Source organism: Bifidobacterium sp. ESL1118 (genome assembly GCF_058505595.1).
On sequence record NZ_CP196371.1, the window covers coordinates 1,497,945 to 1,728,630 of the forward strand.

The following is a 230,686-nucleotide window of genomic DNA, read 5'->3' on the forward strand; positions in this document are numbered from 1 at the left end:
CGTTTGAAGACCACGGCAATCTCGGTGACGCGCTTGCCCAGCCTCTTGCCGGTACGCAGGTAGAACGGCACCCCAGCCCAACGGCGCGTATCCACGTCGAGGCGAATGGCCGCATAGGTCTCCGTAGTGCTGGACTTATCGATGCCCTTTTCATCGAGGTAACCCGCCACCTTCTCGGAACCCTGCCATCCGGCGGAATACTGGCCGCGGGCGGTGTGCGCACCAAGGTCTTTGGGCAGTCGCACCGCGGAGAGCACCTTTTTCTTCTCGGCGGTCAAGTCGGAGGCGGCAAAGCTCACCGGCTCCTCCATGGCGGTCAGAGCCATGAGCTGGAGCAGATGGTTCTGGATGACATCACGGGCAGCGCCGATGCCGTCGTAGTAACCGGCGCGACCGCCGATGCCCATGTCCTCGGCCATGGTGATCTGCACGTGGTCCACATAGTTTGAGTTCCAAATGGGCTCATAGATTGAATTGGCGAAGCGCAACGCCAACAGGTTCTGCACCGTCTCCTTGCCCAAGTAATGATCGATGCGGAAGACGGAGCTCGGGTCGAAGACCTCGGAGACCACACGGTCGAGCTCCTTGGCGCTCTGAAGATCGTGGCCGAACGGCTTCTCGATGATGACCCTGCGCCAGGCGCCATCGGTCGATTTCGCCAAACCAGAGTCCGCCAATTGCTTCGAGACCAGCGGGAAAGCGCTCGGAGGCACGGACATGTAGAAGGCGTGGTTGCCACGGGTGCCACGGCTGCGGTCGAGCTCAGCCACCGTCTGGCTCAGCCGCTCGAATGCCTCACGGTCGTCAAACGTTCCTTGCACGAAGCGGATGCCCTTGGCGAGGTTCTCCCACGTGGACTGGCGGAAGGGTGTACGGCAGTGAGCCTGAACCTGTTCCTTGACAAAGGCCGCGAACCGCTCGTTGCTCCAATCGCGCCGACCGAAACCTGTCAGCCCGAAGCTTGAAGAAAGCAAGCCACGGTTGGCCAGGTCATAGATGGCTGGCAATAGTTTCTTTTTCGAAAGGTCACCCGTGACGCCGAAAATCACCACGCTGCAGGGGCCGGCAATGCGCGGCATGCGCAGGTCGCGTGGGTCACGCAGAGGATTCACCCAATGTTGTTCTGTCATAACAACTCAGTCTAGTCTGTTCAAGTGCCTATAACACAATATTGTGCGATATGCCGAAAACGATGCACTCTTAATCATATTGAGTATACAGATTTGCAACTATTTCCGCAACGGTTTCACAATACTTGCGAAACCACAATCATCGGCTCAAAAATTCAAACACCTTGTGTTCAGGCAACACCAAACCAACAACGACCGATAGCAGAAACGTTCAGTGGGCACTTTTCTCAGCAACCCTTCAATGAGCAAATTCCAGAATGGCGGAATTCCGCCATTCCAGATTTCGAATCAGAAAAATTGCAAAGAAAAAGCACCCGCTGAACAAAATTCCGCAAGTTTACCATATAAAGCGAGTGCGAAAACCGGAATCAGGCCACACGCATCTCGGCATCGACAGGCTGCACCGAGGGGTGGCGGTCCTTCAGAAGGCCTACCGGAACAAAGGCGATCAACCCCACAGCCAAGGTAATCAACATCGGGCCCGTGGCCGAGTTCCACAGTCCGTCACAGTAGAAGTAGGTGTTGCGGAAGCCGAGCCCAATGTAGTGATGCGGCACCCACGGGTAGATGTAGTTGCGCCAGAAGCTGGGCAGCATCTCAGGGGCGAGAATGGCCGAGCTGATGCCCAGGAACATGACCACCATCCCCAGTATCTGCCCCAGGAAGACCACGACATTGCTCAGCGACATCACTATGGTCATGACGGCGAAGCTCGAGAGCCAGAGGAACAGGAACGATGCGGATGGCAGCCATTCATGCATGAGCACACGATGGATTGCATCCACCGCGGCACCGACGAACAGCGAAGTAAGCACCGCCCAACCAAGCTGCTTGAACATGGTCCCCCATTTATCACCTTGGCTGTCGTAGCGCTTCTTGGAGTTCGCCCGGGCGATGAACATACCGCCGATCATGGAGAAGACGAACGTGGGGATGATCGCCGAGGTCTGTCCAAGTGTGACGGCCGTGGGCGAAGCGCTGAGGTCGGCACTGCCTCGGTTGAGCGTGGTGACCTTGATCTTGGCCCCGGTCTTTTCAAGGGCGGTCGGCAGCGCGGTCTTGAGCGACGTGGCGACCATCGGACTCTTGCCGTTGTCGATGGTGATGTCGATCACCGGCTGCACTACAGCAGTCTGTTTGGCGGCGGATCCCGGGACTCCACCCGTCGCCGCGCCCTAGATTCCGGCAACGCCTGAGGGGGCCACACCAGCCTGAGCTTGGCCGGTAGTCGGCGCTCCGGCCTGCGTTGAAGCCCGGGCACCAGCCGGGGCTACTGCCTGCGTCTGCTTGGCAGTCAGCGTCTTGGCGGCGAAATCTTTGGGAATGGTGACGATGGCATAGTCATCACGGTTGTTGAGCGCCTTCTTGACATCGGATTTGCCACCCAACTTGGTCCAGACCATCGCGGCATTGTCCTTCTTACCGCTGTCGACTAGCTTGCCCACCATCTGATCGCCGGCATTGACCTTGGCGGCGGGTGTCTGGACGCCCTGGTCGTAGGAGACGATGCCCACTGGCATACCCTCCATCTTCGTGTGCAGCATCGGGTAGAAAATCAGCGCCATGCCGCACGCCATGACGACGATGAAGATAAACGGCATGAGTTTCTGCGCGATGATGCGTCTTTTCGGTTTTGACATAGTGTTCCTTTACATAAAGCGACCACGATCGGAGGCCGTGATTCAATACGAGAGCGACTGTAGGGAAAAGAAAATACGACGGCAATTGACCAAATGCCCAAAAAGTACTAAAACCCGAAAATAATGATGCAAAATCCTGAAATTCTGCCATTCTGGAAATGAGTCGGATCACTGGTATTTCTCCATAAGACGAAGCCGAGCAAGCCGTAACCCATTGGCAATGCGTCCAGTTCCCTCCCGCGAACAATGCCCGAACCGCCGCTGACGCAAAACCGGATGCATACCAACGGGAAAGGCCGCAACTGGCACCATTACCATAGCCTACAATGGGATGGCGGAGGCCATGCAACCGCCGTAGAGAAACCCACAGAAAGGAAGCCCATGCCGCACCTCGCCAATGCACGTCACGTCCCAAACATGGGAGTGCGCGCGACGATATGGAAGAGGCGTTCTGGGCACTGATTGAACAACGGCCATACAACGAGATCAAGCTCAAGGACATCCTCGCCAAAGCCAGTGTCAGCAAAACCGCCTTCTACTATTATTTCACCAATCTGCAGGACCTGGCGGACTCAGCCATCGAGCATGAGGTCAACAGGAGCGAGGCCATCGAACTCGCCGACGAGCTGCTGGGAGAGCCAATCGCCGGGGCAACAATCGCGCTCGCCACCTCACCGCAGAATCCGACCATGTACAACCGGCTCAAACGCATCACACTGCTCGCCGGGCCCCACAGCACGCCCCGCCTCATGGCAGCACTTCGGGCCTTTCTCGGCCTCCGGCTTGTCACAGCCCTCAGCATCGACATCAAGGACGGCGACACCGAGACCAGGACCACCATCGAGTTCATCATCGGTGGCATGGTGGCGATGATTCGACTCATCAACATCGACGATCTCAATGAAACCACGTTGATCGCCATCGAAGAGACCATGCGACGTATCTATACCAGGCTGCTGCACAGCCTCGAGGACGGTCACATTCGAGGGTTCTGGAAGGAATGAACACAAAAGGTCGGATATGGAACTCCATATCCGACCTTTGCTTACAAAGCAGACCCGGCCAACACCAAATTCCGACGACCTGTCGATCTACCCTATTGCCCTATTGTTCAGGATTGTTTGACCTCGGGACTGCCTTCCCTGACCCACAGGGTGTGGAGGACACCGGCGTCGGGATGCCGACTTCGGCGGCCTTAGCCACCACACAGTGCCAAGTGGCCTAAGACCTGTCGATCGTCTCCTTGAAGTACGGGCGAACATGAGCGAGACCTTGGCCTCGCCGGACTCGAACGCGTCGAAGACCTTGTTAAGGAACTGGGCACGGATGATGCATGCACACGACATCACACAACCCGATCCACGCGCCGGTGCTGTTCATACAAGTAAAAAGGTCAGATGCTGATATCAAATATACGTAAAATGAAAACGATACAGAGGCAAACGTGAAATACGCCAACGTCTTCTGTACTAAAACCGTTGAGTATCTATCATTCTTACAGGTATTAGCATCATGTGCGAGCATAGACGTAAAACGCAATGACACTGGGCGTCAAATTGTATAAATAAAGTGTTACACTTCGTATTTGTTACAAAATTTATGATGTGCTTGAAATGACACAATGACAGAAAGCACGAGGAGACATCCATGAAGGTTCGTAACCTACACCATCCACACAAACGTCACAATTGCACCAGAACGATAGCGAGCATCGTCGCATCGCTGGCGATGCTGCTCGGCATACCGCTGGCATCGACAGGCGTTGCCAGCGCCGAGACCATCGGAGGCGACCCCGCACCAGCGACCACCCAAGGTCAGCCGGCCAAGCCACAGCAGCCGGCCATCCCACAGCAGGTGACCAAACTGCAACAATCTACAGTTCCGCAACAGCCGGCCATCCCGCAGGCCAGGCCGGGCATCATCGGGACGCGGGCGGCCACCTGCACCCAGGTCAGCGGCACCCCAAATAAACATTTCGGGTTCACCTGGCACATCTCCCAGGACGGCGACGAATGCGTGCTGCACGCCACCAACCTGCAGTCCATCACCTCCAACAGACCATCATCGTTCTCCGATGCCATAGTCGATGCCTCAGGATTCCCCAGCGATGTCACCAAATTCGTGGCGGACAGCCCTCTGCCGGCCATATCAGTGGACTTCAACAGTCTTTTCGAAGATCTGTCCGCCCTGAAGACCGTCGACCTGACCAACTTCGCCAACGTCAAGCCCACCAGCACAAACAGCATGTTCCATAGAGACACCAGCCTCACCAGCCTCGACCTCACCGGCCTGAACACCGGCAACGTCACCGACATGGTTGACATGTTCGGTGATGACGGCAACCTGACCGACATCACCTTCGGCACCACCTTCGACACCGGCAACGTCACCGACATGAACAGCATGTTCAGCTTCGATTACGCTCTCACCAGCCTCAACCTCACCGGCCTCGACACCCACAACGTCACCGACATGAACAGCATGTTCAACGGAGACAGCAAGCTGACCAGCCTCAACCTCACCGGCCTGAACACCGGCAACGTCACCGACATGAACAACATGTTCAGCTTCGATTACGCTCTCACCAGCCTCAACCTCACCGGCCTCGACACCCACAACGTCACCGACATGCACAGCATGTTCAACGGCGACAGCAAGCTGACCAGCCTCAACCTCACCGGCCTGAACACCGGCAACGTCACCGACATGCACAGCATGTTCAACGGCGACAGCAAGCTGGCCGACATCACCTTCGGCACCACCTTCGACACCGGCAAGGTAACCGACATGAACAGTATGTTCAACGGCGACAGCGCCCTGACCAGCCTCAACCTCACCGGCCTGAACACCGGCAACGTCACCGACATGAACAACATGTTCAGCTTCGATTACGCTCTCACCAGCCTCAACCTCACCGGCCTGAACACCGGCAAGGTCACCGACATGCACAGCATGTTCAACGGAGACAGCAAGCTGACCAGCCTCAACCTCACCGGCCTGAACACCGGCAACGTCACTGACATGCACAGCATGTTCAACGGAGACAGCAAGCTGACCGACATCACCTTCGGCACCACCTTCGACACCGGCAAGGTAACCGACATGAACAACATGTTCAGCTTCGATTACGCCCTGACCAGCCTCGACATCGGCGGCTTCGACACCGGCAACGTCACCGACATGAACGGCATGTTCGCCTCTGACCGCGCCCTGACCAGCCTCGACATCGGCGGCTTCGACACCGGCAAGGTCACCGACATGCGCGGCATGTTCGACGACACCCTCAAGCTCAACGACATCACCGTCGGGGCAGACACCCGCGTGGCCCCGTTCAACGCCGTCGGCACCGCCGGCGATACGAACCTCGACTGGCGGACGGTCGACCAATCCGGCAACTGGACGGGAACATGGTCGGGGCCGTTCCAGGACATCTTCGACGCCAGCAAGACACCCAGGACCGAGACAACCGAATACCGCTCCGCACCCCGATACACGCTGAGCTTCACAGCCGGCCAGGGCACCGGCAGCGTGAACCCCATCGGCAGGCTGCACGAAGGTGACAAGCCAACCCTGCCCGCACCCACCGGCATGACCGCGCCCACCGGCAAGCAGTTCGCCGGATGGAAGGACGGGAACACTGTCTATCAGGCGGGCGACACCTACACCATGCCCAACCACGACGTGACCCTGAACGCGGCCTGGACCAGCATCGACTACACCGTGCATTTCGACGCCAACAACGGCACCGGCACCATGACCGACATGACCGGCCAGCACTACCAAGATCAAATCACCCTGCCCAGCCCCTCATTCACCGCGCCCGCTGGCATGCACTTCCAGGGATGGCTCATCGGGAGCACGGTGTATCAGGCGGGCAGAACCTACACCATGCCCGCGCACAACGTCGTATCCCTGGCCATGTGGAGTAGCGACGCCTACACCGTTCGTTTCGCCGCCGGCCAGGGCACCGGAACCATGAGCGCCATGAGCAACCTGCGGCTGAACAGTACAGTCACGCTGCCGAACAACACATTCACGGCACCTTCGGACAGCCACTTCAAGGACTGGACAGATGGCACCTCGACGTATAATCCGGGCGACACCTACAACGTCTCACATAACGTGACCTTGACCGCGGAATGGGCAAAAAACAGCCACACAGGTTATATCCTACGGTTCAGAATCAACGGATTCACCGCAACGATGGACGGTAACGCCAAGCACGACGAGGGCGACATCGTCACTCTGCCAAGCGCCTCGGCGTTCTCGACACCCAGAGGCGAACGCTTCGCCTGCTGGAGCACCGGAAGCACCTGCCCCACCACTCGCGCCGCCACCTACACCATGCCCGACCATGACGTGACCCTGAACGCGGTCTGGACCAGGGAGGCACCCCACACCGTGCGCTTCGACGCCAACAACGGCACCGGCACCATGCCCGACATGACCGGCCAGCTCGCCGGCGACGGCATCACCCTGCCCGCCAACTCACTCGTCCGCGCCGGCTACGACTTCACCGGCTGGAACACCAAGGCCGACGGCACCGGCACCGCATACCCCGACAAGGCGAACCTCACCATGCCGGACAGCGACCTGACGCTCTACGCCCAGTGGAGCCAACGGCAGCCCGCCCCAGGCACCCCGGGCCACCCGGCGGCACCGGGCGCCCCGGCATCCACGACGACCCCGGGCGGCAAGCCCGCGGCGCTCTCCAACGCGCCGACCGGCGCCACACCCAAGGCCAACGGAGCCCTGAGTGACACCGGCTCGAACACGCTCGCGCCGCTGTGCACGCTGGCGCTGCTCGCAATCTCCGGCATCACGCTCCTGGCGCTCCGCCGGAAGACCACAAACAGACGGCCCTGACCCACAAACAACCAGACATGTGATCCCCCGCCGCGTTCTCCTCGAACACGACGGGGGATCACACATTCACATGCCAAAAGCACCCTAGACAAAGACCTGCAAACCGACGCAACGCCATATCTAGAACACACAGATAATCCCAACATTCGAATCGAGGGATATCGACCTCCATCAACAATGCCGTTATCATGGTTCCGCGCAGGGCCAAAATCTGTATGCCGAACTACGATGTGAAGCGTCACAGAAAGTGTTATAAATCACATTTTTCATGATTTCGTACGTTGCACGATATGTTTTCACTGAAATACCGCGGTACGAGAAACCAGAGGAGGCAATCATGAAGGTTCATAACCTGCGCCATGTGCGCAAAAGCCACAATCCCATCGGAACGACAGTAGGTGCCATCGCATCGCTGGCGATGCTGCTCGGCATACCGATGGCATCGACAGGCGTTGCCAGCGCCGAGACCATCGGAGGCGCGACCACCCAAGGTCAGCCGGCCAAGCCACAGCAGTCAGCAGTCTCGCAACAGTCGGCCAAGCCACAGCAGGTGACCAAACTGCAACAATCTACAGTTCCGCAACAGCCGGCCATCCCGCAGGCCAGGCCTGGCATCGGGACGCGGGCGGCCACCTGCACCCCGGTCAGCGGCACCCCAAATAAACATTTCGGGTTCACCTGGCACATCTCCCAGGACGGCGACGAATGCGTGCTGCACGCCACCAACCTGCAGTCCATCACCTCCAACAGACCATCATCGTTCTCCAGTGCCATAGCCGATGCCTCTGGGGATTACAACTCAGTCACCAAATTCGTGGCGGACAGCCCTCTGCCGGCCATATCAATGAATTTTGACAATCTCTTTAATTTCATGCCCGCCTTGAAGACCATCGACCTGACCAACTTCGCCAACGTCAAGCCCACCAGCATGCGGGCCATGTTCAGTGACGATTACGCTCTCACCAGCCTCGACCTCACCAGCCTAGACACCAGCAACGTCACCAACATGCGTGACATATTCACTATGGACACTGCCCTCACCGACATTGACCTCAGCCTCACCGACACCAGCAACGTCACCGACATGGCCAACATGTTCCTTGCCGACAGCAGCCTGACCAGCCTCGACCTCATCGGGTTCGACACCAGCAACGTCACAGACATGACAGCCATGTTCAACGGCGACAGCAAGCTGGCCGACATCACCTTCGGCACCACCTTCGACACCGGCAACGTCACCGACATGAACGGCATGTTCGCCTCTGACCGCGCCCTGACCAGCCTCGACATCGGCGGCTTCGACACCAGCAACGTCACCGACATGAACAGCATGTTCGCCAACACCGTCAGCCTGACCAGCCTCGACATCGGCGGCTTCGACACCAGCAACGTCACCGACATGAACAACATATTCGTCAATACCCCCAAGCTCAACGACGTCACCGTCGGGGCAGACACCCGCGTAAGCCCTATCAACGCCGTCGGAGCCACGGGCCAGGCGAACCTCGACTGGCAGGCAGTCGACCAATCCGGCAACTGGACGGGAACATGGTCGGGGCCGTTCCAGGACATCTTCGACGCCAGCAAGACACCCAGGACCGAGACAACCGAATACCGCTCCGCACCCCGATACACGCTGAGCTTCACAGCCGGCCAGGGCACCGGCAGCGTGAACCCCATCGGCAGGCTGCACGAAGGCGACAAGCCAACCCTGCCGGGCTCCACCGGCATGACCGCGCCCAATGGTGAGCGGTTCGCCGGATGGAAGGACGGGAACACTGTCTATCAGGCGGGCGACACCTACACCATGCCCAACCACGACGTGACGCTGAACGCGATCTGGACAAGAGACACTCACACCGTGCATTTCGACGCCAACGACGGCACCGGCACCATGCCGGACATGACAGGCCAAATCACAGGCGACAGCATCACTCTGCCCGCCAACTCCCTTGTCCGCACCGGTTATGATTTCATCGGCTGGAACACCGCTGCCGATGGCACCGGCTCCGCCTATCAAGACAAGGCAAACCTCACCATGCCGGATAGCGACCTGACACTGTATGCCCAGTGGCATCAACAGCAGTCGCCAACTCCTGGCACCCCGGCATCCACGACGACTCCAGGGAGTAAGCCCACGGCACCATCCAACGCACCAACCGGAACCACATCCGGCACCGCCAAGAAGGCCAATGACACCTTGAGCAACACCGGCTCAACCGCACTCGCGCCGCTGTGCATGCTGACACTGTGCGCGTTGTCCGGCATCACAGTCCTGGCACTGCGCCGTAAGAAGGCCACGGGCAAGCGGCTCTAACCCCACCTCACATGGGAATGTATGATCCCCGCTGCGTGTTGTAGGTGAACGCAGCGGGGATCATACATTCCCAACCAAACAGAGAAGCTCATCCGCAATCAGCGGTTTGCAATAGCGCCTGCCACTCAGCCGCAATAGTGATTCTGACCGCGCTACTGGCCTTGCTCGGACATAGCCGCCACACTCGCCATTCGCCGGCTCAAGGTGTGATGGCGCACAATCAACAGCTTCGCTAAGCTCAAATAACTATTGGGGTCGGATGCATGTGGAATGCATCCGACCCCAATAGTTATTTGACAACCCATTCATGGGCGAAGCCATATCACAGCCAAAACCATGAGCTCAGGACTGCTTGACCTCGGGGCGGCCTTCCTGGGCCCACAGGGTGTGGAACACACCAGGTTCGTCCACACGGCCGTAGGTATGCGCCCCGAAGAAGTCACGCTGAGCCTGAATAATGGTGGCGGGCAGCCTCTTGGAACGCATGCCGTCGTAGTATGCGAGCGAGGTGGAGAACACGGGCGTAGGAATGCCGACCTCGGCGGCCTTAGCCACCACACGGCGCCACGCAGCCTGAGACCTGTCGATGGCATCCTTGAAGTATGGGGCGAACATGAGCGAGACCTTGGCCTCGCCGGACTCGAACGCGTCGGAGACCTTGTTGAGGAACTGGGCACGAATAATGCAGCCGCCGCGCCAAATGCGCGCCACAGCCGCCAGGTCGATGTTCCAGTCATATTCCTTGGCACCGTCGCTGATCTCCTCGAAGCCCTGAGCATAGGAGATGATCTTCGAAGCGTAAAGCGCCTGGCGAATGTCCTCAATGAAGGCAGTGCGCGCCTCACCGGTCAGGTCGATTGTGCCGTCCGGGCCGCTCAACTGCTGCTTCTGAGCCTCTTCACGTTGAGTCACACGGTCGGAAAGGCCACGGGCGAACACGCCCTCGGCAATGGCGGTGACAGGCGTGCCCAAGGTCAGGCCGGTCTGTACGGTCCAAGTGCCGGTACCCTTCATACCGGCCTGATCGACGATGATGTCGACCAGAGGCTTGCCAGTCTTCTTGTCCTTCTCATGCAGAATGTCGGCAGTGATCTCCATCAGGTAGGAGTTGAGCTCACCCTTGTTCCACTCGCTGAACTGGTCGCCGATCTCATCTGGGGTCATGTTAAGGCCTCGGCGCATGAGGTCGTAGGCCTCGCCGATGACCTGCATATCGCCGTACTCGATACCATTGTGCACCATCTTGACGAAGTGCCCGGCACCATTCTCGCCGATGTGGGTAACGCAGGGCTCGCCGTCGTCGGCCTTGGCTGCGATGGACTTCAGAATCGGCCCCAAGGTCTTCCAAGACTCATCGGTGCCGCCAGGCATCATGGACGGACCGTTCAAGGCGCCCTCTTCACCGCCGGAGACTCCGCAGCCCACGAAGTGGAAACCGCGCGAGCGCACTTCCTTCTCGCGGCGGATGGTGTCCTTGAAGTAGGCGTTGCCGCCGTCGACGATGATGTCGCCCGGCTCCATGGCGGCCTCAAGCTCGTTGATGACCGCATCGGTCGGCTCGCCTGCCTTGACCAGGATGATGGCGGTGCGCGGCTTCTTCAGCGATGCCACAAACTCCTCGATGGTCTTGGAGGGTACGAAGTTACCTTCGGTGCCGTGGTCCTTCATCAACGTTTCGGTGCGGTTGTAGTGACGGTTGTAGACCGCCACCGTATTGCCGTGGTGCGCAAGGTTTCGCGCCAGGTTCGAGCCCATAGCGGCCAACCCGATGACTCCGATGTTTGCAGTAGCTTCTGCCATTGTTTGCCTTTCCTTTGCTCCAGATACCTCACTGGTACGTATGGAGTCAAGCTTAGCGCAACCAAACGAAGAAATAAGCTCGCCAGAAGTGAAAACGAAATGACGGATTGGGCAAATCGAATCGAATCGAGGAGACGAACCAAAATTGTGTTGTTCCGCAGTATGACAAAAATGACAACTGGCGTGCTTAGTCACATCGCGCTACCAAAAGCGACATCAGATGTCGAAAATAGTAGCGGCACCATATCTACGGTGACCAGTTATTCCTACACCTTTCGAATCCTTGTGTAAGAACCTGACCATCAGGTCTACTCGACGAACAGGTGCCGAAGGGCAGCAATCTCCTCAGCAGTCATGCCATTCTTTAGGCAGTAGCCTTCAGCCCCACCATAGTCCTGCTGCAACTGAACGAGCACACCGCGCATGAGCTGGGGCGGAGATGCGAGCGCGGCGGTCTGCGCCGCCGAGACCTGAGCTGCTCCATCCTTGTCGCTTTCCAGTCCACCCACCACCGCATCGGCAAACGACTTACCCAAATTGGCACCGGAGCGCGCGTAGCAGGAGACCACCATGTCGTCGTTCACACCGAGCAGGCTCATGAGGATGCCCGAAGTAATGCCGGTGCGATCCTTGCCGGCAGTGCAATGAATAAGCATCGGGCGCCCATCATCACTCAGCAGCCTCTTGAGAATCGAGACAATCTCTCTGCCTGAACCAGCAACAATATCGTGATACATCTGGGCCATGTCGATACTGCCTGCCGCATCTCTGGCGGCTTTGGCCTCTTGGGAGTCACCGCTGGCATTCTTGCCGGCCTTCATAGCCGCAGCGGGATCAACACCCATGCTTTCAGGCTTGATGAGGGGAACGTTCTCAACTTTGATATCCTCAGGCAACGTGTAAGGCCAGAGCTTGGCTTCAGCCGGATCGCGAAGGTCAATGACCTCCTTAATCCCTAGACGGCGCAAGTCTTCCAAGCCATCATCGCCGAGGAAGTTGAGGCCCGCAGAACGGAAGAAAAAGCCATTGCGGAGTTTGTGGCCATCCTTGGTCGGATAGCCACCGATACCGCGAGCGTTGGGCACACCGCCAAGACGAACGCCCGCGCCGTCGCCGTCAGGAACATAGTCGGCCTGTGGGTTTGGATCAGGGTTGTTCGCTCTATCAGATTTTGACAAATTCACCGAATTGTGCTCCATAACCAATGCTTGCCTTTCCCTATTTCATACTTCCCCATGATTGCTCAATCAATGTTTCCTGCTGATAGTATAGTGCGACAAGGGTAATTCACCAGGAATTGGATATCAGATGATGACAGCACCGACAGCTGGATGTTAGAATCTAATCTTCATCAACTTTATCCAACCCGATGCTGTTCATATTGCAAATGTCCAATTGCCAAATCGCCAACACACCGGATTCGCTGACAAGTTTTACGGCACGACGTCCAGATCCAGGATAACTTGTATGCAGTGAGCACCTGACGCCCATCATTGACATACACTTCCACCAAACCGCGATCGATGAACACCTGAAGCTTCAATTCATCCGCATCAAGTTCTTCAGCATTAAGAGCCGCCACCCGATAGCCTCGTTTGCCTTGTCTACTGTCCTGCCAATCAATAACTACTCCGCCTATCTGAGCGTCATAAGCTATATACGTATATGATCCGTCGCCGGTCGCATAAACCTTCAATCCTGCACGCTCTGCGGTCGAATGCTTAAGATCCATGCTCAAATTAATCCGCGCCGCCTCAACGTCCTCTCGAATTACAATCTCACTATTCTCGCCCACCAAACAAGGCTCGAAATCGAACTCATCGGCGCACAACTGATTGATTTCATGAACCGGAACAGTGTGTAATCGCCATCGTCACCCAAGAAAACCTCGCGCAGCAACGTCAGTTGCCCACACCAACCATCCGCCTGCATCGGAACATGGCTTGAGAACGGACTCACCCACCCATACATAATTCGTCTGCCATCGGTTTCCATTGACTGTGGGGCGTAGAAGTTCGGCCCACAGTCCCATTACCGAAACAATGCATCGATCCCCATTACGTTCCGAATGGGTTTAATTGATAGAACACATGCCAACGACCGGCATAATAGCATAACCCATTTGAATCGTTAATCCGGCCTCCCTCGGAAGCTATATGGAACTTTGGATAGCAACGATCCCTACGCCCACGGACAAGCCCATGCACACTACGTTCGGCACGCCGCAACTCAGCAACATGATCACGAATCGGCACACTTACAGAATTAGAGATATTCATCTTCGAACTTTTCCATGAAAACATCAAACAGCACATGATGCCATATAAAAATCTCTAGACGAAACTGAAATCACTTCGAATCATCATAAAAACCTTCATATGGCATCATGCACGACCACAGCAATCGCCTTCAAGCAATCACTTGATACCCGTCATCGTCACCCCTTGAATGAAGTACTTCTGCAGGAAGATGAACAGCAATAGAATCGGAGCCACCACCAGTACGGCACCGGAAAGCAGCAAACTATAGTCCGTCGCGTTCTGGCCTGTGGAATACAACGAAAGAGCCACTGGCAGCGTATACATGCTGTTTGACTGAGCCGCGACCAAAGGCCACAGGAAGTTGTTCCAGCTCGAAAGGAACGTCAACACCGCAAGTGTGGCCATTGCCGGCTTGCACTGCGGTAGCACGATCTGGAAGAAAATCCTGATTTCACCGGCACCATCGATACGCCCAGCCTCCAACAGGGCATCAGGGATGCCCATCATGAACTGACGCATCAGGAACACTCCAATAGGTTGGGTCAGGAACGGCAGGATGAGTGATGCATAGGTGTTGAGCAGATGCAGATTCGTGATTTCCACAAAGAGGGGAACGAATGTGGCGACACTTGGCACCATCAATGTGATCATGACCATCCCAAACAGCAGATTCTTGCCAGCGAAATCGATCTTTGCCAAGGCGTAGCCAACCATGGAACAGAACACCAGATTCCCGAGCATCGTGACGGCGGCGACAATCAGGCTGTTGACAAAATACGTGCCGAACCCAAATTGGCCGAACCACCGTTCGAAATTGCTCAAAACAGGTTGCTTTGGCAAAAACGTCGGCGGAATCTGCATGTTTTCCCTTTGTGTCTTGAAGGCGCCGAGCACCATCCAGACAAACGGAAACACCCAAAACAGCGCAATCAAAGAAAGCACAACATAGGTTATGCCATGCGCCTTGCGAAAGCGACTCCACAAGGAAGACTTATTATCGTTTACGGATTCAATCGCAATTGCATTCGACATATTGGCCTCCTCAATCTTTCTCCCGCATCAGTCTGAATTGCAGCAAACTGACCAATGCGATGATGAAGAACAGCACGTAACTCGCAGCCGATGACATTCCATACTGCCCAAACCCGAACTTTTGATAGATATAGAAAGACGCAGACATTGTCGAATCCAACGGCCCTCCCTGCGTCATGACGAATGGTTCATCGAAGAACTGCAGATAGGAGACCGATTGCATGACGACGGCCAAAAGCAGTGTCGGACGTAGCAGCGGCAAAGTGATGCTCCTGAATTTCCTCCATTCGGACGCCCCGTCAATAGAGGCGGCCTCGAGCACATCCTCGGGAATGGCCTGGAGACCTGCGATGAAGATAATCATCAAGGTGCCCACGTTCCTCCACGTCGTCATAACAATCAACGCAGGAAGCGCAAACCTTGTATCATGGAGCCAGTCCGGCCCTTGAATGCCGATCCACGACAGTGCGATATTCAGTAGCCCCTCCTTTTGGAGAATGTAGCGCCAAGACACTGATACCGCTACGGTACTGGCCACGACTGGGGCGTAGAACAGGGCGCGAAAGAACGCATTGACCTTTCTCAACCCTTTGTTCAGAGCCACAGCCAGTGCCAACGCCACAAGAATCGTCAGCGGAAGGCCGATGACAACAAAAATGGCAGTGACACGCATCGAATTCCAATACCGTGGATCAGTGAAAAGCTTCGCGTAATTCCCCAGACCCACAAAATTGACATTGAACGGCGTCTGGACATCCGTCGCACCAATATCCGTGAAGGACATCAGAAGCGATGACACCAAAGGCACCAACATGAAGACAATGAAAACAATGAGGAACGGCAATGAGAATCCCCATGCAACCAAAGTCCTGTGCTTGCGCAGAACGCCCAGGGAACTTGATGCCGATGTGGCATCCACACTACTTTTGGCTTTTCTCATTGGTTCAGTTCTCCGTCCCCAACGAATCAGCCTGCTTCTGCAGATCAGCCAATCCCTGATCCACATTGACCTGCCCCTTGCTTATCTGCTCAAAGCTTTTATCGGCAGCAATCATGAACTGAGGGTACGTTGTAGTGAACGGCACCGACTTCACATCCTTCACCTGCTTGGTGAATGGAACCATCTTCGGGTCATTCATCAATACCGGGTCTTGCGCCGCCTTAGTGGAGGCAGGCAAATCGGTTGTCGCCTTGAAAAACTTGACTTGCGTCTGTGGCTTAAGCAACCACTGGATAAACTTCCAAGCCGCCTGCTTGTTCTTGGACGTCTTCCAAACCGTCATATTCGCGCCACCGACAAACGATGTGGATGTCTTTCCTTTAGGCAAAGGAGCGGTTGCGAACTTCGATTCGAAGCCGTCACCGCCAGCCTGTTTCAACTGCTTAACCGTGTTTGGAACACCAAACATGATCGGTGTCTTGCCGGAAACAAACTGCTTGGAATCCGAACCCGTCTCCGTATCGACATTCTTATCTGCAATGCCGTTCTTAAACAACGACGTGGTGTAGTTCAGTGCGCCCTTGAACTCGGGAGTGTCCACGGTGTATTTGGTCCCTTCCTTATTCAGCAGCGAAGCCTTGTTGGAATAAGCCCAATACAGGAAGTTCTGGAAGCAATCAGTGCCGGAATCAGCGATGTATACGCCGTGCTCGACACCATCGACCTTCTGCATGTCCTTGGCCATCTGCCGGAATTCGTCCCAAGTTGTTGCCGGCTTGCTCCAGCCCGCTTTCTGGGCTATGTCAGTGCGATAGAACATGACACGGGGATCCGCGTAGAAAGGAATGGCAATCTGCTTGCCCTTGACATTGGAGATGGCGCGCAGTGAAGCCGGAATATCGCTGAGACCAAAATTACTGGGAGCGGGAGAATATATCTTGGCGAACGCAGCAAGATCGGCATTACCCGACATCGAAATATCCGGCCCCGTGCCAGAGGCTATTGCGGTCTGGAATTTTTCGCGATAACTGGACCATGGCAAATTGGTGACCTTGATGTTGACGTCAGGGTTCTCCTTTTTGAACATGGCGACAAAATCAGGCATGACCTGCCCTTCGTCCCCCATGGCCCACATCGTCAGATCACCCTTTGCAGGAGCCGAATCGATTTTCTGCAGTGCGTCCTTGTCTGACACAGCATTCGAAGACCCGGCCTGCCTGCCGCATGCACCCAGTGACAACAATGTGCATAGGGCCACGGCAGAGGCCAAGACGGTTTTCACAACTTTGTTCTTTCTCATTTGAACTTCCTTGCTCAATTCTGCTTATTCGCTTAAGCAGAAACGAAAAAATAATAGACCGTATTTACTATTCTTTGTTCTCACCTTCTTTCAGCCTTTTAATCCTCTATGCACCACTGCATTTTGGACATGGACGGAACCATCTGTGACGAACACATCGAGGCAATCCCCCGGATGTGCATACAGTCGTGCATTCAACGCCACACCGTCCACATACAAGGTGGCGATGGTGTCGTCGAAAACAAGCTGGATATGGTACTTATGACCAGCTTCAAGCGCGATAGGACGTTCCAGACCTATATTCATCACCGTGAACCACGGCTCATTCGGCGTACCTTCGAACAAGTAACGATTCTGCGCCACAGGAAACTTGAATTGATAACCCTGCCCGCTGTCTTCATCATGCAACAGCCGCAGACCAAAATCACGGGTTCCGGATTCGAAAGTGACATCCGCCTCAAAGGCAAACAGATCCCCACAGTCCCGCGCCAAAACAACATTCTCACGCTTGCCGAAAGTGTCGACATCCACATCGTCCAAACGCTCCCCGTCGTTGAATGCGGACCAAAGCGTATCGACAGGGTATGCTCCTAAGGTTCCGTCGGAGCGTTGATGAATCTCGTGAGGAACGAAAGTACCACCCCACTCGAAATTACCATTGTCCCGCTCGTTCTCCTTGGTACCGACCCAACCAAACAGCACACGCTTGCCATTGAGGGCAAAGGTGCGACCAGCATAGTAATTGCTGCCGTCAAAGGCATCATCATCAGGAGCGATCCACGGCCCATCCAAACTCTTTGCCATCCGATACACCATGCCGTGCTTATCGGAGTATTCCGTAACGACGTGGTACCACCAGTCACCAATCTTGAACAAATCCACCATCTCATGCATGGTGAAGAGATCCGGCGCCCAGAAATCACCCGCAAAGGTCCAGTTTTTGAGATCCCTTGATACGAACTTCACGGTTCGCCCGGTCTGACGATGCTTGGGGCCTTGCAAACGAGCGCCAAGGATCAGTAGATACTCACCATTCTCCTCATCCCTGAGCACGAAGGGATCGCGCCAATCACCGGTGTCATAGCCAGGCTGCGGCACGAAAGTCAACTTATCCTTGGTCTTGTGCCAATGACGCAAATCGCTGCTGACAGCATGCATTAAAACCTGAGAGGGCTTGCCGAGCTCCGGGTAGTCGCGATTGTAGCCGGTATAGAAAATGTGATATTCACCTTCGGCTTCAAACACGCTCCCGGCAAACACAAACTGGTCTTGGGCGTCATCCCCGCCTCGTGGCACAGCGACACCGCAATCCGTATAGTGAACGAAATCTTTGGTTGTCACAAGATCCCATCCGAACGGCTCGCTCATAATGTCCGGATTACGCGTATCCCGCTGGTGAAAAAGATAAAATTCATCGCCTTTTCCAAATGGCATGCAATCACCAAACCAAGTACCCGGCGACTGATAGTAAAGCTTCATCGCAGCCTTTCCATGTGGCTAATTTGCCACACTAATACGTCAGACAGCCAGTGCATTCTAGCCGCCAACGTTTCCAACAATTACCTAACATCCGTTCTTACAACTATGTTTAATCGCTTAAGCAAATGTCTAAGATAGAATATAGCACTTGTTTTCACTTTGTCAAACCGGACGAATCGATTCTCGCAACACAGCCGGGCAAGCCACTTGCCACGATCTGTGATTGCCTGCATTAACCACCGTATCACTCATATTCTGCTTGCCAGTTTGGCTGGAGCCCGCATTAATCAAATCCATCAATACACGCACACCCATTGCCCCCAAATCATATTGCGGGAGACCAACTGTCGTAAGAGCAGGATGCAAATGCGCGGATATCACTTCCTGATTGTCGAACCCCACAACCGAAATGTCCTCAGGAATCCTGATGCCACGTTCATGCAGGGCATCATAAAGCCCCATCGCCAATCGATCATTGTGGCAGAATACCGCCGTGGCCCTAGACGCCAACAAGGCATCCGCCATACCATAACCGCCCTCTTGGTCAGCAGTGGTATTGATGACCAATGACGAATCGAACGCTATCTCGGATTCATCGAGCGCCTGACGATACCCATGCAGCCTCCCAACCGAAGCGGGCGTACGTTTGGCATCATTAAGAAACGCCACTCGCCTGTGCCCTTGCCTCAGCAAAAGCCGGGTTGCGGTGTAACCGCCTTGTCGCTCATCAGGCACCACCGATGCAAAATCATGATATTTGTTGAAACAATTGACCAGAACCGTCCGGTCCGGCTGCAGAGCGACTGGCGGATTAACCTCCTGATGAACCCAAGAGGAATAGATGATGCCTTCTACTTGATGCTCCATCATGAAATCAAAGGCGGATTCCTCTATTGAACGCTCACCATCAGTGTCGACTATGAGCAATATCTTGCCGTTCTTCCAGGCCTCATCCTGGGCCCCCCGAATCACCTGCCCGGAAAAGGGGGTGGTGGCGACGTCATTGCCAATAAATCCAATCAGCGAAGACGAGCCACGGGCCAACCCCTTTGCCAGGGCGTTAGGACGATATCCAAGCTCACGAGCCACCTGGCGCACCCGCTTACGCGTCATTTCCGGAATACGTGCACTACGATTGTCGTTCACAGCCCAAGACACCGTCGCCGTGGAAACTCCGGCAGCCTTTGCCACATCCTGAAGTGTTACTTTTCCCATGCGTTCTAACCTACCCTGGATAAGCACCATCAAAAATAGTAGTCATAGCGAGAATAAACCGAAATTGCCCGAAGAAATGTCACCTACGGCTACTATCAGCAATGCAATATTATTCGCAGCGTTATTCTAGTGTAATCTCAGCTCAACCTTAATTCCCGAAAAGTTTCAGACGGAAGTTACTTTGTCCAAAACAATGATATGAACTAAAATCCTATGTATCGATCAATCGGGGAGACATCATGCAGGCGAATATCGAAGACGTGGCTCAACGCTCGGGCGTTTCCATTGCCACCGTTTCACGTACATTCAAACATCCTGAGCTTGTGGCAGAAAAAACCCGCCATCGCGTGCTGGCTACGGCCAAGGAACTCAATTTCTCCATTTCCCGTTCAGCCTCGATCTTCCAGACAGGGCAGACCTTTCGCGTCGCCCTGCTCATCAACGATCGGTCATCATCCTGGTTCAACGCCCACATCTACGAAGGGCTGAACTCAGTGCTGCAGCCGGCCGGCTATGACATTGTGTTCTACCAAATCGACAGCGCCAAGGATCGCCATGAATTCTTCGAGACCCTCCCCATTCGCCGTAACGTGGATGCCGTCATCGTCTCCTCATTCGACATCGAGCGTTCCGAAGCAGAACGTCTCAACGCCATGAACGTACCAGTAGCAGGCATCAACGCCATGCCACATGAGGCATTTGGGGTCTCGATCTGCATCAACGACGAAACATCAATGCGACTGATGACGCGCCATTTGACATCATTGGGGCATACCGACATCGCATTCGTCACCTTCTGCGAAACTCAAAACGGTGAGAACGCTCTGCATTTCAGCGCCAATCTGCGAGCCAAGGGATTCACGGAGGGCTGCGAGGACGCCGGGATACAACCAATCGTGATCAGTGTAAATGAAAACGAAAATCCCGTCGACGATGCCCTGACGCAGCTTTTCGCACTCGGCCACATGCCGACAGCTATATGCTGCGTGCAGGATTCTCTGGCGCTACCGATTCTGAGCCGACTACAGGGATTTGGTTACAAGGTTCCGCAAAACATCTCCGTCACCGGATTCGACGACATGGAACTGGCTGGGCAAACGGGACTGACCTGTGTACATCAGGACCCCGTGGCCATGGGCGCCGAAACCGGCCGGCTCGTATTGGACGCCGTCTGCGGCAAGCTGAACTCCCCGGTGCGCAAAGAGGTGGAACCGAAGGTGATCTTTCGATCCTCAAGCTCTTCGGCTCCGCAACCATCAAACGTCAGATAACAAAACCGCAGTAGTACAGCATCGCTGAAAGTCGGAGTCAAATAGGGATATCGCAAAGCCTAAAAACCGATTTCCCAAAAGCAAATACAGCCGAGCTCCATGTGAGTACGACAATTGTTTGTAAACGCTTTCAGATTTTTGCATTATTTAGAAGATAAATCTATTTTCTTGCATTTTATGTTATGCTTTGTCTTACAATGACAACGTAATCACAACATGCTAAATCATGCATACCACGCTCAAGTACATAGTGAGATGCAAGGAAGGAACTCATGACAAAAAACAATACCCGCGACGACTGGTGGAAGCAGGCGGTCGTCTACCAGATCTACCCTCGCAGCTTCAAGGACGTGAATGGCGACGGCATCGGCGACATCGCCGGCATCACCGAGAAAATGGATTATCTGAAGACCCTCGGCATTGACGCGGTGTGGCTCTCCCCCTTCTACCCTTCCGCACTGGCAGACGGCGGCTACGACGTGGCGGACTACCGCAATGTGGACCCGAGACTCGGCACCATGGATGATTTCGACCGGATGGTTGAGGCGGCCCATAAGGCCGGCATCAAGGTCATCGTCGACATCGTGCCCAACCACACCTCGAATCTGCACCCCATGTTCCAGGAGGCCCTCAAGGCCGGCCGCGGCTCTGCGGCACGCAACCGCTACATCTTCCGCGAAGGGCGCGGCGAGAACGGCGAGCTGCCGCCCAACGAATGGCGCTCCCTGTTCGGCGGCTCCGCCTGGGAACGCGTGGACGACGGCCAGTGGTACTTCCACATCTTCGCCAAGGAGCAGCCCGACCTCAATTGGAAGAACCCCGATGTGCACGAGGAGTTCAGGAGGACCCTGCGCTTCTGGAGCGACCATGGCACCGACGGCTTCCGCATCGACGTGGCTCACGGCCTGGCCAAGGACTTCGAAAGCAAATCGCTTGAGGTGCTCGGCCGTGAATACACCGTTGAGGACAACAGGCAGGATGTGCTCGAAGGTAAGAACCCCATGTGGGATCGTCCTGAGGTCCATGAGATCTACAAGGAGTGGCGCCAGGTGTTCAATGAATACAACCCGCCGCGATTCGCCGTGGGCGAGGCCTGGGTCACCCCGGAGCATCAGCACCTCTACGCATCCCCCGACGAATTGGGCCAGGTGTTCAACTTCCAGTTCTCAGGCGCACAATGGAAGGTGGATGACATGCGCACCGCCATCCTCGACGGCCTAGATTCCGCGGCCCACACCGATGGTTCCACCGCGACCTGGGTGATGAGCAACCATGACATGCCCCGCAACGCCACCCGCTACGGCCTGCCACAGGTACCCGCGCCGGATTCGCACCAGATTGCGACCGACTGGCTCATGCGCGACGGCACCACCTACCACGAGGACCGTGAACTCGGCACCAAACGCGCACGCGCCGCCGTGATGATGGAGAACGGCCTGCCCGGCTCGGTCTACATCTACCAGGGCGAGGAGCTCGGCCTCTTCGAGGTGCCGAACATCCCCTGGGACCGCTTGGAGGACCCCACGCCATTCCGCACCGCCCAGAATTTCACCGACAAAGGCCGCGACGGCTGCCGCGTGCCGCTGCCATGGACCGCATCGGACGAACCGCAGCCCGCCGAATGGAACGATGCCTTCGGCACCGGAGCCTCGTTCGGCTTCTCCCCCGTCACAAGACCGGACGGGACCGCGAGCGCCGACCCCCACCTTCCCCAGCCACTGTGGTACAAGGACTTCGCCGCAGACAAAGAAGCGAATGACAGCACCTCGATGCTTGCGCTCTATCGTCGCGTTCTGAGCCTGCGCGCTGAGCTGCTCACCGCCACCGGAGACACGTCCAGCTTCGAATGGATGGACATGGGAGGCAATGTGATCGCCTACAGCCGTCCAAGCACTGACAAGTCTGGTCGTAGATTCGTCTCGGTGACCAACTTCGGCGCCGAGCCGGCCGCACTGCCCGAAGGCGAGGTCATTCTGACATCCGGCGAGCTTAACTACGAAGGCAAGCTGCCACAGGATGAAACCGTCTGGCTCCTTGTCTGATTTCGCTCATCAAGCGTGACCAAAACCAGTATGCACAATATCTGTAGTCGGCGCACCATCATCAAAAGGAACCGCCGACTAAAGATTCCAGCGATCGATGACACGGTCACCTTTGTAGTAGCTCAGCACCGAGAAATGGGCGGTATCGAAGCGAAGCAATCGTCCTTGGTGAGGATCTATGCCAAGCCACTGGGTGGTGAGGATACGCAGCACATGTGCATGCGCCACAAGCAGGACATTACGTCCCGCCGTCAGACTCTGATTCACCTCATTGATTAGCCTGCGAGTGCGAGAGGCCACCTGTTCGATGGCTTCTCCGGCACCGTTGGGCACCAAAACCTGCTGGCCGTCAGGCAACCGGGCGCTCCACGCGCCACCCATCCGCGGTCCAAGCGCCTCAGGTCCATCGATCCACAATCGCCAAGGACAACCAGCCATCTGCCGAACCTGGTCGCGTGTGCGGCCTTCCGCATGCCCATAATCCCACTCAAGAAGATCGTCGGAGGTACGGTAATCGTAGTACCCGGCGTATTCAGCCGTTCTACGCGCACGGCTCAGCGGACTCACCACGACGTCCGAAGAATCAAAACCATGCGGAAACGCCTCATGCAGCCGTCTGCCGCCCTCAATCGCCTGACGCTCGCCTTCAAGAGTCAACGGCAAGTCAACCCGACCGGTGTGCTGACCGGTCATGCTCCAAACCGTCTGCCCATGTCTCAACAATACCAAGTAACCTGGCGAGGATGCACCATTGCCCGACGTAATGTAATTACTCATACCTCGACTATAGCGCGACTGCTGCAAATCTGCCCGGCATAACCCATCTTCAGTCACGCCGCAAGCCATCACTGAAAACGTTGGGACGAATGCAACGAAACGCCAGATGCCGTCAGACGATTTCCCAGACCCTCAACGATCTCGCTGGAATTTCAAGAGTCAGCCCTGCAGCCAAAGTCCGGTCTTCCAATAAGACGGCTGAATCAGCTTCCAAACCAGTCAACGCAGCAGCCGAATCGGCGAGAAGACGGGCTGCTAAGCCTTTCCGCGCCACAGGGACTACCGCCGCAGCAGCAGCCGAAGCGACAGATGACTGTGCAACCGTTCCGTCCTCCACCAATCTTCCACAGGATGGCACCCCATCAATCAACAGCTTGAAGGACGCATCGTCACCGCCGGGGTTGGCACCAATGACCAGCGCCCCTCGCAACCGCTCCGAATCCTGCAGAAACTCGCCATCACCGGTGCCGTTGCCCTTACGTCCGCTCTTGCCGTTTGCCGGCACCATAAACGCCACGACATCATCGGGCGATGCAAGCACCTCACGCCGTCCGTCAAACAGCTGCGGAAAACCCTTGCGCAGAGCTATAAGCTTGCGATACCAGCCAACCAATGGTGCCATGCGTTGCGCTCGCAGCCAATCCAACTGGTTCAAAGCCGCACTGCGATCAAAGGAATTCGAGCACCCGAACTTCGTCCTCGCGAATTCCTCGCCGGAAAGCATGAACGGTATACCTGCAGAAGCGAACACCAACCCCGCTGCAATGGCATTGGCTGCAAGCATGTCGCCAGCACCTCCAGCACCATCTATGGCAATGGACTCGTCACTTGGGCGACCGGACTCCGTTGTCTTTACCCCATCCTTCTGCCAAGCATCAAAATCAGTCTCAACAGGCCGGGAGCGCATAGTCAGGCAGAGCTTGTCCCACAAGGTGAGGTCGTCGTGAGCGGAGACATACTGCACGAGTTGGCCAGCCGCCTTCGGCTCGCGATCCGTGCCGCGCCACGCGTTTACCGCGGATCGAATCGCCGGGGCGTTCTGAGCGGCCTCCCCGTTGACAAAGCCGCAGGCCTTCTCATCCATCACACTGCCTTTGAGCGCGTCACGCGTACCGTCGCAGAACCAGCCGATGCCGCCATCCAAGCCATGCAATCCTCTGCCCCATGCCAACGGCACCGCAATATCTTTGGTTTCCTGCGCATTGGCCACCCACGGCTCGCCGTACATGAGGATGCTTTCACCATCCGGCAGAGCATCAAGTGCACGTCTGGCGCGGTTCATCGTCTCCACATCGATGAGCCCCATAAGGTCGAAGCGGAAGCCGTCCACATGATATTCACGTGCCCAATATTCCACGGATTCCACGATGAACCTACCAAACATCGGCCGCTCGCTGGCCATGTCATTGGAGCAGCCGGATCCATCCGTCAACGCACCCGAGGCATTGCGTCGGCAAAAGTAGCCCGGCACCATGAGTTCGAAGGAGTTGGCAGCGGTGTACATGTGGTTGTAGACCACGTCCATAATGACGCGAAGCCCCGCACGATGCAATGCGGCGATCATGGCTTTACATTCACGAATACGGCATGCGCCATCGTCCGGATCGCTGCTGTACGAGCCTTCCGGCACATCGTAGGCCACGGGGTCGTAGCCCCAGTTATAGCCTCCAGGCCGAGTCTCGTCGACCGAACCATAGTCATAGAACGGCATGATCTGAACATGCGTGACACCGAGCCACTTCAAGTAGTCGACCCCCGTGGGGAAAAGGCCGGCATCATCCACTGAAGTTCCCTCATCGCAGAACGCGGCGTATTTGCCACGGTGCTCCGCAGGGATCCCGCTGTGAGGATCGTTGCTGAAGTCCCCAATATGCGTCTCCCAGACCACCGCGGAATGTTTGGGAATGGATGGCGACCGGTCAGCGCTCCAACCTTCCGGATCGGTTGCCACCAAGTCCACGACCATGCTGCGCACACCATTGGCACCGCTGGCCTTGCCCCAGGGATCAGGCGTTGACGTATGAGAGCCGTCTGGAAAATCCAGCTCATAGTCGTAGTAGGTGCCATCCAAACGTCTCGGTATCGACACGCTCCATGAGCCGCTCTTCCCCGGCTGAAGGTCAATCACAGCCTCAGCGCCGCCACCAAGCCCTGCGCCGAAAAGCCGCACCGCCACTGAGGAAGCCGTGGGAGCCCACACCGTAAACACCGTGGAGCTCTGTTCAAGACATACTCCGAGCGGACCGGAATAATAGGGATATCCGCTTGAATCGACGGCGGAATCGCCGGACGGCATTGAGCCACGATTCGATGACGGTGTGATTGACATGATTTCCTCTCTGGTGCGTTTGGTTTTGGATGCACTCACGCACACAACGAGCGCTCAAGAACGCTGATAGGCATAAAAGTCACCCCACCATCCAGACGTGAGGTGGTGGGGCGACGATCTGCCAGCCGAATGGCTCAGCCCTTCGTGGAACCGCCCGTCACAGACTCCTGGTAGAAGTTCTGCATGATGACGAACAGGATGGCGATCGGAATCGAGACACAGACGGCACCCGCGGCAAAGCGCGCATACCACTGGTTGATGTATTCCTTCTGCAACATCTGCCACAGGCCGAGGGCCACGGTGTAGTTGTCCTGCGTGCGAGCGATGGCCTTGACCATGACGAAGTCGAGCCACGGGCTCAGGAAGCTGCTGATGGTCTGGTAGACGATCATGGGTTTGCACAGCGGGATGATGATCTTGGTGAACACCTGCCACTTGGTGCAACCATCAAGGTAAGCGGCCTCGTCAAGTGACTTGGGGATGGTGTCCATGTAGCCCTTCATGACGTAGAAACCCGCGCCGGCCCCCGCCGAGTAGACCAGAATCAGGGCCACGATGACCCACTTGCCCTGGGTGAGCCCGAAGGTCTTGAGGATGAAATAGATGGCGATCACCGACATGATGCCGGGGAACATACCCAGCACGAGGTTGATGTTCATGAACGCCTTGCGACCGCGGAAACGCAGGCGCGACATGCAGAACGCCACCGACATGAGCAGGAACAACGAGATGACGCACGAGCAGCAGGCGATCACGAACGTATTGAGGAACATATGCGGGAAGTTCAGCACATCGGTCTGCGTGAACAGCTGCTTGAAGTTGTCAAGCGTGTACTGACGTGGGAAGAACGTCTCCTGGTAGGGGGAGGGATCCTTGTTGAAGCTTTCGAGCAGCACCCATGCGATGGGCACCAGCCAGATGACGGCCATGATCGCCAGGAAGATGTGCGTAAACACGTCACCGACGATGCGCCGCTTGCGCTGATCATGCCAGAAGCCGACCTTGGAGACCTGTGAATCGTTACTCATTGAATGCCTCCTCGTTCTTGTATGAACCGGAGCTGCGATAGGTAATCAGCGAGACCGTGGCGAGCACGATGAACGTCAGGATGCCGATGACCGCTCCGAGGTTGTACTGGGATTTATCGACCGTGAGCTTGTAGAGCCAGGTGATGAGCAGATCCGTTTTGCCTGCGGACTGGCCGACCGGCGTTGGACCGCCGGCGGTGAGTAGGTAGATGATGTTGAAGTTGTTGATGTTGCCTGTGAACGTGGTGATGAGGTACGGGGTCATGACGAAGAAGATGTAGGGCATGGTGACCGCGCAGAACCGCTGCCACCAGTTGGCTCCGTCGAGCATGGCAGCCTCGTACTGGTCGGCGGGGATGTTCTGCAGGATGCCCGTGATCTGCATGATGGTGTAGGGGATGCCGACCCAAAGGTTCACGATGATGACCGTGACCCTGGCCCAGGTGGCATCCGAAAGGAACGGCAGTGGGCCGCTCGTCAGCCCCCAGCTCATCAGAAGACGGTTGATTGCGCCGTCCTGCTGGAGCATGGTGTTCATCACCAACAAGGAGACGAACTGGGGCACGGCCACCGACATAGAGAAGCACGCACGCCAGAAACCCTTGAAATGCGTGGTCTTGCGGTTGATGATCATGGCCATGAACATGCCTAGGAAGAAGTTGAGGAACGTGGCGAAGAAGGCCCAGACCAACGACCAACCCAGCACCGAAAGGAACATCTGGATGTTGATGTCATGGCTGGAGGTGGACGAGCTGAACAGCTTGCCGAAGTTCTTCAGACCGACCCAGCTGAACAGCACCGTATGGTTCTTGTCGTAGCTGGTGAACGCCATGGAGATCATGAACACAAGCGGCAGAACCGTGAACAACACGATACCCAGCGTCGGCAGGGTCATCAGGCCAACAGCCGCGTTCGTGTCGGTCAACTCGTGCAGGTCCTGTCGGAACGTTGCCGGACGATCGCCGCCACGCGCCACCACCTGCGCCTTGTAGGCGCTGCGGGCCGAAAGCACCGCCAGCAACACCAACAGCAGAATGGCGAAGATGGCCATGACGCCGTAGAGAAGGATCTGCACGGAGTTGTCACCGGCCTTGTAGACCCAGAATCCGTCAACCTTTACTTTGGTCTGCTTCGCTGTGCCGAGCGTGGAGAGCTTGGAAAGATTCTTCACGCCGCTTGCGGCGAGGTAAGCGATGATGCCCGCTTCGCACAGCAGGAACAGCACGCCCTTGCCAATCTGCTTGCGAGCCAGATTGCCCAACCCGAAAATCACAAACGAAAGACGCGTGACCACGTCACCGTCGGCCCACGCCCGGCGCGCCGAATACGGCGAGGGCGGGACGTCACCGACGTGGCCCTTGCGCCGCCTCTTGGCAGGCGCGTGAGCCAACGATGCTTCACTCATAAACTACACCTTTCAACAATCAATATGCCAGACGGGCGCCGCAACGGGCCACAAGGCCAATGCAGCAGCGCCCGGACGGCGGATCTTACTTCTTGTAAGCGGCAGCCCAGCTCTCTGTCTTCTGAGCGGCGTTGTCGACGGTGACCTCCTTGTTGGTCAGAGCCTTGCCGAAGTTATCGCAAGGATCCCAGAAGTCACCCATGCCAGGCAATGTGGACTGCACTCTAGCCACGGTCGAGATGGTGTCCATCTGAGCCTTGGCTGCAGGATCGGACTTGACGGATGATGAGAGCGAGCCATCGGAGGGAACAATGGAACGCATGGTGTAGTGCGCCTTCTGCGCCTTGGTGCTGCCCAGATACTGGGCGAACTGTGCGGCAACCTTCGGACTCTTGGAATTCGGGTTGTAGCCGACGGCCTTGGAACCGGCGAACGGAGCAATCGGATATGTGCCCGAGTCAGTGGTGAAGCTGGGAGGGACGGCTGCCGCATAGTTGTCGCCAAGGGCCTTCTTGGCATTGTCTGCATCCCAGGTGCCACTGAAGAGCACGTCCGCTGTGCCGTTCTTCAAAGCGGAAAGACCAGCACCGTTGTTGTCGAGCACGAAGTTGGGGTTGGTCATCAGCTTGGCGAGGTATTTGGAAACATCCGTGGCATGGTCGCCGAGCTTGATGCCATCGGCCTTCTTGTCACCGTCCTTGCCGAACACCGTGGCGCCTGCGCCAAGATAGAAGCCAGGCAGATACCAGGAGTTGCCAAGGTCAAACGAAACCTTGCCCTTGGAGAGCATGGTGTCGAGCGACTTGATGTCGTCGGCGGAGAACTTGGACTTGTTGTAATACATGAACCAGGTGTTGCCGGTGTAAGGAATGCCGTAGACCTTGCCGTCCTCGCCGGTCACCGATTTGATCATGGACTCGTCGTCCTGCTTCTTGACCTGGGCCATGCCGTCATCGCTCAGCTCGCCGATGGCCTGAGCCTGAACCAGAAGGCCCAGCTGATCGTTGGCGAAGAGGTAAACGTCAGCAGCGCTCGAAGGATCCTGCTTGACGGTCGTGGCTGCGTCGCCTTCGGCAACCACGGAGTTCTTCCACGTAATCTTATATTCGGGGTGCTCCTTCTGGAAATCATGCTCCATGGTGGGCAGCCAGGAATCGGACTTTGCCTGGTCCTCGGAAGAGCTCCACACCGTAAGCTTGGCATCCTGGGTCTTGCCGCCGGACGCACCATCCGAGCCTGACCCGCATGCCGAGACCCCAATCATCAGCGCCAATGCCAGACCCGCTCCCGCGATTCGTTTTGCACCTGTCATCTTCGACCTCCTTGTATCTAATTGATGACAATAATTACTTCAGCGCATTCGAGGTGGGCAAATGCACCGGCCCTCGATGTCTAAACCCAGATAGTACACCTTTTTGCAAACGTATGCAAAAAGGTTCCCGTATCAGTGTGGCGCACCCTCAAAACTGCCAACTAAGACCATGCTTCTGTAGGTATCAAACCTATATGATGGACGATTCTCAAAGAATCCACAACACGAAATCTGAGAAATACAACATCTCATTGATACATTTTGATAGCGTTTGCATTATGATGTCCAGTAACACATAGCATTGAGGCACCATGCCCACGCTCCGCCGACGACGGACAGCAGACGTAGCAACCACACTGACGACAAGGAGAGCAATGACCGCAAGATCGACACAACCCAGCTGGCTGAGCAAAGCCAGGTTCTACGAAATCTACCCACAGAGCTTCTGTGACTCCAACGGCGACGGCATCGGTGACATCGCCGGCATCACTTCGAAACTGGATTATGTGAAGGACCTGGGATGCAATGCGCTGTGGATCAACCCCTGCTTCGACTCTCCGTTCAAAGACGCCGGCTACGACGTGCGCGACTACCGCAAGGTGGCACCTCGCTACGGCACCAATGCCGACTTGGAAGAGCTGTTCAAGGAGGCACATAAGCGCGGCATGCACGTGTTGCTTGACCTTGTGCCCGGCCACACCAGTGAGGAACACGAGTGGTTCACACGCAGCAGCGAGGCCGGGCCCAACGAATTCTCCGATCGCTACATCTGGACCGGAGGGGCCATGGAAGGCTATTCCATGCCGTTCATCGGTGGCGAGAGCGAACGCGACGGCGCCTACATACTGAACTTCTTCAAGTGCCAGCCGGCACTCAACTACGGCTTCGCCAAGCGTGACCGTGCATGGCAGCAGAGCCCTGACTCCCCTGCGCCCGCAGCCACGCGGCAGGCCATGGTCGGCATCATGGAGTTCTGGCTGGATCTCGGCTGCGACGGCTTCCGCGTGGACATGGCCAATTCGCTGGTCAAGAACGACGGCGACGACAAGCCCGAAACCATCAAGAGCTGGCAGAGGATGTTCGAAGTGGTCAAAAACGACTATCCCGAATCGGCGTTCGTCTCGGAATGGGGCGTGCCCGGCCAATCGCTCAAAGCCGGATTCGACATGGACTTCTACCTCGACTGGCGCTGGGACGGCAACCCCAACGGCTACAACATGCTGACACGCAACACCGATGACACTTTGGGAGGCGGGAAGGATCTCAGCTACTTCTCGGCGGACGGCGGCGGCAGCATCACCGACTTCCTCAAGGAATACCTGCCCCGATACCTCGACTCGCAAGCCAACCACGGCTACTTTTGCTTCATCACCTGCAACCACGACACACCTCGCATGGCCCCGCGCCTTTCCGAACGCGAGCGCAAGGTGGCCTACGGCATGCTGCTGATGATGCCGGGCGTGCCATTCGTCTATTACGGCGACGAAATCGGCATGAACTATAGGGCGTTGAAGACCAAGGAAGGCGGTTTCGCCCGCACCGGCAGCCGCACGCCCATGCAGTGGACGAACGGCAGCAACCTTGGTTTCTCTTCCGCCGATCCCAAAGATCTGTATCTGCCCGTTGAAGGCGCGCAGACTGATGCGACAGTCGAGCGGCAGGAGGCTCGCCCGGACTCGCTGCTCAATTGGACAAAGGCACTACTCGCCTTGCGCGCCCAGAGCTCCGCACTCGATGCCGATGCAGGATTCACCGTACTTGCGGCACCGACAGACGGTCGTTCGTTTGTCTTCGAGCGCACCGGCGACCCGACTCGTGAGGGCAACGGCGACCGGCTCATCGTGGCGCTCAACCCCGGCACGCAAGGGGAGACGGTTCCGCTGCCAGAGGCCGCAGGCTTCAAAAACCTGCTCACGTTGGGCGAGGTCTCCTTGCAAGGCACCAGTCTGTCGCTCGGCACACAGAGCTTCGCCGTGCTACAGGCCTGAAGCAGGAAGGCAAGCGGCAATGAGCATGGTTGAAGATTCAACACCGAAAGCGGCGACCGGCTTTGGCGTAGATATGGCATTCCGGCATGGAGCCAAACGGCTAAGCCGGCGCTCAAACAAGTACGATTGCATCATGTTCGACCTCTACGGCACGCTCGTCGACATTCGCACCGACGAGCAATCCGATGCCTCCTGGCTGGAACTGCTGCACTTTCTGGAGGCACGCCGCCCTGGCGATGCGCTCCCCCGTAGCACGGACGAATCGCTCACGCTGCTGCGTTCCAGATTCGCCGCCCTCACGCAGGCGCAGTCCGAGGGACGGAGTGAATATTTCGAGCCCGACCTACTGCCAGTCTATCGCTCGCTCTTGGCGGACGGCTGGAGTGGCGAGAGCGCCTCGGCAAATATACGCGGTGCGGACGCAGCCCAAAGCCCATCCACGTACGACGCAGCCGCCCGTCAAGCGGCATGGGTGTTTCGCAAATCCAGCTGCCGGATGATTCGCGCATTCCCAGGAGCCGTTGCCGCTTTGGCCGAACTACGCAACGCCGGGCTGCACGTATCGCTCGTCAGCAACGCCCAAGAGGTCTATACGCTTCCCGAGTTGAAACAGCTCGGCCTGAGCCACAGCTTCGACCACATTGTCATCTCGAGCGCGGAGCACGTACGCAAGCCGGCAGCCGAGCTCTTTCAGAAGGCGCTAAGCCTCTGCTCCTGCCCCGCCAACCGCGCGCTCATGGTGGGCAATGACGTAGCGTGCGATATTGTCGGCGCGCGGGCAACCGGCATAGACGGAGCATATTTCAACACCGCCATCTCGCCCACGGAAGACCCGGTGCACCCCGCTCAAGCGGTATACTCGCACCATACGGATCACAGCGAAGACGGGCCGGGCCCCGATTGGAACGATTTGGAGGCATTCATTTTCGCATGAACCACACAGAGCAAATGAGCACAGACAATGACGTATCCACTCACAGTGAGGAACGGAAGGCAAGCCGCAGGAACCGCGGACTGACAATCTGTAGTCTTAAAATAATCGGCGCCGTATTACTGATATTGGGCACAGCCGGCACAACGCTGCTGCCAAGTCTTTTCGGCCTTGATCGCACCTCCATGGCCGGTCTGACACTCATGGTGCTGTGCGAAGTGGCTTCCTGGGCCGCCACCCCGCTCTACGCCTGGGCTCTGGTGGAAGGCGTGCGCCACAGCAGGAACATCACCGTCTATGGTGTTCGGCTGCTGGTGCTTGCACTCATCACGGAAGTGCCCTATGACCTTGCCACCAGCGGCAAGCCATTCGATTTTTCCTCGCAGAATCCGGTGTTCGCCGTATTCATCTGCCTGATTGTGTTGGCTATCTGCCGCTGGGCCCGCACGCGGCCGGCACCCCAGCGCCGCACCATCTGCATCGTCGCGAGCATTGCAGGATTCGTGTGGATGCTCATCCTACGCATCGGTGTACGTCAGCAGTTCCTCAACCTCGGTGCGCTCACACTCGCCTTCTGCCTGATCTTCTACTTTTCCAGCGCCCACGAAACCACCATGCTGTTCTCTGCTGGTCTCGTCGGCGCGTTGTTCGGCGTCACACCAGCAATTGGCGTAGTACTCCTGCATTTTCGCAACGGGAAGCTCGGCTACCGTAATACCGCCATCAAATGGGCCTTCTACGCCTTCTACCCGGTGATGCTCCTGGCATGCTCCCTGCTGGCGTAGCCACCATTGGCGTCGTCACTATTGCACCATCTACTTGAACAAGGCATCGGAGCCGCGCAGAACCAATCGAGGCTCGACAGAGCGAAACGGATCGGAAGGAATCCTGCCGTCGATGAGCTCCAGCGCCTGATGCGCCGCCCACTGCCCCATGGCCTGCGGATCCTGGCGCATCGTAGTCAGGTTGACAGTGTCGGCGTAGGGGCTGTCATCAAAGCCGATGATCGAATAATCGCGCGGAGCGGCCTTTCCATAGCGTTGCAACTTGAGCATGACGGGAATGGCCATCATATCGGTCTGGCAGCAGATGGCATCGGGAAAGTCCCTCAACTCGAGCAAGGCCGCAAGGGCGGAATCTGCGAAATCACGACCACGTGGCACTTGCAGCACCTGCCAGTCAAGGTCTCGCTCATTCTCAGCGTCTTCGCAAGCCCGCTGAAAACCGAGTGTACGCTTGTCAATGCTCGAGTTCATGGAAGTGGCGCTCTGAGAGCAGGTATAGACGATGTGATGATGGCCGAGGTTGATGAGATGCTGAGCCGCCGTGAACATGCCTCGCTCATCATCAATGGCCACCGAGGCGTCGAAACCATCCGTCTCCGGCGTGTTGATACCGATGATGGGCACATGGATGCGCTGCAGCTGCTCCACTTCATGGTGATCGACCGCAAATGAGGCCACGAACACAGCATCGACATTGCGCCGCACCGGCAGGTCGGCAAAGAACTTTCTACGGCTCTCCCCCGTGTCCACATGCTGGAACAGCGACACGTCGTAGCCTGCAGGGTGCATGACCGATTCAACTCCGGCAAAGACTTGGGTGTTGAACCAACTGGTGACATCCTCATTCATGAGCAACGCCACGCGATAGGCTCGGCCAGACTTGAGCGAAGTGGCGGAACGGGAGATGTTGAAGTCCAGTCGGTCCGCAGTCTCAAGCACCTTTTGACGTGTTTTGTCGGAAACCAAATCCGGCCTGGTGAACGCCCTGGACACTGTTGAGACCGATACGCCCGAGGCCTTGGCAACGTCTCTGATTCCCGCTTTGTGCATCATGCGCCCTTTCGTTGCAACACTATCAACAATTCCACACCAAAACCGGTGTTACCACTGAAAAACCATTGAAATATCTGTTATCAGAATAATGCACACGTTGTCAAAATCAAGTACCATCTCACAACGAATCTGCCCCACCCGCTATCAGCGCCACGCCGTATCATGGGTATATGCGCAAGACAACTCGGACGAACACGCCGGACACCACCAAGGCCGCTGGTTCCGTGGGCGGCCCTTCCAACAACGACAACCCCGCAGATGCAAAGACCACAAGCACCGGCAACAGCAACTCTGCAGACCGCGTGGTGGAGAAGTTTCATAAGGCCGATGGCAAAATCGCCCAGGCGCGTGCCAAATTACTCAACGATCCTGACACTTTGGGCGACAAAGCCATGAAATCCTTCATTCCTTCGATTATCGGGATTGTTGGCGGAAAAGTGTTCCAGTCCATCTGGGACAGCACCGTCACCAAAAACCACAAAAACAATGGAGTGGGAGGCGATGCCGAAACCACTCATCAACAGGGCCTGATGATGAGTCTCCTTTTCGCCGTGCTATCCGCGGCCTTCGGCGCGGTGATCGGTGAACTCTCAACGCGGGGTACCCAGGCGTTCGTGACCCGCAGACAAGGCAAGCGCCGTTAAACGCCGGTAGATGAGCACAGGCGAAAATGCCGCAGCCAATCATCGGCATTTTCGCCATCAAACTTATGGCAATTCATTCCGTGAGCACTTTTCCTGTCATCCAACCAAGATTTGAACATAAGGTTGACGTGATTTCAACGATTTCTTGCCTGGACCTCGCATGATATCCTCAAAAAGTGCTCACGGAACGAAAACAGGCTCAATGTTGACCAGAGTTTCGCATGAACCCTCGAAACGCACGTCACTCGCGCATGATGAGGGCGAGCATACGGCCCTCGTGTGCCTTGTGCGTCAACGTTGAGCGGCGGTGGGAGTACCACAGTGGGTTCTCCAACGTACACAGCGCATGGTGCACACTTGAGATGAAGCCATCATCCGTACCATCGGCAGCATAGGCCTTATGGCCATGAGCATTGCCACCTTCCACGCACCCGTCCCGGCTTCCGGCTTCTCCAGCGCCATCAACACAAGGCACGGCATCGGCTTGATGCAGCCTTAGCAATTCCTCATCATTCGCCAAATACTGAGTGGCCGCTGCCACGCGTGACGTTGAGGAAATTATGTTGGCTGGTAGCACGCCAGCGGCATCGAGCTCCTGCAGGGCTGCCGCAGCGATGTCGATGCCAGGACCGCCAAAACGGGTCAGCGTGAACGTGCCAGGAAAACGGGCATCGAAGGCATCGGCGATCTCCTGACCGACCTCGTAGCAATCGCCGCAGATGCAGGGGCCGAGCGTGGCGACAATGCGCTCGGGCTTCGCACCTTTGCCCACCATCATCCTAACTGTGGATCCGAGAATGCCACGTTCCAGCCCGCGCCTTCCGCAATGAGCGGCGGCGATGACGCCAACCTCTGGGTCGGCCATCAGCACAGGCAGACAGTCCGCTGCGAACATGCCAAGAGCCACACCTGTCCTGGAACTCACCTGGCCGTCTGCTTCGACTGCAGACATCACAACCCGGCCTTTGTTCTCACCAACCGTGTAGGTTGCCGCAGAACCGGCCTCGACCTCACCCACTGCGCCAACACCCATGAGTTCATCGACATCAACGGCTTTGCCAGAATGCACCTGGGAGACCAGAGCAAGCGGGGCACCGACGACCTTGGCCACAGCCGCACGATTGCTCATCACATGCTCAAGATCGTCACCTCCTTTGCCGCCGAGGTTGCATGAGGCATAACCACCGGTGCTCACTCCCCCCAGGCGTGTGGTATAGACCACTTTGACGCCTTCAACCAACGCAATGGGAATGGTGACCGGTATTGGCTGACCGGCATCATCATATGGATCAATGGCATTACTGTCCACAATCGCGTCATCATAGTCAGACTGAGCGCCTTTTCCAGCGGCATCCTCCAACATATCAATCTCCCATCGGTATCATTTCAACGGCCCATACACCATACTACAAAGCAAGCCATCACTGAAACCATGAATTCGCTAAGCCATTAAGCGATTCGAAATCCAATCCGTGCATTTCCCCCGCAGAAACCGGCAGAAAACGTCCATTACTCAGAGGCACTACAACAAGTCCGCGAGAAACCGACAGAAACGCATCAGTAACTGCGGGGTATACGAAGACCAAAGGGCGCAAAGTCAACCTACTGGTGGGAGCCATACTCCCGAGCACATCTCAACAAAATGGAGGGCAAGGCCCTACAGCCATGCCCTCCAATACGACTCAACGCTCAAGCGTCAAATCGATCAGTCCTCGTCATCGAACGGATCGAAGTCGCGACGCACCTGGCGACGCGGACGCTCATAGCGCTCCTCACGGTCGGAACGATAGTCATCGTAGTGGTCATCGGTGGCATAGCGTGGGTTGCGATCATTCCTGCGTCCTCCACGGTAGCCACCACGGCCTTCACGGCTGCGACGCTCGCCACGGCGGTCACGGTCGTGGCGGGAGCCACGATCACGATCGTCGCCAGCTTCGTCACGGTCACTGCGACGGCGACGCGGGCGATCGTCAAAATCACGATCGTCATCGCTGCGGCGGCGACGGGACTCATGGTGGCGACCGCCACGGTCTTCACGAGCAGGACGCTCATCGCGCTCAATAGGCTCATCCACATCATCGTCGGCATCTTCCGGCTCAGCATGACGACGGCGCGGACGATCATCAAAATCACGATCGTCACGGTCAGCCCTGTCACTGCGATCATCGCGGTCTCCACGGTGACGGTCGTCACGACCCTGCCCACGGTACCCGCGATCGTCGCGATGCCCGTAGCCGCGGTGATCGTCCCGACCTTCGTGGCGGCCGCGGGACGAAGAGCCCTGCTCCTCCTCGTAGCCGGGGATGGCGAGCGAAATCTTGCCGCGGTCATCCACACCTTGGACAACGACCTCGACAGTGTCGCCTTCCTTAAGCACATCTTCCACAGCATCGATGCGCTCACCATCGGTAAGGTTGCGAATCTGGGAAATGTGGAGCAATCCGTCGGTTCCAGGAGTCAGATTGACGAACGCACCGAAGCTCGTGGTCTTGACCACCTTGCCGTTGAAGGTCTCACCGACTTCCGGAACGTGCGGGTTGGCGATGGCGTCGATGGTGGCTTTGGCCTTGTCAGCCGCATCGCCACCCTCGGATGCAATGTAGACCGTACCGTCGTCTTCGATCGTGACGGTGGCGCCGGTATCTTCCTGAATCTGGTTGATCATCTTGCCCTTCGGCCCGATGACCTCACCGATCTTGTCGACAGGAACGGTGGTGGTGATGATGCGAGGAGCAGTCGGGCTCATCTCAGCCGGGGCGTCGATGCACTCGTTGATGACCTCAAGGATTGTGGTGCGAGCTTCCTTGGCCTGCTGCAACGCGGCGGCGAGCACGTCGGCGGGGATGCCGTCGAGCTTGGTGTCGAGCTGGAGGGCGGTGATGAACTCGGAGGTGCCTGCCACCTTGAAGTCCATGTCGCCGAAGGCATCTTCCGCTCCAAGGATGTCGGTAAGGGTCTTATAGATATGCTCACCGTTGACATCACCGGAGACCAGACCCATGGCGATGCCAGCAACGGGGGCCTTGAGCGGCACGCCGGCGGCCAGCAGCGAAAGCGTGGACGCGCAAACGGAACCCATGGAAGTGGAACCATTGGAACCAATGGCTTCGGAGACCTGACGAATGGCGTAGGGGAAATCCTCGCGGCTGGGGAGCACAGGAACCAAGGCCTTCTCCGCCAATGCACCGTGGCCCACCTCACGGCGCTTGGGCGAACCCACACGGCCGGTTTCGCCGGTGGAATACGGCGGCATCTCATAGTTATGCATGTACCTCTTGGTCTGCGGGCCAGAGATGGCGTCGAGCGTCTGCTCCATCTTGAGCATGCCCAAGGTGGTGACACCCAGAATCTGGGTCTCGCCGCGCTGGAAGAGCGCGGAACCATGGACGCGCGGCACGATGTCGACTTCAGCGGAAAGGGTACGAATGTCTTTCAAGCCACGGCCATCAATGCGGTAGTCCTCTGTGAGGATGCGCTTGCGCACGATCTGGCGCTGCAGTTCCTTGAACGCGTTGCCGAGTTCCTTCTCCTTCTCGGCATCGTCCATGTCGGTGAACTCGTCAACGAGCTTGGCGCGCACGCCTTCCTTGATCTCGTGAATGCGCTCCTGACGTGGCAACTTCTCCGCGATGGACAGAGCGTCGGCCAAATCATCGTGGGCGATCTCGTCGATGCGCTTGTAGAGCTCGTCGGTGTACTCAGGGAAGAGCTGAAACTCCTTGGTGCTGGTCTTTCCGGCCTTCTCCTTGAGTTCGTTCTGCGCCTCGCAGATCACCTTGATGAACGGCTTGGCGGCTTCAAGACCACCGGCCACGACTTCCTCATCAGGCTTAGTCTGGCCCTCGTCATAGATGAGGTTCCAGGCGTTCTTGCCCGCGCCGGCCTCGATCATGGCAATGGCCACGTCGCCGTTCTCTACCACACGGCCCGCCACCACGAGTTCGAAGACCGCGCGTTCGCGTTCACTCCAACGCGGGAAGGCGACCCACTGACCATCGACGAGCGCCAAGCGCACGCCGGAAACTGGGCCTTCGAACGGGAGGCCGGAGATCATCGTCGAAGCCGAAGCTGCGTTCAACGCAATCATGTCGTAGGCATCATCGGGATTGCAGGCTAGCACTGTCTCCACGACCTGCACCTCGTTGCGAAGCGTGTGCGGGAAGAGTGGGCGCAACGGACGGTCGATGATACGGCAAGCCAGGATGGCGTCGTTCGACGGACGGCCTTCGCGGCGGAAGAAGGAGCCGGGAATCTTGCCCGCGGCGTACATCTTCTCCTCCACATCAACCGTCAGCGGGAAGAAGTCGTAGTTCTCCTTGGGGCTCGATCCGGCCGTGGTGGTGGAAAGCACCATTGAATCGTCATCCAGGTAGGCGGCCACGGCGCCGTCCGCCTGCTGGGCCAAACGGCCCGTCTCAAAGCGCAGCGTGCGCTTACCGAATGTTCCATTGTCTATGATGGCCTCAACGGCCTTGATTTCGGGACCCTCCACGGGTTCCTCCTTTGTTTGATCTATTCCTAATACCCTGCATACCTCAAAATGCTTGATGTCATCGTGGACGTCAACCTACCGCGGCACATCGCCGCATCCTCAACCGTCCGGACGCCACTTCACTTCTCAGCGTCAGTCATTTCTTCAATTATACATTGAAACTATTTCCGGCCCACACCTTAAGGCCGCCAAGTGTCTCTTCCACAAACCGACTCAACGCGCCAGTACATCTTTTGCCTGTACGTCGCCGTCTTACATAAATTGCCCGAGCCAAAGCCCGGGCAATAAAGAACTATCGACGCAAACCGAGGCGCTCAATGAGTGAACGGTAACGGTTGATGTCCTCACGCTTCAAATAACCAAGCAGACGACGGCGCTGACCGACCATGAGCAGCAGACCACGACGTGAATGATTATCATGCTGATGGGTCTTCAGATGCTCAGTCAAATCAGAGATACGCTGGGTGAGCAAAGCCACCTGAACCTCGGGAGAACCCGTATCGCCCTCATGCGTTGCGTACTTGGTAATGATCTCTTGCTTAACTTCAGCCGTAAGTGCCACGGCATCCTCCTTGTAATTGCTGCGCGGTGCCACCGACGGGGTGTCGAAAGCGCTCTCAATCCGCGGGCGAAACACGCCAGTTGACAATTATACGGCACAGGCTGGAAATCATGCCACAGCCAATGCTGGAATCCCCACGAACATGGCAATCAGCAAAGCCACAACCTCGACGACGAAAAACAGAAGGAATGCCACCCAACTGTGTGTCAATACGTTGAGGTGGGAATCTGGATGAATCGATACCAGCAAACCCACAAACACCAATGCGAACACAGCAAGACCGAGGAACGATGCCAAAATACCAAGATTTGCGGCATTGGGAAGTGCGGAAGACTCGGTATACAGCACACGGGTAGAATACCAAAAATTGATCTTCAACATACAAGCGCCGGCAATGAGTTGTTCAACGGCCAACCCCACGGCGAAAAGCACTCTCCATAGCCAAGAAGAGGCTTCCACAAGGGCCAGGCCTAGGAACGCAAGCATCGCCATGACTATCATCCACGAAATGAATGTAATGCCCTGAGGCGTGAATGGACCGAGTAGTTTAATGACCAGCGCGGCGTGCCCCAAAGCGAGTTTGCGACCAGCCCAATATGGAACCACGATTGCCAGCAGAATGGAGACCACATAAATGCCCCAAGCCCAAGGATTGAACTTGCTACGCTGAATGTCCGCCCAGGATACATCCGTTTCAGGAATGGTGGAAACGGGATGCTTGGAAACCGGAACCTCCTCGACCTTGCCTTCGATGATTTCGATGGCCTGGTTGGGCTTTCTAGGTTGAGCGGAACCACCTTCAGCCTTTGTGGTCTCAAGCCTGCCGCGATTGTCTTCGCCGGCATCGCTCCGCGTTGTATCAGCCATTGCCCTGCCTTATTCCTCGTATACCTTCAGAGCACACCTTACCCTTACACCGGTAAAACAAACGTCGCACGCCAGCAGACAACTGCAAGCATGCGACGCATAGCCCTCGTGCAGTGCTTTACCTTACCTCATGTGCGTCTCCACAAAAGAGATAACAACATAAGACAGCAAATCATCTAACGCAATTGAGTCATTCACCATTGTCGTTATTCATTGGTGTCTTTGCCGTCATGGTTGTGCGTGGCCACGCCGCAGGACTCGCCACCCGTTCCTTCAAGGGCCGCACTGGGGATAAACGAAAGCAGACCCGCCGAAGCAGAAGACTGTTCTTGAGCAGGCGAGGAACCCTGTGCACCGTCCTTGGAACCGACCGCAGCAGACCCGCCTGCTGCATCCGGAGTATCGGCTGAAAGAGCGTTGCCGGAACCATTGCCACGGCTCACGGCCTCGTCTTCGTCGTCCTCGCTCCATTCTTTGCGACCGTAGTAAAGGTCCTTGTCGAGCTCATGCTCAGTGGCGGCCACGATAGTGGCAGTGTTTGCAGACCCGGCCACATTGACCGCGGTGCGTCCCATGTCGACGATCTGCGAAATCGGCTGGGTGACGGCGATGAACGACACAGGCAGGCCAGCAGATGCGAAGAGCGCCGTAGCGGTGACGGTTGCGGTTCCAGGAACGCCAACAGTGCCGATGGAGACAAACAGTGCCAACGCCACAAGCAATGCGTATCCACCGATTGAATAATGAAGACCTTGAGCATTGATGGCGAAGACGGCCAGGACCATGGGCCATACTCCTGCGCAGCCCGGCATACCCAGGTTGGCACCAAGGCTGGCCACGAATGAGGCGATGTCATCGGGAACACCGCTCTTGCGAAGCTGACGCACATTGACGGGGATGGTGCCAATGGATGATTCGGAGGTGAAGGCGACCACACCGGTGGACCCGTAGAACTTGAAAAAGTTGATTGGATTCAAGTGGGTCGTGATGCCGAGCACGAGCGGTTGAAGCAGGAACAACTGGATGGCGAGCGCCAGATACGAAACCACAAGCACGCCGACCAGAGGCAGCAATGCGTCCACCACGCTATTGCTCACAGCCTCTGCTATCAACGCGAGGGTGGCGTAGGGGGTGAATCCCATCACAATCTGCGTGGCTCGGGAAAGCACGGTGTTGCCCGCGTCTACAAACGCCTTGAACGAAGCCACGGCATCGGCACCCTTGACGGTGCGCGAGGCCTCATTGAAGGCAATAGCCAGGAGGAGGGCAAACAACACAACAGGGACCACCTGATTCTGCTCCCAATTGCCCACCAGGTTAGAGGGGAACAAACCGATGAGCGTATCAACGATGCCGGGGACCTCGTGAGGCTTTACACCCTTGGGTGCTCCACCGGTGAACCCCTTTCCGATGCCGAAAGCGATGGAAAGCAGCAGGGCCGTAACCGAGGCCAGCAAGGTGTTAAGCAACAGGAAAACAACAGTTTTGATACCGATGTTCTTCAGGCGCACAGACTCACCGAGATTGGTGATGCTCGCGACGACACTGAACAGCAGCAGCGGCACCACAATGGCCTTGATGGCGTTCGACCAGACCGTGCCGAACATCGACACGAATTCCAAATGCCCCTTGAACCCGATGCCTACAACGATGCCAAGTGCCGTGGCCACGATGATCCTGATGCTGAAGTTGACGTGACGGCTGCGATTGAGCCACACCAGAGCGGCGAATAGTACGGTGACGACCACCAGGGCCGTCCATTGCCATGCAATATCTGTCATTTTCATCTCTTTTCCGCTGATTACGATTATGTTTCGCCCAACTGTAATGCAACAAAGGCAGGAAAAACAGAATCTTGCACGCTTTCGCTATTGCCATAGCTTATGAACGCCCATTAAGGCCGCCTGATTGCTGGGTTGATCTAGGCGACAAACACTATCACATCGAGTGCTTTAGGGAGTAAGAATACAGCGCAGAGAGAAATTGAGCACAGAGTGAAATCCAAAGTTGATTGTCATACCTGGCTGCCGGAGCCATGGAGACGGGCATTCCATGATGAAGCAATGATAGCAATCGCTTAAAAATACTCTGCTTCAGGGCAAATCGTAGAAATCGAAAAACAATGAAACCCAATTGCATCAATCACTTTGCCACTATGCATATCCAACGAGAAGAGCGGATGACGGGAATCGAACCCGCGTGATCAGCTTGGAAGGCTGAGGCTCTACCATTGAGCTACATCCGCGTTGCGCCGTCGATACCAAACCGAACAGCAAGATTCAAGTATACACGAACCCCGTGCCCGAACGACACAACCAGGGCAACCCGTCGATCATGCCGCCCATGGCAATCATGTTTCATGAGGAAAGGACCGCCACAGCGCAAGCTACGGGCCCGTCGTGACTCAACGAGATGTGCCAGCAGTACGAGACGGCATGCTCTTTCTCAGCATGACTTGCATCGGCGTGCTTCGCCTGATAAATCGGCACATATCGAAAAGCGTCCAAACTCGGGTCAACGCCGGATTCCTGTGCAACAGCTGAAGCCGCATCTTGAGAGTCCAAGCCCAGTGAGGAGTGTAAAACGACCTTGCACTCTTGCCCGAATGCCACCATAGGGCAGCCACGGGCATCGTCCAAAATCTCAACCTGAGCCCAAGGGAAATCGTCGAGAGTATAAGGGTAGGAGCGCTCCCCCAACGCCTGGCACCAAGCTTTCAGCACGGCTTCCTTGCCAGCCCAACGACCGGCAAGGTGCACTGCCTCATCGTCGTGTTTCAATGCCGCCCTAGCTCTTGCCTGGCGCAACTCACGGTCTGAAAACAGCGAGCGCATGCGGGTGCCCGGCTCGTCAAGCTGCTTCCTGAACCCGTCGACTTCCACCAAATCAAGCCCTACGCCTAAAACACTCACATTCACATGGTAACGGCTGACCAGGTCAGCGTACAATGAAGGAACGAATAACATCGACCGTGACAATCGTCTTGTCACCGCCGAACCACGAATGAAGGAACGAATCATATGGTGTGGTCATGGACGCATTTGGTCGTGGGTATCGTGCTGATCATAGCAGCTCTGCTCGGTCTCATCGGCCCTGCCAAACAAACGAAAATCTGGGCCATGGTGGCTCGCGTATGCTACGTCATCATTATCATCAGCGGCATTGTCATGTTCGCTCGGCCTTGGAAAGAGAACCCTGTGCTGCTCATTGTCAAGATTGTTGTGGCACTTGCGTTCATCGGCACCCTGGAGATGGGTTTCGCCAAGAAGACCCGTGGCGAGGCGAGCCTCAAGGTGCTTTGGATTCCGCTCGTCCTGGGTATCATCGTTGTGGTGCTTGGCTTCACCCTGACCAAAGGATTCCCGGTGACGACGCTGTAATGCCGCAGTTTTTATAGTCCATGGACAGCGGCGTCGAACTGCTCGGCGTGAATGATGTTGCTGGTTCAAATGCTAAGTTGGCCCAAAGGAACGGAATCCGACGATTTTCCGTTCCTTTGGGCCAACTTAGCATGGGCGACTACGAGTAACCATCAGCAAACATCAGTAGTTGGCGCAAAAGAATGTTTTCGCCCTAGATTCCGTTCTTTTGAGCCAACTTGGTGTGCTCCCCCTACCCTCGCATGCACCTTTAGCGGCAAAGATTCACACATGACGATGGCGGCCACTGACACTGAATCAGCGGCCGCCATCGTGGCATTTACCGAGTTAACGGATTGACCGAGGTTATTGGGTTATCTGCACTCACTTACTCGAAGTAGCCATCGGCACCGAGACGAGCATCTGGGTTCAACAGCATGGCCTTCTCCACCTCGTGTGAGTCGTAGCGCTTGCTGTCTTCGTGGAAGCGACGGTTGTCGATCTCCTCGAAGAGCGGGGCCTGACCCATCATGCCCATGATGCGATGACGCTCACCGGCGGCCAAACGGGCGTTGGCCTTGCGGCGCCATTCCTCAAGCGCTTCCTCACCCTGCGTATTGGCCACGGCCGCCTCAAAGGCACCAGGACTCACCAAGGCAACGAAGCCGGCGACGTGGCCAAAACCAAGCGACGTGGCCAGACCGGCCTTGACGCTGCCCACCTTGAGCGGCTTGCGCAGCCAGACCATGTGGTCATCCTTCTGCATCTTCGGATCGACGCACTCGAGCGCCACGTTGGCGGGGATGACACCGGACTTGAAGAGCTGGGTCAGGCCGTCGATCTGGAAGATGGCGGCACCACCCATCGCATGGCCGGTAAGGGACTTCTGCGAGATGACGAACAGCGGGTTGCCGTCGGTGCGCCCGATGGCGTGGGCCACGGTGTTGTGCAGCTCGGACTCGTTGGAGTCATTCGCATTGGTGGACGTGTCATGCTTGGAAACCACGGCGATGTCGTCAGGCGAGACACCAAGCGCAGCGAGCTGACGGACCAACTGCGAATCCTTACCGCCTTGGGCTGCGGCAAGTGCACCGAGACCTGGGGCTGGGATCGAGGTGTGGGCGCCATCGGCGAAGCTGTGGACGTAACCGACCACCGCCGCCACCGGCAGACCCATCTTCAACGCGATGTCGCCACGGGTGACCAGCATCGTGCCGCCGCCTTCGGACTCCACAAAGCCGTCGCGACGACGGTCGTTGGAACGGGAGAAGAAGCGGGACGAGATGCCCTTGGCGTACATCTTTCCTGCATCTGCTGTGGCACCCATGTTGCCGAAGCCGATCACCGAATCCACGCCGATGTCGTCGATGGCGCCGGTAACCACGAAGTCGGCCTTGCCGAGGGCGATCTTGTCAACGCCTTCCTCAAGGGAGACCGCGGCCGTGGCGCAGGCGCTAACCGGCTGGATCATGTTGCCGTATCCGCCGATGTAGGACTGCATGACGTGGGCGGCCACCACGTTGGGCAGCGCCTCCTGCAGGATGTCGGTGGGAATCTCGTGGCCGAGGAACCGGTCGAGGTAGAGCTTGCGCATCGAGGCCATGCCGCCGAAACCAGTGCCCTGCGTGCTGGCCACCATCGATGGATGGATGGTCTGCAGCACCTCGGCAGGGCTGAAGCCCGCGGAGATGTAGGCATCGACCGTAGTGACGATGTTCCAGAGGGCAATGGTGTCGACCTCGCCGACCATGGATGCGGGAATGCCCCACTTCACCGGATCGAAGCCCTTGGGGAACTGGCCGCCCACGGTGCGGGTCATAGCCATGCGCTTGGGCACGCGAATCATGGAGCCTGGGTGACGGGTGACAGTCCACTCATCGTTCTCCTCATCACGTTCCACACTGGTGTGGTCGGGGTCGATCTTGACATACTCACCGGCCATCTCCTGGCTCGGCACATTGAAGGCCACGTCGTGATCGAGATAGATCTCGGTCTCGCCGCTGGCGGTGCCGTCCTGATAGTCACCGCTTCCCATGCCCTCGTCGAAGGGGCGCAGGCCGGAACGGGCCACGACCTCGTCGTGATAGCGCTCGGCGATGTCGCCCTCGGGCACGAGATTGCCATCCGTATCGTACCAACCTGCCTTGGGGCTGTCCTGCCAAGTGAGCAGGCCCATGTTCCAGGCAAGCTCCAACACAGCACCGGCGGAAAGGTCAACCGTACCATCCGGGTGGATACCAAGCTCGGCCTCCTCACGCGTACGGCCGGAGCCCCACGTTCCAAGCTCGCCGATGGAGACGATGACGATCTCATCCTCCGGACGAGCGGTGACGCCCTTCCAATCGGCAAGATCGACCTTTGCCTGACGAGGCGGATTCGGCGTAGGCAGAGCCTTCAGAATCGTTGCGGATCCATCGGAAGCACCGTTCTGTGACTCGTCCGATGCGGCAGTATTGGCCTTGGCCCCCTGTTCATCGGCTTCAGCTTCGGAGCGCAACGCCTTGATGTCGATGGGCTCACTGCCCAACCCTCCGGTGAGGTCGGCGCTGATCGGGGCCTGAACAGCCTTGGCGCGCGACTCCTTGGTGGCCAGATCAAGCAGCTTGACCGAAATCTCCTCGGTGGAATAGGTACGAATGCCGTGACGCTCGACCACGTTCACCAGCGGGTCGTTGCCTCCCATAAGACCGGTGCCGCGCACCCAGCCGATGAGCGGGTGGGCAAAGGTGACTCGGCCGGACCAATCCTTTTCGGCGTGAGCACGGGTGACGATGGCATCGAACGAGGACTTGACCTCGCCGTATGCACCGTCGCCGCCGAACACACCACGGTTGGGCGAACCGGGCAGCACGACGTGAAGCTTGTGCTGCACATCCGTGTCGCTGCCCAAGGCCGCGAGGCCGGTGATGGCGCGTTCGACACCCCAAAGCATGAGGCGGGCCTGGGACTCGAAGAGGGCCCCGGAATCGGCCATGGTGCCATGCATCGGAGGGGCAGCGAACGGGAAGAAGAGACTCGGCTCATAGGCCGGCTTCAGAATGGTGGTGGTGGCACCGGTGGTCTTCTTGGAGACGTTGCCGATCCACTTGACCAAGGTATCCACATCACGGAAGCTGGAAAGATTCGCAGGGACGACCCACAGCTTGGCATCGCCCACCGCATTCTTGCGGTAGACCTGTTCGAACCAAGACTTGGCGCTCTGCTTGAAGCTATAGGACGTTGCGATGACGGTGGCTCCTCCGGCCAAAAGACCCGCCACCACTTGGCCCGCAATCGAGTTGGCGGCCACACCGGTGACCACGGCCACATCGCCTGCGAAGCGCGAAGCCGCAGGATTGCTCTCCGGCTTGGAGATCGCCTCCACGGCGATGCGATTATAGGTGGCCGCCAACGCGGCGTTGCCATCGGCCTGGGCCTTGGACTGGAACCATTTGGCTTCTTCAGCCACGGCCTCACCGGCACCGACGAAGCTCAGGCGTGAGACGTCGGAGTCGTGGTTGTAGTAGAGCCGTGCCAGATCCTCACGGGCGGAAGCCCAACGGTCGTCGAGCAGCAACGCCTTGCGCTCATCGAAGCGAGGAGTGACCTGCTTGACCCAGTCGCTGCCGAGCTCGGCCTCGACCGCGTCCACAACGGCGGCGTTCTCGTCCTCACCCGGCTCAGGCGCAGGCTCGGCAACGCCGAGCTCCTTCAGCACGAAGCGGGCAGTGGAGGCGAGCACACCCTTGGAACCGGTCACCTTGGCGGCGAACGCATCGAGAGCAGCGGAATCGACCACCGCACCGCCTACAGCTCCCCCGGCACTCGGCATGGAGACCGCCACACCGTGGTCGGCGGCCACCTTCTGCACGGCGGCATCGATCAGGGCATTGGCCCCAGCGGCGTTCTTGGCCGGCTCGGTGCCGAGCGTGGCCAAATCGTCTCCACGCGAGGAAGCACCCTCACGAGTCTCGAGCACCAGCGCGGAGAGTACATAGGACACCCAGCCCGCGCCAAGCTGCCATGTATCTGTCACACGCTTCTCCACCTGCTGCAGCTTGACACCTGCGGCACCGAAAAGCGAACGGATGCGATCACGTACGATGTCGGAAAGCACCGGGCCGAACGCCTTGTAGTTGGGGGCCACCTTGTTGACCAGAGCGAAGAGATCGATCATCGAGGCCTCGGCCGCACCATCGACGCTGGCCACGCCAAGCTCGGAACTGATGTCCATCAACAGCTGGTTGCGGCGTGAGGAGACACCATTGGTGAGTGAATCCGTAGTGTCGGATTCCCCGATCTGGTCGGGACGCACCTTAGCGGCGTATGCCAGCAGCGTGGCGATGCCATCCGACGCCTTATACGTCAGGTCGGCCGGACGCTCGCCCGAAGCCGCCACCGGTGCTGCCGCAGCAGGCTGCACTGCGGTTGGTGCGGCACCTGGAGCAGGTGCACCCGGTGCGGAGGCAGGAGCGACCTGCGCAGCGCCGGAGGGCTGTGCAGCAGGGACGGGCACGGCACCGACATTTGCGCCAGCGGCTTCGGCCTCGTCCTGGGGCTCATCGTCTTGGACCAACGAATCGGAGTCGGTCATGTAGACGCGGCCTTCGTCGCGCCCGAGGTTGTAGACGGAGACGTGGCTGCCTGAGAAGTCAGGAAGTTTGAGGGTCTTGGTGGCGAGGTTGGCCAGCGTGGGCTGGTTGCCCAGGCCCACCTCCACGTAATTCTCAACGCCGAGGCCACCCTGGGATGTGTCGCCGAACATGAGCGCCTGGGTCTCGATCCAGCGCACAGGCGAGGCGAACTGCCAAGCCAACAGTTCGGTTAGGAGCAGCCTGCCGAGCTTCTGCTCGTCGGCGGCATAAGAATCCCAGATCTCAGGATTGTCCAATGCCTCCTTGATGCGGGTGGAAGGCACCACGTCGAGGATCTTCTGCGCGAATTCACGGGTCATCTCGAATGGTGTGGCCACGAGGTTGGGGATGTAGCGACCCACCAAACGCTCGTAATCGAGATGCTCGGGCAGAAGGTTGTCGAGTTTGTCGCGGAAGTCGGGCACGCCCTTGCGCAGCAGCATGGAGTGGAACGGCACATCGATGCCGGCCACATACATCATCGCCGGCTTGCCGCCATACTCCTTGACGCGGCGTGCGGAGTCCTCCTGCAGGGCCTTCAAGCCCGCGAGAGTGCCGGCCACGACGTACTGCGAACCGGAAAGATTGTAGTTGACGATCTGCAGGAACTCTCCGGAAGCCTCAGAGACCGACTTCACGTAGTCGTCCACACCGTCGTCGCCCACGCCGAACTGGTTGGGGCGCAGAGCCGCCATGCGGTAGTTGGTGCGACCGTGCTCGTCGCGCTCCACGAGGTTGTTCATGGCGCTGCCACGCTGGAAGACCAGCTCAAGCACCGTCTCGAACGGGATGATGCCCGCGAACGAGCTCAGGGCGTTGTACTCGCCAAGCGAATGGCCGGCGAAATAGGCGGGCCACACGTCGTCTCCCGCCTCACGCAGACGCGAAGTCTGGGCGTAGGCGACGGTCGCGAGCGCCACCTGGGTGAACTGCGTCAGGTTGAGCAGTCCGTCCGGATGGTAGTACTTGACACCGTTGGCGATGAGGGTCTTCGGGTTGTCGCGCACAATGGCCAGGATCGAGAACCCAAGCTTTTCGCGCGTCAGTTTGTCAGCTCGCTCCCAGGTCTCACGTGCGGCGGCGGACTTGGCTCGTTCGTCAAGGACCATGCCCTGTTGCTGGATGCCCTGGCCAGGGTACACGTAGGCCGAGCACTGCGGACGCACGGCGGCCGTGCCGCGGGAGACCAGGTCGCCATCAATGCGGCAGGTGACTTCCATGAGCATGCCGCCATGGCGCACCTTGCCGATGCGCTCGACGGAGATCTCCACCTTGTCGCCAAGCTGCACCATGCCGTACATGTTGTAGGTCCAGCCGACGATCTCGTAGTGGGCTCCCTTTTCGTCGGTGGCCTGCAGCACATGCTGGGCGGCGGCGGAGAGCCACATGCCGTGCACCAGCGGTGCCTTCAGGCCCGAGACCGAGGCGCCTCTATGGGAGGTGTGGATCGGGTTGAAGTCGCCTGAGGTGCGGGCGAACGCGGTCATCTCGCTGGGCGCGGTGAGCGTGACACGGCGCATCAGGCGGCGCGGGGTGGAGACCACCAGGTCCTTCTTGTCCTGCGCGATATGTTCCTCGAATGGTGTGCCGGCACCGGTCTGCTGCTCCGCATAGTCAAGGTAGCCACCGTAGTCGGGTACATCGGCGGGAAGCGCCTCGGAGTAAGAGCGGCCGCGCACGGCGAAACGCTCCACCTCGTGGGCCAGCACGGTGCCGTCGGAGGAGGTGTGGGTGACGTGGATAGTGACGATGCGGCCGGAGGCGGACTCGGCATAGCGCTCGGCCCAGCTGGTGAGATTGACGGTCTCGCCAGTATGCTGCAGCAACTCGTTCTCCGTGACTTCAAGCTCCATCTGATGATCAAGATGCACGGCGTTCAGGAGACCTTCGATGACGGGGTATCCATGTACGTACACACTGCCAAGCGCCGTGTAGATGGCGGGCCAGGCCGGGCCCACCAGCGCGTCCGGAGCAATGCGCGAGGCATGCAGACTGCCGGGCATGATGCCTGCGGTGGCCGCCTCGTGGTCGTAGCCGAGGTTGCCGGAAAGGGTGTAGCTGGTATGCGCCAGGCCGAAGGGATAGGTCTCCTTGTCTTCGGACTGCTCCACAACAGGCATCGCGGTGAGCTTGTCACCGGTGATGGCGGTGTTGCCGATTCCGGCCGTGGCCGCAAGCATGTCGTAGACGTGCTTGGGCAGGCGGTCACGGTCAACCACCGGGAAGAGACCCGGCTCCTCCGGCTTGACATTGAGCGGCACCACAATATCGCGCACCGCGTGCTTGGAGAGCCCGCCATCGGGATCGTTGTCCCAGAAGGTGTCGAGATGGATGTCGAGATCGAACTTCTGCACGCCGCCTTCGAAACCGGCCGAACGAATCTCGTAATACTTGTCGCCATTGGGTGTGCCGTAGGCGGGGTTGGCCATCAAATGACCGACCCAGGAGATGTTCGGGGACTTGCGAATGTACTCCTCGGCCGTGGCCGCCGACGCCAACTCCGCAAAGGCTGCTTTGGGCTCGATGCCGGCCTGCTCGTTCATCTGCTTGGTGCGTTCCAGCGCAGCGGCCTCGAAGCGGCCCAGGATGGAGCCGACCGGCTCGTCTACTGTGGTGATGCCGGCTACGGAAATCGGGCCCGGGATGGCGCGCACCTGATCGGCGGTGTAGCGGGGATCCTCGGACTGCCAAAGCTGATCCTGGCCCCACCAGCGCAACAGGTCGTTGTCGATGGCAGGCACGAACGGCATGGGCTTGTGGTACTCACGCACGAGGGTGATGAACCAGGCCACATCAACAGGATTGACCAACACCTGATTTGCGAGCGGATACGCCCGACTCAGCTTTTCTATGGCTGCCTGCGGATCGGACTCAACGTCCTTCCTGGAGTTGAAGAGCGAGGCGAACTGGCCGCTCTCCTGCTCGCAGACCCTGGCCTCGATGCGCTGCAGCAAGTGCAGGAAGCGGTCGGCATACGTGGGGTCTGCCCACGGGAAGGACAGCTCGGCGAAGCGCTTGGCCCATTGAATGTAGGTCATCTTGTCGATGTCGCCGAAGTAAGGGCGAGAAGTCTTGTTCAAAGCCTCAATGATTTCATCACGGCGACTTTCCAGCTCCTCCGGGTGCTTCATGACGCGAACCAGCAGACGGCCGCAACGGGCGGACGAGTTTTCGAGCTCGTAGATGTCGGCATGCAGATGCGAAAGGCCTGAGGCCACCCCGCCCTTAGCCGCAACTCCGGAAGGCACCCAGTTCTCCCCGAGCGGGGCAAATGGGTCGGATCCATCAGGAGTCGGAGCGATGCCGGGCGTGGCAACGAGCATGCGCTTGACATCCGGATTGGTGTGCGCCTCTTTCGCCGTCATCGCGGCGGTGCCGATGAGCACGCCGTCCACCGGCATATTGGGGCGATCATACGCCTTGGACCACTGACCGGAAATATAGTCGGCGGCACGTTCAGGGGTGCCAATGCCGCCACCGGCCACCAGCACCAGGTTCTCGCAGTCACGCACATCGGCGTAGGTGTCGAGCAGCAGCGCGTCCAGCGACTCCCATGAATGATGGCCACCTGCGGCACCGCCCTCAACCTCGGCGATGATCTTGACCGGAGCCACGGCCTTGGCAATGCGGACGACCTGGCGAATCTGGTCTACGGTGCCGGGTTTGAACGCCACGTACGGGAAGCCCTGCGAGCGCAAGGATGCAACTAGCGTTTTCGCCTCATCAAGTTCCGGAATACCCGCGGAAACCACCACGCCATCGATAGGCGTGCCCGAAGCACGTTTCTTGGCGACGATGCCGGCAGGGCCGAACTGGAGGTTCCAAAGGTAACGGTCCATGAACATGGCGTTGAACTCGATGGTTCGGCCTTCTTCAAGGCGATCCTCAAGCTCCGCCACATTACGGTCGAAGACGGAGGCAGTCACCTGACCGCCGCCGGCCAACTCAGTCCAGTACCCGGCGTTGGCTGCAGCAGCGACGATTTCGGCGTCCACGGTGGTCGGTGTCATGCCGGCCAGCAGCACGGGCGGCTTGCCTGTCAAATCACTGAACTTCGTACGAATCTTCTCACCCGCGGGAGTGGAGAGCACGGTTGGAGCGAATTTGCTCCAGTCCTGGGTGCGGGCCGGTTCATCTTCCATGGTGGAGAGCGCTGCACGGGCTTCGCCGGTGTCGGCCTCCACCACGCCCACGCCGGTGCCCTCCACCAGCGTACCGATGAGCTTGCCCACCGTGTTGCCCGGGCCCATGTCGAGCACCCACAGTTTTGTGGGGTCTGTCGAAGACAGCAACGAGTTGATGCGGCCGGCCCAATCCACATGGTTGACCAGCACCTCTTCGGCGAGCATCCTGGCACGGGAGACATCAAGGCCACAAGCCTGCGCCCACTGGACAGTGGAGTCCACGGCGGCCTTCATCAGCGGGGAATGGAACGGAATGGTGACATCGAGAAATTCGAGGATCGGGTCGAAGACCTCGCCGCCACGCACCTTGTCCTTACGCAGCTGGGCTTGCTTCTTGTGCTCCTTGCCAGCCTCGACCACGAACGACGCCAGATCCTCGGGATGACCGGAAAGCACCGTGTTGTCAGCGGCATTGGTGACGGCGACTACGATGGGGCCGCGCGGTTTGGCCACACGAGCCACCAAGGCTTCAATCTGGCGTTTGGTGGCACCGCGCACAGAGAGCATTGGGGTGGCGCTCCCGGACTTGGTGGAGATGGGTAGCAGACGGGCCTGACGCGTTCCCGCAGCACCGATCAGGCGGGCGATGGCGAGGATCTCATCGATCTGCGGCGTCGCGGCCTCGATGGAACCGGCATTCCTGATGGCATCCACCATGTGCACGGCGATGATGCCCTGCGAATGGCCGAGCACCGCCACCGGCTTGGCTTGGTTCACATCGTAGCCCAGATTGGCGGCGTCGATGATGGCGCCGAGCTGGGCCAGGGCAATGCCGGGCACACTGGCTGCGGCTTCCGCCGCGTTGCCCAGCTTGGCCGGGTTCGGCTCGAAGCCGAAGAGGTCCACTGTGCCGCCTGTTGTGGCGAGCAGGTCGGGGGTCACGGCCGAAAGCAGGCGCTGGGACGCGTCAGCATGGCTCCGCAGGGTCTGCTCCAGGGCGGGGTCGGTGCACTCGTCGTCGAGCGAGACCACCCAAGGGGTGGACTGCCCTCCGAACGCCAGTGCATGGGGCTCGGAACTGAGGCGATTGAGGAAGAACGTATTGTCGGTCATTGAATTTCCTTTATTTTCCATGAATTCCATACTATCGGATTGCTTGTTGCACATATTGTAAACCAGCTCGAAATGAGCGGCGGAGGAGAATGAGAAAAATCACTGTGCCTTCGCCCGGCAGGCATCTGAGCTGTATCTGCCGGCACAATCCGATTGCCGGCTGACATTGAATTGAGATATCACATAGGCTGGTTGCCGTGATGCTTGCCCGTACGCCTCACGCGCTTCTTGCTCGCCAAAAGCGTAAGCGACTCCGAAATGGCGCTGCGCGTCTGCTCAGGATCAATCATGGCATCGACCTGGCCGGTTTCCAGCGAAAGGTTGGCATTGAGCGTCTCGTTTTGGTATTCGTCAACATACTGGCTACGCAGCGCATCAACATCCTGGCCACGTTCCTTGGCCTTGTGCAGGTCCTTGCGGTGAATGATGTTGACCGCACCCTCAGCGCCCAATACAGCGATCTGGCTGGATGGCCAAGCGTAGTTCACATCGGCGCCGATGGCCTTGGAGCCCATGACGATGTAGGCACCACCAAAGGCCTTGCGCAGAATGACGGTGATCATCGGCACCTGGGCGTTGGCATAGGCGTAGATGACCTTCGCCCCGCGGCGGATGATGCCGGCGTGCTCCTGATCGCTGCCCGGTTTGTAGCCCGGGGTATCAACAAGGGTGATGATGGGAAGGTTGAACGCGTCGCACAGCCGCACGAAGCGCGCCACTTTCTCGCTGCTCTTCACGTCGAGGATGCCGGCCTCAACCGCCGGCTGGTTCGCTACGATGCCCACCGGCTTGCCGTCGATGCAGGCAAAGCCCACAACCGCCGAAGTGGCGTAAAGCTCCTGCACCTGCACGAACTCACCATAATCGACGATGCAACGAATCACTTCGAGCACATCATAGGGCTGGCGGTCGTTTTCAGGCACAATCGTGCCCAGACGCTCGGCGTTCTGCCTGTCGGCGCGCTTGGCGGCATAGGCGTAGATGGGAGGCTTCTCGTCGGAATTCTCGGGCAGATAGGCCAGCACGGTGCGGGCGTAGTCGATGGCATCCGCCTCGTCCTCGCCCAGGTAATGGGCCACGCCTGAAGTGGAGTTGTGCACCTCGCCGCCGCCCAAATCCTCCATGCTGATCACCTCGCCGGTGGCGGTCTTTACGACGTCCGGGCCGGTGACGAACATATTGGAGTTCTCACGGGTCATGATGATGAAGTCGGTGAGTGCAGGGCAGTAGACAGCTCCCCCGGCGCAGGGTCCGAGAATCAGCGAGATCTGCGGCACGAAACCACTCGCCGCGCACGTCTTCTGGAAGATGTGGCCGTACTGGGTGAGCGACTCCACACCCTCCTGGATGCGGGCGCCGCCCGAGTCGATGATGGCCACGATCGGAATCTTGAGTTCAAGCGCCATGTCCATCAGGTGGCAGATCTTCTCGCCCTCAGCGTGGCCGATAGTGCCGCCGCGCACGGAGAAGTCCTGCGCGTAGACGGCCACCTTGCGACCGAAGACGTCGCCGAAGCCGGTGATGACCGCCGAGCCTGCGACACCGCCATTGATGTTGCCACCGGAGAAACGTCCGATCTCCTGGAACGTGCCCTTGTCGAACAGCAGGTCGAGACGCTCACGCGCGGTGAACTTGCCCTTGGCGCCCTGCTTCTCATGGGCCTTGTTCTCGGCGGCGCGGGCAAGCTCGGCGGCTCGGGCCACGGCGGCGCGAATGGGCTGGCCGCCGCCTCGACCCGCCGACTGCTCCTCGATGGGCTCATTGGATTGCATCGCCTTTTGCACGGAGGATGTCATCATGATGTCCGTCATCAGCGCACCTCCTTACCGGATTCGTCGGCCTTGCCATCTGCGGATTGCGCGGTGCCGCCGTCATTGCGGGAACCCGAACCAGCAGCGTCCGCAGCGTCGCCGGCTGGCGTCCCTGCACCATCGCCCAGATTGAGTTTGATGAGCAACGTACCCGGATCTACGGATTGGGAGGGCGTAACGCAGATCTTCTCCACCGTTCCGCCCACCGGTGCGTAGACGTAGTTCTCCATCTTCATGGATTCCAGCACGGCAAGCAAATCGCCCTTGGCCACTTCCTGGCCGGGAGCCACGTTCACACGCGTCACCACAGCCTGCATGGGCGAGGCGATGAGCCCCGTCTTGCTGCCGTCGTCGATCTTCGCAGCCTGCTTAGTGCTTGCACCACCGGAGGCTCCGCCGCGAAGCGGCTGCCGAGGCCTGCGGGGCGAACCGCCTTGGGCACCCTGCGAAAGGCCGGCCATGATGTCCTTGGGCACGCTCAGCTTGACCCGTTTGCCGTCCACCTCGATGGCGAACGACTCGGAAACCTGCTGTGTCTTGGCCTCACCATCCTCGGAAAGCGAGGCCGGCTGACCTCCCTCGGCGCTGGCCGGCTTATGGTTCAGGTACTTGCGTTCCAGCCACTTGGTGGAGACGGTGAACCGACCCGGCTCACCATCGTGGTCTTCGGCGGTGAACTCCGGGTCGTTGAAGATCTGCTCGAAGAGGCTCTTGGGTGTGGGCACACCTTCCAGCTTGAACTCCTTCAAGGCACGGCGCACACGTGCGATGGCCGTGGGCCTGTCCTGCGCGGTGACGATGAGCTTGCCCATCATCGAGTCGAACTTCGGGGAGACCACGTCGCCCACCTTCACGCCGAAGTCAACGCGGATGCCGGGGCCGGAAGGCCAGTTGAGGCTTTCGATGGTGCCCGAGCTCGGAGTGAGGTTCTTTTCGGGATCCTCGCTGGTGATGCGCAGTTCGAAGGCATGGTCATGGGTCTGAGTGACCGGTGTGAGGTCCTCGCCGTTGGCGATGTTGATCTGCTCACGCACCAGGTCGAGCCCGCTCACCTGCTCGGAGACGGTGTGCTCAACCTGCAGGCGTGGGTTCACTTCGAGGAAGTAGACCTTGTGTTGCTCGGTGACCATGAACTCGCAGGTGCCCAGACCCACGTAGTCGACGGTGCTGAAGAGGGCACGCGAGTAGCGTACCAGCTGGTCGAATTCGTCATCCGTGAGGAAGGGAGCCGGAGCCTCTTCGATGAGCTTCTGGTTGCGTCGCTGCACGGAGCAGTCACGGGTGGAATAGACGGTGAAGTTGCCATGGGAATCGCGGCCGGACTGCGTCTCCACGTGGCGGGCCTTGTCGATGAACCGCTCCACGAAGTACTCGTCCAGGTCGCCGCCCTCAAGCGCGTCATGATTCATGTAGAAGCTGCGCAACTCGTCATCGTTGTGCACGAGGGTGATGCCCTTGCCACCACCGCCGTCGGTGCGCTTCATCATCACGGGGTAGCCGTTGGTCTGGGCAAAGGTGAGCAGCTCGCGCATATCGCTGACGGGCTCGGAAAGGCCCGGCACCGGCGGTACATGGGAACGCTTGGCCACGCGGCGGGCGGTGATCTTGTCCCCCAAGTCGGTCAAGGCCGTGGGGTTCGGGCCAATCCAGGTGGCGCCTGCCTTGATGACCTTCTGTGCGAAGCTCGGCACCTCGGAAAGGTAGCCGTAACCAGGATGCACTGCGTCGGCACCGCTACGGCGGAGCACATCGATGATGAGGTCCTCGTCCAAGTAAGCCCGATAGGAATCACCGCTCAGCAGATAGGCCTCGTCAGCCATATCGACATATTGGGCGCCACGGTCCTGCTCAGCGTAAATGGCGACGGTGGGAATACCCATCTCGTGCGCTGTTCGGATGACGCGCAGCGCTATTTCGCCACGATTTGCCACTAACAATTTATTGACATTCTTGCCCATAATATCTTATTAATAGTCGCCGGCATTCAGCTCCACGCGCGGGAAACCTACAAAATTCCATACGCGGTTTTGTCGCTTCGCACAAACCACAGGCGGTTCCCTTGAATTTCCCGCCTACGCGATGACGCCCACATCAGCGGTCTGGACGACCCTGCGGACTCCGTCCTCGCCCTTAATGGTCAGCGAGGCATCGAGGTTAAGATCTACGGCACGACCACGCAGCACAGACCCGTCAACGAACTTGGCCTCGACTCTCCGCCCCAGTGTCCAGCAGACGGACTTCATCTCCCGATACAGTTGCCGGCGTGTTTCCTCTGGTTTGGCCACCAACTTCGCCAGCCGCCCACGCAAATGCCGCGCGATGCCAGCGGCAATGGCATCGCGCAACTCACGGGGGTCGGGCAACGGCCGATAGATCAATTGCAATGAAGTGGAAATAGGGGTGGGCAGTAACTCCTCGTCAAGATCGAGGTTCATGCCGATGCCAAACATCACACCCATAGCGGGGCAATTGCCACCTGGCAGAACATCACCTAAAATCATGCCGCCTTTGATGGCATCATCTGCATCGTCGTGGCCCTCGGTGCCGTCGCCCGGCACAATCGCCAACGCATCCATTCCCATCGGCAAGTCACTCACGAGCTCCGTCAGGATGCCACCGAGCTTGTGGCCGTTGTAGAAGATGTCGTTGGGCCACTTGAGCTCCAAAGCATGCGCCGGGTCAATGAGCTTGGCACCACACTCCTCCATGGCGTCCTCAACGGATTCAATAGTGGCCAGGCCGACCTCGATGGTGAACCAGCCGTTGAAATCCGGATTGGTGACCAGAGCCGTGGGCAGCGCCGTCATGAACGTGACCAAGAACGAGGAGCCGGCTTTGTCAGCCCACTTACGCCCCAGTCTGCCATGGCCGGAGGTCTGGGCTTCGGCACACATTGCCGCCATACGCGGCTGACCTTGTGGATCCACCAAAGGCAAGCTACCATCTCGGATCAACTGGCGGGAAAGGAACATGGTGGAGTCGATGGCGGCAAGGGCAATCACCTGGTCTGCCGTCTGTTCAGTGCGCGGCAACTGTGGCACCTGCGCCTCTGCCTGTTCGGCGAAGTCAGCGTACTCGGCAGCCACAACGTTGAGATCGGTCCTGCAACCTTCCGTCGCACCAGCACCAGCCGCCTCAACCTCGCCAGCCGCAACCGCGCCAGCTGTGCCGACCGCATGAACGGCATTGGTCTGCTCTGACTGCACCGTCTGCTCGGACATTTTCACCTGCTTATCTACTTTCTCAACCATGCTTTGAGTATATTCAGAGACACGAAAGTCAGATTTCAGGATCAATTCTGCCTCAATCACCTTCAAGCATCAAAAATGGGGCGGAATCAAACAATTCACACCCCATTTTGATGGTTACGCCGCGGTTGTCATGACCCGCCGTTCTATTTCGCTCGCCCTGTGGCGAAATTGGGTGGGTTTACAGGCACCGCACTTCAAAGACAAGCGCCGAATCAGTGCCGAACATCCGAAGTCTCCCGCTTCTTGGCCAGTCCGAAGGAGACGACGAAGCCGATGACGGCGAGGGCCAGAGCGAAGGTAAAGCCCCAGCGGGAACCATTGACATACGACATTTGCTCAAGCGCCTTGCCGGCATACGCACCATCGCCATGTGCTCCCATGTAGAAGCTCTGGCCTGAGCCCAGCAGGATGGTGGTGACGGCAGTGACCACGGCGCCGAGCACCTGTTGGACAGTGTTGACGATGGTGGAGCCATCGGTGGAAAGAGACTCGGGAAGCGAGCCGAGCGCCGAGGATTGGGCCGGGTTCATGGCCATCGGGATGCCGATCATGAGGACGATGTGGGCCAGGATGATGTAGGCCACAGGGCTGGTGGGTTTGGCCAGCATAAGCAGGACCAGGCCGACCATGGCGATGATGAGGCCACCACGCACCAGAATCTTGGCGCCCATGGAGTCATAGAGCCTGCCGGAGATCAGCGAGACCACGGCGTTGATCACACCGCCGGGAAGCATGATGAGACCGGTCATTGCCGCGGCGATGCCCATGCCCTTCTGCAGTTCCTGCGGCATCAAGTACATGGAGGCCAGCGTGATGCCGAAGTCCATCACCACGATGGTCATGCCGACAGTGAATGGCTTGATGCCCAAGGCATGCAGGTCGATGACCGGGTTGGTCATGTGAAGCTGACGGTAGCAGTACCAAGCCAGGGCCAGCACACCGACTACAAGAATGACAACGACGGGGGCGGTGAAGCCGAGCACGCTGATGAGGCCGACGCCGAGCACCAAGCCACCGAAGCCGAGCACCGAGGCGATGCAGGAGAGCGCATCGATCTTCGGACGAGTCAGCTTGTAGGGGTTGACCATCCACAGGGCGGCGCAGACAAGCGCGACCACGGCAATAATGGCGAAGCAGAAGAAGATGGCACGCCAGGAAAGCGCTCCGATGAAGGCACCGGCGAGAGTAGGCCCAATAGCCGGGGCGAACATGATCACCAGGCTGGCGGTACCCATGGCGAAGCCGATCTTGTGCAGCGGGAACACCTCAAGGATGACGGCGAACATCATCGGCAAAATCAGTCCTGTGGCGACGCCCTGCACCATGCGGCCGATGAGCAGCACGGCGAAGCTCGGCGCAAAACCCGAAAGCAACGAGCCTACCAGGAAGGCACCCAGACCCACGAAGAGGATGCGGCGGGCCTTGAACCACTTCAGAAGCAGGCTGGTGAACGGCAGGACGATGCCGATGACGAGCATGTAACCCACCACCATCCACTGCGCCACGCCCGCGGTGATGTTGAAGCTCTTCATGAAGTCCGGCAGCGCGATGTTCATCGACGTCTCGGAGAGCATGCCAAGGAAGGCACCCAGGTACAGGCCGATCATGGCCAGCATCGGATGCTTGGTGTCGTAGCGGGCCTTGGCCGGCTCGAACTGCTGGTTTCTGTCTTGCTCAGTCTCGGTGTGCTCCGGCTTGCCGCCGTTATTACCCGTTTCGGGCATGGTTGTGTTAGTCATGGTTGAGCCCATGAATCCCTTCTCATTCCTGCGATCAGTTGGTGATGCTGCAACATAGCGCGTTTGGAGCACGCATGGAACCCGGCGAACCCCCGGACATGCATCCAACGCATTTCATTATCGGGGGTGACGCACTTGGCGTCCACTGACGGTTGCACCGGATAGACAATGCACATACCGGCGGGCTGAATAGCCACAAACCAAACGGGAACCCCTCGCAATTCCCAAGCGAAGACTTTATTATTAGCGCTCCCGCGGACAATCCATACGCCATTGACTTAATTCGCATAGGCCGGTTGGTACGCAGTTATGCAAGGATGCGGGTTTTCCGGCGGGGTTATGCACAGGCGCCCCTTGTTCCGGCGTAAGCTTGGCCGAACGGCCTTGAGTGTCCGGAACAAGGGGTGCCTGAGCATAACTCGGAACTCGCTTGAAAGGAATCTCACACCTTGCGCGGGGTCGGCGAAACGCAGCGATGCGCGTGGACGGCCTCTAAGGCCTTGGCACAGCCTTCCTTGTCGCCGGCGCGCAGGGCGCGGCCGTAGGCATCCGTGTCAAGTATGGCCTGTTTGAAGCGCTCAGGGGTATAGCCATACGGCGCGCGCCCCCACTCGTTGGTCTTCTGCGCGCGCTCGACGATGCCGTCCAAGGCATCAAGCGGGCATTCGATCTGCTCAAGTGTGACGGGCAACCCCAGCTGCATGTTGATATCGGCAAAGCGCTTGACCCCTTCGACGTTGTCGTCAAAGGCCTCGACGATGATCGTACCGAAGCCGGTGAGCTCACCGTGCAGATGGCGGCGGGATGCCTCGCCGATGCCGGTGTATGCGTTGTAGAACGCGTGGGCGACGCTGGAATTGAAGTAGTATGCCCCTTCCTTGGCGCCGAGATTGGTTGTCATGTTGGAGACCAAGCCGGTCGAGACGATGATGTCGAGCACGACCTGCTGGAGTTCATAGCTGGACCTACGCGCCTTCTTGTCGGCCATGGCCTTGACAGAGTAATCGAACAACGGCTTGCCACAGGCCGTCGCCAGGGCGCGGCCCATCAACGGGGTGTGCGGCAGGTCGAGGTCGCGGCTGGAAAGCTCGACCTCGGGCTCTTTCGACAGCGCGTCTCCGATACCGGCCCAGAAGTAGTTGTCGGGGCTTTCGGAGATGACCTGCGTGTCGATGAAGCAATGCAGCGGCGGCTCCTTGGGCAGGAAGTAGTTGTCGACTGAGTTGTCCTCGTGGTAAAACACGCCGATGGCCGTGACAGCGGCGCAGTTGGAGGCAAGCGTCGGGAAGGTGAACAGTGGCTTGCCCGCAAGCTCCGCGATCTCCTTCGACTCGTCGACCGCGCGGCCACCACCCATGCCGAAGACCATATCGGCCTGCTGTACACGCGGATCCTTGGCCATCTCTGCCGCCACATCGTGACGAGCCTGGCCACCGTACCAGATGAAGTCAAGAATCTTTACGTCCGTGCCCTCCAGCGCCTCACGCAGACGTGGGCCAGCGGCGTTCATCGCCTTTTTGCCGCCGATGACAACGGCGGTGCGCCCATAGCGCCTGGTGACCTCTGGCACGGCCTTGTAGGCATCGACACCCACAGTGTAACTAGGCAGATAATTCGTACTTGTTAGACTCATCAGACTCCCTTTCCTTTGTTTTGCCAATGATGTAAGTCACACAATAATGGCGGTATACACAAGGAGTGGTTCTTCGTCTCAATATGAGAAAACAATGTAGGCACGATTCGCCAGAAAATCGCCTTTATCATAGGAAATTATGCACAGAGCCACATCAACATTCCCAAGAACACTGATATGGCTCCACTATTCGCTAGGAAAAAGCGCCTTTCCCACATGGAGAGTTATGCACAGATACCCCTTGTTCTGGCGTAAGACCGGCCGAGCGGCCTTGGAGCGTCCAGAACAAGGGGTATCTGTGCATAACTCGGAACTTGCTTTAAAGGACAATCACCTTCACAGGAACTGACGCATGATCTCGCGAAGCGGCGGCATCTTCGGGATGCGGAATTGCTCGCCGAAGTAGTCGAAACCGAACTTCATATAGCCTTTGGCCTCGTCCCAGACGATCTTGCCGGGCAGCGGGGCCTCGTCGGCGGAAGCGCAGTTGATGATGACCGGTTTGGTGGGGTTCTTGTACTTCTCTATGGCGGCGTCGAACTCCTCGTCCGTAGTCACGTTCACGCCGATGCCGCCGCAGGCCTCGGCGAACTTGGCGAAGTCGATGTCCGCCAGGTCGATGCCGTAGTTCTGCTGGCCCACCGACTGCTGCTCGTACTCGATGAACGCAAGGAGGTGGTTGTTCAGGACCACTACCACGATGGGCAGCTGGTACTTGACGGCGGTGACGAAGTCCTGCATCACCATGGCCATGGCGCCGTCGCCGCACACTGCGTAGACGGGGCGGTCGGGCATGTCAGTCTTGGATGCGATGGCGCCTGGAAGCGCGCAGCCCATGGTGCCGAGCCACGCGGAGATGATGTACTTCTGGGTACTCTTGGCATCGATGAAGCGGGCGCCAAAGGAAGTGGATGTGCCCACATCGATGGACCAGACGGCGTTGTCCGGCGCCACATCACTCATCTTGGCGAACGCACGGGACGGCAGCACACCCTTATGGGACTTGCTTTCCGTGTCCTTCATCCACTTGCGCCACGTGGCCATGTTCTTGCGGCAGGCCTTGAGCCAACCGGTCTCCTCAATCTTCTCGCCGCGCTCGTTAAGCTGGTTCAGCGCATCGGCGGCATCTGCAACAATACCCACTTCCACAGCGTGGCGCTTGCCGATATGGTCTGGATCCAACTCAATCTGGATGGCGGGGATCTTCTTGTTGAGGTACGGCGCATACGGGTAATCGGTGCCGACGAGGATGAGCAGGTCAGCGTCGAACATGGCTTCATAGGCCGGCTTGGTGCCGAGCTTGCCCACCTGACCCAACGCATTGGAGTGGTCGTCGTCGATAGTGCCCTTGGCCGGCATAGTCTGGATGAACGGCAACGAGTAGCGCTCCACAAACTCCTTGGCCTCAGCCTTGGCGTTCTTGGTACCCACGCCGAAGAAGGCCACCGGCTTCTTGGCCGAGTGAATCATCTCCAGGGCTTTGTCGATCTGCGCCGGATCGATGACCGGGTGTGAGCGGTGGAACTGGTCGGCGGTGGGCTGGAACGTATCTTCAATCATGTGGTCGGGCACATCATCAGGAATGGTGAGCACGGCCACACCTTGGTGGAGGTATGCCATGCGTATGGCCTCATCCATGACTTCAGGCACCGTCTCGGGGCTGGCGACCAGCTTGTTGTACACGGCCACGTCGTCGAAGAGCTTGGCGGTGTTGACTTCCTGGAAGTACCCGGTGTTGAGCAAGCTGGACTGAATCTCACCGAGAATGGCGACGACCGGCACGTGGTCCATCTTCGCGTCGTAGAGGCCATTGAGCATGTGGATGGCACCCGGGCCGCCAATGGAAAGGCAGACTCCCACCTGACCGGTGAGCTTGGCGTGGGCTGCTGCGGCGAGCGCACCCACCTCCTCATGACGCACCTGAGTGAACTTCACCTCGTCGCGCTTACGGTATAAAGCTTCTACTGTTGTATCTACCGAGTCACCCGGCAAACCATATACATTATCGACTCCCCAGGCCTGCATGACTTGGACCATCTTGTCTGCGGCATTGATTTTCCCCATTCTTTGTCCACCTCATTATTCTTCGTTGTTTTGGAATTTATACATCGAACTTATCATTGTTGTATTCCGTCAAACGTTTTATGAACCACGTATTCGCCATAGACTCACGTGATATATTTCACAATGTGATATACATCTTATTTTCTGAACAAGCAAAGCGAGAAATCAAACGCATTTTCCCTCATACAAATCGACGTGGCAAAATCCGGGACCAAACCGGATTGGACAACCACTGGAAATGTCACAGGAGTCCTGCACCAGAGCGATGCCCCCATTTGCAAAGAGAACCGTCACAGTGCCAGGCACAACCATGAGTGCGTACAACAACCCACGATCCCTTCCGGTGGTATAGTTAAGCACGGGTATGAGGTACACCCTGGGCATAACCGTCCGAACCGCCATTGAGCTGACGACTTCTGCAGGGCTGCAGGGGTATTTTGTATCGGTTCCTTCCCTGAAACGCATTTGGAGAGGAGCACAATATGGCCAAACCTTTGAATTCCAACACCTTCACAGTCACGATTGAAATGCCACGGGGGTCTCGCAACAAGTACGAAGTGGATCACGAGCACGGGTCGAACGCCAATGTTTTGTGCATTCCTGACGATGTGAGGTACGACGCGGTCCAAAGTCTTGAGGAGACCTGCAGGCCGAAAACGTTGAAACGTCATCCCCGCAGATCTCCTCTCCGTACAAACATGTGCAGACGCGCCGGATTGGAATGCCGGTGTGCCTGAGCCGATATGAGGGTTTTAAAATTTGAGATTACGCAATATCTCAAACGCAAGTGCATGCACTTATAATTACTATATTCAGGCGCTCGCTGTTCCGTTTCACAAAACGAACGCAACTTGGAAGGGCTTATGAACAACAACACGAACACGGCGGCAGGAAAGCAACAAACAGATACGGCCGGTACGCCAACTCATACCCTCTGGATGCGGCACACCCAGGCATTGGCTGCTCTGGCGGTGTTCTGCGGTGGAGCGGTCGGATCGTTGACACGGCTGGGATTGGGATCACTGCAATCTACGAGCGCAATCTCATGGCCTTGGGCCACCACGCTGGTCAATCTGACTGGTACCTTCATGCTCGGCCTCATCACCGAATGGTTCGCGCAGGCCGGCAAGGATGAAGGCGTTCGCAAGGTGGTGAGGCTGGGCCTGGGCACAGGCGGGGTCGGAGGCTACACCACCTACAGCACGTTCATTGTGGAGACCGACACCCGATTCGCTACGGGCGGCTGGATGCTGGCCGGTGGGTACATGGTGGTCAACATCGTTCTGGGACTGGCCTGCGCCGGTCTTGGTATTGCAGCTGGCGGGGCACTGGCCGGACTTCGGAACGAGAAGCACAGTAATGCTCTGTCTCCCAAGCCCATGACAACGACGGGAAACGATGTTCCCGCCAAACCGCCAACGACGCAAAGCGCAACCGCCACTCATAGCCAACAGTTCGACACTGCTTCCGGCGCGACGCACCACGCCTCTCACCAGGAGCGCCCCCAACGAGGCAATGGCGAGCACGGAAACGAGGCAGAGCAATGAATCAAACAAATGTTGTCGTCATCATTCTCGCCGCACTGCTGGGAGGTTTGGGCGCCGTGCTGCGCATGGAGGTGGACGGCTGGGTCAATGCGCACGTCACGCCGCACAACCATTGGAATTTTCCCCTCGGCACCATCGTCATCAACCTCACCGCATGCTTCCTGCTCGGCCTGCTGACCGGACTGGCCACTGCGCACATCGTCTCAACCACAGCAAAGTATCTGCTCGGCTCAGGCTTCCTCGGCGGCTACTCCACATTCAGCACCGCCAGCGTGGAGGGTGTGCAGCTCCTGAGAGCCGACCGCCCGCAGGTCGCCCTTGTTCACACTGGCGGAATGCTGGTGCTGAGTCTGGCCGTAGCCTGGTGCGGGGTTCTTATCGGCTCGACCGCGTTGGCATAATCCCATTGTCACAATCCCATCGGCATGATTTCATTGCCACAATCCGAGACAAATCCAATCGGACACCCGTTGGCACCGCACAGATCAAGGCAAACAACTCCCGACCGCTCGTGCCCATGCCCATGCCCATGCCCATGCCCACACGTTACCACCCCGGCAATGCGGTTTCTTTGAATTGTCGCGAATATGGACAATCGTCGCGCATACAGTCAATTTCAGGTTGTTTTTCGACTGTATGTGCGACGATTGTCCGTATTCGCGACTTGTGCTGCCGTCAGACTCTCACCAGCGCACGGAGATGCGCTCACGGTCGTGCGGCTGAGCTGCTTCAAGCTCATCGACCATCGCAATGGCGTAGTCGGCGTAGCTGATGGCGCTGTCGCCATCGGCATCGGTGGTGTAGTCCTCACCAGCGAGCACGTACTTGCCGGTGCGCTCCCCCTCGGCCCGAAAGTCGCCCGCGGGGCTGATATAGGTCCAATGCACATCGTCGCGCTGACGCAGCTGATCGAACGCCTTGCCCATCGCCAGCGGAATCGCCTTAATCTCGTCAGGGAAGTTATCGGAAAGCCGAGCCGTGTGCTCTTTGTTAGTATAAAGACTGCCGGCGCCACCAACCACGAGCAGACGAGTACTGCTGCCGGAAAGTACGTCGGCCAAGTGCTTGAGTGAGGCGATGTGCTCATCGGCCTTGTCTGGAGCGATGCCGAACGCATCCACCACCGCGTCGAAACCGGTCAGATCATCCGCGGTCAAGTCGTAGAGATCCTTGATCAGAGCATGCTGGGCAGCTGTTTTGTTCTCGCTGCGCACCACGGCGGTCACATCCATGCCGCGCTTGACGGCCTCCTCGACGATGAGCCGCCCTTCCTTGCCGTTTGCCGCCACCACTGCGATTTTCTTGCTCATATTACACTCCTTATTTTTTGTTATCCGTCCATTGATTCGAAATCAAACTGACTTTAATCAATAACAAAATGTTAGCAAATCTCGGTTGGCATCTTTCCTCATTCTCCGCAGAGCGCAGTGCAAGAAATATCAATGCGCCCGGAGCGTGCCATCATGGCTTTCGGCGTAGGTCAGCGCAAGCACATACGCTTCTTGACGACTTGATAGACAAGCAGCCAATCCCCTTCGACATGAAGTTCTTGATACCCTTTAAGCTCACCCTTCAGGGCATGATTCCGATATTTGCGCGCCAGCTGTTTCCTATCGAATTGTGCCAAATCATGCAGCACGCCATTGAGCTTCTCCAAGTCGCACCCTTTACGTTTAAGTCGCTTAACATCGCGTAAAAAGCTTGGCCGATATTCAAAGCTGTACGCCATCGTACCCCCATAAACGCTACAGAATTTCAGAGCGAATCAATGATATGCGCCATATCGTCGGCACTTCCACCGTGAAGCAAAGGCTCGGATTCAGCCTTACGCACCGCAGCAACCAAGGGATCTACGCGCTTGCTGGGCAGAAACGGAAAACCCCTGTCCTGCACAGCCTGCTTAAGAAACATGTTGACAGCAGTGCCAGTATCGGTGCCAAGTGAGGAAAATAGCGCGTCGGCAGCCTCTTTCAGCGCACGCGACGTGCTGATCTGCAATCTCACCTTTTACTGCGTTTGTGCCATAACTCCCCCTTACATCAACATCTACTCAATAATAATACTCTACTGAGTGATATTTGAGTAGCAACACACGATATATAGCATTACTATAAACACGAATGCTCATTCACCAAGGTGTGGAACCCCACCTGAACTCACTATTGCCGCGCACGAATTTCAGCTGGCTCATCTTCAGGATGGGCGGCGACATAGCGCTCAAGCAGCGCATCATAGATTGGCTCCGTACCCGTGAGGTCGGAGACCATGAGCGCCAGGAAGCTGCACAGCGCCACCGGCAGCATGTGCACCAGCGTGCCACTCATCTCAACGGTGAGCAGAATGGACGTGAGCGGTGCTTGGACGGACGCCGTCAGCACGCCGGCCATGGCGCAGACGGCGAAGATGGGGATGATGGACTGCGGCACGAAACCGCCAGCCGTTGAGCCGTTGAAAGCGAAACCAAATGAGGACACCGCTGACGCGGTAGTTGCATTGACGGCAACATTCCCCGCACCGATAGTAACACCGAAGCCGTGGAAACTCACACTGTGCAACGCAACTCCGTACACCGCACCCACCAGCGTACCGACCGCCAGAATCGGCATGAAGATGCCGCCGGGCACCCCAGACCCAAAACTCGTGGCTGTAAAAAGCATCTTGACTACAAGCAACACCAGCAACCCTGCCAGTCCTATGGCCAAACCATGACGCTCCGCATCCCCTATGACGCCTTCGCCGCCGCCGAGCACCTGGGGCAGAAACAGACCGACCGGCAGCGCCACAGTCAATGCAATCAACGGGCGGCTCCACCATGGCAGGCGATTATACAGCGTCTGAGCACCAAGCAACAGCCGGTTCATCAGCACACCAATCAATCCCGAAAGCAGACCCAGCGGCACAATCCACCAATACTGCGGCAACGAAAGCTGTGAAAGACGAGTGAAGTCAAGCACCGGCTGCAAGCCAAACCATATCTTGGCCACCACGTCCGCACTGAGGGCCGCACCTGCCGCCCCGAGCAATATGGCGGGCGAAAAACTGTGATGCACCTCCTCGAGCGCGAACATCACGCCGGAGAGCGGAGCACTGAACGCCGCAGAAAGTCCGGCTGCCGCACCTGCGGTGACGAGCACGTTCTCCTGCGAGTTATCAGGCTTCTGCGTCTGGTCAATTTGGGATTGCATGGTATCGGATTGCATGTTCTTGGGCTCGACGTTCTCGGACTCCACATTCTCAGATTTTGCAGCGCCAATGCCCACAGTGCTACTACTGTAATCCGAAGAAGCGATTTCCCGCCGAATGCGCAACCAGCGCATCCCTTGCTGTGTACCTTGAGCCGTGGCGGCGCCAATCTGCACACTCGGTCCTTCACGGCCGAGCGACAGCCCGAACATGCCACACAAAATTCCGCCGATAAATCGAACAACCAGTACCAGCGCCCATCGCATCTTGAGTCCGAGGCGCACTACGCCCTCCACCTGGGGAATGCCACTGCCAGATGCCATCGGCTCAAGCCGCACCAGCCAAGCCACCAGCAGGCCGACAGCAACAGCCGCAAGCGCCCACGGTGCAATCAGCCACGAATTGTGCAGCATCTGCGGGTACATCCACTTGGCAAATTTTGTGGCCAGCCCAATGCCCTGCCGATAACAGGCCGCCAGCACACCCGCAAGGAGGCCACAGACAACAGCCCGCGCCGCAACAACCCACTTGCTGCGGCGCGAAATCCCGACAGTTGCCAAAACGACCTGCCCCTGCTGTCTTTATGCCGCTCAGTCCACGAGCGAGCGCACGGAGATGATGTGGTCGCGCTGCGGACCGGTCCCGATGGCGGAGATGCGGCAGTTCGAAAGCTCTTCCAAGCGCTTCACATAGGCCTGGGTATTGGCCGGCAGGTCCTCGAAGCGATGGACCTTGGAGATGTCCTCGGTCCAGCCAGGCATGGTCTCGTAGACCGGTGTCGCCTTGGCGAACTGGGCCTGGTCAACGGGCATGTCATCGTAACGGGTGTGCGTGCCGTCGCCGTTGTCCACGTTGTAGGCCACGCAGATTGGAATCTCCTTCAAACCGGTCAAGACGTCGAGCTTGGTGAGCACGATGTCCGTCAGTCCGTTGACCTGCGAAGCGTACCGAGTCACCACTGCGTCGAACCAACCGCACCGCCGCGGCCGGCCGGTGGTCACGCCGTACTCGTGGCCTTGGGCACGCAGCCATTCACCGGATTCGTCATTGAGCTCCGTGGGGAACGGGCCTTCGCCCACACGGGTCACGTAGGCCTTGGCCACGCCGATGACGCGCGAGATCTTCGTAGGGCCAACGCCGGTGCCGGTGCATGCGCCGCCGGCGGTGGGGTTGGAAGAGGTGACGAACGGATACGTGCCGTGGTCCACGTCAAGCATGGTGGCCTGACCACCCTCGAACAGTACGGTCTTGCCGTCATCGAGCGCCTTGTTGAGCAGCAGCGACGTATTGGCCACATACGGCTTCAGCCGCTCGCCCAGCTTGAAGAGTTTATCGGTCACCTCGTCCACGTCCAGCGGACGGCGGTTGTAGAGCTTGACGAGCATCTGGTTCTTCTGGTGTAAGCTGGCCCCCACCTTGTCGCGCAGGTGCTCCTCGTCGAAGAGGTCGGCCACGCGGATGCCGGTGCGGTTGATCTTGTCGGCATAGGCCGGGCCGATGCCACGGCCGGTGGTGCCGATCTTGTGCTTGCCAAGGAAGCGCTCGGTCACCTTGTCGAGCACGCGGTGATACGGCGCAATGATGTTGGCCGATTCGCTGACGCGCAGCCTCGAACAGTCCACACCACGCGATTGCAATCCGTCGATCTCCTCGAACAGCACCTCGGGGTCAACCACCACGCCGTTGCCAATCACCGGTGTGACATTTGGATTCACCACGCCGCTGGGCAGCAAGTGCAGCGCATAGGTCTCGTCACCCACCACCACGGTGTGCCCGGCGTTGTTGCCTCCATTGAAGCGGGCCACATAATCGACCTTCGTGCCGATGAGGTCGGTGGCCTTGCCTTTGCCCTCGTCTCCCCATTGAGCACCGATAAGAATGATTCCAGACATAAGCAGACCTCCGAATTCGCCCGATTTGGCCGTTCCAAGCCTACCTTCACGTCTACCTAATGCCATTGGGGACAGTTCGTGTCGTTCCGTGAGCACTTTTATCGGTCACTATGCAACAGCCAAAATCAAAAACACCGGAATACCACTATTCTTAGATTTCGTTTTCTTCTATTCTTCATACAACCTCAGGAAAAGTGCTCACGGAACGAAATCAAGCACAGATCAAGCCTACAAATACAATTTTTGCCCAAAAAGCATCGAAATTCGTTTAGAGGGGACTTTTCTCCGGAAATTTCACATCGCAACAATTCACGACAATCAGCAATCCCGAGATTCCGCCATTCCCGATTTCGGTCTCTGATAGACATCCCGGGAAAAGTCCCCTCCTAATGAAAACCTTCCATTGAGGTCGTTTTTTGGGGGTGCCAGACTATTTCAGGGCCTTGCCGGCGCTGCCGAGCACCTTGCATGCCTCGACCACGCGCTCGGCCATGGCTTTCTCGGCCTCCACTCCCCAAGACCGGGGATCGTAATACTGTTTGTCGCCCATTTCACCATCTATTTTGAGCACGGAATCGTAATGCTCAAACATGTGGCCAGCCACTGCGCGGGTAAAGGCATACTGTGTGTCGGTGTCGATGTTCATCTTGACCACGCCGTATTTCACCGCCTCACGTATCTCGTCATCCGTGGACCCAGAACCGCCGTGGAACACCAGTTCGAAAGGCTTGTTTTCGGGGAACGCCGGAATACAGTCATGCTGAAAGTCAGCTGTCGTAGCCATGCCGACATCGGCTGAAGCGGGCTCGCCATCAGCGCCGGCCGAGGCACCTGAACCATCACCAATTGTATTCCGAGCGTCCAACTGCGGACAGGCCTCTCCAACGGCTGGCCCATCCTCGGTCTTGGATTTGCCTATGGAACCATCGTCCACAGCCTGAGCCACAGCTTGCTGAATCTCTCCGAGCAACTCCGGACGCAGCTTCACCACGCCGGGCTTGTAGGCACCATGTACATTGCCGAAAGTGAAAGCTGCCATATAGCGGCCACGCTCCCCCAACCCAAGACGTCTGGCGACTTCGATGCCTTCCTCCGGCGTTGAATACAGTTTCTCGTCGATGCCGGCTATATGGCCATCCTCCTCGCCGCCGACGGCACCGATCTCAATCTCCAGAATCGTGTGCGCTTGGCGTGAAAGACTCATTAATCGTTCTGCAATGTCAAGGTTACGCCCAAGCGGCAAGGCGGATCCATCCCACATATGCGACTGAAATGCCGGCTCCTCGCCGCGCTGCACTTGCTCCGCCTCATAGGTGAGCAACGGCTCTACCCACTCACCCAAATAAGGCTCGGCACAATGATCGGTGTGCAACGCAATAGTGATGCCCGGATAGTGCCCTGCAATCTGGCGCGCAAACCCGGCGAATGCCAACGAACCGGCCACACGGTCCTGCACAGCCTGGCCCGAAAGATAGGAAGCCGCCCCCACCGATACCTGAATGATGCCATCTGAACCCGCCTCTGCAAACCCTTGCAAAGCGGCATTCAACGTCTGTGTGCTGGTCACGTTGATCGCCGGGTAGGCATAACCGCCCGATCTTGCCGCATCAAGCATCTGCGCATACCGTTCAGGAGTTGCAATAGTCATGCCTTCATTATTGTGCGCGCCCTGCACATCACGGCAAATGTCCGAATCATCAACAGCAGTCCATCATTGGAGACAGAACGGACGCCAACCAACACACAAACGGCCGAATCATCAACAAACGGTGCACAAATGGCGACAAAACGGACACACACTGTTCATCAACGTTCGTTGACTCGTCGATGACACTTCATTACGCTATAGTTCCTTCCATTATCTAAGCATCACTTCATGTGCTGGACGTGCAAGAACCCGAACGGTCGACACGTAATCCACCGAGGGTAGAGTGAGCGGTGCGGGTTCGGCCACGCACGGAGCGATGCACAGCGAACCTCACTACACATTGACGCTATCCGAAGGAGTTTTATGAGTACAGCATCAACAACGAACAATACAGCGGCCTCGCCGGCGAGGGCGGACAACGAAAAGGCCATCGATACGGCTGCAGTAATCGACTACTCGAAGAAATTCAACGCCGAGCGTGCCAACCGAGTGGCAGCCAACGCCGCCACCTCACAAGGCATCCTCAAAGCCGCCACCAGCTACCAAGGCATCCGCTCCCTGCCCAAGGATTTTTCGGTGGACCTCAAAACGACGGGAATCACCGACCAGAAGCAATCCGGCCGGTGCTGGATGTTCGCGTCCCTCAACACGCTGAGCTTCGAGGTGATGCACAAGTGGAACCTTGAGGACTTCGAGTTTTCGGAGACCTATCTTTTCTTCTGGGACAAGATGGAGAAGTCGAATGCCTATCTTGAAAATGTGCTTGCCACGCTTGATGAGAGCACGGAAAGCCGTATTTTCCAGACCATCAATGCCGAGCCCGCGGACGATGGCGGCTGGTGGCAGATGTTCGTCAACCTGGTCAACAAGTACGGGCTCATGCCCAAGTCCGCCTACCCCGAATCGGCGAACTCCACCAGCTCCGCGGATTTCGAGCAATACCTGAATGCGAAGCTGCGCGAATTCGGAGCTGAGTTGCGCGAACGGCACGAGGCCGGGAGCGGCATCGACAAGCTGCGTAAACTCAAAGTGCAAGACATGGAGACCGTGTACCGCATCTGCGCCATAAGCCTTGGCGAACCGCCGAAGACGTTCGATTTCCTCGCCCGCACCAAGGAGGACGACAAGGACGGGCAGAAGGCCAAGAACAGCAAATCAGCCAAAACGAAGGACGCTGATGACAAGAACACCAACAGCAAGGATTCGCGCATCGATGACCGTCAACAGATCCGCGAATATGGCATCACCCCGCAGGAGTTTTACAGGAAATACGTGCCTGTGGACGTGAACGACTACGTGTGCCTGGCTAACTCCCCTATGGAAGGCCGCCCCTTCAACCGGCGCTACCACCTCATGTACTCCACCAATGTGGCCGAAAGCGGACCGTTGGAATTCGTCAACGTCAGCGAGGATGTGATGCACAAGGCTGCCGTGGACCAGCTCGAGGCAGGCTACCCGCTGTGGTTCGCCTGCGATTGCGAACAGTATTCGTTGCTACGCGACAAGCATGGCGTGTTCGCCCCCGAGGCCGTGCGCATGGACGAGCTCTTCGGCACGCAGTTCACCTTCGACAAGGCACATGCCTTGCAATACGGCGTCTCCGAGAGCAACCACGCGATGACTTTCACCGGTGTGAACATCGACGAAGACGGCAAGGCCGACCGCTGGAAGGTGGAGAACAGCTGGGGCAAGGACGTAGGCGAGGACGGCTACTATGTGGCCTCCGACGACTGGTTCCGCCGCTATGTCAACGAGCTCATCGTGCGCAGGGAGTTTCTGCCGAAACCTGTGCTCGAGGCACTGACCGACGAGCCGATCGACTTGGAGCCCTGGCAGCCACTCACGAATATCTGCCGGTAAAAACTACTGTCCCCTTACCTTTTGCGTCATACTACGTCGCAAAAGGTAGGAGTTCGTTGTTTTACCGCCTGCGGCCGGTCACTGGCCTATAATCGTCATATCACGAATCACAGCAGATGTATATGAGGAGGGACAATGAACGAACCAACAGACAATGAAGCCAAGGAGAGTGCCGCAGAGAGCGCGCTTGCGGCGTTCGCCAAACAGTTCGAAGGCGCCACCTCGTCGCAACCAGATGCCAATTGTAAAGCGCAAGCCGAGGGCAACCCTGAGACCAACTCCAAGCCTGCCACGTTCGACACCGACAAGTTTCTTAAAGGCCTCGATGACATCTATGAGGCGCACAAAGCCAAGGACGACGCGGAAGATTACCTCCAGCAGGCCATGGTGGACGCGGAGAATGCGGGCGATGACGCCGGCCTGCTCACCGTGCTCAATGAGACGATGGGGTTCTACCGCTCCCACGGACGGCACGACGACAACCAATGGATCATCCAGCGAGCGCTGGAACTCGGCCTCAAAATGCGCATTGAGGGCACCGAAGCTTGGACCACCACGCTCATCAACGCTGCCACAGGAATGCGCGCAGCCAAACGTTACGACCAGGCCGCTGCCCTTTACGACCAGGCAATGCAATCGGCAAAGAAAACATACACACCCAACGACCGGCGCATGGCCGCTTTGCACAATAACATCTCCATGCTCTACAGCGAGACTGGTGACCTCAAACGGGCGCAGCAGGAGCTAGAAGAGGCGCTCGGAATCCTGACCAAGTCCAGCACAGACGCCAGTCAGGACCTCGATGTGGCCAGCACTCACACCAACCTGGCGCTAGTGCTGCTCCAGCGTGCACAGAAGGAACACGACCCGGACCTCATCGCCGAGGCACTGAGGCACGCCACAACCACATTGGACATCTATAAGGCTGGGCACTTGGAACACAGCGCACACTACGCCTCGGCACTGGCCGGTTATGCACAGGCCAGTTTCATGGCCGGCAGACTCCATGAGACAACCGACGCATATGAGCATTCGTTGGCCGTCATTGCGGAATGCTACGGCAAGGACACTGACTACTACCGCATCACCGCGCAAAACCTCAACGAAGTGCAACAGGCCTTGAAGGAGACCAAGAAAGCCGAGGCCAGCGACGACAACGTCGACGCTCGTCAATCGGGCAACCAAGCATCGCACACCGCAGCAAGCCAAGTCAGCGCTTCGACGGCACCATCAGCGTCATCATTACCATCAGCCTCATCACAGTCTCGCCCCACTCAACCATCCTCAAACTTGTCCGGTATTCAGCTTGCCCGAGCCTACTGGAAACAAGTGGGCAAGCCCATGGTCGCCGAACGCTACCCCGACTATGTAGGCCGCATCGCTGTAGGCTTGGTGGGGCACGGTTCGGAATGCTACGGCTTCGACGACGAACTTTCACACGACCATGACTTCGGCCCCCGCTTCTGCATGTGGTTGAATACGGAAGATTACACGGCCATCGGCGAGCAGCTTGAAGACGATTACGAGGCATTGCCGCAGGATTTCATGGGCTTTACACCGCGTGAAAGCACCGCCCGTGCGCAAGGCGCAAACCGTCGTGACGGCGTGTTCGAGGTTGGGACTTTCTTTGAATCCATCACTGGCTACCGCCAGGCACCGGCGGAAGACAAACCACACGAATGGTTGCTGCTCGATGAACCGACACTGGCCGCAGCCACGAATGGCTCGATCTTCGCCGATCCAGTGGGGCTTTTCTCCAAAACTCGCCAAGGCTTCAAGTTCATGCCCGACGATGTGCGGCTTTCCCTGATCTCAAGGCGTTTGGGCATGATTGCGCAGGCCGGTCAATACAATCTGCCCCGTATGCTCCAGCGCGGCGATGGCGCAGCAGCCTGGCTTTCCATCCAGGAATTCGCCACCAACGTGTGCTCACTGGTGTTCCTTATCAATCGGCCCGTCACAGCCGGCTACATGCCCTACTACAAATGGCAGTTCGCTGCTTTGCGCAGGCTGAGCTCTCGCACGGCCACACGCTTGAAAGACGTGTGCGAACAACTCGAATGCATACTGCGCCTCTCTTCCGCCGCATGCTTCGGTGGAGCGGGCTTCGGAGAGGGCGGCAAAGGCTCAGGGCCGGCCATGGAACAAGTGCAGCGGAGCGTGGAACGTATTTGCGCAGAAATCGCAATGGAACTCAAGGCCGAAGGGCTGACCACCTCTGACGAGACGTTTCTGGAATGGCAACGGCCGTACGTGGAGGAACACATCAGTGCCACCGACCCCGTGCTGCACAGTCTGTGAATCGCGAGCACTTCTGCATTCTTCACGCCACAGTCTGATTTGCCAGAAACTGAGACCATCCGCTTATCTGCCCTCTCATCAGCGCGGCAATAAGGTAGTTCGATAACGGAAGGGCAAATGGCAATCGAGCCCAAAAGCTCTAGGCGTAATCCACTGAATGTCTAGACTTGAGAACAGAACGAAAGCATAAAACCGATGCAAGCGTGGCACCGGTACAAGGGAGCCACAATGACGACGCAAACTGCACAGCACACCACGGACGATTTGACCGAAACCGTGATACGGCACGAATGGGAACAATTCCAGCAGACCGACAACGAGGGAGGACGCGCCGCCTGCCAAGGCAACTGGCCCACATTCCATCAGATGAGGTTGAGCCAATTCCTGACATGGCCTCAGGATCTATTGGAGAGCTATGAGGCAGACCTCACGCAAGCCGACCGCGAGGGACGCAACCTTGTCACCGAGAAGTACGGACGTATGATGGCGTCCACAGCCTCCGAAGAATACAAACGCAACATCGAGCCGTATATTCCGCGCCTGACAGGTGCACGCATTGCCGCCCAAGAGATGGTGATAGCCCAACAGGTACGTTGGGCGAGCGCATTTCGTATCCACTACCCCAAACTTGGCCGCGAGATGAGGGCGCTCACCACCAATGAGGACACACCCGAAGCCACATCCTTTGAAACCTATCTGCGCGGAGAACTCGGCACCTACTCCGAGAGAACATTCGAACTCTATCGACAATTCATCATGCATCTGGTGAGCGCAGAACACAACCTCACAGAGGAGACCATCCTCAATACGGTCAAGATCGCCGGTTACCAGACACTGGCCAAGGCCGAAGCCGCACAGAAGGCATAATTTATACCATAAATAGTATATTTCATTGTATTTTCAGCATGTTTCACTCTTGTTAGCTAATCATGCATTTGCTCTCGCCCCGCTCACTCGTTCAGAGGGGACTTTTCCGAGATAAATTATTGAAGAGGGAAACAAAGAACACCGGAATTGCGCCGTTCTTGATTTCCCTCTCACCAAATTCAGCGAGAAAAGTCCCCTCTGAATGAAGCACTGCTTCGAATATTGCAGATTCCGCCCCTACAAGGCATCGATTTCATCGAATATTCCCTAAAATGCCCGCCATTGGCAACCTAGAGGCGATGCGTTAGAGTGACACAGTGCGAATTTTGAAACGAGTTCTGACTTACCTCGCCGCGTTCATAGCCCTTCTGCTATTGCTCGGAGCCGCAGGTGCCGCCATGATGCCACATTGGACCGGCACCACCCCCTACACTGATCACATTCATCTAGCAGACCAAAGCACATCCACTCAGGCAAGAGACTTTGGCGGCGTGCCAGAGGGCACCTACAAAGTGCGCACCACCAACACCCGTGTGAAACTCAGCCCTACGGTGAGCGTGGACGCCATCATCCGCGAGCCGGTCGGGGCGCCGCAAGGCCGACCAGCGTGCCTTTTTGTGCACGGCGCAGGCACAGGTAAGGCTTCGGAAGTATTCGGCGACATCGCCCCAGCCATGGCATCGGCCGGCATCGTCACCCTTGTGCCGAGCAAACGTATCGACACCTATTCCACGTTACGTCGCAACTACTTCGCCATGGCCCATGATTATGAGGCCTCACTCAACGTGTTGCGCCATATATCAGGCGTGGAGCCCAAGAAAACCGGTGTATACAGCGAATCGGAAGGTACATGGATTTCGGAGGTCATGGCCGCCGACGACCCGGCAATCGCCTTCATGATCCTCGTTTCGCCTCCGGCGGTCTCGGGTCGCCACCAGATGGCGATGGCCGCAAACTCCTATCTTTCGCTCTCGGGCGCACCGAAAGGCCTGCACCGTACGGTCGACAAGATCCTAAGCATGAATTTTTCGCCCCTTGGTCCCAACTACGCCGATTTCCCCGCGGAACAATACCTGAGCAGTCTCACCATGCCATTGCTGGTGAACTATGGCACGGACGACCCCTCCATGCCCATCGAACAAGGAGCCAGGCTCATCCTCGACAAGACGCGTTCAACCGGCAACGCCAACGTAACGGTACGCTACTACGCAGCCAACCATCAGATGCGCGTAGGCGCCAAGACATCGAAGCCTGGCCTCCCTCTCGATGAGCATTACACCAAAGACCTCGACTACTGGGTTGAAGCCGCCACCTCAAACGCCGCTACGAGTGGCACCAGTTCCTATTCTGGTTGGCTCACCCCTCAGATTGCTGGTGCCCAGCCGAATCAACGCTACGCTGCACCGACAAGCACGCCTTCGGGGATCATCAGTTCACTCAATGTGCTGGTGGCATCCATCGCCATAGCCGTATTCTGCTTCGCGCTTGCAGCGCTGCTGGCAGCTGGCGGTGGAATTACACAATCACTCACCAAATCGCGGCACACCCTGCCTTCTGGCCTAGCTTCGAGACTTTCGGCCAGCACGGCGGCACTGCTCATCACCCTCATCGCGTTCTTCATATATGCAGGCGTAGCGGTGACCGGGGCACTCAGCCTGAACGCCAATCCGAACGTGCTGCAAATCGGGTGGCTGTCTCTCCAAATACTCGCCATCATTGATGCGGCACTCTGCGCAAACCTCATCGTGACCATGTTCACATTGCGTCACACGGCGAACACAAGCTGGGGACCATGCAGAACGGCAGCGACCGTACTGGCCATCGCCAGTACGGTCATTTCACTGTTGCTGCTCGCGTTCTTTGGTCTATATAGTTTCTGACATCAATTTTTCGTGTCTGTCCCAGCCCTAGTCAGACGTGCCAGTGTTTCGGTTTCTGTGCATCTGAAAAACGGCACACACCACAGCGACGACCAACAACAGCACCCCTACCGCCGCCAGAACGATTGCAAAGACCTCGCGCGAACTCAAGACAAGATCGGTGACCCACGGAGCCGAGAAACTCAGGCCGGCAACCAGTGTGGCAATGCCGACAAGCACGATGAGCGCCCCGAGGACGATGGTTGCCGCACTGGGTCCCTTCTTCGGCGGTATCGTGGGACGCGGCTGCCTACCGAAATAGGACGGACCATACGGTGGCGCACCGGCGGAGGCATACAACGGCACCTGCTGGGTTCCAAAATCTTCCTGCCGCTGCCAGCCCTGAGAACCACGACCCGAATTCACATGGTCGCCGTGTGCTTGCGAGGCATCACCAAATCCCTCACCGTCAACGCCTGCATCGCCATCAGTAGTGCACGATTCATCGGCCGCATTCTGAAAACCGTCTACATTGCCTACCTCGCTGAAAGCATACGATTCGTCGGTCTTATTCCGTTCATCAGCACCTCCTACCATGTCTGATGCAGGCAATGGTTCGGTCGACGAGGAATCAGAGTCCGCACTCGCACCACCGACAGCTGGAAATTCGCTCGTCACGGCGTGATCGCCGTCGATGTCCACATTGCTCGTTATAGCCTGATTATCATCGGTGCCTGCATCGCCGTCGACACCCACCTTGCTCGCCGCAGAAGATTCGCCGACCTTTGGCAAGTCAACGCCAACTTGGGTCATCGGCAAAGTAAGGGTTCTGTCTTCGTCACCTGAATTCTGCATGTTCATTACGATTTTCTCCTCGCTGCCATCGTTGTTTTCCCGCAATTGCCATCACCACCGTTAGCGTTACCGCCAACCAGACCAATGCCATCACCCGTGCCGAACGGCATCATTTTCCCATCCATCACTTGCTCCTTGAAGGAATATGGATATCGCCCGGGTAGCCAACGTGCACTTGCGCCTCTATCAACGCCGGAGCCGAGACAACAAGTTCAGGGCCATTGTCGGGCATGGCGGACGAGGAATTCGTCCACCCATAGTCCGGCCCCGAGGCAAAGCCGCGAAGCTGGCCATAGCCCAGGTAGGATCCGCCGCCGACGTAACCCGAGGAGTAAGGACTACCCAGACTATTGACGCCTAGCGAGCTACCGGAATTCCAAGAACCATAGCCCAGCCAATGCTGGTTTTCGGCGTAGTCGTCATATTCACCGAAGTCATTGTTCTCATCCTCATAATCGTCATAATCCTCGTCCTCATCGTCATTAGGATCATCGCTGTCATCGTCATCGCTATCACCGTAATCGTCCTCATAGTGGTGACGATGATGCCTCTGCTGCTTGGCGTCGGTTTTCTCGCCAATACTTTTCAGATTGCGTTTCCCGTCCGGCTCGGAATACAGTTCCGCCCTTCGGCCATCGGAACGTCTGTATGAAAGAATCTCACCATCTATGTTGTCGGTGAGTACAAATGTGCAGTCCTTCGGCAGAGTGATAAAGACCTGAGCATCCTTGGCGGCAAGGTTGATACGTCCTGCCGGGCAGGAGGAATCCACCGTCTTGCCGTTCTCTTGGGTGATCTTGTGGGTGCCAAACGTCTTGGCGTAATCGCTCAGATCGATGTCGACAATCGAGCTGTCGTACGACTCGCCCATGAACCGCATGCCGCGCTGCAACTGCCGCATCTCAGCTCGTGTGGCCCCTATGTGCTCTTCGCCGGAAACGCTCACCTTCGGCCCATAGTTTCCAAAGCCATTCATGGCCTGCAGTCTTACGACGTACCCTCCATCGAGACTGATGACGAACACCGCCACAGCAGCCACGATGAACGCCGCCAATTTCACGCCGCCGGCCCTGCGGCCCATGACGCCAAGAACGAGGACGAGCACCCCCAAGGCCACGCAGACCAAAGCCACGGCCATGGACACAACCTGCAGTGTATCGTGCAGATACAGATTGTTGACCTCGATCACCGCCACAGCAGCTGCAGCAGCCACGAAGACCAAGCCCAGCGTCCCCAAGGTCAGAGCCACACCTGCAGGGCGTCTACGCAGACGTTTGGGCTTGCGAGTGGGCTGAAGCACCGGACTGGGCTGATACGGCGGCATCTGTGTGGAAGCATACCCGCCTCCGAACGGTGTGGAAGCTGCAGAAGCATGACTCCCCAACGGCTCCGACTCTGCGGGAGACTGCCAGTCGGTGCTCGTAGAAGTCGATTGCTCGTAAGCTTCGCCATCGACTGAGTGATATGTCTGACTGCTGGTCGCTGAACCATCAGTGTGGTAAGGAACGCCTCCCATCGGTTGGTTACGCTGGCCCTGATACTGCAAATTCGGCGGAATCGGACCGGCCGGCCCCCATCCACTGCCATACCCGCCGCCATTGCCATTTCCATAGCCAAAGCCACCTTGCGGTCCGCGTCGCGCAGCCCTATGAACACCACTGTTGACCAACAACAGCAGCACCGCTAGAGACACGACGAATGTCGCGGCACCAACCCCCGGAATCCAGACCACCAGAACGAACAGCACCAAAGCTCCGACGCACTCGCCCCAGCGGCCGCCGCGAATCAGATCCTCAGCGGGAATGCGCCCATCTCCCACGTCAGGCAACAGCGCCCAGGCCAGGGCGTAGAACATCGCACCGGCACCGCAGACGAGCGTTACACCGAATATGATGGCCCTCACCAAAGCCTCGCTGACACCGAAATAGTAGCCCAGACCCGAACACACGCCTCCGACCCAACGCCGCTGCCCACGCACGAGGCCGCTGCGGCGTATCCAGTTGAAGAACCTGTCAACGATGTGCTGACGGGGAGCCTGTGGCACCGCGTTCGGCGCACCATAGTTCGACCCGTAATACCCTTGGCCGTTATAGCCCGGCATGCTGTAGTTCGGCGCTCCGGAGGCACCATAGCCTGGGGCACTTTGATATTGGCCTTCATGCTGACCTTGGTATGGTCCATTGCCCGATTGGCCGGCACCTTGGCCATAGACATTGTATTGACCGCCGTTGCCCGGCTGGCCGGATGCATCATCGTCGTGTTGCTGTGTATCATTCATAGTTTCATTACACCACTTCGAAGCCGGCCGAAGCATGGGGGAACACCCTGATTCAACCCTGATATTCTCATGAATCGCCACCCCTAATCCGAATCACCGTGCACAATGGAGGTATGAAGCAAGCTTCTGACTCCTCGCACGTTTCGTCCCAACCGCAGTACATGGGCGAAGGCCGGCCGCGTAATCCCCAGACATGGGCCGACGCAACTGAGCCATACCAATCGCAGCCGGAAGCGGCGCGCGATACAGCTCGACGCAGTGGAACACAGCCGCTATGGTCAAGTTCAATGAATCAGATGAACAACGATGCAGGCATTGCGCAACGACTACCGCTGATGCGGCCAACAAAGCACCGTATGCTGTGCGGGGTGTGCCGTGGAATCAGCATGCATCTGGGCGTGTCGGTGAAGATGGTGCGCCTGTGCTTCCTTGCATCCACCATCCTCTTCGGCGCAGGGATAGCGGCCTACATCTTCCTTTGGGTGTTCGTGCCCGCGGGCGACCCGATTGCCGTCTGGAACCAAATGGCAAGGAATGCACAACCGGTTGGCCAACAGCCGCTATCGCGCGGGAACAATCCCGCCGCCACCGAAAACTGGGAGGAGACCGACGGGGCTCCGGCAAAAAACGAGGGGCTTACGGATGTCATACACCACGCGCCGAAAGCATCGCTGTTCGCACTTGCGGGCCTTGCTGCGGTGATTCTGGCGGTGGCGTTGGCCGCAAGTCCGGCGCCCAGCGGCATGATTGCGCCGGTCTTGCTGGCCATTGCCGGCATCGGCGTGGCCTGGCTGCACCTCGGAGAGGAGGAGGGACAATCCCGTTCCATGGCAATAGGGGTGGCATTGCTCGTTGCCGCATATGGATTGTTCGTCTTCAGCAATGCCCAGGTATTACGTCAATCACCGGTGGCCGACTTCGTGGCAGGCCTGGCACTGCTGGTGTGCGTGGGCGTGGCCACCGTGCCGTGGTTCAACAGAATCATCAAAGACCTCGGCGTGCAGCGCGCCCTGAAGGAACGCGAGGAGGAACGGGCCGACATGACCGCCCACATTCACGACGGCGTGCTGCAGACGTTGGCGCTCATCCAGCTGCACAGCAACGAGCCACAGACCGTGTTTACCTTGGCGCGAGGCCAGGAACGCGACCTACGCGAGTGGCTCTACCAGGACCGCACCCCGCCTGATCATTCAGTGAGCGCGGGAATCAAGGAGATTGCAGCGCAGATTGAGGACGAGCACGGCAAACCCATAGAAGTGGTGAGTGTGGGAGATGCACAGCCTTCGGCCCAGACCGATGCCCTGCTGGCAGCCACCAAGCAGGCACTGCTGAACGCCGTGCAGCACGGAGGCGAACCGATATCGGTGTATTGTGAGGCTGGAAACGGCGCAGTGGAGATGTTCGTACGAGACCACGGCAACGGTTTCGACGTGAACGCCATACCTGCCGACAGGCTCGGCATTCGCGAATCGATCATTGGGCGCATCAGGCGACGCGGGGGTAATGCGGAAATCGTATCGCGCCCGCAGTGGGGCACGGAAGTGCGCATGCACATGCCGATCGCGCAGGCCAAAGTGAAGCCGGGCGAGGCAGAACAAGCGGAAGGACAGCAATGAGTGAGGCTGAAAACACCGAGACCACGGAGCTCGGCATCGATACCCGGATCCGCGTCGCGGTGATCGACGACCATGAGATGTTTCGAGCCGGGGTCATCTCCACGCTTCAGCCACATTTCGACATCGTGGGTCAGGCTCCCGACGTGGACGGATCAGTGGCAATGATTGCGGCGACCAAGCCGGATGTGGTATTGCTCGATGTGCATGTGCCTGGAGGCCAAGGCGGAGGCGGCGCGGAAATATTGACGCGAGCGCAACCGCTTTCGCCAAGTTCCGTATTCCTGGCGCTTTCGGTCTCCGACTCACCCAAGGATGTGGGAGCCGTAATCCGTGCCGGCGCCCGCGGCTACGTCACCAAGACCATCAGCGGTGCCGATCTCATGAGTTCCATCAAGCAGGTGCATGAAGGGTACGCCGTCTTTTCACCGAAACTGGCGGGTTTTGTGCTCTCCACCTTCCAAGGAGCCGGGCCAGCGCAGCGCGACGACGAGCTCGACAAGCTCTCCACACGCGAGCAGGAGGTGATGCGGCTCATCGCCCGCGGCTACACCTACCGCGAGGTGGCCGCGGAACTCTTCATCAGCGTCAAGACCGTGGAAACGCACGTGAGCGCCGTGCTCCACAAGCTGCAGCTCTCCAACCGCAGCGAACTGACCCGTTGGGCCGCCGACCGGCGGATTGTGTAAGCGACCCGCTTCCACGCAGCTTGTGTAGCGACCTGCCCCCTACACAGGCCCCACGCAGTTCCCGCTCAGTCCACACAGGCACAAGTTGACCGAAAAGAACGGTTTTGACCCCAAAAACCAACCCTTTGCGCCAACCAACTGCGGCAACCAAACCGCTTATCATCAAAGCAAAGTCCGTGAGGTTGAAATTCCTAGAGTCCCGGGTTTTACGAGTCTCAATTATTCGAGGAAAAGCCCTCTCCGAACAAAAGTAGCCCTCAAACTGCAGATTATGGTAATCAAAACTGCAGGAACGACGACACCACGTAACAATTCCAATATGTAAACGGCTCCAGCTGTGCAATCAGTGATTGCGGAAAAGTCCGTCGTGGCTGCCCATGGTCATCATGACAAGTACCATGCGACGACCCTCCCGCCTATAAATCAACAGCCAATCCGCACTGACATGAAGTTCCCTGAACCCAGCCCACCTGCCGGTCAGCTGGTGGTCATGCCACCTTCTCGCCAGCTGTTCTGCGTCATATACCGCTAGATCATCAATGACCTGGAGCAACAACGACATATCGTAATGTTTCCGTTTTAGCCTTTTGACATCACGAAGGAACTTTGCTTGGTAGTCGAACTCATACCGCATCGATAATGTCTTTCATGGCCTGAGCGCTGCCCGCATGTAGCGTTGGCGAGGCCTCCGCCTCCATCATCTCCCTATCGAAGGGCGAAAGTGACGGTTGAAACGGCAACGCACCATCGTTGACGCTTTGAGCGAGAAACATGTTGATTGCGGATCCCAAATCGAGACCCATACCACGAAACACCGCCGTGGCACGATCCTTCAATGCCTTGTCAGCACGCACCTGAATCCGAACAGTCGTATCCGACATATCATCCGCTCCTTCTTGCAAAACTACAACCATATATTACGACAATAATGACAATCTTACTCCAAGTATACTTCATTTGTCTACAATTGCTATATTGTAATCTCTAATTGTTATTACCTATGAAGTCATCACACCTACTCTTGTGAAGATTCACCATATCTACGCTGGAAACACCACCACAGGTCTGAGCTCAGTTGGGCTGGTTGGCTCCACCAGCGCCACCACCTCGCCAGTCTCGGGCAGGTATGCGGCCGCCGTGATGGTCTGCCCATCGGCACCATGGGCACCGGCAGCTTCATCAGCATCGTGGGTGCCACAACTCTCATCCTCGCCGAAAGCACATTCGTCGGTGGATGCATCGGCGATATCGCGATGCAACCTACGGCCATACCGCAGGTCACGGGCCTCGCTCTCATCGATCCGCAGCATGGGCATGACGGCCTGCGCCGCGTCAAACATGCTCAGCGATCGGGCGAGCAAATCGTCGCGACTGGCATCGAGCACCGCACGGTTCTTCGTCACGCTTTGGCCCTCACGGTTGGTGAAGGTATGCGGCTCGGCGCGTACACCACGCACCACATTCGGCGCACTGACATTGAACCGGCTGATCCTCGTGCGCCGCAGCCGAGTCAAGTGGCCACCCACACCGAGCAGTTCACCCAAGTCACGCCCCAGGGAGCGGATGTAGGTTCCCGCCGAACATGTCACGCGTACGGAAACGTCCACAACTGGAATGCTCACATGCTCCTGTTGCATGAGTCGGTTCCCAGCGGCACCTGTACGGGAATTCTTGCTGCCCCCTTCATGGAATCCACTATCGGCACCACCATCACCAGCGCCTGAAGCATCAGCACCGTCGGCCCCTAGATGTTCCTTCGATTGTGCAGCGGGAGATTTTACAGTTGCGCAAGCGACGGAGACCACCCGAAACTCGTCGATGGAAACCCTGCGTGCGGCCAGCCTGACATTCTGACCTGAGCGGGCCAAGTCATAGGCGCGCCTGCCGTTCACCTTGATGGCCGAGTAGCTGCTGGGCACTTGTTCGATGGTTCCGACAAGATGATCCGAGATTGCATGTTCAATCTGATCTCTCGTAAGCACACGCGATTGTTGTCCCCGACGAACAGGCTCGCAGAACGGCTCAGCTGCATCGTCCTCGCCGCCATCGCCATATCTGCCATCGTTATGATCTGCCAGCCTATCGACGGTTGCGTTGACAGTTGCGTTGGCAATGGCAGAATCATCCTCATTGCCATCCGCGAGTTCACTGAGTTCAGTCGGGACGCATGAGACGATATCGCCGTCGGCATCGTCGGTGGTGGTGCGCTGGCCCAAGCGAATGGTGGCCTCGTAGGTCTTATGGTGGTCAACAATGTAGTTCAGCAGTCGTGTTACATGGCCAAAGCCAATGACCAGAACGCCTGTGGCCATGGGGTCGAGCGTGCCGGCATGACCCACTCTTTTCGTATGCAACATGCTGCGCACAGCCGCAACGACATCGTGACTGGTGACGCCCTGCGGCTTGTCGACCACGAGCAAACCTGAGGGGTCGGAAGGCTTTACGGCCTTACCCAACGGTCACTCCCGAGTCAGGGGCATTCCCTTGGCCAGCATTCCCGCCATCAACGTCGTCATCATCGGAGGAAGATGAATCCTGTGAAGAAGCGCCGTTGTCGAAGCTCTCGCCAAAGACTTCATGATGAGCCTCATCCGCTGCATCATCTTCGAAGTAGTGGGGCTCGAAATCTGCTGCGGTGCGCACACGCGGATGCTCATACGGATCCTCTTCACCGGCATACTGTGCCTTGGCCCGGCTCTTATCAATCTGTTCGTCACGCCTGTGGGCCACGGTGAGGATATCTTCGATTTCGTGGGCCTCGCTTGGCACCTCGTCATAGATGAACTGCAGTTTGGGCGTCAGCCTCAACCCGGCCTTGGCGCCGACGAGCGATCGCAGCCTGCCGGTGGCTTGGCGCAACGCCTGCTGTGCACGCTTGCGCTCCCCCTGCTCCTTGCCTGCGTCGCCGAACTGCGTCCAATATACACGGGCTATCTGAAGGTCGCCCGTGACGCGCACGTCGGTGATGGTCACACCTTCCAGCCGCTTATCGTGCAGCTGCCGCTCCAACGTCTGCGCGATGACGCGCTGGATAAGCGCTGCGATGCGCGCGGCGCGTGGATTGGTTCCTGCCATGATTCACTCCTTGGTCGCCCGATGCTGTGTGCCATCGGCTGCGGCATTCATTCTCGTTATCCGCCGAAGGCAACAATCGAATAATATATCGGACTTATCGGTAAATCTTAGCGGCGCATCCTGTCGATATGTCGTCAACACTCAATCAATGCCTAATCAAACGTGTCCGTTGAGTACGCACTTACGCCGCAACTCGTAGCAACGAGTGTACACAACGGACACAATATCAAGGTTTCGCGTCCATATCGTACCCCACCTTGACCATAACGCCGGCAAGTGAGTAGGAAATGGACGCACGACGCAGGCTACTTGCGCTCGATCTCCTTCATCTCGAAGGTCTCGATGATGTCGCCCTCCTGGATGTCGTTGAAGGAGCCGAGGTTGATGCCGGCCTCGTAGCCTTCCTTGACAGACTGCACGTCGTCCTTGAAACGACGCAGCGAGGAAATCTCCAGGTCGTTGACCGTGGCCACCCCGTTGCGCAGGATGCGTGCCTTCGTGCCGCGTTTGACCTCGCCGTCCTGCACCATGACGCCGGCGATGTTACCGAACTTGGAGGAACGGAAGATCTGGCGGATTTCGGAGTGGGAGGTGGTAACCTCTTCGTACTCGGGCTTGAGCATGCCCTTGAGGGAGGCCTCAATGTCCTCGATGGCCTTGTAGATGATCGAGTAATACTTGATCTCCACGCCTTCATGCTCAGCGAGATCGGCAACCTGACGGTTGGGCCGCACGTTGAAGCCGATGATGACGGCCTTATCGACAGAAGCGAGGTTCACATCGTTCTGGGTGATGGCGCCCACGCCGCGGTGAATCACCTGGATGCCCACCTCTTCGCCGACGTCGATCTTCATCAGGGAATCCTCGAGCGCCTCGACGGAACCAGAGGAATCGCCCTTGATGACGATGTTGAGCATGTCGACCTCGGACTTGGCGAACTGCTCCTTCAGGCTCTCAAGCGAAACCACCTTGCGACGCTTGGCCAGCTGGGCCGCACGTTCGGAAGCCTCTCGTTTCTCGGCGATCTGACGGGCCGTGCGGTCGTCGGGAGCCACCAGGAAGAGGTCGCCTGCGCTGGGAACGGACGTCAAGCCCAACACCTGCACAGGCGTTGAAGGTTCGGCCTTGTCCATCTCCTTGCCGTTCTCGTCAAGCATGGCACGCACACGTCCATATGAGGTTCCAGCCACAATGGCATCGCCAATGTGAAGCGTGCCGGACTGCACCAGCACCGTCGCAACCGCGCCACGGCCCTTGTCAAGCCTAGCCTCGATAGTGGCGCCTCGTGCGTCTTTATCGGGGTTGGCCTTCAAGTCCAGCGATGCATCGGCGGTGAGCAGCACAGCTTCAAGCAGCTTGTCGACGTTGGTGCCTAGTTTTGCGGAAATGTCGACGAACATGGTGTCGCCGCCATACTCCTCAGGAACCAGACCGAACTCGGTAAGTTGGCCACGCACCTTCTCAGGATTGGCACCCTCCACATCAATCTTATTGACCGCCACCACGATGGGCACATTCGCGGCCTTGGCGTGGTTGATGGCCTCAATGGTCTGCGGCATCACGCCATCATCAGCGGCGACCACCACGATGGCGATATCCGTCACCTCGGCGCCACGGGCACGCATGGCGGTGAACGCCTCATGGCCTGGGGTATCGAGGAAGGTGATTCTGCGGGGTTCGCCCTCTAGGTTCACCGTGACCTGATAGGCACCGATACGCTGCGTGATGCCACCGGCCTCACGCGCCACAACATTCGTCTTACGGATGGTATCGAGCAATCGGGTCTTGCCATGGTCCACATGGCCCATGACGGTGACCACGGGCGGACGTGGCTTAAGGTCCTTATCGTCCTGCTCCGCTTCCTCGTCAAGGTTGATATCGAACTGCTGGAGCAGCTCCCTGTCTTCCTCTTCGGCGGAAACGATTTTGATGTTCCAACCGATTTCCTCACCGAGAATCTCGAAGGTGGCCTCATCCAAAGACTGTGTGGCTGTGGCCATCTCGCCCAAATGGAACATGACCGTAACCAAGGCAGCGGGATTGACATTGATCTTCTCAGCCAGATCAGCGAGTGTGGCTCCCTGACGCAACTTGATGGTCTTGCCGTTGCCCGTTGGAATGCGCACGCCACCGATGGTAGGAGCCTTGATCTCCTCAAAGTCCTGACGCTTTGCCAGACGGTTCTTGCGAGCCCTGGAGGATTTGCCTCCCTGACGTCCGAATGCACCTGCAGCACCGCCGCGACCACGGCCACCACCGCGTGAAGGACCATGGGATTGGTTGCCGCCCTGATAGCCACCGAATCTGCTTCCACCGCGGCCTTGCCCGCCACCGGAATTGGCACCGCCCTGACCTGGGCGATTATGGCCCCACTGACCTGGACGAGGCGAACCACCTTGACGGCCATTGCGGAATCCTCCGCGGCCGTTGCCATTACGACCTCCACGGCCATTGTTGACTGTCGGCCGAGCCATGGGATGTGGACGCGGAATGTCACTGGGCACAGGCACATGCATGCCCTGCTTGCGGCTGAACGGGTTATTGCCCGGACGTGGGCCGGAAGCGGTGTGCGGCCTGTGCTGCCCCGAAGCCGCTCCTGAACGGTTGCCTGTACGAGCGCCCGCAGCACCTGGACGAGGCGAGGAACCATTCTGGAAACGCTGACGTGAGCCGCTCTCGCCTTGACGGTGTGAATGATCCCTGGAAGCGCCTGGACGCGGACCCGGGCTTCGAGTGAAGTCACCCTTGCCACCGCTGCGGGCACCTTGTGAAGACCCGAAACGCTGCCCCTGTTGCGACGGGAAATGAGAGCCGCTGGAAAATGCCGGAGCGTTGGTTTGCTGCATACCCGAAGCGTTGCCGGCAGACTCATGGCGCCCAGAAGAATCATGCTGCCCCTGTTGCGACGCAGATCCAGCGTTCTGACGCATATGGGTCTGGTCCGCAGAGGTCTGAGAAGCGGTGCGAAGCGTAGAAGGCTTCTTGGCCTTACTTGATAATTTATGACCAGCGCCGGAAGCGGCATCTGCTTCGCTCTTGGGCTTGGGGAAGGCTGCCATCAGCCTTCTGACCACAGGGGCCTCAATCGTCGAGGACGGTGCCTTGACAAACTCCCCCATGTCCTTCAATTTTTTCATGACAGTCTTGCTGTCTACGCCAAGATCCTTGGCGAGTTCATATACGCGCTTTTTAGGCACTCAGTTTCTCCTCAATCTGATGGCCACGCGTACATGCGTGGTCAATATTCGATGACGGCGAGCTTACTCTGACTCATCGTGCGACCATGATCGTGTTACCTCGTCTCTGCCGTAGCAGGCGCTGGACGCGCCCTTTTAGCGGAATTACCGTATGAAAGTATACTCGCGACTGTGGATTGACTGACACAGTGTTCGCTGGACCAACCAACCCCTATTACTCTGATTTTGTTGCGCTCCCCGCTTCATCTCGATTTTCACCCAACTGGTCTTGAACACCGCTGCCGGACTGAGCCGCAGCCACTGCGGCCTGAGCCGCCTCCGACTTGACTTTGACCTCATGCTTCTCAGCACTTTCGATGCCGATCTTCCAACCGGTGAGCTTGGCCGCAAGCCTGGCGTTCTGGCCTTCCTTACCAATGGCCAAGGAAAGCTGATCATCGTGAATGTAGGCCACGGCGGTCCTGTTCTTCTCACTGACCACCGTCACACCCGTTGCAATTGCCGGAGAGAGAGCAGCAGCCACGAACTTCGCAGGATCCTTCGACCAGTCCACGATGTCGATCTTTTCGGAACCGAGGTTCTCCATGACGGCCCGCACGCGCGAACCACCTGGCCCGATGAGAGCACCTTTGGGATTGACCCCCTCGGTGTTGGCACGCACGGCAATCTTGGTGCGGGCCCCAGCCTCACGCGCAATGGCCATAATAGAGACAGCACCGGAAACCAACTCAGGCACCTCGCGTTCGAACAGCTTACGCACCAGCTCCGGGTGCGAGCGCGAGACCACGATCTCTGGGCCCTTGAGCCCACGGCCGACCGTGACAACGTAGACCCGCAGACGTTCGCCGTGGCGATAATGCTCGCCGGGCACCTGCTCACGCCTGGGCAGAATGGCCTCCACGTCGTCGACCGCTATGTGCACATTATCCGTGTCTTTGCTGTCTTGCTGCACTATGCCAGTGATGAGGTTGCCCTTTTGCCCGGCAAAGGCACCGAGCACACGTTCATCCTCGGCATCGCGGAACAGCTGGCGAATGACCTGACGCGCCGTCGAAGCGGCGAGCCTGCCGAAATCATGAGGAGTATCGTCATATTCCTCGCCCAACTCAGGACGCGGATGCGGGTCTTCCTCCGTAGGTTCCACCGGTTTTTCGTCTCTGGCCCAAATGGTGAATGTTCCAGCACGTTCGTCAAGCTCCACGCGTGCATGCTGCGAAGCGTGAGGGGTCTTACTATATGCGAGGAGCAATGCCTCTGTTAATGCATCATCCAATGTTTGAGGGTCAATGCCCTGTTCCGATGCAAGTTGATGAATGCCCGATAGGTCCAGTTCCATAGCCGCCGAGACCTCCTATATGAAATTATCCCGTTTGAAATTATTACTTACTATATGTCTCTACACGCTGCCACACCACATTTGGAGCGCACCCCGAATAGACATAGTTATCATTAATTTTATGGGATCGAGCAGACACTCGACCCTTTCTTTGCGCTCAGCTCACCCTGATTGTGATACGAATAAGCCAGGCCACCGCCCATCGAACAAATCGCCGCCCGACTCAGAAATTCACCGCGACCAGGGAATCCGTCATAAAACCATCTCATGAACCACAAACTTACACAGTCTAACCTTCAGAACTGCACCTGCGCGTTCTGCCTAGCACCCTCATCCACCTGGAAGTACTGCGAATGCTCGAAATGAAACAGCGAGGCGACGATGTTGCTCAGCACTGTTTCGACCCTGGTGTTGTATTTCAGGACCATATCGTTGTAGAACTGGCGGGAGTAGGCAATCTTCTGCTCCAGGTCGGCAAGCTTACCCCTGCAGATCGAGGAAGTTCTGGTTCGCCTTGAGCTCGGGGTAGGCCTCGGCGGTTGCATTGAGGTTCACCAGAGCCCCAGTCAACCCATTCTCGGCCTGGACGCGCTCAGCCGCTGAAGCACCGGGATTACCCGCTGCAGCGACCGCCTTGGAACGAGCTTGAGTAACCTTCGCAAACACCTTTGACTCGTGGGCCGCGTATCCCTTCACAGTCTCAACGAGATTCGGCACCAAATCGGCCCGCTGCTTTAATTGCACATCGATCTGTGCCCAGCCATTCGCCACGCGGTTGCGCAGTGTCACCAAACCGTTATAGAGTGCGACTGCCCAGATCAGCAGGACGACCACGAGCACCACCAGCACAATCGACACAACCAACCCAGCACTCATCCTCGCTCTTTGCCTGCGTCATTCACCCGTAATAATCATCACATTTTATCATGAGACAGACCAAGGGACGCTGCGGCATTGCATCAAGACCCAGAGCATCCACCAATACCGAACAACAGCGGCCAGTACTCATTGAAGTGACAGCGCTTACTGAACCCATCGAGAGCCTACCCTACAAGGTAAAAAGAAGGCCTTCCGGGGTGGAAACCGGAAGGCCTAGGCGGATGAAGCGAGATTCGAACTCGCGGAGGATTTCTCCTCACACGCTTTCGAGGCGTGCTCCTTAGACCGCTCGGACATTCATCCATGTTGCCTTACAAATGCACAGACAACTTTTCAAGTATACGACAAAGCATGCCCAGCTTCACTCACGCGTGGCGACGTGCCTAAAATCTCGTTCAATTTCATTCCGTGAGCACTGTTCTGCGCCGTCGAGGTGTAGGTTGAACGGAGAATGGCGGAATTCCGGAAAGCGCTAAAACTAAAAACTGCCAAGCTCACCGAAAAGTGCTCATGGAACATTGATTTGGGCTGAACACGCACAGAATTCAAGATTTTGGCCGCCGGTTTGGCTACAACGTGCGTTTGGCACGAATAGTCTCAGCGCGTGAGGCGAGTTCACTCTCCTGCGGATACGCCACATGCTCCAACGTCAGGCCGCAAGCAGCGATGGGACCGGTCGCCCCCTCACGCACCGGATGCTCCATCTTATCCTGAAACCAACTCACAGTGTTCTTGCCGAGTCCGACCCGCACACAGGCGTTGACCAACGAACGCACCATGTTGTGGGCAAAGGCATCGGCAACGATGGTGAACACCACCAGCCCGGATTCCATGGAAGGCACCGAATATCGATGACAGTCATGGCTGAGCCCAACCTCATCCTGTACACACCCCGGACCATTCGAATCACAATCCACACCACGCCCATCGGATTCCATATCCGGATCAACCCCACAGACCATCTGTGCCTTCGACAGACCTTGCGGGTCATCCGTCTTTCCCCATATCAGCGGTCTCATAGGCAGTCGTTGCCAACATGCATACTTCACCTCGCGAATCGTGGTGCCTCCCGGGTTGGCAGTGGCGAACGAGCCGAAATCATGCAAGCCGATGGTCGATTGCGCAGCCTGGTTCATCAGACAGATATCAAGGTTTCCCTCAACCCCAAGCACAAACCCCCTCATCCTGGGGTCAGGTGCACGCCCACCGTCGCTGATGCGGTATACGTATGTGCGTTCCAACGCTGAGAACCGAGCATCGAAGCCTTGCGGGGCAGTGCAGACCGAAAGCAACGCAATATCGGAGGGCAGGATGTGACGCAGCCGCCGTTCAAGCGCCTGTGCACCGCTGACCTGCATATGGCCCACACAGCGCTCCAGAACCTTTTCATCCACATCGAGGTGGCATACCTGATGACTGGCATGTACACCAGTGTCGGTACGCCCGGCCACAGTGAGGCGCATACCTTCACTCGAAGTCGTATGATGCCTTACTGCGGAATTTGATTCCCCCGAACGCGCCAAACTTTTATCAGCAGATTGAGACCGCACATTGCCGCCAGGAGCCTTTGCCTGCACACCATTGAGTATCTCGTCAGCGCCACTTCTACATTGCTGCGAAACAGCCCCACCATCACAATGCAACACCTTACGTAGCGCAGCCTCAACCTCTCCCTGCACCGTCCGCAGCCCAGGTTGTCGTGCCCAACCATGGAAGCTGCTGCCGTCATAAGCCAAATCGAGTCGCAATCGCATCATTGCCTCAGTATACAAGTCAACGGCGAACGCAGAGTGCAAACCGTCCTTAGCTAAGGATTTCAAGTCTATATATCCGTTTGGTCCAACTTTCAATCTTCAGTCAGCCAAAATAGACGATGAACAACTCCCAAACGTCCGTTCAATCCACATTTGAATTTTCAGTCACGAAAACAGACAAACTACAGGTTAAAAACATCCGTTTCGCCCAACTCAAGATCTACAGTCGAACTAAACGGACAAAATACAACCAACATACCAGTGCATCAAACACACAAAAGGGGCCGGAACAATTGTTCCGACCCCTTAACAGTAAATCTTCGTCTATTTCGAGACTACTCTGCGTCCTTAGTGGACTCCTCAGCCTGCGCACTTTCGGCCTTGGTCACTTCAGCATCATCAGCAGCCACGGCTTCCTTGGCCTCGGCGGTCTTGACTTCCGATTCACCTGCATTTTCAGTCTTGGTAACCTCGACGTCGTCGGCAGCCACGTCTTCCTTAGCCTGCGCAGACTTGACAGCGGACTCGGCCTCTTTCACGACAGCCTGCTTGGCACTCACCGGTTCCTTGACCAGTTCGATGATGGCGCGAGGAGCGTTATTGCCCTTGGACGGCGCAATCTTGACAATACGAGTGTAGCCACCCTCACGCTGCTGCATCTGCTCTGCTATCTCAGTGAACAGCACATGCACCACATGCTTGTCACGAATGACCCGCATCACGCGACGACGGCTAGACAAATCGCCACGCTTGGCAAAAGTGATCAGACGCTCAGCCAGTGGACGCAAACGCTTGGCCTTCGGCAACGTTGTAACAATACGACCAGAACGAAACAGGCTGGTGGCCATGTTCGCAAACATCAAGCGCTCATGAGCCGGGCTCGACGCCAGGCGTGGCCCTTTACTGGGTTTTGGCATTATAATAACTCCTTTTGTCTTGAATCTCCGCCCAGGTGGGCATACGCCCGAACATCCAAACGAACTTCAAAACGATTTTACAGTGGAATCCTCACTCGTCATCTGGCGAGAAGAACGTGCCACCTTCCAAATTGTTGGTATCGAAACCGAGTGGGGAGGCTTTCAACGAAAGACCCATGGACTGCAGTTTCTCTTTCACTTCATCGATGGACTTCATGCCGAAGTTGCGGATGTCAAGAAGATCCTGCTCGGTGTGTGAAACCAGTTCACCGACTGTGTGTATTCCCTCACGCTTCAAGCAGTTGTAACTACGCTGAGTGAGGTTGAGTTCTTCAATCGGAACCGCCATCTCGGGGTTCTCTTCCTCTTCGACCTCTTTGGAGCCGACCTCAACACCTTCGGCCTGCTCGTTGAGCTCACGGAAAAGACCAAACAACTCGACCAACGTCGATCCCGCCGAAGCAACTGCGTCACGAGGCGTGATTGCCGGTTTTGTTTCCACATCGAGAATGAGCCGGTCGAAATCCGTGCGCTGCTCCACGCGAGTGGCCTCTACCTTATAGCTCACTTTCAGCACCGGAGAATAAATGGAGTCGACGGGAATACGGCCAATCTCCGAGTTATCGCCCTTGTTCATCTGGGCTGGCACATACCCACGGCCGCGCTCCACGGTAAACTCTATCTCAAGCTCGCCATCTTCTGCCAATGTAGCAATATGCATATCGGGATTAGCAATGGTCACACCTGCAGGAGGTGTAATATCTCCTGCTGTCGCCTCACCTTTACCGCTCTTTCGAAGGTACATTGTGACCGGCTCGTCATACTCACTGGTGACAACAATGCCTTTGATGTTCAGCAAAAGTTCCGTAACATCTTCCGTCACACCAGGAAGCGTGGTAAACTCGTGCAACGCACCGGAGATACGAACAGACGTTACTGCTGCACCCGGGATAGAGCTCAATAAAGTTCGACGCAACGAGTTTCCAAGTGTATAACCAAACCCAGGCTCCAGTGGTTCGATAATAAAGCGCGAACGCTGGGAATCAAGCGATTCCTCGGTAAGTTTCGGACGCTGTGCAATAAGCACTGTATTATCCTTTCAGCTTTTGATCGATGTTGCACTCACATCCATCATCGGCAAGTTGGACTGATTATTTATAGAGTGCTTCAGACGCGACGGCGCTTGGGCGGACGGACACCGTTGTGTGCCTGCGGTGTTACATCAGATATGGATCCCACTTCAAGTCCTGCCGATTGTAGAGACCGAATTGCTGTCTCACGGCCCGAACCTGGCCCTTTGACGAACACATCGACCTTCTTAACTCCGTGTTCCTGAGCCTTACGTGCAGCAGACTCGGCTGCCATTCCTGCGGCATACGGCGTGGACTTTCGTGAGCCCTTGAAACCCGCATCACCACCGGAGGCCCAAGCAACAACCGCTCCTGAAGGATCGGTGATTGAAATGATGGTGTTATTGAATGTAGATTTGATGTGCGCTTGGCCGACCGGTACTGATTTGCGATCACGACGACGCGGTTTGCGCGCGGCTTGCTTTGCAGCTGCCATGAATCCTCGTTTCTTAATGACGATGTGTTGATACTAAACGAAAGACGCTTGACAATTTCAAGCGAATCTCCGTGGCGTCGCCTGCTACTTGACGGCTTTCTTCTTTCCAGCGACTGTACGCTTCGGCCCCTTGCGGGTACGAGCGTTGGTCTTGGTGCGCTGACCACGCACCGGCAGACCATGACGATGGCGTAGGCCCTGGTAGCAGTTAATCTGAACTTTACGACGAATATCTGCGTCAACCTCACGACGCAAATCGCCTTCAATCTTGTAATTGGCCTCAAGATAGTCGCGCAGCGTAATCAGCTGCTCGTCGCTCAGATCCTTGACGCGAGTATCAGGATTGACTCCTGTGGCGGCAAGTGTTTCCTTTGCGCGGGTACGTCCGACACCAAAAATATAGGTGAGGGCTACCTCGATGCGCTTCTCATTTGGGATGTCGACTCCGGCAAGACGTGCCATTGCGATTCCTTCTGTTTGCTCGCAGGTGTGTACCAAACCTTCTGGTTTCCCAGCCCGGGCCTGCGTACCCGAGGTTCAGCTTTCGCTGCGGTTTAGCACCTTTTATTTGTCTGTCTAGCTTCTGCTCAGCCTTGACGCTGCTTATGGCGTGGGTTCGAGCAGATAACCATGACACGACCGTGACGACGAATCACGCGGCAATTCTCGCAAATCCTCTTCACACTTGGGCTGACCTTCATGGTTTTCCTTTACCTCTCGTACTTACTTATACCTGTACGTAATGCGGCCACGAGTCAAATCATACGGGCTCATTTCCAGAGCCACCCGATCCTGCGGCAGAATGCGGATATAATTCTTCCTCATCTTGCCTGAGATAGTGGCCAACACGACGTGCTTGTTCTCAAGCTCCACGCGAAACATCGCGTTGGGTAGTGCCTCCACTACCCTACCTTCGACTTCAATCACACCGTCTTTTGCCATAAGCCTCAATCCGTTCGTTGGCGTGCATTAATAACAGCGCATGCTAGATACGCCAACTTACAAATATAGCGCTATGGCAGTAAAAACTGACACCAAGCGTGTCGTTTTACTCTCGTAGCACTATTTACCCTATCTCAGGCTGCCTGTCGCTGAGGAACAGACCCCCCTATGCTTCCAGCTTCGAGATGATTTCCTTTGAGATGTCACCGATGTCACCGCTTCCATCCAGAGACAACAACGAACCTCGTGACTCGTAGGTATCGAGCAGGGGCGCTGTCTGCTCCTCATAGGTCTTGAGCCTTACTTCAATGGCTTCCGGCGTGTCGTCGGCACGACCCTCAGCCTTTGCCCTCTTGGCCATGCGTTCCATAAGGATATCTCGGTCTGCGTCGAGCGCCACAACATCACTGAGCTTCTCACTGTTTTTCTCCAAGACTGCGTCCAATGCCTTCACCTGTTCGGCATTGCGTGGATAGCCGTCGAGAATCCAGCCGTTCTTGGCATCGTCCTGAGCGAGCCTGTCAGCCACGATTCGGTCGGTGAGCTCATCGGGGACCAACTCGCCCTTGTCAGTATATTGTTTGGCCTCTCGACCAAGCTCAGTATCGTTTTTGAGGTTCTCGCGGAAGATGTCGCCTGTTGAAATATGCGGAATGCCATAATGCTTGGCCAGAAGTTCTGCCTGTGTACCTTTGCCTACACCTTGGGGCCCCATGATAATCAAACGCATGCCTGAAGTGCGCTCCTCTGTTGGGGTGTTCGAAGAGTCACCTGACGAAGACACCGACTCGGTGTTCTCCACTTGCGCTGTTCCATCAGTGTCGGCAGCCGAAACCGTAGACGGCTTAGTCTTGGACGACACCTTCTTCTTGGATGACTTGACATCCTTGCCTTCTGTGTGATCGGAATCCTCCAGCAAGAAGCCAGTGTATTGGAACTGTTCGGTCTGCGCCTTGGCCTGGCGCAGCGTATCGAGACCCACACCTGCGATGATGAGGATGGTGGTGCCACCGAACGGAAGCTTGCTGTTGAGTTTCAGCGCCATAATGAGCATCGTCGGAATAAGTGCCACGAACAAAAGATAGATTGAACCGACAGTATTGAGCCTGTTCATCACATACTGCAAGTAACGGCTGGTGGCACTACCTGCACGAATACCTGGAATGAAACCACCATATTGTTTCATATTGTCTGCGGTCTCGTCTGGGTCGAATGTGATGGACGTGTAGAAGAAGCAGAAGGCCACGATCATCAGTGAATACAGAAGGATGTATACCCACGATGTGGTGTTGGCCAGATTGGTGTTGATCCACTTCACCCATGACTGATCGCTCTTGCCGAACTGCGCGATCAATGTCGGAATGGCCAGAATCGAAGACGCAAAGATTGGAGGAATCACACCGCTCATATTAATCTTCAAGGGCAAATACGTTGAAGAGCCGCCGTACATCTTGCGGCCTACCATTCTACGGGTATATTGCACCGGAATGCGACGCTGTGCCAGCTCGACATAATCGACGATGACCAGGATGACAATCAGGACCGCCGTGACGATGCCGAATGCCTTCCAGTTGCCGTTCTTGCCATTTGTACCCCACCCGATCTGCCAAAGCTGCGGAAGGAAGCCAGAGCAGATGGACATAAAAATCAAAATGGACATGCCCTGACCGATGCCCTTATCGGTGATGAGCTCTGCCATCCACATGATGAGACCCGTACCACCAGTGAGAACGATGACCATGAGCACAAGATTCCAGATGGAACCATCGGGGATGACCTGACCGCACTGATAATTGAACAGGGCACCCGATCGAGCCGTCACTAGAATGGTGGTGGACTGCAGAATTGCCAGACCGATGGTCAGATAACGTGTATACTGAGTGAGTTTAGCCTCTCCGGACTGCCCTTCCTTGTGCAGCTCTTGGAAGCGAGGAATCACCACACGCAAGAGTTGAATGACGATGGACGCCGTGATGTAGGGCATTACACCCAATGCAAAAATCGAGAGCTGCAACATGGCCCCACCCGAAAAAAGGTTCACGAGCCCAACGAAGTTCTCCTGTGCGTTCTTCATCGTGCCGACGCATTCCTGAACCTTGTTGTAGTCCACACCGGGAGCCGGGATAAACGAACCAATACGGTAGATAATAATCATACCGATGACGAAGAGAATTTTATTTCGCAGTTCCTTCGTCTTGAAAGCCTGGATTAACGTCCTCACGTGGGATTCCTTCCTTGACGCGCACACACCTGTGCAGCGCTATTCACACACTCTGAGAAAATCTTAGCGTACAGCGTCTACTTACGCAGTGCACACCGCTGGTATACAACAACACCAGCAAAAACAATAAAAGCTGACTCCTCCCACCGAGGCGATGAGAAGGGTCAGCTTATGAGTAACCGACGATCCGATTAGCACAGAGCACTCACTCCTGTGAAATCGAACCACCAGCAGCTTCGATCTTCTTCACGGCTGAAGCCGATGCCTTAACACCCTTGAGCGTCAAAGCAACAGTCGTCTCGCCGTTTCCGAGCACCTTGACCGGCTCGCCTGCACGAACCAATCCAGCCTTGGCCATATCTTCAACACTGACCTCTCCACCCTTGGGAAATGCAGCAGCCAATGCATCCACGTTGACAACCTGATATTCCGTCTTGAACGGGCTCTTGAAGCCACGAAGCTTAGGCATACGCATATACAGCGGCAACTGACCGCCTTCGAAACCAGGACGCACCTGATAACGTTTCTTGGTGCCTTTCGCCCCACGACCGGAAGTCTTACCTTTGGAACCTTCGCCGCGACCAACACGGATACGATTCTTTTTGGCACCAGGAGCAGGACGCAGATCATGCATCTGCAAAATTGTGTTCTCTTCTTCTGCCATATCAGACCTCCTCAACGGTAATGAGATGACGAATCGCCAAAATCTGTCCACGAGTCTCCGGAGTGTCTTCACGTACCACAGACTGACCGATCTTGTGCAGGCCAAGCGTACGCACCGTAGCGCGTTGCGAAGGCTTACGATTCACAAGCCCCTTGGTGAGGGTAATTTTCAGCTGAGCCATCACTCACCATCCTTTGCTGCATCCGCTTCAGCCTTGGCCTTAGCTTCTTCACGAGCCTTGCGTTCCTCGTCCAAACCAGTTGCGCGAGAGCGTAACAGTGTGTCAGGAGCGACCTCTTCAACCGTAAGACCTCGACGAGCTGCAATTTCCTCGGGTTCCTCGAGATTCTTCAATGCGTCGACGGTTGCCCGAACCACGTTAACTGCAGTGGCGGAGCCCATGGACTTCGTCAGAATATCGGTGATACCGGCGCACTCCATGACGGCGCGAACAGGACCACCGGCAATCACTCCAGTGCCAGGGGCGGCCGGACGCAGCAGCACGGTACCTGCAGCATCGTGACCGATGACCGGATGGGTCACAGTCCCACGCACACGGGGAACAGTGAACATGTTCTTCTTGGCATCAAGTTGACCTTTGGCAATCGCCGCAGGAACTTCCTTCGACTTTCCATAGCCAACACCTACGGTGCCCTTGCCGTCACCGACAACCACGAGAGCGGCAAAGCTCATCGTACGGCCGCCCTTACGGGTCTTGGAAACACGATTGATGGTGACCACACGGTCGAGCATATCGTCTTCATGACGATCATCTCGACGTCCGCGACGTTCACCGCGCCGGCCTTCACCGCGCGAGCCACGCTCACCGCGACGTCCGCCACGGTCGGAACGCTCACTGCCACGTTGCCTATCACCATTATTCGTGTTCTCAGTGCCCTGTACAGCTTGCGCCTGAGTATCCTGCGCCACTTGGGTTTCCTTTTCGTTATCGCTCACAGTGCCAGACCTCCCTCACGGGCGCCTTCAGCAACCGCTGCGACGCGACCATGGTACTTGTTGCCGCCGCGGTCAAACACCACTGCGGTAATGCCTGCATCTTTGGCCTTCTTGGCCAGCAACTCGCCAACCCGTTTGGCGGCTTCGCCTTTGGTGCCCTTAAACCCATCAAAATCATGAGTAATCGTAGATTCACTGACAAGCGTCACACCCTTGGTGTCATCTACAATCTGAGCAACCATATGCCTATTGGAACGAGTGACCACCAGACGTGGCATTTGCGGCGTTCCACTGATGCGCTTGCGAATGCGACGATGACGACGCAGCCGGGCAACGGACTTTCCTTTACCGAAAACTTTGACCGTCATAATCACTTACCAGCCTTTCCAGCCTTGCGAATGATGTGCTCATCCACGTACTTGATCCCCTTGCCCTTATAGGGTTCAGGAGCACGAAGCTTACGGATGTTTGCAGCTGCCTGGCCAACCTGCTGCTTGTCCATGCCCTTGACGGCAACATGGTTCGCATCAGATAGTTCGAAAGTGATGCCATCAGGAGGATTCACTGTAATAGTGTGTGAGTAACCGAGTGAGAACTCGATACCCTTGCCCTTCATCTGAGCCCTATACCCTGTTCCCACTATCTCAAGGTTCTTCACATAGCCTTCGTGCACACCCTGGATAAGGGAGGCCACAATGGCACGAGCCAACCCATGCTTGGCACGGGTGGGACGCAGGTCGTCGGCGGCATCGAGAATGACCTCATTGCCGTCAACATGAGCCGTAATTCCTTCGGGAACGGTATATGAATCCGTGCCTTGGGGACCTTTGGCCGTAAAAGACTGACCGTCGATTGTAACTTCCACGCCTGCCGGAATGGCGACAGGGAGCTTTCCAATATGTGATGCCATGTTAGCTCTCCTTCCTCACCATACGAAGGCGACGACTTCGCCACCAATGCCTCGGTCAAGGCATTCCTTTTGGGTCAACAAGCCTGAACTCGTTGAAATGATTGCAACTCCTAGGCCACCCAAAGGCATGGGTAGTGAATCGGACTTTGCATACCGGCGAAGCCCTGGCTTTGAAACCCGCTTGATACCCTTGATGGCACGCTCGCCATTCTTGCCGTATTTCAGCTTGATCTCAAGATCTTTGCCTACTCGAGCTTCCTTAGCCGAGAAGTCCGAAATATAGCCTTCACGCTTGAGAATCTCGGCGATGTTCGCCTTAAATTTGGAATACGGCATCACGACGGTGTCATGCTTTGCCGCACTCCCATTACGCAGACGCGTAAGCATATCTGCGATTGGATCTGTCATTGTCATGTGGGCTAATGCCCTTTCTCGCAATGGTTTCCAACGCCTTCACATTGTAAATTCCATGTGAAGGCACTGGACCTTCTGCGTCGATATTTACCAACTGGACTTTGTAACTCCGGGCAGTTCGCCGCGGTGGGCCTTCTCACGAAGGCAGATACGGCAGAGGCCGAATTTACGATACACAGAATGTGGACGACCACAAACCTGGCAGCGCGTGTATCCACGCACCTTGAACTTCGGTTTGGCAGCCGACTTATTCCTCAAAGCGGTTTTCGCCATTAGTTCTCCTTGAACGGGAAGCCAAGCTGTTTGAGCAGCGCTCGGGCTTCCGTATCGTCTTTAGTACTGGTCACCACCGTGATATCCATACCACGTTGGTGATCGATGGAATCCGGATCAATCTCATGAAACATCGACTGCTCCGTGAGACCGAAGTTATAATTGCCCTGACCGTCGAACTGCTTGCCACTGATACCGCGGAAATCTCGGATACGTGGCAGAGCCAACGTCAGAAGCCTGTCGAGGAACTCCCACATGCGGTCACCTCGCAGCGTCACATAGGCGCCAATGGCCTGACCTTCACGCAGATGGAACTGAGCCACGGACTTCTTGGCCTTTGTAATCTTGGGCTTCTGACCAGTGATGGCAGTCAGATCACTGACTGCGCCTTCGATGAGCTTGGAGTCGCGAGCCGCGGCACCCACACCCATGGATACAACGACCTTCTGCACACGAGCCACACGCATGGGGTTCTCGTATTGGAACTCCTTCTCCAGCTCAGGCACAATCTGCTCATTGTACTTCTGCTTCAGACGGGGCATCGCCGGGGCTTCAACTGTAGTCTCACTCATGCGAGCTCCTTTCCTGACTTCTTGGCGATGCGCGTACGCACCATCTTGACCTTGCCGTCTTTTTCAACAGTGCTGATCTTGACGCCAACGCGGGTCGGCTTCTTCGTCTCCGGGTCGATCACCATTACATTGGAACGATGAATCGGCGCCTCAGTGGGAACGATGCCAGCTTCCTGACCCTGCTGTGTGGCACGAATGTGCCTCTTGACAATCTGAACGCCCTCGACAATAAGACGGTCATTGGGCAAGACCTGAGTGACCTTGCCTTCCTTGCCGCGGTCTTTGCCACGGATGACCTTCACCTGGTCGCCTTTTTTGATCTTGGCTACCATCTCAGATCACCTCCGGTGCAAGGGACACAATCTTCATGAAGCGCTTGTCACGCAATTCACGACCGACTGGTCCGAAAATACGAGTGCCGCGCGGCTCACGGCCAGTGCCGAGAATGACCGCTGCGTTCTCATCGAATTTGATGTATGAACCGTCTTTACGACGATGCTCTTTGACTGTGCGGACAACGACAGCCTTGACCACGTCGCCCTTCTTGACCGACCCGCCAGGAATTGCATCCTTGACGGAGGCGACGATGACATCGCCGATGCCGGCATAGCGTCGCTTCGACCCACCGAGCACGCGGATAGCCAAAATCTCCTTGGCACCCGTGTTGTCGGCGACGCGAAGCCGCGTTTCCTGCTGAATCATTGATTCTCCTTAGTCGTGCCGGTTCTTCGCTGGCACCGGTTACGGTGCACAACGAAGCCTTGCCGAACTTGTTACTTGGCGCGCTCCACAATGGAGTCAAGGCGCCAACGCTTGGTCTTGCTCAGAGGCCGAGTCTCCATGATACTCACGAAGTCGCCAACATGGGCGTCGTTGTGTTCATCATGAACCTTGACCTTGCGGTTGGTACGCACAACCTTGCCATACAGGGGATGGGTTGAACGCTGTTCGAGTTCTACAGTGATGGTCTTATCCATCTTGTCGGACACGACATAGCCGCTACGGGACTTGCGGAAGTTACGCTCTTGCTTTTCAGCCATCGCTTACTCCTTTTCTTTCTTATCGCTCTGCTCAGGAGCCTTCGAAAGCCCAAGCTCACGTTCACGCAGGACAGTGTACATCCTGGCGATATCACGGCGGACGGCCTTAAGACGTGCTGAGTTGTCGAGATTGCCTGTGGCGTTCTGGAAGCGGAGATTAAACAACTCTTCCTTCGACTTCTTGAGTGAATTCTCAATCTCGCCGTCGGTCTTCTCATTCAGCTTTTCAATGGTGTAGTCTTCGGTTCCCACTGACATCAGATGTCACCGCCCTCTCGTGCAATAATGCGGCACTTCATAGGAAGCTTATCGATAGCTCTACGGAGAGCCTCCTTAGCCGTCGATTCGTCCACGCCGCCGATCTCAAACATCACACGGCCAGGGTGCACATTGGCAATCCAGAATTCCGGAGTACCTTTTCCGGAACCCATACGGCTTCCAAGCGCATGCTTAGTCAATGGACGGTCTGGAAAGATGGTAATCCACACACGACCGCCACGCTTGATGTAGCGGGTCATGGCGATACGAGCCGCTTCGATCTGTCGATTGGTGATGTAGGCAGGAGCCAAAGCCTGAATGCCATAGTCACCGAACGAAATCTCGTTGCCACCCTTGGACATACCACGACGAGCAGGACGCTGCTGTTTACGATATTTAGTCCTCTTTGGGATAAGCATATCCGCTCACTCCTTCACTTCTTGAGGCTGACCTGCGGCAGGTGCTTCAGCAGTTGAAGCAGCTGGAGCGCTTGGAGCCGGTGAAGCCGGTGCATTGCCATTGGAGGCTGACGCACTGGAACGATCATTCCTGCGAGGGCGACGGTCAGAATTACGACGGGGACGACCGTTGTTGTTCGACTGAGCCTGTTGCTCATCGAACTGCTTTTCAGTCATATCTCCCTTGTAGATCCAAACCTTCACACCGATGCGGCCGTATGTTGTTCTAGCTTCGAAGAAGCCATAATCAATCAAAGCACGCAACGTCTGCAGCGGCACACGACCTTCACGGTAGAATTCCGAACGGCTCATCTCAGCGCCTCCGAGGCGACCCGAGAGTTTGATTCGAATGCCCTTGGCACCGGCCCTCATGGCATCTTGCTGTGCCTTACGCATAGCACGGCGGAAGGTCACACGGGCAGTAAGCTGCTCGGCGATGCCTTGAGCCACAAGCTGCGCATCGATAGCGGCGTTCTTGACTTCAAAGATGTTGAGGCGCACCTGCTTGCCCGTCATCTTCTCAAGCTTGGCACGCACGCGCTCTGCCTCAGCTCCATGACGCCCAATGATGATGCCCGGACGTGCGGTGTGAATATCGACGTTCACGCGGTCACGAGTACGCTCGATGTTGATGCGAGAAACACCCGCACGCTCGAGATCCTTGTTCATGGCCTTGCGAATCTTATCGTCTTCTAGCACGAAATCGCTGTAACGTTCACCCGGCTTGACCGAGTCGGAGAACCACTTGGAACGATGGTCTTCGGTGATGCCCAGACGATAGCCTAATGGATTGATCTTCTGGCCCATCAGCGCTCTCCTTCCTTGCTGGCGACAACGACGGTGATGTGGCTGGTACGCTTGTTGATGCGTCCTGCCCTGCCCTGTGCACGAGCGCGGAAACGCTTGAGCGTCACACCCTCATCCACGTAGGTTTCCTTAACCACCAAATCGTTCTCCTTAAACGGCTCGCCAGCCTTCTCAGCCTTGACTCGCGCGTTTGCGGTGGCACTCTTCAAGACCTTAAGCACCGGATCCGATGCGTCTTGCGGAGCGAATTTCAATATGGTCTCGGCTTCCGTCACATGCTTGCCTCGGATGAGGTCGACCATGCGGCGAGCCTTGCGTGGCGTCACGCGGACGTGACGTGCAATTGCTTTAGCTTCCATAATCTATCTCTTCCTTTAGTGGCGAGCTGCTTTTTTGTCGTCATGCACATGACCACGGAAGGTCTTTGTGGGGGCGAACTCACCGAGCTTGTGACCGACCATTGCTTCGGTGACGAACACCGGAACATGCTTACGGCCATCATGTACAGCAAAAGTCATACCGATGAAATCAGGCGTGACCATCGAACGGCGCGACCACGTCTTGATGACGTTATGCGTACCCTTCGCAATCTGCTCGTCGACTTTCTTCTGTAAGTGGGCGTCGACGAATGGGCCCTTCTTGATGCTACGAGTCATCTTTTCGACACTCCTACTTACGATTCTTGCCATTTGGACGACGACGGACAATCATCTTGTTCGAAGCCTTCTTCGGATGGCGTGTACGAACTTCACCCTTGCCCCACGGAGACACTGGCGGCTTACCACCGCGAGTAGTTCCACCATGTGGATGGTCGACGGCGTTCATGGCCTCACCTCGGGTAATGGGCCTGCGGCCAAGCCAACGGGCGCGACCTGCCTTGCCGAGCTGAACGTTGGCGTGATCGGAATTACCGACCTCACCGACGGTTGCACGGCAACGTGCGTCTACGTTGCGAATCTCACCTGAGGGCATACGGAGCTGCGCGAAAGCGCCATCCTTTGCCACCAACTGCACGCCGGCACCAGCCGAACGAGCAATCTTAGCTCCGCCCAAGGGCCGGAGCTCAATGTTATGCACAATCGTACCTGTTGGGATATTACGAAGAGGCAAGTTGTTACCAGGCTTAATATCTGCCTGCTCACCAGTCTCGATAACATCGCCCTGCTTAACACCTTCGGGGGCGATGATATAGCGCTTCTCGCCATCTGCATAGTGCAGTAAGGCAATACGAGCGGAACGGTTGGGGTCGTACTCAATCTGTGCGACCTTTGCCGGCACGCCATCCTTGTCCCACCGTTTGAAATCGATGAGACGATACTGGCGTTTGTGGCCGCCGCCGCGATGACGTGAGGTCACACGGCCGTACGAGTTACGACCACCGGTCTTCTTGAGTTTGCGTACCAGCGACTTCTCGGGTGTGGAGCGCGTCAGATCGGAGAAATCCGAAACAGACGCACCACGACGACCCGGAGTCGTCGGCTTATATGCGCGAATAGCCATAATGTAGTTCTTCCTTTGACTTTCTCGGCTAAATCGTCAGTTACCGAAGATGTCGATGCTCTGACCTTCAGCCACGGTCACGACTGCACGTTTTTCATTGACACGCTTGCCGAAACCGGTGCGGGTACGCTGACGCTTGCCCGAGCGGTTGAGGGTGTTGACATTCGTCACCTTGACCTTGAAGATCTGCTCGATTGCCTGCTTGATCTGCACCTTGTTGGCATCGGGAGCCACCACGAACGTGTACTGGCCGCGATCCGAACCGGCATAGCTTTTCTCAGAGACGACCGGCTTCAAGATGACATCATGGGCTGGATTATGAATGGCAACCATGTTCAGGCCTCCTTGGGTTCAGTCTTGGCGGATACGAAGGCATCAAAGCCCTCTTTGCTGAAGACCACATACTGACTGGACACAGCGTCGTACGTGCTGAGCTGATCGGCAAACAGCACATGGACCGACGGAATGTTGCGCACGGAAAGCCACTCGTTGTTCTGCTCGCGATCGAGCACCACAACGGTGGATGCCGTACCTGAAACCTTGGCAAGTGCTGCGATAGCGGTCTTCGTGGATGGCGCCTTGGAGACTCCAAAGTCCACTACGGCCACATGACCTGCATTGGCACGATTGGAAAGCACGTAACGCAACGCGCTGGCCTTCATCTTCTTCGGGGTGCGCTGACTGTAGTCACGCGGAACCGGTCCGTGGACAATGCCGCCGTGAACCCACTGGGGCGCACGAGTGGAACCCTGACGAGCACGACCGGTGCCCTTCTGCTTCCACGGCTTCTTGCCGCCACCAGAGACCTCACCACGAGACTTCACGGATGCGGTACCCTGACGGGCTGCAGCGAGCTGGGCGGTGACCACCTGGTGAATCATCGGGACATGCGCCTCGACGACCTCATTGCTAAAGCCGAAAATCTCGGCAGGAGCATCGACTGTGCCTGCGGACTTACCCTTGGCATCCGTAATCTTGAATGTAGCTTGTGCCATCGTTTTCACTCTCCCTTCACAGCATTGCGGAGCAAAACGATGCCACCCTTGGGCCCCGGCAGGGCACCCTTGACGGCAATGACTCCGTTCTCCACGTCGGAGGAGACGATGGTGAGGTTCTGCACGGTCTTCTTATCGTTGCCCATGCGGCCAGCCATACGCTTGCCCTTCAAAATACGGCTCGGTGTGGCGCATGCGCCTACGGAACCTGGACGACGCTCGTTTTTGTGAGAGCCGTGTGTACGACGATAGGACTTGAAGCCCCACCGTTTGATCGTGCCTGCGAACCCTTTGCCCTTCGTGGTTCCCGTAACGTCAACTTCCGCACCATCAGCGAAGACATCTGCACCCAGCTCCTGACCAGGCTTGTAGTCTGCTGCATCTTCCGTGCGCACCTCGACGAGGTGACGACGCGGAGTGACGCCCGCCTTGGCAAAGTGACCGGCCATGGGCCTAGTCACCTTACGCGGATCAATCTGGCCATATCCGAGCTGAACGGCGGCATAGCCGTCGCTTTCTTCGGACTTGACCGCTGTAACCACGTTCGTGGAAACATCCACGAGTGTGACAGGAACGAAGAAGCCCTGCTCATCCCAGACCTGCGACATACCGAGTTTGCGCCCCAGCAGCGCAGTACGATTTGGTTTCTGTTTTGCCATGCTTCTCCCCTCCTTACAGCTTGATCTCGATATTGACATCTGCCGGCAAATCGATGTGCATCAAGGAGTCCACGGCCTTGGGAGTCGGGTCGATGATGTCGATGAGGCGCTTATGAGTGCGCATCTCGAAATGCTCGCGAGAATCTTTGTACTTATGAGGAGAACGAATTACTACGAAAACGTTCTTCTCAGTAGGCAGAGGAACCGGGCCCACAACAGTGGCACCCGCGTTCGTGACCGTGTCGACAATCTTTTTGGCCGACTGGTCAATGACCTCATGGTCATAGGACTTAAGCCTGATGCGGATTTTTTGTCCCGCCATTGCCGTCCGCCCTTTCTTGCGATTCGTTTACTTTAACCAACCCGTTTAAGGACACCGGCGTACACGGCCGCAAGGAAACCTTGCGGCCGAGCCACATCAGTGTGCGGCACTTCAGCTCCATTCCAATGTTCATAACGTAGCTGCGGCCACACCCGCTATTGAAATAACAATTTGCGAGCCCAAAACAGGCAACTGTTCTATTAAAGCACCCTGGGGCTACTTTGCAGCCAGGTGTGTCGCCATTGTAACGTTGGTCTTTCCCGGTTTCAACATACAAGAGCATGAAGTCGGCACAGCCGATATCTTCCCAATACCGCTCGCGAAGATCACACGATGGGGTCCAACGCCGACCATCACTAAATCGACACTGCACCCCATCGCCAAACATGCTCTGTGCGAAAATCTCGTCTCACACAGACGACTTCTCCTTTGTGGCAGGTTCGCCCTCACGTTCGACCCGGAGCTGATGCCCCTGCGCCTGCGGCACACCGTAATAGGCGGCTATGGCGATGTCCTTCATATCCTCAATCATGGGAACGCGGGGGTTGGCAGGCGTGCACTGATCCTCATAGGCCCTCATGCCGATATGGTCGAGCATGTCCCAATAGTGCTCCTCGTCCACTCCAGCCTGCTGGAAGCTGGAGTCCATGCCAAGCTTGTTGTCTCTGAAGTCCTCCACCGCCTGAGCCAGGTTCTCCACACCTTCCTCAGACGTACTACCTGAATCGACTCCAATTTCCTCGGCGAACTCACAGTAGCGTTCGGCAGCCACATACCGGCTGTACTTTGGCCAGCTCGTGGGGTCGCTGGGGACCGAGCCGTTGTAGCGAATCACATACGGAAGAAGGATGGAGTTCACCTTGCCGTGAGCCACATCGAACAGAGCGCCGATGGTGTGGGCCATGCCGTGGCACATGCCAAGGAACGCGGAACCGAATGCCATGCCCGCCATGGTGGCGGCATTGTGCATCTTCTCCTGGGCCCGCGTCTTGCGCTCACCCGGTTCGGCGTTGACGGAGGTCTCGAGATTGTCCCAGATGAGTTTGGCGGCATGCAGCGCCATGCCGTCGGTAAAGTCGTTGGCATAGACGGAGACATAGGACTCCATGCAATGGGTCAATGCATCGAAACCGGTGTTGCAGGCCAAGGTGCGCGGCTGGGTACGAGCCAGCACAGGGTCGACGATGGCCACAGACGGAGTCAGCGCATAGTCGGTGATGGGGTACTTGTAGCCCGTCTTGTGATCAGTGATGACCGCAAACGGCGTCACTTCACTCCCGGTGCCCGAAGAGGTGGGGATGCAGACCAGTTTGGCCTTCTTGCCAAGCGGCGGAATGCGGAAGGCTCGCTTGCGAATGTCAAAGAACTTCTCGCGCACATCGTCGAACGAGATCTCAGGGTGCTCGTACAGCAGCCACATGATCTTCGCGGCATCCATCGGTGAGCCCCCGCCGATGGCGATGATGGTGTCGGGCTGGAACTCGTCGCGCATCATGGCGGCGCCACGCTCCACGGTCTCCACGCTGGGCTCGGGCTCGACGTAGTCGATGATGCGGAATGTGGCCGGGACGGTGCGTGCACGGAGCTGATCGATGACCTTGTCGATGACGCCAAGCTGCTCCATGACCTTGTCACAGACGATGACCACACGCTGGATGTTGTACATGTCTCTCAAGTAACGGATGGCATTGGGTTCGAAATACGTTTTTGCCGGCACTTTGAACCACTGCATGTTGTTGTTCCTCCGTGCGATGCGTTTGATGTTGAGCAGATTGACCGCTTGGACGTTGCCGGAGACGGAGTTGCCTCCGTAGGAGCCACAACCAAGGGTGAGGGATGGCGCGATGGCGTTGTAGATGTCGCCTATGCCGCCCAGCGAGGAAGGCTGGTTCCAAATGATGCGGCAGGCGTGCATCTTAAGGCCATACTCACGCGAGAGCTCCTGGTTGTTGGTGTGGATCACCGCAGTGTGTCCGGCGCCGAACTGCAACATTTGCTGGCACATGCAGAAGCCCTCATCCTTGTTTTGGGCACGAAGCATAGCATGGACTGGGCAGAGCTTCTCCAGCGTCAGCGGTTCGTTCCTGCCCACCTCCTTGCACTCGGCAACGATGATGGTGGCGTCTTCGGGAATCTCGAAGCCTGCCTCACGGGCAATGTACTGCGGGGACTTACCCGGCACCACGGAGTTCAGTTTGGGCTCGCCATGGACGCCGGAAACGCAGCCGAACATGTAGCGCTCGAGTTTGGCCTTCTCCTCGTCGCTCACAAAGTAGGCCTTCCGGCGCTGCAGCTCTGCTTTGAGGGCATCGTAGATGTCGCTCTGGGCAATGATGGCCTGCTCGGTGGCGCAAATCATGCCATAATCAAAGTGCTTGGAGAGCACCAAGTCGTTGGCCACACGGGCGACATCCACGTCGTCATCCACATACGCCGGGGCGTTTCCTGCGCCCACGCCCAGCGCCGGTTTGCCCGAAGTATAGGCGGCGTGGACCATGCCGGGGCCTCCGGTGGCGAGAATCGTGGCGACCCCAGGGTGTTTCATCAGAGCGTTCGTGGCATCGATGGAAGGATGCTCAATCCACTGGATGCAATTCCTCGGTGCTCCGGCGGCGACAGCCGCATCACGCACGATGCGAGCGGCTTCGACCGAACAGTGTTGGGCACCCGGGTGGAAACCGAAGATGATCGGGCACCTAGTCTTCAACGCGATCAGCGACTTGAAGATGGCAGTGGACGTGGGGTTGGTCACCGGAGTCACACCAGCCACCACGCCGACCGGTTCGGCCACTTCGTCGACGCCCATCACATCGTCTTCGCTGATGATGCCGACCGTTTTCTGACCGGAAAGATAATGCGTGACATGCTCACAAGCAAAGATGTTCTTCGTTGCCTTGTCTTCCACCAGTCCACGGCCCGTTTCATCGACAGCCATCTTCGCCAGAACCAGATGCTTGTTGAGCGCCGCCACCGAAGCCTTGGCCACAATATGGTCCACTTGTTGCTGGTTGAGCAACTCAAACTCTTCGAGCGCCTTCAAGCCTTGTTCCACCAAGGCGTCGACCTCGCCGGCCGCCGAATCATTGACCTTAACCGACATGCTGTGTTTGCGCTTCGACCCTTCAGCCGTTGTTGATCCACCTGCTATTGCTGTATCAACCAAGGCCGTTGTGCTCACGGAAGCTTTTGCCATGATTCCCCCTGCATGTTTCAATCAATCGTGTTCCATTCGTTTGCAAATGAACGCCTTGCCTATCAAGACATTTTTCCAAACAGTCACAGATTCATACGAAAATATGACATAATCGACAATACGGGTTGGCACACCGAACGTAGCATTCTGTTGTTTTTTGTGCGCCACAGGAATGTTCATAGCATGTTCTTTGGGTTTTGTATTCACAATATTGCCAAATTTGTGAGATATTGATACTTATTCTGTTCGATTAAACATTTTAAGTACATGACCTCATTGCGATCAGCATTTTTGTTACCGCTAACAAATCAATGTTTTCAGTGCATGGGCGTACTCATTCATAGTTGCGGTGAATGCATATGACGTATGCATACGCACAGCAATCGCCGGTAATCAGCGAAACCCCCAATACTCCCGATATACGCAGAATAGGTAACCCGTGGGAACCCCGCACCATAGCATTGCCAATAAACCCTTAACTTGCGGGCGATTATCAATAAATCTTTTAAAATTCCTGGACACGCCCTTTTGCAAAACGAATTTTAGATTATATTAGAGTTATGAACCATTTACAGGGTGACCGCGAAAATCAAGTTGACGAATTTTCCGGTGCAAAGGCCAACGACCGAAATCTCAAAGCCATAGCCAATTATGCATATCACCATCCGACCGTGACCAAACGCCAACTTTCGCAAAATCTCGATTTAAGCCTCCCCACTGTCGCCAAAAACCTGCAGGTGCTGCTCGGTCAAAACTATCTTGTCTCCGGCAACACCCTCAGTTCCACCGGCGGCAGGAGGGCACAATCGTATACGTTCAACGCAAACGCTCAATGCGCCGTAGGCGTGGATGTGCAACGAGACTACGCCGAATTATGTGCGGTGAATCTGAGCGGAAACGTCATCGCCGAGCGCCGCGTCTATATGAAGTTCAAACAAGCCGATTCCGGCAATGTCGCCGGAAGACGTTCCAAGGAAATCAAAAAGTTCGTGCAGGAACTCGATGCCAAAGGCACGAATGTACTCGGAGTGGCCTACGGGGTGCACGGGTTCGTCTCCCCGAACGGCAAGCACATCCTCTTCGGAACCCTGCAACGCGCACAGGATGTCGAGTCAGGAGCATTGAGCGACTACATCGGCAAGCCATGCCAGTTCATCCATGACTCCTACGCCTCAGCGCTGGCCGAACTCTGGGCAAAACCACAAATTCAAAACGCCATGTGCCTTTACCTTGGTCCAAGACTCAGCGGCGCCATCATACTCGACGGCAGCATCAACCGTGGCACAAACATGCGCAACGGAGCCATAGAACATATGACCTTGGTCCCTGGCGGACGCCCTTGCTACTGTGGAAAAAAAGGATGCGCCGCGTCATATTGCTCGACTGATTTTCTACTTGAGGACGGCAATGCAGGGCGGACCCTGAGATCGTTCTTTCGGAATCTGAACAACGGAAACGAATACGCACAAGATAAATTCAACGAATGGCTTCGCTACCTCGCCCTCACCATCTCCAACGCCGCATACCTGATTTCAGGCGACATCATTTTAGGCGGAGAGGTTTCAGAATATCTCAGCGACGAAAACCTTGCTTCCCTTAAAACACTCATCGAAGAGCAGGACACATTGCACACTGGCACATTCACCGTGGAACGTAGCATCAATGAACCGAAACAGGAGCTCATCGGTTTGGCGTTGCACTACATCGCACCGTTCCTCACGAAGATCTGCGGACCATTGAACCGTCACCAGTGAACGAGCATTTATATGGCAGTTCGGTCGTGTACGCAACACATTTGAATGATGTGCTGGACATACGACCGAACTGTCATATATTGAAAATCAACAATCAGACAATCTCGCAGAACTCTATGGTTTCACGATTGGGGCCGTACACATTGAAGTAGCGAATCCCTTTGTCCCAAAACGTGGGGATGCTTTGAATCTCCTTATCCTTCAGATCAAGTCCAAGCGCCTTGGCATTCTCAAACGCCGCTTCAATGTCCGGTGTGTCGAGTGCCCAGTGGTTGATGGCCCCATCCTTCATGGCAACCGGGTCGCCCTCCCAAGTCTCGATGGTCAGATGCCCATAGCGTAGGAATGCACAACGATTTTGGCCATTGTGGAAGATGCCAGCCACTTCAAAGCCCAACTTCTTCGTGTAGAACTCGATCGTCTCATCCAAATCCTTGGCAGGCATGCCGGAATGCTGGAAATCAGTGGTAAACGCTGACATTGGTTTCATAATACCCTCTTTGTTTCATTCATTGTTCTCTTCGTCATTTTCCGACTTCGCCTACTTGACGACCTTCACCACAGCCTTGGAAACACCGGCGATCTTGCCATCCAGGAAATCCTGCACCTGGTCAAGCTGAAGCTCATGGCTGATCAATGGATCCACGTTCACTTTGCCGCTTTCCAACAAGGCAATGGCATCTTTGAATGTGAGAGGATTGATGAAGGAACCCTTGATGACGAGCTGTTTCTTGTAGATGTCGTACGTGTTCATCTCAAAACTCGCCTCTTGAGGCCCCACGCCAAACATCAGCACCTGCGCGCCCTTCTTGGTGGCATCGACGGCGGTACGCTGTGTCTGCGGGGAACCGACAGCTTCGACCACTACGTCGTATCCGCCTTGTGGCACCGACTCCTTGGTGGTGTTATACGTACACCCCACATGGAATAGCTTTTTGTTCAGCTCCAGCTTTTCGTCAAACAGACCGGCCAAATCCACCTGATGCACGCCATACGCCTCAAGAATCTGGACGAACAGCTGGCCCATGAAACCGTCACCGATGACCAAGGCCTTCTGATAGGGATGCAAATCGAGCAAATCCACACCATGCACAGCACAGGAGATCGGCTCGATGGTGGCGGCATCCTTGAGCGACACCGAATCCGGAAGCTTGTAAACCACGGTGGCAGGAGCGACGAACTGTTCTTCCAAGCCACCATCGCGGGTCACACCCACGGCGCTGAGATTGTCGCAAAGTTCCTGACGCTGCGTGAGGCAGTATTCGCACTGACCGCAATAAATATTGGGATCCACAGCTACTCGGTCTCCGGGCTTTACATTGGTGACATCGGCGCCCACTGCCTCAACGATTCCGGAATTTTCATGCCCCAACACAATCGGCGGAACGGCCGATGCGGAACCGGGCCTGCCGGCGTACAAGTCGTGATCGGTGCCGCACACGCCCGCGTAAGCGGTATTGATCAACACTTCATCCGAATTGATTTCCGGAGTGGGCAGGTCCTTAATTTCAAATTGTTTGACACCGGTGAGAACAAGAGCCTTCATGGCATTCCTTTCATAGTGACTGTAAACGCTGTCATAACGCTCGCAATTACTATGAAACACCCCATTCATGACATCACTGCATGCGTGGGAACATAAAGCGTGTACTTCAATCAACTACCAAAAGAGGCAGAAGATGACGCAAAAGGTAGCAGCAACACGATCAGCTACCAAAAGCGACAGAATACGTTGCAAAAGGTAGCAACTATCTTATGCCACATATATAAATTGGCTCCAGAATCCATTGCAGATTCCGGAGCCAATCGAATAGCGCGCAAATACGCGAAATCAACGCTTCGAGAACTGAGGCGCGCGACGGGCCTTGTGCAGGCCGGCCTTTTTGCGCTCCACCACTCGGGCATCGCGGGTGAGGAATCCTGCCTTCTTCAACGCAGGGCGATTGGCCTCACGGTCAATCTCGTTCAGCGCACGAGCCACGCCCAAGCGGATTGCGCCAGCCTGGCCGGTGGTGCCGCCGCCGTCAACGAGAACGGTGATGTCGAACTTGTTCTCAAGCTTCAACAGAACGATGGGGGAATTGACCTCACGCTGCTGCAGACGAGAGGGGAAGAACTCCTCGAGCTTACGACCGTTGATGGTCCAATTGCCGGAACCAGGGGTGAGACGCACACGCGCCACAGCCTCCTTACGACGACCGGTGCCGTAGCCCGGAGCGATCTGCGAAGTGCCGGTGCCGGCGCCTTCGTTGGTCTCGGTGGTGTAGCTTGTCAGCGTTTCCTCGCTAGCCTCGGTCTCTTGAACTTCGGAGTTTTCGGTATTTTCAGCCATGATATATTTCTCCTCTCGGTTCACTTGACCTGCTGGGAGACCTTGTCGATCTCCACGGGTTGCGGCTGCTGGGATGCGTGTGGATGCTCCGATCCAACAAAAACATGCAGACGGCGCATTTGCACTGCCGCGAGCTTGTTCTTGGGAAGCATCCCTTTGACCGCGGATTCGATGATGCGGCGAGGATTCTTCTTGAGCAGATCGGCGTAGGACTCTTCACGCAGACCACCTGGGCGGCCGGAGTGAGAATAGAGCACCTTGCTGAGCTTGTTGCCCGTCAAGGCAATCTTCTCGGCATTGACGACAATGACATGAGCTCCTGAATCCGCATTGGGTGCATACGTCGGCTTGTTCTTGCCGCGCAGCAACGTGGCGGCAATGGTGGCAACCTTACCCAACACGACGTCCTGAGCGTCGATGATGTACCAGTCATGAGTCAGATCAGCTGGCTTCGGTGTGAAAGTTTTCACGAGTCTACCTTTTCCTTATATTGTGTTTCGGGTCAACGCAAGCGCTGTAGCAGAAGCAAAAGCCTTGACCACTATTTCCGTGGGCTCCCTGAAAGTCCTTATGCGAGTGGGAAAGCGCTTTGAAGGACCCCGAAGGAAACACAACAACATTTAAGTATACATACGGCCATGACCAAACGCAACGCCCCAAACTGACCGAGTTGTACTCATGTCAGCTCCACCACCCTAGAAGTGCGTACATTCAGGTCACGAAAGCGACGATTTGCGTCCAAAATGTACACGATTAGCCTCAATTATGACGAAAGCGGGTACGTTTCAGACTCATCCAACGAGCGCAGTGCAGTAAGCGGACCGACACCGCCTCCCATCTGCCTACTTTTCCTATTGAAATCGACGTGAATGCTCACCGGTTCAGTCGCAGCCGGGCCTGCTTCGCCACTTCGTCAGATTCGTCGACCGACAGGCGGCGTAGGGTGTCCTCGCCAGCCGAAGGATTACATGCCACGGCGCGGCGCACCATGCGGGTCAACACAGGTGAGGCATCCTGATATGAGTCCACGCCCATCTTCGCCAAGAAATCAAGCGTTTCGACTCCGGTACGTGGGTCCTGGGCGCCCTCCAGACGCATCTTCCACGAAGTCTGCGGGTTATGCAGCGCCGCCTCACGCACGCCGGCATCAGCATCCTTCGTAAGCCGGCCCACAAGCCAGTTCTTATCGTCTTTGTTGGCCGCCACCGCAGTGCGTACCTCAGCAGATTCGTCATCGGAAAGCTTGACGAGGATATTCGGGAACGGCATGGTCCGCCCCAGGAAGATGCGGTCCTCCAGTGGGGTGTTTGGATTGCCGGCCACAGCCTCAAGCAATGCGGTGGAACGTGAAAATGCGGATTGATCAGTTTTCTCAGGCAGAGGGCGATGGGCGAATTCGCTCAGTTCTGCAGAATCGGTGGAATGGCGCAGACGCTCATAGCTATCCGTCAACGGCTCGGACTTAGCCTGCGGTACATCGATGCCAGCGTCACCGGCAGCACCGGCATCAGCCGTACCAGTGGCGCCTGCGGAGTCGTTCATATCGATATTTTCCCTACCGTCGATCGTATCAGTCATGCCTGAATTGTCGGAAACATCTGAAACACCAGCATCGAGCACCTGAGCTGCAATATTGGATTGAGCATCGGTGGCAATATCGGCATCAGCGGCCGGATTGGCATCGGCAGCTAAAGACCCTTCGGACGTGCCTTCTTCATCTTGGTTCGTCTCATTCATACGCCCATCATAACCGAAACATGGAATCCGGGACTTGAGTGAACTCCTACCAATACAGACAGGATATGAAAAAGATACGGAAATATCGAGAGAAAAACGGCAATCGTCGATCGGCAATCAGAACGACTTCGTCACTTTGGCCCGGGCACTGAAAGCATCGCGGACTCCGGTCTCGAATAAATCTGCAACCGCCACAGGAACAATCACGTTGAGCCTCACCACATCGGTGAATTTCCGACTCCTCACCTCGCCTCCAACCTGCGCAAGAATGTGCTCGAACCTGCCAATCCAAGAGTATTCCAATGTAACCTCGTACCCAGTCTTCGGCACGATCGGAACGATGCCCGCCTGTTTCAACGACATTGACGCAGCGGTGGAATACGCTCGGATCAGCCCGCCCGAGCCAAGTAGCACTCCCCCGAAGTACCGCGTGACAGTAATGACACAATCGGTGAGACGACCCGCATCAAGCACTTCCAGAATTGGCTTGCCTGCAGTGCCGGACGGCTCGCCGTCATCGCTCATCCGTTCATTCGCGCCTCCTGCGGCGGCACCGACGATGGAGGCAAACGCGACGTGCCGTGCCTTCGGATTCTGAGTCCGAACAACGTCCACAAACGCGAGCGCCTCATCGAGCGAATCGACATGACAGGCGGCACCGATGAACTCAGACTTACGCTCGATAAAGGAATCGGTGGCCGGAGCTTCGGCAGTGTTCGTCAGCGTGGAAAAGCCGGAGACGACATGAGCGCTCCGTTCACCCTCCGACATTTGCGGCCTTCCTCCCAATCGACGAATCCATGCAACACAACTATACAGACAGCAATTGAGCACCCCCCCCCCCCGCTAATATCGAGGAGCATGGAAATCACCACTGATAGACTCTTGCTAAGACACTGGAAGAAAGGCGATCCATGCGAAGCCTCTTCATTGTATCGGTTCGCCTCGGACCCTGAGATCGGGCCCAAATGTGGATGGGAACCACATTCCAACGTAGAAGAAAGCACTGAAGCCATCGAAAATGTGCTTACTGGCCCTGAAAACTACGCCATCACACTGCGCAGCCCACAAACTATCGCCAACGGCGTCACTATCGAAACGGGTCTGCCTGTTGGCGCCATCGAGCTTAAGGCCACAGGAGAACGGGACCACGCCACCTCGAGCGTGCGAGAGGCATTGGAGGCACACGATTTGAGCGACGGCGTGGACGAAGACGGAATACAGCGCCTGCTCGACCAATCAGCTCACGAACTAGTGCTCGGCTACTGGATTGGACGTCCATTCTGGGGCAACGGTCTCATGACCGAGGCACTGAAGGCCATACTGCATCGCTCGTTCGCAAGCCGAGACGAAAGTGGACTGGAAGCGAACGCCGTGTGGGGCGGCCACTATGTAGAGAACATCGGCTCCGGCAAAGTGATGGAGCACTGCGGATTGCAACCCGTATGCCGTATAAAGAACGACTACTTTCCGCTCATCGACGAACGCCATGACTGCGTAATCCGCGTCATCACCCGCGAGCAGTGGGAAGCACAGAGCCGAGTCTGGGGTTCAGGCCTCACCACCCAAATGTAGCTTCCACATCCCCGTGGGAACTGTGACTGGATCATACCCACTTCATCACCAATTCGCATGAAACGGGTACGATTCAGTCACGAAACCGATGAATATAGACTGAAATGTACACACATATCAGTGAGGGAAGCAATTTAAGGTACGAAACGGACAAAACCAACTTAACCGCGATACTAATCCAGACAATCTTACACAATCGCCTCATGGCCACGGAATCTCGGAAACTTTACTGTTGCAGGGAAACTGGCATGAAAAAGGACTTCCAGAAAATTCCCGGAAGTCCTATTCGCGGAGCCGGAGAGATTCGAACTCTCGAACCGCTTGCGCAGTTAACACCTTAGCAGGGTGCCCCTATCGGCCACTCAGGCACAGCTCCTAGTCATCAGAAGAATGTAAATCCACACTCGACCGAACAACAGAGATAGTCTATCATTGATTCGCGACTGCACGTAACCTCAAAGTAAACCGGCGTGGCGGAAATGAGTTTGACTCAAGCCGCCGCACGAATTCAGATACAAGAAAGCCCTCCCGCGGGAGGGCTTCGATTCCAAAATCAACAAGGTAATCTCGGAACTTCAAGCATATAAGAATCAGAGCTTGGTCACAGTTGTGGCTTGAAGGCCCTTCGGACCCTGCTCACTTTCAAACTCGACCTTATCTCCATCATCAAGCTTCTTGAAGCCGTCACTTTGAATGACGGAGTAATGGACGAAAACATCCTCAGATCCGTCGTCCGGGCTGATGAATCCATAACCCTTACCAGCATTAAAGAATTTTACGGTACCTGTAGCCATAATAAACCACTCTCTCAATTCAAGCTGCGGAAATCGATAGAAAAAACAGACTTCCTGCCTCCTGCTCCAACAGCTTATACATGAGTATACAGGAAAACCAGTCGATAATTCATCGCAACACGCCCGAATTATTACAAAAAGACACTCGTCGTTAATTTACATAATTCTATTTCGACAAATAAAGGAAGTACGATGCATTAGTGAGAAAGCGTACTGTATTCCCAGCTACGCACAACCGATATCAAGGACAGAAATAGCTACCTTAAGACTACGAAGTGTCTCAGTTCAAAAGAACAACAGTAATGGGCGCGGATAAGCCGCTCTGCTGCTGAACCGCAGTAATGCCCAACGCCTGAGCGACATCATCTGCAGTGACCTTGTCGGCATCATCCTGATACCACACGACGGATGAAGTGGGAGCCTGACCTAAAAGATTGCCAACAGATACATTTTGATACCCGGCCTGGTTCAACACAGTCTGTTTACTTGCGGCGTAACCTGCAATCCTAGTGCCATTGACTATACGGACAGCGGTTTGCTTATTGGGCGAAGGAGCTGGGGCCGACTGCTGCTGTTGGACAGTGTTGTTGTTGGTCTCACTGCTCTTTTTCGATGCGTCCTGTTGCTTCGTGTCGCTTTTTTTCTTTGTGGAACCATTGGACGACTTAGCCTTAGTTTTACTCTTCTGAACAGTCTGCGAGGTGCTACTCGATGACCGCCAGGGGAACTTGATGTGCGAGAATTCACCTGAATACAAGCCCCAAACCAACACACCCGCGGCTGCGGCTACAACAATCACAACAAGGTAAGGTACAAGACGAGACCAGAATGAAGGATTGCCCTGATGCACACCTATCGGGCCAGAGGGAGGGTTGTCGAAAACATCCTTATCGTATGACTCGTAGGTTTCCCGATCTCGACGTGCCATAAGCCTCAGCCCTCCAACCGCCTTGATATGTTGCGAATCTTCAGTATACCGTCCAGCACAGCCAACGGCAATGAAATCATCCACACTCAAATGCCAAGAATGCCGACGGCACGGACCATTGGCTGGATGACAGCACACCACGCCCGGATAATCATAGAGGCGGCAACCTAGAGTTGAGGCATGAGCGAAAAACATATCAAGCCACTGTCGGAACTGGTCGAAGCGGGTTGGGCCGAGGCTCTGGCACCCGTGGAACCCGACATTCACCGTATGGGCGACTTCCTGCGTTCCGAGTTGCGTGCCGGACGACGCTACCTGCCGGCAAGCCACAACATTCTACGAGCCTTCACCATTCCCTTCGACTCAATCAAGGTGCTCATCGTGGGCCAAGACCCCTACCCCACTCCCGGCCATCCGGTGGGGCTGAGCTTCTGCGTGGCCCCGGATGTGAGGCCCGTGCCCAAAAGCCTGCAGAACATCTATCTGGAGCTCAATAACGACTTAGGGCTTCCCATACCAAGCAACGGGGACCTAACACCTTGGTGCTCGCAAGGCGTGATGTTACTCAACAGATGCCTTACCGTTGGCGTCGGCAGGCCAAACAGCCATCAGGGCAAGGGCTGGGAGCATGTGACGGACGAGGCGATACGCGCTCTGAACGCCAGAACCGATGACAACGGGCGGCCAAAACCACTCGTGGCCATTCTCTGGGGACGAAATGCGCAGAGCCTGGAACCATTGCTCACCAACGCCACCGTCATCAAGTCACCCCACCCAAGCCCTCTTTCAGCCTCCCGCGGATTCTTCGGGTCCAAGCCATTCTCCAAAGCCAACGCCGCACTCGTTGCCATGGGCGCCATACCGGTGGACTGGAGCTTGCCGGCTTGAGTTGGTGACCGCCAGCCACGAGGCACCCCCATCCCCGCCGTTACCGACAGCTATCCGTCCATAACAGCGAGAATGTGATTTCAGTAGACTCAAGACGATGCAACAGGTCAGTGACTCACATTCGCTGATAATCCACCCCGAATATTGAACATTTGAATGCATCTCCCCACCGCCGATTACAATGCTGTGAGCACGTGGCGAGTCTGTGACAATCGCCATCGGTTGCCCGAACAAGACGCCCTGCGCCCAGACACGAATATGCTTGCATGCAAGATGTGTATACAGCATAATGAACGTAACAAACGAACAGTAAAGCAGCGTGAATCATATGGCATTATTCCCACCCCGACCGCAGATGCCCCAAAACCCACAGGAGCGAGGCCAGCAACCGTTGGGTCAGTCTGGCATACAACCTGGCCACCAAGATACGCCAAACACGTTGAGTGCACAGGAAGTGGCACGCGCCCAAGCGCTGGCAGAACGTTTGAGGTCACGGTTCAACGGGGAGCTTATTGGACAGGACAACCTACGGGAGGCCCTGATAACCACTTTGGTGGCCGGCGGCCATCTACTCATTGAATCCGTGCCCGGCCTGGCGAAGACCACAGCAGCCCAGATCCTCGCCACATCTGTTTCCGGATCATTCAAACGCGTGCAGTGCACCCCCGACCTGATGCCGTCCGATTTGGTGGGCACACAGGTGTTTGACTTTGCCAACCAACGATTCAACATACAGATCGGTCCCATTCACGCCAACTTCGTGCTCCTCGACGAAATCAACAGATCCAATGCCAAGACGCAGTCGGCCATGCTTGAGGCCATGGCCGAGGGAGCCACCACCATCGGCGGCCAACGCATACCACTGCCCAAGCCATTCATGGTCATCGCCACTCAGAACCCCATCGAGGAGGAAGGCACCTACACGCTGCCGGAAGCCCAGATGGACCGATTCATGCTCAAAGCCGTGATGACCTACCCCACTGCAGAGGAAGAACAGCAGATGCTCGCCATGCTCTCACGCCGGGGCAGCGATGCGATCGACCCAAGCCAGATGGGCCAAGAGGCACTGAGCAATCAGGATGTCATGTTCTTGAGGGATGCCGCCAGGCGCGTGCACGTTTCGGATTCGATCATGAAGTATGCCGTCGATCTGGCCGCCACGACGCGTGGTAGGGGAAGCCATCCCATCAAAGGTCTTGCCTCGTTGGTGCGCCTGGGGGCAAGCCCTAGGGCATCAATCGCCTTGGTGCGCATTGGCCAGGCGAAGGCGTTGATGAGCGGCCGCGACTATGTGGTGCCTGAAGATCTGAAGTCATTTGCGCATGAAGTGCTACGCCACCGCATCATGTTGACGTTTGAAGCGCAGGCTCAAGGCACAACCGCAGACCAAATCATCGACACCATCGTGGAAACGGTGCCAGTGCCATGAGCAAAAGCGCCACCAAGAAGGCACAACGCACCATCCGGCCAACAGCCACAGACGAGCTGGTACAGGGGATGAACACCTCCCCGCAATCGACGGTTGTACGCAGAAAAATCGAAATGCTCTCCACCACTCTGAGCCTACCGACGATACGGCGAGCCTTAGGCGTGCTCGAAGGCGAACATCCTTCCGCCAGAGGCGGCGGCAGCGCAGACCCCCTCTCCACCAGAGACTATACCAGTCAAGACGAGGCACGGCTCATCGATTGGAAGCTCAGCGCCCGAAGCGGCAAGCCCATGGTCACCGAACGCGAGCGCCTGGTGACGTCACGCATCTGGCTCATGCTCGACACCGGAGCGCAGATGAACGCCACGAGCCCATCGGGCGAGCGCGCCTGGGAAGTGGCTTCGAACGCACTGTGCATGTTTGCGGCTCTGAGTTGCCGGCGCCACGATGCCATTTCGTTGGTGCTGGCCGACAACGAGGCCATCATACGCGTGCCGGGGAAAGGCGGCCTGGCGAATTTCGAACATTTGCTGGATGCCGGGCTGACACGCACGCTCAAGACTTCGGGAAATCTGGAGGCACTCCTCAATTTCGCCGCCTCCCATGCCGGCAACGGCTCGATGATTGTACTGGCGACGAACGAATGCTCTCTTAAGGAGCGTCATATCGAGGCGCTGCGAACCATCGCACTGCGCCACCCTCTTGTGGTGGTCAGCATAGCAACACTCAACCCATTCAACACCGCCAATCATGGCACCATCGTCGACGTCCACTCGGGGCGACGCATACCTGCCTTCATGAAGGACCGGAGAGCGACGAACGAAGTGAACACCCACAGGGAATATATGGCGGCTCTGGTGGATAAGGAGCTTCGTGGCTTCAATGCTTCGATGCTGAAGGCGTCGGGTAGCCAAGAGATGTTCGACAACTTCGTGTCTCTCGTTTCGACTTTATCCCAACGTAATCTTGGGTCTTCCACACCGATGCCGGTCCTTGATGCAAATGACGGTGATGCAGCGTGAGCGAAGTCAAAACCCAATTTGCACCAATGCCCATGTCTGCGGCAAGGAACAAACCGTATGGTCAGATACAGACTCCGCCATGGCTTGTTGCCACCGCAGTGGCCCTTCTCGTTGTTTGCGTTGCGCTGGTAACGGCTATAATTCTGCTTTCGCGCTCAAAACAGGCTCGTGTACGTAAACAGAACCATGGAGCGCACAGCCAGACAAACAGCAGACGAACATGGCATGAGCGGATCGACTCGATCGTTGATGCGCACGCCAACGGCGAAACGAGCCGCGAAGAGGCTTTGGACGCTTTGGCACGGGTGGCTCGAGAATTCGCCTCTGCACAAACAGGCCGCGATATGAGCTCGAGAACCCTATTTGAGATTGGGGCAGAACCCAACACCCAAGACGTCCACCATGGCATGGGCTTGCTCAAGGCCACCATCAACGCACTCTACCCGCCGCAATTTGCCAGCAGCTCAAGCTTCAACCACTCCGACGAGGCCAGCGTGGAACAGGCCGGGGAATGGGTGAGCGACCTTGTGGATAGGTGGCGCTGAAATGACATCAATATTGACATGGCATTGGCCTTTGGCGTTGGTCATCGGCGCGGCGTTGGCCGTCGTTGTGGTGGTGATATGGCTTATTGCCTCCGCACACGCGAGGCAGGAGCCTGCCGTGGCTGAGGTCTATGACCTTGACGACGATTTTGCGACGGAATACACATCACATATGCTTCGGCGCTGGAAACAACTAGGCCGGGGCGCTGCCGCCGCATTGACCGTTGCGTTGGCGCTGGCCATCATCATTGTGGCACGACCTTCACAAGTGGGGCAGGAAGAAGAGAACTCCGGCAGCCGGGACATCGTGCTTTGCCTGGACGTCTCTCCTTCGATGCTGGCCTACGACCATGCCGTGCTCGACACATATCAGCGACTGGTCTCCAATTTCAAGGGCGAACGCATCGGTCTGAGCATCTTCAACTCCACATCACGCACGCTTTTCCCTCTGACCGACGACTACGACATGGCATCCGCCCAACTTCAGCACGCATCGAGCGTGCTTGGCAAGGTGACGACGCAAGACAAGATCGATAAGATGGACGCCAAGACGTCACAGGACTTTTCAGACCTCATCGAAGGCACACAGAACCGCAAGGACATGACTTCCCTCATCGGAGACGGACTAGTGAGCTGTGCCGCCATGCTGCCCGGTTTTACGTATGGAACAAGCGGGAACAGTTCAAGTGGTTCGAAAGCCGGTTCAGCGAAGACACAGGTGCACCGGCCCAAGTCAATCGTGTTGGCCACCGACAACGTTTCGGGAAAGTCCACGTACAGCCTGGCCACCGCACTCAATATGACAGCCAAGGCGAACATCAACGTGGACGGGCTGTATTCCGGAGCGCAAAGTGCAAAAAACGACAAGACCACGCTGGAAATGAAACGGCTGATCGAGGCACACGGAGGAACATTCTCCGGCGACGGCAACAACTCGAACGCCATCGATTCGATTGTGAAAAGCATTGAACGCCACAAGGCACGCACACAAGAGCAGGCGCGCAAGGCCGCCATGCGTGACACACCCGGGTGGTGGACGTTGGCATTGGCCGTTGTGGTGTGTGTCTGGCTTGCATTGGTTCGGAAGCTGAGGCGGTAATGGACTTCAACATCTTCATGAACACGGCTGTCAGCCGGGCGGCGGCAGGCTTGCCAACGCTCAAGCTTGCACCGGCGCTCGGCTGGCCTCTGGGTGGATTTCTGGCTGCCCTCATGGTTGTGGCAGCCGTGCTATGCGTGGTCGATTACGTGCATGGCCATGCAACAGGCGACGATGCTGACGCCATGTCTGCACAGTCCGATGGGACTGCGGCCTCAACCAAATCCGCCACGGACGAAACCACGTGGAATTGCACCCGTCGCACACTGATCTGCCTCGGCATCGCAGCAATGGCACTGACCCCCAGCGTCACTCAGACAACGCAGACCCGGGCCGTGAACGCCACCGATGTGGTGATAGCCACGGACGTGACGGGTTCAATGGCCGTTCAAGACGCACAATACGGCTCTCCTGAAGCCATCAGCAGAATCGATGCGGCCAAGAAAGCCATCGACGATGTGGTGCGGCTCTACCCTGATTCCAGCTTTTCCGCACTGCGGTTCGGGGCTTCGGCCAGTACAGATGTGCCGCTGACCCCAGATAGTCAGGCAATACTCGGCTGGACAGATGGATTGGAACCGGAGGCCACGAACACTTCCGTAGGATCCACACTCGACACCCCCATCGATCAGCTTCTGGTGAACCTCAAGACCATTCGCTCCAAGCACGCACACGACACCATCGTGCTCTACGTCATCTCCGACGGCGAACAGACTTCGCCAAACATGCGCCGCTCGTTCTCATCGCTGCGTCAGTATCTCGACGCCGCATTCACAGTCGGGGTTGGCTCAAGTAAAGGCGGTAAGATTCCGCAAATCACGGCAGAGCCGAATAGCGGCTCTCCATCCGACGACGCCGGCGCCGACAACACACAAGGTAAAACGCAAACCAAGCACTGGGTTACGGACCCAACCACCGGGCAGCCCGGAATCTCCAAAATGGATAAAGCGTCCTTAAAGGCCATCGCCGACGAAATGAGCGGAAAAGCAGTGTTTATCAACGCGAACAGCACAATGAACAGCCATGACACGGCCAAAACCTCCAGCCAATGGGACATTGCCGACACCCATAAGGCAAGAGAGCGTCTCAATCCAGTGGTGTGGCCAATCGCGATAGCTGTGGCTGCCTTGCTGTGCTTGGAGCTGGGATCGTGGCTGGCCACCAGCAGGAGGCTGTTATGAGCATGGCCACCACTAATGCAAGCAACAAACCAACGGATGCAGACAGCTTGGAAACAGCGAAAACAGACAAGAAAGCCGGCACTGGAATCTGGGTACGGATGGCTCTCGGCCTGCTTGCCCTTCTGTCTTTGCTTGGCGCGGGAGTTGCCGCAACCAACATCTATGCCATCGGCACTTATAACGAGGCCACGCATAAGCTGGAGCAGAACATCGCACAATCGAAGAAACCGGAAGCGGACCTCAATCAGCTTCTGACCAGCCTGCAGCAGACGAACGCACAGTATGACGATGCCAAGCGGCTGAACCCGCTGCTTGCGCCTTCCCTACGATACAGGATCGAGCGGAACGCAACATTCTCGCAGTCGTTAACGACTGCCACACGCCGTAAGCTCACCGCCGATGGGCAAAAACAGAACGAAGCCAAGCAAAGCAACAAGAAATCCGGGGCGCAGCGGCATGGCCAAGGTTCCTCTAACGAGAAGACCCAAGGCCTTACCGAGGAGCAACGCCAGGAAGTGGAACGGCTGCTGAAGGCAAACCAAGGAGCCACCGGGCAAAACAACAAGCCAAATGATTCACAGTCCAAGTCAAACAGCAACAACGCCAAACCTTGGTAAATCACGTTTACGGCTGGCGGTAACCTATAGAGCATGAAGCTCACCGAAATCTCCCCCGCAATTCCACTGACATCGCTCGATGGGCGGTACCGCAAGCAGACACTCCCTCTGGTGGAGTATCTAAGCGAGGCTGCGCTCAATCGCGAGCGCATCGACGTGGAAGTCGAGTGGATGATCCTGCTGGCGGGCGGATACGCAGGCAACGGTTACCAGCCCATCATACCTGGAATCAAACCGCTAAGCCCAGCCGAGCAAAAGTACCTGCGTTCCATCGTCAGCGGCTTCGGTGCGGATGGCATTGCCCGGCATGCAGCGTATGAAGCCAAAACCCACCACGATGTAAAGGCCGTGGAATATTACATCGATGATTTTCTCGACGGCGCCCCACAAACGCTGGGCGAAGACACCCAGCTACCAAGGCTCAAGACGCTGGTGCATTTTGCCTGCACCTCCGAGGACATCAACAATCTGGCCACGGCACGGTGCGTGAAGCAGGCCGTCGAGCAGGTATGGCTGCCGGCCGCCAACGCAATGACGGACTTTCTGGCGGGCAAGGCCAAGGATTACCGGGCCATGCCCATGCTGGCCCTGACGCACGGCCAACCCGCCACCCCTACAACACTGGGCAAGGAACTGGCCGTGTTCGTCCACCGGCTGCGTCGGCAGCTGAGACATATTGAAACCCAGGAGTACCTAGGGAAAATCAACGGAGCCACTGGCACCTTCGGCGCACACACCATAGCCTGCCCGGATGTCAACTGGCTCGCCGTCTCCCGTGAATTCGTCGAACATCGCATGGGGCTCACGTTCAACCCGTTGACCACGCAAATCGAAAGTCATGATTGGCAGGCCGAGCTTTACGGCTCGATCAGCCACTTCAACCGCATCGCCCACAATCTGGCGGTGGACACTTGGATGTACATCTCGCGCGGCGTGTTCGTGCAGGTCCCGGTCAAAGGCGCCACCGGCTCCTCGACCATGCCCCACAAGGTGAACCCCATCCGTTTCGAGAACGCCGAAGCCAACTTCGAGCTCTCCTGCTCCATGCTCGACACACTTGCCGCCACATTGGTGGAAAGCCGCTGGCAGCGGGACCTCACCGACTCCACCACACAGCGCAACATCGGTGCCGCCTTAGGCTATTCCCTGCTTGCCATCGACAACCTGAACGGAGGCCTGAGCTCCATCCATCCGGATGAGGCTGCCATGAACGCCGAGTTGGAGAGCAACTGGGAGGTGCTCGGCGAGCCCATCCAGACCGCCATGCGAGCCCAGGAACTGCAAGGGCGGCAAGGCATGGAACGGCCGTACGAGAAAGTCAAGGAGCTTATGCGAGGCAAGCGCATAGGGCAGCAGGACGTGGAGCAATTCATCGACTCTTTGGACTTCGACGAAGCCACAGCGCTTCGCCTCAAGACGCTCACACCAAGCAGATACACAGGATTGGCCGAGCAACTGGTAGCGTTCGAAGCCAACGATGATGATCACCATGGGTCACATCAGTAATGACAGATAGCGTACGGGAACCCACCGTGTCATCGGATGGGCAGGATGATATGGAGACCGTTCCGATCCCCCAAAAACGGGATGGACAGCCCACGGCGCTTGCATCATCGCAGGCAACCCAGAAACCACAGCGGCAAGTCGAAATTGAGGATGTGCCTCCGGAACGCACCCACAACCTCAACGATCTGCTCCACGCTGGCGGGGCCTTATTGGCGGCGGTGGTCGTCATTCTCATCGCCATGTATATGCGAGGCCTCACCAGCGGCGTGGAGCATGATGCCAGAACCGCAGCACCTGCATTGGAATGGCTGTTGGTGCTTCCCTCATCGGTATTACAGCAGCTGACATCGTTCATCATCGTCATCGGCGTGCTGTTCACCTTGCTCACCAGCCGCGAATGGTTGCAATCCGCTGTCAGCATCGTGGCCTTATTCAGCGGGTACGCGGTTATTTTTGTAATCTCCTACATCCTCACGCATTTCAATGTGCCTATGCTGCTTTCCGCCTTGGCTCCGCCGGGAGGCAGCACACTGACCCCTACGATTCCTGACATATACGCCGGCCTCGGTGCCTTTCTTACGGTCGCAGGACCTCGCAAAATTCGCCCCAGCGTAAAGTGGAGCTGGAATGCCCTGTACATCGTCGCAGTGGTTTGCGTGGTGCTTTCATGGAATTCCGTGCCAGGTGTCATCGTTTCCTTTGCAGTAGGCCGCATCATCGGCATGTTGCTACGGTTCGCCACCGGAACCAGCAACAAGGGCCTGTGGGGCAAACAGATCGTTCAGCTCATGAAGGCCATTGGCCTCGATATCGTTCAACTGCAACGTAGCCATGCGGCAAGCAACGAGACCGGAATACTGCAGGCCACTCTGGATGATGATCTTATTGAAAACTCAAGAATCTACAAGGCCCTAGACAGCCAGGACAAATGGTACACGGTCTCAGTGCTCGACGCACAGCCCCACAATGCCGGCTACCTCCACCAACTTTGGCAGGGACTTAGATTCAACGGAATCTCCGTGAGACTCGATAGATCCGCAAGCGATGCCAACCATCACCATCTTTCGATGCTGCTCGGCCTGAAGAACAGTGGACTGAAGACGCCCAATGCCTATGGGGTGGCCGATAGCGAGGAATCATCGGCGTTGGTGTTTGACACACAGAGTGCGCCACAGTCCTATAACTACACCAACATCAATGCCGAAGACGCCGCCGGGTTCATGGCCTACCTGAGCCAAGCCAACAACCACGGCTATACGCATACCCGTATCAGCCCGAAAACACTCTCGAAACTGAACGACGGCAGCCTCATCATCTCCGGATGGCAGAACGGTGATTGCGCAAGTTCGTCCACAGCCGTAGCGGTAGATAAAGTACAGCTTCTAGTGTTGATGTGCATTCTCCTCGGCCGCGACAAGGCCATCGTCACCGCACAACGGGTCTGGGGTACAACGACACTCTCATCGTTGGCCCCGTTCATGCAAAAAGTCGTCATCCCCAGTGAAACAAAGGGTCTGCCAGGGTGGAACAAGCAGATTATTGCCTCCATACGTGAGCAGCTTGTCAAGCTCATTCCCCCTGAGGAACGTCAGGACGGCGAACAGGTCACGCTGGCACGGTTCAACGTAAAATCCTTTGTCTCCATAACATTGCTCATCGTCGCCGTAGCCGTCATCTTCACGCAGCTCAAACCGGATGAAGTCATCGCCGCCGTCAGAAACGCCAACATCTGGTGGGCACTGGCGAGCCTCTTCTGTTCGATGTTGGCATGGGCCGGGTGCGCGCTTACGCTTGGTTCTTTCATGGACAAGAACCACAGACCCGGTCTTTTGGCGCTGTTTTGCTCTCAAGCCGCTTCAGGGTTCACCGCCGTTTCGATGCCTGCCGGAGTGGGGCCGGCCTTCGTCAATCTTCAATTCCTGCGTAAAAACGGCTATAAAAACACAGCGGCAACCGCAATCATGAGTGTCACCTGGCTTATCCAAGGCATCACCACCGTGCTGTTGCTTTTGTTCATCGGCTTGTTCACCGGCCGCAACACGCTCTCTGGCATGGTTCCCAGCAACACCCTCATCGTGGTCATCGGCGCCATTGTGCTGATTGCCAGTGCGGCGATGGCCATTCCGTCATTGAGGCACATGCTCATTCGTAAGTACCTTCCCGTGGTGAAATCCTATGTCAATCAACTGCTCGCGGTTCTCAGCCAGCCCGTACAATTGACCCAGGGTGTCGTTGGCGCGTTGATTCTCAACATTGCAACCGGATTCGGGTTCTGGTGTGCTTTGATGGCATTTGGCTACCACAGCAATCCGGTCGAGGTCACCTTCGTCTTTCTCCTTGCCAACACACTTGGATCTGCGGTACCGACCCCAGGTGGGTTGGGCGCGGTCGAGGCGGCCTTGACATTTGCGTTCACATCAATAGGAGTCCCTGCTGCCGTGGCGCTTTCGGCAACGTTGGTCTATCGTGTGGCATTTTACTGGCTACGCATTCCGATAGGGGCTATCGCATTACGATGGTTAAACAACCATGATCTGCTATAAGTGGCCCAAAAAGTGAGAAATTCATCGTAAAAAGTACCGAAAACCCTTATAAAAGGCGGTTGTTTGGGATATGTTGGGGTAAAATAGAGTCGACCGAGTTTTCTACGTACAGGTAGAAACAATAATTAGAAAAGGATCTCATTCATGGCATACAACAAGTCGGATCTCGTTTCAAAGATCGCACAGAAGTCCAATCTCACCAAGGCACAGGCCGAAGCAGCCGTCAACGCTTTCCAAGATGTCTTCGTCGAGGCGATGCAGTCAGGCGAAGGCCTGAAGCTCACCGGTCTCTTCTCCGCTGAGCGTGTGAAGCGCGCTGCCCGTACTGGCCGTAATCCTCGCACAGGTGAGACCATCAAGATTCCAGCATCCTACGGCGTTCGTATTTCCGCCGGTTCGCTGCTGAAAAAGGCCGTCACTTCCAAGTGATTTCGGATTCCGATTCCGAACGTCCCTGGCCTCACAATATAGAGGTCAGGGACGTTTTGTGTCGGACTCCAGACACATCAAGTATAATTAAGACCGACAAGTGCAGTCGTGTTTAATCCAACCCACGGAAGGTGTGGTATGAAATTACGGGAATTAGCTTTGAAGGTTGGGCAGATTATGCAAGACGCCGGTCGACATGCATTCCAGACACAAACCAACCCCCACGATCTCAACCTTTCATCAGTACCAGATACACGAATACGTTTGGAGTCGATGATTGACAAGAAGCTCGTGGCATTTGTCGAGAATCGATTGAATTATTTGGAACCATATCAGGGCATGTGGCGCAACCGACCGAAAGAAGGCAACCCCGGCGACCGCTATTGGTGCGTGGGAAACATAGACGGAGTCATCAACTTCGCCCGCAACATGCCCGAATGGACCATCACTGTCTCGTTGTTCGAATTCGTGACCGCCACACATGCCCACCCGATCCTTGGCGTGGTGCATGCTCCTGCGCTTGGCGTCACATATCTGGCTGCCGAAGGCGAGGGGGCCATTCGCATACGGAACACACCTCTGGGCGACAAGCATCAGAAGATCATGCCTTCGACCCTCGAACATCTGGAAGGTTCAGTGGTCAGCTTCGGCATGTCACATGTGCCTGAGGAATCAGCCCGGGCGTTTACGTTGCTTGGCCTGATCGCCGGTAAGCCAGCTGATGTCAAGCGGGTCGGGCCTGTCTCTCTGGACCTGTGCAAAGTGGCTGACGGAACATACGATGCCTATTTTGAACCCCACCTGCATCAATGGGATATTCCCGGGGTGTCGGCAGGGACTGTTGTGGTGCGCCAGGCACAAGGCAAGGTGACCCAATGGGTCGATGACACCATCCACTGGCGCGGCGAAAACGATATTGTGGCCACCAACGGACTGATCATCAACGAATTGAAGCCCTACTTGGCCAATCCCTCGGTTTCAGGGGTATGAGCGTCCGGTATGGCCGCGACGACAATACGGCACCCACTACTCTTCATTCAATTTGCACCTTTCCAACCTCTTGGCGTTGAATGGGCCCACAATCAGTCGACATCCAGAGGGATATGGTGCGTGGGAGCGGGATAACGATTATCAAGACGAGTCAGCTCTTCTGCATTCAGTTCGATATCAGATGCGGCCACATTGGCCTGCATATGCCGAGCGTTGCTGGTTTGCGGAATGGCAAGCGTATTGCCGTCACGTACGCTCCAGGCGAGCATCAACTCGTAGGCGGAGACTCCATGGGTGTGTGCAATCGAAAGCACTGCAGGGTCGGTGAGCATGCTGGTCTTCAAGTTGTTCTTGAGCCCACCTAAGGGAGAGTATGCAATCAGAGGAATGCCACGTTGCCGCTGCCAAGGCAGTAAATCGTATTCGATGCCACGCGCCTCAATGTTGTAGAGATCCTCATTTGCCCCCACCTCGCCTCCATGGGGCAGATCCACCAATTCCTGCATATCTGGAATGTCGAAATTCGAGACACCCCAAGACCGAATCTTGCCTGTGGCTTTCAATCGCACCAACTCGGAGACGGTCTCCTCCAATGGTATGGAGCCGCGCCAGTGATAGAGGTACAAGTCAAGATAATCGGTCTGGAGCCTTCTGAGACTATCGTTCAGATGTTGCTCCATAGCGGCCTTTGACGCATTCTCCGGTCGCACTTTGGAAATCAGGACGATGTCGTCACGGTTGAATGGCTGCAATGCCTCCCCAACCAAGGTCTCCGACTTGCCAGAGCTATAGGTCTCAGCCGTATCCACAGCTCTGGCCCCGGCCTCGATGCCTGCACGGATGGCCTCGACTTCGGCGTCGTGGGCCAAAGGGTCACTTCCCATATGCCATGTGCCAATACCCACTGCAGGCACCGACTGGCCCGCCACCTCAATGGTCTTCAACAGTTCTGCTCCCTCGATGATAATTATCGACTGCAACCCGCAACATCTACAATCGCATCATTTGATGATGATACCATTCTACAAAACATTCAATCAACATACGCATCAATAGCCAAATGAGCACCGCGAGCCCAATCCGCGGCCTTCATGGCTTTCTTGCCCTGCACCTTGACCTCTTGAAATTCAAGAGGACCAGAAGCGGTGCCGACCCACACATGCTTCTTGCCGGCAGCAAGCACACCGGGCTCCAAACCACTTGGCACTTGCCCATCGGAGGTATCGGCCACGCAAGCTTTGAGCACATGAAGCAATAGAGCGCTCTCGCCTTCATGCGAGCTTTGCGAACTCTTCGAACCTTTGGCGTGCAATGTGCACCAAGCACCCGGATCAGGGGTGCAGGCGCGAATCTGGCGGTCTGCTGCGAAGGCCGGCACATCGAAACGGATATGGGCATCATCCGTGGTAATCTTCTGCGCCACTTCGTAAGAACCTTGAGGCTGCTCCTGCGGCACGGCCTCGCCCTCGGCCACTGCCTCCAGAGACGCCGCCAAAAGATGGGCACCGTCCTCAGACAGGCGTTGCAGCAAGTCCCCGGATGTGTCATGTTTGCCGATGGCCAGCGTGCTCTGGGCCAGAACAGGACCGGTATCCATACCTGCGGTCAGGCGAAAGACCGTGGCTCCGGTAAGGCTGTCACCCGCCCAAATGGCACGTTGCACAGGAGCGGCACCTCGCCATTGTGGGAGCAATGAGAAATGCAGGTTATACCAGCCCAGAGGCAAAGCATCGAGCACCGGCTGGCGCAAGATCTTGCCATAGGCCACAATGGCACCAGCCTCGGCGCCGGTCGCCCTCAGTTCGTCAACGAACGTAGGCTCCCTCGGATCGCATTCCAGCACCGGAATGCCAAGCTCCATAGCCGCAGCCTTCACCGGGCTCGGGGTGAGCTTCCGCCCACGTCCGCGCACAGCATCGGGCCTGGTGAGCACCGCCACCACCTCGAAATGCTCGGTATCTTGAGCCAGTGTTCTCAATGCCGGCACCGCCGGCTCAGGAGTACCCGCAAACAGCAACCTCAACATCTGCTCCCTCATTTCTTCAAGTCGTCAGCTCCAAGGCAGTGGATATGCGTCAAGCCCTATAACAACGGAACCAAAACGACACATCACTCTATCGTATCCACCCCACGACATCATCGCACGTTTGTCGGCGTGAGGGGAATTGCACTGTTGCCGCAGCAGCGGATCAGCGTTTTCCTCAACGCTGAACGGCGGGAATGCCGATGCCCAAGCCGATGAGCGTCTCGCGCAGCTTGGACGCATCGGAGAAACGTAGGGCGCGGATGCCGGCAGAATTGGCACCGACCACATTCATCGCCTTGTCGTCCACAAAGAGACAGGTGGCCGGGTTGATGCCGAACCGTTTGACGGCATATTCAAAGATATCCTTATGCGGCTTGCGCAGCTTGACGTAGCCGGAAACCACCGAATCATCGAGCGAACTCAGAATCGGGTACTGCTTCTTTGCCGGCCCGAAAAGCTCCACGGCCCAGTTCGAAAGCCCCCAAACGCCGATGCCAGCATCCTTAAGATCGCCCACCAGCACCCTTGCACCAGGCACCGGGCCCACCAGAGAGTCCTCGAAATTATCAAAATAATATTCCAACATACTGGCCCATGGCTCACCGTACTGCTTGTTCACGGCCGCCACAGCCTCAACCTCGGTGCCACCCACATCCATGGCATCGCTGGCGTCGTAGAACCCGGAGATATCATTGTCGAGGAATTGGTCGATGAGCTCCTGGGAATACCGCGGCATCATCGCCGCCTGTGGATCCCACTTGACCAGCACATTGCCGAAGTCAAAGAGCACGTCGGTAATCGGCTGGCCTGCCGCTTGCCTCGCCGCACCATCGGCCATCACCTTGTCGTATTCCATTTCTGGTTCACCCGGCCAGCCTTTCATAGTGACACTCCTCATCGCTCAAACATGCAGGTACACATCCCACTCTACAGGGACGGTCTAACGGCTACTCCTATTAATGCCAATCGTTTTGCTATATTGAGCTAATCTTCAAACATGCAACTCCGCCGATTATGCCGCCCATTCAGGCACGAGCCAACTGCCGACGTACATATTCGCTGCGGCTGATGTGGTATCTTTTGGCTGCACGATCAGTCTGTACAAGAAGGCGACGAGGCATACGCAATGTGACCGAAACCATATTGTCCTCATTCTCCGGTTTGAGATGAAAATCATAATAAACAGGACCGACGAGTCCATCATCTATGCTTTCGTTCTCGACCTTCTCCGCATCTTCGTCAAGCTCCGTACTAGTTACGCCGAACTCCTTAAGAAGCTCCTTCTCATTCATGTTGCTCACTTACTCAATCCCTTCAAAATCCGTATCTCTTCGACAATCTTCTTCGTCGGCGGCGTCATCGCATGATAAACCATTACGCGACAGCCCTTCACCCGATATATGAGTTCTAAATCACGCCCTCGCCCGTCAAGTCCAATGGCGATCCATGCTCCATTGGCTCGTTGTACATCCATCTCAATGCTTTCCATTGCAGTCACCACGTCTCGATCATTAATCTCAGGATGTCGTCGATGCACTCGTTCCAGTACATAAATCTCCATCTTCACCCACCAAAAACAAAACGTAAGACAAACGCAAAACTTCACACTTACATGCGTAAGAATACCACTAATAAACAAGCCACACAAACCTCAGTCTAGGTCTTTGGGGTCGAGGGCGAAGCGAAGCTCACCAGGCTCTCTTTTGGCCACATGTAATGCTGATGCATCATGCAGGCGAGTGGCCAACACTGACCGCAGGCCTTGCGGCACCCGGACGATGGCCTTGACTCGGTCCTGCGTGGCCTCCAGCTCACGGGCATCCATGGTACGAGGCTGGGACATCGGCACCGGGCCAAGCACCGAGGGCTGGGAGCCATCGGAAAACTCGATGGCGGCGAAGTCACCATCCACAGCGCCGATGCGCCGCAACGTTTGGTCCACCGCTGTACGTCGGCCCCAAACGGCGGCGGCTGCACATATTGGTGGCAGTCCGGTTTCCAGCCGTGCATCCAATTCGTCAGCGGCGAGAATGCGAGAATCCCAAAGCAACAGCGAGCGTGCGATAACAGGATCGGTCTCCCCCAGCAGCAATGCCTGGCCACCGGCAGCCCTCGGCACGCACATCGAGACGGCGCGCATCCACGCAGTCAGCACATCAGGCCTGGCATCAAGGCTCTGCGAATATAGACTCGTCCAAGCATCAAGGATGGCCACCGCCCGGTAACCGCCAGAAATCCTCGGCTCAGCGCCGGGTGTGGCGATGACGATTAGAGGGTGCGAGTTGCCCATCTCTGGCGACGGAACAGACTGATCGTGTTGGATATTTGATGATCGATGCGTCTTCTTCCACCCCGTGGATGCGTATCGATCCGGGAGACTGTGCACAATGCCACCGGGCTGCTGTGGACTGGATACGACCATATCCACACTATGAAACAGCTGTTGGAGCTCCTGGGCAGTACCGGCCGCACCGACACGGACCACACGCAAGCGGTCGTGCTTGCAGGCCGGGCACACCCAGTTGGCACTCACCGCCCCGCACCAGGCGCAACGAGGTGCCTGCCCTCGCACCTGTTGCAATGGGCCAGTGCAGCGCGGGCACCGGGCCTGACGGTGGCAATGGCAGCAGCTCAATGCAGAAGCCACACCGTCGCGCGGAATGGAAAACAGCACCGGGCCGCGTTCCAACGCTTCAGAAAGTATGTGAACGGCAATATGGGGCACGCGAGCGCCGATGGTGGAGTCCGCCAGTCGAGATAATTCATCGCGATTGAACCATCGAGTCCAGGGGACGGCGGTATGCACAGCAGATGGTACGGGGTGCACAGACACGCTGGGACCAGTGACGCCGTTTTCTTGCGGTGCATAGGGTTCCGTGCCAGTACCATTCACTGCGGCGGCGACATCTTCACTGGCGGCACCATCATCACCATTGCCATCCAGCGCCGCTCCACCTACGCCATCCGCATCGTCAGAGTCTCTCCGACCAGCGCTCTCTTCGAATCCGCACTCCCACTGGCTGACCACACTGCGGGCGTTGGCGAGCGCCACAAATGTGCCACCGTGGGCTCGGGCACGAAGCCGAAGCACCCCTCGGGCCTGGGCATAGGGCATCATGCCGTCGGCATACTGATAGGCGTTGTCTTCCACGAGGGCAAAGAGCGCCTCCCCCTCCACAGGTGCGTACATGGCAGCACGGGTACCGATGACGCAGCGCACTTGGCCCGTGGCGACGGCAAGATATGAGCGGTACCGCTCGGCCGGGGCCATGGACGCAGAAAGCTGTGCCACATCTCCTGCATACCCGCCATGAGTGGCCTTGGTACGAGCAAACGGCTGCAGACCGTACTGCTCCAGTGCCTGCATCATATCGTTCACTTCACGCACGGTTGGAAGCACCAGCACCATACCCCTACCGGTTGCCAGCGCCTGCACCGCCATCCACGCCGCATCCCGCGCCCACTGACCGGGGCCAGGCAGCGGATCGAACACGAACGATGAAAATCCACTGGAAGCCAGCCCGTCTCGCAACTGTGTGGCCGCGTCGTACTCTGCCTGCATGCGGCTGAACTCACTGCCGAGCAGCACGGTGTCGATATGCCGGCGCACAAGGGCGGTTCCGGCAGCGGTAAAGTCGCCGATACCCGTAATACCGTGCACCTCCGAACGCCCTGTCTCGTCGTCATCAGAGCCACCGGCATCGTCATCTTGCGCCGAAACCAGGCCCTCCCCCAATGCAGCCAACTGCTGTTCCTTATCCACTCGAGCCACACGAGGGGGAACCGCTAGACGAAGGATATTCGCCGGAGTACCTCCATAAGCCTGGGCGATCAAGGTGATGTCACGACGCATCGAGGCACTGACCAGAATTTCCGGGCTCACCACGCGCTCAATGTAGCGCAACGCCGAAGCCTGCGTATGGCTGGAAGCCACGCGAGCCCAAATGATGCCGTTGACACGCTGACCACCAAACCGCACACGCACCATCACGCCAGGCCGGGCCGCTTCGGAATCCTTTTCCTCAATGAGGTAGTCGAATGGCGTGCCCAAATGCGTGGCCTGGATATCGAGCACCACCTGCACAATCGGATTGTTCTTTGCAGGGTGACGCTCCTTGGGCTTGCGTTTGCGCCGTTTGCGTGGGGCGAGGCCGGCGAGCGCCAGTTGCTCCGCCTCGCCTTCACTGTTTTTATTTCCAGCACTCGCCTTGCCTGCCATCACTCACCACCCTCCATGCTCAATCAACGTTCGAAACCGAATCACCGTCGGCCACCGTTTCATGGCCATATAGTCATTATGGCACTGCGACGTTATTACCGCTGATAAAGAATGTCATTATCGCTGGGCACCAGTATTGCAGACAACCGCCGTTGCGGCGGAACGAAACCAGCGAACGCTCTTGCACGCACAGATTGTTATGGTCTGATATTTATTTAGGAACTTCCGCGTAAACTCAGATGCCTCTGAACTTCAAAGCGCTGGAATTCCAATGTTCCAGTCGTTGCAAAGTCTTGTCAGTCGATTGAAATCTCCCTACATAAACGAAACAGCCTGTAACTCAGCTAAAATGTGCCGAATTACAGACTGGTTTCGCCTGATCTTAAGATCTACTTCGCTGATTTGACCGTTGGGTCCTTGACCCACCACGGGCGCAGCGGGTAGGTGTCCGTCATCTTCTCGTCATCCGGGCGCACGCATAGGAACTGATGAATCTGGATGTTGTTGAGCTCGAAGTTCAGAGCGCAGCCTGCCATGTAGAGCCCCCACAGACGCGCCTTCGGCTCACCCATCAGCTCCACCGCACGATCCCAACCGGCAACCAGGTTCTTGTTCCAGTTGTGCAGCGTAAGGGCATAATGCTGGCGCAGGTTCTCCTGGCTGACCACCTCGAAGCCGGTGTCTTGGATGACGGTCTCGATCTCGCCTGGGGAGGCCAGCTGGCCGTCAGGGAAGATATAGCGGTCGATGAACTCACCAGCGGACTTGCCGGTCATGGAGTTCACGCGGGTGATCTGGTGGTTGAGCAGGCGGCCGTTGGGCTTGAGCTTGTCGAAGATCTCCTTGAAATAGGAGGGGTAGTTCTTGAAGCCGACATGCTCCATCATGCCAATCGAGCAGATGCCGTCGAAGTCGCCCTCCGGCACATCGCGGTAATCCATCTGGCGTACCTCGGCGAGGTCCTCAAGACCTTCCTTCTTGATCCACTCCTGAGCCCACTTCACCTGCTCGCCAGCGAGGGTGACACCCAAGACCTTGATGCCGCGCTGTGCGGCACGAATCTCCATGGAACCCCAGCCGCAGCCGATATCGAGCAAGCGGTCGCCCGGCTTCAGGTCAAGCTTGTCGAGCACGAGGTCGAGCTTGCGCCATTCGGCGTTGTCGAGCGAAGGATCATCCTCGGTGAACACGCCGCAGGTATAGGTCATTGAGGGCCCGAGGAAGAGGCGGTAGAACTCGTTGGACTGATCGTAATGATAGCTGACGGTGGCGGAGTCGCCCTTCTCGGTGTGAGGCATGAAGCCTTCGGCGCGGCGCTTCCAGCGGCTTGGGCCTTCGATGGACGGCGGTTCGGGGTGACGAATGCCATGGGAATAGACCGAGGCCACGGCTTTTGCCAAGTCGGCAGGATTCGGCTTCTTCATATCCGATTTCAGAGCCATTAGCGCCTTGAAAACCTCATAGGGATCTCCGGGGATGAGCTCCGGCGAGGCGATATCGCCCTGTAGATAGGCACGAGCCAGCCCCAAATCATTCGGATGGTCAACCATGTAGTACACCGCGCGGGAGTTGTTAACGGTGATGTGAATCGGCGCATCTTTTGGACCGAAGCTTGACCCGTCAAACGCCGTAAAATTAACTTTTCCGCTGTCATTAAGGAACAGCCCTATCATATCCGCAACAGTCATTGTGGACATACCCCGCCTCCTGATTACACAAATTTCTTCAGTTCATAGTTACTGTATTGCGCCTCTCAGACACGATTTCTCGGCACGCGTAGTTGCTCTCAAGAAACAGACACTTACTTTGTTAATACCCACTCAATACAAGACAACATTGCTCAAAACCACATTCAGCATAAAAAGGGGGCACGGCAATACATACCGCACCCCTTCATTGTTCAATTCTTATGATGCATCAGCACACTGCAGACGAACAGTTCACTCTGATTGGTCAATTCGCTGCAAATGCTGACCGCACAATAAACTCAAGCCTTCGCGATTGCCGCTTTGAGTTCGTCCGCCTTGTCGGTGCGTTCCCATGTGAAATCAGCGTCGTCACGGCCAAAGTGACCATACGCCGCGGTCTTCAGGTAAATGGGGCGAAGCAGGTCGAGCTCGTCGATGATGGCGGCTGGACGAAGGTCGAAGACCTTGCGCACCGCTTCCTGTATCTGCTCATCGGTGACACCGTCAGGCGCCGTGCCGAACGTGTCGACGTTGATGCTCACCGGGTCGGCGACTCCGATGGCGTAGGCCACTTGAATCTGAACCTTGTGCGCCAAGCCGGCAGCAACGATGTTCTTGGCCACCCAGCGCGTGGCATACGTGGCGCTGCGATCTACCTTGCTTGGATCCTTGCCGGAGAATGCGCCGCCGCCGTGAGGAGCAGCACCACCGTAGGTGTCGACGATAATCTTGCGGCCGGTCAGACCGGAATCGGCGGCCGGGCCACCGAGAACAAATGAACCAGTGGGGTTGACGAGCAGACGGTAGCCATCGTGCTTGATGGCGCTGCCGCACACCTCGTCGAGCACCGGCTCGATGACGTGTTCGCGCAGCTGGGCCTCCAGCCAGTCGTGCTTGGCCTCTGGATCATGTTGAGTGGAGACAAGCACGGTCTCCACGCTCTCGGGGCGCCCGTCCTCGCCGTATTCGATAGTCACCTGGGTCTTGCCGTCCGGACGAAGGTGCGGGACAATGCCCTCCTTACGCACCTGAGCCAAACGGTAGGCAAGGCGGTGAGCCAGATAGATCGGCAGCGGCATGAGCGCATCGGTCTCGTCGCAAGCGTAGCCGAACATGATGCCTTGGTCGCCGGCACCTTGGGCCTCATAGCGTTCCTCGCGGGAAACCTCGGACTCCTGCTCTTCGCTCAGGCGGGACACGCCTTGGTTGATCTCGCTGCTCTGGCCGGTAATCGACACCAGCACGCCGCAGGAATCGGCGTCAAGCCCCACCTCGGAGCTGGTGTAACCAATGTTACGCACCACATTACGGACGATGGTTTGAATGTCGGAATAGCCCTTGCTGTTCACCTCGCCGAAAACGAAGAACTGGCCGATGGCAGCTGAAGTCTCAACGGCCACATGGGAATGGGGATCCTGACGAAGCAAGTCATCCAGGATTGCATCGGAGATCTGATCGCAGATCTTGTCGGGATGCCCTTCGGTGACGGATTCAGCGGAAATTAAACGGCGTTCTGCAGCCATGATTACTTCTTTCTTCCATGCTCGACTCCGGAACCTGCCGGCGCACGAACGTGTATACATACATCCTTGAACTTTACGCCCATGCCTCTATCGGCCGCGCATTGGCATTTGTGGCGACACACACTAGCACTTCCTACAGCACACACATTGTCACTTCCTGTAGCACTTATTTTCCATTGCGACACATAATGCTTTGCACAGCACTATTTACCGTCAATCGAATCTACGCCAACATACAATGCCGTATTTCGGCACTATTTACCGTCAACAAAACTTATGCCTGCAAAACATGCCGTTCAATGGCACAATCCGCCGCATCCAAGTTGTACGACGGCAAATACTGCCATTATTCGGCACAATCTGCCGGCACCAACGCAAACACCGACATATCATGCCACTTTACGGCACAATCTGTCGCATCTAAAATGTCCCCAACCACATTGTGCCATTACTCGGCATGATTTACCGCAGCAAAGTTACATAACGGTAAATCATGCCGGTACAGTAATCAATCAGAAGTATCCATCCAGTAAATCCGTAAAGATACGGCATTCCCAGATGTACAAAGGCACTCAACCGTAGCGCTCGTCAACAGTATCGCCCTCATAGGCATATATGCAAAAGGCATTCAGCCATCAAACTCCATCCACTTGTGTTGTCTTAAGCAACATGCTCACACATTCGTGCGGATGCTCCGGCACTCATAGGCCCGTCTGCAGTACACCAGCGCGAAGCAATGCGCTGGTAACAGGCTTTCGGTCCATCACCTGATCAAAATCAAGCCGCACTATCCGAGCACCGGTCACATCCTCCAACTCACGTTCTCTGACACGCTCCTTATGCACAATGGCCTTCTCTGTCAGCCCCTTGGTCAGTTCAGGATTGACAAACTTACCCATGCCATCGAATTCCACAATCACGAGGCAACCATCAAACGCGGTGAATTCAAAATCCGTTCTAAACGTGCCGCCTCCCCTGCGTGGGTGCACTGTTTGTAGACGCGGTATAGGAAATCCTGCTTCAAGCATCGTCGCCCGGCAAAGCGACTCCCCACCATTCTCACTGCCGGCATCGGCATACGCAAGCAGCTTCTCCACTCTTCCGCGACGACGTGCCAGCCTCTGACTCATTGCAATAATTTCCTTTTTATTGGTCAAGCCACGTCGCAATGCGCAATCCATCATAGGCAGCACATCGCGGAATTCGTAACGCAGAGCACAGTCAATCAGAGTCCGCGCAACGCTTGTCGTACTTACTCCGCCACTATCGATGCGCGGCACCAAAATCATCGGCACATATTGCAAACGTCTCGCCCGACCCGTTCTCTTGCCCGATGAAGCTATATAGATATGGTCGTCCTCATCATGAAGACCCAACCTATATTCAAGGCCAAGAACAGCAGCTGCAGTCAGCCCTGCAAAAGTCCATGAAGCATGAACATCGGCTAATGCGCGCGCAATGTATTGCGTCTGCTGCGGCTTCTTGAGATGCTCCCATTCCACACTTTTTGCATATAGTCCAGGATAGGGCTCGACCAATTCCGCAACCCGGAAACGACGCCGCAGCATTTTGCACTCGGCGTTGCTCGCAGCTGTCATGCATTTGTGATTGGCCCAGGCACGCCCACAATGAGTCGGTAATGACAACATATTCATATTCCGAAACTATCAGTGTCAACTCGCAAATTCGCAACCAAACAGCTTCGTGTGGATAACTGCTTCCAGTTTTAGAACGTACAGTGTGTCGCGACGAATATCGGAACGTTAAAAGATTCTCATCAAATGGCTATAAAACGCGATATAAAATGTCATTTTATTCCTTTAGCCGTCACATAGCGACGTTGAACGGCACTATCTGACGCACAAATCCCCTTCACCGACAGATGCTGACACAAAACGGCACTATCTGCTGCACCCAAAACCATGCCAACGCATAGTGCCACTGTCGGCACTATTTACTGCACAGATTCCCCTTACCGACACATTATGACACGAAACAGCGCTATCTGCTGCACCTACTCACTGTGGCTACACATAGTTCCATAAATTGTCACTATGTACCGTTTCTAAGCTGTATGGCGGTAAATGATGCCATTGTCCAACACTATTTACCGTTAACCGAATCTATGCCGACCTATAATGCCAGTATCCAGCACAGTTCGCAAAGTCCAATCACTTCACAGAGAAAATATACTGTACCTCGGGTAAGTACAACGGAAGTAGCAGAAATCTCAGAAGAGAGAAACTCTTAAAACGAAAAAACGGCCCCGACGCATCGAACGCCGGAAGCCGTTAAGTCTTGGTTGAAAACTCAGTTGCCCTCGTTCAGGTCGTCGGGAGCGAGCGTCTCCTCAAGCAGACCATTGTTGATCTCACGGAAGGCGATTGAGAGCGGCTTCTCCTGGTTCTTGTATTCCACCAGTGGGCCGACGTTCTGCAGCAGACCCTCATTGAGCTGCGTAAAATACGAATTAATCTGACGCGCACGCTTGGCGGCGAAGATGGACAATGAATACTTGTTGGAGTCGACGTGCTCCAGCAGCTCATCAATCGTCGGATCCGCAAGCCCAGTCGGCGTAGGATCGGTACCAAATTCCATAGATATGCCCCCAAAAATACTTGAAAATCCTCTCGAATCTCTAATTATATCTCCCGGCTTCGATATCCATCAGTTCTCAAGCGAGCAATGAGCACAGCAGTGTTCCATGGACACTATGCCCACCGTACAAGTGTAGGCACTGTCACAACACTGTAACCAACATCGGTATTGACGTTTCGTTCTTCAACGGCAACGTCGATACCGAAACTCATTCATACGCCGACAATCCTTCTGTTTTGAACTCAGAAGGTGATTACCGAGCGGATGACCTTCCCCGCCTTGAGCTCCTCATAGCTCTTGTCGATCTCACTAAGATCGATATGCTGGCTGACCAGATCCTTGATGTTCATCCTGCCGGAAACGGCAAGATCGGCATACATCGGAATGTCGTGCTTAATGTTCGTAGAGCCCATCCACACACCCTTAAACCCGCGCTGATGCACGAGGAAATCAGCAGGATTGATTTCCAGCTCTATGGTGGCATCGGGCTTGGCCAAACCAATGCAGTAAGCGGTGCCATCCACACCGAGCATGTCCCAGCACTGCTTCATGGCGCTGCGCACGCCGATGGCCTCGAACGCCTCGTCAACGCCGCCGTCCGTAATCTTGCGGACCGCTTCAACGGGATCGACCTTGCTTGAATTAATGACATCGGTGGCACCGAACTTCTTGGCGAACTACAGCTTGTTGTCCAGCAAGTCGATGGCGATGATTTTCTTGGCACCACAGATGCGCGCACCAGAGATGATGTTGAGACCGATGCCGCAGGTTCCCACCACAGCGACGGTGTCCCCTGGACGCACATGGGCCGAGTTGATGGCCGCACCGGCGCCGGTGATAGTGGCGCGTCCGATGCAGGCGGCCTCATCCCACTTCACATCGTTATTGACAACCGCCAATTGATTCTCATGAATCAGTGCCCTCTCGGCGAAACCTCCGATGCCAAACGTCTGGGTGAGGGGACGACCATCGGGGAAGGAAAGACGCGGATTATCGCCAGGATCACGCAGGCACTCATCCTGCTGTGTGCAGGATTGGGGATTGCCACTCAGGCAATTGGCGCAGTGCCCACATACCTGCTCAAGCGAGGCGACCACATGATCGCCCACTTTCATACCCTGTACTTCAAGGCCCACAGCCTCGACCACACAGGCAACCTCATGGCCGATGACGGCGGGGAACGAAAAGAACTTGTCGTCGTCCTCAACCAGATGCAGATCCGAGTGGCACAAGCCGGACGCCTTCACATCGACCAGCACCTCAGCACCTTTCGGATCGTCGATGATGGTGTCCTCAGGCTGGGCGAATCCCTTGCCGATGCCGTAGGCGACAGATGCTTTGATTTTCTGTGGCATAATGAACTCCTTTGTGTTGTAATTTCTTGTGTACCGCCGCATCAACGCAGACCACGGTGACGATGAAAAACAACTTATTTATCAGTGTGATCGCAACGGTTTGCGAGCAGCAGCTATGGGACTTCGTACGATTGTCCGGAATCATCACAGCGTCGAACACCGACGCATTCCAGAAAGCACAACAACGCACAATTACTAACTTATTCGCTCAAATCCGACAAAAACGGACCGTACAACACTAATATCAACGCTAAAGAAAAATATTAACGCTCACAACTCACAAAATCTAACATCCAAATCACGCGCATAACCATCTCATGGGTCCGTCAGGCTACAATGCCCTGAATTACGAAAACGACAATGCCGGTTTTGAAAGAATGCGCAGATACACCATCGTATGAGGCCACCCGTTCAGAAGAAGATGCCACAGAACTGCGAGAAGACACCACACCACTCATCCCTCATCGCCGCCACTACTCCTTGATGCCATATTCCTCGGCGACAACCTGCCAAAGCTCGTCGGCGGCACGACTCACCTCGTCGTTCACAATCGTGACGTCGAACTCGGACTCCGCTGCGAGCTCCACCTTTGCCGTCTCCAAACGCCGGCGGCGCTGCTCCTCATTTTCCGTTCCACGGCCAATCAACCGCTTCACCAACTCGTCGTAGCTCGGTGGGGCGATGAACACGGAGACGATCTCCAAGCCAAGTTCCGAGGCCCGTTGACGCACCCTGCGAGCGCCCTGTAGGTCAATTTCAAGAATGGTCGGCGTGCCGGCGGCCAGGTGGTCAAGCACCGGCTGAAGCGGGGTGCCGTAGTGGGCCATGCCGTGCACGGTAGCCGTTTCCAGAAACCAGCCCTCGCGCTCCCTCTTAAGAAATTCAGGCTCGCTCATGAACCAATAGTTCTTGCCATTGACCTCGCCAGGCCGCGGATCGCGCGTGGTGCCTGAGACCGAAACCCAAACTCCAGGGTGCGCCTTGAGCAAGGCGGCCTCGACGGTCCCCTTGCCCACAGCCGTGGGGCCGGTGAGCACAATAAGCCTACCACCCTGCGTCTTGCCGCCACTGTGCGCGCTGTCAACACCATTACCACGTTTGCCTTTACGCAATCCCATTTGACCTATCGATGCATTCCGACTGTCAACACCCATCCGTACCCCTTCTTTCGTCATATCTTCAAGTGTAACGACAATCTCAAACTGTGCGAAACCAGACACTGCTTAGGCATCGCAAAGAATCCCTGCGGTTATGAACAAAACGTGTCGCTAACGGTGAAAGACGAAAACGTCATGGACAGAGTTCATCTGTAACTGTGGATGTCAGATACGCCCCCACAGGCACCGACACATTTCGTCCATACCCGCGGACAGCGCAAATACCTATTATCATGCCTTATGCGTGCGATAGAATTACAGCATGGCGAACAATCAGGGACAACGCAGTGACAGCAAACACTATAGGAAAAGCTACTTCGCACCACTGAAGCGGCACTGGATTCGACTCAGCACCGCCAAGCGAGTGGCGGCTGTGACAGGCGGCATCGTGGCCGTGATTTGCGCGATGGCCCTGGTGATGGGCGCGGTGCGCTTGGTGCAATGGCATATGGAAGTCAAGGAGGCCAAGCAACGTCAGACGGAACTTGTGCAGCAATATGATTTCGACCCGGGCAACATCATCTCCGACGCCCAGTTCTTCAACGCTGATGCCATGAGCGAGCAGGAAATCAACGCCTTCATCTCTAATCCCAAGCGCAGCTGCACCGCCGAAAACTGCCTCGCCGCCAGGAAATTCGACACCGAGAAAATTGCCAAGAACGACCTATGCGACGCCTACGAGGGCGGCGACAAGGAAACCGCCGGCACCATTGTCTACAAATCGGCGCAAGCCTGCGGCGTGAGCCCGACCATACTGCTCACCGTGATGCAAAAGGAGCAGCACCTCATCACCACCAACCCCGCCACGGAGCTCCAATTCAAGGCGGCGATGGGCCTAAGCTGCCCAGACGACGCCAAATGCGACCCGAAGTATGCCGGATTCTTCCGGCAGGTGCACGGAGCGGCCGAACGCTTCAAATACTATCAAAAGCACAATGACCAGTACCAATACCACGCCGGCACGCTCAACGACATCCAGTACAACCCAAACAAGGCCTGCGGCAGCACTAAGGTCTACATCGACAACTCCGCCACCGCCCTGCTCTACAACTACACACCATACCAACCCAACGCTGCCGCGCTCAAGGCCGGCTTCGGCGAAGGCGATTCCTGCTCGGCGTATGGCAACCGGAACTTCGCGCTCATCTATGCCAATTGGTTCGGCGACCCAAGGAACTGACCGCACCACGTCGATATCTGTTATGAATGTGTCCGCTAGTTCATAGGCCAGCGGACACATTCATACGTTTATGTATCCCAAGTCGTATTGATTGTTTACTCAGTGTGGTTCAGTGAATGTTCAATACGAACCAACGCCCTTTTCCATACGAAACGTCCACTGGCACCAACTCAGCGAACGTTCGATGCGAGCCCCAAGGCTCAATGCATCTATGACGCACTCCCTACAGCGTGGGAAGGAAGCGCTTGAGCTCATATGGGGTGACTTGGTGACTGTAATCGGCCCATTCCTTGCGCTTGTTGCGCAGGAAGTATTCAAAGACATGTTCGCCCAGAACATTGGCCACGAAGTCAGAGCGCTCCATAATCTGCAGAGCTTCCTCAAGCGAGCGAGGCAAGGGCTCGATTCCCATGGCCTTGCGCTCTTCGTCGGTGAGCCCCCATACATCGTCCGAGGTGGGGTCGCCCAGCGTCATCTGCTTGTTGATGCCGTCGAGGCCAGCGGCAAGCAGTACGGAGAAGGCGAGATACGGATTGGTCACCGGATCGAGTGCACGGAACTCCATGCGTGCGGAGTTCTCCTTGCCCGGCTTGTATTGTGGGATGCGTAGCAGAGCCGAACGGTTATTGTGGCCCCAACACACGTAGCTCGGAGCCTCGGCACCGCCCCACAGGCGCTTATAGGAATTGACGTACTGGTCGGTGATGGCGCAGATTTCGGCGGCATGGTAGAGCACACCGGCTGCGAACTGACGGGCCACGAGTGACATGTTGAACTCTTGGCCTGGCTCGTAGAATGCGTTTGCATCGCCCTCGAAGAGACTCAGGTGGGTGTGCATGCCGCTACCGGGCTGATCCGCCAAAGGCTTTGGCATGAAGCTGGCATGGATGCCCCGCTCCAGCGACACCTCCTTGACCACAGTGCGGAACGTCATGATATTGTCGGCGCTGATGAGCGCGTCGGCGTAGCGCAGGTCGATCTCGTTCTGACCGGGGCCCACCTCATGGTGTGAATATTCCACGGAGATGCCCATGGCCTCAAGCATGTTGACTGCCGCCCGTCGGAAGTCCATGCTGGAGCTGCGCGGCACATGGTCGAAGTAGGTGCCCTGGTCAATCGGCACCGGAGGTTGGCTCCAGTCCTCCTGCTGCTTGAAGAGGTAGAACTCAATCTCGGGATGTACATAGAAGGTGAAACCCATCTTCTTGGCTTTTGCCAGCTCCTGTTTCAGAACGTGGCGGGGATCTCCCAAGCTCGGCTCACCGTCAGGGGTGAGAACATCGCAGAACATGCGGGCCGTGCCCTTATCCTCGCCACGCCACGGCAGCATCTGGAACGTGGCCGGATCGGGTTTGACGATCATGTCGTCTTCCGAAACGCGGGTCATGCCCTCGATGGCGGAACCGTCGAAACCGAGCCCTTCGTTGAATGCGTCCTCAAGCTCAGCGGGGGCAATGGCCACGGACTTCAGGGTCCCAAGCACATCGGTGAACCATAAACGAATGAATCGTACGTCCCGCTCTTCCACAGTGCGCAGTGCAAATTCCTGTTGCTTATCCATACCCCGAATTATCTCACGCGAACATTACATCGGCATGACGGCCTTCGCATCCGCTACCAAAAACGACACCGAACGTCGCAAAAGGTAGCAACTCATCTCAGCGCACGGTTTCCAGCGCCTCCTGAAGCGTGAAGGCCCCTGCGTAAAGGGACTTGCCTACGATGACGGCATCCACATTGGGGCATGCCCCGCAATCAGCATCAACGGCATTCGTTTTGGCTCCAGCACTTACTGCACCAGCGTCATCACCGTTTCTACCATCGCGCGCCTTCCTCGCCTCGCCATCGCCAAGTGCCTTGATCGCACGCAGGTCGTCGAGGCTGGAGATGCCGCCGGAAGCAGTGACGCGCGCGCCCGTGCGGGAAGCCACCTCGCGCAGCAACTTCACATTCGGCCCAGTCATCATGCCGTCTCGGGCCACGTCGGTGACCACATATCGCGAGCAGCCGGCGTCATTGAGCGCTTTCATGGTCTCGAACAGGTCGCCGCCCTCACGGGTCCAGCCACGAGCCGCCAACGTATGGCCGCGTACGTCAAGACCCACCGCCACCCGATCACCATACCGCTGAATCGCAGCAAACGTCCACTCAGGGTTCTCCAGCGCAGCGGTGCCGATGTTGACACGAGATGCACCTGCCTGAAGCGCCGCGTCAAGGCTTTCATCGTCCCGGATGCCACCGGAAAGCTCGATGCGCACCTTGCTTCCCAGCTCTGCGACAATTTCGCGCAGCTGTGCGCGGTTGTTCCCAGTACCGAATGCCGCATCCAAATCAACCAGATGGATCCACTGGGCCCCGGCATCGACCCACGTGCGGGCGGCCTCAAGCGGGCTGCCATAGTCCGTCTCCGAGCCCGATTTGCCTTGACGCAGCCGCACAGCCTTGCCGCCGCGTACGTCCACCGCTGGAAGCAATGTCAACATAGCATTTCCTTTCGCCGTCCACACCATCTTACGGTCTCGACGCAGACCACGCCAAAGCGTTGCAGCATGTGGATACCAAACACCGATCAGAACACCGGCACACGCCTACAATGTGGCAATCCAATTGCGCAGCAACGCGGCACCGGCCTGACCCGACTTTTCCGGATGGAACTGGGTAGCACAAAGCGGACCCTGCTCATAAGCCGCCACGAAACGGCTCTCACCATATGTGCACCATGAAATCTTCGCATCGGCATCAGAGAATCCACCGGCAGCGGGTTCGGCGCTCATGGCCGCGTAGGAGTGTACGAAGTAGAATCGCTCGTCGCCCAATCCTGCCAACAAAACGGAATCCTCAGGAGCATCGACCGTGTCCCAACCCATGTGAGGCACCACAGGTGCATCCAACCTTGCTACAGTACCTGAAATGAGGCCAAGGCCTTTCGCCGCTTCTTGATCCACCTCGCCATCTGCTGCAGTCAGGTCTTCTTGGCCGCCACGCTCAAGCCCCTTGTCAAACATAATCTGCAGGCCAACGCACACTCCAAGCACAGGCCGCCCGAGTCTGAGCCGTTCGCGAATCACGCGGTCACCATTCACGGCTCTAAGCCCGTCCATGCAAGCGGAGAATGCACCCACACCAGGCACCACCACACCATCGGCATCCATCGAACGCCGGTAGTCGTGGGTGAGCTCCGCGTCCACGCCCTGATGAGCCACGGCGCGCATCATGGAGCGGATATTGCCGAAACCATAATCAAAGACCACTATATTTGTCATATGCCTCTACTCGATACCTGGACGCCCTTTGCGAAACTTGATGTGTGCCGCGATGGTTTTCAGCGCTTTCTTCCGATCAAATTCTGCGACGTCAACCACTGTCTCACCTTTTGCCTTGAGCTCACGAACGTTGGAAAGGCCCAGCTCCAAATCCTCTACAAAAGCCGGTGCAATGTCAAAGAGAATGGGCGGAGGAAACTTCTGTTTGGTGGCCTTGCCCTCAACAAACAGAGTGGATTCAAGTTTGTCGGCCCGATTGACGCACAGGATTGTCGGCATGCCTTGCACAACCGTTGTGATGTCTTTGGCCGCGGATTCCGGGGCATCGCCATCCAAATTACGCAGCACCGCTATGGCACCCCGTGAATCCGCCAGACAATCCGCGGAGATATCGGAAAGGCTGCAAAACGACGCAAGCAGATCAGCCGACACAAGTTGGGTGATCAATATGGCGACTTTTGCTTTATTCCCCAAAAGGCCGGCAAGCTCATCATCAAAATCGACCTCAGGCTGATCGGCGAATTCACGCTCAAATGCCTTGAGCTCGCCCTCATCGCCATCTTGCGAGCCGACTGGATTGTTCTGCGAATCGTTGGACACATCGCTGGCAGTATCAGCGTTGTGCGGCGCATCATCGCTTTCATCGGAACGTCCAGCGGGATTGAAATCGGAATCGGACATATCCTCGGGCATTCCACCGGGAAAGAGATCATCCATATTGAACTCGTACGGCACCGAATCGTTGGTGTTCATAGAGTCATCGGCATCGCCATTTTCATTGCTGTTACGATTTTCATCATCCTCTGCCATCACAACGTCCCCTTCGTGCTTGGAATACCCTCGACCCTTGGATCAGGCTCAACGGCAAAGCGCAACGCCCTTGCCAATGCTTTGAATTCCGCCTCTGCAATATGGTGTGGATCGCGACCAGCCAAGAGCTGCATGTGCAGGCAGAAATCACCATGCAGCGCGATGGATTCCATAACGTGGCGCACCAATGAACCAGTGAAATGACCGCCGATCATGGCGTATTGGAAGCCTTCCGGCTCACCGGAGCACACCACATAAGGACGACCCGAAATATCGACCACAGCCCGGGCGAGCGCCTCGTCAAGCGGCACCGTGGCATCGGCGAAACGACGAATGCCGCGTTTGTCCCCCAGCGCCTGCTTCAAGGCCTCCCCGAAGACGATGGCCGTATCTTCCACGGTGTGATGCACGTCGATGTCCGTGTCACCTCGGGCATGAATCTTCAGATCGATGAGCGAATGCTTACCCAGCGCAGTCATCATATGATTGAAAAACGGCACCGACGTGTCGATGTCCGTGCGCCCCGTGCCATCCAAATCAAGGCTCAACTCAATTTTGGACTCGCTGGTCTCACGCACGATGCTCGCCGTTCTCGCCATTCTGGCCTCCGTGTTTCTCAAGTTTCTCATATTCATCTATCTTGTCTGCAGACCACCGCGCTGATTACCGTGTCGGCATACGCATTCACAAACCACAACCGTCACAATCACCGCATTCAGCCAAACCTACAGTCCATCCATTCCCTAGTATCGGCCAAAACCGTCGCGCACACGCCGAAACGTCTGTATGCTGGGCTGCAAAACCTACTCGCACACCAGTAGGCCATGCAAAATTGTTCGGAGGGGACTTTTCACTGCAGAATTCGAGATATTCAAAATTCAAACCTTAGAATTCCATGATTTAGATTTTTATACTCCTCTTTTTTCTCTCAAAAGTCCCCTCTGAATGCATCAAAGCACCTTCAATTACCCTCATTGTTCGTTCCGTGAGCATTTTTCGCGTTCGAAGCGGAAATCAAAAAATCGGAAACGTTGACATTTCAACGTTTCCGATTTTTTGATTTACACCAATGAGCCAGAAAATGCTCACGGAATGAAATCACAGACTAATTACTTGCGGAAACCGTTTGGGTTCTTGGTCTGCCAATTGAGCGACGACTTCGCCATCTCGTCCATGCCCAGTTCTGCAGTCCAGCCCAGCTCCTTCTTGGCCTTCGAGGCATCGGCATAGCAGGCGGCGATGTCACCGGGGCGACGGGGCTTGATGGCATACGGAATCTTGTGTCCACAAGCCTTTTCATACGCCTTGATGACCTCAAGCACGGAGTAGCCGTGGCCGGTGCCCAGGTTGTAGACGTACACACCGTTCTTGCTGATGTGGTCGATGACGGCAACGTGCCCCTTGGCGAGGTCGACGACGTGGATGTAGTCGCGTACGCCGGTGCCATCGGCGGTGTCGTAATCATCACCGTATACCTGCACCTCCTTGAGCTCGCCGACCGCCACCTTGGCCACGTATGGGGTGAGGTTGGCGGGGATGCCCTTCGGATCCTCGCCCAAGAGGCCGGACTCATGGGCACCGACCGGATTGAAGTAACGCAGCAGCACGATGGTCCAGGAATCGTCGGCCACATGCACGTCGCGCAGGATCTGCTCGATCATGAGCTTCGAGGTGCCGTAGGGATTGGTGGTGCCGCCAACCTTGCTCTCTTCGGTGAGCGGCAGCGACTCCGGGTCGCCGTAGACCGTGGCGGACGAAGAGAAGATGATCTTCTTGACATTGTGGGCACGCATCGCCTTGAGCAGCACCAGCGTACTGTAAAGATTGTTGTCATAATACTCAATCGGCTTGGCGACAGACTCGCCCACCGCCTTAAGACCAGCGAAATGAATGACCCAGTCCACGTCGTTCTCGTCGAAGATACGGTTCATCAACGCCTCGTCACGCACATCGCCGTCGTAACGAGTGACCTTCTTACCGGTGATCTGCTCTACGCGGTCAAGCGCCTCGGGCACGGAATTGCCGTAATTATCCACGGAAATGACGTCATACCCCTTGTTGAGCAGCTCGATATCCGTATGGGTGCCGATATAGCCGGCACCGCCGGTAACCAAAATCGTTGTCATAGTTCCTCGTTTCACTTGATTTTCCAGATTCCAGTATAAAGGAACGCTATACCGAAAACCCGATCTCGCGTTTGCGCACAAACCTTATGTGAGAAGCCTCTGCAAAGCGCACACAAAATATGTTAGGACTCTTTGCCGTACACGCCGCCCGACTTCTGCAACAGCACGAAGGAAGCTGTATCGCGTGCCCTCGCAGTCACCCTGTACAATGTGACGTGTGTCTGCCTACAAGCCACAGCTGTACGGGTACGCCGAACGCTCGAGCGCACAGCACAGGCAACATCGGCTCGGCACTAGGGGGGGACGATGGCTCAAACCTCGTACAGCGACAATGAAATAGACTGGCTGCTGGGACACATCGGCGACGAAGACCCAGCCGTACGCGACGACACGGTGTATATCGCCTTCTGCAACGGATTCATCAACGCAGCCTTCACAGTGGAACAGGCTCGGCACATCGCCGCCACCATCATCGAACGCAATCTGCTCACCTACCGGATGGACGAACGGCTGCCCGCAACGGTGACACGCACATTCGCCGCTTTGGCCTGCGCCCTGCTCATCGGCTTCGACGGCACCGCGGATTCGAAGTTCTCAGGGTTCCTCAACGACCCGCAACGTGCCTATCTCTTTGAATCCTCCTGGCGCTACTTGATGTTGGAACATGATTTCACGGGATATAGCGCACAATATGGCTGGGTGCACGCCTTCGCCCACGGTGCCGATTTCCTTGCCGAGGCCATCGCACACCCGCGGTTTCCAACAACATACGCGCCGCAGGTCTTGAGCTGCATCGACGCCATCCTCCACCGCTTGCCCTCCCCGTTCAGGGATGGCGAGGAGCAACGGCTCGCCCAAGTGATCGTCACCGGCATCAACCCTGCACAGGCAGGTCGACGTAGCCAGGGCGTGCTGGGCCAAAACCAGGTGTCTCAGTGGATTCAACAGGTTACCAACGACTTCGCCGCAGAAGACAAACGCAACAGATGCGATACGAGAGAAAACACACTCAACTTCGAGCGCTCACAAAGCTTCACGACATTGCTCGCATACGCATATGCCGGCCTAAGCCCGTGGAAGGGGCTGGAACCTGAACTCAGCGATGCTCTACTCAAGGCAATCCGCCAGCATTGAGCCGAATCGTACCCAACTACGTACTGTTTGCACAATAGCGGATACAAACCAGACGGTATTCGAACGTCCCGCGACCAAATCGTACTCAGTTATACGTCGCTCGCACGCAAGTGGGTACGTTCTGGACGGCATCTTCTCATCTCATGACCGGATTGTACCCGTTTCCCGTCACTCACACTCAAGTGGGTACAAACCAGACATCTCCCATCGCGGCCATGTACATTTCGTACCCAGGTCGCTGCATTCACCCTTTAATAGGTACATTCTGGACGCGATTTCTGCATATTGCGACCGGATTGTACCTGGTACAGCATCAATCGCACGCAAGTGGGTACGAATACGACACCAGTGACAGCTTCAGCGACACAGGCCAAGCCGACAGGCCGATCCGTATATAAAAAGGGGCCTTGAGCAATTGCTCAAGGCCCCTGATGGCGGACAGAGCGAGATTCGAACTCGCGGAGGATTGCTCCTCAACGGTTTTCAAGACCGTCTCTTTCGACCGCTCAGACATCTGTCCCACACACAAAAAATGTGCAAGTCACAATTATAGCAGAGCCGACCGCCAAACCGACACCATTCCAATCGATAGCGATCAAGCCGCTGTCCAAAAGATGTTCCACAGGTGCCTCATACTTTCGAGTAAAGCTTGGCCTACCGGCCTTGAGGGTTCGAAAGTATGAGGCATCTGTGGATAACCCAGATATTTAAAAGGCCTAGGCCTCCCACTTCTTAGGCTCGATGACCTCCTTGCCGTTCATATACGGGCGCATGGCCTCGGGAATGGTGATGGAGCCATCGGCGTTCTGGTGATTTTCCAGAATCGCAACGAGCCAGCGGGTGGTGGCCAACGTGCCGTTGAGCGTGGAGACCGGACGGGTGGACCCGTCATCCATGCGCTCGCGAATATTGAGACGGCGTGCCTGGTACTCCGTGCAGTTCGAGGTGGACGTAAGCTCACGGTAGCGACCCTGAGTGGGCACCCAAGCCTCGTTGTCGAACTTGCGGGCGGCGGAGGCGCCCAAGTCGCCTGCCGCAGTGTCGATGGTGCGGTAAGGCACGTCCACCTTTGCGAGCATCTCCTCTTCCATGCCCAGCAACTTCTGATGCATGGCGCGGGAATCCTCCTGCTTGCAGTACACGAACATCTCCACCTTGTCGAACTGGTGGACGCGGATGATGCCAGAGGTGTCCTTGCCAGCGGCACCGGCCTCGCGGCGGTAGCAGCTGGACCACCCGGTGTACTTGAGTGGTCCGTTTGAAAGGTCCAGGATCTCGTTCTCGTGCATACCTGCGAGCGCCACTTCGGATGTGCCGACCAAGTACTGATCGTCGGGCTCACGCAAGCGGTAGATCTCATCGGCATGGGAATTGAGGAATCCGGTGCCGGCCATGATCTCGGGACGCACCAGCGTAGGCGTGATGGCCAGCGTAAAGCCTTCGGCCTCGGCCTGATCCACCGCCATAGTGAGCATGGCGATTTGCAAACGGGCCACCGTGCCACGCAGGAAGTAGAAGCGGGAGCCAGAGACCTTGGCACCGCGCTTCATATCGATGCCGGCAACGCCCTCGCCCAACGTCAGGTGATCCTTGGGCTCGAATCCTTCGGCAGCGAAATCGCGAATCTTGCCGACCTTCTTGACCACCACGTAGTCATCCTCGCCGCCTTCGGGAGCCTCAGGCTCCACCAGGTTGGAAAGTTGCCAGATAGCCTTGGTGTATTGGGCGGACAACGAGTCCGCCTTCTCTTTATATTCGGCGACGTTGGCCGCCAATTCCTTGGTCTGCGAGATCAGTGCCACCTTTTCGTCACCGGTGGCTGAAGCAACCTGCCTGCCAATTGCCTTCTGACGTGCCCGCGCATCCTCATATTCCTTCAACGCGCCACGGCGCTGCGTGTCGAACGTCAGTACATCATCCACCAGCTCCACGGACTCACCGCGACGGCGCTGAGATTCCTTCACTTCGTCAGGGTGTTGACGAATAAATTGAATATCTAGCATAAGCTCAAGATTACTGCCGTAAGCCGACACGAGGAGAGAACAACATGGTCATAAACGGTAAGGGCGATATTTGCAGATATTTCGCAGACAGCATACAGCAAACTCACTAGCCGAAGGTAATAGGAGGGGATTAGACTGCTAAGAAAGCAGTTCATCCATAGCGGGATTATTCGACGTTCGTGAGGAAGGGCAGATGTCAACAGGCGCAATCATAGTAACAGTGACGATTATCGTCACCGCTACGCTTGTGGTGGCAGCCTGTCTGTGCAGATATGCGTATAGGCGATACCAGAGGGCATCACAGTTGCGTAAGCGCAAAGATGACCAGGTACGCTACGCCTTCGTGATCAATCCGTCCAAGCCCCAGGCAGAACGAAGCCGCACGGCGATTCAACGCTTCTGCCAAAATCGCGCCATAAAAAACTTCGAATTCATCGACACCACGCTTGAAAGAGATGGTCGTGTCTGTGCTTTGCAGGCCCTTAACAACGGGGCCGACGTGGTCGTGGCCGTGGGCGGCGACGGCACTGTGCGCACGGTGGCCAGCGCGTTGAGCGGAACAGGGCACACCATGGGCATCATTCCCATCGGAACGGGAAACCTCTTTGCCCGCAACATGGGTATCCCCGTTGACGACATCGATGCCGCTCTCACCGTGGCCACCTCGCATGGAGCTCGCACAGTCGACGTGGGGCGCCTCACACTCCTGGACGACGAAGAGGAAAAGGATTGCGCCCACGCGTTCCTCATCATCGCAGGAATCGGCTTCGACGCACAGATGATCGATGACACCGACCCGGAACTCAAGAAAAACATCAGCTGGCTGGCATACTTCTCAGGCGGCATGAAAAACCTGTTCGCACCTAAGTATCGCGGCGATGTAGTGCTCACCGCTGCCGACGGCAGCACGCACACCAAGAACAACTTGGAATTCCGTACATTCATGAGCGGCAATTGTGGGCAGATCCCCATGTTTTCCCTCATGCCGAACGCCGTCTTCGATGATGGTCTTCTGGATTTCGAGGTCATCGACACAACCGGCGGCCTTCTGGGTTGGGTTCATCTCTTCAGTGACGTGATGCACCAGACCATCACCGGCAAGGCGGAGCAGGCCCCGTGGTCCACCAACTCCACCATGGATCAGATCCAGGGGGTGAGGGCCGAGGTGACGCTCGAAAAACCGGCTCTGGCACAAGTGGACGGCGACACGCTCAAGGAGACGAAGCACATCATGTTCACTGTCGAGCCTCGATCACTGACCGTGCGAGTGCCGATTCCAGAAGCCCTGTAATCTGTCACCACACCCTCAAAGTATCTTGACAGATTCTCCCACATAGGCACGGCATATTCCTTCGGTAGGTAGATTTTCCCAAACACCTCATTTACGATGAACATGACAACGTTGGAATTCCGACGAAACCTATTCAACGCCGAGCCCTTTGGGAACCATATACATCCGAAACCTCCCTACCGAACGAATCAATGGCGAAACCCACGGTATGGCTCGAACACTCAGCTGCTATAATCGGTCAATTTCAGATGTCCGTTGACATACTCCCCCAAATAGACGGAACTGGCCTGAGCATACCCTTGGTTCCTCAACTGCTCATCAAGCCAATCCTTGTTGCGGCCCGTTCCTTCGAGCGCATCTTCGTCAATACGGCCGTCGACAATAAGCGGAAGACGCAGCATGTCGTCATCGTATGAGATGACCGTAAGCTGGCCACTCTGCTCAAAATAGGCCTTGCGCACCTTGGAGATCTCATAGACACCCTGGGCACGCAACTTCAGCATGAGCTCACTGGCGGAAACGCCGTTTTTCAGGCAAGACGCCACGTCGATCCTGCCATTGGTGACAAGACTCACCGGGCTGCCATCAATAATCTTCTTAAAGAACCCGCTGTGCTCTTTCAGCACTTTGAGCAACATGCACAACAGCGTCCAAGTGACGAGCACAAAGAAGAAATCAAGCAGTGTGATCTGTGCGTTGTAGATCACACCACCGACGATGGCTCCAAGAACATAGTTCTGAATCTGGTCCATAGGAGAGGTGGGAGCAAGGTTACTCTTGCCGAACAGATTGATGTGGACGATGAGGAAGATTATTCCCAAAACAAGTTTGGCTATCAGGGTGGCGTTGAGAAACATGATCAGTAAGACCTTTCATAGATTTTAGATTTGTCGGGCAATGCAAGCCAATGAGGCAAGAACGTACACAGAATACGTTGGAACGGGCCCGTCGAGAGTAAACGGATGAGATGTCGGTCACACCGTATAGAAACGAACTTGGGCGCGCTCCACAAGTCAATTTGAACAGCGTTTCACTTCATCACCTGAACATTCGTCAGCATATGGGCCGGGGTCAGCGTATAGACGGTGTAATCCGTATTGAGCGTGACCGTGTAATAATCATCATTGATTTTTACAATGACGTCGTTGTTGAGGTAGCGGGAATTGACCAACACATCCTGTGGCGAGGCATGGTGTTCCTTCGCCACGCTTTCGACAAAATTGACCATTTGCGTGGCCTTAGCCGAGGCCGTTTCATTCTGCTGATAATGCACGTATCCGTAGCCTGTGGCAAGTATGACCAGCAACAAGGCGATAACCGCAAAATCACGGTATTTCGATTCCCTGTGCCGAAAGTAGAGCACCAGAAACAGCACCAAGGCAATGAACGAGACCGCAATGACCACAACGGTCACCAGTTGGCTCACTTCGTGTTGCGATTTCAGATACGAAATTCCGTAGAACGTCATAATCTCCCCCTAACCTTGCAAAACCCGACGTATCTCAAGAAGACACTCACATATATAACTGTAGAGGCTCAGCCTCAGCCCCAATACGGATTTCGCGATTTATCGGCGGTTAATATCGGAAGTTTCGCATAGAAAACATGGAGAAATTAGACAACTCGTCAGCGAAAGCCAGTCTCAAGTGATTGTCTCATGCCAATGCACTGTTTTCTGGATGAAGTGAACACCGGTCGACTTCGAGGTTAATGAGGTCAACATGCCAATGCACTGTTTCCTGGATGGAGTGAACACTATCAAGTCACGCTTCATAATGTCACCGAAAGCGGCACCGGCACTCGGCTGAGCAGAAAATAAGCACAAAATGATTCAAAATAGCACATAATTGAACAAAATCAGAAAACTGTGGCAAAATAGGAGGCATGGTAGCAAACAATGCGGGTATGCCCGCCACCCCAGCAGATTTGATCAATGTCGACGAGGTCATCGGCGACTATTACGACCTTGTTCCCGACCCGAACGTGCCCGAGCAACGCGTCTCGTTCGGCACCTCCGGCCACCGCGGCTCATCGCTCAAGACCTCGTTCAACGAGGCGCACATCGTGGCCATCACCCAGGCCATCGCCGAGTACCGCAAGGATGCCGGTGTCACTGGCCCGCTGTACTTGGGCCGCGACACCCACGCCCTCTCCAAACCGGCGATGAAGACCGCCATCGAGGTACTCGTGGCCAATGAAGTGACCGTCCGCGTGGATTCACGGGGCGACTTCGTGCCCACCCCCGTGGTCTCGCAGGCCATCCTGACCCACAATCGTGCCGAGGACGGCTCACAGCGCTTCAAGGGTGCAGGCTTGGCGGACGGCATCGTGGTGACGCCTTCGCACAACCCACCCACCGACGGTGGTTTCAAGTACGACCCGGTGACCGGCGGACCGGCCCCCACCGACGTGACCGAGCGCATCGCACGCCGTGCCAATGAACTGCTCGGCGACTTCCGCTCCGTCAAGCGCGTGCCGTACGAGCAGGCCGTGAAGTCCCAGTTTGTTGAGCCGTTCGACTTCCGCGAGCACTACGTGGATGACCTGGGCAACGTCATCGACTTCGACACGATCCGCTCCTCCGGAGTGCGCCTGGGCATCGACCCGCTGGGTGGGGCAAGCGTCAACTACTGGCCGCTCATCAACGAGAAGTACGGCCTTTCCATCGACGTGGTGCGCCCGGAAGTGGACCCGACATGGCGGTTCATGACCATCGACCACGACGGCAAGATCCGCATGGATCCCAGCTCGCAGTACGCCATGAAAGGCCTAGTGGACTCCCTCAACAACGGAGCATGGAGCAAGTACGACCTCGTGGGCGGCACCGATCCCGACGCCGACCGCCACGGCATCGTCTGCCCCGACTGGGGGGTGATGAACCCGAACCACTACCTCGCCGTGTGCGTGGAGTATCTCTTCAGCGGCAACCGCCCCGGCTGGCCCAGAGGCACCGGCGTAGGCAAGACCGTGGTTTCCTCCAGCCTCATCGACCGGGTGGCCGCTTCCATCGGCGCACCACTCGTTGAGGTTCCTGTGGGCTTCAAGTGGTTCGTGGATCCGCTCTTCACCGGCAAAGTTGCCTTCGGCGGCGAGGAAAGCAGCGGCATGAGCTTCCTGCGCCGCAATGGACGCGTGTGGACGACGGACAAGGACGGGCTTATCCCCGACCTGCTCGCCGCCGAAATCACCGGCAAGACCGGCAAGAACCCCGCCGAGCTGCACAAGGCACAGGTCGAACGGTTCGGTGAAAGCTGGTACAAGCGCGTCGACACCCCCACCACATTGGAGCAGAAGCAGAAGTTCGCCTCCATGAGTGAGCGGAGCGTCACCGCCACGAAACTCGCCGGCGAACCCATCGAGCATGTGATGACAAAGGCTCCCGGCAATGATGCACCGATTGGGGGCGTGAAGGTGACCACGAAGGACAACTGGTTCGCCGCCCGTCCCTCCGGCACCGAGAACATCTACAAGGTATATGCCGAGTCGTTCGACTCCCCCGAGGCGCTGGACACGGTGCTCACCGAAGCCGGCGATATGGTGGATGCCGCGCTGAAGTGATGCACCCCCGCTGGTTGGCTCCAAGGAACGATTTCGCGGCCGTTTCCGTTCTTTTGGGCCAACCTGGATGTATTGGTTTGGCCCAATTTATATAAGTTGGCCCAAAGAAACGTTATATCGACAGTTTTCGTTCCTTTGAGCCAACTTATTTCGTCCGCTGACTCAAAGTGACGATTTGATGCCCGAAACCGTCACTATCTGTCAGGACTCGTAAACTGGTGCCTATGACAATCACAGTTTCAACAGACGGCAGCGCACTGGGCAACCCAAACGGACCGATGGGATGGGCATGGGCCGACCACGCGAGCAATGCGGCGCACACACCCGGCCACCAGCATGACGGTGACAGCGACGCGGGCGGCGCCACCAATGGCACCAACCAAATCGGCGAGCTCTGCGCGGTGCTCGAAGCGCTGCGTGCACATACCGGCGCCGAGCCGCTGACCATCGAGACCGACTCGCAGTACGCCATCAACTGCTCCACCAAGTGGGTGCGCGGCTGGAAGAAGAACGGCTGGAAGAACTCGCAGAAGAAGCCGGTGAAGAATGCGCCGCTCATCAAGGCCATCGATGCCGAGATCTCCAAGCGCGAAGGCCCTGTGAAATTCGTATGGGTGAAGGGCCACAACGGAAACCCCGGCAACGAGAAAGTGGACGACCTGGCCCACACCTATTCCGGCGACGCTCGCAGTGGAGTCAAAGAAGGCTACCTGCCGCTGGAAGGCTGGCAGTCGCTGCTGGCCTCGGAATACTCGAAGGGCACGGACGTGCCGGCGGACGCGCAGATGCTGATCGACGGCAAGATCACCGGGGAGCAGTATCACTTGGGTCGCGGTGAGCGTACGGACGATGGAAAAACAGAGGACAGCGATTCCATCGCACATCAGCTGGCCGAACCCGAAGGCGTTCCGGATTACGATTTCGGGAATGGAGCGAACCCGGAGGGCAAGACTGCACAAGCAACCAGCAAAGACAGAGGCAAACATTCCACCGATCAGATGGCAGATGAGGGTGAATCCGAAAACGAGCACAGGAGCAATCGTGACACCACGGCCGCAGGCAATGACGCGGACCTTGACAATGCCACAGATCGCTCAGATATACCGGAATCCCCAGTTCCATCCAATGCCTCAGACACTGTACGTACAACAGATATGGACACTACCGCCGCTTTGGATGGATCCGACACCACCGACGTCTCCGGTATCTCAGGCACCTCTGATGTCACCGCCTCTCCAGTTGCCTTCGACCATTCCGAAACCCAAGATATTGCAGGCACAGAAGACGCCGGTTCCCAAACAGAGAACGACAATGAGGAAGATCCGATTCATGACATTGAAGGTGAAAGCGGCACTCAAGACGACCACGAACAATCGGATGGCTCAGACACCGAAAATTCAGATGCCACAGAAACCACGACCAACAAAGCAGCGAGCCAAGAGCAAGCAGTCCCTCGCCTCACCCGCTCCGGTCTCACTGCCTCCGGCACGCTGCGCATCACCCCTCCGCCAAGCAGCAGCCCCACGTATGATGGGCATCCGCGCTTTGTCAAAGGTGCCATCGCCGTAGAAGGGTATGTGGAAGGCGACGGAACGCTTCGCATCGAAAACGCCCAGTTCCTGATGAAACCGGCACATACCAGCTGACTGCCGTACGAGCCGGCAAATAGGTGACTTAAGCTACTATGGTCTATGGGTTTCGCATGAATTACGAAATGAAAATCCATGAAGGAGTAAGAATGGATCAAACGCAACAGAACGCATTGAAGAAGGCCGCGGGCATCGAAGCGGCGAAAATCGTGCAGGACGGCATGATCATGGGCCTGGGGACCGGTTCAACCGTGCGCTACCTGGTGGACGAGCTCGGACGCCGCACCCAGGAAGAGGGACTGAAGTTCACCGGCGTCACCACCTCCCGCCGCACCGCCGACCAGGCGCGTGGATATGGCATCAAGATCGTAGACATCGACGACGTGGACCACATCGACATCGACATCGACGGCTCCGACGAGGTGGACCGCAATTTCAACGGCATCAAGGGCGGCGGCGCAGCCCTGCTTTGGGAGAAGATCGTGGCGATCAACTCCGACAAGCGCGTCTGGATCGTGGACGAGTCCAAGATGGTCGACACCATCGGCAAGTTCCCGCTCCCCGTCGAGGTGATCCCCTACGGCGCAGGCCACGTCATCAAGAAGTTCGAAGGCAAGGGCTACAAGCCGGTGCTGCGTCTGCAGGAGAACGGCAAGCCGGTGCTCACCGACGAAAACGACTACGTGGTCGACCTGCATCTGGAGCGCATCGATCACCCGGAGGATTTGGCGGAGGACCTCATCAACACGGTCGGCGTGGTGGAGCACGGCCTGTTCCTCAATATGGTCGACACGGTGATTGTGGCCGATCAGAACGGCCCGCGCGTGATGAAGAACGCCAACAAGCAGTGAGCATGTGCTGCTGACGCTGGCCGCTAAGAGAATATCTATCTTGGCCAATCAGGAATAATACAATACAGGGTCTGCCTCAGTGAACTATGAATTCACCGAGGCAGACCCTGTTTGCTTGATTGATAGGCAGACCCAAACATCAATAATCCGAACACCACTGATTGATTCTGCTCAAACCACTTGGTTTCGGTTAATTACTGGTCTCATTGCATCTACACTTTCGTTCAGTGGGTACTTTTTCAGCAATTTTATAGAAGCCGAAATCCGAGAATAACGGTATTCCGCCATTTTTATTTCTATTTGTTTAGAATTTACAAGAAAAAGTACACACTGAATGAAATAACCAACTAGTTGAGCGCTTCGATGGCTTTACGCGCGGCATCATAGTCGGGTTCATTGCCGACTTCGGCCACTTGCTGCGTATAGGCCACGTTGCCATCGATGCCGATGACCACCACACAGCGCGAAAGCAACCCACGCATGGAGCCTGTGGTGATGGTCACGCCGTAATCTTCCCCAAACGAAGAACGGAAAGCCGAGCCCGTAACCACGCCATCAATGCCTTCTGCCCCGCAGAATCGCGCCGTGGCGAACGGCAAATCCTTGGAGACACACAGCACGGTGACATCGTCATATTCCTCAGCCACTTTGTTGAAGTTGCGCACCGACATGGAGCATGTATCCGTATCGACCGAGGGGAAGATGTTGAGCACCAGTTTCTTGCCGGCGAACCGTGAAGAGCTGAAATCGTTCAGATTCTTGTCAGTCAGTGTGAATGCCGGAGCCTTGGATCCAACCTGTGGAAGTGTACCTACTGTTTGCGTGGCCTCGCCACCGATGGTTATTTGAGTCATGGTTCCATTGTGACACACTCACGCGAAGGAAGGAACTTATGCTTGACGAATAAGCATGAGTGGGCATCCACATCACCACAATGAAAATGAGAATCTGTAGGAAATCGCTAAATGCGAAATCCACAGCAAAGAATCTGCAGAAGACTGCAACGTAACGGAACAAGCGCATTGAGGCAATCAAAAACAATTGGACTCATAGTGGATAGGTCCAAGAATCATTGGTTGCAACTCCAGGAACGTGCACAAGTCCATACATCTCATAAGCGTCTGGCCCTACAATAGATGTATGAGCACAGCACCGAGAATGGCCGCCGCCAAGCGAGATTGGGGGCATGACGAGACCGGATGCACGGTACTGCATATCGACATGGATGCCTTCTACGCCTCACTGGAGACCGCACGCCACCCTGAGCTCAAAGGCAAGCCTGTCATCATCGGATTCCTAGGGCCACGCAGCGTGGTCTCGGCAGCGAATTACGAGGCACGGAAATACGGCGTGAACTCCGCCATGCCGATGGCCCGCGCGCGCCAGCTGTGCCCGGGCGGGCAGTATGTGCCGGTGGATATGGCCTACTACCGTGAAATGAGTCACCGCATATTCACCGAAGTCTTCTCGCAGGTGACTGACCAGATTGAACAGGTCTCCGTGGACGAGGGTTATATGAATGTCTCGGGGGCACTGCTTCGCTGGGGATCCCCGAGTGTCATTGGAGCGTGGGTACGAGCCGAGGTGCAACGACGATTCCACATCACCTGCTCCGTGGGCATCGCGGCCAATAAACTTGTGGCGAAAATGGCCTCCACCAACGCCAAACCGGACGGTATGCTGCTCATTCCCAAATCGCAGCATGCCGCATTCGTGCAGATGATGCCACTGCGCGGTATTCCCGGCATCGGGCCATCGCTTGAATCCAAGCTGAAAGCCTGGGGCATCGGTTCCGTAGCAGACCTGGCCAAGACAAGCGAAGAGGCTCTGTTGCAGGCCACACACTCAAAAGTCACCGCGCACAACCTCTATTTGGCCTCGCACGGTGAGGATGAACGGCCCATTGTGACGCACGCCCCCGAGAAATCCATCGGAGCGGAAATCACCTTCGAGCGCGACACCAGAGACATGAATCAAGTCACGCAGCTGCTCCATCACTGTTGCAACGAGGTGAGCTCGGAGCTGCGCAAGAAAGGTCTGGTAGCCCGCACGGTGACAGTGAAACTGCGATTCGCTAATCTCGCCTATTCCACCAAGGCACACACCCTCGAACGGCCGATCGACACCACAGATGCCATGTACCCCCAGTCCGTGCAGCTACTTAAATCGATGCTCGGTCTACCCCACAGCGCAAACGAAAGCACTGCTCTGCCAAAGGAAATCAGACTCGCTGGAGTCAGCGCCAGCACGTTGAGCGGCAAAAATGATACTCCGGTGCAACTGACCATCGACGATCTTCTGGAGGAAGGCGGCACGAGCCCAGCCACTAGCGAGCATTCAACGGACACCACAAGCAGCAATAACGTCACTTCGGCTTCCGCCACAGATAGCAAGTCCGCAAATTCGCACCGGGCAGAGCATCTGCACAGGGCCGAGGTGGCACTGGATGCAGTACACGAACGATACGGCAAAGCGGTGGCCAGTTTGGGCGTGGAACAACGGCAATGGAAAAACCGCCCTGTCACTTCCAGCCCTCAAACCGGCGAATAGATCAACATAAGGATTATTTAGGGAGATTTCAGGTCACCACACCTTGGTTCACCTCGGTGTCCAAAAAAATGGCTGATTTCCAACATTTTGACAATCTTAGATTGCCTGTAGCCTCCGCAATCTCCCTCAATAAACGAAAACCATCAATTATTTGGCGGATTTGAACCTGCCGCAGGCCAAATCGATGGCTGCGTCGGTGGCTGTGGCGGAAAAACGCAGAAACTCCGGTGCTCCATAGAACTCGCCTGGACTTGGCACGATGCCCAGAGCCGCAAGAGACTCCATGTCTTTCCAGCAATCACCGGAAAGAGCCCTTACCCACACATACAGCGCCCCTTGGGGCATCTGCACGTCATAGCCGCACTCACCCAAGGCCTCCACCAGCTTGGACAGCCGACCACGGTATTTCTCACGTTGCTGCGCCACAGCCGCACCGTCGCCCAAAGCCGCCGCCATTGCAGCCTGCACCGGGCCTGGAATAATCTGTCCAATTTGCTTCCGGTAGTCCAACTGCTCGCGAACCAACGACGCATCCCCTGCAACAATCGCGGTGCGATAGCCGGCCATGTTGGATTGCTTGCTCAAGGAGTAAAGAGCCAAAACACCATCGGCGCTGCCTGCGCACACCTCCGGGGAGAGTATCGAGGGTGCAGCGGCCATATCGTTTTCTCCGCCACTTCCCCATGTCAATAGAGCGTAGCATTCATCGGAAAGCACCACGGCACCAATGGACCTGGCAGCCGCAACGATTCCGGCCATCTGCGGGGCTGAAAGCACCTCACCTGTGGGATTGCATGGAGAATTGACCCATACGGCCTTGACGCCGGGAACCGTGACCCACGATTTTACATCGGCAACGTCTTCCACCTTCAGCGCCCGAGCGCCGGCAATTTCAGTTCCAATCTCATACGTAGGGTAGGAAATGCGTGGCTGCACCACCAAGTCGCCAGAGCCTATATGCAGCAGCGAAGCCATCAACGCCACCGCTTCCTTGGATCCGACTGTGGGAACGATGTCGGCACCGATGCTCTTCAGATCCACATTCCGCACACTCTGGAACCACTCGGCGATGGCGCTTCGCAGCTGGTCACTGCCACGGGCCGCAGGGTAACCGTGCCCATTGCCATCATCGGCATGCATGGAGAGCGCCTGTTGCACAGATTGCGGAACATGGTCCACCGGGGAGCCAACCGACAAATCGACCATTCCTCCAGGCACTGTTCGTGCCGCATCCTTATACGAAGCGACCCGACCCCAATCATACGTGTGCGAAAACCGTTCAAATCCCATATCTCATCACTTTCACATGACTTGCGGCAGCCAACCGTACTATAAAGCTCACGCAAACCCTAAGGAACACACAGCATCAATGGCGGCCAAACAAACCACACAGCCCGGCCAAAGAGAAGGGCTCCCAACGCTTACAGTGACTGGTGATGCCGGCAGCTTGGATTTACGCCATTCGAATCGTCTGCCGCAACGTCCGGCAACACTGAGAGGCTATTCATCCTGATTCTGTGGAGGCAGCGCCGCCACCCTTGCAGGATCCTTGTCGGTGGGACCAGCCGCCTGAGCTCCGCCCAAATCGCCGATGTCGTTGAAGTATTCCACGGCAGCATCCTTGTACCAAGCCCATTCCTCCGGCACATCGTCCTCGTAGAAAATGGCCTCAGTGGGGCACACCGGTTCGCAGGCCCCGCAATCCACACACTCATTGGGATTGATGTAGAGGGAACGGCCTCCCTCATAGATGCAGTCCACAGGGCATTCGTCCACACATGCCTTGTCTTTCACATCGACACACGGCTGAGCAATCACATACGCCATTGAATTCTCCTTACCAACACATTAACTTTCTCCAAGGATACGCGATGTATCTGACTGCCATCAAGCGCTGCGACTGGCACAACATGAGGATTTGGACGGCGGAAGCATCACTTTCTGCCTGATGTTGCCGCTACCCGACCTCGGCACAGCCCACCAACTCCACCACTACAAAAGTGGAACCGACTCTCCATTGAATCGGCGCCACATCTTCTTCTCGTCACAATTCAATGAATTGCGGCATTATTCTCTTGACATCATTCGGTAATGTGACATGCATCACTTGCCATGGCTTCATAATACAACACAATCTTCTTTTTTAGACGCGTGTCTCCCACTTAACCGTTTTAGGTGAGACATTCCCTCTCAAATGGTTCCCGTGACGATTCCCGCAAGCCGAAAACCTCAAACCAAACCTGGCTAACGCCGGTCCATCGGCACGTAGTCACGCCGCCGCTGCCCGGTGTACACCTGACGGGGCCGGCCGATCTTGGTGGCCGGATCCTCCATCATCTCCCTGTATTGCGCAATCCAACCAGGGATGCGGCCGAGGGCAAACAGCGTGGTGAACATCGGCGGGTCAAACCCAATGGCGCGGTAGATGAGGCCAGTGTAGAAATCCACATTCGGATAGAGGTGGCGATCAAGGAAATAATCGTCATGTGTGGCGATGTCCTCCAGCTCCTCAGCCACATCGAACAGAGCCCTGTCGTTGGCGTTGAGCTTGAGGGTGGCATCCTGATTGCGCATCTCCACTAAGTACTTCTTTGCAATAGCGGCACGGGGATCATAGGACTTGTAGACCCTGTGGCCCAGACCATAGATCTTGGTGCCGTGACTCTTGGCGTCCTCAACGAACTGCTTCACCGACTTGCCCGAGTCTCGGATGGCCTTGAGCTGGGCCAGCACCGCCTCGTTGGCACCTCCATGCAAAGGCCCGGAAAGTGCGTTGATGCCTGCGGAAATGGCGGAATAGAGGTTGGCGTGGGCGCTGCCGGCAATGCGGACCACGGAAGTCGAGCAGTTTTGCTCGTGGTCGGCATGGATGATGAGCAGCCGCCCCAGCGCATGCACATAGAGCGGGTCCGATTCAAACGGTTCGTACGGCACCGCGAAGCACATACGCAGGAAATCATCCACATAGCCTCGGGCGAGATCAGGGTACAGCATCGGCTCATCGCGTCTGCGGCGGAAAATGTAGCTGACGATGGTGCGGGCCTTGGCCATGATGATGCGGCTGGCCTCCTCGAACTGATCGGAATCCTCCGGATCGACTGTTTCGGGGTAGAAGGCTGCGAGCGCATTGACGGCCGACGCGAGCACGCTCATCGGGCTGGCACTGCGTGGGAACGAAGCCATGAACGTGCGGAAATCCTCACCGACCATGGTGCGATGGTTGAGATCGGCGCAATACTGGTCATACTGCTCACGCGTAGGAAGCTCACCAAACCGCAGCAACCAAGCCACTTCGAGGAAATCCGATTGCTCGCACAATTGCTCGATGGGATAACCCCGGTAGAGCAAAATCGAGTGCCGCCCATCGATGTAGGTGATCTTGGACTCGCACTGGGCGGTGGTGAGGAAACCGGGGTCCAACGTGACCCACCCGTCATTGCGCAATTGGGAAACCTCTATGCCATTGGGACCCTCCGTCGATGCCACAACGGGCAGTTTGAGCGTCTCATCCTGATCCGCCACAAGCGTGACGGCGGCGTTTCCCTCGGTCTGAGTGGGCTCAAACGTAGCCATCAACTTACCGGTTCCGACGGATTCATTGGCTCTACTCTTCTGCACACTATCACTCATATGACCTCCTCCGTTGTGGACGTATCTTAGCCTTGTTGTTATTGCCAACCACTTGGTTGTTCAACCATTCGATTGCATGTGTTCCGTCGTTTTGGCCGCAAGGGTTACATACAGTACGAACCAGCCTGCACGATCGTTCACTTGGAATTTGGCGCTCAACACTTGGATTCCAACACCGAGTTCAAAATGCCACCAGTGGAAAGGTAGGAAATCTCGGCATCGGAGTCAAGACGCAGCAATACCGTAAACGTCATGTCGCCGCCATCGCCCCGCTTGGCGATCACGGTGACATTCTGACGCGGTTCAAGACGTTCGGGCAGGTTGATTGTAAACCGCTCGGTGCCATCCAATCCCAGTGTCTCGGCACTTTCACCCTCTTGGAACTGCAGCGGCAGCACGCCCATCATCGCCAGATTCGAACGGTGAATCCGTTCAAACGACTGCGCCATGACCGCACGGACTCCCAGCAGCTTCACACCTTTGGCAGCCCAGTCACGCGAGGAGCCCATGCCATAATCGCGGCCGGCAAGAATCACCAGCCCAGTCCCTTTCTCCTTGTATCGCTGACAGGCATCGAATATAGGCATTATCTCGCCGGTGGGCAGGTACTTGGTGTATCCGCCCTGTTTGCCGTCGGCGAGCGCATTGTGCAGCTGAAGATTGGCGAGGGTGCCACGCACCATGACGTGATGGTTACCCCGCCTAGATCCGTATGAATTGAAATCACGGGGCTTGACTCCATGCTCGGTGAGGTAGCGGCCAGCCGAAGACAGACTGGCAATGGAGCCCGCCGGAGAGATGTGATCGGTGGTGACGGAATCGCCCAACTTGGCCAGCACCGTCAGATCCTCGAACTTCGGCCGTCCGCTTTCCCCAGCTATCTGGCGGTCGAAATAGGGCGGATTCGAGATGTAGGTGGAATTTTGATCCCAGTCGAACGTCTCGCTATGGGCAGCATCCAACGAATCCCACTCCTTGCGGCCGTCATAGATGTTGGCATACGCCTTTTTATAGGTTTCCGTAGTGACGTAACGGCGCACCACGGCATCCACTTCGGCGGAATCCGGCCAGATGTCCTTCAGATAGACAGGCTCGCCATCATTGCCCACCCCGAGCGGCTCATGCTGCAGATCCGCACGCATGCTTCCGGCGATAGCATAGGCAACCACCAACAACGGCGAGGCAAGATAATTGCCTGTGATCAGAGGATGGATGCGGCTTTCGAAGTTGCGATTACCGCTCAACACCGCCGCAGTGCTGATCTCGGGGTGCCCGCGCAGCGCCGCCTCGATGGCCGGGTGCAGGGGGCCCGAGTTACCGATGCAGGTGGTGCACCCGTAAGCGATGACACCGAATCCGAGCTTGTTCAGGTAGGGCATGAGCCCGGCGGCCTCCATGTAGCCGGTCACAGCCTGCGAACCGGGCGCAAACGATGTCTTGACCTTGGGCGAAATGGTGAGGCCACGCTCCACCGCCGACTTGGCCAGCAAGCCTGCGGATACGAGTGCCGAGGGATTTGACGTGTTCGTGCAACTGGTGATGGCCGCGATGAGGACATCTCCGGTGCGAATGGTGGCGTTCGTACCGTCCAGGTCCACATCCACGCTGGCCTCCAACGTTTCGGATTTCTTCCCGAAACCCTGATTTCCAAGCAGAGCGGTCACTTCCCTGTCGAATTCATGGCTCATGCCCTGCAACGGAATGATGTCTTGTGGGCGCTTGGGACCGGAGAGGCTGGCGGAGACGCTTGAGAGATCAACGTCGACCACTTGGCTGTAGGCAATGGAATCGGCAGTTTGCGGGTCGTAGGCCAGCGAATTGGCGGTCATATACGCTTCCACGCGGGCAATCAGCTCATCGCTTCTCCCTGTGAGCCGCAGATAGTCCACCGTATGCGCATCGAAGGGCGAGTAGCCGCATGTGGAGCCGTATTCCGGGGCCATGTTGGCCAAAGTGGCACGATCGGCCACACTCAGGCGCTCCCAGCCTGGACCGAAGTATTCCACGAACTTGCCCACCACGTTCTCCTTACGGAGCAGATTCGTGATGGCAAGCGCCATATCCGTGGCCACGGCACCGCTGGGCAGCGCGCCGTCCAGACGCACGCCCACGACCTCGGGAATCGAGAAAATCGAGGGCGAGCCGAGCATACAGGCCTCGGCCTCCAAGCCGCCCACACCCCAGCCGAGCACGGAAAGGCCTCCAATCATGGTGGTGTGCGAGTCGGTGCCGAACACCGTGTCTGGGTACAGAAGCCCCGAAGCAGCGTCCTCCTGCACCACAGGTGAGATGTGCTCGATGTTGATCTGGTGAATGATGCCGGTATCCGGCGGAATTGCATGGAAATTGTCGAACGACTTCTGCGCCCATTTGAGCAGCTTATAGCGCTCGGCATTGCGTTCGTACTCGCGCTTGATGTTGAAGGCCATCGCACCAGGGCGCCCTGCCTCATCGACCTGCACTGAATGGTCCACCACCAGGTCTACAGGAATCTCAGGGTTGATTTTCTCCGGATCGGCGCCAAGGCTCTTGGCGGCATCACGCATGGAGGCCAAGTCGACCACACATGGCACACCGGTGTAATCCTGCAACAGAACACGGGCCGGATAAAACGCAATGGCCTGACCGGTTTGATTCCTCCAATCCAGCACCAGCCGCACGTTCGGCGAATCAAGGTCGCCACCGGCTTTGCGCACCACATTCTCCAGCAACACACGAATCGTATATGGCATGGTCTAAACGCTGGCCTCCGCACCTGCGGCGGCCTTGATATCCACGTAACGGTACTGCTTGTGACCACTTTGGACTGCAACGTTCAATGGCGCAAACACGCCCGACCCCGCTGCCACGGAACCACCACGCATATTCCCCGTATCTGAACTTGTCGAAGAACCATTGGGCTCATTCGCCTCAACATCTGGCGTATTCACTGCACCTCCAAACGCACCAACAGGTCATTGCCCACGAACCATTCCCGCACGCAACACCACCGCCGACGACTTCCTGTGTGAATCAGAGGTCATTATGGCTCAACATTGTTACGAACGCACGTTGCGTCTCATTTCAACATTGCGATTGCCACGATTCAGCCGAATGCCGTTCAGAGGGGACTTTTCTTCTGGATCCTGCCGAGCCCAAACCCACAATCGTTTGAAGTCCGCCCCAACTCTTGCCTCTTGCTCATTGAGGAACCGGAAAGTCCCCTTTGAACAAACCCCAATGTGGATGCACGAGATTCGATGGACATCACTCGATATGCAGGCCCACCAGCACTGGCTCGGGTGCAAGACGCACCCCAAACACCTTGAACACACCATCTTGAACGGTCTTTGCCAGGCAGGCCACATCGGCGGCGCTGGCATCGCCCCGGTTCGTCAGCGCCAAGGTGTGGGCAGTGGAAAGCGCTGCATGAGAGTAGGGGGTCTCCAAAGCAAAACCCTTGTGAAACCCGGCATGGTCGATGAGCCAGGCTGCTGAGGTCTTCACCCTTCCAGCAGATGCGCCGTACCGGGGAGCATCCTGTGGCAAACCGGCCGCCTCTTGCACAGTGAGGATGGGGTTCATGAAAAAGCTGCCACAACTATGACGGTTGGCTCGATCCGTCACCGCAACGCGTGGCAATGAACGTTGCGCGGCAAGAATATTGCCCTGTTCACGTGTTGCGACCATCCATTTGCCGTCGTACCGGTACGGATCTTCGAGCATGCCTTTGCGAGCGCGAACCGCAAGCACAGCCGCACGGACCGAATCGCTCGGCATCAGCGTTCCCACCTCGACACCCAGAGCCGCAGCAAGCTGGCCGGAATCAACTCGGCACCGGGCACTTTGCGGCAGACGGAACACCACGGAGAGCACGACATATCGGGGTGTAGGAAAGTATCGGCTTGCAGGCACTCCTGGAGCCTCATACATCGATGATTTGAGCAACGAGGTACGATACCCAAATTCAAGCTGTACATTGGACAGACTGACTTCAGCGGCCTTCTTACGATCCCACGTCCGCACCGACTCTACGCATTGGGCCACCTCTTGGCCATACGCACCGATATTTTGCACCACTGAGGCACCCACCGTACCCGGTACACCTGAAAGCCCCTGAACCTGCGCCAAACCACGTTCAGTGCAGTATGCCACAAAATCGTCCCAATTCGTACCCGCAGTTGCTTCGACACGGACCATCGAAGCCGTTGCATCGGTTGTATTGTTTCCGTCGACCCTGACACCGTTTGGCTGCATGGGCGAAGTCTGCGGGACCGCCACCGGGCTCCTGTCGCCGAGCTGGGCGTCTTCGCCTCTACTGGCAACGTCTATGACCGTGATGTTTCGCCGTGCATCGCGTATCACCGTGCCGTCAAAATTCCCATCGCCAACGAGCAGGTTTGAGCCGCCACCTATGACGCAAAGCGGCAATCCCTGTTCGTCGACGCGACGCACCGCAGTCACAAAATCCTCGGTTGTCTGCGGTTGTACGAACTCCCGGATTGGCCCACCCACACCGATGGTCGTAATATCACTGAATCGTGGATTTTCGCTTACTGCATTCGTCATAGAATCCATGCTTCTGACTCCGCGCCGCTACAAGGCGCACTTAAACACACCATACAATAAAAGGGAACCCAGCCAAAGCCAAGCTCCCTTAAATACACATAGAATCGTTCAACCGCGTTCAGCGGGTCTCGCGATGTACGGTTTCCTTACGGCAACGTGGGCAGAATTTCTTGAGTTCAAGACGATCTGGCGTGTTACGACGATTCTTCGTCGTGATGTAGTTGCGCTCCTTGCACACTGTGCATGCGAGCGTGATACCTGGACGGACTGCTGCACTCTTGCTTGCCATACGTTCACCTCTACTTGTCGTTTGTCACCGGCTGGCACCGGTGTACTTGTAGCGAGAAAGAGACTCGAACTCTTGACCTCACGATTATGAGTCGTGCGCTCTAGCCAGCTGAGCTATCCCGCCAGAGAGCCTCGAGTGAGAATCGGACTCACGACCTCTTCCTTACCAAGGAAGTGCTCTACCACTGAGCTATCGAGGCGTGGCGGATAGTGGATTCGAACCACTGAAGCTATAAGCGGCTGATTTACAGTCAGCTCCCTTTGACCGCTTGGGAAATCCGCCATTGCCGACACTCAGCTCAATAAAGCCTCATGCAGACAACTTGATTATCATGCCACGAACGCACGACAGGCGCAAGCGAATTGCGCCACGGGGGTGTCGCCCGCATCGTTGTTCACATCGCGCACCAGCCTATTGCCTATGCCAAAGCATCGGCCTTGAGCTGGCGGCACACCTCAATGACGCCGTCGTTGGCTTCCTTCTCCCCGACGGAAATACGAATACCCTCCCCGCTGAATACGCGAACGGAGAGGCCTGCCTTCACAAAACGGGTGGCGGCCTCATCGGTGTGTCTGCCAAGCGGCAGCCAGAAATAATTCGCATATGGCTCGGGAAAATCCCATCCTTGCTCGCGCAAAGCCGATACAATACGCCGGCGCTCGGCCTTGATCGCATCGACACGCTCCATGAGTTCAGGCTTCGCATCGAGCGAAGCCAGCGCCGCCACCTGAGCCGTTTGGGTGACGCCGAACGGCAGGGCCACCTTACGCATGCCCTCCACCACGTCCGCAGGGGCGATGGCATACCCGATGCGTAAACCGGCCAAACCATATGCCTTGGAGAAGGTATGGGCCACGACGATATTGGGATACTTGTTGTAGAGCGTCATGGCCACATTGGTCTGCGGATCGTCGTTGAACTGATAGTAGGCCTCGTCAAAGAGCACCAATACGTCGCTCGGCACCGCCTCCATGACACGCCGGGCCTCGTCGTCGCTCATGGATGTGGATGTGGGGTTGTTGGGGTTGTTGAGAATGACCAACCGCGTATGGCTGTTGATTGCGGCTATTATGGCATCAATGTCGTGCCCGCCGTCGGGTCGGTTGGGAATCTGCACGCTTGTGGCGCCTGCGCCGGCAACGATGATCGGATATGCCTCGAAACTGCGCCAAGGATAAACAACCTCGTCACCGGGCCCGGCTACCAGATTGACCAGCTGCGTGATGACTTCCGTGGAACCGCAGCCCAACACCACATTCTCAGGTTTGACGCCATATTCGGCATAATCGTCTGCGATGCGCTCCACCACATCCCATCCGCGCATGTCCGGGTAGCGGTTCATCTCCACCAATGCCTGCTCATCAATGGCTTTCTGCACAGACGGCAGCGGCGGGAACGGGTTCTCATTGCTGGAGATTTTGAACGAACGGACACCTTGGACCTGAGGAGCGGGCTTGCCCTGGGCATAAGGAGGGATGGTGTCAATAATCGGACGATGCTTATATGTCATACTTCATAAGTATAGGCAATATCATCAATCAATGGCGACACTGTTTCGAGTATGGACACATCAGAGAGAGCCATCCACCAATCGCCAACGGACGAACCGTATGAGATGGTGGTTCATACAAATATCCGCTGATACACTTCCAGCGGACGTTTCGTACGACAATGCCACATCCGTCGTATGTTCCATCCACTGGCTGTGTCCCGGCGAACGTTTCATACGACCGGCTGTGTCCCGACCAACGTTTCATACAACACCACGCCATCGGTCGTGCACTTCGCCCTCCAACCACGTGTCAGCGAACGTTCCGTACGACAATCACCTGATCTGCGGAGCTATGACAGAAGCCCTGTGTCCTGGAGACTCAAGGCCGTTTGGCCAAGCCTACGCCAGAACACAGGGCATCTGTGCATAACTCCTCTATAGAACGGAGCGCGATACTAGCGAATCATCAGTTCAAAATCGCCAGCACATCGCGGGCACCTACGATGAGGTAGTCCTCACCCTGGTAGTGCACCTCAGTGCCGCCATACTTGGAATAGAGCACCTTGTCTCCCACCTTGACATCCATGGGAATACGGTTGCCGTTGTCGTCACGACGGCCCGGACCGACGGCCAGAATCTCGCCCTGCTGCGGCTTTTCCTTGGCATTGTCGGGAATGTAGAGACCTGACGCGGTCTGAGTCTCGGCCTCTGCCTGCTTGACAATGATCTTGTCTTCTAGCGGTGTAAGTGAAATTGACACTGTGAAACCTCCTTGAGTTCTTCGCAATCAACATGGCTTCAGGACACCGCTTTCAGGGCTGACGACACTTTAAGCACCGTCCCGTTGCGTTTCGTCTCTATCCTAGCGCGAAAATTAGCACTCTGCCAACTCGAGTGCTAACGCTGTGAGTGAACACCGCTATTGTGCCGCTCTCAAAAGGCCTGTCTTTGCAACAATTGCAAAGCCGAATACTATCACAGCACAATGCTCGAGCATGGACCTCGAAATCGGTTCATGCACTGCGGCGTACGAGAATCGATTCCAGCCCCTCGCCCAGAGAATCGGACGATGCGTCCGGCACGTCTACACGCGCCGAGCCCTCAGCCTTATGGAACGCCTCGGCATCACTAAACGTGGGCGCATCAGTCTGTTTGCGATTGAAGGACGCACGACGATGCATGCGCACAGAACGACGGTTAAACAGCGATGGTTCCGATCCCTTGGCCTTTACCCCAGGTTCAGCGGTTACTGCGTGCTTTGTAGGTTGATTGGCGTCACTACTGGTGCTGTGCGCACCGGAAACGGCAGAAGCGAGCGAGGATTTCACCTTCACGGCATTGTCAGCCGAATCATTGTTTGCCGACTTTACCTTGGCGTCGACACTGTTGGCCTTGGGCCGGGCCTTGGAGACCTGACGGGTAGATTTGATCTCCCGGCTCTGTGGTTCGGGCACTGAGGTCTCTCGCTTGGAATCATCGGCTGCACCAAGTGAGAACGAAATGAGGTCCTGCCTGCCCACCTGTTGATCAGACGGCACGGCATCCTCTGGTGGCAACACAGTGCCCGTTGACTGTTCGGCCGACGACGTTCCCGCATTTTTGGCCTTAGCCTTCCGTTCCGGCGGATTGGGCGATTCCGAAGATTCGCTGAGATTCTGAGCCGTCGCGTTCTGTACAGCCTTTGCATTGCCTTGCTTGCCACGCTCGTTATGCGACTGTTCGTCCAAGACATGCTGAATTTCGGATGCGTCAATAACGCTGGTCTCAACTTCGTTGGATTTGGCCGTATAGGCATCGCCCTGAATCTTGGCGCCACCATTGGCAACTGCTTTTCGATTCGGCCCTTCGCCAACCTTGGCCTTCGTGGCTGAATGCTGAACGGCTCGATCGGCCTTCTGACGCTCCTCAGATGCACGAACCGCAGTATGGTGAAGTGATTTTCTACGCAGACAAAGCTTTGCTTCCCATTCACGGGCCTGGCGTGAGGCGCGAGCGCCCAGCACCAACACCACAACAAGCAGCGCAACAGGCATAAGAACGAATAAGAAACTGAAATGAAGAGGAACCGAAGCAACGGCAACCACAACACTAAGAGCCAGCAGCCCAACAGCCAGTGCACGCCGACGTTGTATGGCCTCGCGTCGTGCACGACGAACCTTTGCCACACGTTCCGGGGAAATCGCAGACCCCTTGGTTTGCGTGCTTTGCATGACCATCCCTCCCCGTGCCAATCTATGTTCATCGGAGAAACGCGTCCCACTTTCTGCATCCACCAAATGCAGCGAGTTGGAATATTTATCCTCCCTGTGCTCCGCCACTCTGTCCATGCCATGCAGCGCATGCCGTGGTAGTAGCACGGCCACAAGAATCACGAACACCACAAGCAGAATCAAACTACTGGCCCATTCGTAACCCATATTAGTTAAGGATAGAAAGACTTCCTGACTTTTCGCTGAGACCAAGCCTTGCGTGTCGCACAATCTTCACCTGCCGTATGCATGCCAAATATACCCACTTCTAGTGAGGCTCAAACGACACTGAATTGAATTTATACTGTATGAATTGTTGCTCTATACTTGTCTTCCGGTATTGCACAAGGGTATCGTATTGCTTGGTTCCCACTCGAATGCGGAGCTCGTGCCAGGCTGACGCCATGGCATGCACCGCAAATCAGACTACCAACGAAAGATAACGACCCGCTGGCCGTCTTGGAGGGAGCTCCGATATATATATTTATATATATATATAAATATATATATAAATGATACCGTCCCCGCGCACTCTTGGAACCAAGACGGCCGCAAAGACCAAAACAGCAGAAGGAGACCCTTACGCTACACATCGATAAAAAAGAACTGAGGCGTTCGGCGCTTGCACAGCGAAGAATGAAAACCAGTCAAAGCCTCTATGAACGTTCAGGTCAGGCTATTGCCACATATGCGCTTGGCCTCGTCGACACAGTGGGTCTAAGCCCTGGGAGCACCATAGCGGCCTACGTGTCCATGGGCACCGAAATTCCTACGGAACCGCTCCTGGAGCAGTTCCGTGGCCATGGGCTTCGCATCATTGTTCCCAAGCTGGGCAGCGATGGTGCGTTGGACATTGACTGGGGCGAGTACAACGGAAAGCACCTTCTGCATGACATGCTCTCCGTTTCCGCTTCAGGCAGGCGCCCTCGAGAGCCGGACGGACCCGACTTAGGGGCATCCGCACTGCACGACGCCGCTGTGATTTTGGTGCCTGCCCTTGGCGTTTCGTCTGACGGGACTCGCCTCGGCAGGGGTGCCGGATGGTACGACAGAGCACTGCTGAGTGCCAAGAACGACACACCTGTATTCGCCATCTGCTGGTCTTGGGAGTTGCACGCACAATTGCCCCGCGACGAGCACGACATGCCTGTGGACGCAACCATCACCGAACGAGGCGTGAAATGGATAGCCTCAAACCATGAGTCCCATTAGACCTGGTTGGACCGATGAGGCAACAACGCAAACCATAACGAAGCAGACCAGAACCTACCACACTTTACCGGCAATGAACACGGTCTAGGATGGTACTAGGATTGAACCAGTTGATCGAGGTGTTTCGCGGCGTACACTGCCGTGAACATCAGGAACCCCTGGAGGAAATGTTGCCTACATACCATTATCAGTGCAAGAATTGCGGATACGATTTCACGCAATGGCAGGACTTTAGTGACGCTCCGATCACGATATGCCCGAAGTGCAACAAGCCGCAGGTGCACAAAATCTATTCCGCTGTGCCAATCGAATTCAAGGGGCACGGGTTCTACCGGACGGACAGCAACAATTCAGCTTCGTCATCCTCGAAATAACACGTTCGAGTCCTTGCAGATGCAAGGGCATGCAGTCGCTCATGGATTGCAGGGTAACGGAATGTCGTGTAACGACACGCTGAACGACGCAGGCCGGAGCATTTGACCACATCGGGCTTTCCATCTTTATCTTCACATACCGTTGAACGCATCATTGATGCATGACACGGTTCAGCAGCAACAGACATCGCACCGGAAACGGCGGCAAACGAATAGCCACACACAACTGGCGGCTCACACTGGTCCAACGCCGGCAGATGGGCGTTGTAAGGCATATCGCAATAGCCCTGCTCCTTGGACTGTCCGTATTTTCAGGCCTGAATGCCATCATTGATGCCGGGCGAACACAGACTGTGGTGATTGCCCAATGCCCGCTGAAACGAGGGCGCATCATACAGCCGCGAGATGTTGGCACCCGTACGGTCCCCTTTGACTCCGCTTTCACCGCCGTCGCATCCTCGCCACAGCAGGTTGTGGGCCTCATTGTGAATTCACAGATCGATCAAGGAACCATCATCCTGAACACCATGGTGACGAAGACACCTCGCCTCCCTGCAGGGCTGACCTTGGCACGTCTACGAGTGGCTCCCACATCCACAGCAATCGCAGTGGGAGACACCGTTTCTCTGGTGTCTCCGATCGGTTGTTCTCATTTAACGGCACCGACACAGCCGGATACGAATCAGGGAGTTGGTCAAGGTCAGCAGTCAAGCTTCAAATCACGGCCCGGAATCACAGTGAGCAAGACCCTGTTGCACCGACGTGAACCGGCAAACACAGTAAGCCTTGACGATGACGCAACCACGCCCGGTTCCAGCGGCACAGATGCCATTAGTCCAGACAACGCCAACAGCACAGGACCTAACGCCGATAGCGCAGATGGCGTATGCGTCCTGGCACCATCCGCATTGGTGATGAGCGAGGCCCACCAAAATAGGGACACTTCGGATGAAGGTACCATCATGGAATTCGCCTTGCACCCGCAAGAGGCAGCCACTGCAGCAGCCCTACAAGAACAGACTCCCGTGATGGTTGTGGCGTCAGAACCAGACGCAGCCAAGACCGCGCCACCGGGCAAAGCCGACAGGCAGCATTCCACACCGACAAGTCACGATCACTGACCGCGTTCGTTGAACATGCCCCAATGCGGAGGAAGCTCACCGAGTATGCGCTTGTCGTCGTCAGCATCCCGTTGGTGCGGCGTTACCTGATCAGCTGGCTCATTCTTGACGCCATCGACGTCGAACCGCTCATTGCCGCCTTTCACCACACGCCGATGAACCCGTGCAGAGCGTTTGCTGGCATTATATCGGCTCATCGTGTCTCTTTGTATATCTCGCCCATTTGGGCCACCACGCGGTCCACTTCCTTATCGGGATTGACAAACGCCGACACACCCCAGACCGTCATCACCGACCAGCCGAGTCGTTGCAAATCCTCCTTGAGCGTGCGATGACGTCGACGGGTGGATTGGACGGACATGAACCGATCGTCGTCAGTAAGCACAGCCAATGAGTATGGCTTGTTCTTAAGACCGACGACCAGAGGCAACGTGCTGCCTCCCTCAAAACCATAGCCAGTGGCCACGGTAAGGCCACGGTCACGAATACGCCGAGCCAGATCTTCAAACAACACATCATTTGATTGTTTAGCGGCATCAGGGCGCACGAGCTTGCCATCCAGTCCCTCGGCCCAGACAAGCATGCTCTTGAGCAGTTTGGTTCCATCCTGATGCAACCGGTCATCTTCCAAATCTTCCGATCCGAATGCCGAAACGATGTCCAGATCACGCTGAGCCAAGGCCAGAGCATCGAGCAGCTTACCGGCACCACCAAGACCCTCAATCGGACCGAATTGCTGCAACAGCCTACCATGCGCCGTCTTGGCGAAACAGAGGGAAAGAATGACATCCGTGGCCAGCATGCCGTTGACTTCTTCCACACCAACCAACTGTACATGGCGCAGGAAGCGCGACATGGATTTGTCTTTTGCCGCGACAGCCTTCAGCTCAGCCCCAAGCCGCGAACGAAACGCAGCAGTGAGCGTAACCACAGCCAAGGTGTAATCCACTGGAATGACGGTAAAGCCGGAAGCGCGTTGCCGGATGAGACGAACCACCTCGTTGATTTCCTGCTGGCTGCTTTCCACCAAGCCTGTGGAAAGCACAGGCACACCTGTGGCCTCAAGCCGGTGCAACCGAACTCTGCCTTGACTGCTTTCCGTAGCCACATCGCGTCCAAGATCGCCATAGCCATGCTCACAAAGGAAGGCAACCAGCCTTGGATCACACCCGACGCTGCCTGAACGATCCTCCACGCACGGCAACAATCCAATCAAAGTCTGAAGAGAGGAGGATGTGACTGTCTCACGATGTGCAATAACCACAACCTGCTTCGCCCTGCTGACGATGCTGGGCAACTCAAGCGATGGCATATGGGCGCAGCCGTCAATGATCGCCACATCGCACAGCACTCCCAAGCCGGTCAACGTAGCCAACGTGGAAGGTGTGGCAACAATAACAGGCTTGGCCGCTGCAAGTATCTCAGGATACTCTTGACGAATTCGTTGCAGGGGAACAAGGGAGTTACTGACCAATAGCGTATGCAGCTGATTGGCCTCCTGAGTGCGGGAGAAGAGCAAATCGCTCAGCCGCCGCATCGATTCCTGCTCTATCACCGGACCGATGGACTCTACATGCTCCGCGTCCACTTGGGCAAAACGATTCGCAGCGGTTTCAAGTGCAGACCCATCCTGATTGGAGATGATGGCCGAAGAACGCACGATGTCCTCAAACACAGTGGTCCACCATGACAACTGGAATTCGCCTTCTACAGCATCTTCGCCGACCTGACGTTCGCGTAGGTCGGCCATGAACTCGCCCAACCCCACACCCTCCAAATCGCGCTCGATCAAAGCACGCAAAGGCAGTGTGTCCAACGCCTGGCGGTCGGAGTATAGAGCCTTGAGCCGTTCCTCCAACTGTGCCATAGGGATGGTGGCAAGGTTGCCGCCCTGCACTGTGGTGGCCAGCACGGCACCAAGCGCCGTGAGACTTTGGCTCAGGGCATCCTGCGTTTCAAGGATGTCGTCGAGTTTGGGCGGAAGCACGGGCCAGCCCCCATGCGGCACCAGTTTCCTCCACTCCTGTGCTTCTTTTGCCACCACTTTGAGCGCAGCGTTAAGGTCGTCGACTTGGGCACCGGCCCGCAGGAGTTTCTTCGCCTCCTTCAGATGACGACGGCGTTCCCAGAAGCCCATGGCGCTGCCCGAAGCCTTACGTTCCTCCTTCGGCTTGCTCGCCTCGATCATCGCATCGATATCACGTTCGAAGATCTGCGGTTGGAACACATCCAGCACACGACGCACAGCGCTCAACACAGATACCTGTTCGCCCCACTCCTCAGCAGTCTGAGGAATCGGGAACCCACATGCCTCCACGGTTGTTGCCACTTGCGCACGGGTGGCCGGAAGGAGATTCTGCAACACCCGCTCCACCGTGCGATATGCCTCATCGGCCTCGGCTTTGGAGAATATGGACGCCTTATACCATGGCGTATCTGCTGGGCCAATCGTGTATTCGCCGTATTCACCGGCCTTACGCAGTTTTGCCACCCAACCCGGCATATCAGCACGAACACGCTGAGCCGTCTGCTGACTTAACCGCACCGTGGTGGCAGGGCGAGTTTCAAGTTCGGCGATACGGGCCAGATTCTCTATGGTCTGGTATGCCGAAACGCCCCAATCCTTGCTGACTCCATGCAAATCCCCTAGATAGCGAGTAAGGCGCGAACGCACTCCGACCAGCTCATCGGAAAGCTGATCAAAATGGGACACAGCCGTACCCGGCTGGAAACCGACGGCTGCAATAAGCTGCTTGTCGATGGACGCAGCCATATGCTGATCGGACAAGTCAAGCACACTATGGCCAAGGCCGAGTGCATTCATCGTGCGGATGAAACCACGTTTCTGCCCCGTGGTTCCGGGAACATACAAAACAGAACGCTCGCCTGCCATACAACGTGATGCAATGGAGGCCGCATCCAGTGCCGTGTTGGCATTCATACCTACATTGAGGAACAGAGAGGTTCCGGTGCCAGCCAGATTCGCCGCATACCTCACCACGTTGTCGACATCGCCTGCAGCATACTCATTGTGGGGGTCGTCATCAAAGGGACTGTAGGCAGGCAATTTCTGCGTCGCCAACGTATTGATGGCTTTGTTATCCCCTGCCAAGGCATCAAGCAACACATTGCCGCTTGCCCCGTGCTCCAACCGATCAATGATATCCTGACTTTCGGAAAGCAACTGCGTGGCAGGATTCATAAAGCATCCGAGCACGATGTCGCGCTCGATGTCGAAATCGGGGAACACCGGTTTGGCCTCAGCTCGTATGGCTCCGAACACAGCCGACGTATCAGGGGTGCCGGACTCGTATTTGGACCCATCGAATAAATCAGCCTCGTCCAAATGCACATGGTGAACAAGCATCATCGACTTAAACACCGGGTTCAAATGAACTCTGCCGACGAACCTCACCGTGGCATCGGTCTCACGCCCGCCTTTCTCCCTATCCACCTCCACAGGGTAGAGCAGCACGGGAACGGCATTGCCTTTCCAAGTCGCCACTCCCACCACCAGCGAGAGCTCGGCAACGCCTTGAACGCGTTTTTTGGCGGCCCGATCCTCCAACACACGCTCCAAACGGCGTCCTGCAGCCCGAAGCATGCCGGAATCGCGGAACAACGAATCCAGTTTCGCCTTGCCACTGGCAAAAAGCTGTGCCACTCCCGAAGGATGTGCATGGGTCATGTCAAGCTGCGCCGTCAGCTGACCGACATCTTCGAGGGGCGAGGGACTCATGATGTTGCGGTATTGCTCGCGCCATGAGCGCAAGGCCTCAATCCCCACATTGTTGGTTTGAGAGTCATGAGTATTGTCTTGTGATGCCATTTCGATTCCCCTACTATTCCCGATTGCCATGTATTTGAGATTTCATCACCAGTTCAGCAACTGCTTTGACACAAGGTGCCTTCTTCACTTCGACTGCCCCTTCTCAATTGATTCGCGATAGCGTTCATACCCTGCATTGCGTGAAAGCCCGGCATCAATATCAGCGTTGCCCTGAGCTGAAAGCCAGGCGTAGAGATCATCATACAGATAAGGGTTCATGGCCAGGAAGGGCAGCAACGGTCGGTGCCGCGCCATCTCAAATTGCTGCGCGAAATCAGTGGTCTTGACCGCATCTTGTGAGCTGAGGCCATCTTCTTCCACAGGTTGCTCAGGCTTGGTGAATTCACCCTTGGAAACCTTATCAAAAATCGATCCGGGTTCGAATACGCTCGTTTGATCAAACTGCGGAACCTGCTGAACACCTATAGTGCCCACCCCTTCAAACCGGCCATCATTGCCAGCCTCGGTTTGGTCTGGCTTTTCGCCGCTTACAGGTTGTTGGTCCCCACTGCGGGCCACAGACGTCCGGCCGTCGGACACTAGAGGTTGCTCCTGGGGCTGGACCCGGAACTGCGGTTGGTTGTTGGCCTTTGCGGAAGAGGCCATCGGCTTGCGACGCTCAGGGAGCGCAGCCGAGCCAAGGCTGTTCGCAGACCCACCCGCATGCGGCATTTCCTGAACATCGCCATCGCGAGCCGTCGGATTGCCAACCTCGTTTTCGTATTCGTTTCCCAATGTCCCGGCAGCGGCATTGCCATGACTTTCATCGGCGGATTGGACTTCGGCGTTCATAGCATCCTGGAACAGGTCACGCTCCTGAACCTCATTGGGACGCTCCGCTGCAAAATTGACCGAAATATGGTCGACCAAGCGGTTCAGTCCATCATGCACAGGAGCGGAGTCTGGCTGTTCGGTGGGTGCGCCGGCCGTTACTGCAGCATCTTCCGCATTCGCCGCGCCTTCAGCAGCACCTGCACCTTGCACATGCTGGGCATCAGCGTTATCTGGCGTATTAGGAATCTCTGAATTTTCCGGTTGCACGCCAGAAGCCGAGGCATCACCACGATTTTGGTGAACCTTCCTGGCCACATCGCTGGCATCAAAAACACGTGTTGGCTCGCCGGCACGCAGGTTGAGAATATCGTCCACTGACATATCTCCCGCTTGGGGCTCCTGCGGCACATCCGAAGCGGCGAAATCAAACAAATCAGACACAACTGGGTTAGTGTCATCATGTATTGGGGAAGCTACGGATATGAACTCAACCGGCACATCACCCATCTGTATCCATGTTCCATCTTCAGGAAGCGTGTAGGGCGAACTCGCCGTGAGCCCAACCAAGTCCTGATGGCCATCGAACCGGTAGGTGCCATTGGTGGAACCCAAATCGGTCAATGTGGCCACTCCCGATTTCGAAACCGCAAACACCGCATGACGCTTCGAGATCGATCGGGTGTCGTCGTCAATCTCCACCCTCTTCAATCCGTCGTCGCGCATAGGACGTATAGGGCGCCTACCTATCTCAACGCTTTCGCCAGGGGCAATCTTCGCCAATTCGACGCCACCGACCTTAACAAGCCATTGTGGCACGTTTTGTTGATCCGTCACTTCAATGCCCACCTTCCCGATGCTACCCGGCTTGTAGCTCAAAGCAATCGCAAAACCGCCTTCAGCCGCTCGCCATCATTCGCGTCAACGAGTCAGCCCCTACCTGCCATATAAGGGGCATAATCCAGCATATATTTCCCGTTATCTACCAACGATACCCTGATAAACCAACAAAACCCTGTAAACGGATAATCCGCAAACAGGGTTTTGTAATTTCCGTTCGTCACATAGGCTCGATGAGCCAGGCAACGGCAGGGAACGAACTACTTGAGTTCGACGGTGGCTCCAGCGGCCTCGAGATCGGCCTTGGCCTTCTCGGCGTCTTCCTTCTTGGCGCCTTCGAGCACAGCCTTAGGAGCTGCATCGACGAGGGCCTTGGCATCAGCCAAACCGAGGTTGGTGAGAGCCTTGACAACCTTGATGACGCCGATCTTCTTTTCACCGTAGGAGGTGAGGACCACGTCGAACTCGGTCTTCTCTTCCTCGGCGGCGGCACCGGCGGCAGGAGCGGCGGCAACGGCGGCAACCGGAGCAGCGGCTTCGACATCGAACTCGTCCTCGAACTTCTTGACGAAGTCGGAGAGCTCGACGAGGGTCATTTCCTTGAACGCATCCAGCAGTTCATCGCTTGAGAGCTTAGCCATGATGGCTTCCTTTCAATCATCGGCAGCGGAGTATTGTATTTGTAGGTTTTCGCTGCCAAACATTTTGTCTTAATTTATATTTCCAGAAACTTGTCAATCGGCTGTACGATCCGTCCGGCAAAATCACCGAACAGAATCAGGCAGCCTTCTCCTGCTTCTCGCGAAGCGCGTCGATGGTGCGCACGGCCTTGGTGGGCAGAGCGTTGAATGTGCGAGCGGCCTTGGACATCGTGCCCTTGAGCGCGCCGGCCATCTTGGCGAGCAACGTGTCGCGGGACTCGAGTTCCGCGAGTTTCTGGAAGCCCTCGGCGTCATACATGGTTCCATCTGCAAAACCACCCTTGATGACGAGAGCCTTGTTTTCCTTGGCGAAGTCGCGCAGCACCTTCGCAGCCTCCACGTAATCACCCTTGACAAAGGTGATTGCGGACGGACCGGTAAGAGCTTCATCAAAGCCCTCGTATCCAGCCTCTTTGGCGGCGATGCGTGCCAACGTGTTCTTTGCCACGGCGTAGGAAGTATCGCGGCCTAGCTTTTCTCGCAAGTCAGAGACCTGCGGAACGGTAAGCCCGCGGTACTCGGTAAGGTAGACTGCGTCAGCGTCGCGGAACTTGTCCGTCAGCTGCTCAATCACCGCTTCCTTTTCGGGCCTTTTCATGGCGTTCCTTCCTAAGTCGACCGTTGACCTGTGAAATGCCGTTCCGGCGTTCACAGCGAAGGAATCCGCTTCACCATTAAGGCAATAAAAAAGCCCTGCGCACAGGCAGAGCAAACATACGATTTCTCAATCGGCTCCTCACGGAGCAGCTTACGCAACCTATGCTGGCTTGGCGAACCAAACTTCGGGGAACTTGCGCTCCCAACCAACAGTCTGTGGTTAACAAGTTAAAAGTATACGGCAACACATTGACCTGGCAAACCTTGCGTGTTACGGCATCACTCAGCCACCGTTTCGTCTCGGTCACTTTGCCATCAGGCCGCCAAATCATAGCCCAATTCCGCACTGGTCACCATCATCGAGCCAAAATCCGCTGACTGCCGCACACTACAATCCTAAATCAATCAAATTGACCTATCACCTCGCCCAGAGGGGACTTTTCTACGAAAAATTCCAAAGACAAAACACCAAAACGGCGGAATTCCAACATTTTGATTTTTGGTCTCAGCGATTTTCTCTCAAAAGCCCCCTCTGAGTATAAACACAGTCGATTGGGGCCGAAAATCGCTCGGATTTTCGACCCCTCTGATGATTGGGCTGCTCTCTCAGAGCGAATCTGCTGCCTACAGCACGGCCTGTAGCGCGAAGTCGGCGATGAAGAGGATGGTGACCACCCACATCACCGGGTGAATTTGCTTGGTCTCACGCTTACAGATCTTCACCAGGCAGTACATGATGAAGCCTGCAGCGATGCCGTAGGAGATGGAGTACGAAAGCGCCATGAACACAGAGGCGAATAGGGCAGGGATGGCCTCGGAGATATCTTCCCAGTTGACCTGCTTCAGGCTGGAAGCCATCATGCAGCCGACCACCACAAGCACACCGGCTGTTGCGGCTGAAGGAATGGCGGAAACCAGCGGAGAAAGCACAATGGTGATAAGGAAGCAGGCCGAGACCACCACGCTTGTCAGGCCTGTGCGGCCACCTGCCGCAATGCCTGCGGAAGACTCCACATAGGTGCTGATGTTCGAGGTACCGAAGATTGAGCCGACCGACGTGGCAATCGAATCGGCGAAGAGGGTCTTGTCCATCTTGGAGCTGAAGCCCTTGCCGTTGGCCATATCTTGGATGTCTTTATCGGAGAAGATGCCGGTGTGGCGGCCGGTGCCAACGAGTGTACCGATGGTGTCGAACGTGTCGGACATGGAGAAGGCGAAGATGGTCACAATGACCAACGGCAGTCGCGAAACGTTCGAGAACAACGACGGGAAGCCTTGCGGGCTGAAGATGGCGCCGAAAGTCTGTGGCAACTGGGCGAAGGTCTGGCCGATGGACATGGAGTTGCTCATCGTCGTGACGCCGAAGGGAATGCCGATGACGGCAGAGAGAATAATCGAGATGAGCAGCGCACCCTTGACATTGAGCACTGTAAGCACAATGGCAAGCACAAGACCGATGAGGAACACCCACAGCTCAGGAGTGTTGATGGTGGCGAGCCCTGGTGTGGCGGCCACGGGCAAACCCTTGCCGGCAGCTTTTTGATCTTTGGGAGTGAACTTGATGAAGCCGACATTGAGCAACCCTACATAGATGATGAAGAGGCCGATGCCACCGCCGATGGCCTGCTGCAACGATTCCGGGATGCAGGCGATGACGAGCTTGCGGATAGAGGTGACCGTGATGAGGATATTGATCAAACCGCAGAGAAACACCATGCACAGCGTCTCCTGCCACTTGAAGCCAAGACCCTGGCACACCGTATATGTGAAGAATGAGTTGAGGCCCATGCTGGCGGATTGTGCATACGGCACGTTGGCGAACAGGCCCATGATGAGGGTGCCGACGATAGAGGCGATGATGGTGGCAAGGAACACACCGCCCCAAGGCATACCAGTTTGGCTCAGAATCGATGGATTGACCACAATGATGTAGCTCATTGCGAAGAACGTGGTAATACCAGCTGTTATTTCAGTGGATACGTTGGTGTTGTTCTCTTGAAGATGGAAAAACTTGTCCATCGTCTCTCTTTCCTTGGTTTAAGGCCGACCGAACAGGCACAGAGAAGAATGAAGAACAATATGGAAACACCTCAAGTCAACAGGCACGCTCGCTTATTGACTCTTGACGAATCCGTATGCGTTACTTTGTTACTTGGTGTTCCTGAACAGTCGAGCAGAGGTCGCTGCGACTCATCCACGTGTTTACGCGGACAGCTAAACTATAGCATCAGGCATGGCCAAACCTTAAAAACCATCGGCGCATGTGCGTTGGCGACAGCAAAAATCAGTGACCATTCATTCAGAGAGGACTTTTCTTGCAAGATGGAGGGAACCTGAGATAGAAAATAACGGAATTCCAACAAATTCTATTGTTGAATCCAGCAACTCCTCTCAAAAAGTCCCCTCTGGACAAAAGTCATCAAAATATCATCGGAAGAAGCCGGTTATGCACGAAAAATTGAACTTCCTTCATTCAGTGAGCACTTTCCCACGAGAACGAGCAGTATCAACCATAAAAATGGCGGAATTCCAACGAATGAAAATCCAAAAACATCAGTTTCTCCGGAAAAGTACACACTGAATGAAACATCACCCCACTATCAGTGAAAACCAGCCAGCAATCTCAGCAAACCAGCACAATCTTCACAAATCATGCAGGCGAACTTCATAATTCACATTTGAAGGGGACCTTTCCACGCCCACGCTAGGCAAGAACAATCAAACGGCCATTTTCCAAGGATTCTCCATATAAAGGTAGTCAGAAATTCCAGAGAATCCACCTGACTGAGATGACGCAGAATTTTCTGCTGAAACGCACGCGTCAAACCTGATTATTGTCCATCGACTTGGTTTCTTTTTTAACTTCAAGCCTTGGCTTCGACCAACGGCAGAACCTCGGACAGCGCTTTGCGAAAGACCTGCATCTCCTCGTCGGTGCCCATGCACACGCGCAGCCACTCCTTCGGGCCAACTGCACGGATAAGGACACCGCGCTTCAAGAGTTCGTCGAAAATGGCCTGACGATCGTCGAAGTGACCTCCAAACATGAGGAAATTGGACTGGGATGGAGCCACCTCGATGGGCTGGCCGGCGTAGGTCTGCTCGCTGAGCCAGACGGCGGTTTCGTTGCGGGTTTCACGCAGATGAGCGACCTGGCTCAGCTGCTCGTCGGCATGCCCGAGAGCTGCGAGCGCCGTGGCTTGGGTAACGGCGGAGAGATGGTAGGGCATGCGCACAATGCGCAGGCAATCGACAATGTCTTGTGCCGCAGCCAAGTAGCCGAGCCTAGTACCAGCAAAGGCGAAGGCCTTGCTCATGGTGCGACTGACGGCGAGCGCCGGGTAATCCTTGAGCAGTTCCAGCGCAGAAGGCACACCAGGGTCACGGAACTCAATGTAGGCCTCATCCACCACCACAATCGGATGCACACCGGCTGGCGCACCATCAACTGGGGCAGCCTTACAAGCTTCGAGCACGGCCTTGAGCTGGTCGGTGGGCAGGATGGTGCCGGTAGGGTTATTCGGGCTGGTGAGCAACACAATCGAAGGATGAAGCTCACTGATGGCCTTGAGCAGCGCATCAAGATCAAGTGAAAAATCGGCACCGCGAGGCACCACCTCCCACTTGGTGAAGGTGTCGCGGGCATACTCGGGGTACATGGAATAGGTGGGTGCGGCACCGAGCGCCACACGTCCGGGGCCGCCGAACGCCTGGAAAAGCTGAAGCATGATCTCATTGGAGCCATTGGCTGCCCAGACCTGCTCCGGGGCGAGGCGCACACCCGACTCGCGATCCAAATAATCCGCGAGCGCGCGACGTAGCGCCATGTGCTCGCGGTCGGGGTAACGATTGAGGGTCGGTGCCACGCGGCGCACAGCCTCAGCAATGGATTCCACTACCGCGGGCGATGGTGGGTACGGATTCTCGTTGACATTCAGGCACACCGACACATCGAGTTGCGGCGCGCCATATGGCTCCTCGCCCACTAAATCAGAACGCAGCGGCAGAGCCTTGCTGATGGTTCCCATGCCAACCTCCCATACTCAACGGTTATATCGAATTCCCATATTCTAATCTGCACGCCGGGCTAAAACCGACATCCCGACCCAACCGATGGCTGCAGCATCGCTGTGACCGACATCCATTCAAAACACTGTGATGCTACCAAGTGTGATGCTATCAGACGATGTGGCGGCCCAAGGAAACAAGTGCGGCATCATCAGGGTGCCGCTGACGCAATACGTAGCACCCCAACGACGAATGACGGAATCACTCATGGAAAATCACTCCCGGCTGAGCCAAACACCGTCTCAGCGCAGACCGGCAGCAGCCTCCTGGTCCTTAAGCGTTTCCTTGTTATACGGATCTTCCACGAAACGGCTCAGCACACATTCGCCATGACCAGGCAAATCTTCGGCTACGGCGAAGGCATTGATACGAGCGGCAAGGGGTTTGAGACCCTTCTCATTGTACTCGATGACCTCAACAGGCTTCATGAAGGAATGCACACCAAGGCCGGAGCTGAAGCGAGCCGTGCCACCGGTGGGCAGCACGTGGTTGGAGCCCGACATGTAGTCGCCCAACGGCACTGGAGAGTATGGTCCGCGGAAGATGGCGCCGGCGTTCTTGATACGAGACACCACAGCGTCCGGGTCGGCGGTCTGGATCTCCAAGTGTTCGGCGGCGTAGGCGTTGGCGGCCTCAACACACTGATCGAGTCCGTCGGTCAGGATGATGCCGGACTGACGACCGGTGATCGATGTGGCGACGCGCTCGGCATGCTTGGTGCGCGGAACGCGATAATCCAAGCTCTCCTGAACCTTCTTCGCCAGCTCCTCGCTGTCGGTGATGAGCACCGAGCCTGCAAGCTCGTCGTGCTCGGCCTGGCCGATGAGATCGGCTGCAACCCAGCTCGGGTTGGCCGTCTTATCGGCAAGAATGGCGATTTCCGTGGGACCAGCGACCGCGTCGATGCCAACGATTCCGGAAACCAAAGACTTGGCGGTTGCCACGAAAATGTTGCCCGGACCGGTGATCTTGTCGACCGGGTCGCACAGAATCTCACCGTCCTGCGGCTCGCTGCCCTTGGCCCCATAGGCGAACATGGCCACCGCCTGGGCACCGCCAACTGCGTAGACCTCGTCCACGCCGAGCATGGCGCACGTGGCGAGGATGGTCTTATTGGGCAAGCCATCGTTGTCTTTTGAAGGCGGCGTTGCGATGGCAAGGGACTTGACTCCAGCCACCTGAGCCGGCACTGCATTCATGATGACGGAAGTGGGATACACGGCTTTGCCACCGGGCACATAGAGCCCAACACGCTCCACGGGAATCCAGCGCTCGGCCACGCGCGCTCCATCGGCAAGGTCGGTATAGAAGTCCTTGGGCACCTGGGAGGTGCAAACCTTGCGCATACGGGCGATGGACTCCTCGATGGCGCTCTTGACCTCAGGGTCTAGTGTCTTCAACGCATCCTGCATGGCTTGATCAGGCACCCGCAGATGCTTGGGGCGAATATGGTCGAATCTCTCTTCAAAATCACGTAGAGCCGCAGCACCCCGCGCTTTTACGTCGGCCAGAATCGGACGGACCTGCTCGCTGGCTTCGCCAGTGCCCATTTCCGCCCTCGGCATCGCGTCCAGCATCTGGGCGCGAGAGAGGGTTTTGCCCCTAAGATCGATGATTCTCATTGTGTTGTTAGCCATATGTAAAGCATAGCAACACGCCGCAGGATTCGGCGTTTCCGTCCCACCACATGGTCACACTTGTGAACATATCATCAAAGATTATTTTCCCGTGCGAATGAGAATCATACAAACGTCGACCGAACGTCCAAAGGCATTACATCCACCGCACTACATGCACTGCACCATCCACATAGCAGATACTCAACGTACCCTGATACATATTTTCCAAATGGAAAATCCCACCCTTGTACAGATCATCTTCAATATATAAAATCAGTACTGATATGGAATTGGTCGGCCTCCACGAACAAAATCAACAACGAGAAGCACAATGAGCAAAAACAGCAAAGCCAAAACCAATGGAAAACCCAAGGTCTTACAGTGGCTGGCCATCGCCGTAATTGTAGTATGTGTCATTCTCGCGGGCATTGCGTTGGTTCCCGCCGCATATACCAAACTCACCGGCTATACATTGAACCAGTCAGATGTCGATTTCAGCTCAACTCGAATCGAGTTGCCTCAATCAGTCCCTCCCTCGACTCAGCACATTCTCAAATTTGGAAGTGGCGCACATCAAGAGCGAGTTGACCGACATGAAAGGATGCTCCATACAGTCCATTTCCTTCATGCCATCATCAAGCAGCCCTATATGGGCAAACAAAACGGCCCCAAACAACGTTAGTCTGAACAATCAAAAGGCAGAATTTCAAATATCCTATTCCTGCGCCACGTTCAACGAACAGACCTCATCAATGTCGCCAAAGGGCACGTTTGAATACCAGATACGGTATACGTCGAACTCCTCAGATGGCAAGAATGGATGGGTAACAGTAGATCGAAGAAACGGGTGAACCGTTCAAAGGCCTGGGGCAGGCATAGCCTGCCAGACGAATATGCATCAAAAAAGAGCCCCATCCGTGCAGATAGCGGTTATCCGCAGGTAGGTTTTGCGCTGGCGTAAGACTTGGCCGAGCGACCCGGAGCGTCCAGCGCAACATCTACCTGTGGGTAACCACGGCCTCGCCTTGAAGGGAAATCAGGCTGCAGGAATGCAGCCAGGGCCGAAGACCGTCTTCAACTCACCGAAAAGCGACGTGTCGCGCTTGACGCGGAATCGATCGCCGAACGTGAGCACCTTGGCGTTGCCAGCGGAATCGAGCACGGCCAAGTGCACCTCGCAGGGACCGGGGTGCGCCGCTACGATTCGCCCCAGCTGCTGGGCGCGGTTGGGGTCGAGCGCCGAGCTGGGGAGCGCCAGCACCACAGGCCGCTCGTCCTGATCCTCGATGGTGGGCACCGTGCACTCCTGGGCCCGCAGGCTCACCGTCTCGTCGCGCAACTCCACCTGACCGCGCAGCTGCACCACCTCGTCCACGGCGAGGATCTCGGCGCAATTCGTATAGGCTTTGCCGAAGAACATGCACTGGATGGAACTCTCCATGTCCTCCACGGTGACGATGGCCCAAGGGTTGCCCTTCTTCGAAACGCGTCGGTCCACGCTGGTGACCAGGCCTGCGATGGTGACCTGACGCCCCTCGCCCATGTCCTTGGCGCTGTTGAGCAACTGGGCGATGGACATGTCCCTCAGTCCGGAAAGCACGGCGCTCATGCCGGAAAGCGGGTGATCGGAGACGTAGAGGCCAAGCATCTCGCGCTCGAAGTTGAGCTTGGTCTTCTTGTCCCATTCCTCGATGTCGGGCACCTGTACCTGGGCGTCGCCCATCGGGTCGCTGCCACCGTCACTGCCAGCCCCACCGTCGTCGAGACCGGCAAAGAGGTCGAACTGGCCCTCGGCCTCCTTGCGCTTCAGGCTCACCACAGAGTCGATGGCGGACTCATGGATCTGGAAGAGCGCGCGACGGTTCGGGTCGATGGAGTCGAAGGCACCGGCCTTGATCAGCGACTCCACAAGCCGCTTGTTGAGCGCGGAAAGCGGCACGCGCTTGATGAAGTCCATGAAATTGACGAACTTGCCGCGGCCGCCCTCACGCTCAGCGATGATGTCCTGCACAGCCTTGTCGCCCACGTTGCGGATGGCGCCGAGGCCGAAGCGCACCACATCGCCCACAGGAGCGTACTCCAAGCGGGATTCGTTGACATCTGGCGGCAGCACCTGGATGCCCATGCGCCTCGCCTCGCCGAGGTAGAGCGCGGTCTTGTCCTTGTTGCTGCGCTCGTTCTGCAGCAGGGCAGCCATGAACTCCACCGGGTAGTGGGTCTTGAGGTACGCGGTCCAGTAAGAGATCAAGCCATAGGCCGCGGAATGCGCTTTGTTGAACGCGTAGCCGGAGAACGGTACGAGGATGTCCCACACGGCTTGGGCCGCCTCGCGGGAGTAGCCATGCTCCTTCATGCCTTGGAAGAACGGAACCTGCTCGTGCGCCAGCACCTCGGGCTTCTTCTTGCCCATGGCGCGGCGAAGCACGTCGGCCTCGCCCAACGAATAACCCGCGAGGATTCGCGCGGCGGACTGTACCTGCTCCTGGTAGACGATGAGGCCGTATGTCTCGTCGAGCACCGGGGCGAGCGCCTCGGCCACCTCCGGGTGGATCGGGGTGATCTTCTGCAGGCCGTTCTTGCGCTTGGCGTAGTTGTTGTGCGAGTCCATATCCATCGGGCCCGGGCGATAGAGGGCGATGAGTGCGGAGATATCGTTGAAGTTATCGGGCTTCAGGCTCTTGAGCAGGGCGCGCATGCCGTCGCCATCGAGCTGGAAGACGCCAAGGGTGTCGCCGCGCGAGAGCAGTTGGTAGGTCTCCTTGTCGTCCAGCGGAATCTTCGTGTAGTCGATCGGCTCCTTGCCGTTGAGCTCGATGTTCTTCAGGGTGTCGTGGATCACGGTCAAATTGGACAGGCCCAGGAAGTCGTTCTTCACCAAGCCGAGCGTTTCGCAGGTATGGTATTCGAACGTGGTGGTCACCGTGCCGTCGGTGCGCTCCAGCAGAGGCGAGCTGTCGGTGATGGGCGTGGACGACATGATGGTGGCGCAGGCGTGCACACCGGTCTGGCGGATCAGACCCTCGATGCCCTTGGCCTCGTCAGTGATCTTGCGGGCGTCAGGGTCGGATTCGTACAGGTCGCGGAACTCCTTGGCTTCGGCATACCGCTTGCTTGTGGGATCGAAGATGTCCTTCAAGCTCACGTCCTTGCCGTTCTTGCTGGGCGGCAGGGCCTTGGTGATCTTCTCGCCCACCGAGAACTCGTAGCCCATGATGCGGGCGGAGTCCTTGAGCGCCTGCTTGGTCTTGATGGTGCCATAGATGACGCACTGCGCAACCTTGTCGTGGCCGTATTTGTTGCCCACGTAGTCGAGCACGCGGCCGCGGCCCTCGGGGTCGAAGTCGATATCGATATCGGGCAGGGAGACACGCTCGGGGTTGAGGAAGCGTTCGAAAATCAGACCGTGCTTCAGCGGATCGAGCTCGGTGATGCCCATGGCGTAGGCCACCATGCTGCCTGCGGCGCTGCCACGGCCCGGACCCACCATCACATCATGGCTTTTGGCCCAGTTGATGTAATCGGCCACCACCAGGAAGTAGCCGCAGAACTGCATCTGGCAGATCACGCCGCACTCGTAATCGGCCTGAGCGTGCACCTTGTCGGGCACGTTGCCGTCGTAGCGCTTCTCCAGGCCCTTCTGCACGTCGTAGAGGAAGAGGGACGTCTCATCCCAGCCCTCGGGGCAGTCGAACTTGGGCATGAAGGCGCCGTCCTCGTGGTCGTCGAACATCACGTTGCAGCGGTCGGCTATCTCCAGCGTGTTGTCGCAGGCATCGGGATGGTCCTTGAAGAGGGCACGCATCTCCTCGGCGGACTTGATGTAGTAGCCCGAGCCATCGAACTTGAAGCGGTCGGGGTCATCAAGCCGAGAGCCGGAGTTGATGCAGAGCATGTCGTCCTGGGCCTCGCGGTCGGCCTCGTGCACGTAATGCGAATCGTTGGTGGCCAGCAATGGGGCGTCGAGCGCCTTGGCGATCTTGAGTAGGTCTCCCAAGACGCGCTGCTCGATGGACAGACCGTGGTCCATGAGTTCGATGTAGAAGTTGTCCTTGCCGAAGATGTCCTGCAACTGGCCTGCTGCGCGCAGGGCCTCGTCGTACTGGCCGAGCCGCAGCCTGGTCTGGATGATGCCGGAGGGGCAACCCGAGGAGCAGATCACGCCCGTATGGTATTGCTGCAACACGTCGTAGTCCATACGAGGGTAGCGGGCGACGCGGCCCTCAAGGTTGGCCACGGAAGAGGCTTTAAACAGGTTGCGTAGACCCTCATCGTTCTCGGCCCACATGGTCATGTGGGTAATCAGACCGCCTCCGGAGACGTCGTCGCTGCGCTGGGCCTCAGTGCCCCAGTGCACGCGAGACTTGTCGCCGCGTGCCGTTTCAGGAGTGACGTATGCCTCGATACCGATAATCGGCTTGATACCCTCCTTGACGGCGGTGCTCCACATCTCGTAGGCACCGTGCATGTTGCCGTGGTCGGTGATGCCGATGGCCGGCATGTTGAGTTCCTTGGCACGCTTGATGAGGTCGGGAATCTTCGAGGCGCCGTCGAGCAGCGAGTAATGGGTGTGGTTGTGCAGCTGCACGAAATTTCCCGCAGAACCCCTTGCACCCGCACCATTCTGCGCTTCATCACTCATGTTGCTCCCTATTATTATCCCTTGGTGTCTTTCGCTCATGGCTGTAACGCGCAATAGCGACCGGTGCGCACTGCACCGTCAGTCACGATTTTGCCGTAATCGATTCCATTCTAATAGCTAGCTTGACCCGAATTACAACTCTCAGCGCACGACTCAGCCGTCCGTTGCCGAAATTGGGCGAGATGGCGGAATCTAGCACATCAGTCTGCGCACTACCAAGTTTGAGGAACCAAGCCATACGAAACCACATGAAACCAGCTGAATTGGGAGCCAAACCGTTAGATTGGGTCAATGTTCCGTTTCAAATCATCAGAACCTAACGAAATCTGAATCCAAACTGTTAGTTGCAGTCAATGAGTCCATCGGAGTTGACTCAACCTAACGAAACCATCGATTATTCCGTTAGGTTGAGGCAGCCCATCGAATCTGAATAGCAGAAACTAACATATCGCACAAGTCAAGCGCACGACACGGTTACCCGCAATCGGCCGAACATTCGATAGCGTTTGACCACATTGCCTCAACGAACTTCACACGGACGAATCAGCAATGGTACTTTGCAAATATGAACAGACATAGGGAAAACACCGGCGCGGCACGATGCATCCATCGCTCCGAGGCCGAACGCTGCTGCATGTTCGCCAAAGATGCAGCAGAGACCGAGGCGTTGTACAGGATGCGGCTCAACGGCGAGGTTGTCAGGGTACACCGCAGCCTATATGAGAATGCGGAGATCCACAGGAAATTGAAGCCGCCCGAGCAACGCATCCGCATACTCAGAGCGCTTGCGCTGAAACATCCCGGCTGGGTTTTCGCAGGGTTGGACGCAGCCACCATACTCGGCCTTGACTACCGAGACCGGCTGGGCGACGATCCCCACGTCTATATCTCCTCATCCACTAGTCAAACCGCAAGAACCCGCACCGTACAGCACATTCGCACGAACTCGACCCAGTACATAACGGTCGATGGTATCAAGACGACCACGCTCGAACGCACCATGTTCGACCTCGGAGTGCGGCACAATTTTCGCGATGGCTTAGTGCCATTCGACTACGCATTGCGGCGTGGTCTAACCACTCGACACAAACTCACAACCGCCTTCCAAACCTTCAACCGCCCTCGCAACAAGGCTTTGCACCGGCTCCGTGCGCTGCTCCAATATGCCAGTCCATTGAGCGAAAGCGTGGGCGAATCGCTGTGCCGCGGAACCATGCTCGAAGCGGGATTCCCGAACCCACGGCAACAAGTTATTCACCCGAATCCCAGCCGACCAGGGCATAAGTATCGCACAGATTTCGAATTTCAGGCAGAGGATGGAGGCACAGTCATCGTGGAGTTCGATGGCATTGGCAAATACCAAGGGCACAAGGCGGATAGAGACGAGACCGAAATCATCGTGAACGATGAGCAAACCCGTGAAAGGGACCTATACAAAGAACCCAAAGTCAAGCAGATTCTTCGATTCAGATTCGAGGAGATGATGAAGCGCACAACCGTCGTGCGCAAACTCGTTAGCGTAGGCGTTCCAAGATTGGCAGCGACCCCCAGATTTGCGGTCCAGTGAGGGTAAACGAAGCGCTTCGAATCTCCACGCAACAATTATATTTAGCATCTAACCGCCCCTACGCAGGTCGGATATTGCGGTCTCGGTGAGCCCACAACAATTAGGTATTTAGAATCTGGCCGACCTGAGTAACATCGAAAACAGCACATAAAGACATTGACTGTGCCCAGCCTCACGTTGACAAAAGCAAATAATGAAAACGGACAGCCAATATTGATATTGATTCAAGCTGTCGATCATCAAATCCCGAACCTATTCCACACGTATTGTGCTGGAATGAAGTAAAACTTGGATTGAATCGTTAGTTTGCGCCACTCAACAATCCGAACCTGGCCGAAACTAACTTAAATCAAATCCAGACTGTTACTTCCAGCCGCACAACAATCCAGAAACATCGCAAACTAACGAAATCAAGCATAAAACCGTTAGCTTCAGCCTATGGGCGACTAGAATCGACTGAAATTAACAAAATCCGAAACCGAACCGCGAATTCCAGTCAGTGAGAGAATTTCAACCAGCAGGCTAGCTGCACCATGAGTTAGCTTCAGTCAGCGAACGACTTCTATGTGACCGAAACTAACAGTATTGGGCACAAAACCGTTAGTTTCGATCAATGGTTTTTTCAATGTGACTCAAACTAATGGAATTTGATACAAAATCGTTAGTTTCGGTCTGTTTTCAATTGACAATCGACTGAAACTAACAAACACACTAGAGTAATCAACCCTGTACAAAGACAAACCCGCTAAACCGACAATCCACAATCCACCAGCCACCAGTACAGTAAACCTATTAAAACAAGAATTCGTTAAAAGAGTAAACCCACTAGAACGAAGACTTGGTGAAATGACAAATCAAAGAGAATGACAACTCACTAGAGCGATAAAGCCACTGAGTGAAAACCCACCAAACCAACAAACCAACCGAGCGGCAAACCCAACAAACCAACTGGAGGATGGTGCAGAAACGATGAGTCGTGGACGATTTGACTGCTGCAACCGCTCAGAGCAGTGGAATGGTCGCGATTTTCTGCTCTCACCGTTGTGGACGATTTGACTGCTGTAACTGCGTCAAGGCATTGCGCAAATCTTCGGGATAATGGGAATCCACTGTGGTCCAGACGCCCGTGCGGGGGTGGGCGAACTCAAGTTTCATGGAGTGCAGCCACTGGCGATTCAAGCCCAGCCGCTCAGAGAGCACCGGATTGCCGCCGTACATCGGGTCGCCCACCAGCGGATGGCCTATGGACGAAAAATGCACGCGAATCTGATGGGTTCGGCCGGTCTCAAGGTTCACCGAAACCAATGTGGCCTCACCAAACCTCTGCAGCACGTCATAATGAGTGACTGCTGGTTTGCCTGTAGGTGTGACCATAAAACGAAAATCGGAGACCTTCGCCCGTCCGATTGGAGCCTCGATGGTGGCGCGATCCGCGTCCAACCCGCCCTGCACCAACGCATGGTAGGTCTTGACCACTTCGTGGGCGGCGAACTGATGTCGCATCTGCACGTATGCCAAATCAGATTTGCACACGAGCATCAGTCCGCTGGTGCCCACGTCCAATCGGCTGACAATGCCTTGGTGCCCGCTCTCTCCATCATGAACAACGCTACCGTCCACCTCGCGGTACGACGAACCGGCACCGCCCAGCGATGTGATATGCACACCCCGTGCAAGCAGCGTGCCCAAGACCGTGGGCCCCTCCCAGCCTTTGGAAGGATGCGCCGCCACGCCGGCCGGCTTATCGACCACTACAACGTCGTCATCCTCATAGGCAATCGCCATATCACGGCTTACTGGTTCTACAGGCTGCTCCGACGAATCTTTGACATCAACGTGCAACAAATCGCCTTCCAGCAGCCGCCCGGATTTCGGCACAACACGTCCGTCAACTGAGATCCGCCCACGCTCGATGAGCGAGGCAGCCTTGGAACGCGAAACTCCAAGCAACCGCGCAGCCGCCACATCAAGCCGTTCTCCAACCAATGAATCGGGAACACGTTCCTCATGATTCATATCAATATTGTTCAACAATCGAGCCCCATTGCGATCATTGAGGCTGCCGAGCGTTACGTTTGGCACTGCTGCTTCGCGGTCCCCCGAACGGCACTTCACACACAATGATCACAACTATGAACACACCGGCCACCATGAGCACGATATCGGCTACGTTGCCCACCGACCAGCCGTAGTCAAGAAAATCGACCACCTTGCCATCGAGGAACCCCGTGGCATAGATCACGCGATCGATGAGATTGCCAAGGGCTCCGGCAAAGCCCATGCTCAGCGCCGCCGTCCATAGCATGGATTTTGTGAGCAATGCAAGCACCGCCAACACCACACACGCCACAATCGCCAAGCAGGAAATTACCCAAGTGAACCCGGACCCCATACCCAATGAGGCCCCCGGATTGCGCACCAACGTGAACGAGAGCAGCCCCGGGATGACATTCACACGAACGCCGGAACGCAAAAGGTCCAGAGCACATACCTTTGTAAGCCTATCCAAGGCAAGGAGAAGCAGCGAAATACACACAAAGACGGCTACGCGTGTGCGCAACCGCCTTATGTGTACATTATGTTCCTGCACTACAATATCTTCCGGTTCCAGGCTCAGTTCTGAGCCTTATCGTTTTTGTGCTGTTCCTTGGAATCGGAAACCTGGTCGATAAGCTGGGTCAAGAAATCTGTCAGACGTGTACGATACTCGGTCTCGAACTGCTTGAGGCTCTCGATGTTGTTCTGGGCCACCTTGGACTGAGCGGCTAAGTCGTCACGAACCTGCTGGGCGTAGGTGTCGGCCTCGGTGCGGGCCTTGGTGTCGTAATCGGCGGCACGACGCTGCACCTCGGACTCATACCCATCCGCTTCCCTACGCTTTTCAACGGAGTAGGTATCGGCATCCGCACGCACCTTCTTGGCATAGGAATCCGCGCCTTCGTGAGTGCGATTGGCATATTCGTCGGCCTCACTACGCGTGTGCTGTGAATAGGCATCCGCCTTCTGCGTGGTCTGCTTGCCGTAGTCATCAGCCTCGGCGCGAGTGCGGGAGGAATATTCATTGGCCTTGCCAATGATCTCATCGTACTTGGCCTGGCTGGCATCGGTGATTTCCTTGGCCTTGGCCTTGCCCTTGTCAACGTACTGATCATGCAGCTGCATGGCCAATGTAAGCATTGCCGTGGCACGCTCGGGTTCGCTGGCAGAAGAATCTCCGGCACCTGCGATCTTGCGAAGGCTGCCGGTCTGTGTATCGGGCTCAATCTTGGAAATCTGAGCACGAAGTTGGTTCTCGCGCTGCTTGGATTCCTCCAATTGCTGAGAAAGCTCGCGTACTTGGGATGCCTCTTGCTGAGCATGCGAAAGCTGCTCACGGGCGGCGGTGAGCTGTTGGCTCGCCTGCTCACTGCGCGAACGGAATTCATCACGTTCGTGCTGCACTGCCTTGAGCTGCTCACCCAAGTCGGGCTGGCCTGCCACCTTGGCGGCCTGAGCCGTGAGCTGGTCCACCTGCGCGTTAAGACGGTCGACCTGATCCTTAAGCTGTCTGTTCTGCGAAGCCAGAGCCCTGTTGCTTTCTTCGGCCTCACTCAACTTGGAGGCATCCACCTGCTGCTCGGTGCTGCTAGCCGAAGCACTGCCCGCCTGTGACTGCAGAGCGGCGTTCTCCTTGGAAAGGCTTTCCACCTGCGCGTTCAAATCCGAAATCTTCGTGTTCAAGGCACTGACATCGGGGCCTAGCGACTGCGTGGACTGACCGCCTTGGGCCGCCTGCTTGCCCAACACTTCGACAGTCTGAGTAACATCATCAAGAAACTCATCAACTTCGTCCATGTCATATCCCTCTTTGAAATGGACGGTATTGAAACTGTGTTCCCTAATATCCTTTGGCGTTAATAAAGAAGCCATAAACTGTTACCTCACTTTGGGCATGGTGACCTTCACTCTGATATATGAGAAATGCTACCACGTCATGTGCCCAGAGACCAATATAAAAATGGCATAATCGACATTGCAAACCGTATGTGGCCCAAGCTGTATGCCTACATTCTGCAAGCCTGCCGACAAATCAATACATCAACGTCGACAGGCGGCGACGTGCAGCCTTCAACCGTTCATCATCAGGCTCCGGGATGGCAAAGTACTCCAACAACCGTAGACGAACCGGTTCGATGTCCTTCTGATGACCGTTGGCAAGAAAATCAAGCAGACGGCCGAAGGCATCCCCAATCTGCCCACCGATCATATCGATGTCGGCAACGGCGAGCTGCGCGTCCACGTCATCGGGGTTGGCGGCGGCCGCCTCGCGAACCGTGCGCACATCAGCCGATGCGGAACGGGAAAGCAGCAGTGCCTTGGAGCGTTCACGTGCGGCAAGCGCATCGTTCGGGTTGGCTTCAAGAACCTTGGCGTACGCCTCTGCAGCACCGGAATAATCACCCTTTGCCGCCAAGTCATGCGCCTCTACATGTTCAGGAGGCACCTGAGAGGCAGCATCACCCTGCTGGGCCGCCTCATCTGCATTCGGGTCACCGTAATACGGCGCAACACCTGTGATACCAGACTTCTGGGCGATCTGAACCACCTGAGGAAGCAACTCGTCCGTAATCTGCTTGAGATCGTCGTCGCTCGGCAGACCCTGCGCAATGGGCATCAACTGGCCGCCGATGACGGCAAACAACGCGGGCGCACCCTGAACACGCAGGCTCTGGGCCACGGTTGGATTCTGCGCAATGTCCACGCGTGCCAACTGGATCTTGCCGTCCATGGCATTGACGGCCTCACCAAGTTTGCGGGCCATGGAAATCAGCCGATCGTCCGATGCCACCCACAAGAACAACAGCACCGGATACGTGGCGGAGGTCTGCAGCACCGCCTGGAAGGTTTCCGCCGTCACATCAACGACATATCCTCCGGCGACGGGCGCCCCGCCCGCCTGGCCGGGTTCGGCGTCGACCTTGTGTTTCAATGAGCTCAAATCCACGGCGCCAGCCAGGGAAACCCCTGGTCTTGCCTCACCACTACCTGCCATACCTTCTCCTTTAGTGACCATAGAACAACTTTTATTTATCTCAGAACAATATATGTTCTACCATGTTTTGCCGTGTTGAAGGCCTGAATTGACTGCCTGCTAAACATTGCTCAGAGTGCCTCGACCTTGACTGGCTGGCGTTCGGCGCCCACGGCCGTGACCTTTTGCCCAGATTTTGCTGCAGGAACATACAGAGCCACCACATTGACATATGTCACTCTCATCGTGCTCGTGGCCTTTCCAGAGCCAAACAGCACACGCTCCTCATCCGAAGCGGGCTGTGACTCCCTGCCTTCCCCCGCCTGACGTGTCCATTGCGAGTCGATTTGAGCCATGACCAGGTCGCCCCCGTCTGCCGAACGCATAACATACATGGCGTTGGGAACCGCCGTGAATGTCTGTGATTGAGTGCCGTTGTTACGCTCCATGCCCTCCTGCACCGTTTGAGCGAGCTTGGTCAGGTCATCTCTGAAATAGTCGCTGGCGAATCTGCTCGCATATTTACTCTGCGCACCGTGCGTGAGCAAGTCCGAATATTGCTCGACCGCCTTGGCCGGCGTGCATACAAGCCCTGTGTCGTTGGTACTGCCCATTTGGGAACCAATGGATGCAATGGCGAATTTCGGCAACGTGACGCTTGGGAACAACCTAGCCACTCCCCAAAGCTGGTAGTTGCTGCGGGCGCTTTCCTGACGCATCACCATCAGCCGCTTTGATTGCTGGTCCGAGGTGTTGGCGGTGATGGAAAACACGGCACGCGGCCAACCTGATGTGGTGGGGATGACGGCTTGCGCCAAATCCTTGGGCACTGTGGCCCTCGGGTCAAGCTTGCCTGTGGAACCGGCAATCTGAAGTTCGCTCTTGCGTATGGCCAAAGCCGGACCTGCCACGCGCGAAGTAAGGTCGTCCGGATTCTTGGATTTATCCGCCGCATCCAACGCATCGATGATGGAGTGCCGGATCTTCTTCTCCTGGGCCACGCTCAAATCAGGAACCGGGGCGGAGTCCACCTGATCGCTGGGATTGGGGATGCCCACGCCGCAAGCGGTTAGGGAAACCAACGAAAGCACGGCGGCCAAAGCGGCCACCGTCTTACGCAATCCACTCCTTGCGCCATGGGTCATGGCGTTCCTATTGTTGATGTTCTGCATATGCTCACGCATCCTCATGTTTCACGTTCGTCTCGCCCTGAGCTGCATCATCAGCCCCCTCGGCACGATCGGCATCTTCAGGCGAAGAGTCGGCGCCACTGTCGCGATCCCCATCAACCTCGCCCTTAGGGGATGCAATCTGCCCGACCTTTGCCTCATCGGTATTCGTATCCTCCGGGGTGTCTACAGACTCCCCGGCACCTTGGTAAACACCATCATCGCCGGATCCATCAGGGGTTTCACCATCTTCTGAAACCGGCGAACCATCTGGCGTTTCAACCTTCTCTTGGGTCTCTTCTTGCGAGAACCTCGCCAGGTAATCGCTGAAGTCGGCATCCGAGATAATCGACGTCAGCTCAATATCCTCATTGTTCCCATTTAGGCCAGTGCTTGACCCATCGCCCACGCTTTCACCGTTCTTCGCAGAACCGGCATCTTGAAGGCCCCCGGCCTCGGACGCAGCCTCATCGGCATGATCCACCAGATTGTGAAGCGACGGATCGACAATGCTGGGACCTTCCGCCTTGAGTTCACGCGCAGATTGCAGACCCTGCAATGCCGCAGCCTCGGACGCAGCCTCAGCTTCCAATGTCTGTTTTGAATGCCGCCCAGGGGAGGAAACGCGAAGATTCCTGCCCAACCCCTGCAGACTGCCTGTCAACGCCTCGCCAATAGTGACCTCAACCTCGGGAATCTGACCGGTTTGCCCACCTTCACCCTCGCGTTTCTTGCGACGCTTGGGTTCCATAGCCAATATCGAGGCACAAAGCACAGTAATCACGGCGAGCACCGCGGCGGTGATATAGAAGGGAATCGCCGTATTGGGCACCTTGCTGCGCACCCAATGCATCGATACTTGTTCAGCCTGACCACTCAAATTCTTTCCAAAATCGATCAAGGCCACCTGCGAAGAGCCGGCTTTGACGTTCATCTTCACCGTACGGGCGCTATTGACACATGAGACTTGAGACCACATGTCCGAGTGCTTGAGCGTGACGTCGCCACCTGCCCTGGCGGTATCGGATGTACCGCTGTTCTTCGACCCGCTGCCGTTCGACTTGGCGACGGTGCTGGATGAATCAGAAGAGCCCTCGGCCGTCTGCGTATGGAGATTCGTCCAATTGCGAAGACCGATGATTCTGTCATACTTGCTACCCGCCAGCCAACCGGCCACATCCTTGGACTGACCTATGGCAACGCATATCTCATTGGAGCCACGCGAATCGGCTGCAGTGGATTTGTCGGTCTTATTGGATGTCGATTGCTTGGCATCGGCAGGTGCGGCGCCACTGAGGCCTACTTGAAGGTTCACGTCGCCGTCCAGCAATGAGAGCACCCCCGGGTCAGTGACAACATATCGACTCGAAGGATATCCCGTAGCAGTCACTGATGGATTTGGCTTCCAAATCGTGGCGTTGAGCAGGCCAAATGCAATGGCCGTCACTGCAAGCAGACCGAAAATGGGTGCGATGATGCCGCGCATCACCTTGGCCCGCCTCGTGGGCTTAGCGCCAAGCTTCGCACCGGATTGAGACCCGTCATGCCCTTGGCCATCTTCGGTAGTGTTCTCTTCGTCAGCAGTCATAATACGTATATCCTACTAGGCAAGGCTGATACCAAGCTTAGTGCGGAATTCAATCAGCCACCGCGTCCTTGGGCAATCAAACGAATCAGGGTTACACACAACCTTCTGAAATAGCCCCACGTAGATCGGACAACGGCTCAGATAAACGCCCGTTCACCGAAAATGGCAGTGCCCACACGCACCATTGTGGATCCTTCAGCCACCGCGAGGGCCATGTCGTGGGTCATGCCCATGGAAAGCTCCTTGCAACCGGACGTTCCCGCGTCGCCGGAACCTAGGATCTGGTCACGAGTACGGCGTAGATGTGCAAACCCCTCGCGCACACGCTGTTCATCATCAACGTTGGCACCAATGGTCATCAGGCCCTGCAGCTCGAGTCCGTCAAGGGCACCGATCTGACCTGCCAGTTCGATGGCATTGGACGGCGAGCATCCCGATTTTGTTTTTTCACCCGATTCATTGACCTCGAGCAAGACACCGACATCGATGCCACGAGCCACGGCACGGCGGGCTATGCGTTCGGCTTCCTCCAACGATTCCACGGACTCGATGGTGTCAACCACGGGAAGCACCTTGCCAATCTTATTGGCCTGAAGCTGGCCGATGATGTGGAACGGAATATGCGGCAATGCCGAGGCGCCGCTCTCTTCACCTGCCGCACCGACGCCGATGGTGAGCCCACGCTCGGCACACTGCCGCCGAAGCCCCTCGCACTTGGCCTGAATCTCCTGGGGTCTGTTTTCACCGATCATGCGCACGCCGGCATCGATGGCGGCCATGATCTCACCTACGTCGCGAGTCTTCGTGGCGGCAAGCAGATGGACCGAACCGCTCTCACGCCCTGCATCCTGCTCCGCCTGAGCAATCCGATCAAGCACACGGTGCACACCGTCGGCTATCTGGATCGCCCGTTCTTGACTGATCTGCTCGTTGGCCAAATCCTTATGATGCATATACGCCGTCATCTTCAGCTCCCTACCAATACCTATTATCGCTTACTGCCAACCACGCTACCACCGTTGAGCCACATCAAGGCGCAATCGGCTATCGAACGGCGAGGATCGCCCCGCAGATGTCGTTCGGCAGGGGCCGGTCGCCCAGATTCTCCCGCACCTTGCCCCAGGAAAAAGACGCGAGCGCCTCTTCGGCGCTCATTGCAACAGGACCACGTGTTTGAGCGGCACATCCACTACCCCTCTGGAGCCCAAGCAGCCATGCACAATAGCCGATCACCTGCTCAGGGCGGGCACCGGCGGAACGCAACGCTCCTACGTCAAAGGAACGACGGCGTTTGGCCAGTCGCACGCCGGAAGCGTCGTCCAACAGCGGAAGGTGGGCATACACGGGTGCCTGCGCGCTGACCTTGCACCGCGAACACTCCCTTGCAACCGGATTGCGGATGGCACGACTCGAATCAGTGCCAAACCCGGAAGCAATCAACGCCTGGCGAATCCACATCTGCAACGCCGTGGAACGCAGCAGATCGCGGCCACGCACCACATCACTCACCCCCATGAGCAAATCGTCCACCACAACAGCGAACTGATACGAAAACACACCGTCCGAACGGCGGATAATGCCGTCTCCCACATCCTCCGCAAGATCAAAGCGTTGAAGGCCGAACACACGATCGCCGAATCGTTCTTCCACGCCCGACGGCACCGCGATGCGCAAGGCATGCCGTCTCCCGTGCGCAAGCCGGGAGCGCACCTCGTCCGGGTGCTCAACGAACAAACGTCGGCACGTGCCGGGGTAGACGGCAAAACCATCGTCGTTGGTCGGCGCAATGGACGCACTGGCTGCACGTAAGTCGGAACGAGAACAAAAACAAGGGTATATCAGTGCCGAACCAGCACGATTCGCATCCGCAGCGTCACACTTATCCATGGGCCGAACGATGGAAGATGCGGATTCATCGGAATCAGACGCGGCACCATCCCTCTGCCCCACAACCATCTGCCGCATATCGAACGCCTGCAAGGAGTGCAACGCCTCCTCATAGATGTCCGTGCGCCGCGACTGGTATACAGGCTCACCGTCCCAATCCATCCCCAACCAAGCCAGATCGTCCATGATCCAGCGGTCGGCATCCGGCACTGCACGAGGGCCATCGACATCCTCAATGCGCAGAAGCACACGCCCACGGCGACCGGTTTGCGGGTCAACCTGTGATTTGGCCGAAAGCCATGCCGCAAGCATGGCATAGACGTTGCCCACATGCATGCGTCCTGAAGGGGTTGGTGCGAAACGGCCGATGACCTCTCCCGAAGGCCGGCACGCATTTGAGTGACGCCCTGCACGCTCGAAACCAGCCACGACCACCGGCTCGGCCACACTTACTGGCTGATCCACAGTTCTCCGTCCGTAGGCCATATGTTGAAGGTACAACCTCCAAGGCCCATCGACTGTTCCTGCATCAGCGGCGCTGGCTGGCCGGGAGCCGGGCAATACGGCTCGTTATCCATATGTCCCAAGCGATGGCCCACCTCGTGGTTGATCACCATGATGCGGTAATCATCCATCGAACCGCCTGCGGATAGCCACTCGGACGTGGCGCCGTTCCAACGGTCGTCGTTGACGATGACGGCCTGCCCCACTCGGCAGCTGTACTCATTGGAGCAACCTGAAGAGAACGATGTCATCTGATCGCTTTGAGCCAAATACAATGTCATATCGCACTTGCTCGAATCCGGGCTATAGACGAAGGTGGCACCCGCACGAGGCCACCCTCTGGGATCGTTCAATGTGCGGAAGATGGTGTTTTCGAATGTCGCTGCATCATCTCCAATGGCACCCCTGGTGGCCACACAATAGGAATAATCATGCCTCGGCTTGCCACTTTGCCCGGCCACATCCTGCGCCTTGGCGAGAATCTGCGCTCGGTCCCGCTCGGTCAACGCCGGCAGAACGGTGACCACGCCACCGGCCACATGTTCGTATCTTGCACCCAGGCCACTTGCGCCCTCGGCGTCCTTCTTCTTGTGATCGTTGCCCTTTGGGGTGCCTTTGCCAGACGTATCGCCGCGGTTGCCGCTGTTCTTGGATGAAGAACGCGGCGAAGGTTGTGATGCTGTGGTGTCGGACCCAAACAATGATGACTTCACGGCACCCCTCACCGAAGGAACAGCAAACCATGCAGCTGCGGCAAGGAGTGCAACTACAACGATGACAATGAGAACAACCAATATGACTCGTCGCATGCGTCGATGCGGTCGAACCAGTGGCACAATCTGCCCAGGCTGTTCATAGTCATGGGTTTCAACAGGCCCTTTAGATCGATCAGATTGTGTGGAACCTGGACCGTGGAACCGCCAGCGCCGTTGGGGGCGGCCAGATCGCTCGCCAGACACATCTTGGCCAGCACCAGACACATCCTGGCCTGCATTGGATGAAGCAAGCCGTTCGTCGTTACGCAACGTATCTGTTTGATCCGTTTCCTGGCCCTTGCCTGAAACGACAATCGGGGGCTCAAGGGGAAGACCCCGATCCGCATTACCATTCGACTGGTGGGCCTCCTGCTCCGAGTCCTTTCCCATACTGACTTTCCTCCACTCACATCACTTCATAAGGTCATTGCCACCATCATTAGGAAAACGTCCTTAAGAAATGACAAACTTCGCACTCGTCATGCACCTCTAAAGTATACGGTCTACCCCACTCAGCCAGGCCATCCCCAACTTCGACGGCTAAAAACCGAGGCCGCAACACACCGATTTGCGATTTTCAATCCGCCCGCGTATAGTTTCTGTTTGGCTTTACAGCTAACCAGCGCCCCTATAGCTCAGCTGGTTAGAGCAGCTGACTCTTAATCAGCGTGTCCGGGGTTCGAATCCCCGTGGGGGCACAGATACGGAATCCGATTCGTTGGGTTCCGTTTTTTGTTGGTCGTACATCAATGGACGCTCCCTACAGCCAGAAGACAGCCTACAGACACAAGCCGATTCGCATGGCATAACATTGCAGACAGCAGAAGTGGGTGTTGGGATCCAATCGAAGCCAATTGAATCCCAACACCCACTTCAATCATGGCGAGCACATCACATACCGCTCAAGCGCACCCGCCCCATTGCCTTTCACAGTGCAGTTTCCCACTGTTTTGCACGCACATGCCTCTCCAGAGACACAGCGGCAAACGCCAAGGCGATTGCGACAAAAACGATGCCGCTGACTGCCACACCCGTGTATCCGAGGGCTTTGAGACCTGTCGGCTTACCGGATGTCGCAGCCGAGCCGCTGGCACCTGTGCCAGATTGCCCTGGAACCGGCTTGTCTGGCTTGCCGGGCTCAGTCGACTTGCGCACCAACGCCTGCTCGGCGGCGTTCAAAGCATCAAGAGCCTGGGACACCGTACTCGGGGTCGCGCTGGAATCGTTGAGCATCGCCTCGGCATTCGTGAGCGCCGTGGCAAATGCAGCCCACGAATCCTCGGTGTAATCCGACTGTTTCAAAGTCTTTGCCTTTTCCACAGCCTTGCTCAATTCGGTTTTGTCGACCGGACCGGCCCAAAGTGTGTCCACCACAGCATCGCCTTGCTCAGCCGTATCGGGCACTGCGCCTTCGGTGTGCAGCATCAACAGCTCAGTACCATCCGCATCCCGAGTCGGGGCAGCTGACTTATGAACGGGAATGGACGTGCCATCCCTATCAGCAAACTCGCTCTGGCTGCCAGTGGCGCCGGAATGGCCAAACCACACCGCAGGAGCGAACGCATCGAACTTGAGCGTCGGCACAGGTGTTCCATCGGTTTCCTTGATGCCTACCTGATCGACGGTGCTGTCATCGTTCACCGCATGGGCCGAGGCGCTTTCGACGCCAAAGCTGATCGGCGCGGTGGAGGCGGAAGAGGCGATTCCCAATGCCGACAACTTCACGGAAAGGACCACCTGGTTCGAATCCGAGATGAAGGCGTCGTCAATGGGCTCCAAGTCAACCACATCACCGGTCTGAAGATCCTGGGTCACGGCCATGACGGTATCCCACTGCGTGCTGCCGTTCTTCGACATCATGTCAGTCATATAGTCTGGCTTGCCATCCGCATTGGTGTCGATATAGACGCCGATGTCGTTGGTGCCGTCCAACCTGTTCCAGGTCTTATCGGTCACAATGCCGAAGTTCAGCATGCTTTGCGACTTATCCTCGCTCTGAGGGGCCGTGGTGGAATAGCCCACGGCACGAATGTCAAAGGACTGCAGGTCTCGCACGTCCGTCTCCGATGGATCGTCGTCCACGCCAGAGGCGTCCTTGCCGGACCTTGCCGCAAGAACCATCGGGATGACCTTGGACTGATAGGCATATTCATCGCTCCCCTGATTGATTCCATTGCCTGTGACGTTCAGCGTTCGGGCACCGTCAGAGGCGATATCGTAACCGACCTTGGTTGCGGAGATCGGCTTCGGAGCCGCGACCACGGCCACACGCAGCGGAACGGCCGACGCATCGCCGCTGCCTTGAGGAGTGAGTTCCACCACACCGGTGGCATCGCTGATATAGCTCACCGGCTGCCCACCGACGGTGCCGTTCTGCGTCGCGTCACGTGTATGACGCAGTGCGGACTGGTCCGGGATGCTCAAAGTCACGTCGAAGGAGGCGGTGCCATGGGCCGGCACAGTCACGCTCGAAGCGCTCAGCGTGTAGCTCACGCCCGGTGTCGAGGTCCTGGCCTTGTAGCTTGTGCTATAGGTGCGGTCCGTGTCGCCGTTATTGGTGACCGTGATGGTCTTCTTGGCGCTGTAGCCCTCCTTGGGAACCTGAACGATGCCGAACTGGGCCGTTATGGCCTGTTCACCATCAGCCGTGGCCTGAACCGTGTTGTTCACCGCGGCTAAGGCGTCGATACGCCCAGTGCCGTCACGCAGAGGCCCATACGGAAGACGACTGGCATCAGGTGTGCCGACATCGTGGCTTGCGGTGTTGACCATCTGCGCCTTAAGCGTGGCCACATCCCAGTCGGGATGAGCCTGGCGCGCCAACGCCGTGACTCCGGCAGTCAAAGGAGTGGCCATGGAGGTGCCGCTCATCTTCTCCATTCCCGTTCCAGTGCCCGCGGAAGCTGAAAGTATGCCTACACCCGGAGCCGCCACATCAGGCTTGACCGTGCCGTCATAGGACCCATGCAGGCCACGCGAGCTGAAGTCAGCCAACGTGTCGGCCAATGACGGGTCTTGTGAATCCATGCTCAGCCGGAGTGAGGATGAAAGCCGAATGGTGAAATGACCTTCATCAATGGCCTGCTCGATGTTGGCATCGTCTGAATCCTTCTTATCGATTTGGAATCCGGGGATGTCCGCATTGCCGGCGATTCCTGCAGTGAATGTGTTTTTCTGCGAATCGAAGACGATGGCCTTGGCACCGGCGGCCTCCGCGTTGTTGAACCGCGTTCCTGAGCCGCACGCCACGTCGGAGTCGTCCCATCGCACATACGCAATCTTCCCATTGACCGCGGTTTTGTCCGCATCCGAATAGGCCTTGCAGCCATCGAGGTTGCCTGGGTCCTTCACACGGACCACTTCGCCGGAAACGTCGAAATGGTCGATATCGGCGAAGTCACTGGAATACTGGCCACCCAGCGTCTTGCCGTTGAATGCGGCGGACCCGCCTGTGACCGTGATGGCGTCCACCAACGACTTGCCGCTCTGGCTGGCGGCCACGGTCAACGCCGTGCGCGCGGAACCGGGAGCGCCAAGAATATCCGTGACGTCCCCGTCGTTGCCTGCGGCAATCACCGAAAGCACACCGTCCTTCGCAAGGTTGTCGACAGCTTCATTCTCTGGGTCGTAGACCGATCCGAACGAACCGCCGAGCGACATGGACACGATGCTGATCTTGTCCTTGGCGGCGACATCCGGCTTGAGGTTGTGTTGAGACACCCAATCCAAGGCCTCAAGCACCAGATCTGTGCTTCCCCCGTTGTCGCCGAACACCTTGAGTGAATACAGACCCGCCTCTGGAGCGGCGCCGGGGCCGATCTTCATTCCAGCCACATCGGCATTGGTCAACGTCTTGTAATCACCCGAGAACTTCTGATTGGCATTGGTGACACCATAGCCGGCCACCGTTCCGGCGACGTGCGTGCCATGGTGACCGCCCTTGCCGTCGATGGGGTTCTGATCAGGGTCTCCCCTGGAATAATCGGGGTCTCCGTTGGCGTCCACGCCCGGATAGTTCGTGCCCGCGAAATCATACCCACCTTTGAACTTGGCGGGGTCAAACATCGGCTTCAACGTGGGATCAGTCATAGGATCGGCCTTCGTCGAAGCCAACGCTGTCTCATAGTCAGCAGGGTTGCCCGAACCGCCAAAATCGGCATGGGTGTAATCCAGGCCGGTATCCACCACGGCCACATTCACACCCTTGCCGGTCTTTCCGGTCTGGTTCCAAGTCTTCACGGCATCCACCAGCTGGTCGCTGTTCTTGTTGGCGGGTTTCTCCTTGCCGGCAGCTGACGGTGCCGGTGCCTTCGACGGTGCAGCCTGGCTCTTATCGGCAGGCTTCTGCTTGCCTTCAGTGGACTGCGATGGCGCAGCCTGGTTCGTATCGGCAGACTTGTCCTTGCCCTCGGCCGCCTGCGACGGCGTCTGGTCCTTATCGGACTTTGCATTCTGCGTGTCAGCGGAATCAGCGGTGGAATCGCCAGTGGAATCGCCAAGTGGCGTATGCAGTCTCAATGGAACGATGCGCACCACATCAGATGATTCCTTGGCAAGCTTGTGAAGGTCATTCCCACTTGCGCTGACCACCAGACCGGTTGTGGCGTATGAAGTGGTATATGCCTTTTCGGCTTGGTGGTTGGAGATGGTCTGAAGCTTTCCAAAAACACTGTTGGCCGTGTCTCTCGCGTTTTTGGCGCTGTTGTTTCCGTCGTTATTGGCCTCGTTCTGCTTCTGCTGTTCGGAAGCCCCGCTACGCTGACGGTTCAGCGAATCAAGCGTCTGGCTTTTCTGGACGACGCCAGCCGTACCCTTCGTCTCGATGAACACGTTGACCTTTTGCGAATTATTCTTAATCGACGGAGAAACACGTCCAGACAACTGTGAAACACGTCCAGCCAGCTGTGAAATGTCGGTATTTTCATTCCCCGTCGGGCTCGCAGGCGCGGCACTCGCCACTCCTGGAACAGCCAAGGTCATTGCAGCACTGACTGCCAAGGCAATCAGGCTCGACAATTTCCTAGTTCCCATAACTCAATCCTTCATTCTCTTGGAAATCTAACGTGATGAATTTCACGTAAGATACATGTACGATAAACGATTTTGCGTTACGATGTGCATTTTGTCTCAACTTTTAAACTTTTAACAGAAATTTCATAGATTTTGTTCAATGACCACATTGTGCGACATTGATACCGTTTTGTAAGCAACGACTTCAGGAGGCACAGCACAAGGTTCCATACCATGCGCAGACCATGATCATACTTCATTCTTAGAGCTTAAGCCGATTCAAAGCAGGGACGCCCACTACAATATTATTCACTATAATTTCAATGATTCGTCACACTTTCGAACAACACAAGGACGAAAAATGGACCAGCCTATGCCTGATACGAAACAGCCCATGGAAGTAAGACAGATGCCCTCCTCAGGGCAGTCGCCGCAGACCGCCTATTTTGCAGGAGGCTGCTTCTGGGGAGTGGAGCGCTATCTGCAAGGCGTGGACGGCGTGACCGGCACGCAGGTGGGCTATGCACAGTCGAACCGTGAGCATCCAAGCTATGAAGCAGTGTGCACCGGTGCCACCAATGCGGCGGAAACCGTGAAGGTAACCTTCGACCCCGGCCGCGTCACCCTGCACACGCTCACGCTGCTGTTTCTCGATGTGATCGATCCGTTCAGCCTCAACCAACAAGGCAACGACACCGGAACCCAATACCGCAGCGGTATGTTCTTCACCGACGCCGAGCAGCAGCAGATCTTTTCTGAGGCCAAGGCACGGCTGGAACTGCTGGAAGGACGCAAATCGGTGGTGCTCGTGGAACTGCTACGGAATTTCTACCCCGCCGAACAATATCATCAGGACTACTTGGATAAGAATCCTGGCGGTTATTGCCACATATCGGTGCCCAAGATCATGAACGTAGGCAAACGGCAAAAGGAAATCGACCGCATCTTCGACCTTACGCCGGAGCAATATCAGGTGACGCAGCATGCCGCCACGGAGCGGCCCTTCACCAACAAATACGACCAGACGTTCGAACCCGGCATCTACGTGGACACAGTCAACGGCGAGGCGCTGTTCCTCTCCACCGATAAATACGATTCAGGCTGCGGATGGCCGGCGTTTACCAAACCCATCGAGAACTCCGCACTGACCGAGCACAGAGACACCAGCATCCCAGGCCGTCCGCGCATCGAAATCCGCACCTCCAACTCGCAAATCCACTTGGGACATGTGTTCGACGATGGACCAACAGACCGCGGAGGCTTGCGCTACTGCATGAACTCCGCTTCGCTGCGGTTCGTCCCCCTGGGTCAGATGGAGAGCCAAGGATACGGCAAATATATACCATTGCTGACACGCACGACCGGCAAGTAGCCGGCGACCGGATGCTGTTGCTGCAACAATACCTAGTCTCTTATGAGTTTCTAATATGAGTCTCTAGGAACTCAGTTGGCACAGGCAACGCCGCAACCTTAGAATCTTCGGGCTCGTGGATCGTCCAGACCCGCGAACCCGAAGAAGCCCACTGATTTTTACGATTCCGCTATTTGCACGGATTCTAATTTACAGACACCTGGCTCTGGGCGAAGGTGTTGCATCGTGCGGCAAACGCGGAAAACACCTGCTCGGCCAGTGGCTGCATCTGATTGGCGTAAGTGCGGTAGTCGCTGCGAATCCTGGCAATCTGAGACTTCTTCAACCCATCGGTCATCTGAGGCTCGGCCAGCCACTCATCGAGCAAAGTGGAGGTGACCTCCAAATGGAACTGCATTCCGAGAGCGGTCTTGCAGACGAAGGCCTGATTTTCCGTATCCGGTGAATTAGCAAGCAACTGCGCGCCCTGCGGCAGCGTCACCTTGTCGCCGTGCCAATGAAGCACCTCCAGCTCTTTGTCCCACATGGAGAAATAATCGTGACTACCGACCTTATATATGGGAGCGAATCCAATCTCCTGATGCTTGCCTTTCTCCAGCTTCGCACCAAGTGCCGTGGCGATAATCTGATGCCCCAGGCACACCCCCAGAACCGGCATGCCTGCCTTCACGGCCTTGCGCACCAGCTTCGACTCGATTTTCAACCCAGGGTATGCATCAAAATCGAGCGCGCCCATCGGGCCCCCCATGATCACCAATCCACAAAGCTCGCCAACATCGGGCACAACATCCTTGCCGTTTTCAAGAACGTTTACAATCTGCGTTGGGGTATCGCTATCTTCGAGGTTTTCAAGAATTCTCCCCGGCTTTTCCCAAGGAACATGCTGGACTATCAGTACTTTCTGCGATACTTTCTGCGATGTCATACCCAACATTATGCCACGTTGGGTACCTGCGCCCAATGCCGTTCGAACACTGCATCCCTTGCGGCTGTGCCGCCCCAAAATACCGTACGATTTCGTTCAGTGGGCACTCGCCTGTGGCCAATGCGAAGCATAGTCTCATGGAATTCGCCTAAAATCAGCCATTCCCGTCTTAGGTAGACCGCAAATCACAAGAACGGTACCCGCTGAGCAACATCGGGCGCTCAAACGCATGGCAATCAGAACAGCGCACGCAACAAATCGATATATTGCACGACCAAAACGCCCAAAACACCGCACACGCCAAGCTCGCACCACCAACGGTGCCGGAGGCAAGGCTCGCCGCGCCATTCTGGCCCACGGCAAGCAATGTGGCGCTCAGCGCCGTACCCACAGCGCCCGCAAACTGCTGGGCGGTGTTGAAGAACGCGTTGCCCATGCACAGCCCCGTGCCCAGCATGAACAGCAGGTAGAGGCACAGTATGCCCACGTTGGTCAGACTGTGCCCTGACCCCAGATTATTGGAATATACGATTTTGATTGGATATACGCGAGTCCTTAAACGAGGATGGCATGGAATTCCTTTGATATTCCAACGTTCTGCGGCAAAGCTTCCACAAAGGAATCCGCTCGAACCACAGCAATGTCCCTACCGAACGAAATCGTCGTTCGAGGAGGTACGTTGTCGGGCAATTCACATAGGCTTGCATCATATAAAAGTGCTAAGGGAACCGCGGAATTCCAACACTTTGCCATTCATGGAATACTACTGGAGCGAATATGACCTCTCAAGAGCATCAGAATAATATGGAGCCGAAGGGCACGGTGGCATCGCTTAAAGAGTCGGCAAAGACGTTGAGCATCTACAACACCGCCACACACAGCACCGCGCCATTGATGCCCACTGTGCCGGGGCATGTGGGCATGTACGTGTGTGGGGCCACGGTGCAGAGCTCACCGCATATCGGCCATATCCGGGCCGCCGTGGCCTTCGACATCGTGCGCCGGTGGATGGAACGGCTCGGGTTCAAGGTCACTTTCATCCGCAACGTGACCGACATCGACGACAAGATTCTTGACAAGGCCGCCGACGCAGGCCAACAATGGTGGGAACGCGCGTACATCTATGAGCAGGAATTCACCCTAGCTTACGAAACATTGGGCGTCAAGGCTCCGACATACGAACCGCGGGCCACCGGTCACATAGGCGACATGGCGGAACTCATCCAGCGTCTGCTCGACAACGGCCACGCCTACGTGATCTATGACGAAAGCGGCAAACCGACCGGCGATGTGTTCTTCGACGTGGCCAGCTGGCCGCACTATGGGGAATTGACCCGGCAAAAGCAGAACGACGCAAACGCTCCGACTGGCAACTTGGCGAGCACGAACGCTAACACCCTTGAAGACGAAACGGCCGTGACCGACCGCATGGGCCCCAGCGTCGACAAGGCCGGTGACGACAAATACAACCCCATTGACCCCGCCGACTATTCTCCCGACAAGCACGACCCACGCGACTTCGCGCTGTGGAAGTCGTCGAAACCGAGCGACCCGCAGACGGCGCGTTGGACAATCATACTCAACGATGGCGGCAGGCAAATCCGGGCCACCGGTCGTCCCGGCTGGCACATCGAATGCTCGGCCATGAGCCACCGCTACCTCTACGACCCTGCGAACCCCACCCGGGCTATGTTCGACATCCACGGGGGCGGCCTCGACCTACGCTTCCCGCACCATGAGAATGAGATGGCGCAGACCCGCGCTGCCGGCTGGGATTCGGCGAATGTGTGGATGCACTCGGCCTGGGTGACCGCCAAAGGCGAGAAGATGAGCAAATCACTAGGCAACGGGCTTTCCGTGCCTGCGGTGCTCGCCGAGAACCCAGCCTGGGTGGTGCGCTATGCCCTCGGAAGCGTGCACTACCGCTCGATGCTCGAATGGAGCGATCAGACGCTTGCCGAGGCGAATTCGGCGTATGAGCGTATCAATAATTTTGTCGACCGCGCCGGCAAGATGCTGAGCACCCAGCCCTCGCGCGAAGAAGTCGCAGCGGTGAGCGCAGACGAGCTACCAGAGGAATTCGTGAAGGCTATGAACGACGACTTCAATGTCTCAGGGGCTGTGGCTGCCGTCTTTACAACGATTCGGGAAGGTAACAAAATCATGGATGCAACGCCCGGGGCCGTGGTGAAGAGTGCCCATGCTGCACTTCAACGCACTCTGCTGCTGGTGCGCGCCATGCTCGATTGCCTAGGCCTCGACCCGCTGGCTGAACCATGGATCGGCGCCGCTGGCAACGTCAGACTGGCGGCCGGCAACGGCGCACAAGGCGAGACCGCGGCTGAGCACCAGCTGCTCGACACCATGATCCACCATCAACTTGAAGCCCGCGAGGCGGCGCGGAAGGCCCGCGACTTCGAAGAGGCCGACAGAATCCGCGACGGTCTGAACGCGCTGGGCGTGGCCATCGAGGACGGCCGCAACGGTTCCACTTGGAGCCTCAAATAGTCGCAAACCACTGTGCATCATTATGAGCCACTGCGCACCGGCATTGTTGAGCGATTTATTTTCCTACGCCGGCACATTATGCCGTTGGATGGCACAATGTGCCGGCGTAGGTTGGTTGTACGGCAGATGGTGACGTTGGATGGCACAATCTGTGGTCATTGATGAATTATGCGGCATATAGTGACGTTTTACGGCACTATATGTTGGCAATAAATGATTCTGCGGTAAATACTGCCATAAAACGGCATTTATTGTCGGCCTGTATTATTCACACGGCAAATAGTGACGTTGAACGTCATAATGTGCCGGCATTGGTTGGTTCCGCGGTAAATAGTGACGTTAAGTGGCACTATTTACCGCGGAAATTGTTAATGCCAACAAGAAGTGCCGAATAATGGCACTTTATGTTGGGAGAATTATTTTCGACTGCAATTTATGCCTTCTAACAGCACTGTTCACGTGAAAACAACGCCACTCCTGCGAGAACTGACGTACGTCATCTCCAATAGAAGTGCCCGCGTTCGCCGCATCTGCACTTCTCCCGACGAACCGGTAGAATTGAGCACATTATGGCAGCATTTAGTTCTTTGACAGATAAGCTCTCGGGCGCTTTCAAGCACTTGAGGAGCAAAGGCAAACTTTCCGAAGCAGACATCGACGGCACCATCCGCGAAATCCGCCGTGCCCTGCTCGACGCCGATGTGGCGCTCGACGTGGTGCGTTCCTTCACCGCACGCGTTCGTGAGCGCGCCCTGAGCACCGAAGTCTCAGAGGCGTTGAACCCGGCGCAGCAAGTGGTAAAGATCGTCAACGAGGAATTGACCAACATCCTTGGCGCCGGAGTGGATAGACCGCTCAACTTCGCCAAGAATCCCCCTACCATCATCATGCTGGCTGGCCTACAAGGCGCAGGCAAGACCACGCTGGCAGGCAAGTTGGGCTACTGGCTCAAAGACGCAGGTCACACGCCACTGCTGGTGGCAGCCGATTTGCAGCGCCCGAACGCCGTGACCCAGCTGGAAGTGGTCGGCGAGCGGGCAGGCGTGCCGGTGTACGCCCCCGAGCGCGGCGTGAGCGCTGACGGCGGCGAGGCGGTTTCCGCACCCGGCCAAACCCACGGCGACCCAGTTGAGGTGGCTCGCGATTCCATCGGATTCGCCAAGCAAAAGCTCTATGACATGGTCATTATCGATACCGCAGGCCGGCTCGGTGTGGACGAGGAGCTCATGGAGCAGGCCCGCGACATTCGCGATGCTGTGCATCCCAATGAAATCCTCTTCGTCATCGACGCCATGATCGGCCAGGACGCGGTGAAGACAGCCGAGGCGTTCAACGAGGGCGTGGACTTCACTGGCGTGGTGCTCTCCAAGCTGGATGGCGACGCCCGAGGCGGCGCCGCGCTTTCGGTCGCCTCCGTAACCGGCAAGCCGATCCTCTTCGCCTCCAACGGCGAGGGCCTGAAGGACTTCGAGGTGTTCCACCCCGACCGCATGGCCTCACGTATCCTCGACATGGGCGATATTCTCACCCTCATCGAGCAGGCGCAAAAGGAATTCGACGAGCAGGAGGCTATGGAGTCCGCCAAGAAGATGGCGAAGGGCACCTACGGCCTCGACGACTTCATGGACCAGCTGCAACAGGTACGCAAGCTCGGTTCCATGAAAAGCCTCCTGAAGATGATCCCCGGCATGAACGCCTACCGCAAGCAGATCGACCAGTTCGACGAGCACGAGGTGGACCGAACCGAGGCCATCATCAACTCCATGACCCCCGAGGAGCGCCGCAACCCCGACATCATCGACGGCTCCCGCCGCGCCCGCATCGCCTACGGCTCGGGCAACACGGTCTCCTCCGTCAACGGCCTGCTTGACCGCTTCAACCAAGCTGCCAAGATGATGAGAAAGATGACCAATAAGGTCGGCGGCGGCATCCCCGGTTTTGGCGGCCCGGCAATGGGCGGTGGTAAAGGTGGCAAGAAGGGAAAGAAAGGCAAGAAGGGCAAGTCCAAATCAGGCAACCCGATGAAGCGCGAGGCCGAGGAGAAGGCATTGCGCGAGCGACTTTCCGGCAAGGGCCGCTCTGGAGGCAACTCCGGCGGATCCGCATTTGCCAAGAAACCGAACGCCAATGGCCTTCCGCCCGAGCTGCAGGAAGCCCTGAACGGGGTAGGCAACGGCACCAAGGGCATGCCCGACCTTCCACCGAACTTCGGCGGAGGCCTTTCCGGACTGCTCGGTTAAGGCCCAAGTACAGAATTGAGCATGATGGCACTGAGCCTTGTCACGGCGCTATTGGCATTGTGGTCGTTGCTGCGCTTTCTGCCGGCTGGCTGGGACGGACACGGCCCACTGCCCTACCTCATTGCGTTCATCCGCTTCCTCTGGATTCCTCAAGCCTTGTGCCTGGCGGCCGGTATGCTACAACGCAATGTCGTTGCAATCATCATTGCGGCCTTTGCCATCGTTCTGGTTGCTATCGTGAATTCTTCCTGGTATCGCCAGCACATGCAACGCCCGCTCAAAGGCAACCAACCTCCGGCAAAAGCCACAACTGGCACGCAGACAGTGGCAATGACACTCAACTGCAGATTCGGGCATGCCGATGCCCGGGCCATTGTGGATGTAGTGCGCGGCAGGAACGTCAGCGTGCTGGCGTTGCAGGAGCTCAACGCTGAACTCGTCCATCGCCTGGAAGGCGCCGGGCTTATGCAAGCGCTACCCTACTGGCAGCTGGGAAAATCCCGGCCTTCCGACAACGGCGGGTTCAATGGCATATGGACCGCAGCAAAGCCCAGCTCCGTCAGCCCATCAGCCATCGATATTCAAGCCGCCAACGTGCCATGTGCGGTGGTGGATGGCGTTGCCTTCTACTGTGCGCACACAAAGTCTCCCATGCGCGGGTGCCGGCAATGGTCGGCAGGCATACGAGCGCTCAGCAAACTTGCCGGTGGGCAATCAACCGTAAAACCCGGACGCGCAAATCAGCAGGGCAGCGATGGAGGCGCTGATATTGGTGGTCTTCCCCAAGGCACGAAGTACCGGCAACCTGCAGTCGTCATGGGAGACCTCAACTCCAACCTGGACCATCCGAGCCTGCGCTCGCTGCTCAAGAGCACCACACTCAACGATGCAGGCCTTGATGCCCACCATGGGCGTGTGGCCAGCTTCCCCTCCTGGCTGCCTTGGCCTCGCCTTGAACTCGATCATATCCTGACATCCGAGGGGATTCGCACCGCCCAAGTCGAAGCCTTCACCATTGCCGGCAGCGATCATCTGGCTGTCACCGCGCGGATGAATGTGCTCAGCGCGCACACAAATCAAGCAACTGGGCACTGCAATGCCACCGGCCTGCGCAAATCCTGAGTATCGCCGATATAGCGGTCTTGCCCAACCGCCGTGGAGCTCAGATGCGCGGTTTCACCATCCCAAACCAGCGTATAGTCAGAACGCAACGGGGCGTCAGGTGTAGGCGCCCTCCATACCTGCAGCTCCTTCATATCGATGGTCCAGCTACCGGCGGGTTGCATATACACGCTGTTATATGACTTGGGAAACCCCCACGTACCGACCACCACATGGCACCCATCCGCACTGGCCGGCTCCAGAACCGTATAGTTCGTATCCGCAAGGGCGGCAAGCAATGGAAAGAAGGAGACCAGCAACAATACCACATCGAGCAAGAACGCTATGAGCAACGCATGCATGCCCTTGCCCTCCAACGGAGCTACACCATGAAACCACCTGGGCACTCTGGGCAGCAGAGCACCAGCGAATCCGCAGGAGAGTACGCCCACTGCCACCACCACGGTCAAGATCTGCAGAACGGTGCCTTGCCGTAGAACGAAGTCGCCGATGATGAACGGCTTAGGTTGGAAACCCTGATATTGAGGCCACACCCGATACGTCAGCAACAATGCCATGGCTGCCGAACAAGTCGCCCACGGCAACGCGAATTGCAGAGGGTAACGAGCGATCGGCGACTCTGCACTGACCGAATCAATCGGTGACTCTGCACTGACCGAATCAATCGGCGAACCGGTCACTCCGCTCGCACCATTCGCGCAGGTTACAGTGGGCACATTGTCGGCATCAACAACAATGTCTGTACCGACTGTGCAGCTTTCGTCATTTTTACCATCGAATGCACGCCGGTGCACCCTGTCATTGTTCGTCATACCAACCATGGTCGTAACCAAAAGCAAGCGTTTCAAGCCAATATCACCACAACTTCACGATTGACACACAACCTTCACGCAACTTGCGACGACACGGCCACACAATATGTCAAAACCCATGCAAAATCCATTCGTATTCTCGGCACCGCAAAGCAAGCGACAACCACCGGCTCCACACTGCTCCACATGGCACACCTACAATTTAATCAACATCTATCCAAGCCACTCGCTATAATGAGAAAGTTATTCGCCAGCTGGGTAGACCCTCTCATTACTGCCTGAGCACGAGGAACACGTAAGTGCAGGCGGCATGCCCCACATGCCAGCTGAAACTTGCATTGCAATACAAGGAGAGCCATTTATGGCAACCAAGATTCGTTTGAAGCGTTTCGGCAAGAAGTTCCACGCCGTTTACCGTGTGATCATCACCGACTCGCGCAATAAGCGTGATGGCAAGTCGATCGAGGAGATCGGTCAGTACGACCCGAACCAGCAGCCTTCGCTCATCAAGATCGATTCCGACCGAGTGCAGTATTGGCTCGGAGTGGGCGCACAGCCCAGCGACGCCGTGTTCAAGCTGCTCAACATCACCGGCGATTGGCAGAAGTTCAAGGGTTTGCCAGGTGCCGAAGGTACGCTGAAGACAGCCGATGAAGAAGCCGATGCCGCCGCACGCGTGGAGGCGGTGGAAACAAAGGCTCAGAAGCTCAAGGCCGCCCAAAGCGAAGCCAAGGCTAAGGCTGAGGCAGCTGCCGCCGCCGAAGCAGCCAAGGCCGATGCCGCAGACAAGGCCGCCGCTCCTGCCGCAACGGCTGACACCGCCGCAGACAACGCTGAGACCGCTGCCGAGAATGAGGCAACGCCCGAAGAGAAGGCCAAGTAATCATGCTTGCCCAGGCTGTTGAACATTTGATTCGCAATATCGTTGATTTTCCCGATGACGTTTCGGTCAAATCCCACGAGAACGGACGGGGCGAGCTGCTCCGGGTCCGTGTGAACCCTGAAGACACCGGCCGCGTCATCGGGCGCAAAGGTCGCACAGCGAATGCAATCCGCACCGTGGCTCAGGCTCTATCCAACCACAGCGTTCGTGTCGATATCATGGACGTGCGCCGGTGAACGGGAGCACGACAAGTTCGCAGCAGGCAGACCCGCAACAGCATGAGTTGTTGCGGGTCTGCCGTATTGGACGAGCCCAGGGGCTCAAGGGCGAGTTCAACGTCTACGCATTCACCGATGAACCGAAGCGTCGATTCGCTGCCGGTGCCAGCTT

The 230,686-nt window shown here is 56.6% G+C and carries 189 protein-coding genes, 8 tRNA genes and 4 pseudogenes (2 of these 201 only partly in view); 52 read left to right on the forward strand and 149 right to left on the reverse strand.

Going from position 1 to position 230,686, the window contains the following annotated elements:
• The 3 genes from zwf to ACSYSS_RS06015 form a co-directional block, all read right to left on the reverse strand.
• Window positions 1-1,130 carry the 5' portion of a glucose-6-phosphate dehydrogenase gene (gene zwf / locus ACSYSS_RS06005; protein WP_491703137.1) on the reverse strand. 406 nt of this gene lie to the left of the window's left edge, so only the first 1,130 of its 1,536 coding nucleotides appear in the window; it begins with the start codon at window positions 1,128-1,130; the stop codon falls past the left edge of the window.
• A gap of 368 nt (window positions 1,131-1,498) precedes the next feature.
• The gene (locus ACSYSS_RS06010; protein WP_491703138.1) at window positions 1,499-2,254 is read right to left on the reverse strand and encodes a hypothetical protein; all 756 of its coding nucleotides are present in this window, start codon (window positions 2,252-2,254) and stop codon (window positions 1,499-1,501) included.
• A gap of 51 nt (window positions 2,255-2,305) precedes the next feature.
• Window positions 2,306-2,770, reverse strand: a complete 465-nt coding sequence (locus tag ACSYSS_RS06015; RefSeq protein ID WP_491703139.1) for an ABC transporter permease — start codon at window positions 2,768-2,770, stop codon at window positions 2,306-2,308.
• A gap of 437 nt (window positions 2,771-3,207) precedes the next feature.
• Here ACSYSS_RS06015 and ACSYSS_RS06020 point away from each other — a divergent pair, with 437 nt between their 5' ends.
• Complete coding sequence (locus ACSYSS_RS06020; protein ID WP_491703140.1) at window positions 3,208-3,774, forward strand: TetR/AcrR family transcriptional regulator; 567 nt, start codon at window positions 3,208-3,210, stop codon at window positions 3,772-3,774.
• 151 nt (window positions 3,775-3,925) lie between these two features.
• Here ACSYSS_RS06020 and ACSYSS_RS06025 read toward each other — a convergent pair.
• Window positions 3,926-4,104, reverse strand: a pseudogene (locus ACSYSS_RS06025) (NADP-dependent phosphogluconate dehydrogenase); the annotation flags it as partial.
• A gap of 313 nt (window positions 4,105-4,417) precedes the next feature.
• On the opposite strand from ACSYSS_RS06025, the gene ACSYSS_RS06030 reads away from it, so the two are divergent.
• Complete coding sequence (locus ACSYSS_RS06030; protein WP_491703141.1) at window positions 4,418-7,636, forward strand: BspA family leucine-rich repeat surface protein; 3,219 nt, start codon at window positions 4,418-4,420, stop codon at window positions 7,634-7,636.
• Between the two features lie 337 nt (window positions 7,637-7,973).
• Window positions 7,974-9,953: a BspA family leucine-rich repeat surface protein gene (locus ACSYSS_RS06035; RefSeq protein ID WP_491703142.1), complete on the forward strand. Its 1,980-nt coding sequence runs from the start codon at window positions 7,974-7,976 to the stop codon at window positions 9,951-9,953.
• 342 nt (window positions 9,954-10,295) lie between these two features.
• Here the strand turns inward: ACSYSS_RS06035 and gnd are convergent, their stop codons facing one another.
• From gnd to ACSYSS_RS06085, 10 genes are all read right to left on the reverse strand, one after another.
• A complete protein-coding gene (gnd, locus tag ACSYSS_RS06040; RefSeq protein WP_491703143.1) occupies window positions 10,296-11,753 on the reverse strand; it encodes an NADP-dependent phosphogluconate dehydrogenase in 1,458 nt (485 codons plus the stop codon).
• A 308-nt stretch (window positions 11,754-12,061) separates the two neighbouring features.
• The gene (locus ACSYSS_RS06045; RefSeq protein WP_491703144.1) at window positions 12,062-12,931 is read right to left on the reverse strand and encodes a tyrosine-protein phosphatase; all 870 of its coding nucleotides are present in this window, start codon (window positions 12,929-12,931) and stop codon (window positions 12,062-12,064) included.
• A gap of 179 nt (window positions 12,932-13,110) precedes the next feature.
• Entirely contained in the window at window positions 13,111-13,548 is a 438-nt protein-coding gene (locus ACSYSS_RS06050; protein ID WP_491703145.1) for a glycoside hydrolase family 32 C-terminal domain-containing protein, read from the reverse strand.
• Window positions 13,524-13,748, reverse strand: coding sequence for a hypothetical protein (locus ACSYSS_RS06055; RefSeq protein ID WP_491703146.1), 225 nt, complete (start codon window positions 13,746-13,748; stop codon window positions 13,524-13,526). The genes ACSYSS_RS06050 and ACSYSS_RS06055 overlap by 25 nt, the downstream gene beginning before the upstream one ends.
• 62 nt (window positions 13,749-13,810) lie before the next feature.
• Complete coding sequence (locus tag ACSYSS_RS06060; protein WP_491703147.1) at window positions 13,811-14,068, reverse strand: hypothetical protein; 258 nt, start codon at window positions 14,066-14,068, stop codon at window positions 13,811-13,813.
• A 102-nt stretch (window positions 14,069-14,170) separates the two neighbouring features.
• A complete protein-coding gene (locus ACSYSS_RS06065) occupies window positions 14,171-15,046 on the reverse strand; it encodes a carbohydrate ABC transporter permease (protein ID WP_491703148.1) in 876 nt (291 codons plus the stop codon).
• Between the two features lie 10 nt (window positions 15,047-15,056).
• Window positions 15,057-15,986, reverse strand: a complete 930-nt coding sequence (locus tag ACSYSS_RS06070) for a carbohydrate ABC transporter permease (RefSeq protein WP_491703149.1) — start codon at window positions 15,984-15,986, stop codon at window positions 15,057-15,059.
• Window positions 15,987-15,990: 4 nt separating this feature from the next.
• Window positions 15,991-17,286, reverse strand: coding sequence for an extracellular solute-binding protein (locus ACSYSS_RS06075; protein ID WP_491703150.1), 1,296 nt, complete (start codon window positions 17,284-17,286; stop codon window positions 15,991-15,993).
• Window positions 17,287-17,376: 90 nt separating this feature from the next.
• Window positions 17,377-18,765, reverse strand: coding sequence for a glycosyl hydrolase family 32 (locus ACSYSS_RS06080; protein WP_491703151.1), 1,389 nt, complete (start codon window positions 18,763-18,765; stop codon window positions 17,377-17,379).
• A 162-nt stretch (window positions 18,766-18,927) separates the two neighbouring features.
• Window positions 18,928-19,980: a LacI family DNA-binding transcriptional regulator gene (locus ACSYSS_RS06085; RefSeq protein WP_491703152.1), complete on the reverse strand. Its 1,053-nt coding sequence runs from the start codon at window positions 19,978-19,980 to the stop codon at window positions 18,928-18,930.
• A 239-nt stretch (window positions 19,981-20,219) separates the two neighbouring features.
• Here ACSYSS_RS06085 and ACSYSS_RS06090 point away from each other — a divergent pair, with 239 nt between their 5' ends.
• Window positions 20,220-21,251, forward strand: coding sequence for a LacI family DNA-binding transcriptional regulator (locus ACSYSS_RS06090; protein ID WP_491703153.1), 1,032 nt, complete (start codon window positions 20,220-20,222; stop codon window positions 21,249-21,251).
• A gap of 272 nt (window positions 21,252-21,523) precedes the next feature.
• The gene (locus tag ACSYSS_RS06095) at window positions 21,524-23,293 is read left to right on the forward strand and encodes a glycoside hydrolase family 13 protein (protein ID WP_491703154.1); all 1,770 of its coding nucleotides are present in this window, start codon (window positions 21,524-21,526) and stop codon (window positions 23,291-23,293) included.
• Window positions 23,294-23,371: 78 nt separating this feature from the next.
• Here ACSYSS_RS06095 and ACSYSS_RS06100 read toward each other — a convergent pair whose 3' ends face one another.
• The 5 genes from ACSYSS_RS06100 to ACSYSS_RS06120 all read right to left on the reverse strand — a co-directional run bounded on the left by ACSYSS_RS06100 (window position 23,372) and on the right by ACSYSS_RS06120 (window position 30,144).
• Complete coding sequence (locus ACSYSS_RS06100) at window positions 23,372-24,070, reverse strand: histidine phosphatase family protein (protein ID WP_491703155.1); 699 nt, start codon at window positions 24,068-24,070, stop codon at window positions 23,372-23,374.
• Window positions 24,071-24,182: 112 nt separating this feature from the next.
• On the reverse strand, window positions 24,183-26,399 hold the full coding sequence (locus ACSYSS_RS06105; RefSeq protein ID WP_491703156.1) for an alpha-amylase family glycosyl hydrolase: 2,217 nt from the start codon (window positions 26,397-26,399) through the stop codon (window positions 24,183-24,185).
• 134 nt (window positions 26,400-26,533) lie between these two features.
• Window positions 26,534-27,427 (reverse strand): sugar ABC transporter permease, encoded by an 894-nt coding sequence (locus ACSYSS_RS06110; protein ID WP_491703157.1) that lies wholly within the window; start codon window positions 27,425-27,427, stop codon window positions 26,534-26,536.
• Window positions 27,420-28,832 carry a carbohydrate ABC transporter permease gene (locus ACSYSS_RS06115; RefSeq protein ID WP_491703158.1) on the reverse strand — a complete coding sequence of 471 codons (1,413 nt, stop codon included), beginning with the start codon at window positions 28,830-28,832 and terminating at the stop codon, window positions 27,420-27,422. The genes ACSYSS_RS06110 and ACSYSS_RS06115 overlap by 8 nt, the downstream gene beginning before the upstream one ends.
• Window positions 28,833-28,917: 85 nt before the next feature.
• On the reverse strand, window positions 28,918-30,144 hold the full coding sequence (locus ACSYSS_RS06120) for an extracellular solute-binding protein (RefSeq protein ID WP_491703159.1): 1,227 nt from the start codon (window positions 30,142-30,144) through the stop codon (window positions 28,918-28,920).
• 374 nt (window positions 30,145-30,518) lie between these two features.
• Here ACSYSS_RS06120 and ACSYSS_RS06125 point away from each other — a divergent pair, with 374 nt between their 5' ends.
• The 3 genes from ACSYSS_RS06125 to ACSYSS_RS06135 are packed head-to-tail and all read left to right on the forward strand — an operon-like array spanning window position 30,519 to window position 33,848.
• Window positions 30,519-32,132 (forward strand): alpha-amylase family glycosyl hydrolase, encoded by a 1,614-nt coding sequence (locus ACSYSS_RS06125; RefSeq protein WP_491703160.1) that lies wholly within the window; start codon window positions 30,519-30,521, stop codon window positions 32,130-32,132.
• Between the two features lie 19 nt (window positions 32,133-32,151).
• Window positions 32,152-33,066, forward strand: coding sequence for an HAD family hydrolase (locus ACSYSS_RS06130; protein ID WP_491703161.1), 915 nt, complete (start codon window positions 32,152-32,154; stop codon window positions 33,064-33,066).
• Between the two features lie 14 nt (window positions 33,067-33,080).
• Entirely contained in the window at window positions 33,081-33,848 is a 768-nt protein-coding gene (locus ACSYSS_RS06135; protein ID WP_491703162.1) for a TraX family protein, read from the forward strand.
• A 30-nt stretch (window positions 33,849-33,878) separates the two neighbouring features.
• Here ACSYSS_RS06135 and ACSYSS_RS06140 read toward each other — a convergent pair whose 3' ends face one another.
• Window positions 33,879-34,898, reverse strand: a complete 1,020-nt coding sequence (locus ACSYSS_RS06140) for a LacI family DNA-binding transcriptional regulator (RefSeq protein WP_491704255.1) — start codon at window positions 34,896-34,898, stop codon at window positions 33,879-33,881.
• 173 nt (window positions 34,899-35,071) lie between these two features.
• Here ACSYSS_RS06140 and ACSYSS_RS06145 point away from each other — a divergent pair, with 173 nt between their 5' ends.
• The gene (locus tag ACSYSS_RS06145; protein ID WP_491703163.1) at window positions 35,072-35,545 is read left to right on the forward strand and encodes a DUF4235 domain-containing protein; all 474 of its coding nucleotides are present in this window, start codon (window positions 35,072-35,074) and stop codon (window positions 35,543-35,545) included.
• Window positions 35,546-35,786: 241 nt separating this feature from the next.
• On the opposite strand, the gene ACSYSS_RS06150 is transcribed toward ACSYSS_RS06145, so the two are convergent.
• From ACSYSS_RS06150 to ACSYSS_RS06180, 7 genes are all read right to left on the reverse strand, one after another.
• The gene (locus ACSYSS_RS06150; protein ID WP_491703164.1) at window positions 35,787-36,908 is read right to left on the reverse strand and encodes a purine nucleoside phosphorylase YfiH/LACC1 family protein; all 1,122 of its coding nucleotides are present in this window, start codon (window positions 36,906-36,908) and stop codon (window positions 35,787-35,789) included.
• Between the two features lie 342 nt (window positions 36,909-37,250).
• Entirely contained in the window at window positions 37,251-40,037 is a 2,787-nt protein-coding gene (locus ACSYSS_RS06155) for a polyribonucleotide nucleotidyltransferase (RefSeq protein ID WP_491703165.1), read from the reverse strand.
• 292 nt (window positions 40,038-40,329) lie between these two features.
• Entirely contained in the window at window positions 40,330-40,599 is a 270-nt protein-coding gene (gene rpsO / locus ACSYSS_RS06160) for a 30S ribosomal protein S15 (RefSeq protein ID WP_491703166.1), read from the reverse strand.
• Between the two features lie 108 nt (window positions 40,600-40,707).
• Complete coding sequence (locus ACSYSS_RS06165; protein ID WP_491703167.1) at window positions 40,708-41,466, reverse strand: hypothetical protein; 759 nt, start codon at window positions 41,464-41,466, stop codon at window positions 40,708-40,710.
• Between the two features lie 206 nt (window positions 41,467-41,672).
• A complete protein-coding gene (locus ACSYSS_RS06170; RefSeq protein ID WP_491703168.1) occupies window positions 41,673-43,247 on the reverse strand; it encodes a dicarboxylate/amino acid:cation symporter in 1,575 nt (524 codons plus the stop codon).
• Window positions 43,248-43,640: 393 nt separating this feature from the next.
• Window positions 43,641-43,711: transfer RNA gene (locus ACSYSS_RS06175), tRNA-Gly, on the reverse strand.
• A gap of 112 nt (window positions 43,712-43,823) precedes the next feature.
• On the reverse strand, window positions 43,824-44,378 hold the full coding sequence (locus ACSYSS_RS06180; protein ID WP_491703169.1) for a holo-ACP synthase: 555 nt from the start codon (window positions 44,376-44,378) through the stop codon (window positions 43,824-43,826).
• Window positions 44,379-44,486: 108 nt separating this feature from the next.
• Here ACSYSS_RS06180 and ACSYSS_RS06185 point away from each other — a divergent pair, with 108 nt between their 5' ends.
• Entirely contained in the window at window positions 44,487-44,846 is a 360-nt protein-coding gene (locus tag ACSYSS_RS06185) for a DUF1516 family protein (RefSeq protein WP_491703170.1), read from the forward strand.
• A 367-nt stretch (window positions 44,847-45,213) separates the two neighbouring features.
• Here ACSYSS_RS06185 and ACSYSS_RS06190 read toward each other — a convergent pair whose 3' ends face one another.
• The 7 genes from ACSYSS_RS06190 to ACSYSS_RS06220 all read right to left on the reverse strand — a co-directional run bounded on the left by ACSYSS_RS06190 (window position 45,214) and on the right by ACSYSS_RS06220 (window position 65,173).
• Window positions 45,214-54,675, reverse strand: coding sequence for a fatty acid synthase subunit beta domain-containing protein (locus tag ACSYSS_RS06190; RefSeq protein WP_491703171.1), 9,462 nt, complete (start codon window positions 54,673-54,675; stop codon window positions 45,214-45,216).
• A gap of 179 nt (window positions 54,676-54,854) precedes the next feature.
• Window positions 54,855-56,447, reverse strand: a complete 1,593-nt coding sequence (locus ACSYSS_RS06195; protein ID WP_491704256.1) for an acyl-CoA carboxylase subunit beta — start codon at window positions 56,445-56,447, stop codon at window positions 54,855-54,857.
• Between the two features lie 38 nt (window positions 56,448-56,485).
• A complete protein-coding gene (locus ACSYSS_RS06200; RefSeq protein ID WP_491703172.1) occupies window positions 56,486-58,444 on the reverse strand; it encodes an acetyl/propionyl/methylcrotonyl-CoA carboxylase subunit alpha in 1,959 nt (652 codons plus the stop codon).
• 114 nt (window positions 58,445-58,558) lie between these two features.
• Entirely contained in the window at window positions 58,559-59,737 is a 1,179-nt protein-coding gene (locus ACSYSS_RS06205) for a biotin--[acetyl-CoA-carboxylase] ligase (RefSeq protein WP_491703173.1), read from the reverse strand.
• Between the two features lie 212 nt (window positions 59,738-59,949).
• A complete protein-coding gene (locus ACSYSS_RS06210; RefSeq protein ID WP_491703174.1) occupies window positions 59,950-61,476 on the reverse strand; it encodes an MDR family MFS transporter in 1,527 nt (508 codons plus the stop codon).
• A 442-nt stretch (window positions 61,477-61,918) separates the two neighbouring features.
• Entirely contained in the window at window positions 61,919-63,109 is a 1,191-nt protein-coding gene (locus ACSYSS_RS06215; protein WP_491703175.1) for an iron-containing alcohol dehydrogenase family protein, read from the reverse strand.
• 336 nt (window positions 63,110-63,445) lie between these two features.
• Complete coding sequence (locus ACSYSS_RS06220) at window positions 63,446-65,173, reverse strand: pyruvate oxidase (protein WP_491703176.1); 1,728 nt, start codon at window positions 65,171-65,173, stop codon at window positions 63,446-63,448.
• Window positions 65,174-66,036: 863 nt separating this feature from the next.
• On the opposite strand from ACSYSS_RS06220, the gene ACSYSS_RS06225 reads away from it, so the two are divergent.
• Together ACSYSS_RS06225 and ACSYSS_RS06230 are read left to right on the forward strand one after the other, a co-directional pair.
• Window positions 66,037-66,720, forward strand: a complete 684-nt coding sequence (locus ACSYSS_RS06225; protein WP_491703177.1) for a FluC/FEX family fluoride channel — start codon at window positions 66,037-66,039, stop codon at window positions 66,718-66,720.
• The gene (locus ACSYSS_RS06230; protein ID WP_491703178.1) at window positions 66,717-67,121 is read left to right on the forward strand and encodes a fluoride efflux transporter FluC; all 405 of its coding nucleotides are present in this window, start codon (window positions 66,717-66,719) and stop codon (window positions 67,119-67,121) included. Before ACSYSS_RS06225 ends, ACSYSS_RS06230 begins: the two co-directional genes overlap by 4 nt.
• A gap of 282 nt (window positions 67,122-67,403) precedes the next feature.
• On the opposite strand, the gene ACSYSS_RS06235 is transcribed toward ACSYSS_RS06230, so the two are convergent.
• The 6 genes from ACSYSS_RS06235 to fbaA form a co-directional block, all read right to left on the reverse strand.
• The gene (locus ACSYSS_RS06235) at window positions 67,404-68,030 is read right to left on the reverse strand and encodes an NAD(P)-dependent oxidoreductase (protein WP_491703179.1); all 627 of its coding nucleotides are present in this window, start codon (window positions 68,028-68,030) and stop codon (window positions 67,404-67,406) included.
• A gap of 170 nt (window positions 68,031-68,200) precedes the next feature.
• Window positions 68,201-68,449 carry a type II toxin-antitoxin system YafQ family toxin gene (locus ACSYSS_RS06240; protein ID WP_491703180.1) on the reverse strand — a complete coding sequence of 83 codons (249 nt, stop codon included), beginning with the start codon at window positions 68,447-68,449 and terminating at the stop codon, window positions 68,201-68,203.
• Window positions 68,450-68,475: 26 nt separating this feature from the next.
• Window positions 68,476-68,718: a type II toxin-antitoxin system RelB/DinJ family antitoxin gene (locus tag ACSYSS_RS06245; RefSeq protein ID WP_491703181.1), complete on the reverse strand. Its 243-nt coding sequence runs from the start codon at window positions 68,716-68,718 to the stop codon at window positions 68,476-68,478.
• A gap of 161 nt (window positions 68,719-68,879) precedes the next feature.
• The gene (locus tag ACSYSS_RS06250) at window positions 68,880-70,463 is read right to left on the reverse strand and encodes a ClC family H(+)/Cl(-) exchange transporter (RefSeq protein WP_491703182.1); all 1,584 of its coding nucleotides are present in this window, start codon (window positions 70,461-70,463) and stop codon (window positions 68,880-68,882) included.
• A 30-nt stretch (window positions 70,464-70,493) separates the two neighbouring features.
• Window positions 70,494-71,795 (reverse strand): adenylosuccinate synthase, encoded by a 1,302-nt coding sequence (locus ACSYSS_RS06255; protein ID WP_491704257.1) that lies wholly within the window; start codon window positions 71,793-71,795, stop codon window positions 70,494-70,496.
• Between the two features lie 430 nt (window positions 71,796-72,225).
• Entirely contained in the window at window positions 72,226-73,443 is a 1,218-nt protein-coding gene (gene fbaA / locus ACSYSS_RS06260; RefSeq protein ID WP_491703183.1) for a class II fructose-bisphosphate aldolase, read from the reverse strand.
• 363 nt (window positions 73,444-73,806) lie between these two features.
• Between fbaA and ACSYSS_RS06265 the strand changes: the two genes are divergently transcribed.
• The 4 genes from ACSYSS_RS06265 to ACSYSS_RS06280 all read left to right on the forward strand — a co-directional run bounded on the left by ACSYSS_RS06265 (window position 73,807) and on the right by ACSYSS_RS06280 (window position 80,351).
• Window positions 73,807-75,303, forward strand: a complete 1,497-nt coding sequence (locus tag ACSYSS_RS06265; RefSeq protein WP_491703184.1) for a C1 family peptidase — start codon at window positions 73,807-73,809, stop codon at window positions 75,301-75,303.
• A gap of 135 nt (window positions 75,304-75,438) precedes the next feature.
• Window positions 75,439-77,604, forward strand: a complete 2,166-nt coding sequence (locus ACSYSS_RS06270; RefSeq protein WP_491703185.1) for a DUF4037 domain-containing protein — start codon at window positions 75,439-75,441, stop codon at window positions 77,602-77,604.
• Between the two features lie 228 nt (window positions 77,605-77,832).
• Complete coding sequence (locus tag ACSYSS_RS06275) at window positions 77,833-78,471, forward strand: DUF4125 family protein (protein ID WP_491703186.1); 639 nt, start codon at window positions 77,833-77,835, stop codon at window positions 78,469-78,471.
• 326 nt (window positions 78,472-78,797) lie between these two features.
• Complete coding sequence (locus ACSYSS_RS06280; RefSeq protein ID WP_491703187.1) at window positions 78,798-80,351, forward strand: alpha/beta hydrolase family protein; 1,554 nt, start codon at window positions 78,798-78,800, stop codon at window positions 80,349-80,351.
• Between the two features lie 27 nt (window positions 80,352-80,378).
• Here ACSYSS_RS06280 and ACSYSS_RS06285 read toward each other — a convergent pair whose 3' ends face one another.
• Window positions 80,379-81,191: a hypothetical protein gene (locus ACSYSS_RS06285; RefSeq protein ID WP_491703188.1), complete on the reverse strand. Its 813-nt coding sequence runs from the start codon at window positions 81,189-81,191 to the stop codon at window positions 80,379-80,381.
• Window positions 81,192-81,309: 118 nt separating this feature from the next.
• Window positions 81,310-83,463, reverse strand: coding sequence for a PspC domain-containing protein (locus ACSYSS_RS06290; RefSeq protein WP_491703189.1), 2,154 nt, complete (start codon window positions 83,461-83,463; stop codon window positions 81,310-81,312).
• Between the two features lie 296 nt (window positions 83,464-83,759).
• Between ACSYSS_RS06290 and ACSYSS_RS06295 the strand changes: the two genes are divergently transcribed.
• Together ACSYSS_RS06295 and ACSYSS_RS06300 are read left to right on the forward strand one after the other, a co-directional pair.
• The gene (locus ACSYSS_RS06295; protein ID WP_491704258.1) at window positions 83,760-85,079 is read left to right on the forward strand and encodes an ATP-binding protein; all 1,320 of its coding nucleotides are present in this window, start codon (window positions 83,760-83,762) and stop codon (window positions 85,077-85,079) included.
• Window positions 85,076-85,765, forward strand: a complete 690-nt coding sequence (locus ACSYSS_RS06300; RefSeq protein WP_491703190.1) for a LuxR C-terminal-related transcriptional regulator — start codon at window positions 85,076-85,078, stop codon at window positions 85,763-85,765. The genes ACSYSS_RS06295 and ACSYSS_RS06300 overlap by 4 nt, the downstream gene beginning before the upstream one ends.
• Window positions 85,766-86,108: 343 nt before the next feature.
• On the opposite strand, the gene ACSYSS_RS06305 is transcribed toward ACSYSS_RS06300, so the two are convergent.
• From ACSYSS_RS06305 to adhE, 39 genes and pseudogenes are all read right to left on the reverse strand, one after another.
• Entirely contained in the window at window positions 86,109-86,399 is a 291-nt protein-coding gene (locus ACSYSS_RS06305; protein ID WP_491703191.1) for a type II toxin-antitoxin system YafQ family toxin, read from the reverse strand.
• On the reverse strand, window positions 86,389-86,646 hold the full coding sequence (locus ACSYSS_RS06310) for a type II toxin-antitoxin system RelB/DinJ family antitoxin (protein ID WP_491703192.1): 258 nt from the start codon (window positions 86,644-86,646) through the stop codon (window positions 86,389-86,391). Before ACSYSS_RS06310 ends, ACSYSS_RS06305 begins: the two co-directional genes overlap by 11 nt.
• A 159-nt stretch (window positions 86,647-86,805) precedes the next feature.
• The gene (locus ACSYSS_RS06315; RefSeq protein WP_491703193.1) at window positions 86,806-88,221 is read right to left on the reverse strand and encodes a tRNA pseudouridine synthase B; all 1,416 of its coding nucleotides are present in this window, start codon (window positions 88,219-88,221) and stop codon (window positions 86,806-86,808) included.
• The gene (rbfA, locus tag ACSYSS_RS06320) at window positions 88,214-88,840 is read right to left on the reverse strand and encodes a 30S ribosome-binding factor RbfA (protein WP_491703194.1); all 627 of its coding nucleotides are present in this window, start codon (window positions 88,838-88,840) and stop codon (window positions 88,214-88,216) included. The genes ACSYSS_RS06315 and rbfA overlap by 8 nt, the downstream gene beginning before the upstream one ends.
• A 305-nt stretch (window positions 88,841-89,145) precedes the next feature.
• The gene (gene infB, locus ACSYSS_RS06325) at window positions 89,146-92,037 is read right to left on the reverse strand and encodes a translation initiation factor IF-2 (protein WP_491703195.1); all 2,892 of its coding nucleotides are present in this window, start codon (window positions 92,035-92,037) and stop codon (window positions 89,146-89,148) included.
• Between the two features lie 214 nt (window positions 92,038-92,251).
• Entirely contained in the window at window positions 92,252-93,373 is a 1,122-nt protein-coding gene (gene nusA, locus ACSYSS_RS06330; RefSeq protein WP_491703196.1) for a transcription termination factor NusA, read from the reverse strand.
• Window positions 93,374-93,669: 296 nt separating this feature from the next.
• Window positions 93,670-94,249 (reverse strand): annotated as a pseudogene (locus ACSYSS_RS06335) (LemA family protein).
• A 221-nt stretch (window positions 94,250-94,470) separates the two neighbouring features.
• Window positions 94,471-94,555, reverse strand: a tRNA-Ser gene (locus ACSYSS_RS06340).
• Window positions 94,556-94,821: 266 nt separating this feature from the next.
• Entirely contained in the window at window positions 94,822-96,009 is a 1,188-nt protein-coding gene (locus ACSYSS_RS06345; RefSeq protein WP_491703197.1) for a tRNA pseudouridine synthase A, read from the reverse strand.
• A 332-nt stretch (window positions 96,010-96,341) separates the two neighbouring features.
• Complete coding sequence (gene rplQ / locus ACSYSS_RS06350) at window positions 96,342-96,923, reverse strand: 50S ribosomal protein L17 (protein WP_491703198.1); 582 nt, start codon at window positions 96,921-96,923, stop codon at window positions 96,342-96,344.
• A gap of 91 nt (window positions 96,924-97,014) precedes the next feature.
• The gene (locus ACSYSS_RS06355; protein ID WP_491703199.1) at window positions 97,015-98,010 is read right to left on the reverse strand and encodes a DNA-directed RNA polymerase subunit alpha; all 996 of its coding nucleotides are present in this window, start codon (window positions 98,008-98,010) and stop codon (window positions 97,015-97,017) included.
• An 80-nt stretch (window positions 98,011-98,090) separates the two neighbouring features.
• Entirely contained in the window at window positions 98,091-98,489 is a 399-nt protein-coding gene (gene rpsK, locus ACSYSS_RS06360; RefSeq protein WP_491703200.1) for a 30S ribosomal protein S11, read from the reverse strand.
• An 84-nt stretch (window positions 98,490-98,573) separates the two neighbouring features.
• Entirely contained in the window at window positions 98,574-98,951 is a 378-nt protein-coding gene (rpsM, locus tag ACSYSS_RS06365) for a 30S ribosomal protein S13 (protein WP_491703201.1), read from the reverse strand.
• A gap of 125 nt (window positions 98,952-99,076) precedes the next feature.
• On the reverse strand, window positions 99,077-99,190 hold the full coding sequence (rpmJ, locus tag ACSYSS_RS06370; RefSeq protein ID WP_043164480.1) for a 50S ribosomal protein L36: 114 nt from the start codon (window positions 99,188-99,190) through the stop codon (window positions 99,077-99,079).
• Window positions 99,191-99,212: 22 nt separating this feature from the next.
• On the reverse strand, window positions 99,213-99,431 hold the full coding sequence (infA, locus tag ACSYSS_RS06375) for a translation initiation factor IF-1 (RefSeq protein ID WP_044087820.1): 219 nt from the start codon (window positions 99,429-99,431) through the stop codon (window positions 99,213-99,215).
• Between the two features lie 166 nt (window positions 99,432-99,597).
• A complete protein-coding gene (locus ACSYSS_RS06380; protein ID WP_491704259.1) occupies window positions 99,598-100,161 on the reverse strand; it encodes an adenylate kinase in 564 nt (187 codons plus the stop codon).
• Window positions 100,162-100,317: 156 nt separating this feature from the next.
• Window positions 100,318-101,652: pseudogene (gene secY, locus ACSYSS_RS06385) on the reverse strand (preprotein translocase subunit SecY); the annotation flags it as partial.
• Between the two features lie 205 nt (window positions 101,653-101,857).
• Entirely contained in the window at window positions 101,858-102,316 is a 459-nt protein-coding gene (gene rplO / locus ACSYSS_RS06390) for a 50S ribosomal protein L15 (RefSeq protein WP_491703202.1), read from the reverse strand.
• A 1-nt stretch (window position 102,317) separates the two neighbouring features.
• Complete coding sequence (rpmD, locus tag ACSYSS_RS06395) at window positions 102,318-102,497, reverse strand: 50S ribosomal protein L30 (protein ID WP_491703203.1); 180 nt, start codon at window positions 102,495-102,497, stop codon at window positions 102,318-102,320.
• Window positions 102,497-103,273 carry a 30S ribosomal protein S5 gene (gene rpsE, locus ACSYSS_RS06400; protein WP_491703204.1) on the reverse strand — a complete coding sequence of 259 codons (777 nt, stop codon included), beginning with the start codon at window positions 103,271-103,273 and terminating at the stop codon, window positions 102,497-102,499. Before rpsE ends, rpmD begins: the two co-directional genes overlap by 1 nt.
• Entirely contained in the window at window positions 103,270-103,641 is a 372-nt protein-coding gene (gene rplR / locus ACSYSS_RS06405) for a 50S ribosomal protein L18 (protein WP_491703205.1), read from the reverse strand. The genes rpsE and rplR overlap by 4 nt, the downstream gene beginning before the upstream one ends.
• 2 nt (window positions 103,642-103,643) lie before the next feature.
• Window positions 103,644-104,183 carry a 50S ribosomal protein L6 gene (rplF, locus tag ACSYSS_RS06410; protein ID WP_491703206.1) on the reverse strand — a complete coding sequence of 180 codons (540 nt, stop codon included), beginning with the start codon at window positions 104,181-104,183 and terminating at the stop codon, window positions 103,644-103,646.
• Between the two features lie 15 nt (window positions 104,184-104,198).
• Window positions 104,199-104,597, reverse strand: a complete 399-nt coding sequence (rpsH, locus tag ACSYSS_RS06415) for a 30S ribosomal protein S8 (RefSeq protein WP_491703207.1) — start codon at window positions 104,595-104,597, stop codon at window positions 104,199-104,201.
• 87 nt (window positions 104,598-104,684) lie between these two features.
• Window positions 104,685-104,870: a type Z 30S ribosomal protein S14 gene (locus tag ACSYSS_RS06420; RefSeq protein ID WP_491703208.1), complete on the reverse strand. Its 186-nt coding sequence runs from the start codon at window positions 104,868-104,870 to the stop codon at window positions 104,685-104,687.
• A complete protein-coding gene (gene rplE, locus ACSYSS_RS06425; protein WP_491703209.1) occupies window positions 104,870-105,442 on the reverse strand; it encodes a 50S ribosomal protein L5 in 573 nt (190 codons plus the stop codon). The genes ACSYSS_RS06420 and rplE overlap by 1 nt, the downstream gene beginning before the upstream one ends.
• On the reverse strand, window positions 105,439-105,774 hold the full coding sequence (gene rplX, locus ACSYSS_RS06430; RefSeq protein WP_491703210.1) for a 50S ribosomal protein L24: 336 nt from the start codon (window positions 105,772-105,774) through the stop codon (window positions 105,439-105,441). Before rplX ends, rplE begins: the two co-directional genes overlap by 4 nt.
• 1 nt (window position 105,775) lies before the next feature.
• Window positions 105,776-106,144 carry a 50S ribosomal protein L14 gene (gene rplN, locus ACSYSS_RS06435; RefSeq protein ID WP_491703211.1) on the reverse strand — a complete coding sequence of 123 codons (369 nt, stop codon included), beginning with the start codon at window positions 106,142-106,144 and terminating at the stop codon, window positions 105,776-105,778.
• A 71-nt stretch (window positions 106,145-106,215) separates the two neighbouring features.
• Window positions 106,216-106,482 (reverse strand): 30S ribosomal protein S17, encoded by a 267-nt coding sequence (gene rpsQ, locus ACSYSS_RS06440; protein WP_491703212.1) that lies wholly within the window; start codon window positions 106,480-106,482, stop codon window positions 106,216-106,218.
• A gap of 3 nt (window positions 106,483-106,485) precedes the next feature.
• Window positions 106,486-106,740, reverse strand: a complete 255-nt coding sequence (rpmC, locus tag ACSYSS_RS06445) for a 50S ribosomal protein L29 (RefSeq protein ID WP_491703213.1) — start codon at window positions 106,738-106,740, stop codon at window positions 106,486-106,488.
• On the reverse strand, window positions 106,740-107,159 hold the full coding sequence (gene rplP / locus ACSYSS_RS06450) for a 50S ribosomal protein L16 (RefSeq protein ID WP_491703214.1): 420 nt from the start codon (window positions 107,157-107,159) through the stop codon (window positions 106,740-106,742). The genes rpmC and rplP overlap by 1 nt, the downstream gene beginning before the upstream one ends.
• Window positions 107,160-107,165: 6 nt before the next feature.
• A complete protein-coding gene (rpsC, locus tag ACSYSS_RS06455; RefSeq protein ID WP_491703215.1) occupies window positions 107,166-108,005 on the reverse strand; it encodes a 30S ribosomal protein S3 in 840 nt (279 codons plus the stop codon).
• Window positions 108,005-108,364 carry a 50S ribosomal protein L22 gene (gene rplV / locus ACSYSS_RS06460; protein ID WP_491703216.1) on the reverse strand — a complete coding sequence of 120 codons (360 nt, stop codon included), beginning with the start codon at window positions 108,362-108,364 and terminating at the stop codon, window positions 108,005-108,007. The genes rpsC and rplV overlap by 1 nt, the downstream gene beginning before the upstream one ends.
• 15 nt (window positions 108,365-108,379) lie before the next feature.
• Entirely contained in the window at window positions 108,380-108,661 is a 282-nt protein-coding gene (gene rpsS, locus ACSYSS_RS06465) for a 30S ribosomal protein S19 (RefSeq protein WP_491703217.1), read from the reverse strand.
• 13 nt (window positions 108,662-108,674) lie between these two features.
• A complete protein-coding gene (gene rplB / locus ACSYSS_RS06470) occupies window positions 108,675-109,505 on the reverse strand; it encodes a 50S ribosomal protein L2 (protein WP_491703218.1) in 831 nt (276 codons plus the stop codon).
• Window positions 109,506-109,541: 36 nt separating this feature from the next.
• Window positions 109,542-109,838 (reverse strand): 50S ribosomal protein L23, encoded by a 297-nt coding sequence (rplW, locus tag ACSYSS_RS06475; RefSeq protein ID WP_491703219.1) that lies wholly within the window; start codon window positions 109,836-109,838, stop codon window positions 109,542-109,544.
• A gap of 2 nt (window positions 109,839-109,840) precedes the next feature.
• Window positions 109,841-110,500 carry a 50S ribosomal protein L4 gene (gene rplD / locus ACSYSS_RS06480; protein ID WP_491703220.1) on the reverse strand — a complete coding sequence of 220 codons (660 nt, stop codon included), beginning with the start codon at window positions 110,498-110,500 and terminating at the stop codon, window positions 109,841-109,843.
• Window positions 110,501-110,505: 5 nt separating this feature from the next.
• Window positions 110,506-111,159: a 50S ribosomal protein L3 gene (rplC, locus tag ACSYSS_RS06485; protein WP_491703221.1), complete on the reverse strand. Its 654-nt coding sequence runs from the start codon at window positions 111,157-111,159 to the stop codon at window positions 110,506-110,508.
• 13 nt (window positions 111,160-111,172) lie between these two features.
• Window positions 111,173-111,481: a 30S ribosomal protein S10 gene (gene rpsJ / locus ACSYSS_RS06490; protein WP_491703222.1), complete on the reverse strand. Its 309-nt coding sequence runs from the start codon at window positions 111,479-111,481 to the stop codon at window positions 111,173-111,175.
• A 409-nt stretch (window positions 111,482-111,890) separates the two neighbouring features.
• Window positions 111,891-114,581 (reverse strand): bifunctional acetaldehyde-CoA/alcohol dehydrogenase, encoded by a 2,691-nt coding sequence (gene adhE / locus ACSYSS_RS06495; protein WP_491704260.1) that lies wholly within the window; start codon window positions 114,579-114,581, stop codon window positions 111,891-111,893.
• A 653-nt stretch (window positions 114,582-115,234) separates the two neighbouring features.
• On the opposite strand from adhE, the gene ACSYSS_RS06500 reads away from it, so the two are divergent.
• Entirely contained in the window at window positions 115,235-116,428 is a 1,194-nt protein-coding gene (locus tag ACSYSS_RS06500; RefSeq protein WP_491703223.1) for an ROK family protein, read from the forward strand.
• A 94-nt stretch (window positions 116,429-116,522) separates the two neighbouring features.
• Here the strand turns inward: ACSYSS_RS06500 and ACSYSS_RS06505 are convergent, their stop codons facing one another.
• The 6 genes from ACSYSS_RS06505 to ACSYSS_RS06530 all read right to left on the reverse strand — a co-directional run bounded on the left by ACSYSS_RS06505 (window position 116,523) and on the right by ACSYSS_RS06530 (window position 121,268).
• Entirely contained in the window at window positions 116,523-116,921 is a 399-nt protein-coding gene (locus tag ACSYSS_RS06505) for a VOC family protein (RefSeq protein ID WP_491704261.1), read from the reverse strand.
• A 48-nt stretch (window positions 116,922-116,969) separates the two neighbouring features.
• Window positions 116,970-117,974: a zinc-dependent alcohol dehydrogenase family protein gene (locus ACSYSS_RS06510; protein WP_491703224.1), complete on the reverse strand. Its 1,005-nt coding sequence runs from the start codon at window positions 117,972-117,974 to the stop codon at window positions 116,970-116,972.
• A 285-nt stretch (window positions 117,975-118,259) separates the two neighbouring features.
• Window positions 118,260-118,760: a 30S ribosomal protein S9 gene (rpsI, locus tag ACSYSS_RS06515; RefSeq protein ID WP_491703225.1), complete on the reverse strand. Its 501-nt coding sequence runs from the start codon at window positions 118,758-118,760 to the stop codon at window positions 118,260-118,262.
• 20 nt (window positions 118,761-118,780) lie between these two features.
• Window positions 118,781-119,230: a 50S ribosomal protein L13 gene (gene rplM / locus ACSYSS_RS06520; RefSeq protein ID WP_491703226.1), complete on the reverse strand. Its 450-nt coding sequence runs from the start codon at window positions 119,228-119,230 to the stop codon at window positions 118,781-118,783.
• A 403-nt stretch (window positions 119,231-119,633) separates the two neighbouring features.
• A complete protein-coding gene (locus tag ACSYSS_RS06525) occupies window positions 119,634-120,338 on the reverse strand; it encodes an AbrB family transcriptional regulator (RefSeq protein WP_491704262.1) in 705 nt (234 codons plus the stop codon).
• A gap of 276 nt (window positions 120,339-120,614) precedes the next feature.
• On the reverse strand, window positions 120,615-121,268 hold the full coding sequence (locus ACSYSS_RS06530; RefSeq protein WP_491703227.1) for an IMPACT family protein: 654 nt from the start codon (window positions 121,266-121,268) through the stop codon (window positions 120,615-120,617).
• A gap of 90 nt (window positions 121,269-121,358) precedes the next feature.
• On the opposite strand from ACSYSS_RS06530, the gene ACSYSS_RS06535 reads away from it, so the two are divergent.
• On the forward strand, window positions 121,359-122,072 hold the full coding sequence (locus ACSYSS_RS06535; protein ID WP_491703228.1) for a GNAT family N-acetyltransferase: 714 nt from the start codon (window positions 121,359-121,361) through the stop codon (window positions 122,070-122,072).
• A 289-nt stretch (window positions 122,073-122,361) separates the two neighbouring features.
• Here ACSYSS_RS06535 and ACSYSS_RS06540 read toward each other — a convergent pair.
• The 3 genes from ACSYSS_RS06540 to ACSYSS_RS06550 all read right to left on the reverse strand — a co-directional run bounded on the left by ACSYSS_RS06540 (window position 122,362) and on the right by ACSYSS_RS06550 (window position 123,878).
• Window positions 122,362-122,448, reverse strand: a tRNA-Ser gene (locus ACSYSS_RS06540).
• A 214-nt stretch (window positions 122,449-122,662) separates the two neighbouring features.
• Window positions 122,663-122,866, reverse strand: coding sequence for a cold-shock protein (locus tag ACSYSS_RS06545; protein ID WP_491703229.1), 204 nt, complete (start codon window positions 122,864-122,866; stop codon window positions 122,663-122,665).
• A 280-nt stretch (window positions 122,867-123,146) separates the two neighbouring features.
• Window positions 123,147-123,878: a LytR C-terminal domain-containing protein gene (locus ACSYSS_RS06550; protein ID WP_491703230.1), complete on the reverse strand. Its 732-nt coding sequence runs from the start codon at window positions 123,876-123,878 to the stop codon at window positions 123,147-123,149.
• 96 nt (window positions 123,879-123,974) lie between these two features.
• Here ACSYSS_RS06550 and ACSYSS_RS06555 point away from each other — a divergent pair, with 96 nt between their 5' ends.
• From ACSYSS_RS06555 to ACSYSS_RS06605, 11 genes are all read left to right on the forward strand, one after another.
• Window positions 123,975-124,682, forward strand: a complete 708-nt coding sequence (locus tag ACSYSS_RS06555) for a uracil-DNA glycosylase (RefSeq protein ID WP_491703231.1) — start codon at window positions 123,975-123,977, stop codon at window positions 124,680-124,682.
• 328 nt (window positions 124,683-125,010) lie between these two features.
• A complete protein-coding gene (locus tag ACSYSS_RS06560) occupies window positions 125,011-126,111 on the forward strand; it encodes an AAA family ATPase (RefSeq protein ID WP_491703232.1) in 1,101 nt (366 codons plus the stop codon).
• Entirely contained in the window at window positions 126,108-127,133 is a 1,026-nt protein-coding gene (locus tag ACSYSS_RS06565; RefSeq protein WP_491703233.1) for a DUF58 domain-containing protein, read from the forward strand. Before ACSYSS_RS06560 ends, ACSYSS_RS06565 begins: the two co-directional genes overlap by 4 nt.
• Window positions 127,130-127,678: a hypothetical protein gene (locus tag ACSYSS_RS06570; protein WP_491703234.1), complete on the forward strand. Its 549-nt coding sequence runs from the start codon at window positions 127,130-127,132 to the stop codon at window positions 127,676-127,678. Before ACSYSS_RS06565 ends, ACSYSS_RS06570 begins: the two co-directional genes overlap by 4 nt.
• A gap of 1 nt (window position 127,679) precedes the next feature.
• Window positions 127,680-128,777 (forward strand): VWA domain-containing protein, encoded by a 1,098-nt coding sequence (locus ACSYSS_RS06575; protein ID WP_491703235.1) that lies wholly within the window; start codon window positions 127,680-127,682, stop codon window positions 128,775-128,777.
• Between the two features lie 50 nt (window positions 128,778-128,827).
• Window positions 128,828-129,958: a vWA domain-containing protein gene (locus ACSYSS_RS06580; protein WP_491704263.1), complete on the forward strand. Its 1,131-nt coding sequence runs from the start codon at window positions 128,828-128,830 to the stop codon at window positions 129,956-129,958.
• Complete coding sequence (locus ACSYSS_RS06585; protein WP_491703236.1) at window positions 129,955-130,575, forward strand: DUF6466 family protein; 621 nt, start codon at window positions 129,955-129,957, stop codon at window positions 130,573-130,575. The genes ACSYSS_RS06580 and ACSYSS_RS06585 overlap by 4 nt, the downstream gene beginning before the upstream one ends.
• Before the next feature lie 33 nt (window positions 130,576-130,608).
• A complete protein-coding gene (gene purB, locus ACSYSS_RS06590) occupies window positions 130,609-132,081 on the forward strand; it encodes an adenylosuccinate lyase (RefSeq protein ID WP_491703237.1) in 1,473 nt (490 codons plus the stop codon).
• Window positions 132,081-134,624 (forward strand): lysylphosphatidylglycerol synthase transmembrane domain-containing protein, encoded by a 2,544-nt coding sequence (locus ACSYSS_RS06595; protein ID WP_491703238.1) that lies wholly within the window; start codon window positions 132,081-132,083, stop codon window positions 134,622-134,624. The genes purB and ACSYSS_RS06595 overlap by 1 nt, the downstream gene beginning before the upstream one ends.
• 144 nt (window positions 134,625-134,768) lie before the next feature.
• Window positions 134,769-135,053 (forward strand): HU family DNA-binding protein, encoded by a 285-nt coding sequence (locus ACSYSS_RS06600; protein WP_491703239.1) that lies wholly within the window; start codon window positions 134,769-134,771, stop codon window positions 135,051-135,053.
• 138 nt (window positions 135,054-135,191) lie between these two features.
• Window positions 135,192-136,043 (forward strand): inositol monophosphatase family protein, encoded by an 852-nt coding sequence (locus ACSYSS_RS06605; RefSeq protein WP_491703240.1) that lies wholly within the window; start codon window positions 135,192-135,194, stop codon window positions 136,041-136,043.
• A 92-nt stretch (window positions 136,044-136,135) separates the two neighbouring features.
• On the opposite strand, the gene ACSYSS_RS06610 is transcribed toward ACSYSS_RS06605, so the two are convergent.
• The 13 genes from ACSYSS_RS06610 to gmk form a co-directional block, all read right to left on the reverse strand.
• Window positions 136,136-136,987 carry an aldo/keto reductase gene (locus ACSYSS_RS06610; RefSeq protein WP_491703241.1) on the reverse strand — a complete coding sequence of 284 codons (852 nt, stop codon included), beginning with the start codon at window positions 136,985-136,987 and terminating at the stop codon, window positions 136,136-136,138.
• 89 nt (window positions 136,988-137,076) lie between these two features.
• A complete protein-coding gene (fmt, locus tag ACSYSS_RS06615; protein WP_491703242.1) occupies window positions 137,077-138,069 on the reverse strand; it encodes a methionyl-tRNA formyltransferase in 993 nt (330 codons plus the stop codon).
• A 175-nt stretch (window positions 138,070-138,244) separates the two neighbouring features.
• Window positions 138,245-138,952 (reverse strand): HAD family hydrolase, encoded by a 708-nt coding sequence (locus ACSYSS_RS06620; RefSeq protein WP_491703243.1) that lies wholly within the window; start codon window positions 138,950-138,952, stop codon window positions 138,245-138,247.
• A 142-nt stretch (window positions 138,953-139,094) separates the two neighbouring features.
• Entirely contained in the window at window positions 139,095-139,361 is a 267-nt protein-coding gene (locus ACSYSS_RS06625) for a type II toxin-antitoxin system HicB family antitoxin (protein WP_491704264.1), read from the reverse strand.
• A 5-nt stretch (window positions 139,362-139,366) separates the two neighbouring features.
• Entirely contained in the window at window positions 139,367-139,558 is a 192-nt protein-coding gene (locus tag ACSYSS_RS06630) for a hypothetical protein (RefSeq protein WP_491703244.1), read from the reverse strand.
• A 162-nt stretch (window positions 139,559-139,720) separates the two neighbouring features.
• The gene (locus tag ACSYSS_RS06635) at window positions 139,721-142,288 is read right to left on the reverse strand and encodes a primosomal protein N' (RefSeq protein ID WP_491703245.1); all 2,568 of its coding nucleotides are present in this window, start codon (window positions 142,286-142,288) and stop codon (window positions 139,721-139,723) included.
• Window positions 142,289-142,677: 389 nt separating this feature from the next.
• Window positions 142,678-143,985, reverse strand: a complete 1,308-nt coding sequence (locus tag ACSYSS_RS06640; RefSeq protein ID WP_491703246.1) for a class I SAM-dependent methyltransferase — start codon at window positions 143,983-143,985, stop codon at window positions 142,678-142,680.
• Between the two features lie 290 nt (window positions 143,986-144,275).
• Window positions 144,276-145,499 (reverse strand): methionine adenosyltransferase, encoded by a 1,224-nt coding sequence (gene metK / locus ACSYSS_RS06645; RefSeq protein ID WP_491703247.1) that lies wholly within the window; start codon window positions 145,497-145,499, stop codon window positions 144,276-144,278.
• A gap of 701 nt (window positions 145,500-146,200) precedes the next feature.
• On the reverse strand, window positions 146,201-147,097 hold the full coding sequence (locus ACSYSS_RS06650; protein WP_491703248.1) for a hypothetical protein: 897 nt from the start codon (window positions 147,095-147,097) through the stop codon (window positions 146,201-146,203).
• Between the two features lie 712 nt (window positions 147,098-147,809).
• Complete coding sequence (rpoZ, locus tag ACSYSS_RS06655) at window positions 147,810-148,097, reverse strand: DNA-directed RNA polymerase subunit omega (protein ID WP_491703249.1); 288 nt, start codon at window positions 148,095-148,097, stop codon at window positions 147,810-147,812.
• A gap of 242 nt (window positions 148,098-148,339) precedes the next feature.
• Window positions 148,340-148,744, reverse strand: coding sequence for a zinc-binding dehydrogenase (locus ACSYSS_RS06660; protein ID WP_491704265.1), 405 nt, complete (start codon window positions 148,742-148,744; stop codon window positions 148,340-148,342).
• Window positions 148,745-148,774: 30 nt separating this feature from the next.
• Window positions 148,775-149,452, reverse strand: coding sequence for an alcohol dehydrogenase catalytic domain-containing protein (locus ACSYSS_RS06665; protein WP_491703250.1), 678 nt, complete (start codon window positions 149,450-149,452; stop codon window positions 148,775-148,777).
• Between the two features lie 473 nt (window positions 149,453-149,925).
• Entirely contained in the window at window positions 149,926-150,570 is a 645-nt protein-coding gene (gmk, locus tag ACSYSS_RS06670) for a guanylate kinase (protein ID WP_491704266.1), read from the reverse strand.
• Between the two features lie 301 nt (window positions 150,571-150,871).
• On the opposite strand from gmk, the gene ACSYSS_RS06675 reads away from it, so the two are divergent.
• The gene (locus ACSYSS_RS06675; RefSeq protein WP_491703251.1) at window positions 150,872-151,789 is read left to right on the forward strand and encodes a LasA N-terminal domain-containing protein; all 918 of its coding nucleotides are present in this window, start codon (window positions 150,872-150,874) and stop codon (window positions 151,787-151,789) included.
• A gap of 223 nt (window positions 151,790-152,012) precedes the next feature.
• Here ACSYSS_RS06675 and ACSYSS_RS06680 read toward each other — a convergent pair whose 3' ends face one another.
• From ACSYSS_RS06680 to galE, 6 genes are all read right to left on the reverse strand, one after another.
• The gene (locus ACSYSS_RS06680; protein WP_491703252.1) at window positions 152,013-153,350 is read right to left on the reverse strand and encodes a glutamine synthetase family protein; all 1,338 of its coding nucleotides are present in this window, start codon (window positions 153,348-153,350) and stop codon (window positions 152,013-152,015) included.
• A gap of 97 nt (window positions 153,351-153,447) precedes the next feature.
• Window positions 153,448-154,272: a bifunctional 1-(5-phosphoribosyl)-5-((5-phosphoribosylamino)methylideneamino)imidazole-4-carboxamide isomerase/phosphoribosylanthranilate isomerase PriA gene (gene priA, locus ACSYSS_RS06685; RefSeq protein ID WP_491703253.1), complete on the reverse strand. Its 825-nt coding sequence runs from the start codon at window positions 154,270-154,272 to the stop codon at window positions 153,448-153,450.
• Window positions 154,273-154,377: 105 nt separating this feature from the next.
• The gene (gene hisH, locus ACSYSS_RS06690; RefSeq protein WP_491703254.1) at window positions 154,378-155,052 is read right to left on the reverse strand and encodes an imidazole glycerol phosphate synthase subunit HisH; all 675 of its coding nucleotides are present in this window, start codon (window positions 155,050-155,052) and stop codon (window positions 154,378-154,380) included.
• Window positions 155,053-155,058: 6 nt separating this feature from the next.
• Window positions 155,059-155,862: a hypothetical protein gene (locus tag ACSYSS_RS06695; RefSeq protein WP_491703255.1), complete on the reverse strand. Its 804-nt coding sequence runs from the start codon at window positions 155,860-155,862 to the stop codon at window positions 155,059-155,061.
• Entirely contained in the window at window positions 155,862-156,461 is a 600-nt protein-coding gene (gene hisB / locus ACSYSS_RS06700) for an imidazoleglycerol-phosphate dehydratase HisB (RefSeq protein ID WP_491703256.1), read from the reverse strand. The genes ACSYSS_RS06695 and hisB overlap by 1 nt, the downstream gene beginning before the upstream one ends.
• Before the next feature lie 510 nt (window positions 156,462-156,971).
• Window positions 156,972-157,988, reverse strand: a complete 1,017-nt coding sequence (galE, locus tag ACSYSS_RS06705; RefSeq protein ID WP_491703257.1) for a UDP-glucose 4-epimerase GalE — start codon at window positions 157,986-157,988, stop codon at window positions 156,972-156,974.
• 306 nt (window positions 157,989-158,294) lie between these two features.
• Here galE and ACSYSS_RS06710 point away from each other — a divergent pair, with 306 nt between their 5' ends.
• Window positions 158,295-159,122, forward strand: a complete 828-nt coding sequence (locus tag ACSYSS_RS06710) for a DUF2785 domain-containing protein (protein WP_491703258.1) — start codon at window positions 158,295-158,297, stop codon at window positions 159,120-159,122.
• 432 nt (window positions 159,123-159,554) lie between these two features.
• On the opposite strand, the gene ACSYSS_RS06715 is transcribed toward ACSYSS_RS06710, so the two are convergent.
• A tRNA-Ser gene (locus tag ACSYSS_RS06715) sits at window positions 159,555-159,642 on the reverse strand.
• Between the two features lie 196 nt (window positions 159,643-159,838).
• Window positions 159,839-161,125 (reverse strand): serine--tRNA ligase, encoded by a 1,287-nt coding sequence (serS, locus tag ACSYSS_RS06720; RefSeq protein ID WP_491703259.1) that lies wholly within the window; start codon window positions 161,123-161,125, stop codon window positions 159,839-159,841.
• Window positions 161,126-161,318: 193 nt separating this feature from the next.
• On the opposite strand from serS, the gene ACSYSS_RS06725 reads away from it, so the two are divergent.
• Window positions 161,319-162,416 (forward strand): diacylglycerol/lipid kinase family protein, encoded by a 1,098-nt coding sequence (locus tag ACSYSS_RS06725; protein WP_491703260.1) that lies wholly within the window; start codon window positions 161,319-161,321, stop codon window positions 162,414-162,416.
• A gap of 221 nt (window positions 162,417-162,637) precedes the next feature.
• On the opposite strand, the gene ACSYSS_RS06730 is transcribed toward ACSYSS_RS06725, so the two are convergent.
• A complete protein-coding gene (locus ACSYSS_RS06730; protein WP_491703261.1) occupies window positions 162,638-163,273 on the reverse strand; it encodes a DUF421 domain-containing protein in 636 nt (211 codons plus the stop codon).
• A gap of 173 nt (window positions 163,274-163,446) precedes the next feature.
• Window positions 163,447-163,884, reverse strand: a complete 438-nt coding sequence (locus tag ACSYSS_RS06735; protein WP_491703262.1) for a DUF3290 domain-containing protein — start codon at window positions 163,882-163,884, stop codon at window positions 163,447-163,449.
• A gap of 416 nt (window positions 163,885-164,300) precedes the next feature.
• Between ACSYSS_RS06735 and pgm the strand changes: the two genes are divergently transcribed.
• The 3 genes and pseudogenes from pgm to rpiA all read left to right on the forward strand — a co-directional run bounded on the left by pgm (window position 164,301) and on the right by rpiA (window position 168,414).
• The gene (gene pgm / locus ACSYSS_RS06740) at window positions 164,301-165,974 is read left to right on the forward strand and encodes a phosphoglucomutase (alpha-D-glucose-1,6-bisphosphate-dependent) (RefSeq protein ID WP_491703263.1); all 1,674 of its coding nucleotides are present in this window, start codon (window positions 164,301-164,303) and stop codon (window positions 165,972-165,974) included.
• A 224-nt stretch (window positions 165,975-166,198) separates the two neighbouring features.
• Window positions 166,199-166,891: pseudogene (locus ACSYSS_RS06745) on the forward strand (ribonuclease H family protein); the annotation flags it as partial.
• Window positions 166,892-167,712: 821 nt separating this feature from the next.
• On the forward strand, window positions 167,713-168,414 hold the full coding sequence (gene rpiA, locus ACSYSS_RS06750) for a ribose-5-phosphate isomerase RpiA (protein ID WP_491703264.1): 702 nt from the start codon (window positions 167,713-167,715) through the stop codon (window positions 168,412-168,414).
• Window positions 168,415-168,761: 347 nt separating this feature from the next.
• Here rpiA and tpx read toward each other — a convergent pair whose 3' ends face one another.
• Window positions 168,762-169,268, reverse strand: a complete 507-nt coding sequence (gene tpx / locus ACSYSS_RS06755; RefSeq protein ID WP_491703265.1) for a thiol peroxidase — start codon at window positions 169,266-169,268, stop codon at window positions 168,762-168,764.
• Between the two features lie 286 nt (window positions 169,269-169,554).
• Between tpx and dinB the strand changes: the two genes are divergently transcribed.
• Entirely contained in the window at window positions 169,555-170,964 is a 1,410-nt protein-coding gene (dinB, locus tag ACSYSS_RS06760; RefSeq protein WP_491703266.1) for a DNA polymerase IV, read from the forward strand.
• Window positions 170,965-171,111: 147 nt separating this feature from the next.
• Here the strand turns inward: dinB and dapC are convergent, their stop codons facing one another.
• The 13 genes from dapC to ACSYSS_RS06825 form a co-directional block, all read right to left on the reverse strand.
• Window positions 171,112-172,254 (reverse strand): succinyldiaminopimelate transaminase, encoded by a 1,143-nt coding sequence (gene dapC, locus ACSYSS_RS06765; protein WP_491703267.1) that lies wholly within the window; start codon window positions 172,252-172,254, stop codon window positions 171,112-171,114.
• Between the two features lie 210 nt (window positions 172,255-172,464).
• Window positions 172,465-172,791 (reverse strand): ferredoxin, encoded by a 327-nt coding sequence (gene fdxA / locus ACSYSS_RS06770; RefSeq protein ID WP_491703268.1) that lies wholly within the window; start codon window positions 172,789-172,791, stop codon window positions 172,465-172,467.
• A 417-nt stretch (window positions 172,792-173,208) separates the two neighbouring features.
• Entirely contained in the window at window positions 173,209-174,537 is a 1,329-nt protein-coding gene (locus tag ACSYSS_RS06775) for a citrate synthase (protein WP_491704267.1), read from the reverse strand.
• Between the two features lie 212 nt (window positions 174,538-174,749).
• The gene (gene acnA, locus ACSYSS_RS06780) at window positions 174,750-177,326 is read right to left on the reverse strand and encodes an aconitate hydratase AcnA (protein WP_491703269.1); all 2,577 of its coding nucleotides are present in this window, start codon (window positions 177,324-177,326) and stop codon (window positions 174,750-174,752) included.
• Window positions 177,327-177,329: 3 nt separating this feature from the next.
• Window positions 177,330-177,524: a hypothetical protein gene (locus ACSYSS_RS06785; protein WP_491703270.1), complete on the reverse strand. Its 195-nt coding sequence runs from the start codon at window positions 177,522-177,524 to the stop codon at window positions 177,330-177,332.
• Window positions 177,525-177,840: 316 nt separating this feature from the next.
• Complete coding sequence (locus ACSYSS_RS06790; protein WP_491703271.1) at window positions 177,841-179,142, reverse strand: FAD-binding protein; 1,302 nt, start codon at window positions 179,140-179,142, stop codon at window positions 177,841-177,843.
• Between the two features lie 118 nt (window positions 179,143-179,260).
• Window positions 179,261-179,431: a 50S ribosomal protein L33 gene (gene rpmG / locus ACSYSS_RS06795; protein ID WP_491703272.1), complete on the reverse strand. Its 171-nt coding sequence runs from the start codon at window positions 179,429-179,431 to the stop codon at window positions 179,261-179,263.
• Between the two features lie 49 nt (window positions 179,432-179,480).
• A tRNA-Met gene (locus tag ACSYSS_RS06800) sits at window positions 179,481-179,554 on the reverse strand.
• A 4-nt stretch (window positions 179,555-179,558) separates the two neighbouring features.
• Window positions 179,559-179,630, reverse strand: a tRNA-Thr gene (locus ACSYSS_RS06805).
• 1 nt (window position 179,631) lies between these two features.
• Window positions 179,632-179,713, reverse strand: a tRNA-Tyr gene (locus tag ACSYSS_RS06810).
• Between the two features lie 136 nt (window positions 179,714-179,849).
• Window positions 179,850-180,941, reverse strand: a complete 1,092-nt coding sequence (locus ACSYSS_RS06815) for a histidinol-phosphate transaminase (RefSeq protein ID WP_491703273.1) — start codon at window positions 180,939-180,941, stop codon at window positions 179,850-179,852.
• A gap of 448 nt (window positions 180,942-181,389) precedes the next feature.
• A complete protein-coding gene (gene groES / locus ACSYSS_RS06820) occupies window positions 181,390-181,683 on the reverse strand; it encodes a co-chaperone GroES (RefSeq protein ID WP_491703274.1) in 294 nt (97 codons plus the stop codon).
• Window positions 181,684-181,936: 253 nt separating this feature from the next.
• Entirely contained in the window at window positions 181,937-183,340 is a 1,404-nt protein-coding gene (locus tag ACSYSS_RS06825) for a hypothetical protein (RefSeq protein ID WP_491703275.1), read from the reverse strand.
• A 468-nt stretch (window positions 183,341-183,808) separates the two neighbouring features.
• On the opposite strand from ACSYSS_RS06825, the gene ACSYSS_RS06830 reads away from it, so the two are divergent.
• The 3 genes from ACSYSS_RS06830 (at window position 183,809) to ACSYSS_RS06840 (ending at window position 185,879) form a co-directional block, all read left to right on the forward strand.
• A complete protein-coding gene (locus ACSYSS_RS06830) occupies window positions 183,809-184,384 on the forward strand; it encodes a 5-formyltetrahydrofolate cyclo-ligase (protein ID WP_491703276.1) in 576 nt (191 codons plus the stop codon).
• A 170-nt stretch (window positions 184,385-184,554) separates the two neighbouring features.
• Window positions 184,555-184,758, forward strand: coding sequence for an FmdB family zinc ribbon protein (locus ACSYSS_RS06835; RefSeq protein ID WP_491704268.1), 204 nt, complete (start codon window positions 184,555-184,557; stop codon window positions 184,756-184,758).
• Between the two features lie 161 nt (window positions 184,759-184,919).
• Window positions 184,920-185,879, forward strand: a complete 960-nt coding sequence (locus ACSYSS_RS06840) for an SAF domain-containing protein (protein ID WP_491703277.1) — start codon at window positions 184,920-184,922, stop codon at window positions 185,877-185,879.
• On the opposite strand, the gene ACSYSS_RS06845 is transcribed toward ACSYSS_RS06840, so the two are convergent.
• From ACSYSS_RS06845 to hisD, 9 genes are all read right to left on the reverse strand, one after another.
• A complete protein-coding gene (locus ACSYSS_RS06845; protein ID WP_491703278.1) occupies window positions 185,873-186,076 on the reverse strand; it encodes a hypothetical protein in 204 nt (67 codons plus the stop codon). The genes ACSYSS_RS06840 and ACSYSS_RS06845 overlap by 7 nt on opposite strands.
• Window positions 186,073-189,708 (reverse strand): helicase, encoded by a 3,636-nt coding sequence (locus ACSYSS_RS06850; RefSeq protein WP_491703279.1) that lies wholly within the window; start codon window positions 189,706-189,708, stop codon window positions 186,073-186,075. The genes ACSYSS_RS06845 and ACSYSS_RS06850 overlap by 4 nt, the downstream gene beginning before the upstream one ends.
• An 84-nt stretch (window positions 189,709-189,792) precedes the next feature.
• Window positions 189,793-191,316, reverse strand: a complete 1,524-nt coding sequence (locus ACSYSS_RS06855; RefSeq protein ID WP_491703280.1) for an FHA domain-containing protein — start codon at window positions 191,314-191,316, stop codon at window positions 189,793-189,795.
• A 263-nt stretch (window positions 191,317-191,579) separates the two neighbouring features.
• Complete coding sequence (gene rplL, locus ACSYSS_RS06860) at window positions 191,580-191,960, reverse strand: 50S ribosomal protein L7/L12 (protein ID WP_491703281.1); 381 nt, start codon at window positions 191,958-191,960, stop codon at window positions 191,580-191,582.
• Between the two features lie 136 nt (window positions 191,961-192,096).
• The gene (gene rplJ, locus ACSYSS_RS06865) at window positions 192,097-192,618 is read right to left on the reverse strand and encodes a 50S ribosomal protein L10 (RefSeq protein WP_491703282.1); all 522 of its coding nucleotides are present in this window, start codon (window positions 192,616-192,618) and stop codon (window positions 192,097-192,099) included.
• A 623-nt stretch (window positions 192,619-193,241) separates the two neighbouring features.
• A complete protein-coding gene (locus ACSYSS_RS06870; protein ID WP_491703283.1) occupies window positions 193,242-194,636 on the reverse strand; it encodes an NCS2 family permease in 1,395 nt (464 codons plus the stop codon).
• Between the two features lie 845 nt (window positions 194,637-195,481).
• Window positions 195,482-196,645 carry a histidinol-phosphate transaminase gene (locus ACSYSS_RS06875; RefSeq protein ID WP_491703284.1) on the reverse strand — a complete coding sequence of 388 codons (1,164 nt, stop codon included), beginning with the start codon at window positions 196,643-196,645 and terminating at the stop codon, window positions 195,482-195,484.
• A 117-nt stretch (window positions 196,646-196,762) separates the two neighbouring features.
• The gene (locus ACSYSS_RS06880; protein ID WP_491703285.1) at window positions 196,763-196,894 is read right to left on the reverse strand and encodes a hypothetical protein; all 132 of its coding nucleotides are present in this window, start codon (window positions 196,892-196,894) and stop codon (window positions 196,763-196,765) included.
• A 33-nt stretch (window positions 196,895-196,927) separates the two neighbouring features.
• Window positions 196,928-198,322 (reverse strand): histidinol dehydrogenase, encoded by a 1,395-nt coding sequence (hisD, locus tag ACSYSS_RS06885; RefSeq protein WP_491703286.1) that lies wholly within the window; start codon window positions 198,320-198,322, stop codon window positions 196,928-196,930.
• A 313-nt stretch (window positions 198,323-198,635) separates the two neighbouring features.
• Here hisD and ACSYSS_RS06890 point away from each other — a divergent pair, with 313 nt between their 5' ends.
• The gene (locus ACSYSS_RS06890; RefSeq protein WP_491703287.1) at window positions 198,636-198,986 is read left to right on the forward strand and encodes a hypothetical protein; all 351 of its coding nucleotides are present in this window, start codon (window positions 198,636-198,638) and stop codon (window positions 198,984-198,986) included.
• 354 nt (window positions 198,987-199,340) lie between these two features.
• Here ACSYSS_RS06890 and dnaE read toward each other — a convergent pair whose 3' ends face one another.
• Entirely contained in the window at window positions 199,341-202,943 is a 3,603-nt protein-coding gene (gene dnaE / locus ACSYSS_RS06895) for a DNA polymerase III subunit alpha (RefSeq protein WP_491703288.1), read from the reverse strand.
• Between the two features lie 565 nt (window positions 202,944-203,508).
• Here dnaE and ACSYSS_RS06900 point away from each other — a divergent pair.
• Window positions 203,509-204,510 (forward strand): hypothetical protein, encoded by a 1,002-nt coding sequence (locus ACSYSS_RS06900; protein WP_491703289.1) that lies wholly within the window; start codon window positions 203,509-203,511, stop codon window positions 204,508-204,510.
• 1,035 nt (window positions 204,511-205,545) lie between these two features.
• Here ACSYSS_RS06900 and ACSYSS_RS06905 read toward each other — a convergent pair.
• The 9 genes from ACSYSS_RS06905 to ACSYSS_RS06945 form a co-directional block, all read right to left on the reverse strand.
• Window positions 205,546-206,526, reverse strand: coding sequence for an RluA family pseudouridine synthase (locus ACSYSS_RS06905; protein ID WP_491703290.1), 981 nt, complete (start codon window positions 206,524-206,526; stop codon window positions 205,546-205,548).
• Window positions 206,527-206,560: 34 nt separating this feature from the next.
• Window positions 206,561-207,079 (reverse strand): signal peptidase II, encoded by a 519-nt coding sequence (locus tag ACSYSS_RS06910; RefSeq protein WP_491704269.1) that lies wholly within the window; start codon window positions 207,077-207,079, stop codon window positions 206,561-206,563.
• A 44-nt stretch (window positions 207,080-207,123) separates the two neighbouring features.
• A complete protein-coding gene (locus ACSYSS_RS06915) occupies window positions 207,124-208,419 on the reverse strand; it encodes a DivIVA domain-containing protein (RefSeq protein ID WP_491703291.1) in 1,296 nt (431 codons plus the stop codon).
• Window positions 208,420-208,579: 160 nt separating this feature from the next.
• On the reverse strand, window positions 208,580-209,542 hold the full coding sequence (locus ACSYSS_RS06920; RefSeq protein WP_491703292.1) for a tetratricopeptide repeat protein: 963 nt from the start codon (window positions 209,540-209,542) through the stop codon (window positions 208,580-208,582).
• A 110-nt stretch (window positions 209,543-209,652) separates the two neighbouring features.
• Window positions 209,653-210,693, reverse strand: a complete 1,041-nt coding sequence (locus ACSYSS_RS06925; protein WP_491703293.1) for a DUF8094 domain-containing protein — start codon at window positions 210,691-210,693, stop codon at window positions 209,653-209,655.
• A gap of 4 nt (window positions 210,694-210,697) precedes the next feature.
• A complete protein-coding gene (locus ACSYSS_RS06930) occupies window positions 210,698-212,278 on the reverse strand; it encodes a hypothetical protein (RefSeq protein ID WP_491703294.1) in 1,581 nt (526 codons plus the stop codon).
• A 137-nt stretch (window positions 212,279-212,415) separates the two neighbouring features.
• Window positions 212,416-213,243, reverse strand: a complete 828-nt coding sequence (locus tag ACSYSS_RS06935; protein ID WP_491703295.1) for a YggS family pyridoxal phosphate-dependent enzyme — start codon at window positions 213,241-213,243, stop codon at window positions 212,416-212,418.
• 79 nt (window positions 213,244-213,322) lie between these two features.
• Entirely contained in the window at window positions 213,323-214,501 is a 1,179-nt protein-coding gene (locus ACSYSS_RS06940) for a glutamate--tRNA ligase family protein (RefSeq protein WP_491704270.1), read from the reverse strand.
• Window positions 214,502-214,614: 113 nt separating this feature from the next.
• Entirely contained in the window at window positions 214,615-215,814 is a 1,200-nt protein-coding gene (locus tag ACSYSS_RS06945) for a DUF3152 domain-containing protein (RefSeq protein ID WP_491703296.1), read from the reverse strand.
• A gap of 234 nt (window positions 215,815-216,048) precedes the next feature.
• On the opposite strand from ACSYSS_RS06945, the gene ACSYSS_RS06950 reads away from it, so the two are divergent.
• Window positions 216,049-216,122 (forward strand) — tRNA-Lys (locus tag ACSYSS_RS06950).
• Between the two features lie 229 nt (window positions 216,123-216,351).
• Here the strand turns inward: ACSYSS_RS06950 and ACSYSS_RS06955 are convergent.
• On the reverse strand, window positions 216,352-220,455 hold the full coding sequence (locus ACSYSS_RS06955) for a S8 family serine peptidase (protein ID WP_491703297.1): 4,104 nt from the start codon (window positions 220,453-220,455) through the stop codon (window positions 216,352-216,354).
• 352 nt (window positions 220,456-220,807) lie between these two features.
• On the opposite strand from ACSYSS_RS06955, the gene msrA reads away from it, so the two are divergent.
• Window positions 220,808-221,806: a peptide-methionine (S)-S-oxide reductase MsrA gene (msrA, locus tag ACSYSS_RS06960; RefSeq protein ID WP_491703298.1), complete on the forward strand. Its 999-nt coding sequence runs from the start codon at window positions 220,808-220,810 to the stop codon at window positions 221,804-221,806.
• A 184-nt stretch (window positions 221,807-221,990) separates the two neighbouring features.
• Here the strand turns inward: msrA and ACSYSS_RS06965 are convergent, their stop codons facing one another.
• Window positions 221,991-222,731, reverse strand: a complete 741-nt coding sequence (locus ACSYSS_RS06965; RefSeq protein WP_491703299.1) for a type 1 glutamine amidotransferase — start codon at window positions 222,729-222,731, stop codon at window positions 221,991-221,993.
• A 229-nt stretch (window positions 222,732-222,960) separates the two neighbouring features.
• Between ACSYSS_RS06965 and ACSYSS_RS06970 the strand changes: the two genes are divergently transcribed.
• The 4 genes from ACSYSS_RS06970 (at window position 222,961) to ACSYSS_RS06985 (ending at window position 228,601) form a co-directional block, all read left to right on the forward strand.
• Window positions 222,961-223,239, forward strand: a complete 279-nt coding sequence (locus ACSYSS_RS06970) for a hypothetical protein (RefSeq protein WP_491703300.1) — start codon at window positions 222,961-222,963, stop codon at window positions 223,237-223,239.
• 269 nt (window positions 223,240-223,508) lie between these two features.
• The gene (cysS, locus tag ACSYSS_RS06975; protein WP_491703301.1) at window positions 223,509-225,239 is read left to right on the forward strand and encodes a cysteine--tRNA ligase; all 1,731 of its coding nucleotides are present in this window, start codon (window positions 223,509-223,511) and stop codon (window positions 225,237-225,239) included.
• 569 nt (window positions 225,240-225,808) lie between these two features.
• Complete coding sequence (gene ffh, locus ACSYSS_RS06980) at window positions 225,809-227,479, forward strand: signal recognition particle protein (RefSeq protein WP_491703302.1); 1,671 nt, start codon at window positions 225,809-225,811, stop codon at window positions 227,477-227,479.
• Between the two features lie 21 nt (window positions 227,480-227,500).
• On the forward strand, window positions 227,501-228,601 hold the full coding sequence (locus ACSYSS_RS06985; protein WP_491703303.1) for an endonuclease/exonuclease/phosphatase family protein: 1,101 nt from the start codon (window positions 227,501-227,503) through the stop codon (window positions 228,599-228,601).
• Here ACSYSS_RS06985 and ACSYSS_RS06990 read toward each other — a convergent pair.
• Window positions 228,556-229,413 carry a hypothetical protein gene (locus ACSYSS_RS06990; protein ID WP_491703304.1) on the reverse strand — a complete coding sequence of 286 codons (858 nt, stop codon included), beginning with the start codon at window positions 229,411-229,413 and terminating at the stop codon, window positions 228,556-228,558. The two genes, ACSYSS_RS06985 and ACSYSS_RS06990, sit on opposite strands and share 46 nt — an antisense overlap.
• 361 nt (window positions 229,414-229,774) lie before the next feature.
• Between ACSYSS_RS06990 and rpsP the strand changes: the two genes are divergently transcribed.
• The 3 genes in view from rpsP to rimM are tightly spaced (at most 2 nt apart) and all read left to right on the forward strand, a layout consistent with a single transcriptional unit that may run on beyond the window.
• Window positions 229,775-230,296, forward strand: coding sequence for a 30S ribosomal protein S16 (rpsP, locus tag ACSYSS_RS06995; RefSeq protein WP_491703305.1), 522 nt, complete (start codon window positions 229,775-229,777; stop codon window positions 230,294-230,296).
• Window positions 230,297-230,298: 2 nt separating this feature from the next.
• Complete coding sequence (locus ACSYSS_RS07000) at window positions 230,299-230,532, forward strand: RNA-binding protein (protein WP_491703306.1); 234 nt, start codon at window positions 230,299-230,301, stop codon at window positions 230,530-230,532.
• Window positions 230,529-230,686 carry the 5' portion of a ribosome maturation factor RimM gene (gene rimM, locus ACSYSS_RS07005; RefSeq protein WP_491703307.1) on the forward strand. The gene runs 523 nt beyond the window's last position, so the window shows 158 of its 681 coding nt (coding positions 1-158); it begins with the start codon at window positions 230,529-230,531; its stop codon lies beyond the right edge, outside the window. Before ACSYSS_RS07000 ends, rimM begins: the two co-directional genes overlap by 4 nt.

Excerpts from the sequence above, each read along its gene's own strand:
- ACSYSS_RS06015 (WP_491703139.1), bottom strand. The coding sequence starts at position 2,770 with ATGTCAAAACCGAAAAGACGCATCATCGCGCAGAAACTCATGCCGTTT.
- ACSYSS_RS06020 (WP_491703140.1), top strand. The coding sequence starts at position 3,208 with ATGGAAGAGGCGTTCTGGGCACTGATTGAACAACGGCCATACAACGAG.
- ACSYSS_RS06030 (WP_491703141.1), top strand. The coding sequence starts at position 4,418 with ATGAAGGTTCGTAACCTACACCATCCACACAAACGTCACAATTGCACC.
- ACSYSS_RS06035 (WP_491703142.1), top strand. The coding sequence starts at position 7,974 with ATGAAGGTTCATAACCTGCGCCATGTGCGCAAAAGCCACAATCCCATC.
- gnd (WP_491703143.1), bottom strand. The coding sequence starts at position 11,753 with ATGGCAGAAGCTACTGCAAACATCGGAGTCATCGGGTTGGCCGCTATG.
- ACSYSS_RS06055 (WP_491703146.1), bottom strand. The coding sequence starts at position 13,748 with ATGGAAACCGATGGCAGACGAATTATGTATGGGTGGGTGAGTCCGTTC.
- ACSYSS_RS06060 (WP_491703147.1), bottom strand. The coding sequence starts at position 14,068 with ATGTGCTGTTTGATGTTTTCATGGAAAAGTTCGAAGATGAATATCTCT.
- ACSYSS_RS06065 (WP_491703148.1), bottom strand. The coding sequence starts at position 15,046 with ATGTCGAATGCAATTGCGATTGAATCCGTAAACGATAATAAGTCTTCC.
- ACSYSS_RS06070 (WP_491703149.1), bottom strand. The coding sequence starts at position 15,986 with ATGAGAAAAGCCAAAAGTAGTGTGGATGCCACATCGGCATCAAGTTCC.
- ACSYSS_RS06075 (WP_491703150.1), bottom strand. The coding sequence starts at position 17,286 with ATGAGAAAGAACAAAGTTGTGAAAACCGTCTTGGCCTCTGCCGTGGCC.
- ACSYSS_RS06080 (WP_491703151.1), bottom strand. The coding sequence starts at position 18,765 with ATGAAGCTTTACTATCAGTCGCCGGGTACTTGGTTTGGTGATTGCATG.
- ACSYSS_RS06085 (WP_491703152.1), bottom strand. The coding sequence starts at position 19,980 with ATGGGAAAAGTAACACTTCAGGATGTGGCAAAGGCTGCCGGAGTTTCC.
- ACSYSS_RS06090 (WP_491703153.1), top strand. The coding sequence starts at position 20,220 with ATGCAGGCGAATATCGAAGACGTGGCTCAACGCTCGGGCGTTTCCATT.
- ACSYSS_RS06095 (WP_491703154.1), top strand. The coding sequence starts at position 21,524 with ATGACAAAAAACAATACCCGCGACGACTGGTGGAAGCAGGCGGTCGTC.
- ACSYSS_RS06100 (WP_491703155.1), bottom strand. The coding sequence starts at position 24,070 with ATGAGTAATTACATTACGTCGGGCAATGGTGCATCCTCGCCAGGTTAC.
- ACSYSS_RS06105 (WP_491703156.1), bottom strand. The coding sequence starts at position 26,399 with ATGTCAATCACACCGTCATCGAATCGTGGCTCAATGCCGTCCGGCGAT.
- ACSYSS_RS06110 (WP_491703157.1), bottom strand. The coding sequence starts at position 27,427 with ATGAGTAACGATTCACAGGTCTCCAAGGTCGGCTTCTGGCATGATCAG.
- ACSYSS_RS06115 (WP_491703158.1), bottom strand. The coding sequence starts at position 28,832 with ATGAGTGAAGCATCGTTGGCTCACGCGCCTGCCAAGAGGCGGCGCAAG.
- ACSYSS_RS06120 (WP_491703159.1), bottom strand. The coding sequence starts at position 30,144 with ATGACAGGTGCAAAACGAATCGCGGGAGCGGGTCTGGCATTGGCGCTG.
- ACSYSS_RS06125 (WP_491703160.1), top strand. The coding sequence starts at position 30,519 with ATGACCGCAAGATCGACACAACCCAGCTGGCTGAGCAAAGCCAGGTTC.
- ACSYSS_RS06130 (WP_491703161.1), top strand. The coding sequence starts at position 32,152 with ATGAGCATGGTTGAAGATTCAACACCGAAAGCGGCGACCGGCTTTGGC.
- ACSYSS_RS06135 (WP_491703162.1), top strand. The coding sequence starts at position 33,081 with ATGAGCACAGACAATGACGTATCCACTCACAGTGAGGAACGGAAGGCA.
- ACSYSS_RS06140 (WP_491704255.1), bottom strand. The coding sequence starts at position 34,898 with ATGCACAAAGCGGGAATCAGAGACGTTGCCAAGGCCTCGGGCGTATCG.
- ACSYSS_RS06145 (WP_491703163.1), top strand. The coding sequence starts at position 35,072 with ATGCGCAAGACAACTCGGACGAACACGCCGGACACCACCAAGGCCGCT.
- ACSYSS_RS06150 (WP_491703164.1), bottom strand. The coding sequence starts at position 36,908 with ATGTTGGAGGATGCCGCTGGAAAAGGCGCTCAGTCTGACTATGATGAC.
- ACSYSS_RS06165 (WP_491703167.1), bottom strand. The coding sequence starts at position 41,466 with ATGGCTGATACAACGCGGAGCGATGCCGGCGAAGACAATCGCGGCAGG.
- ACSYSS_RS06170 (WP_491703168.1), bottom strand. The coding sequence starts at position 43,247 with ATGACAGATATTGCATGGCAATGGACGGCCCTGGTGGTCGTCACCGTA.
- ACSYSS_RS06185 (WP_491703170.1), top strand. The coding sequence starts at position 44,487 with ATGGTGTGGTCATGGACGCATTTGGTCGTGGGTATCGTGCTGATCATA.
- ACSYSS_RS06190 (WP_491703171.1), bottom strand. The coding sequence starts at position 54,675 with ATGACCGACAATACGTTCTTCCTCAATCGCCTCAGTTCCGAGCCCCAT.
- ACSYSS_RS06195 (WP_491704256.1), bottom strand. The coding sequence starts at position 56,447 with ATGCAATCCAATGAGCCCATCGAGGAGCAGTCGGCGGGTCGAGGCGGC.
- ACSYSS_RS06200 (WP_491703172.1), bottom strand. The coding sequence starts at position 58,444 with ATGGGCAAGAATGTCAATAAATTGTTAGTGGCAAATCGTGGCGAAATA.
- ACSYSS_RS06205 (WP_491703173.1), bottom strand. The coding sequence starts at position 59,737 with ATGGTTGAGAAAGTAGATAAGCAGGTGAAAATGTCCGAGCAGACGGTG.
- ACSYSS_RS06210 (WP_491703174.1), bottom strand. The coding sequence starts at position 61,476 with ATGACTAACACAACCATGCCCGAAACGGGTAATAACGGCGGCAAGCCG.
- ACSYSS_RS06215 (WP_491703175.1), bottom strand. The coding sequence starts at position 63,109 with ATGAGTCTAACAAGTACGAATTATCTGCCTAGTTACACTGTGGGTGTC.
- ACSYSS_RS06220 (WP_491703176.1), bottom strand. The coding sequence starts at position 65,173 with ATGGGGAAAATCAATGCCGCAGACAAGATGGTCCAAGTCATGCAGGCC.
- ACSYSS_RS06225 (WP_491703177.1), top strand. The coding sequence starts at position 66,037 with ATGAACAACAACACGAACACGGCGGCAGGAAAGCAACAAACAGATACG.
- ACSYSS_RS06230 (WP_491703178.1), top strand. The coding sequence starts at position 66,717 with ATGAATCAAACAAATGTTGTCGTCATCATTCTCGCCGCACTGCTGGGA.
- ACSYSS_RS06235 (WP_491703179.1), bottom strand. The coding sequence starts at position 68,030 with ATGAGCAAGAAAATCGCAGTGGTGGCGGCAAACGGCAAGGAAGGGCGG.
- ACSYSS_RS06240 (WP_491703180.1), bottom strand. The coding sequence starts at position 68,449 with ATGGCGTACAGCTTTGAATATCGGCCAAGCTTTTTACGCGATGTTAAG.
- ACSYSS_RS06255 (WP_491704257.1), bottom strand. The coding sequence starts at position 71,795 with ATGTCTGGAATCATTCTTATCGGTGCTCAATGGGGAGACGAGGGCAAA.
- fbaA (WP_491703183.1), bottom strand. The coding sequence starts at position 73,443 with ATGACTATTGCAACTCCTGAACGGTATGCGCAGATGCTTGATGCGGCA.
- ACSYSS_RS06265 (WP_491703184.1), top strand. The coding sequence starts at position 73,807 with ATGAGTACAGCATCAACAACGAACAATACAGCGGCCTCGCCGGCGAGG.
- ACSYSS_RS06270 (WP_491703185.1), top strand. The coding sequence starts at position 75,439 with ATGAACGAACCAACAGACAATGAAGCCAAGGAGAGTGCCGCAGAGAGC.
- ACSYSS_RS06275 (WP_491703186.1), top strand. The coding sequence starts at position 77,833 with ATGACGACGCAAACTGCACAGCACACCACGGACGATTTGACCGAAACC.
- ACSYSS_RS06285 (WP_491703188.1), bottom strand. The coding sequence starts at position 81,191 with ATGAACATGCAGAATTCAGGTGACGAAGACAGAACCCTTACTTTGCCG.
- ACSYSS_RS06290 (WP_491703189.1), bottom strand. The coding sequence starts at position 83,463 with ATGAATGATACACAGCAACACGACGATGATGCATCCGGCCAGCCGGGC.
- ACSYSS_RS06295 (WP_491704258.1), top strand. The coding sequence starts at position 83,760 with ATGAACAACGATGCAGGCATTGCGCAACGACTACCGCTGATGCGGCCA.
- ACSYSS_RS06300 (WP_491703190.1), top strand. The coding sequence starts at position 85,076 with ATGAGTGAGGCTGAAAACACCGAGACCACGGAGCTCGGCATCGATACC.
- ACSYSS_RS06305 (WP_491703191.1), bottom strand. The coding sequence starts at position 86,399 with ATGCGGTATGAGTTCGACTACCAAGCAAAGTTCCTTCGTGATGTCAAA.
- ACSYSS_RS06310 (WP_491703192.1), bottom strand. The coding sequence starts at position 86,646 with ATGTCGGATACGACTGTTCGGATTCAGGTGCGTGCTGACAAGGCATTG.
- rbfA (WP_491703194.1), bottom strand. The coding sequence starts at position 88,840 with ATGGCAGGAACCAATCCACGCGCCGCGCGCATCGCAGCGCTTATCCAG.
- nusA (WP_491703196.1), bottom strand. The coding sequence starts at position 93,373 with ATGGAACTGGACCTATCGGGCATTCATCAACTTGCATCGGAACAGGGC.
- ACSYSS_RS06345 (WP_491703197.1), bottom strand. The coding sequence starts at position 96,009 with ATGATGCGATTGCGACTCGATTTGGCTTATGACGGCAGCAGCTTCCAT.
- rplQ (WP_491703198.1), bottom strand. The coding sequence starts at position 96,923 with ATGCCAAAACCCAGTAAAGGGCCACGCCTGGCGTCGAGCCCGGCTCAT.
- rpsK (WP_491703200.1), bottom strand. The coding sequence starts at position 98,489 with ATGGCAGCTGCAAAGCAAGCCGCGCGCAAACCGCGTCGTCGTGATCGC.
- rpsM (WP_491703201.1), bottom strand. The coding sequence starts at position 98,951 with ATGGCACGTCTTGCCGGAGTCGACATCCCAAATGAGAAGCGCATCGAG.
- rpmJ (WP_043164480.1), bottom strand. The coding sequence starts at position 99,190 with ATGAAGGTCAGCCCAAGTGTGAAGAGGATTTGCGAGAATTGCCGCGTG.
- infA (WP_044087820.1), bottom strand. The coding sequence starts at position 99,431 with ATGGCAAAAGACGGTGTGATTGAAGTCGAAGGTAGGGTAGTGGAGGCA.
- ACSYSS_RS06380 (WP_491704259.1), bottom strand. The coding sequence starts at position 100,161 with ATGCGTTTGATTATCATGGGGCCCCAAGGTGTAGGCAAAGGTACACAG.
- rplO (WP_491703202.1), bottom strand. The coding sequence starts at position 102,316 with ATGGCAGAAGAAGAGAACACAATTTTGCAGATGCATGATCTGCGTCCT.
- rpmD (WP_491703203.1), bottom strand. The coding sequence starts at position 102,497 with ATGGCTCAGCTGAAAATTACCCTCACCAAGGGGCTTGTGAATCGTAAG.
- rplR (WP_491703205.1), bottom strand. The coding sequence starts at position 103,641 with ATGACGGTCAAAGTTTTCGGTAAAGGAAAGTCCGTTGCCCGGCTGCGT.
- rplF (WP_491703206.1), bottom strand. The coding sequence starts at position 104,183 with ATGGCATCACATATTGGAAAGCTCCCTGTCGCCATTCCGGCAGGCGTG.
- rpsH (WP_491703207.1), bottom strand. The coding sequence starts at position 104,597 with ATGACAATGACAGATCCAATCGCAGATATGCTTACGCGTCTGCGTAAT.
- ACSYSS_RS06420 (WP_491703208.1), bottom strand. The coding sequence starts at position 104,870 with ATGGCGAAAACCGCTTTGAGGAATAAGTCGGCTGCCAAACCGAAGTTC.
- rplE (WP_491703209.1), bottom strand. The coding sequence starts at position 105,442 with ATGAGTGAGACTACAGTTGAAGCCCCGGCGATGCCCCGTCTGAAGCAG.
- rplX (WP_491703210.1), bottom strand. The coding sequence starts at position 105,774 with ATGGTAGCCAAGATCAAAAAAGGCGACCAGGTGAAGGTCATCCGTGGC.
- rplN (WP_491703211.1), bottom strand. The coding sequence starts at position 106,144 with ATGATTCAGCAGGAAACGCGGCTTCGCGTCGCCGACAACACGGGTGCC.
- rpsQ (WP_491703212.1), bottom strand. The coding sequence starts at position 106,482 with ATGGCTGAAAAGCAAGAGCGTAACTTCCGCAAGTCCCGTAGCGGCTAT.
- rpmC (WP_491703213.1), bottom strand. The coding sequence starts at position 106,740 with ATGTCAGTGGGAACCGAAGACTACACCATTGAAAAGCTGAATGAGAAG.
- rplP (WP_491703214.1), bottom strand. The coding sequence starts at position 107,159 with ATGCTTATCCCAAAGAGGACTAAATATCGTAAACAGCAGCGTCCTGCT.
- rpsC (WP_491703215.1), bottom strand. The coding sequence starts at position 108,005 with ATGGGCCAGAAGATCAATCCATTAGGCTATCGTCTGGGCATCACCGAA.
- rplV (WP_491703216.1), bottom strand. The coding sequence starts at position 108,364 with ATGGAAGCTAAAGCAATTGCACGTCACGTCCGCGTGACGCCACGCAAG.
- rpsS (WP_491703217.1), bottom strand. The coding sequence starts at position 108,661 with ATGACTCGTAGCATCAAGAAGGGCCCATTCGTCGACGCCCACTTACAG.
- rplB (WP_491703218.1), bottom strand. The coding sequence starts at position 109,505 with ATGGCTATTCGCGCATATAAGCCGACGACTCCGGGTCGTCGTGGTGCG.
- rplW (WP_491703219.1), bottom strand. The coding sequence starts at position 109,838 with ATGGTTGCCATTCATAATCCAGCCCATGATGTCATCTTGAAGCCGGTC.
- rplD (WP_491703220.1), bottom strand. The coding sequence starts at position 110,500 with ATGGCACAAGCTACATTCAAGATTACGGATGCCAAGGGTAAGTCCGCA.
- rplC (WP_491703221.1), bottom strand. The coding sequence starts at position 111,159 with ATGGCAAAACAGAAACCAAATCGTACTGCGCTGCTGGGGCGCAAACTC.
- rpsJ (WP_491703222.1), bottom strand. The coding sequence starts at position 111,481 with ATGGCGGGACAAAAAATCCGCATCAGGCTTAAGTCCTATGACCATGAG.
- adhE (WP_491704260.1), bottom strand. The coding sequence starts at position 114,581 with ATGTCGGTTAAGGTCAATGATTCGGCGGCCGGCGAGGTCGACGCCTTG.
- ACSYSS_RS06500 (WP_491703223.1), top strand. The coding sequence starts at position 115,235 with ATGAACCATTTACAGGGTGACCGCGAAAATCAAGTTGACGAATTTTCC.
- ACSYSS_RS06510 (WP_491703224.1), bottom strand. The coding sequence starts at position 117,974 with ATGAAGGCTCTTGTTCTCACCGGTGTCAAACAATTTGAAATTAAGGAC.
- rpsI (WP_491703225.1), bottom strand. The coding sequence starts at position 118,760 with ATGGCTGAAAATACCGAAAACTCCGAAGTTCAAGAGACCGAGGCTAGC.
- ACSYSS_RS06525 (WP_491704262.1), bottom strand. The coding sequence starts at position 120,338 with ATGACTGATACGATCGACGGTAGGGAAAATATCGATATGAACGACTCC.
- ACSYSS_RS06530 (WP_491703227.1), bottom strand. The coding sequence starts at position 121,268 with ATGTCGGAGGGTGAACGGAGCGCTCATGTCGTCTCCGGCTTTTCCACG.
- ACSYSS_RS06535 (WP_491703228.1), top strand. The coding sequence starts at position 121,359 with ATGGAAATCACCACTGATAGACTCTTGCTAAGACACTGGAAGAAAGGC.
- ACSYSS_RS06545 (WP_491703229.1), bottom strand. The coding sequence starts at position 122,866 with ATGGCTACAGGTACCGTAAAATTCTTTAATGCTGGTAAGGGTTATGGA.
- ACSYSS_RS06555 (WP_491703231.1), top strand. The coding sequence starts at position 123,975 with ATGAGCGAAAAACATATCAAGCCACTGTCGGAACTGGTCGAAGCGGGT.
- ACSYSS_RS06560 (WP_491703232.1), top strand. The coding sequence starts at position 125,011 with ATGGCATTATTCCCACCCCGACCGCAGATGCCCCAAAACCCACAGGAG.
- ACSYSS_RS06565 (WP_491703233.1), top strand. The coding sequence starts at position 126,108 with ATGAGCAAAAGCGCCACCAAGAAGGCACAACGCACCATCCGGCCAACA.
- ACSYSS_RS06575 (WP_491703235.1), top strand. The coding sequence starts at position 127,680 with ATGACATCAATATTGACATGGCATTGGCCTTTGGCGTTGGTCATCGGC.
- ACSYSS_RS06585 (WP_491703236.1), top strand. The coding sequence starts at position 129,955 with ATGAGCATGGCCACCACTAATGCAAGCAACAAACCAACGGATGCAGAC.
- purB (WP_491703237.1), top strand. The coding sequence starts at position 130,609 with ATGAAGCTCACCGAAATCTCCCCCGCAATTCCACTGACATCGCTCGAT.
- ACSYSS_RS06595 (WP_491703238.1), top strand. The coding sequence starts at position 132,081 with ATGACAGATAGCGTACGGGAACCCACCGTGTCATCGGATGGGCAGGAT.
- ACSYSS_RS06600 (WP_491703239.1), top strand. The coding sequence starts at position 134,769 with ATGGCATACAACAAGTCGGATCTCGTTTCAAAGATCGCACAGAAGTCC.
- ACSYSS_RS06605 (WP_491703240.1), top strand. The coding sequence starts at position 135,192 with ATGAAATTACGGGAATTAGCTTTGAAGGTTGGGCAGATTATGCAAGAC.
- fmt (WP_491703242.1), bottom strand. The coding sequence starts at position 138,069 with ATGTTGAGGTTGCTGTTTGCGGGTACTCCTGAGCCGGCGGTGCCGGCA.
- ACSYSS_RS06620 (WP_491703243.1), bottom strand. The coding sequence starts at position 138,952 with ATGAAAGGCTGGCCGGGTGAACCAGAAATGGAATACGACAAGGTGATG.
- ACSYSS_RS06625 (WP_491704264.1), bottom strand. The coding sequence starts at position 139,361 with ATGAATGAGAAGGAGCTTCTTAAGGAGTTCGGCGTAACTAGTACGGAG.
- ACSYSS_RS06630 (WP_491703244.1), bottom strand. The coding sequence starts at position 139,558 with ATGGAAAGCATTGAGATGGATGTACAACGAGCCAATGGAGCATGGATC.
- ACSYSS_RS06635 (WP_491703245.1), bottom strand. The coding sequence starts at position 142,288 with ATGGCAGGCAAGGCGAGTGCTGGAAATAAAAACAGTGAAGGCGAGGCG.
- ACSYSS_RS06640 (WP_491703246.1), bottom strand. The coding sequence starts at position 143,985 with ATGTCCACAATGACTGTTGCGGATATGATAGGGCTGTTCCTTAATGAC.
- metK (WP_491703247.1), bottom strand. The coding sequence starts at position 145,499 with ATGGCTGCAGAACGCCGTTTAATTTCCGCTGAATCCGTCACCGAAGGG.
- ACSYSS_RS06650 (WP_491703248.1), bottom strand. The coding sequence starts at position 147,097 with ATGACAGCTGCGAGCAACGCCGAGTGCAAAATGCTGCGGCGTCGTTTC.
- rpoZ (WP_491703249.1), bottom strand. The coding sequence starts at position 148,097 with ATGGAATTTGGTACCGATCCTACGCCGACTGGGCTTGCGGATCCGACG.
- ACSYSS_RS06665 (WP_491703250.1), bottom strand. The coding sequence starts at position 149,452 with ATGCCACAGAAAATCAAAGCATCTGTCGCCTACGGCATCGGCAAGGGA.
- gmk (WP_491704266.1), bottom strand. The coding sequence starts at position 150,570 with ATGGGATTGCGTAAAGGCAAACGTGGTAATGGTGTTGACAGCGCGCAC.
- ACSYSS_RS06675 (WP_491703251.1), top strand. The coding sequence starts at position 150,872 with ATGGCGAACAATCAGGGACAACGCAGTGACAGCAAACACTATAGGAAA.
- ACSYSS_RS06680 (WP_491703252.1), bottom strand. The coding sequence starts at position 153,350 with ATGGATAAGCAACAGGAATTTGCACTGCGCACTGTGGAAGAGCGGGAC.
- priA (WP_491703253.1), bottom strand. The coding sequence starts at position 154,272 with ATGTTGACATTGCTTCCAGCGGTGGACGTACGCGGCGGCAAGGCTGTG.
- hisH (WP_491703254.1), bottom strand. The coding sequence starts at position 155,052 with ATGACAAATATAGTGGTCTTTGATTATGGTTTCGGCAATATCCGCTCC.
- ACSYSS_RS06695 (WP_491703255.1), bottom strand. The coding sequence starts at position 155,862 with ATGGCAGAGGATGATGAAAATCGTAACAGCAATGAAAATGGCGATGCC.
- hisB (WP_491703256.1), bottom strand. The coding sequence starts at position 156,461 with ATGGCGAGAACGGCGAGCATCGTGCGTGAGACCAGCGAGTCCAAAATT.
- galE (WP_491703257.1), bottom strand. The coding sequence starts at position 157,988 with ATGACAACGATTTTGGTTACCGGCGGTGCCGGCTATATCGGCACCCAT.
- ACSYSS_RS06710 (WP_491703258.1), top strand. The coding sequence starts at position 158,295 with ATGGCTCAAACCTCGTACAGCGACAATGAAATAGACTGGCTGCTGGGA.
- serS (WP_491703259.1), bottom strand. The coding sequence starts at position 161,125 with ATGCTAGATATTCAATTTATTCGTCAACACCCTGACGAAGTGAAGGAA.
- ACSYSS_RS06725 (WP_491703260.1), top strand. The coding sequence starts at position 161,319 with ATGTCAACAGGCGCAATCATAGTAACAGTGACGATTATCGTCACCGCT.
- ACSYSS_RS06730 (WP_491703261.1), bottom strand. The coding sequence starts at position 163,273 with ATGTTTCTCAACGCCACCCTGATAGCCAAACTTGTTTTGGGAATAATC.
- ACSYSS_RS06735 (WP_491703262.1), bottom strand. The coding sequence starts at position 163,884 with ATGACGTTCTACGGAATTTCGTATCTGAAATCGCAACACGAAGTGAGC.
- pgm (WP_491703263.1), top strand. The coding sequence starts at position 164,301 with ATGGTAGCAAACAATGCGGGTATGCCCGCCACCCCAGCAGATTTGATC.
- rpiA (WP_491703264.1), top strand. The coding sequence starts at position 167,713 with ATGGATCAAACGCAACAGAACGCATTGAAGAAGGCCGCGGGCATCGAA.
- tpx (WP_491703265.1), bottom strand. The coding sequence starts at position 169,268 with ATGACTCAAATAACCATCGGTGGCGAGGCCACGCAAACAGTAGGTACA.
- dinB (WP_491703266.1), top strand. The coding sequence starts at position 169,555 with ATGAGCACAGCACCGAGAATGGCCGCCGCCAAGCGAGATTGGGGGCAT.
- dapC (WP_491703267.1), bottom strand. The coding sequence starts at position 172,254 with ATGGGATTTGAACGGTTTTCGCACACGTATGATTGGGGTCGGGTCGCT.
- fdxA (WP_491703268.1), bottom strand. The coding sequence starts at position 172,791 with ATGGCGTATGTGATTGCTCAGCCGTGTGTCGATGTGAAAGACAAGGCA.
- ACSYSS_RS06775 (WP_491704267.1), bottom strand. The coding sequence starts at position 174,537 with ATGGCTACGTTTGAGCCCACTCAGACCGAGGGAAACGCCGCCGTCACG.
- acnA (WP_491703269.1), bottom strand. The coding sequence starts at position 177,326 with ATGCCATATACGATTCGTGTGTTGCTGGAGAATGTGGTGCGCAAAGCC.
- ACSYSS_RS06790 (WP_491703271.1), bottom strand. The coding sequence starts at position 179,142 with ATGACGAATGCAGTAAGCGAAAATCCACGATTCAGTGATATTACGACC.
- rpmG (WP_491703272.1), bottom strand. The coding sequence starts at position 179,431 with ATGGCAAGCAAGAGTGCAGCAGTCCGTCCAGGTATCACGCTCGCATGC.
- ACSYSS_RS06815 (WP_491703273.1), bottom strand. The coding sequence starts at position 180,941 with ATGACATATAAGCATCGTCCGATTATTGACACCATCCCTCCTTATGCC.
- ACSYSS_RS06825 (WP_491703275.1), bottom strand. The coding sequence starts at position 183,340 with ATGGGTTACGAATGGGCCAGTAGTTTGATTCTGCTTGTGGTGTTCGTG.
- ACSYSS_RS06830 (WP_491703276.1), top strand. The coding sequence starts at position 183,809 with ATGAAAACCAGTCAAAGCCTCTATGAACGTTCAGGTCAGGCTATTGCC.
- ACSYSS_RS06840 (WP_491703277.1), top strand. The coding sequence starts at position 184,920 with ATGACACGGTTCAGCAGCAACAGACATCGCACCGGAAACGGCGGCAAA.
- ACSYSS_RS06845 (WP_491703278.1), bottom strand. The coding sequence starts at position 186,076 with ATGAGCCGATATAATGCCAGCAAACGCTCTGCACGGGTTCATCGGCGT.
- ACSYSS_RS06850 (WP_491703279.1), bottom strand. The coding sequence starts at position 189,708 with ATGGCATCACAAGACAATACTCATGACTCTCAAACCAACAATGTGGGG.
- rplL (WP_491703281.1), bottom strand. The coding sequence starts at position 191,960 with ATGGCTAAGCTCTCAAGCGATGAACTGCTGGATGCGTTCAAGGAAATG.
- rplJ (WP_491703282.1), bottom strand. The coding sequence starts at position 192,618 with ATGAAAAGGCCCGAAAAGGAAGCGGTGATTGAGCAGCTGACGGACAAG.
- ACSYSS_RS06870 (WP_491703283.1), bottom strand. The coding sequence starts at position 194,636 with ATGGACAAGTTTTTCCATCTTCAAGAGAACAACACCAACGTATCCACT.
- ACSYSS_RS06875 (WP_491703284.1), bottom strand. The coding sequence starts at position 196,645 with ATGGGAACCATCAGCAAGGCTCTGCCGCTGCGTTCTGATTTAGTGGGC.
- ACSYSS_RS06880 (WP_491703285.1), bottom strand. The coding sequence starts at position 196,894 with ATGAGTGATTCCGTCATTCGTCGTTGGGGTGCTACGTATTGCGTCAGC.
- hisD (WP_491703286.1), bottom strand. The coding sequence starts at position 198,322 with ATGGCTAACAACACAATGAGAATCATCGATCTTAGGGGCAAAACCCTC.
- ACSYSS_RS06890 (WP_491703287.1), top strand. The coding sequence starts at position 198,636 with ATGAGCAAAAACAGCAAAGCCAAAACCAATGGAAAACCCAAGGTCTTA.
- dnaE (WP_491703288.1), bottom strand. The coding sequence starts at position 202,943 with ATGAGTGATGAAGCGCAGAATGGTGCGGGTGCAAGGGGTTCTGCGGGA.
- ACSYSS_RS06900 (WP_491703289.1), top strand. The coding sequence starts at position 203,509 with ATGAACAGACATAGGGAAAACACCGGCGCGGCACGATGCATCCATCGC.
- ACSYSS_RS06905 (WP_491703290.1), bottom strand. The coding sequence starts at position 206,526 with ATGAATCATGAGGAACGTGTTCCCGATTCATTGGTTGGAGAACGGCTT.
- ACSYSS_RS06915 (WP_491703291.1), bottom strand. The coding sequence starts at position 208,419 with ATGGCTTCTTTATTAACGCCAAAGGATATTAGGGAACACAGTTTCAAT.
- ACSYSS_RS06920 (WP_491703292.1), bottom strand. The coding sequence starts at position 209,542 with ATGGCAGGTAGTGGTGAGGCAAGACCAGGGGTTTCCCTGGCTGGCGCC.
- ACSYSS_RS06925 (WP_491703293.1), bottom strand. The coding sequence starts at position 210,693 with ATGCAGAACATCAACAATAGGAACGCCATGACCCATGGCGCAAGGAGT.
- ACSYSS_RS06930 (WP_491703294.1), bottom strand. The coding sequence starts at position 212,278 with ATGACTGCTGACGAAGAGAACACTACCGAAGATGGCCAAGGGCATGAC.
- ACSYSS_RS06935 (WP_491703295.1), bottom strand. The coding sequence starts at position 213,243 with ATGACGGCGTATATGCATCATAAGGATTTGGCCAACGAGCAGATCAGT.
- ACSYSS_RS06940 (WP_491704270.1), bottom strand. The coding sequence starts at position 214,501 with ATGCATGTGGGCAACGTCTATGCCATGCTTGCGGCATGGCTTTCGGCC.
- ACSYSS_RS06945 (WP_491703296.1), bottom strand. The coding sequence starts at position 215,814 with ATGGGAAAGGACTCGGAGCAGGAGGCCCACCAGTCGAATGGTAATGCG.
- ACSYSS_RS06955 (WP_491703297.1), bottom strand. The coding sequence starts at position 220,455 with ATGGGAACTAGGAAATTGTCGAGCCTGATTGCCTTGGCAGTCAGTGCT.
- msrA (WP_491703298.1), top strand. The coding sequence starts at position 220,808 with ATGCCTGATACGAAACAGCCCATGGAAGTAAGACAGATGCCCTCCTCA.
- ACSYSS_RS06965 (WP_491703299.1), bottom strand. The coding sequence starts at position 222,731 with ATGACATCGCAGAAAGTATCGCAGAAAGTACTGATAGTCCAGCATGTT.
- ACSYSS_RS06970 (WP_491703300.1), top strand. The coding sequence starts at position 222,961 with ATGGCAATCAGAACAGCGCACGCAACAAATCGATATATTGCACGACCA.
- cysS (WP_491703301.1), top strand. The coding sequence starts at position 223,509 with ATGACCTCTCAAGAGCATCAGAATAATATGGAGCCGAAGGGCACGGTG.
- ffh (WP_491703302.1), top strand. The coding sequence starts at position 225,809 with ATGGCAGCATTTAGTTCTTTGACAGATAAGCTCTCGGGCGCTTTCAAG.
- ACSYSS_RS06985 (WP_491703303.1), top strand. The coding sequence starts at position 227,501 with ATGATGGCACTGAGCCTTGTCACGGCGCTATTGGCATTGTGGTCGTTG.
- ACSYSS_RS06990 (WP_491703304.1), bottom strand. The coding sequence starts at position 229,413 with ATGACGAACAATGACAGGGTGCACCGGCGTGCATTCGATGGTAAAAAT.
- rpsP (WP_491703305.1), top strand. The coding sequence starts at position 229,775 with ATGGCAACCAAGATTCGTTTGAAGCGTTTCGGCAAGAAGTTCCACGCC.
- ACSYSS_RS07000 (WP_491703306.1), top strand. The coding sequence starts at position 230,299 with ATGCTTGCCCAGGCTGTTGAACATTTGATTCGCAATATCGTTGATTTT.